207 protein-coding genes, 5 tRNA genes, 1 pseudogene and 1 riboswitch (2 of these 214 cut by a window edge) are annotated in these 229,436 nt (G+C 70.9%); of the genes and pseudogenes, 123 read left to right on the top strand and 90 right to left on the bottom strand.

Annotated elements, in window-relative coordinates:
• The 6 genes from GGQ54_RS07060 to GGQ54_RS07035 form a co-directional block, all read left to right on the top strand.
• Window positions 1-607, top strand: the end of a protein-coding gene (locus GGQ54_RS07060; protein ID WP_179444745.1) for a glycosyltransferase. The gene continues 644 nt to the left of window position 1, outside the view; 607 of the gene's 1,251 nt are visible here — the last part of the coding sequence; the start codon falls outside the window, past its left edge; its stop codon occupies window positions 605-607.
• A gap of 1 nt (window position 608) precedes the next feature.
• The gene (locus GGQ54_RS07055; protein WP_179444744.1) at window positions 609-1,376 is read left to right on the top strand and encodes a PIG-L family deacetylase; all 768 of its coding nucleotides are present in this window, start codon (window positions 609-611) and stop codon (window positions 1,374-1,376) included.
• Window positions 1,373-2,341, top strand: a complete 969-nt coding sequence (locus GGQ54_RS07050) for a DNA polymerase domain-containing protein (protein ID WP_179444743.1) — start codon at window positions 1,373-1,375, stop codon at window positions 2,339-2,341. Before GGQ54_RS07055 ends, GGQ54_RS07050 begins: the two co-directional genes overlap by 4 nt.
• A 114-nt stretch (window positions 2,342-2,455) precedes the next feature.
• A complete protein-coding gene (locus GGQ54_RS07045; protein ID WP_179444742.1) occupies window positions 2,456-3,598 on the top strand; it encodes an LLM class flavin-dependent oxidoreductase in 1,143 nt (380 codons plus the stop codon).
• A 267-nt stretch (window positions 3,599-3,865) separates the two neighbouring features.
• The gene (locus GGQ54_RS17585) at window positions 3,866-4,750 is read left to right on the top strand and encodes a helix-turn-helix domain-containing protein (RefSeq protein ID WP_179444741.1); all 885 of its coding nucleotides are present in this window, start codon (window positions 3,866-3,868) and stop codon (window positions 4,748-4,750) included.
• Window positions 4,751-4,814: 64 nt separating this feature from the next.
• Complete coding sequence (locus GGQ54_RS07035) at window positions 4,815-5,480, top strand: SanA/YdcF family protein (protein ID WP_179444740.1); 666 nt, start codon at window positions 4,815-4,817, stop codon at window positions 5,478-5,480.
• Here GGQ54_RS07035 and GGQ54_RS07030 read toward each other — a convergent pair whose 3' ends face one another.
• Window positions 5,481-6,305, bottom strand: coding sequence for an aldo/keto reductase (locus GGQ54_RS07030; RefSeq protein WP_179444739.1), 825 nt, complete (start codon window positions 6,303-6,305; stop codon window positions 5,481-5,483).
• 190 nt (window positions 6,306-6,495) lie between these two features.
• Between GGQ54_RS07030 and GGQ54_RS07025 the strand changes: the two genes are divergently transcribed.
• Genes GGQ54_RS07025 through GGQ54_RS07010 form a run of 4 tightly spaced genes read left to right on the top strand, consistent with a single transcriptional unit; the run spans window position 6,496 to window position 11,161 of the window.
• Entirely contained in the window at window positions 6,496-7,731 is a 1,236-nt protein-coding gene (locus GGQ54_RS07025; RefSeq protein WP_218843744.1) for a Bcr/CflA family efflux MFS transporter, read from the top strand.
• A gap of 59 nt (window positions 7,732-7,790) precedes the next feature.
• On the top strand, window positions 7,791-9,425 hold the full coding sequence (argS, locus tag GGQ54_RS07020) for an arginine--tRNA ligase (RefSeq protein WP_179444738.1): 1,635 nt from the start codon (window positions 7,791-7,793) through the stop codon (window positions 9,423-9,425).
• Between the two features lie 16 nt (window positions 9,426-9,441).
• Window positions 9,442-9,828, top strand: coding sequence for a DoxX family protein (locus GGQ54_RS07015; RefSeq protein ID WP_179444737.1), 387 nt, complete (start codon window positions 9,442-9,444; stop codon window positions 9,826-9,828).
• 40 nt (window positions 9,829-9,868) lie between these two features.
• On the top strand, window positions 9,869-11,161 hold the full coding sequence (locus GGQ54_RS07010; protein WP_343045884.1) for an MFS transporter: 1,293 nt from the start codon (window positions 9,869-9,871) through the stop codon (window positions 11,159-11,161).
• Window positions 11,162-11,310: 149 nt separating this feature from the next.
• On the opposite strand, the gene GGQ54_RS07005 is transcribed toward GGQ54_RS07010, so the two are convergent.
• On the bottom strand, window positions 11,311-12,054 hold the full coding sequence (locus tag GGQ54_RS07005; RefSeq protein WP_179444736.1) for a GntR family transcriptional regulator: 744 nt from the start codon (window positions 12,052-12,054) through the stop codon (window positions 11,311-11,313).
• Window positions 12,055-12,179: 125 nt separating this feature from the next.
• Here GGQ54_RS07005 and GGQ54_RS07000 point away from each other — a divergent pair, with 125 nt between their 5' ends.
• Genes GGQ54_RS07000 through GGQ54_RS06960 form a run of 10 tightly spaced genes read left to right on the top strand, consistent with a single transcriptional unit; the run spans window position 12,180 to window position 21,611 of the window.
• Window positions 12,180-13,181, top strand: a complete 1,002-nt coding sequence (locus GGQ54_RS07000) for a Gfo/Idh/MocA family protein (RefSeq protein ID WP_179444735.1) — start codon at window positions 12,180-12,182, stop codon at window positions 13,179-13,181.
• On the top strand, window positions 13,178-14,059 hold the full coding sequence (locus tag GGQ54_RS06995) for a TIM barrel protein (protein ID WP_179444734.1): 882 nt from the start codon (window positions 13,178-13,180) through the stop codon (window positions 14,057-14,059). Before GGQ54_RS07000 ends, GGQ54_RS06995 begins: the two co-directional genes overlap by 4 nt.
• A gap of 2 nt (window positions 14,060-14,061) precedes the next feature.
• Window positions 14,062-15,012, top strand: coding sequence for a 5-dehydro-2-deoxygluconokinase (gene iolC / locus GGQ54_RS06990; RefSeq protein ID WP_179444733.1), 951 nt, complete (start codon window positions 14,062-14,064; stop codon window positions 15,010-15,012).
• Window positions 15,009-15,953, top strand: a complete 945-nt coding sequence (locus GGQ54_RS06985) for a Cgl0159 family (beta/alpha)8-fold protein (RefSeq protein WP_179444732.1) — start codon at window positions 15,009-15,011, stop codon at window positions 15,951-15,953. Before iolC ends, GGQ54_RS06985 begins: the two co-directional genes overlap by 4 nt.
• Window positions 15,950-16,831: a 5-deoxy-glucuronate isomerase gene (gene iolB / locus GGQ54_RS06980; protein ID WP_179444731.1), complete on the top strand. Its 882-nt coding sequence runs from the start codon at window positions 15,950-15,952 to the stop codon at window positions 16,829-16,831. The genes GGQ54_RS06985 and iolB overlap by 4 nt, the downstream gene beginning before the upstream one ends.
• Complete coding sequence (gene iolD / locus GGQ54_RS06975; protein ID WP_179444730.1) at window positions 16,831-18,765, top strand: 3D-(3,5/4)-trihydroxycyclohexane-1,2-dione acylhydrolase (decyclizing); 1,935 nt, start codon at window positions 16,831-16,833, stop codon at window positions 18,763-18,765. Before iolB ends, iolD begins: the two co-directional genes overlap by 1 nt.
• A gap of 14 nt (window positions 18,766-18,779) precedes the next feature.
• Window positions 18,780-19,778 (top strand): sugar ABC transporter substrate-binding protein, encoded by a 999-nt coding sequence (locus GGQ54_RS06970; RefSeq protein ID WP_179444729.1) that lies wholly within the window; start codon window positions 18,780-18,782, stop codon window positions 19,776-19,778.
• A complete protein-coding gene (locus GGQ54_RS16945; RefSeq protein ID WP_246292581.1) occupies window positions 19,778-19,948 on the top strand; it encodes a hypothetical protein in 171 nt (56 codons plus the stop codon). Before GGQ54_RS06970 ends, GGQ54_RS16945 begins: the two co-directional genes overlap by 1 nt.
• Window positions 19,949-19,968: 20 nt before the next feature.
• Window positions 19,969-20,808, top strand: a complete 840-nt coding sequence (locus GGQ54_RS06965) for an ABC transporter permease (protein WP_246292579.1) — start codon at window positions 19,969-19,971, stop codon at window positions 20,806-20,808.
• Window positions 20,805-21,611, top strand: coding sequence for an ATP-binding cassette domain-containing protein (locus GGQ54_RS06960; protein WP_179444728.1), 807 nt, complete (start codon window positions 20,805-20,807; stop codon window positions 21,609-21,611). Before GGQ54_RS06965 ends, GGQ54_RS06960 begins: the two co-directional genes overlap by 4 nt.
• Window positions 21,612-21,626: 15 nt before the next feature.
• Here GGQ54_RS06960 and GGQ54_RS06955 read toward each other — a convergent pair whose 3' ends face one another.
• A complete protein-coding gene (locus tag GGQ54_RS06955) occupies window positions 21,627-22,352 on the bottom strand; it encodes an NrtR DNA-binding winged helix domain-containing protein (RefSeq protein WP_179444727.1) in 726 nt (241 codons plus the stop codon).
• A 66-nt stretch (window positions 22,353-22,418) separates the two neighbouring features.
• Here GGQ54_RS06955 and nadA point away from each other — a divergent pair, with 66 nt between their 5' ends.
• The 3 genes from nadA to nadC are packed head-to-tail and all read left to right on the top strand — an operon-like array spanning window position 22,419 to window position 25,866.
• Window positions 22,419-23,420 (top strand): quinolinate synthase NadA, encoded by a 1,002-nt coding sequence (gene nadA / locus GGQ54_RS06950; RefSeq protein ID WP_179444726.1) that lies wholly within the window; start codon window positions 22,419-22,421, stop codon window positions 23,418-23,420.
• On the top strand, window positions 23,417-24,982 hold the full coding sequence (nadB, locus tag GGQ54_RS06945; protein WP_179444725.1) for an L-aspartate oxidase: 1,566 nt from the start codon (window positions 23,417-23,419) through the stop codon (window positions 24,980-24,982). The genes nadA and nadB overlap by 4 nt, the downstream gene beginning before the upstream one ends.
• Window positions 24,979-25,866 (top strand): carboxylating nicotinate-nucleotide diphosphorylase, encoded by an 888-nt coding sequence (nadC, locus tag GGQ54_RS06940; RefSeq protein WP_179444724.1) that lies wholly within the window; start codon window positions 24,979-24,981, stop codon window positions 25,864-25,866. Before nadB ends, nadC begins: the two co-directional genes overlap by 4 nt.
• A 154-nt stretch (window positions 25,867-26,020) precedes the next feature.
• Here nadC and ppgK read toward each other — a convergent pair whose 3' ends face one another.
• From ppgK to GGQ54_RS06925, 3 genes are read right to left on the bottom strand one after another with little or no spacing between them, the layout of a single operon-like run.
• On the bottom strand, window positions 26,021-26,836 hold the full coding sequence (ppgK, locus tag GGQ54_RS06935) for a polyphosphate--glucose phosphotransferase (protein ID WP_179444723.1): 816 nt from the start codon (window positions 26,834-26,836) through the stop codon (window positions 26,021-26,023).
• Window positions 26,837-26,845: 9 nt separating this feature from the next.
• On the bottom strand, window positions 26,846-28,267 hold the full coding sequence (locus tag GGQ54_RS06930; protein ID WP_179444722.1) for a PH domain-containing protein: 1,422 nt from the start codon (window positions 28,265-28,267) through the stop codon (window positions 26,846-26,848).
• Window positions 28,264-28,758: a PH domain-containing protein gene (locus GGQ54_RS06925; protein WP_179444721.1), complete on the bottom strand. Its 495-nt coding sequence runs from the start codon at window positions 28,756-28,758 to the stop codon at window positions 28,264-28,266. Before GGQ54_RS06925 ends, GGQ54_RS06930 begins: the two co-directional genes overlap by 4 nt.
• Before the next feature lie 215 nt (window positions 28,759-28,973).
• Between GGQ54_RS06925 and GGQ54_RS06920 the strand changes: the two genes are divergently transcribed.
• Complete coding sequence (locus tag GGQ54_RS06920; protein ID WP_179444720.1) at window positions 28,974-29,405, top strand: FxLYD domain-containing protein; 432 nt, start codon at window positions 28,974-28,976, stop codon at window positions 29,403-29,405.
• Between the two features lie 77 nt (window positions 29,406-29,482).
• The gene (locus tag GGQ54_RS06915) at window positions 29,483-48,043 is read left to right on the top strand and encodes a DUF7507 domain-containing protein (RefSeq protein ID WP_179444719.1); all 18,561 of its coding nucleotides are present in this window, start codon (window positions 29,483-29,485) and stop codon (window positions 48,041-48,043) included.
• A gap of 38 nt (window positions 48,044-48,081) precedes the next feature.
• On the opposite strand, the gene GGQ54_RS06910 is transcribed toward GGQ54_RS06915, so the two are convergent.
• A complete protein-coding gene (locus GGQ54_RS06910) occupies window positions 48,082-48,498 on the bottom strand; it encodes a type II toxin-antitoxin system PemK/MazF family toxin (protein ID WP_179444718.1) in 417 nt (138 codons plus the stop codon).
• A 104-nt stretch (window positions 48,499-48,602) separates the two neighbouring features.
• On the opposite strand from GGQ54_RS06910, the gene GGQ54_RS06905 reads away from it, so the two are divergent.
• Together GGQ54_RS06905 and GGQ54_RS06900 are read left to right on the top strand one after the other, a co-directional pair.
• Window positions 48,603-49,052 (top strand): methyltransferase family protein, encoded by a 450-nt coding sequence (locus tag GGQ54_RS06905; protein WP_179444717.1) that lies wholly within the window; start codon window positions 48,603-48,605, stop codon window positions 49,050-49,052.
• A 98-nt stretch (window positions 49,053-49,150) separates the two neighbouring features.
• Window positions 49,151-49,224, top strand: a tRNA-Gly gene (locus GGQ54_RS06900).
• Window positions 49,225-49,441: 217 nt separating this feature from the next.
• Here the strand turns inward: GGQ54_RS06900 and GGQ54_RS06895 are convergent.
• The gene (locus GGQ54_RS06895; RefSeq protein WP_179444716.1) at window positions 49,442-49,615 is read right to left on the bottom strand and encodes a hypothetical protein; all 174 of its coding nucleotides are present in this window, start codon (window positions 49,613-49,615) and stop codon (window positions 49,442-49,444) included.
• A 150-nt stretch (window positions 49,616-49,765) separates the two neighbouring features.
• On the opposite strand from GGQ54_RS06895, the gene GGQ54_RS06890 reads away from it, so the two are divergent.
• The 4 genes from GGQ54_RS06890 (at window position 49,766) to GGQ54_RS06875 (ending at window position 52,936) form a co-directional block, all read left to right on the top strand.
• Window positions 49,766-50,257, top strand: coding sequence for a hypothetical protein (locus tag GGQ54_RS06890; RefSeq protein WP_179444715.1), 492 nt, complete (start codon window positions 49,766-49,768; stop codon window positions 50,255-50,257).
• Window positions 50,250-51,605 (top strand): ApeA N-terminal domain 1-containing protein, encoded by a 1,356-nt coding sequence (locus GGQ54_RS06885; RefSeq protein WP_179444714.1) that lies wholly within the window; start codon window positions 50,250-50,252, stop codon window positions 51,603-51,605. Before GGQ54_RS06890 ends, GGQ54_RS06885 begins: the two co-directional genes overlap by 8 nt.
• A complete protein-coding gene (locus tag GGQ54_RS06880) occupies window positions 51,520-52,539 on the top strand; it encodes an FRG domain-containing protein (protein WP_343045883.1) in 1,020 nt (339 codons plus the stop codon). Before GGQ54_RS06885 ends, GGQ54_RS06880 begins: the two co-directional genes overlap by 86 nt.
• 220 nt (window positions 52,540-52,759) lie before the next feature.
• Window positions 52,760-52,936, top strand: coding sequence for a DUF2283 domain-containing protein (locus GGQ54_RS06875; RefSeq protein WP_179444712.1), 177 nt, complete (start codon window positions 52,760-52,762; stop codon window positions 52,934-52,936).
• A gap of 54 nt (window positions 52,937-52,990) precedes the next feature.
• Here the strand turns inward: GGQ54_RS06875 and GGQ54_RS06870 are convergent, their stop codons facing one another.
• Both GGQ54_RS06870 and GGQ54_RS06865 read right to left on the bottom strand, forming a co-directional pair.
• The gene (locus tag GGQ54_RS06870; RefSeq protein WP_179444711.1) at window positions 52,991-54,238 is read right to left on the bottom strand and encodes a sialidase family protein; all 1,248 of its coding nucleotides are present in this window, start codon (window positions 54,236-54,238) and stop codon (window positions 52,991-52,993) included.
• A gap of 14 nt (window positions 54,239-54,252) precedes the next feature.
• On the bottom strand, window positions 54,253-54,984 hold the full coding sequence (locus tag GGQ54_RS06865) for a D-Ala-D-Ala carboxypeptidase family metallohydrolase (RefSeq protein WP_179444710.1): 732 nt from the start codon (window positions 54,982-54,984) through the stop codon (window positions 54,253-54,255).
• A gap of 247 nt (window positions 54,985-55,231) precedes the next feature.
• On the opposite strand from GGQ54_RS06865, the gene GGQ54_RS06860 reads away from it, so the two are divergent.
• Complete coding sequence (locus GGQ54_RS06860) at window positions 55,232-56,575, top strand: restriction endonuclease (RefSeq protein WP_179444709.1); 1,344 nt, start codon at window positions 55,232-55,234, stop codon at window positions 56,573-56,575.
• Window positions 56,576-56,588: 13 nt separating this feature from the next.
• Here the strand turns inward: GGQ54_RS06860 and GGQ54_RS06855 are convergent, their stop codons facing one another.
• Window positions 56,589-57,953, bottom strand: coding sequence for an HNH endonuclease signature motif containing protein (locus GGQ54_RS06855; protein ID WP_179444708.1), 1,365 nt, complete (start codon window positions 57,951-57,953; stop codon window positions 56,589-56,591).
• 68 nt (window positions 57,954-58,021) lie between these two features.
• On the opposite strand from GGQ54_RS06855, the gene GGQ54_RS06850 reads away from it, so the two are divergent.
• The 8 genes from GGQ54_RS06850 to GGQ54_RS06815 all read left to right on the top strand — a co-directional run bounded on the left by GGQ54_RS06850 (window position 58,022) and on the right by GGQ54_RS06815 (window position 63,850).
• Window positions 58,022-58,420 (top strand): PIN domain-containing protein, encoded by a 399-nt coding sequence (locus GGQ54_RS06850; RefSeq protein ID WP_179444707.1) that lies wholly within the window; start codon window positions 58,022-58,024, stop codon window positions 58,418-58,420.
• Window positions 58,421-58,575: 155 nt separating this feature from the next.
• Window positions 58,576-58,869: a hypothetical protein gene (locus GGQ54_RS17320; RefSeq protein WP_281370013.1), complete on the top strand. Its 294-nt coding sequence runs from the start codon at window positions 58,576-58,578 to the stop codon at window positions 58,867-58,869.
• Window positions 58,870-58,871: 2 nt separating this feature from the next.
• Window positions 58,872-60,074 (top strand): cupin domain-containing protein, encoded by a 1,203-nt coding sequence (locus tag GGQ54_RS06840; protein ID WP_246292575.1) that lies wholly within the window; start codon window positions 58,872-58,874, stop codon window positions 60,072-60,074.
• Entirely contained in the window at window positions 60,071-60,979 is a 909-nt protein-coding gene (locus GGQ54_RS06835; RefSeq protein ID WP_218843743.1) for a sucrase ferredoxin, read from the top strand. Before GGQ54_RS06840 ends, GGQ54_RS06835 begins: the two co-directional genes overlap by 4 nt.
• Complete coding sequence (locus tag GGQ54_RS06830) at window positions 60,976-61,386, top strand: ankyrin repeat domain-containing protein (RefSeq protein WP_179444706.1); 411 nt, start codon at window positions 60,976-60,978, stop codon at window positions 61,384-61,386. Before GGQ54_RS06835 ends, GGQ54_RS06830 begins: the two co-directional genes overlap by 4 nt.
• A gap of 1 nt (window position 61,387) precedes the next feature.
• A complete protein-coding gene (locus GGQ54_RS06825; protein ID WP_179444705.1) occupies window positions 61,388-62,212 on the top strand; it encodes an Fpg/Nei family DNA glycosylase in 825 nt (274 codons plus the stop codon).
• Entirely contained in the window at window positions 62,209-62,802 is a 594-nt protein-coding gene (locus GGQ54_RS06820) for a DUF1707 SHOCT-like domain-containing protein (RefSeq protein ID WP_179444704.1), read from the top strand. Before GGQ54_RS06825 ends, GGQ54_RS06820 begins: the two co-directional genes overlap by 4 nt.
• 109 nt (window positions 62,803-62,911) lie before the next feature.
• Entirely contained in the window at window positions 62,912-63,850 is a 939-nt protein-coding gene (locus GGQ54_RS06815) for an NAD-dependent epimerase/dehydratase family protein (RefSeq protein WP_179444703.1), read from the top strand.
• Here GGQ54_RS06815 and GGQ54_RS06810 read toward each other — a convergent pair.
• From GGQ54_RS06810 to GGQ54_RS06775, 8 genes are all read right to left on the bottom strand, one after another.
• Window positions 63,842-64,540, bottom strand: coding sequence for a CbiX/SirB N-terminal domain-containing protein (locus tag GGQ54_RS06810; protein ID WP_179444702.1), 699 nt, complete (start codon window positions 64,538-64,540; stop codon window positions 63,842-63,844). The genes GGQ54_RS06815 and GGQ54_RS06810 overlap by 9 nt on opposite strands.
• Complete coding sequence (gene cobA / locus GGQ54_RS06805; protein ID WP_179444701.1) at window positions 64,527-65,789, bottom strand: uroporphyrinogen-III C-methyltransferase; 1,263 nt, start codon at window positions 65,787-65,789, stop codon at window positions 64,527-64,529. Before cobA ends, GGQ54_RS06810 begins: the two co-directional genes overlap by 14 nt.
• Entirely contained in the window at window positions 65,786-67,093 is a 1,308-nt protein-coding gene (locus tag GGQ54_RS06800) for a sulfate adenylyltransferase subunit 1 (protein WP_179444700.1), read from the bottom strand. The genes cobA and GGQ54_RS06800 overlap by 4 nt, the downstream gene beginning before the upstream one ends.
• Window positions 67,093-68,031: a sulfate adenylyltransferase subunit CysD gene (gene cysD, locus GGQ54_RS06795; RefSeq protein WP_179444699.1), complete on the bottom strand. Its 939-nt coding sequence runs from the start codon at window positions 68,029-68,031 to the stop codon at window positions 67,093-67,095. The genes GGQ54_RS06800 and cysD overlap by 1 nt, the downstream gene beginning before the upstream one ends.
• Window positions 68,028-68,801 carry a phosphoadenylyl-sulfate reductase gene (locus tag GGQ54_RS06790; RefSeq protein WP_179444698.1) on the bottom strand — a complete coding sequence of 258 codons (774 nt, stop codon included), beginning with the start codon at window positions 68,799-68,801 and terminating at the stop codon, window positions 68,028-68,030. The genes cysD and GGQ54_RS06790 overlap by 4 nt, the downstream gene beginning before the upstream one ends.
• Window positions 68,798-68,992: an eL43 family ribosomal protein gene (locus tag GGQ54_RS06785; RefSeq protein ID WP_179444697.1), complete on the bottom strand. Its 195-nt coding sequence runs from the start codon at window positions 68,990-68,992 to the stop codon at window positions 68,798-68,800. The genes GGQ54_RS06790 and GGQ54_RS06785 overlap by 4 nt, the downstream gene beginning before the upstream one ends.
• 16 nt (window positions 68,993-69,008) lie before the next feature.
• Window positions 69,009-70,703: a nitrite/sulfite reductase gene (locus tag GGQ54_RS06780; RefSeq protein WP_179444696.1), complete on the bottom strand. Its 1,695-nt coding sequence runs from the start codon at window positions 70,701-70,703 to the stop codon at window positions 69,009-69,011.
• A gap of 230 nt (window positions 70,704-70,933) precedes the next feature.
• Window positions 70,934-71,917: a hypothetical protein gene (locus tag GGQ54_RS06775; protein WP_179444695.1), complete on the bottom strand. Its 984-nt coding sequence runs from the start codon at window positions 71,915-71,917 to the stop codon at window positions 70,934-70,936.
• Window positions 71,918-72,082: 165 nt separating this feature from the next.
• Here GGQ54_RS06775 and GGQ54_RS06770 point away from each other — a divergent pair, with 165 nt between their 5' ends.
• The 3 genes from GGQ54_RS06770 to GGQ54_RS06760 all read left to right on the top strand — a co-directional run bounded on the left by GGQ54_RS06770 (window position 72,083) and on the right by GGQ54_RS06760 (window position 76,038).
• Window positions 72,083-73,480, top strand: a complete 1,398-nt coding sequence (locus GGQ54_RS06770) for a hemolysin family protein (RefSeq protein ID WP_179444694.1) — start codon at window positions 72,083-72,085, stop codon at window positions 73,478-73,480.
• 35 nt (window positions 73,481-73,515) lie between these two features.
• Window positions 73,516-74,589, top strand: a complete 1,074-nt coding sequence (locus GGQ54_RS06765; RefSeq protein ID WP_218843741.1) for a hemolysin family protein — start codon at window positions 73,516-73,518, stop codon at window positions 74,587-74,589.
• 141 nt (window positions 74,590-74,730) lie between these two features.
• Window positions 74,731-76,038 carry a hypothetical protein gene (locus GGQ54_RS06760; RefSeq protein WP_179444693.1) on the top strand — a complete coding sequence of 436 codons (1,308 nt, stop codon included), beginning with the start codon at window positions 74,731-74,733 and terminating at the stop codon, window positions 76,036-76,038.
• Between the two features lie 7 nt (window positions 76,039-76,045).
• Here the strand turns inward: GGQ54_RS06760 and GGQ54_RS06755 are convergent, their stop codons facing one another.
• The 9 genes from GGQ54_RS06755 to GGQ54_RS06715 all read right to left on the bottom strand — a co-directional run bounded on the left by GGQ54_RS06755 (window position 76,046) and on the right by GGQ54_RS06715 (window position 85,289).
• On the bottom strand, window positions 76,046-77,023 hold the full coding sequence (locus tag GGQ54_RS06755) for a COG1361 family protein (RefSeq protein ID WP_179444692.1): 978 nt from the start codon (window positions 77,021-77,023) through the stop codon (window positions 76,046-76,048).
• Window positions 77,024-77,166: 143 nt separating this feature from the next.
• A complete protein-coding gene (locus tag GGQ54_RS06750; RefSeq protein ID WP_179444691.1) occupies window positions 77,167-77,676 on the bottom strand; it encodes a DUF779 domain-containing protein in 510 nt (169 codons plus the stop codon).
• Window positions 77,676-79,199, bottom strand: coding sequence for an acetaldehyde dehydrogenase ExaC (gene exaC / locus GGQ54_RS06745; protein WP_179444690.1), 1,524 nt, complete (start codon window positions 79,197-79,199; stop codon window positions 77,676-77,678). The genes GGQ54_RS06750 and exaC overlap by 1 nt, the downstream gene beginning before the upstream one ends.
• A gap of 139 nt (window positions 79,200-79,338) precedes the next feature.
• Complete coding sequence (locus tag GGQ54_RS06740) at window positions 79,339-80,616, bottom strand: APC family permease (protein WP_179444689.1); 1,278 nt, start codon at window positions 80,614-80,616, stop codon at window positions 79,339-79,341.
• Window positions 80,617-80,716: 100 nt separating this feature from the next.
• Entirely contained in the window at window positions 80,717-81,403 is a 687-nt protein-coding gene (locus tag GGQ54_RS06735) for a lysoplasmalogenase family protein (RefSeq protein WP_179444688.1), read from the bottom strand.
• Window positions 81,400-82,257, bottom strand: coding sequence for an aldose epimerase family protein (locus tag GGQ54_RS06730; RefSeq protein ID WP_179444687.1), 858 nt, complete (start codon window positions 82,255-82,257; stop codon window positions 81,400-81,402). Before GGQ54_RS06730 ends, GGQ54_RS06735 begins: the two co-directional genes overlap by 4 nt.
• A gap of 48 nt (window positions 82,258-82,305) precedes the next feature.
• Entirely contained in the window at window positions 82,306-83,445 is a 1,140-nt protein-coding gene (locus GGQ54_RS06725) for a cystathionine gamma-synthase (RefSeq protein ID WP_179444686.1), read from the bottom strand.
• A 53-nt stretch (window positions 83,446-83,498) separates the two neighbouring features.
• Window positions 83,499-84,287: a phosphoserine phosphatase SerB gene (serB, locus tag GGQ54_RS06720; protein WP_343045882.1), complete on the bottom strand. Its 789-nt coding sequence runs from the start codon at window positions 84,285-84,287 to the stop codon at window positions 83,499-83,501.
• 48 nt (window positions 84,288-84,335) lie between these two features.
• On the bottom strand, window positions 84,336-85,289 hold the full coding sequence (locus GGQ54_RS06715; RefSeq protein WP_179444685.1) for a class I SAM-dependent methyltransferase: 954 nt from the start codon (window positions 85,287-85,289) through the stop codon (window positions 84,336-84,338).
• 69 nt (window positions 85,290-85,358) lie between these two features.
• Here GGQ54_RS06715 and GGQ54_RS06710 point away from each other — a divergent pair, with 69 nt between their 5' ends.
• Together GGQ54_RS06710 and GGQ54_RS06705 are read left to right on the top strand one after the other, a co-directional pair.
• Window positions 85,359-86,105: a protein phosphatase 2C domain-containing protein gene (locus GGQ54_RS06710; RefSeq protein WP_179444684.1), complete on the top strand. Its 747-nt coding sequence runs from the start codon at window positions 85,359-85,361 to the stop codon at window positions 86,103-86,105.
• Complete coding sequence (locus GGQ54_RS06705) at window positions 86,105-87,715, top strand: FHA domain-containing protein (RefSeq protein WP_179444683.1); 1,611 nt, start codon at window positions 86,105-86,107, stop codon at window positions 87,713-87,715. Before GGQ54_RS06710 ends, GGQ54_RS06705 begins: the two co-directional genes overlap by 1 nt.
• Window positions 87,716-87,724: 9 nt before the next feature.
• Here GGQ54_RS06705 and GGQ54_RS06700 read toward each other — a convergent pair whose 3' ends face one another.
• Both GGQ54_RS06700 and dcd read right to left on the bottom strand, forming a co-directional pair.
• Entirely contained in the window at window positions 87,725-88,267 is a 543-nt protein-coding gene (locus GGQ54_RS06700; protein WP_179444682.1) for a DUF3592 domain-containing protein, read from the bottom strand.
• A complete protein-coding gene (gene dcd / locus GGQ54_RS06695; protein ID WP_179444681.1) occupies window positions 88,264-88,854 on the bottom strand; it encodes a dCTP deaminase in 591 nt (196 codons plus the stop codon). The genes GGQ54_RS06700 and dcd overlap by 4 nt, the downstream gene beginning before the upstream one ends.
• Window positions 88,855-88,941: 87 nt before the next feature.
• On the opposite strand from dcd, the gene GGQ54_RS06690 reads away from it, so the two are divergent.
• Window positions 88,942-89,658, top strand: a complete 717-nt coding sequence (locus GGQ54_RS06690) for a helix-turn-helix transcriptional regulator (protein ID WP_179444680.1) — start codon at window positions 88,942-88,944, stop codon at window positions 89,656-89,658.
• Complete coding sequence (locus GGQ54_RS06685; RefSeq protein ID WP_179444679.1) at window positions 89,658-91,169, top strand: DHA2 family efflux MFS transporter permease subunit; 1,512 nt, start codon at window positions 89,658-89,660, stop codon at window positions 91,167-91,169. Before GGQ54_RS06690 ends, GGQ54_RS06685 begins: the two co-directional genes overlap by 1 nt.
• Window positions 91,170-91,686: 517 nt before the next feature.
• Here GGQ54_RS06685 and GGQ54_RS06680 read toward each other — a convergent pair.
• On the bottom strand, window positions 91,687-94,008 hold the full coding sequence (locus tag GGQ54_RS06680) for a heterodisulfide reductase-related iron-sulfur binding cluster (protein ID WP_179444678.1): 2,322 nt from the start codon (window positions 94,006-94,008) through the stop codon (window positions 91,687-91,689).
• A 192-nt stretch (window positions 94,009-94,200) separates the two neighbouring features.
• Here GGQ54_RS06680 and GGQ54_RS06675 point away from each other — a divergent pair, with 192 nt between their 5' ends.
• From GGQ54_RS06675 to GGQ54_RS06635, 9 genes are all read left to right on the top strand, one after another.
• On the top strand, window positions 94,201-95,172 hold the full coding sequence (locus tag GGQ54_RS06675) for an ATP-binding cassette domain-containing protein (RefSeq protein WP_179444677.1): 972 nt from the start codon (window positions 94,201-94,203) through the stop codon (window positions 95,170-95,172).
• A 2-nt stretch (window positions 95,173-95,174) separates the two neighbouring features.
• The gene (locus tag GGQ54_RS06670) at window positions 95,175-95,837 is read left to right on the top strand and encodes an ABC transporter permease (protein WP_179444676.1); all 663 of its coding nucleotides are present in this window, start codon (window positions 95,175-95,177) and stop codon (window positions 95,835-95,837) included.
• Window positions 95,834-96,499, top strand: a complete 666-nt coding sequence (locus GGQ54_RS06665; protein WP_179444675.1) for an ABC transporter permease — start codon at window positions 95,834-95,836, stop codon at window positions 96,497-96,499. Before GGQ54_RS06670 ends, GGQ54_RS06665 begins: the two co-directional genes overlap by 4 nt.
• A 105-nt stretch (window positions 96,500-96,604) precedes the next feature.
• On the top strand, window positions 96,605-97,555 hold the full coding sequence (locus GGQ54_RS06660) for an ABC transporter substrate-binding protein (RefSeq protein WP_179444674.1): 951 nt from the start codon (window positions 96,605-96,607) through the stop codon (window positions 97,553-97,555).
• A gap of 53 nt (window positions 97,556-97,608) precedes the next feature.
• Window positions 97,609-99,591, top strand: coding sequence for an AarF/UbiB family protein (locus GGQ54_RS06655; RefSeq protein WP_218843739.1), 1,983 nt, complete (start codon window positions 97,609-97,611; stop codon window positions 99,589-99,591).
• A 48-nt stretch (window positions 99,592-99,639) separates the two neighbouring features.
• On the top strand, window positions 99,640-100,110 hold the full coding sequence (locus tag GGQ54_RS06650) for a hypothetical protein (RefSeq protein ID WP_179444673.1): 471 nt from the start codon (window positions 99,640-99,642) through the stop codon (window positions 100,108-100,110).
• Between the two features lie 451 nt (window positions 100,111-100,561).
• Window positions 100,562-102,799 (top strand): beta propeller repeat protein, encoded by a 2,238-nt coding sequence (locus GGQ54_RS06645; protein ID WP_179444672.1) that lies wholly within the window; start codon window positions 100,562-100,564, stop codon window positions 102,797-102,799.
• Between the two features lie 102 nt (window positions 102,800-102,901).
• Entirely contained in the window at window positions 102,902-103,213 is a 312-nt protein-coding gene (locus GGQ54_RS06640; RefSeq protein WP_246292568.1) for a Uma2 family endonuclease, read from the top strand.
• 143 nt (window positions 103,214-103,356) lie between these two features.
• Complete coding sequence (locus GGQ54_RS06635; protein WP_179444671.1) at window positions 103,357-104,250, top strand: phenylalanine 4-monooxygenase; 894 nt, start codon at window positions 103,357-103,359, stop codon at window positions 104,248-104,250.
• 37 nt (window positions 104,251-104,287) lie between these two features.
• Here GGQ54_RS06635 and deoC read toward each other — a convergent pair whose 3' ends face one another.
• The 4 genes from deoC to GGQ54_RS06615 are packed head-to-tail and all read right to left on the bottom strand — an operon-like array spanning window position 104,288 to window position 108,212.
• On the bottom strand, window positions 104,288-104,944 hold the full coding sequence (gene deoC, locus GGQ54_RS06630) for a deoxyribose-phosphate aldolase (protein ID WP_179444670.1): 657 nt from the start codon (window positions 104,942-104,944) through the stop codon (window positions 104,288-104,290).
• A gap of 13 nt (window positions 104,945-104,957) precedes the next feature.
• Entirely contained in the window at window positions 104,958-105,935 is a 978-nt protein-coding gene (locus tag GGQ54_RS06625) for a glucosaminidase domain-containing protein (protein ID WP_179444669.1), read from the bottom strand.
• 40 nt (window positions 105,936-105,975) lie between these two features.
• Window positions 105,976-107,481 carry a sensor histidine kinase gene (locus tag GGQ54_RS06620; protein ID WP_179444668.1) on the bottom strand — a complete coding sequence of 502 codons (1,506 nt, stop codon included), beginning with the start codon at window positions 107,479-107,481 and terminating at the stop codon, window positions 105,976-105,978.
• A complete protein-coding gene (locus tag GGQ54_RS06615; RefSeq protein WP_179444667.1) occupies window positions 107,478-108,212 on the bottom strand; it encodes a response regulator transcription factor in 735 nt (244 codons plus the stop codon). Before GGQ54_RS06615 ends, GGQ54_RS06620 begins: the two co-directional genes overlap by 4 nt.
• A 162-nt stretch (window positions 108,213-108,374) precedes the next feature.
• Here GGQ54_RS06615 and pdxS point away from each other — a divergent pair, with 162 nt between their 5' ends.
• The gene (pdxS, locus tag GGQ54_RS06610) at window positions 108,375-109,268 is read left to right on the top strand and encodes a pyridoxal 5'-phosphate synthase lyase subunit PdxS (protein WP_343045880.1); all 894 of its coding nucleotides are present in this window, start codon (window positions 108,375-108,377) and stop codon (window positions 109,266-109,268) included.
• Entirely contained in the window at window positions 109,265-109,858 is a 594-nt protein-coding gene (gene pdxT, locus GGQ54_RS06605) for a pyridoxal 5'-phosphate synthase glutaminase subunit PdxT (protein ID WP_343045879.1), read from the top strand. Before pdxS ends, pdxT begins: the two co-directional genes overlap by 4 nt.
• Window positions 109,859-109,868: 10 nt before the next feature.
• Here pdxT and GGQ54_RS06600 read toward each other — a convergent pair whose 3' ends face one another.
• Together GGQ54_RS06600 and GGQ54_RS06595 are read right to left on the bottom strand one after the other, a co-directional pair.
• Window positions 109,869-110,276, bottom strand: coding sequence for a VOC family protein (locus GGQ54_RS06600; RefSeq protein WP_179444665.1), 408 nt, complete (start codon window positions 110,274-110,276; stop codon window positions 109,869-109,871).
• A gap of 48 nt (window positions 110,277-110,324) precedes the next feature.
• Entirely contained in the window at window positions 110,325-111,116 is a 792-nt protein-coding gene (locus tag GGQ54_RS06595) for a helix-turn-helix transcriptional regulator (protein ID WP_179444664.1), read from the bottom strand.
• 95 nt (window positions 111,117-111,211) lie between these two features.
• Here GGQ54_RS06595 and GGQ54_RS06590 point away from each other — a divergent pair, with 95 nt between their 5' ends.
• Window positions 111,212-112,420, top strand: a complete 1,209-nt coding sequence (locus GGQ54_RS06590) for a glycoside hydrolase family 10-like protein (RefSeq protein WP_179444663.1) — start codon at window positions 111,212-111,214, stop codon at window positions 112,418-112,420.
• Here GGQ54_RS06590 and GGQ54_RS17315 read toward each other — a convergent pair.
• The 6 genes and pseudogenes from GGQ54_RS17315 to GGQ54_RS17745 form a co-directional block, all read right to left on the bottom strand.
• Complete coding sequence (locus tag GGQ54_RS17315; protein WP_343045878.1) at window positions 112,393-112,845, bottom strand: MarR family winged helix-turn-helix transcriptional regulator; 453 nt, start codon at window positions 112,843-112,845, stop codon at window positions 112,393-112,395. The two genes, GGQ54_RS06590 and GGQ54_RS17315, sit on opposite strands and share 28 nt — an antisense overlap.
• Window positions 112,846-112,878: 33 nt before the next feature.
• Window positions 112,879-113,034, bottom strand: coding sequence for a hypothetical protein (locus GGQ54_RS06580; protein WP_179444662.1), 156 nt, complete (start codon window positions 113,032-113,034; stop codon window positions 112,879-112,881).
• Window positions 113,035-113,123: 89 nt separating this feature from the next.
• Window positions 113,124-113,606 carry a hemerythrin domain-containing protein gene (locus GGQ54_RS06575; protein ID WP_179444661.1) on the bottom strand — a complete coding sequence of 161 codons (483 nt, stop codon included), beginning with the start codon at window positions 113,604-113,606 and terminating at the stop codon, window positions 113,124-113,126.
• A 4-nt stretch (window positions 113,607-113,610) separates the two neighbouring features.
• Window positions 113,611-114,252 (bottom strand): NAD(P)-dependent oxidoreductase, encoded by a 642-nt coding sequence (locus GGQ54_RS06570; RefSeq protein ID WP_179444660.1) that lies wholly within the window; start codon window positions 114,250-114,252, stop codon window positions 113,611-113,613.
• A complete protein-coding gene (locus tag GGQ54_RS16930; protein ID WP_246292566.1) occupies window positions 114,249-114,539 on the bottom strand; it encodes a hypothetical protein in 291 nt (96 codons plus the stop codon). Before GGQ54_RS16930 ends, GGQ54_RS06570 begins: the two co-directional genes overlap by 4 nt.
• Before the next feature lie 39 nt (window positions 114,540-114,578).
• Window positions 114,579-114,824: pseudogene (locus tag GGQ54_RS17745) on the bottom strand (PadR family transcriptional regulator); the annotation flags it as partial.
• Between the two features lie 181 nt (window positions 114,825-115,005).
• Between GGQ54_RS17745 and dnaK the strand changes: the two are divergent.
• The 6 genes from dnaK (at window position 115,006) to GGQ54_RS06535 (ending at window position 122,805) form a co-directional block, all read left to right on the top strand.
• Window positions 115,006-116,892: a molecular chaperone DnaK gene (gene dnaK / locus GGQ54_RS06560; protein WP_179444658.1), complete on the top strand. Its 1,887-nt coding sequence runs from the start codon at window positions 115,006-115,008 to the stop codon at window positions 116,890-116,892.
• Window positions 116,893-116,971: 79 nt separating this feature from the next.
• A complete protein-coding gene (grpE, locus tag GGQ54_RS17310; protein ID WP_343045877.1) occupies window positions 116,972-117,589 on the top strand; it encodes a nucleotide exchange factor GrpE in 618 nt (205 codons plus the stop codon).
• Entirely contained in the window at window positions 117,589-118,794 is a 1,206-nt protein-coding gene (gene dnaJ / locus GGQ54_RS06550) for a molecular chaperone DnaJ (protein ID WP_179444657.1), read from the top strand. Before grpE ends, dnaJ begins: the two co-directional genes overlap by 1 nt.
• 6 nt (window positions 118,795-118,800) lie before the next feature.
• Entirely contained in the window at window positions 118,801-119,193 is a 393-nt protein-coding gene (locus GGQ54_RS06545; protein ID WP_179444656.1) for a heat shock protein transcriptional repressor HspR, read from the top strand.
• Between the two features lie 158 nt (window positions 119,194-119,351).
• Window positions 119,352-122,006 carry an ATP-dependent chaperone ClpB gene (gene clpB / locus GGQ54_RS06540; protein ID WP_179444655.1) on the top strand — a complete coding sequence of 885 codons (2,655 nt, stop codon included), beginning with the start codon at window positions 119,352-119,354 and terminating at the stop codon, window positions 122,004-122,006.
• A complete protein-coding gene (locus GGQ54_RS06535; protein WP_343045876.1) occupies window positions 121,993-122,805 on the top strand; it encodes a spermidine synthase in 813 nt (270 codons plus the stop codon). The genes clpB and GGQ54_RS06535 overlap by 14 nt, the downstream gene beginning before the upstream one ends.
• Here GGQ54_RS06535 and GGQ54_RS06530 read toward each other — a convergent pair.
• The 9 genes from GGQ54_RS06530 to GGQ54_RS06490 form a co-directional block, all read right to left on the bottom strand.
• Entirely contained in the window at window positions 122,798-123,808 is a 1,011-nt protein-coding gene (locus GGQ54_RS06530) for an ABC transporter substrate-binding protein (RefSeq protein WP_179444653.1), read from the bottom strand. The genes GGQ54_RS06535 and GGQ54_RS06530 overlap by 8 nt on opposite strands.
• Window positions 123,809-123,870: 62 nt before the next feature.
• The gene (locus GGQ54_RS06525; RefSeq protein WP_179444652.1) at window positions 123,871-124,710 is read right to left on the bottom strand and encodes an ABC transporter ATP-binding protein; all 840 of its coding nucleotides are present in this window, start codon (window positions 124,708-124,710) and stop codon (window positions 123,871-123,873) included.
• Complete coding sequence (locus GGQ54_RS06520; RefSeq protein WP_218843737.1) at window positions 124,707-125,816, bottom strand: iron chelate uptake ABC transporter family permease subunit; 1,110 nt, start codon at window positions 125,814-125,816, stop codon at window positions 124,707-124,709. The genes GGQ54_RS06525 and GGQ54_RS06520 overlap by 4 nt, the downstream gene beginning before the upstream one ends.
• A complete protein-coding gene (locus GGQ54_RS06515; RefSeq protein ID WP_179444651.1) occupies window positions 125,813-126,847 on the bottom strand; it encodes an iron chelate uptake ABC transporter family permease subunit in 1,035 nt (344 codons plus the stop codon). Before GGQ54_RS06515 ends, GGQ54_RS06520 begins: the two co-directional genes overlap by 4 nt.
• 269 nt (window positions 126,848-127,116) lie before the next feature.
• Window positions 127,117-127,737, bottom strand: coding sequence for a GntR family transcriptional regulator (locus GGQ54_RS06510; protein WP_179444650.1), 621 nt, complete (start codon window positions 127,735-127,737; stop codon window positions 127,117-127,119).
• 46 nt (window positions 127,738-127,783) lie between these two features.
• Window positions 127,784-130,165, bottom strand: a complete 2,382-nt coding sequence (gene tcuA, locus GGQ54_RS06505) for an FAD-dependent tricarballylate dehydrogenase TcuA (protein WP_179444649.1) — start codon at window positions 130,163-130,165, stop codon at window positions 127,784-127,786.
• The gene (locus GGQ54_RS06500) at window positions 130,162-131,088 is read right to left on the bottom strand and encodes an NAD(P)-dependent oxidoreductase (protein ID WP_218843735.1); all 927 of its coding nucleotides are present in this window, start codon (window positions 131,086-131,088) and stop codon (window positions 130,162-130,164) included. Before GGQ54_RS06500 ends, tcuA begins: the two co-directional genes overlap by 4 nt.
• Entirely contained in the window at window positions 131,085-132,575 is a 1,491-nt protein-coding gene (locus tag GGQ54_RS06495; protein WP_218843734.1) for an aldehyde dehydrogenase, read from the bottom strand. The genes GGQ54_RS06500 and GGQ54_RS06495 overlap by 4 nt, the downstream gene beginning before the upstream one ends.
• Entirely contained in the window at window positions 132,568-133,905 is a 1,338-nt protein-coding gene (locus tag GGQ54_RS06490) for an MFS transporter (protein ID WP_179444648.1), read from the bottom strand. Before GGQ54_RS06490 ends, GGQ54_RS06495 begins: the two co-directional genes overlap by 8 nt.
• A 135-nt stretch (window positions 133,906-134,040) precedes the next feature.
• On the opposite strand from GGQ54_RS06490, the gene zwf reads away from it, so the two are divergent.
• The 7 genes from zwf (at window position 134,041) to GGQ54_RS06455 (ending at window position 140,631) form a co-directional block, all read left to right on the top strand.
• On the top strand, window positions 134,041-135,558 hold the full coding sequence (zwf, locus tag GGQ54_RS06485; RefSeq protein ID WP_343045875.1) for a glucose-6-phosphate dehydrogenase: 1,518 nt from the start codon (window positions 134,041-134,043) through the stop codon (window positions 135,556-135,558).
• A gap of 15 nt (window positions 135,559-135,573) precedes the next feature.
• Complete coding sequence (locus GGQ54_RS06480; protein WP_179444646.1) at window positions 135,574-136,170, top strand: hypothetical protein; 597 nt, start codon at window positions 135,574-135,576, stop codon at window positions 136,168-136,170.
• Window positions 136,167-136,859 carry a class E sortase gene (locus GGQ54_RS06475; protein WP_179444645.1) on the top strand — a complete coding sequence of 231 codons (693 nt, stop codon included), beginning with the start codon at window positions 136,167-136,169 and terminating at the stop codon, window positions 136,857-136,859. Before GGQ54_RS06480 ends, GGQ54_RS06475 begins: the two co-directional genes overlap by 4 nt.
• Window positions 136,856-137,416 (top strand): orotate phosphoribosyltransferase, encoded by a 561-nt coding sequence (gene pyrE, locus GGQ54_RS06470; protein WP_179444644.1) that lies wholly within the window; start codon window positions 136,856-136,858, stop codon window positions 137,414-137,416. The genes GGQ54_RS06475 and pyrE overlap by 4 nt, the downstream gene beginning before the upstream one ends.
• Window positions 137,413-138,144 carry a LemA family protein gene (locus tag GGQ54_RS06465; RefSeq protein ID WP_343045874.1) on the top strand — a complete coding sequence of 244 codons (732 nt, stop codon included), beginning with the start codon at window positions 137,413-137,415 and terminating at the stop codon, window positions 138,142-138,144. The genes pyrE and GGQ54_RS06465 overlap by 4 nt, the downstream gene beginning before the upstream one ends.
• Before the next feature lie 94 nt (window positions 138,145-138,238).
• Window positions 138,239-139,348, top strand: a complete 1,110-nt coding sequence (locus GGQ54_RS06460) for a hypothetical protein (RefSeq protein ID WP_179444643.1) — start codon at window positions 138,239-138,241, stop codon at window positions 139,346-139,348.
• A gap of 161 nt (window positions 139,349-139,509) precedes the next feature.
• Window positions 139,510-140,631, top strand: a complete 1,122-nt coding sequence (locus tag GGQ54_RS06455) for a PQQ-binding-like beta-propeller repeat protein (protein WP_179444642.1) — start codon at window positions 139,510-139,512, stop codon at window positions 140,629-140,631.
• A gap of 7 nt (window positions 140,632-140,638) precedes the next feature.
• On the opposite strand, the gene GGQ54_RS06450 is transcribed toward GGQ54_RS06455, so the two are convergent.
• Window positions 140,639-141,028 carry a hypothetical protein gene (locus tag GGQ54_RS06450; RefSeq protein ID WP_179444641.1) on the bottom strand — a complete coding sequence of 130 codons (390 nt, stop codon included), beginning with the start codon at window positions 141,026-141,028 and terminating at the stop codon, window positions 140,639-140,641.
• Between the two features lie 137 nt (window positions 141,029-141,165).
• Here GGQ54_RS06450 and GGQ54_RS06445 point away from each other — a divergent pair, with 137 nt between their 5' ends.
• From GGQ54_RS06445 to GGQ54_RS06410, 8 genes are all read left to right on the top strand, one after another.
• Entirely contained in the window at window positions 141,166-141,717 is a 552-nt protein-coding gene (locus GGQ54_RS06445; protein ID WP_218844051.1) for a TrmH family RNA methyltransferase, read from the top strand.
• A 66-nt stretch (window positions 141,718-141,783) separates the two neighbouring features.
• Window positions 141,784-142,536, top strand: coding sequence for a GntR family transcriptional regulator (locus tag GGQ54_RS06440; protein WP_343045873.1), 753 nt, complete (start codon window positions 141,784-141,786; stop codon window positions 142,534-142,536).
• A 32-nt stretch (window positions 142,537-142,568) separates the two neighbouring features.
• Window positions 142,569-143,108, top strand: coding sequence for a hypothetical protein (locus GGQ54_RS06435; RefSeq protein ID WP_179444639.1), 540 nt, complete (start codon window positions 142,569-142,571; stop codon window positions 143,106-143,108).
• A 50-nt stretch (window positions 143,109-143,158) separates the two neighbouring features.
• Window positions 143,159-144,193: a class II fructose-bisphosphate aldolase gene (fbaA, locus tag GGQ54_RS06430; RefSeq protein ID WP_343045872.1), complete on the top strand. Its 1,035-nt coding sequence runs from the start codon at window positions 143,159-143,161 to the stop codon at window positions 144,191-144,193.
• A gap of 86 nt (window positions 144,194-144,279) precedes the next feature.
• The gene (locus GGQ54_RS06425; RefSeq protein WP_179444637.1) at window positions 144,280-145,035 is read left to right on the top strand and encodes an SDR family NAD(P)-dependent oxidoreductase; all 756 of its coding nucleotides are present in this window, start codon (window positions 144,280-144,282) and stop codon (window positions 145,033-145,035) included.
• A complete protein-coding gene (locus tag GGQ54_RS06420; RefSeq protein ID WP_179444636.1) occupies window positions 145,032-145,784 on the top strand; it encodes an enoyl-CoA hydratase-related protein in 753 nt (250 codons plus the stop codon). The genes GGQ54_RS06425 and GGQ54_RS06420 overlap by 4 nt, the downstream gene beginning before the upstream one ends.
• 26 nt (window positions 145,785-145,810) lie before the next feature.
• Window positions 145,811-147,007: a thiolase family protein gene (locus GGQ54_RS06415; RefSeq protein WP_179444635.1), complete on the top strand. Its 1,197-nt coding sequence runs from the start codon at window positions 145,811-145,813 to the stop codon at window positions 147,005-147,007.
• 1 nt (window position 147,008) lies between these two features.
• Window positions 147,009-148,142, top strand: coding sequence for a CoA transferase (locus GGQ54_RS06410; RefSeq protein WP_179444634.1), 1,134 nt, complete (start codon window positions 147,009-147,011; stop codon window positions 148,140-148,142).
• 287 nt (window positions 148,143-148,429) lie between these two features.
• Here the strand turns inward: GGQ54_RS06410 and GGQ54_RS06405 are convergent, their stop codons facing one another.
• A complete protein-coding gene (locus GGQ54_RS06405; protein WP_179444633.1) occupies window positions 148,430-149,032 on the bottom strand; it encodes a TetR/AcrR family transcriptional regulator in 603 nt (200 codons plus the stop codon).
• A gap of 76 nt (window positions 149,033-149,108) precedes the next feature.
• Here GGQ54_RS06405 and GGQ54_RS06400 point away from each other — a divergent pair, with 76 nt between their 5' ends.
• The gene (locus GGQ54_RS06400; RefSeq protein ID WP_179444632.1) at window positions 149,109-149,579 is read left to right on the top strand and encodes a DUF3151 domain-containing protein; all 471 of its coding nucleotides are present in this window, start codon (window positions 149,109-149,111) and stop codon (window positions 149,577-149,579) included.
• On the opposite strand, the gene GGQ54_RS06395 is transcribed toward GGQ54_RS06400, so the two are convergent.
• Window positions 149,560-150,483, bottom strand: a complete 924-nt coding sequence (locus tag GGQ54_RS06395) for an EamA family transporter (protein WP_179444631.1) — start codon at window positions 150,481-150,483, stop codon at window positions 149,560-149,562. The two genes, GGQ54_RS06400 and GGQ54_RS06395, sit on opposite strands and share 20 nt — an antisense overlap.
• 1 nt (window position 150,484) lies before the next feature.
• Here GGQ54_RS06395 and GGQ54_RS06390 point away from each other — a divergent pair, with 1 nt between their 5' ends.
• The 6 genes from GGQ54_RS06390 to GGQ54_RS06365 all read left to right on the top strand — a co-directional run bounded on the left by GGQ54_RS06390 (window position 150,485) and on the right by GGQ54_RS06365 (window position 157,200).
• Entirely contained in the window at window positions 150,485-151,906 is a 1,422-nt protein-coding gene (locus GGQ54_RS06390) for an aminotransferase-like domain-containing protein (RefSeq protein ID WP_179444630.1), read from the top strand.
• Between the two features lie 93 nt (window positions 151,907-151,999).
• Window positions 152,000-153,283, top strand: coding sequence for an adenylosuccinate synthase (locus GGQ54_RS06385; RefSeq protein ID WP_179444629.1), 1,284 nt, complete (start codon window positions 152,000-152,002; stop codon window positions 153,281-153,283).
• The gene (locus GGQ54_RS06380; RefSeq protein ID WP_179444628.1) at window positions 153,270-153,797 is read left to right on the top strand and encodes a hypothetical protein; all 528 of its coding nucleotides are present in this window, start codon (window positions 153,270-153,272) and stop codon (window positions 153,795-153,797) included. The genes GGQ54_RS06385 and GGQ54_RS06380 overlap by 14 nt, the downstream gene beginning before the upstream one ends.
• A 9-nt stretch (window positions 153,798-153,806) precedes the next feature.
• Entirely contained in the window at window positions 153,807-155,072 is a 1,266-nt protein-coding gene (gene purD / locus GGQ54_RS06375; protein ID WP_179444627.1) for a phosphoribosylamine--glycine ligase, read from the top strand.
• Window positions 155,065-156,501: an adenylosuccinate lyase gene (gene purB / locus GGQ54_RS06370; RefSeq protein WP_343045871.1), complete on the top strand. Its 1,437-nt coding sequence runs from the start codon at window positions 155,065-155,067 to the stop codon at window positions 156,499-156,501. Before purD ends, purB begins: the two co-directional genes overlap by 8 nt.
• A gap of 96 nt (window positions 156,502-156,597) precedes the next feature.
• Entirely contained in the window at window positions 156,598-157,200 is a 603-nt protein-coding gene (locus tag GGQ54_RS06365) for a DUF1269 domain-containing protein (protein WP_179444626.1), read from the top strand.
• Window positions 157,201-157,296: 96 nt separating this feature from the next.
• Here the strand turns inward: GGQ54_RS06365 and GGQ54_RS06360 are convergent, their stop codons facing one another.
• Together GGQ54_RS06360 and GGQ54_RS06355 are read right to left on the bottom strand one after the other, a co-directional pair.
• A complete protein-coding gene (locus GGQ54_RS06360; RefSeq protein ID WP_179444625.1) occupies window positions 157,297-157,482 on the bottom strand; it encodes a PspC domain-containing protein in 186 nt (61 codons plus the stop codon).
• A 132-nt stretch (window positions 157,483-157,614) separates the two neighbouring features.
• Entirely contained in the window at window positions 157,615-158,688 is a 1,074-nt protein-coding gene (locus GGQ54_RS06355; RefSeq protein WP_179444624.1) for a diacylglycerol/lipid kinase family protein, read from the bottom strand.
• A gap of 87 nt (window positions 158,689-158,775) precedes the next feature.
• On the opposite strand from GGQ54_RS06355, the gene GGQ54_RS06350 reads away from it, so the two are divergent.
• The 5 genes from GGQ54_RS06350 to purL are packed head-to-tail and all read left to right on the top strand — an operon-like array spanning window position 158,776 to window position 163,920.
• A complete protein-coding gene (locus GGQ54_RS06350) occupies window positions 158,776-159,666 on the top strand; it encodes a phosphoribosylaminoimidazolesuccinocarboxamide synthase (RefSeq protein WP_343045870.1) in 891 nt (296 codons plus the stop codon).
• Between the two features lie 24 nt (window positions 159,667-159,690).
• The gene (purS, locus tag GGQ54_RS16920; protein ID WP_246292564.1) at window positions 159,691-159,939 is read left to right on the top strand and encodes a phosphoribosylformylglycinamidine synthase subunit PurS; all 249 of its coding nucleotides are present in this window, start codon (window positions 159,691-159,693) and stop codon (window positions 159,937-159,939) included.
• Complete coding sequence (gene purQ / locus GGQ54_RS06345) at window positions 159,939-160,619, top strand: phosphoribosylformylglycinamidine synthase subunit PurQ (protein ID WP_179444623.1); 681 nt, start codon at window positions 159,939-159,941, stop codon at window positions 160,617-160,619. The genes purS and purQ overlap by 1 nt, the downstream gene beginning before the upstream one ends.
• A complete protein-coding gene (locus GGQ54_RS06340) occupies window positions 160,616-161,632 on the top strand; it encodes a hypothetical protein (protein ID WP_179444622.1) in 1,017 nt (338 codons plus the stop codon). The genes purQ and GGQ54_RS06340 overlap by 4 nt, the downstream gene beginning before the upstream one ends.
• Before the next feature lie 11 nt (window positions 161,633-161,643).
• Window positions 161,644-163,920, top strand: coding sequence for a phosphoribosylformylglycinamidine synthase subunit PurL (gene purL, locus GGQ54_RS06335; RefSeq protein ID WP_179444621.1), 2,277 nt, complete (start codon window positions 161,644-161,646; stop codon window positions 163,918-163,920).
• A gap of 165 nt (window positions 163,921-164,085) precedes the next feature.
• Here purL and GGQ54_RS06330 read toward each other — a convergent pair whose 3' ends face one another.
• Window positions 164,086-164,346: a type II toxin-antitoxin system Phd/YefM family antitoxin gene (locus GGQ54_RS06330; RefSeq protein ID WP_179444620.1), complete on the bottom strand. Its 261-nt coding sequence runs from the start codon at window positions 164,344-164,346 to the stop codon at window positions 164,086-164,088.
• 83 nt (window positions 164,347-164,429) lie between these two features.
• Here GGQ54_RS06330 and GGQ54_RS06325 point away from each other — a divergent pair, with 83 nt between their 5' ends.
• Together GGQ54_RS06325 and GGQ54_RS06320 are read left to right on the top strand one after the other, a co-directional pair.
• The gene (locus GGQ54_RS06325; RefSeq protein WP_179444619.1) at window positions 164,430-164,873 is read left to right on the top strand and encodes a MerR family transcriptional regulator; all 444 of its coding nucleotides are present in this window, start codon (window positions 164,430-164,432) and stop codon (window positions 164,871-164,873) included.
• Between the two features lie 5 nt (window positions 164,874-164,878).
• Window positions 164,879-165,910, top strand: a complete 1,032-nt coding sequence (locus tag GGQ54_RS06320; RefSeq protein ID WP_179446458.1) for an aldo/keto reductase — start codon at window positions 164,879-164,881, stop codon at window positions 165,908-165,910.
• A 38-nt stretch (window positions 165,911-165,948) separates the two neighbouring features.
• Here GGQ54_RS06320 and GGQ54_RS06315 read toward each other — a convergent pair whose 3' ends face one another.
• Window positions 165,949-166,683, bottom strand: a complete 735-nt coding sequence (locus GGQ54_RS06315) for a phosphotransferase enzyme family protein (RefSeq protein WP_179444618.1) — start codon at window positions 166,681-166,683, stop codon at window positions 165,949-165,951.
• A gap of 12 nt (window positions 166,684-166,695) precedes the next feature.
• Window positions 166,696-168,552 (bottom strand): glycoside hydrolase family 15 protein, encoded by a 1,857-nt coding sequence (locus GGQ54_RS06310; RefSeq protein ID WP_179444617.1) that lies wholly within the window; start codon window positions 168,550-168,552, stop codon window positions 166,696-166,698.
• A 24-nt stretch (window positions 168,553-168,576) separates the two neighbouring features.
• Between GGQ54_RS06310 and GGQ54_RS06305 the strand changes: the two genes are divergently transcribed.
• Window positions 168,577-169,914: a dipeptidase gene (locus GGQ54_RS06305; protein WP_218843730.1), complete on the top strand. Its 1,338-nt coding sequence runs from the start codon at window positions 168,577-168,579 to the stop codon at window positions 169,912-169,914.
• 2 nt (window positions 169,915-169,916) lie between these two features.
• Here the strand turns inward: GGQ54_RS06305 and GGQ54_RS06300 are convergent, their stop codons facing one another.
• Both GGQ54_RS06300 and GGQ54_RS06295 read right to left on the bottom strand, forming a co-directional pair.
• A complete protein-coding gene (locus GGQ54_RS06300; protein WP_179444615.1) occupies window positions 169,917-170,219 on the bottom strand; it encodes a hypothetical protein in 303 nt (100 codons plus the stop codon).
• A 25-nt stretch (window positions 170,220-170,244) separates the two neighbouring features.
• Window positions 170,245-170,967: a GAP family protein gene (locus GGQ54_RS06295; RefSeq protein ID WP_179444614.1), complete on the bottom strand. Its 723-nt coding sequence runs from the start codon at window positions 170,965-170,967 to the stop codon at window positions 170,245-170,247.
• A gap of 70 nt (window positions 170,968-171,037) precedes the next feature.
• On the opposite strand from GGQ54_RS06295, the gene GGQ54_RS06290 reads away from it, so the two are divergent.
• The 16 genes from GGQ54_RS06290 (at window position 171,038) to GGQ54_RS06215 (ending at window position 185,983) form a co-directional block, all read left to right on the top strand.
• Window positions 171,038-171,649 carry a TetR/AcrR family transcriptional regulator gene (locus GGQ54_RS06290; protein WP_179444613.1) on the top strand — a complete coding sequence of 204 codons (612 nt, stop codon included), beginning with the start codon at window positions 171,038-171,040 and terminating at the stop codon, window positions 171,647-171,649.
• A gap of 22 nt (window positions 171,650-171,671) precedes the next feature.
• On the top strand, window positions 171,672-172,046 hold the full coding sequence (locus GGQ54_RS06285) for a DnaJ family domain-containing protein (RefSeq protein ID WP_179444612.1): 375 nt from the start codon (window positions 171,672-171,674) through the stop codon (window positions 172,044-172,046).
• A gap of 2 nt (window positions 172,047-172,048) precedes the next feature.
• A complete protein-coding gene (locus GGQ54_RS06280; RefSeq protein WP_179444611.1) occupies window positions 172,049-173,149 on the top strand; it encodes a glutathione S-transferase family protein in 1,101 nt (366 codons plus the stop codon).
• Window positions 173,150-173,170: 21 nt separating this feature from the next.
• A complete protein-coding gene (locus tag GGQ54_RS06275; RefSeq protein WP_179444610.1) occupies window positions 173,171-173,497 on the top strand; it encodes a hypothetical protein in 327 nt (108 codons plus the stop codon).
• Window positions 173,498-173,504: 7 nt separating this feature from the next.
• Window positions 173,505-174,419: a ribokinase gene (locus GGQ54_RS06270; RefSeq protein WP_179444609.1), complete on the top strand. Its 915-nt coding sequence runs from the start codon at window positions 173,505-173,507 to the stop codon at window positions 174,417-174,419.
• A 64-nt stretch (window positions 174,420-174,483) separates the two neighbouring features.
• Entirely contained in the window at window positions 174,484-176,013 is a 1,530-nt protein-coding gene (gene purF, locus GGQ54_RS06265; RefSeq protein WP_179444608.1) for an amidophosphoribosyltransferase, read from the top strand.
• A 26-nt stretch (window positions 176,014-176,039) separates the two neighbouring features.
• Complete coding sequence (gene purM / locus GGQ54_RS06260) at window positions 176,040-177,089, top strand: phosphoribosylformylglycinamidine cyclo-ligase (RefSeq protein ID WP_179444607.1); 1,050 nt, start codon at window positions 176,040-176,042, stop codon at window positions 177,087-177,089.
• A gap of 132 nt (window positions 177,090-177,221) precedes the next feature.
• The gene (locus tag GGQ54_RS06255) at window positions 177,222-177,446 is read left to right on the top strand and encodes a DUF3073 domain-containing protein (RefSeq protein ID WP_179444606.1); all 225 of its coding nucleotides are present in this window, start codon (window positions 177,222-177,224) and stop codon (window positions 177,444-177,446) included.
• 24 nt (window positions 177,447-177,470) lie between these two features.
• On the top strand, window positions 177,471-178,514 hold the full coding sequence (locus GGQ54_RS06250; RefSeq protein ID WP_179444605.1) for an alpha/beta fold hydrolase: 1,044 nt from the start codon (window positions 177,471-177,473) through the stop codon (window positions 178,512-178,514).
• A complete protein-coding gene (locus GGQ54_RS06245) occupies window positions 178,490-179,134 on the top strand; it encodes a hypothetical protein (protein ID WP_179444604.1) in 645 nt (214 codons plus the stop codon). The genes GGQ54_RS06250 and GGQ54_RS06245 overlap by 25 nt, the downstream gene beginning before the upstream one ends.
• Before the next feature lie 2 nt (window positions 179,135-179,136).
• Window positions 179,137-179,658: a DUF1643 domain-containing protein gene (locus GGQ54_RS06240; protein ID WP_218843727.1), complete on the top strand. Its 522-nt coding sequence runs from the start codon at window positions 179,137-179,139 to the stop codon at window positions 179,656-179,658.
• A gap of 94 nt (window positions 179,659-179,752) precedes the next feature.
• A riboswitch (adenosylcobalamin-variant (AdoCbl-variant) riboswitch) is annotated at window positions 179,753-179,826 on the top strand.
• A 45-nt stretch (window positions 179,827-179,871) separates the two neighbouring features.
• Window positions 179,872-181,263 (top strand): prenyltransferase/squalene oxidase repeat-containing protein, encoded by a 1,392-nt coding sequence (locus tag GGQ54_RS06235; RefSeq protein WP_179444603.1) that lies wholly within the window; start codon window positions 179,872-179,874, stop codon window positions 181,261-181,263.
• A complete protein-coding gene (locus GGQ54_RS06230) occupies window positions 181,263-182,300 on the top strand; it encodes a hypothetical protein (protein WP_218843726.1) in 1,038 nt (345 codons plus the stop codon). The genes GGQ54_RS06235 and GGQ54_RS06230 overlap by 1 nt, the downstream gene beginning before the upstream one ends.
• A gap of 50 nt (window positions 182,301-182,350) precedes the next feature.
• Entirely contained in the window at window positions 182,351-183,553 is a 1,203-nt protein-coding gene (locus GGQ54_RS06225) for a CbiQ family ECF transporter T component (protein ID WP_179444602.1), read from the top strand.
• Between the two features lie 13 nt (window positions 183,554-183,566).
• The gene (locus tag GGQ54_RS06220; RefSeq protein WP_179444601.1) at window positions 183,567-185,141 is read left to right on the top strand and encodes an ATP-binding cassette domain-containing protein; all 1,575 of its coding nucleotides are present in this window, start codon (window positions 183,567-183,569) and stop codon (window positions 185,139-185,141) included.
• Complete coding sequence (locus GGQ54_RS06215) at window positions 185,138-185,983, top strand: ECF transporter S component (protein ID WP_425487398.1); 846 nt, start codon at window positions 185,138-185,140, stop codon at window positions 185,981-185,983. Before GGQ54_RS06220 ends, GGQ54_RS06215 begins: the two co-directional genes overlap by 4 nt.
• 273 nt (window positions 185,984-186,256) lie before the next feature.
• Here GGQ54_RS06215 and eat read toward each other — a convergent pair whose 3' ends face one another.
• Together eat and GGQ54_RS06205 are read right to left on the bottom strand one after the other, a co-directional pair.
• The gene (eat, locus tag GGQ54_RS06210; protein ID WP_179444600.1) at window positions 186,257-187,702 is read right to left on the bottom strand and encodes an ethanolamine permease; all 1,446 of its coding nucleotides are present in this window, start codon (window positions 187,700-187,702) and stop codon (window positions 186,257-186,259) included.
• A gap of 100 nt (window positions 187,703-187,802) precedes the next feature.
• Window positions 187,803-189,932: a M14 family metallopeptidase gene (locus GGQ54_RS06205; protein ID WP_179444599.1), complete on the bottom strand. Its 2,130-nt coding sequence runs from the start codon at window positions 189,930-189,932 to the stop codon at window positions 187,803-187,805.
• A 132-nt stretch (window positions 189,933-190,064) separates the two neighbouring features.
• Between GGQ54_RS06205 and GGQ54_RS06200 the strand changes: the two genes are divergently transcribed.
• Window positions 190,065-191,447 (top strand): NAD(P)/FAD-dependent oxidoreductase, encoded by a 1,383-nt coding sequence (locus tag GGQ54_RS06200; RefSeq protein WP_425487397.1) that lies wholly within the window; start codon window positions 190,065-190,067, stop codon window positions 191,445-191,447.
• 4 nt (window positions 191,448-191,451) lie between these two features.
• On the opposite strand, the gene GGQ54_RS06195 is transcribed toward GGQ54_RS06200, so the two are convergent.
• The 3 genes from GGQ54_RS06195 to GGQ54_RS06185 form a co-directional block, all read right to left on the bottom strand.
• A complete protein-coding gene (locus tag GGQ54_RS06195; protein ID WP_179444597.1) occupies window positions 191,452-192,198 on the bottom strand; it encodes a fructosamine kinase family protein in 747 nt (248 codons plus the stop codon).
• Between the two features lie 90 nt (window positions 192,199-192,288).
• Entirely contained in the window at window positions 192,289-192,972 is a 684-nt protein-coding gene (locus GGQ54_RS06190) for a response regulator (protein ID WP_179444596.1), read from the bottom strand.
• Window positions 192,969-194,633, bottom strand: a complete 1,665-nt coding sequence (locus GGQ54_RS06185; RefSeq protein ID WP_179444595.1) for an ATP-binding protein — start codon at window positions 194,631-194,633, stop codon at window positions 192,969-192,971. Before GGQ54_RS06185 ends, GGQ54_RS06190 begins: the two co-directional genes overlap by 4 nt.
• 101 nt (window positions 194,634-194,734) lie before the next feature.
• Between GGQ54_RS06185 and GGQ54_RS06180 the strand changes: the two genes are divergently transcribed.
• Window positions 194,735-196,090, top strand: coding sequence for a cation:dicarboxylate symporter family transporter (locus tag GGQ54_RS06180; protein WP_179444594.1), 1,356 nt, complete (start codon window positions 194,735-194,737; stop codon window positions 196,088-196,090).
• 59 nt (window positions 196,091-196,149) lie between these two features.
• Here the strand turns inward: GGQ54_RS06180 and GGQ54_RS06175 are convergent.
• The 13 genes from GGQ54_RS06175 to GGQ54_RS17295 form a co-directional block, all read right to left on the bottom strand.
• Window positions 196,150-196,226: transfer RNA gene (locus GGQ54_RS06175), tRNA-Phe, on the bottom strand.
• Between the two features lie 71 nt (window positions 196,227-196,297).
• A tRNA-Asp gene (locus tag GGQ54_RS06170) sits at window positions 196,298-196,371 on the bottom strand.
• Between the two features lie 91 nt (window positions 196,372-196,462).
• Window positions 196,463-196,538, bottom strand: a tRNA-Glu gene (locus GGQ54_RS06165).
• 46 nt (window positions 196,539-196,584) lie between these two features.
• Entirely contained in the window at window positions 196,585-197,706 is a 1,122-nt protein-coding gene (locus GGQ54_RS06160) for a glycerate kinase (RefSeq protein ID WP_179444593.1), read from the bottom strand.
• Between the two features lies 1 nt (window position 197,707).
• A complete protein-coding gene (gene gcl, locus GGQ54_RS06155; protein ID WP_179444592.1) occupies window positions 197,708-199,489 on the bottom strand; it encodes a glyoxylate carboligase in 1,782 nt (593 codons plus the stop codon).
• A gap of 11 nt (window positions 199,490-199,500) precedes the next feature.
• Entirely contained in the window at window positions 199,501-200,385 is an 885-nt protein-coding gene (locus tag GGQ54_RS06150; RefSeq protein WP_179444591.1) for an NAD(P)-dependent oxidoreductase, read from the bottom strand.
• Window positions 200,382-201,191 (bottom strand): hydroxypyruvate isomerase family protein, encoded by an 810-nt coding sequence (locus GGQ54_RS06145; RefSeq protein WP_179444590.1) that lies wholly within the window; start codon window positions 201,189-201,191, stop codon window positions 200,382-200,384. Before GGQ54_RS06145 ends, GGQ54_RS06150 begins: the two co-directional genes overlap by 4 nt.
• A gap of 49 nt (window positions 201,192-201,240) precedes the next feature.
• Complete coding sequence (locus tag GGQ54_RS06140; protein ID WP_179444589.1) at window positions 201,241-202,887, bottom strand: L-lactate permease; 1,647 nt, start codon at window positions 202,885-202,887, stop codon at window positions 201,241-201,243.
• On the bottom strand, window positions 202,868-204,211 hold the full coding sequence (locus tag GGQ54_RS06135; RefSeq protein ID WP_179444588.1) for a (Fe-S)-binding protein: 1,344 nt from the start codon (window positions 204,209-204,211) through the stop codon (window positions 202,868-202,870). Before GGQ54_RS06135 ends, GGQ54_RS06140 begins: the two co-directional genes overlap by 20 nt.
• A gap of 92 nt (window positions 204,212-204,303) precedes the next feature.
• Window positions 204,304-205,491 carry an FAD-binding oxidoreductase gene (locus tag GGQ54_RS06130; protein WP_179444587.1) on the bottom strand — a complete coding sequence of 396 codons (1,188 nt, stop codon included), beginning with the start codon at window positions 205,489-205,491 and terminating at the stop codon, window positions 204,304-204,306.
• A 2-nt stretch (window positions 205,492-205,493) separates the two neighbouring features.
• Window positions 205,494-206,972, bottom strand: a complete 1,479-nt coding sequence (locus tag GGQ54_RS06125; RefSeq protein WP_179444586.1) for an FAD-linked oxidase C-terminal domain-containing protein — start codon at window positions 206,970-206,972, stop codon at window positions 205,494-205,496.
• Window positions 206,973-207,182: 210 nt separating this feature from the next.
• Window positions 207,183-207,944, bottom strand: coding sequence for an IclR family transcriptional regulator (locus GGQ54_RS17580; RefSeq protein WP_343045868.1), 762 nt, complete (start codon window positions 207,942-207,944; stop codon window positions 207,183-207,185).
• Between the two features lie 82 nt (window positions 207,945-208,026).
• Entirely contained in the window at window positions 208,027-210,153 is a 2,127-nt protein-coding gene (locus tag GGQ54_RS17295) for a septal ring lytic transglycosylase RlpA family protein (RefSeq protein WP_179444585.1), read from the bottom strand.
• Window positions 210,154-210,478: 325 nt separating this feature from the next.
• Here GGQ54_RS17295 and GGQ54_RS06110 point away from each other — a divergent pair, with 325 nt between their 5' ends.
• Complete coding sequence (locus GGQ54_RS06110) at window positions 210,479-210,832, top strand: metallopeptidase family protein (protein WP_343045867.1); 354 nt, start codon at window positions 210,479-210,481, stop codon at window positions 210,830-210,832.
• 81 nt (window positions 210,833-210,913) lie between these two features.
• Here the strand turns inward: GGQ54_RS06110 and GGQ54_RS06105 are convergent, their stop codons facing one another.
• Genes GGQ54_RS06105 through GGQ54_RS06090 form a run of 4 tightly spaced genes read right to left on the bottom strand, consistent with a single transcriptional unit; the run spans window position 210,914 to window position 216,107 of the window.
• Window positions 210,914-211,249: a YidH family protein gene (locus GGQ54_RS06105; protein WP_179444584.1), complete on the bottom strand. Its 336-nt coding sequence runs from the start codon at window positions 211,247-211,249 to the stop codon at window positions 210,914-210,916.
• Window positions 211,249-211,632, bottom strand: a complete 384-nt coding sequence (locus GGQ54_RS06100) for a DUF202 domain-containing protein (RefSeq protein ID WP_179444583.1) — start codon at window positions 211,630-211,632, stop codon at window positions 211,249-211,251. Before GGQ54_RS06100 ends, GGQ54_RS06105 begins: the two co-directional genes overlap by 1 nt.
• A 9-nt stretch (window positions 211,633-211,641) precedes the next feature.
• Window positions 211,642-212,340, bottom strand: coding sequence for a TCP-1/cpn60 chaperonin family protein (locus GGQ54_RS06095; protein WP_179444582.1), 699 nt, complete (start codon window positions 212,338-212,340; stop codon window positions 211,642-211,644).
• A 38-nt stretch (window positions 212,341-212,378) separates the two neighbouring features.
• Window positions 212,379-216,107: an ExeM/NucH family extracellular endonuclease gene (locus GGQ54_RS06090; protein ID WP_179444581.1), complete on the bottom strand. Its 3,729-nt coding sequence runs from the start codon at window positions 216,105-216,107 to the stop codon at window positions 212,379-212,381.
• Between the two features lie 148 nt (window positions 216,108-216,255).
• Between GGQ54_RS06090 and GGQ54_RS06085 the strand changes: the two genes are divergently transcribed.
• Window positions 216,256-216,328: transfer RNA gene (locus GGQ54_RS06085), tRNA-Lys, on the top strand.
• Window positions 216,329-216,606: 278 nt separating this feature from the next.
• Here the strand turns inward: GGQ54_RS06085 and GGQ54_RS06080 are convergent.
• Complete coding sequence (locus GGQ54_RS06080) at window positions 216,607-218,388, bottom strand: AAA family ATPase (protein ID WP_179444580.1); 1,782 nt, start codon at window positions 218,386-218,388, stop codon at window positions 216,607-216,609.
• A 641-nt stretch (window positions 218,389-219,029) separates the two neighbouring features.
• Window positions 219,030-220,193 (bottom strand): epoxide hydrolase family protein, encoded by a 1,164-nt coding sequence (locus GGQ54_RS06075; protein ID WP_179444579.1) that lies wholly within the window; start codon window positions 220,191-220,193, stop codon window positions 219,030-219,032.
• Window positions 220,194-220,276: 83 nt separating this feature from the next.
• On the opposite strand from GGQ54_RS06075, the gene GGQ54_RS06070 reads away from it, so the two are divergent.
• Window positions 220,277-220,867, top strand: coding sequence for a CGNR zinc finger domain-containing protein (locus tag GGQ54_RS06070; protein WP_179444578.1), 591 nt, complete (start codon window positions 220,277-220,279; stop codon window positions 220,865-220,867).
• On the opposite strand, the gene GGQ54_RS06065 is transcribed toward GGQ54_RS06070, so the two are convergent.
• From GGQ54_RS06065 to GGQ54_RS06055, 3 genes are read right to left on the bottom strand one after another with little or no spacing between them, the layout of a single operon-like run.
• The gene (locus GGQ54_RS06065; RefSeq protein WP_179444577.1) at window positions 220,824-221,783 is read right to left on the bottom strand and encodes an endonuclease/exonuclease/phosphatase family protein; all 960 of its coding nucleotides are present in this window, start codon (window positions 221,781-221,783) and stop codon (window positions 220,824-220,826) included. The genes GGQ54_RS06070 and GGQ54_RS06065 overlap by 44 nt on opposite strands.
• Window position 221,784: 1 nt before the next feature.
• Window positions 221,785-222,387 (bottom strand): rhomboid family intramembrane serine protease, encoded by a 603-nt coding sequence (locus GGQ54_RS06060; protein ID WP_179444576.1) that lies wholly within the window; start codon window positions 222,385-222,387, stop codon window positions 221,785-221,787.
• Window positions 222,388-222,427: 40 nt separating this feature from the next.
• Window positions 222,428-223,105, bottom strand: a complete 678-nt coding sequence (locus GGQ54_RS06055; protein WP_179444575.1) for a RibD family protein — start codon at window positions 223,103-223,105, stop codon at window positions 222,428-222,430.
• 32 nt (window positions 223,106-223,137) lie between these two features.
• Here GGQ54_RS06055 and GGQ54_RS06050 point away from each other — a divergent pair, with 32 nt between their 5' ends.
• From GGQ54_RS06050 to GGQ54_RS06025, 6 genes are read left to right on the top strand one after another with little or no spacing between them, the layout of a single operon-like run.
• Entirely contained in the window at window positions 223,138-224,139 is a 1,002-nt protein-coding gene (locus tag GGQ54_RS06050; RefSeq protein WP_179444574.1) for a 3-hydroxyacyl-CoA dehydrogenase NAD-binding domain-containing protein, read from the top strand.
• A gap of 2 nt (window positions 224,140-224,141) precedes the next feature.
• Window positions 224,142-224,540, top strand: coding sequence for a 6-pyruvoyl trahydropterin synthase family protein (locus GGQ54_RS06045; RefSeq protein ID WP_179444573.1), 399 nt, complete (start codon window positions 224,142-224,144; stop codon window positions 224,538-224,540).
• Between the two features lie 2 nt (window positions 224,541-224,542).
• Window positions 224,543-225,574, top strand: coding sequence for a glycosyltransferase family 4 protein (locus GGQ54_RS06040; RefSeq protein ID WP_179444572.1), 1,032 nt, complete (start codon window positions 224,543-224,545; stop codon window positions 225,572-225,574).
• Entirely contained in the window at window positions 225,571-226,338 is a 768-nt protein-coding gene (locus tag GGQ54_RS06035) for a class I SAM-dependent methyltransferase (protein WP_218843725.1), read from the top strand. The genes GGQ54_RS06040 and GGQ54_RS06035 overlap by 4 nt, the downstream gene beginning before the upstream one ends.
• Window positions 226,335-227,609: a DUF2254 domain-containing protein gene (locus GGQ54_RS06030; protein ID WP_179444571.1), complete on the top strand. Its 1,275-nt coding sequence runs from the start codon at window positions 226,335-226,337 to the stop codon at window positions 227,607-227,609. The genes GGQ54_RS06035 and GGQ54_RS06030 overlap by 4 nt, the downstream gene beginning before the upstream one ends.
• A complete protein-coding gene (locus GGQ54_RS06025) occupies window positions 227,609-228,631 on the top strand; it encodes a lysylphosphatidylglycerol synthase transmembrane domain-containing protein (protein WP_179444570.1) in 1,023 nt (340 codons plus the stop codon). Before GGQ54_RS06030 ends, GGQ54_RS06025 begins: the two co-directional genes overlap by 1 nt.
• Here the strand turns inward: GGQ54_RS06025 and GGQ54_RS06020 are convergent.
• A complete protein-coding gene (locus GGQ54_RS06020) occupies window positions 228,513-229,109 on the bottom strand; it encodes a GTP cyclohydrolase II (RefSeq protein ID WP_179444569.1) in 597 nt (198 codons plus the stop codon). The genes GGQ54_RS06025 and GGQ54_RS06020 overlap by 119 nt on opposite strands.
• Window positions 229,110-229,176: 67 nt before the next feature.
• On the opposite strand from GGQ54_RS06020, the gene GGQ54_RS06015 reads away from it, so the two are divergent.
• Window positions 229,177-229,436, top strand: the beginning of a protein-coding gene (locus tag GGQ54_RS06015) for an NfeD family protein (protein ID WP_179444568.1). 265 nt of this gene lie beyond the right edge of the window; the window shows 260 of its 525 coding nt (coding positions 1-260); the start codon lies at window positions 229,177-229,179; the stop codon falls past the right edge of the window.

Genomic DNA, 229,436 nt, shown 5'->3' with positions numbered 1-229,436 from the left:
CTTCGACTGGGCCCGGATCGGCGCCAGGGTCGATCGGCGTGGCGTCGCGTTGTTCGCCGCGCGGCTGCAACCGCTGAAGGGGGTGGCGCTGGCGATCCGGGCGATCGCCCGCGTGCCGGACGAGGTACGCCCGACGCTGGTGCTGGCCGGAGATGCCTCGGCCGACCATGCGGGCTATGCCGACCGGCTGCGCGAGCTGGCCGAGGCGGAGGGGATCGGTGGCGAGACGACCTTCACCGGGCCGCAGGAGCGTGCCGATCTTGCCCGGATGCTCCGGGGTGCGGAGCTGGTGCTGGTGCCGTCGTACTCGGAGACCTTCGGACTGATCGCGCTGGAGGCGCTCGCGAGCGGCACCCCGGCGGCGATCTGGGGCGGCGCCGGCGGCCTGAACGAGGTGGTCTCCGACGAGACCGGGTTGGTGATGGCCGACCGCGATCCCGATCACTGGGGCGCGGAGATCGCGGCGCTGTTGCGTGATCCGGACCGGCAGCGCGAGCTGTCCGAGGCGGCTGTCCGCCGGGCCCGGAGGCTCGGCTGGCCCCGCGCCGCGCAGCGGCTGGTCAACGCCTATCGGCATCTGCTGGCCGACGAGCGGAAGGATGGTTGAGATGGTCGAGGAGATGATCATCGACGGATCGGTGCTCGACGGCGTCGGGCGCGTCCTGTTCGTGCACGCGCACCCCGACGACGAGACCATCGCCACCGGCGCCCTGATCGCCGCGCTGGCCGAGCGCGGCGTCGCCGTCGCGGTGCTCACGGCCACCCGCGGCGAGCGCGGCGAGGTCGTGCCCGGGTCGCTGCCCGCCGGCCTTGATCAACAACGCCTGAGCGCCGCCCGGGAGAACGAGCTGGCCGCCGCCCTGACCGAGCTGGGCGCGATCACCCACGCCTTCCTCGGCACGCCGCCCGCCCGCGCGGATGCACAGCCGCGCAGGTATCACGACTCGGGAATGAGCTGGCTGCGCGAGGGGCTGGCCGGCCCGGCGCCGGACGGTGGCCCGCTCGCCCTGACCGCGGCCGACACCGCGGAGGTGGTCGCCGACATCGGCGCCATGATCACCACCTTCGCCCCGGACCTGTTGATCAGCTACGACGCGGGTGGCGGCTACGGTCATCCCGATCACGTCCTGCTGCACCACGCCACCATCGCCGCGGGCCGGCGCGCCGGCGTACCCGTGGCCGAGATCGTGCCGGCCGAGGCCCCCGATGCCGAGTCGTTCGCGGCGCCGGCACAGCGCGAGGCGCTGGTTCGGGCGCTGTCGCGACACGCCAGTCAGCTCACGGTCGACGGCACCGACATCGTGCATGTCGGCGGCCAGCGCGAGCCGATCCGCACGACGACGCTGCTGCGCGTGATCGACCGGAAACGATCATGACCCGGCGCTCGGAGCCGGACGAGGTGCGCGACGGGGTGGCGCTGACCAGTCTGGACACCGAGCTCTTCGATGGCGCCGGCGCCACCAAGCGCGAGCTGATCGATCACCTGGACGCCGTCGGTGATCAACTGGTCGCGGCGCTCTCGGGACGCCCGCTGACGGTGTTGCGCGCCCGGTCCGGGCAGCCGCCGTTCATGCAGAAGAACCTGCCGAAACATGCGCCGCCGTGGATCCCGACGGTGGAGATCTGGTCGCAGGCGGGGCAGCGTACCGTCCGCTATCCGTTGTGCGAGGAGCGGCGGACGCTGCTCTGGTTCGGCAATCAGCGCAGCATCGAGTTCCACCCGACCCTGATCCGCTGGCCGGACGAGGTGACGGCCCTGCTGATCGATCTCGACCCGCCCGAGCACGGCGATTTCCGGGCGGTACGCCGGGCCGCCGCGGCCGTCCGCGCGGTGCTGGAGGAGTGGCGGCTGCCGGCCGCGGTGAAGACCAGCGGCGCGAAGGGCGTACACATCGCCGTGCCGGTGACCGGCGTCGACATTGCCGACGCGGCGGCCGCGACGGCCGAGCTCGCGGCCCGCGCCGCCGCACTGGCCCCGGATGTCGCGACCGTCGAGTTCATCCGCGCCGACCGCGGCGGCCGGGTGTTCGTCGACAGCACGCGGGCGGGCGGGGCCAGCGTCGCGGCGGCGTACAGCCCGCGGGCCCGCCCGGGGCTGCCCGTCTCGTTCCCGTTGGGCTGGGACGACCTCGATTCGGCCGAGCCGGGCGACTTCACCGTCCGGACCGCGGCCGGCCTGCTCGGCCGGGCCGATCCCTGGGCGGCAGCGCTGGCGCATCCGGTGCCGGTGCCGCCGGAGCTGATCGAGCGGGGCCGGGCCATCGCCAGCCCGCGCGTCGCCGCGATGCACGAGGGGCGGCGCCGCAGACGCGCGGCCCGCGCCGCCGATCCGGAAGCCTGATCCGCGACCTGTCTCAAATAGCAGTATGTCTAGTGAATGAGATGAGTACGCGGGAGGCTGAGGGTCGCGACCGGCGCCGGCCGGTCGGCGCAGCCAAGATCAGGAGGCCGCGACATGCCCGTCACCCTGCACTGGTTCCTGCCGTCCTCGGGAGACACCCGGGCCGACCCGCGCCTGGCCGATGCGGTCAGCGCCCTGAGCGGGACCGCCGATCAACGGCGGGATCGGGACGGGATCCGCGTCGCCGACCCCGACTATCTGGGCCAGATCGCCCGCGCGGCAGAACAACTCGGATTCGTCGGCGCGCTCACCCCGACCTCCTCCGAATGCCACGACGCCTGGATCCTCGGTGCCGCGCTCGCCCAGCACACCGAACGGCTGAAGTTCCTCGTCGCCTTCCGGCCCGGGCTGATCAGCCCGACGCTCGCCGCCGAGCAGGCCGCCGCCTTCCAGCGCTTCTCCGGCGGCCGCCTGTTGCTGAACATCGTCACCGGCGGCGAGGATGCCGAGCAGCGCCGCTATGGCGACGGCCTGTCCAAGGACGAGCGGTACGCCAGGACGGGCGAGTTCCTGCACATCTTCTCCGAGCTGTGGCGCGGCGAGCCGGTGAGCTTCGCCGGGGAGCGGCTGTGGGTCGACGACGCCGTGCTGGCCGATCCGCCGGCCTGGCCGACCATCTACTTCGGCGGGTCCTCGCCCGCCGCGATCGAGGTCGCGGCCCGGCACGCCGAGGTGTACCTGACCTGGGGCGAACCGCCCGCCCAGGTGACCGAGAAGCTTGATCGGGTACGCGCGTCGGCCGCCCGCCACGGGCGCGCACCGCGGTTCGGCATCCGGCTGCACGTGATCGCCAGGCCCGATGCCGCGGATGCCTGGCAGCAGGCGGAGCGGTTGATCGCGGGACTGTCGCCCGATCAGATCGCCCGGGCCCAGGCAGCCCAGGCGACCGCGCAGTCGGAGGGCCAACGGCGGATGACCGCCCTGCACGGCGGCGATGTCTCCGCGCTGGAGATCGCGCCGAATCTCTGGACCGGGATCGGCCTGGTCCGCGGCGGCGCCGGGACCGCGCTGGTGGGCTCCTACGACGAGGTCGCGGACCGGATCGGCGAGTACCACCGGCTCGGCATCGACGAGTTCATCCTTTCCGGTTACCCGCACCTGGAGGAGGCGTACCACGTCGGGGAGGGGGTACGCCCGGCGCTGGCCCGGCGTGGACTGCTCGCCGATGCCGAGGACCCGCTGGCCGGCGTCGCCTGAGGCCCCGCGACCCGTGATCAGCTCCGCTCGTTCTGCGAGGTGATCTGCTGGTCGGCGTAGAACTCCGTCCCGTACTCGACCGTGTTCGGCGTCTCCAGCGACTTCCAGGTCGTGCAGTCGACGACGTTCCGCCGCGCGGATTGTGGGCCGCCACCGATGTAGCCGTCGGCTTGATCCTGATAATCTCCCCGCGTGATCGCCTACCGGCTTCACGATCGAGATCTCGTGGGCATCCGGTTCGGGGTGTCACCGCTCAACGAACTTGTCATGTCGTTGCGAGCGCTGCGTTCACCGGCGGCCTATCCGCTGGCTCGCCGCTGGTTGCGCGCGACCCGGGCGGCGCGTCGGCAGCTCGACAGCTCGGTGATCTCGGCCCTGATCACCGATGACTTCCTCACCCCGGATTTCTGCAATCCACGTCCGGAGAAGGCCCTGACCGATCTGGCCGACGAGCTCGCGGCCGTCGAGGATGCCGATCTCGATCGCGTGCGGCGCGACCTCGATCTGATCTGGCCGCAGGGCTGGCCGGCCGTGCTCAGTGCCGATCCTCGCCGGCAGATCGTCGATGCCCTGCGCGCCTACTGGGATGCGTGCCTGGCGCCGCACTGGTTCGGCTTCCGGGCACTGCTGCGCGCCGACATCGCCGATCGCGGCCAGACCGCGGCCGAGCACGGGATCGCGACGATGCTGGAGGGCCTGTCCGATCAGGTCCGGCTGGACCAGACGACGATCGTCGTGGAGAACCCGTACTCGACCGACGGCTGGACGCGGGCGACCGACGGGGCGGGCCTGGTCCTGGTGCCGTCGATGTTCACCTTCGGGGTGTCGCATCCGCTCGGGCCGCAGGCGCCGCCGATGTTGATGTATCCCGTCCGCGCCTCGGAGTTGATCACCATCCGCGACGGGGTGGGGGCCGCCGATCACCTGCACAGCCTGCTCGGGCGCGCCAAGGCGACCGTATTGATCTTGTCGGGGGAGCCGCAGACCAGCCGGGGGTTGGCCGACGAGCTGGGCGTGAGCGCCTCGGCGGTGAACCAGCACCTGCGGGCGCTGCACCGGGCGGGGCTGTTGGACTCGGCCCGGGACGGCCGCCACGTGGTCTATCGCCGCTCGCCGCTGGGCCAACAGCTCCTGGACTCCGACCGCGGCTGAGCGCGGCGTCGGTTTCGGCGCGCGTGGGCCGCCCGGGTCGGAGCCGCGACCTATCCTTGGCCGCATGCTCCGCCCCGCCCGCCGCCGCCGAGCGGTGCGTACCGCGCTCGGTGTCGCCGCGCTCGCCGCAGTGCTGGCGCTCGCTCCTGGGGTGGCGACCCGGGTCTGGGCGGCGGGCCGGTTGCCCGCCGAGGCGGGGGCCCCGCAGCGCCCGGTCGGCCTGCTGCTCGGGGCGGCCGTGCAGCCCGGCGGCGTGCCGTCCGCCTTCCTGCAGGCGCGGATCGATGTCGCCGCCCGGCTCTGGCACGCCGGCAGGCTCCGCGCGATCATCGTCTCCGGCAACCGGGAACCGTTCTACGACGAGCCGCGGGCCATGCGCGCCGGCCTGGTCGCGGCCGGCGTACCCGCCGACGTGATCATCGACGATCCGGCCGGCTTCGACACCTATGACTCGTGTGTGCGGGCCCGCGACGTGTACGGCGTCGACAAGCTGACCCTGATCAGCCAGACCTTCCACCTGCCGCGCGCGGTGACCACCTGCAAGCTCGTCGGGGTGGATGCGATCGGGGTCGGCGACGACTCCGTGCGGCAGGGTTCGATCACCTGGTGGTACGGCGAGGCGCGCGAGTTCGGGGCCGCGTGGAAGATGTTGGCCGACGTGGTGACGGCCCGGCAGCCGCGGCAGGATGCGCCCGACGATTCCGTCGCGCGCATCCTGCGCCGCGGCTGATCACGCCAGGTCGAAGGTTTCCGGATCCGGACCGATCCGGTTGTCCGCGTTCAGCGCATCGATCGCGGCCAGGTCGGCTTCGGTGAGCTGGAAGTCGAAGACGGCGAAGTTCTCCTCGATCCGGCTCGGGGTGACCGACTTGGGGAACACGACGTGCCCCTTCTGCAGGTGCCAGCGCAGCACGATCTGCGCCGGGGTGCGGCCCAGCTTCTCGGCCAGCTCGGTGATCACCGGGTTGTCGAGATCGGCCGCCTGGCCGAGCGGGCTCCACGCCTCGGTGCGGATGCCCAGCTCATCGTTCAGCCGGATCAGTTCGGGCTGGGTGAAGGTCGGGTGGACCTCGATCTGGTTCACCGCGGGCGTGACGCCGGTCGCGTCGATCACCTCGCGCAGATGGTGATCATTGAAGTTCGACACGCCGATCGACTTCGCCAGGCCGTCGCGCTGGGCCTGCACCAGGGACTCCCAGGCCTGCACGTGCTGGCCCTGCCCGGCGACCGGCCAGTGGATCAGGTAGAGGTCGACCGCGTCCAGGCCCAGCTTGCCGAGGCTCTCCTCGAGCGCCGCGCGCGCGTCGTCGTGCCGGGAGTTCCACAGCTTGGTGGTCACCCACAGCTCTTCGCGGGGTACGCCGGACTCGCGGATCGCCTGTCCGACACCCTCCTCGTTCTGATAGGCCGCGGCGGTGTCGATGTGGCGGTAGCCGATCTCCAAAGCCTTGCCGACGGCGTCGACGATCTCGTCGCCGGAGACCTGCCACACGCCGTAGCCGAGCTGCGGGATCTCGCGGCCGTCGTTCAGCGTGATGTTCGGAACCTGTGTCATCGGGTCAACTCCTCGGTTCTGCGGGCCGGACCGGTGTGCCCGGACCGGATCGGTGGCGTGGCGCCATCTCTTGTCTACAACATCGTCGCCGTCGGCCTGTTCCGGTGTTGCGCAACGGCTCGCCGGCCGCCGCCCGCTTGCAGGGTGGGACCGGTGTGGCTGGCCGGCGCCGGGCTGGCAGCATGACCGGGTGACCGATCCGGACGACCGTACCCCCGCCGGATTGCAGCCTTGGCAGGCCACGGTCGCCCCGATCGCGATCGCGATGCTGGGCATGCTCGGGCCGTTCTCGATCGACACCCCCTACCCGTCCTTCGCGCATCTGCAGACCGAGTTCGCGGTCGACGCGACCGTGACCCAACAGCTCGTCTCCAGCTACCTGCTCGCCTTCGCCGCGATGAGCATCTTCCACGGCCCGATCTCCGACGCCGTCGGCCGGCGGCCGGTGATGCTGGTCAGCCTGCTCGCCTACAGCGTCGCCTCGATCGCGGCGATCTTCGCGCCCTCGATCGGTGTCCTGATCTTCTGCCGAGTCCTGCAAGGGTTGTCCGCCGGCGGCGGCGTGATCATCTCCCGGACCATGATCCGCGATCTCTATCACGGTGCCGATGCCCAGCGCCTGATGAGCCGGGTGATGATGATCTTCGGTCTGGCGCCCGCGCTTGCGCCGATCATCGGCGGCTGGCTCGCCACCGTCGGTTCCTGGCGGCTGATCTTCGGCTTCCTCGGTGGTCTCGGCCTGCTGCTGGTCGGCGTGGTGATCGTCGCGCTGCCGGAATCGCATCCTGTGGAGCGGCGTACCCCGCTGTCCATCCGCGCGCTGCTCGGGTCGATGGCCGGCGTCGTTCGCACCGCCCGGTTCCACCGGGTGACCTGGGCCGGCGCGTTCTTGTTCGGCGCCTACTTCCTCTACATCGGCTCGGCGGCCATCGTCGTGGTCGATCTGCTCGGCCAGGGCGAGACGGACTTCTGGAAGCTCTTCTTGCCGATGATCGCGGGCTTCATGGCCGGCGCCTTCGTCAGCGGCCGGACGGCCGGCCGGCTGTCGCGGAACCGGGGGGTGGCAATCGGCATCGCCATCCAGCTCGGCGCCGCTGCGCTGGGCGTGGTCCTGATGCTCGCCCCGGCCCTGCGTACCCTCCCGTGGGCCGTGATCGCTCCGGCCATTCTCGGCTTCGGCGTATCGCTCGCCTTCCCGCCGATCCAGCTCGCGGTCGTCGACATGTTCCCGAAGGCCCGCGGCGCGGCGACCTCGATCGCGGCCTTCCTCACCCTGGCGCTGAACGCGCTGACCGCCGGCCTGCTCGCGCCCGTGATCACGTCATCGCTGCTGGCGATGGCGATTGCCGTGCTCGGCTTCACGATCCTCGGCGCGCTGTTCTGGGTCTGGCACCTGCGGGTCGATCACCAGGTCGACCGCCAGTGACGCCCGGGGCGCGGTGGACCGATTCGGCACCGCTCGCCCCACCGAGCACAATGGGACCCATGTCGTCCCTGCCTGCCCTGCTCGGCGCGCGGTTCCGCGCCGCGGCCGAGCTCGATCCGGAGCTGCGCCCCGCCACCAAGCCGCAGTTCGGCCACTTCCAGTCCAATGTGGCGCTTCGCCTGGCGAAGGCGGAGGGCGCCAACCCCCGCGAGATCGCGCAACGGCTGGTCGACCAGATCGACGTCGCCGACATCGCCGAGCCGCTGGAGATCGCCGGCCCCGGCTTCATCAACATCCGGCTGCGGGCCGACGTGCTGGCCGCCGAGGCCGAGCGGGTGCGTACCGATCCGGCCAACGGGCTGGTGATCACCGACTCGCCGCAGACGGTGGTGATCGACTACCCGAGCGCGAACGTCGCCAAGCAGATGCATGTCGGCCACCTGCGTACCTCGATCATCGGCGACTGCTTCAATCGGGTGCTGACCGCGCTCGGGCACACCGTGATCCCGCAGGACCACATGGGCGACTGGGGCCGACAGTTCGGGATGCTCGTCGAGCAGGTGCTGGACGAGGGCGCCGACGCCTCGGCGCTCGGGCTCGCCGAGTCCGAGGCCCTCTACAAGCGCGCCCAGGCCCGCTTCAACGACGACCCAGCCTTCGCGGACCGGGCCCGCAAGCGGGTCGTGGCGCTGCAGTCGGGTGACCCGGCGACGCTGGAGATCTGGCGGGCACTGGTCGACGCGTCGCGGCGGGGGCTGATGGAGTCCTACCGCCGGCTCGGGATCCTGGTCGAGCTGGACGACTTCGACGGCGAGTCGCGCTACAACGACGCGCTGCCCGGGGTGGTCGACGAGCTGGAGAGCCGCGGGATCGCGGTGATCGACCAGGGTGCGCTGTGCGTCTTCGTCGACGGGTACGCCGCGCCGATGATCGTCCGCAACCGCGACGGCGGCTTCGGCTACTCCGCGACCGACCTGGCCGCGATCCGGCTGCGGGTCGACGAGTTGGGCGCGGACCGGGTCCTGTATGTGGTCGATGCGCGGCAGTCCGACCACTTCGGGCAGGTGTTCTCGGTGGCGCGTACCGCGGGCTGGCTGCCCGACCGGGTCGAGGCGCGGCACACGCCGTTCGGCATGGTGCTCGGCACCGACGGCAAGCCGCTGAAGACCCGCGACGGGTCCACCGCGACGCTGGAGTCGCTGCTCGATGCCGCCGAGACCGAGGCGACGCCGGAGATCGCGCTGGCCGCGATCAAGTACGCCGACCTGTCCAACTCGCTGATCAAGGACTATGTCTTCGACCTGGACCGGATGGTGCGGACCACCGGCGACACCGGCCCCTATCTGCAGTACGCGCACGCCCGCTGCAACCAGGTGCTGCGTCGCGCCGAGGCCGAGGGATATGCGACGGGCCCGGTCAGCGTGCTCGGCGAGCCGGCCGAACAGCAGCTTGCCCTGCAGCTCACGCGCTTCGACGATGCCGTGCAGGAGGTGGCCGCCGGCCTGCAGCCGCACAAGCTGACGACCTATCTCTACGAGCTGGCCGAGTTGTTCTCCACCTTCTACGAGCAGTGCCCGGTGCTGAAGTCCACCGACCCGGTCCGGGCATCGCGGCTCGGGCTGACCCAGGCGACCAAGGACGTGCTGGCGGCCGGCCTGGACATGTTGGGGATCACCGCGCCGGAGCGGATGTGAGGTCTAGGGTGGCGGCATGAGCGAGCGAACCAGCGGCGGGCGGGTCGGAAATGTTGTGCTGTGGATCCTGCAGGTGCTCGCCGCGCTCGGCTTCCTGTTCGCCGCATTCGGCAAGCTGACCAGACAGCCGGCGACGATGGTCGTCTTCGAGCGGATGGGCACCGACGCCTGGCTGCCGATCGTGATCGCCGTGCTGGAGATTGCCGGCGCGATCGGGCTGTTGATCCCACGGTTCGTCCGGCTGGCCGCGGTGTGCCTGGCCGCGCTGATGGTCGGCGCGCTGATCAGCCACGCCGTGCTGCAGCCCGAGGGGATTGCCGGGCCGATCCCGTTCCTGGTGCTGACCGTGATCATCGCGATCTTCCGCCGTCGGTCCGCGCCCCGGACCACCCACGAAACGTGATCACCGGCGACGTGAGCACTGGCAGCCCAACTGACCGCCGGTGACCCGGCCAGACGTGCGCAGCCGGTTGCGCGGCATGTTCGCCGACACCCGGCCGATGACCAACCGGCACTTCCGGTGGCTGTGGCTGGCCAACATCGTCACGGTGATCGGCGCCCAGCTCACCGTCGTCGCCGTCCCGGCCCAGATCTACTCGCTGACCCAGAGCTCGGCGATGGTCGGCCTGACCGGCATCTTCGGGCTGGTGCCGCTGATCGTCTTCGGATTGTGGGGCGGCGCGCTGGCCGATGCGGTGGACCGCCGGGTGCTGCTGATCGTGACGACACTGGGGTTGATCGGGACCAGCGCGCTGTTCTGGGTGCAGGCGCAGCTCGGGTTCGACAATGTCTGGCTGGTGTTGGTGCTGTTCGCGGTGCAGCAGTCGTTCTTCGCGATCAACCAGCCGGTACGCAGCGCGATCCTGCCGCGGCTCCTGCCTCATGATCAACTTCCCGCGGCGAACGCGCTGAACATGACCGTGATGCAGGCCGGCGGGATCGCCGGTCCGCTGATCGCCGGGGCGCTGATCCCGTTCGTCGGGCTGCCGCTGCTCTACCTGATCGACACCCTCTCCCTCGGTGCCACCCTGCTCGCCGTGATCGCGCTGCCTCCATTGCCGCCGACGGGCGTGAGCGGCGTACCCGGTCTGCGGTCGGTGATCGACGGCTTCGCCTACCTGGCCGGGCACAAGATCTTGTTGATGTCCTTCGTGGTGGACATCATCGCGATGGTTTTCGGCATGCCGCGGGCGCTGTTCCCGCAGATCGCCCACGAGAGCTTCGGCGGGCCGATCGATGGCGGGCTGGCGTTCGCGGCGTTGTTCGCGGCGATCCCGCTGGGGGCGGTGATCGGCGGCGTTTTCTCCGGCTGGGTGTCGCGGGTCGAGCGGCAGGGCCGCGCGGTCGTCATCGCGATCATCGTCTGGGGGCTGGCGATGGCCGGCTTCGGGGTGGCGATCGGCTTCGGCGGCGGGGTCGCCGGTTGGGCGCTCGTGGTTGCCGTACTGATGCTGGTGATCGGCGGCGCCGCCGACATGTCGTCCGCGGCCTTCCGGATGTCGATGCTGCAGCAGGCGGCGACCGACGAGGTACGCGGTCGGCTGCAGGGCGTGTTCACCGTGGTGGTGGCCGGCGGTCCGCGGATCGCCGATGTCGCCCACGGAGCCGCGGCGGCCGCGGTCGGCACGGTGGTCGCCTCGGCCGGCGGCGGCCTGCTGGTCGTGATCGGTACCGTGCTCGCCGCCCTCGCCGTACCGGCCTTCGTCCGTTACCGCGTCGTACGCGCCACGCGCTGATCAACCGAGGCCCCTGGCTGGCGTGCCGCGCTATCCGCGGGGTGTACCGGCACCCGCGGGCTGAATCGGCAGGTGCGGGCTGAACCGGCAGGTGCGGGCTGAGTATCGCTCGCGGGTGCCGGTTCGGTTCGCGGGTGCCGGATTGGGCGTCAGCGCTCGTCGATCATCACGGTGATGTTGTACGCCGCGGCGGGGTAGCAGTGGCTTCCGTACTCGATCGGAGTGCCGTCGGCGGCCAGTGCGAGCCGGGTCATGGTCAGCACGGGTTGCCCGCGGCCGATTCCGAGCAGCCGGCGCTCGCGTGCGCTCGGTGGCCGGGCGCTGATCGTCTGGTGGGCCACCTGCGGTCGTACGCCGCGGGCGCGCAACACGGCATACAGCCCGTCACCCTCGAGCGCCGTCGCGTCGATGTCGGCGAGCGCCGGCGGCAGCCAGTTGCGCAGCAGCGCGATCGGCTCGTCGTCGGCATAGCGCACCCGCTCGAGGTAGAGCAGCGCCTCGTCGTCATCGACCAGCCCGAGCCCCGCCGCGCCTTCGGTGTCGGCGCCGCGGCGGTGCTGCAGCACCTCGGTCCTGGGCTCGCGGCCCGCGCCGACGAGATCGTCGTAGAGACTGGTCAGCTCGACCTTGCGGTGCACCAGGCGATCGGCGACGGTGGTGCCGCGCCCGCGACGGCGTACCAACAGGCCCTGGGCCACCAACTGCTGGATCGCGCGGCGCACGGTCGCGCGGGAGACGTCGAGCCGGTCCATCATGGCCAACTCGTTCTCCAGGCCGTCGCCGGGCAGCAGTACGCCGGTGCGCACCGCGGCCGCCAGCTGCTCGGCAAGCTGGTGGTACAGCGGCACCGGGGAGCCGCGATCGAGCACCAGCGGCAGCGGTTGGGGTGCCATGGCACCAGCCTAGGACAGCGCACGCCGATCGTGCGAACAAGCAAATGTCCGGACAAAGCTTGACGGGCCGGGGCCGATCGAGCACGCTGGGAGCGAACCAGCGGCGACGTCGAGGAGGACAAGGCATGCGGATCGGGCTCGCCGGAGTGGGGCGGATCGGGGCGTTCCACGCCGAGACCCTGGCCGGCCTGGACTTCGTGGATGCGCTGGTGATCACCGATCCGCGCGCGGATGCCGCGAGCGCGCTCGCCGACCGGGTCGACGCGACGACCGCGGCCTCGGTGGACGAGCTGTTGGACCGGGTGGATGCCTTCGTGATCGCCGCGGCGACCCCGGTCCACGCCGAGCTGCTGCGCGCCGGTATCGCCGCCGGCATCCCGACCTTCTGCGAGAAGCCGGTGGCGGGCACGCTGGCCGAGACGAGCGAACTGGCCCGGCTCGCGGAGACGGCGACGGCACCGATCCAGGTCGGTTTCCAACGCCGCTTCGATGCCGGCTACCGCGCCGCGCGGGCGGCGGTCGCCGCCGGCGAGCTCGGCTTCGTGCACACCCTGCGCGCCAACACCCTCGACGAGCGGCCGCCGGACCGGTCGTATCTGCCCGGGTCGGGCGGCATCTTCCGGGACTGCTCGATCCACGACTTCGACATCATCCGGTTCGTCACGGGGCAGGAATTCGTCTCGGCCTACGCCGTCGGCGCGAACCAGGGCGAGCCGTTCTTCGCCGAGGCCGGCGATGTGGACACCGGTGCGGCTGTGCTGACGTTGGAGAACGGGCCGCTGGTGCTGGCCTCTGCCGGCCGCTACAACGGTGCCGGGCACGATGTCCGGCTGGAGCTGCTCGGCGAGCGGGACAGCCTCGCCGTCGGGCTGGACGACACGCTCGCGCTGCGCAGCGCGGAGCCCGGGCGATCGGGCGGCCCAGCCCGGGGCGTGGTGCACAGCTTCATGGAGCGGTTCGCCCCGGCGTATGTCGCCGAGCTGACCGAGTTCGCCGAGGTTGCCCGCGGCAACGCGCCGTCGCCGTGCACCCTGGCCGATGCGTTGCAGGCCTTCCGGGTCGCCGAGGCGTGCGCCCGGTCGCTTGCCGAGGGCCGTCCGGTGGCGTTGGCGGAGGTGACCGGATGAGCGCGGGCACGATCAGCGGGCGCATTGCGGGAGCGCCGATCAGTTGGGGCGTCTGCGAGGTGCCCGGCTGGGGCTGGCAGTACCGGCCGGAGCCGGTGCTCGAGCAGATGCGTGATCTTGGCCTGGCGGCGACCGAGTTCGGCCCGGATGGCTTCCTGCCCGAGGCGATGGCCGACAAGATCGAGCTGCTTGCCTCCTACGGGCTCGCCGCCGTCGGCCAGTTCGTCCCGGTGGTCCTGCACGATCCGCACCACGACCCGCTGCCGCAGGTACGCGAGGCGCTGGCTCCGCTCGCCGCCGCGGGTGCGTCCGTGGTGGTGATCGCGGCCGCCACCGGCGCCGACGGCTACGATGCGCGCCCCGAGCTGGACGATGCGCAGTGGACGGTACTGCTGCAACATCTCGACGCCATCGATCGCGAGGTACGCGCGGCCGGGCTGGTCGCCGCCCTGCATCCACATGTGGGCACCATGATCGAGAACGCGGCGGAGACCGAGCGCGTGCTGGCCGGCTCGACCATCGGGCTGTGCCTGGACACCGGTCACCTGATGATCGGGGGCGCCGATCCCGTCGCGATCGCGACGGCTGACCCGGAGCGAATCGAACACGTGCACCTCAAGGATGTCCGGGCCGAGCTGGTCGACCGGGTCCGGTCGGGCGAGCTGACCTACACCGAGGCGGTACGCCGCGGCATCTACGCGCCACTGGGTCAGGGGGATGTCGATCTTGTGACCATCGTCAGGTCGCTCGAGGCCGCGGGCTATGCGGGCTGGTACGTGCTGGAGCAGGACACCGTGCTGCAGGCCGAACCCACCGGCGACGGACCCGTGCGCGATGTCGCCGCGAGCCTGCGCTTCCTGATCGGGATGGGAAACTGATCATGGATCTGCTCACCTTCGGCCGAATCGGCGTCGACATCTATCCTCTCCAGCACGGCGTCGGCCTGGCCGACGTGCAGACCTTCGGCAAGTACCTCGGCGGCACCGCCAGCAATGTCGCGGTGGCCGCGGCCCGGCACGGCCACAGCGCCGCGGTGATCACCGCCGTCGCCGACGATCCGTTCGGCGCCTATCTGCACCACGAGCTGCGCCGCCTGGGAGTGGACGACTCCTACGTGATCGACATCGCGGGCGGCCCGCCCACGCCGGTCACCTTCTGTGAGGTGTTCCCGCCCGACGACTTCCCGCTCTACTTCTATCGGTATCCGACGGCCCCGGATCTGCTGGTCCGGCCGGAGGATCTGCCGCTGCCCGCGATCGCCGACGCCACCGTGTTCTGGTCCACGGTCACCGGCCTGTCCCAACAGCCGAGCCGCGACGCCCACTTCGCCGCGTGGCGGCACCGTGGGCCGGTGTCGGGGGACCGGCACACCGTGCTCGATCTCGACTGGCGGCCGATGTTCTGGACCGACCCCGCGCAGGCGTCGGCGGTGATCGCCGAGGCACTCCCGCTGGTCAGCGTCGCGGTCGGCAATCGCGAGGAGTGCGAGGTCGCGGTCGGCGAGACCGATCCGGATCGGGCCGCCGATGCGCTGCTCGACCGGGGGGTGCGGCTCGCCGTGGTCAAGCAGGGCCCGGCGGGGGTGCTGGCAGCCACCGCCGACGAACGGATCGAGGTTCCGCCGCTGCCCACCACGGTCGTCAACGGACTCGGCGCCGGCGACGGGTTCGGCGGCGCCCTGGTGCACGGGCTGCTGGCCGGCTGGTCGCTGAGCCGCAGCATCGCCTTCGCCAATGCTGCGGGCGCGATCGTGGCTTCGCGGTTGGAATGCTCCACCGCCATGCCGGACAGTGCCGAGGTCGACGCGGCGATCGAGCGGGGGCGGGCATGAGCGCCGGCCAGTCCAGCCGGGCAGCGGGCCGGGTGGCCGAGCTGAGCGAGCTGCGGGCGCTGGACCCGGGCCGGGTGGCGGCGGCGTGGCGGGACCGGCGCCGGCCCGACGGACTGCCGGCCGACGGGCGGCTGATGATCATCGCGGCCGACCACCCGGCGCGCGGTGCGCTCGGGGTACGCGATCGCGCCGACGCGATGGCCGACCGCGGCGAGATGCTGGCCCGGCTGCTGGTCGCCCTGGATCGCCCGGGGGTGGACGGCGTCCTCGGCACCGCCGATGTGCTGGACGATCTGGTCCTGCTCGGTGCGCTGGAGGACAAGCACGTCTTCGGCTCGATGAATCGCGGCGGCCTGGCGGGATCGGTCTTCGAGCTGGACGACCGGATCACCGGCTACCGGCCGGAACGGCTGGCCGAGCGTGGGATGCAGGGCGGCAAGATGCTGCTGCGGATCGATCCCGGCGATCCCGCGACGGTCGCCACCCTGGAGACCTGCGCGACCATGATCGACGGGCTCGCCGATCGGGGCCTGCTCGCCATGCTGGAGCCGTTCTGGGCGGCCCGGAGCGGCGGCCGACTGGCCAACCAGCTCGACCCGGAGTCGGTGATCAGATCGATCCATGTTGCCGCCGGCCTGGGATCGGCGAGCGAGCGTACCTGGCTGAAACTGCCCGTGGTGGACGAATGCGAGCAGGTGATGGCGGCGACCACGCTGCCCGTGTTGCTGCTCGGCGGCGACCCGACCGGGGCGCCCGCCGAGACCTATCGGCGGTGGGCACGCGCGCTCCGGCCGCCGCAGGTGCGAGGGCTGGTGATCGGTCGGTCGCTGCTCTATCCGCCCGATGGCGATGTGGCCGGCGCGGTGTCTCGTGCCGCCGCCCTGGTCCACGAACCGACGAACGAACCGACGAACGAACCGACACAAGGAGATCTTCGATGACCGGGCAGAGCCCCTGGGTCCTGCGCGCCGACCGGGGCGCCGGCGAGGTGACCGTCGACGAGACGATCCCCGGCTGGCGCCATACCGGGCTGCTGGTCCGCGAGGTCGCGCCCGGCGCGCGGCTCACGGAACGGTTCGCCGACCGCGAGGGCATCGTCGTGCCGCTGCGCGGCGGTGCCGCGGTCGAGGCGGGCGGCGAGCGCGTGGTGCTCGCCGGGCGGGAGTCGGTCTTCGCCGGGCCGACCGATGTGGCGTACCTCCCGCCGGACACCGAATGGTCGGTGATCAACGAGGGCGAGCGGCCGGTGCGGATCGCGGTGGCGTCCGCGGAGGTGACCGGCGACGGCGCGCCGGACCGGCTCGCGCGAATCGCCGCGGACGCGGTGCCGATCGAGGTCCGCGGCGCGGGCCGGGCGACCCGGCTGGTCCGCAATTTCGGTACGCCGGGCGTGCTCGACGCCGATTCGATCATCGCCTGCGAGGTGATCACCCCGGCCGGCAACTGGTCGTCCTGGCCCCCGCACAAGCACGACACCGAGCGACCGGGCGTCGAGACCCAGCTGGAGGAGATCTACTACTTCGAGCTGACCGGGCCCGCGGGCACCGAGCCGATCGGCTACCAGCGCGTCTACGGGACCGACGAGCGCCCGATCGACGTGCTGGCCGAGGTCCGCGGCGGCGACGTGGTGCTGGTGCCGCACGGCTGGCACGGTCCGGCGATGGCGCCCACGGGCTACGACATGTACTACCTGAACGTGATGGCCGGCCCCGGAGCTGAGCGGGCGTGGCTGATCTGCGACGACCCGGCGCACGCCTGGGTCCGGGACGACTGGGCCGGCCAGGCCCCCGATCCGCGGCTCACCGGCGGGCGGTCCTGATGCCCACCCTGACCACGGCCCAGGCGCTGATCACCTTCCTCTCCCGTCAGTACGTGGAGCGCGACGGCGAGCGCTCGCGGTTCTTCGCCGGGGTGTTCGGGATCTTCGGGCACGGGAATGTCGCGGGCGTCGGCCAGGCGCTGCTGCAGGCCGAACTCGCCGCCACCGAGGACGGCGTACCCCCGACGTTGCCGTACGTGCTGGCCCGCAACGAGCAGGCGATGGTGCACGCGGCGGTGGCGTACGCCCGGCACCGCGACCGGACCGCCGCGTGGGCGTGCACGGCGAGCGTCGGTCCGGGCTCGACCAATATGCTGACCGGCGCGGCGCTGGCCACGATCAACCGGCTGCCCGTGCTGTTGCTGCCGTCGAGCACCTTCGCCGGGCGGGCCGCCTCCCCGCTGCTGCAGGAACTGGAGGATTCCCGCGCCGGTGATGTCACGGTGAACGATGCCTTCCGCCCGCTGTCGCGCTACTACGACAACCTGACCCGGCCCGAGCAGTTGATCCCGGCCGCGCTGCAGGCGATGCGGGTGCTGACCGATCCGGCCGAGACGGGGGCGGTCACGCTGTCGCTTCCCCAGGACGTCCAGGCCGAGGCATACGACTGGCCGGAGGAGTTCCTCGCCGAGCGGACCTGGCGGATCGAGCGGGCGCCGGCCGACCCCGCCGCCCTCGCCGAAGCCGCGGAATTGATCAAGGCCGCATCCGCGCCGCTGATCATCGCCGGCGGAGGAGTGCACTACTCGGGCGCGGAGGACGAGTTGGCGGAGTTCGCGGCCGCCACCGGCATCCCGGTGGCCGAGACCCAGGCCGGCAAGGGATCGTTGCTGCACGGCGATCCGCGGCTGATGGGGGCCGTCGGCGCCACCGGCACCACCGCCGCCAACGCCCTCGCTCGCGACGCCGATCTGGTGATCGGCATCGGCACGCGGTGGAGCGATTTCAGCACCGCGTCGAGGACCCTGTTCGCCAACCCGGACGTGCGATTCGTCAACCTCAACGTGGCCGCACCCGATGCCGCCAAGCAAGCCGGGCTGGCGGTGCGCGGGGACGCGCGCGAGGCGATCCGGGCGCTGCGCGAACGGCTCGCCGGCGTGGGTGTCGATGAGGCCCATCTGCGGCGCCAGGACGAGCTGCGCGCGGCCTGGGACGCGACGGTGGACGCCGCGTACGCCGCGCCCGCCGCGACCGACGGCCGGATGGTGCAGTCGGCGGTGCTCGGGATCGTCAACGAGTACAGCGATCCCGGCGATACCGTGGTCTGCGCGGCCGGTTCGATGCCGGGCGACCTGCACAAGCTGTGGCGGGTGCGTGACCGGCGCGGGTATCACGTGGAGTACGGCTACTCGTGCATGGGCTATGAGGTGCCGGGCGGCCTCGGCATCGCGCTCGCCGACCCGGACCGCGACGTCTTCGTCATGGTCGGCGACGGATCCTGGCTGATGATGTCGGCCGAGCTGGCCACGGCCGTGCAGGAGCGGGTCAAGATCATCGTCGTGCTGGTGCAGAACCATGGCTTCGGCTCGATCGGCGCGCTGTCGGAATCGCTCGGCTCGCAGCGATTCGGCACCAGCTATCGGCGCCGCGGCGAGACCGGGCGGCTGGATGCGGAGCCCGTCGGTGTCGACCTTGCCGCCAATGCGGCCTCGCTCGGCGCCACCGTGATCACCGCCGGCGACCGCGAGGAGCTGATCAACGCGATCGCGCAGGCGAAGGCCGCGCCGCCCGACCGGCCGGTGGTGATCACCGTCGAGACCGACCCGACCGTCCCGGCGCCGGACTCGGCGGCCTGGTGGGACGTGCCGGTCAGCGAGGTCGCCGAGCTGGCGAGCACGCGCGAGGCGTACCAGAACTACCGCAAGGAAAAGGAGAACCAGCGCCCGCTGGTCGCTCCACCCGACTGGGACCGATCCCCGAACCCGGGGAGCTGAGGAAGGACAGGCTGATGGGAACAAAGCACAATGTGGTGCGGCGTCTCGCGGTGGCGGTGGTTGCCGCCGGTGTGGGGCTGGGCATGGCGGCATGCAGTTCCGGCGGAGGGCGCGAGGAGCCCGCTCCCGGAGGTGGGGGCGGCCAGGCGAACACCCCGACGATGACGGTGGCCTTCATCTCCCACGGCGCTCCCGGCGATACCTTCTGGGACCTGGTCCGCAAGGGCGCCGAGGACGCCGCGGCCAAGGACAACATCCAGCTCGAGTACTCCTCCGATCCCGACGGGGCGAACCAGGCCAACCTCGTGCAGACCGCGATCGACCGCAAGGTCGACGGGATCGCCGTCACCTTGGCCAAGCCGGAGGCGATGCAGGCCAACGTCAAGGCGGCAGCCGCGGCGGGCATCCCGGTCACCGGGCTGAACAGCGGCATGGACACCTGGCAGGACTTCGGGATGGTCGGCTTCTTCGGCCAGGACGAGACCGTCGCCGGCGAGGCCGCCGGGCAACGGATGAAGGCCGACGGCGCGAAGAAGGCCGTCTGCGTCATCCACGAACAGGGCAATGTCGGCCTGGAGTCGCGCTGCGACGGTGCCGCCAAGGCCTTCGGCCCGATGGAGAAGCTCTACGTCACCGGCACCGACATGCCGGGCGTCCAGGCCGCGATCACCTCCAAGCTGCAACAGGACGCGTCGATCGACACGGTGCTCACCCTGGGTGCGCCGTTCGCGCTGACCGCGGTGCAGTCGGTCGGCGAGGCGAACCGCGAGGCCAAGGTGGCGACTTTCGACACCAATGCCGAGCTGGTGGACGCGATCAAGAATGGCGAGGTCGCCTGGGCGGTCGACCAGCAGCCCTACCTGCAGGGTTACCTGGCCGTCGACGCGCTGTGGCTGTACAAGACCAATGGCAACACCATCGGCGGCGGCGAGGCGACCTTCACCGGGCCCGCCTTCGTTGACCAGACCAATGTGGACGCGGTCGCCGAGTTCGCCAAGGCTGGCAAGCGCTGATGTCCGCCGCGGCCCTGGTCGAGGATCGCGTCCGGCGGCGCAGCCCGCTGGTCGTGCTGCTCGGCCGCCCCGAGATCGGCGCGCTGATCGGCGCCTGCGTGATCTTTGCGCTGTTCATGCTGGTGGCGCCACCGTTCCGCAACGTTGCCAATGTCGGAACGATCTTGTAGGGGCGTCGACGATCGGGATCATGGCGGTGCCCGTCGCACTGCTGATGATCGGCGGGGAGTTCGATCTGTCGACCGGGGTCGCGATCACCTCTTCGGGCCTGACCGCGGCGCTGTTCGCCTGGTACTTCGGGTTGAACGTATGGGCCGGCGTGCTGCTCGCCCTGGTGTTGTCGTTGGCCGTCGGGGCGTTCAACGCCTGGCTGCTGCTGAAAACCGGTCTGCCGAGCTTCCTGGTCACGCTCGGCACCTTCTTCATCCTGCAGGGGGTCAACCTCGGCGTCACCCGCGCCGTGGGCGGTTCGGTCGCGTCGCCGCGGATCAGCGACATGGACGGGTACGCCTCGGCGCAGGCGATCTTCGGCTCCGAGATCGCCATCGGGCCGGTCACGCTCAAGATCACGGTGCTCTACTGGTTGTTGCTGACGATCGTGGCGACGTGGGTGCTGTTGCGTACCCGCGCCGGCAACTGGATCTTCGCCTCCGGCGGGGATGCGGCCGCGGCGCGCGCGGTTGGCGTACCCGTGCAGCGAACGAAGATCGGTCTCTACCTGTTCGTCGGGTTCTGCGCGTGGTTGTCCGGAATGCATCTGTTGTTCGGCTACGGCACGGTGCAATCGGGCGAGGGCATCGGCAAGGAGTTCATCTTCATCATCGCGGCGGTGATCGGTGGTTGCCTGCTGACCGGCGGCTACGGGTCGGTGATCGGCGCATCGATCGGCGCGCTGATCTTCGGCATGACGCAGCTCGGGATCAACTATGCGGGCTGGAATCCCGACTGGTTCCGTGCCTTCCTCGGCGCGATGCTGCTGCTCGCGACGATCGTCAATCTGGCCGTCAAGCGGCGGGCGGAGGCGCGATGAGCACCGACGAGACCACCGCCGGGCAGCACCCGACCTCGGCGATCGTGGAGCTGAGCGGGATCGGCAAGCGGTACGGCAATGTCGCGGCGCTGCAGGGCATCGACCTGGCGGTACGCCAGGGAGAGGTGACCTGCGTGCTGGGCGACAACGGCGCCGGCAAGTCGACGCTGATCAAGATCATGGCCGGCCTGCACGACTACGACGAGGGCGAGATGCGGGTCAACGGCGAGGTGACCCACTTCGCGTCGCCACGCGAGGCGCAGGGGGCGGGGATCGCCACCGTCTACCAGGACCTGGCGCTGGAGCCGCTGATGTCGGTCTGGCGGAACTTCTTCCTCGGCCAGGAGCTGGTCACCGGGCCCCTGCGCCGCCTCGACATCGCCAAGATGAAGCAGATCTGCGGCGAGGAGCTGGCCCGGATGGGAATCGAGCTGCCCGATCTGGACCGCCCCGCCGGGAGGCTGTCGGGCGGCCAGCGGCAGGTGGTGGCGATCGCCCGCGCGGTCTACTTCGGCGCCAAGGTGATCATCCTGGACGAGCCGACCGCGGCGCTGGGCGTGAAGCAGTCCGGGGTGGTGCTGCGCTACATCACCAGGGCGCGGGATGCGGGGCTCGGCGTCGTCTTCATCACCCACAACCCGCACCACGCGTACCTCGTCGGCGGGCAGTTCGTGATCCTCAAGCTGGGTCGGCTCGCGCTGAACGCCCCGCGTGATCAACTCAGCCTGGACACCCTGACCGCGGAGATGGCCGGAGGCGACGAGCTCACCGAGCTGAGCCACGAGCTGGGCGCCGATCGCTGAGTTTGCGCCGGTCGGTCAGGGTCGGAGGGCGGCGAACGGGTCGGTGATCTGCAGCTCGCGGCGGGTGAACCGGAACAGCCTGGCCGGCCGGCCGCCGGCCACGGACGCGGGGGCGGTACGCCCGGTCGCCTCGAGCTGGCCGCGACGCTCCAGCACGCGCTGCAGGTTGGTCGCCGACACGTCGTGGCCGAGCGCGGCGCGATAGATCTCGCGCAGCCCGCTGATCGTGAACTCGTCGGGCGCCAGGGCGAAGCCGAGGTTGGCATACGACAGCTTCGAGCGCAGCCGGTCGCGCGCCGACGTGATCACCGATTCATGATCGAATGCCATCGCGGGCAGCTCGGCGAGATCGAGCCAGGCCGCGTTGGGCGGCAGTACCGGGTCGGCGGTCACCGGCACCAGGCCGAGGTAGGCAGTGGCGATCGTCCGGTCGAACGGGTCGCGCCCTGGTTCGCTGCGGGTCTCCAGTTGTTCCAGGTGGGCGATCTCGCGCAGCTCGACCTTCGCCGCGAGGTGCCGGGCGACCGCCGCGCCGATCGTCTCCTCGGCGCCCACCGGGCCGCTCGGCACGGACCACGCGCCGGCGTACGGATCGCGCGAGCGCTGCCAGCCGAGCACCGTCAGCGCCGGCCCGCGCGCGGTCTCGCTGACCCGAAACACCGCGGCCAGCGCCTCGTGCCGAAACCGCGGCACGGCGGGCTCGGGGCCGGCGCTGGCGGGGGGTGGGCTGGAGGACGGCACGACGGCATGCTAGCTTCGACGCAGTTTACGACTGACAGTCGAAAACCTGGCGAGAAGGAGCACGAGATGACCACGACGGTGCAGCACCCCGCGGCGACGGGCGACCCGGGGCCCGACTGGTTCGCGCAGGTACGCCGGCTCGCCGCCGAGCGGGATGCGGTGATCCTCGCGCACAACTACCAGATGCCAGCGATCCAGGACGTCGCCGATCACGTCGGCGACTCGCTCGCGCTGTCCCGGCTGGCCGCCGAGTCCGATGCGGGCACGATCGTCTTCGCCGGCGTGCACTTCATGGCGGAGACGGCGAAGATCCTGTCCCTGGACAAGACGGTGATCATTCCCGACGCGCGCGCCGGCTGCTCGCTCGCGGACACGATCGACGCCGACCAGCTTCGGGCCTGGAAGGCGGAGCGCCCCGGCGCCGCGGTCGTCGCCTATGTCAACACCACCGCGGAGGTGAAGGCGGAGTCCGACATCTGCTGTACCTCGTCCAATGCGGTCGAGGTGGTGCGCTCGATCCCGGCCGACCGTGAGGTGCTGTTCCTGCCCGACATGTTCCTCGGCGCGCACGTGCGCCGGCTGACGGGTCGAGAGAACCTGCACACCTGGCTCGGCGAGTGCCACGTGCACGCCGACATCTCGCCGGACGACCTGGTCGCGGCGGTACGCGCGGACGCCGATGCCGAGCTGTACGTCCACCCCGAGTGCGGCTGCTCGACCTCCGCGCTGTGGATGACCTCCTCGGGCGAGCTCGCGCCGGAGCGTACCCACGTGCTGTCGACCGGCGGGATGCTGGACGCGGCGCGCACCTCCACCGCGCGCAAGGTGCTGGTGGCGACGGAGGTCGGCATGCTGCACCAGTTGCGCAAGGCCAATGCTGGCACCGACTTCCAGCCGGTGAACCCCCAGGCGAGCTGCCGCTACATGAAGATGATCACTCCGGAGAAGTTGATCAACGCGCTGCGTACCGGTCGCGACGAGGTACGCGTGGCGCCCGACATCGCCGAGCGTGCCCGCGATGCGGTGCGCAAGATGATCGCCATCGGCAACCCCGGGAGCGGGGAATGAGCGCCGATCGGCGCCCGGTGATCATCATCGGTGCCGGGGCGGGCGGGCTGGCGGCGGCGCTACGGCTGGCCGAGGCCGGCGTACCGGCCATGATCGTCGTCAAGGGCGCGCTCGGCGACGGCTCGACCGCGTGGGCCCAAGGCGGCCTGGCCGCGGTCAGCGACCCGGCCGACAGCCTGGCCGCGCACGCCGCCGACACCATCGCCGCCGGGGCCGGCCTGTGCGATCCGGACGCGGTCGCCGCACTGGTCGCCGCCGCGCCCGCCGCGATCGACCGGCTGGCCGCGCTCGGCGCCCGCTTCGACGCCGGGCCGCGCGGCTACGCGCTCGGGCTGGAGGGCGGCCACGGCGCGCGGCGGATCGTGCACGCGGGCGGCGATGCCAGCGGCGCCGAGGTCGCCGCGACCCTGGCCGCGGCCGCCCGGCGCGCCGTCGATCGCGGGGCGCTGGAAGTCCGCGTCGCGATGGTCACCGACCTGTTGCGCGACCGGGCGGGTGCCGTCGCGGGCGTGCGTACGCTGGACCGCCGCGGGCGCCGGGAGGTCCTCGCCGCGCGGGCGGTGGTGCTGGCCACGGGCGGGATCGGCCGGGTCTACGCTGCCTCGACAAATCCCGACACCGCGACCGGCGACGGCCTCGCGCTGGCGGCCCGGGTGGGCGCGGTGATCAACGACGCCGAGTTCGTCCAGTTCCACCCGACCGGCCTGGCCGTGCCGGGCGAGCGGGTGGCGCTGATCTCGGAGGCGGTACGCGGGGAGGGCGCGCGGCTGATCGGTGTGGACGGCCGTTCGATCACGGCCGGCGTCCATCCGCTCGGTGATCTTGCCCCCCGGGACGTGGTCGCGGCGGCGATCCATCGGGAGTTGATCAACAGCGGTGCCGATCACGTGCTGCTGGACGCGACCATGATCGCCGATTTCGACGAGCACTTCCCCGGCATCGCCGCGGCGTGCCGTGCCGCCGGGATCGACCCGGTCAGCGAGCCGATCCCCGTGCGGCCGGTCGAGCACTATCACTGCGGCGGGGTGCGGGCCGATCTTCGCGGCCGGACCGGCATACCCGGGCTGTACGCCGTCGGCGAGGTCGCCGGCACCGGCGTACACGGCGCGAACCGGCTGGCGTCGAACTCGTTGACCGAGGCGCTGGTCGCCGGCGCCGCCGCCGGCCGGTTGCTCGCCGCGGGCGTCCCGGCGCCCGGCGACCCGGTGGACCCGCCGCCGACCGAGCTGCTCGACCCGGGCGCGCGGACCGCGATCGGCGCAGCGATGTCGCGCGGCGCCGGGCTGCTGCGCGATGCCGACGGGCTGCGCAGCCTGGGCGGCGAGCTCGCCCGGATCGGCGCCCGGGCCACCGGGCGGGTTAGCATCGCCGCAGCCGAGGCCGCGAACCTGCACCTGGTCGCCCGGCTGATCGCCACGGCGGCGGCGAACCGGACCGAGTCCCGGGGGTGTCACCGCCGCGCCGATCACCCGGCGCCGGTGGAACGCTGGCAGCGGCACCAGTCGCTGGTGCTGGGCCCGGACGGGTCCTTCGCCGGCCCGAGCCGGGAGGTTGCCGCATGACCGCACAACTCGATCGGCCGCTCGGCGCGCCGGCCCCGCCGTCGGCCGAGGAGATCGCCCGCGTCGTGGAGTTGGCCCTGGCCGAGGACCTGGCGCTCGGGCCGGACGTGACCACCGCCGCCACCATCGCCGAGGACGCCGAGGGCGTCGCCGACGTGGTGGCCCGCTCGTGCGGGGTGCTCGCCGGAGTGGGGGTGGCGGCCGCCGCGTTCGCCGCGTGCGCCCGCGCGAGCGGTGGGACCGTGCGGGTCGAGGAGCTGCGATCCGACGGCGATCCGGTGGCGCCGGGGGAGACCGTGCTCGTCGTCAGCGGCTCACTGCGTACCATCCTGACCGCGGAGCGCACCGCCCTGAACCTGCTCGGTCAGCTCTCCGGCGTCGCCAGCCTGACCGCGCGCTGGGTGGAGGAGGCCGCCGCGCTCGGCGCGAGCGTCCGCGACACCCGCAAGACGGTGCCCGGTCTGCGCGCCCTGCAGAAGTACGCGGTGCGCTGTGGCGGCGGGCTGAACCACCGGATGGGCCTGGGCGATGCTGCGTTGATCAAGGACAACCACATCGCCGCGGCGGGCTCGGTGACCGCGGCGCTGGACGCCGTCCGCGCGGCCGCGCCCGAGCTGCCGATCGAGGTCGAGTGCGACACCCTCGATCAGGTCGACGAGGCGCTGGCCGCCGGGGCGCGAATGGTCCTGCTGGACAACATGACCGGCCGGCAGGTGGCGGAGGCGGTACGCCGGGCGCGCGCCGCCGGCGCCCGCACCGAGGCCTCCGGCGGGCTGCACCTGGGCGGTGCCTGCGAGCTGGCCGGCACCGGCGTGGACTACCTGGCCGTCGGCGAGCTCACCCACTCGGCGCCCGCTCTGGATGTGGGCCTCGACCTGCGCTGACCACCCGCATTTCGTAGGTGCGGTCGCGCCTCGAGCCGATACCGACCGCTGGTGCCGGTTTCGGTTGCCTTCGCGCTACGGATGTCGACCGGAATCGACGCGAGTGGTCGGTTTCGGTCGGCTGGTCGGTCCGGTCGCCGTGCAGCCGGGTCGATCAGTCGGCGGTGCCCGCGTGGGCGGGATCGGTGCCGGCGCGGGCCGCGGCCTGATCGGGGTCGGCGGCGAGGTACGCCGCTCCGATGATCCCCGCCTTGTTCAGCAGCTTGGCCGGGATGATCGGGGCGTTGATCTTGAGAAGGGGCAAGAACTTGGCCGAGTCCTTCGACACGCCGCCGCCGACAACGAACAGATCGGGCCAGGTCAGGAACTCCAGCATCTCGTAGTAGCGCTGCAGCCGTGGCACCCATTCCTTGTAGCTCAGGCCCTCCTTGTCCTTGACCCCCGACGATGCCTTCGTCTCCGCGTCGTGGCCGTCGACCTCGATGTGGCCGAGCTCGGTGTTCGGTACCAGCACGCCCTTGTAGATCAGCGCGGTGCCGATGCCGGTGCCGAGCGTGGTCAACAACACCTTGCCCGGATTGCCGCGCGCCGCCCCGTACTGCACCTCGGCCAGGCCGGCGGCGTCGGCGTCGTTGACCAGCACCACCTCCCGGCCCAATGCCTCGGCGAAGATGTCACGGGCGTGGGCACCGATCCAGGACTTGTCGATGTTCGCGGCGCTCCGGGTGACGCCGTCGATCACCACCGCCGGGACGGTCACGCCAACGGGCCCGTCGGCGATCTGGTCGGCGAAATGCTGAACGATCTCCACCACGACCTTGGCGACATGCTTCGGGGTCGACTTCTTCGGGGTGTCGATGCGCAGCCGGTCGGCCGCGAATTCGCCGGTCGCGAGATCCACCGGAGCGCCCTTGATCCCGGAGCCGCCGATGTCGATGCCGAGGACCGGCCGTTGGGCTGGATTGCTCATGGATCGACCCTAGCGGCCGGGTCGTCGCACCGGGGCCGGCACGGCACCCAGGGGCCCCACTGCCGCCCGCGCCCGCTCCGAGCGCCCGAGCTGGCTGAGCGCGAAGGCCCGCGCATCACCGGGATCGATGTCGGCCGCGACGAAGGTGACCGGTCCGGGGGTCGTGTCGAGATGCACGCTGGCGACGCGCGCCAGCCGCTGCAGCGGCCCTTGCCCGATCCGCACCGACTGCACCTTGCCGTGCGGCACCACACTGGTCACGGTGTCGATCAGGCCGCGTCGCGCCACGGCGACCAGCGCGTCGTGGCCGAATCGGTAGGTCGGCAGCGCGATCGGATGCAGCCACCGGGCCCGACCGGGACTGCGCCACAGCGGGACGCGGGCGAGGTCCACCCCGGGCAGCACCGCGGCGAGCGCGATCGCCAGGTCGCGGGTATTGCCCACGGGCAGCAGGATCGAGCTGACCTGGCTGGTCTCGCCGCCGGCGATGCCGAGCACGTCGATGTCCACCCGGTAGAGGCCGAGCGGCTTCCACAGCAGGTGTTGGGTGATGCGTACCCCCTGGATCCGGTCGACCGGCACGGACTGGCTGGTCAGGTTGGTCAGGCCGCGGGCGATCCGCAACCCTCGGCCCGTCCTCGCCAGGGTGTAGTTGAACTGGGTCAGCAACCGCGAACCGATCATCCGCAGGGTGCCGAGCACGATGGGGATCAGCGCTCCGAAGGAGAACACCCCCAGCCCGAGCCGGAAGAACACGACCACCGCGACGAGCGAGAGCGCCGCGGAGACCAAGAAGTCGGTCGAGGTGAGGAAGCCCAGCAGCAGCCGCTGCGGCGGGATGGTGACCAGTACCTGATCATCGGCGGACAGATCACGGAAAGCGTCGGCCTGGGTGCGGGCGTCGGAGTCGGCGACGCTGAGTTGTTCCCCGTGCGCGCGGCTGAGCAGGTAGTCGCGGATCCGGTACGCCTTGCGCCGCGACAGATAGCGCAGCGCGGTCTTGTCGCTGCCGGCGTCGATGCGCAGCTCGGCCAGCCCGAAGATCCGGGCGGCCAGCGGCTGCATGACATCGATCGACTGGATCCGTCGGAACGGAATCCTCTTCGACGTCTTGGTGAACAGACCGGTCTCGATCCGCAGCTCCTCGTCGTCGATCACGTACCGGGTGAACCACCAGGTCAGGAACGAGGCGAGCGCGGTGAGCAGCACCACGCCCAGTACGCCGAGGATCACCAGCAGCACGTTGGCGAGGATCAGGTCGATCAGGTCGAACTGGTTGCGCTGCAGGTCGGGCACCAGGTCGCGGGCGATGGCGATCAGGATGACCAGCAGCACCACCCAGCCGCGGATCAGGGGGGAGAGCGGGTGGGGGCGTTCGGCGCGCTTCTCCAGCGCGGGCGGGTGGGTGAGGTCGCCGGGCCGCTCGCTCACAGCCCGGAGTCCCCGGTCTCGGCCCGCCGGGTGAGCCGGTCGCGGAGCTGGGCCGCCCGGTCGGGGGTCAGTCCGGGGATCGTGGCGTCGGTCGCGGCGCTGGCGGTGACCAGCTTCACGGTGGCGAGGCCGAAGGCGCGCTCGATCGGCCCGGATTCGACCTCGACGACCTGCATCCGCGCGTACGGCACGGCGGTCAGGTTGCGAAACATCACCCCGCGGGTGAGGTAGAGGTCGTCGGCGAGTTCGGCGTAGCCCCAGGACCGATAGAGCGCACCGATCCGGATCAGCCGCCAGATCAGGACCGCGACCCCGAGCACGATGATCGGGATCGCCCACTGTCGACCGAGCGTCGGCCAGGCGACCGCGGCCGGTACGCCGAACAGCACGAGATAGCTGAACACCGCGCTGATGCGGCGCACGGTACGCCACGCCGGCGCGAGCGGTTGCCAGGCGACATCGGGCGGGGCGAAGAGCTGCTCGGGGGTCACGAGACCAGTATCTCGTTGTGGTCTCGGTGTGCCGCGCGGGATGGAAGTTACTGCTGAGTTGGGATAGCGTTCCGCCCGGGTGACGGCCGGCGTGCGTTGTCGGGTCTGTTACCAGTGTGATAGACCACAACTGTCGTCCGTGCTCGCGGACGTTCGGTAGGTCGGGGTGCTGGACAGATTACGAGCAGGGGAGAGTGTTCATGCCGGATCGCCGGATGCTGGCCGCGGCCGCCGCCGCGACCGTGCTCCTCGGGGCTGCGGCGTGCGGGTCGGGCGGGCAGTCCCCCGAGCCGCCCCCGGTGCCGACCGGCGTGGACCCCGACCGGGTTGCCCCCTCGAATCTGCCGGAGCCGCCCAAGATCGAGAAGGAAGCGGGAGCCCGCTCCGATGCCGAGATGGGCGAGTGCCGCACCAACGCCGGCGAGCAGACGGTCACGGGCAAGGTGACCAACAACACCGACAAGACGACCGACTACGTGATCACGATCAGCTGGGTGAACTCGACGTTCGATGTGTACGGCCGCGGGATCGCGGTCGTGAAGGGCCTGAAGGCGGGCACGTCGAAGGACTGGAAGATCAGCGCGAAGCTGGACCGCGACGCAGCCCAGTGCTCGCTCAACGTCAAGCGCGGCGAAGTCAAGAGTTGACGCGGCCGGTCGCGCGGCGCGGCCGGCGGACTTGTGGGGGACGGCAGGGGATGAGGGGAATCGGGTAGATGCGGGCGATGCGGCGTTGGGCGCGACGCGCGGGGGTGCTGGGCACCGCTGTGCGGATGTGTCTCGTCCTCGCGCTGGTCGGCACCCTGGGCATCGGCATCAACCTCGGCCAGGCGCTCGCGCCGCGCGACAACCCGCTCGTCCCGCCGCCGCCGGTGGCGCGGGCGGACCAGGACCCGACCTCGTGCCCGGACCCGATCGTGCTGCAGAACGGCAGCTTCGAGAGCCCGGTGGTCGCCGCCGGAGCGGGCGCCAACATCAGCGAGGGTGCCGCCGGCCTGCAGTGGTTGACCACCGCCACCGACGGCAAGGTCGAGTACTGGCGCAACGGCGGCAATGTGCAGACCGCCAACGGCAACCTGCCCATCTCGGCGCAGGCCGGCTCGCAGTGGGCCGAGCTGAACGCCAACCAGGCGTCGATGCTCTACCAGGTGCTGCCGACGGTGCCCGGCCAGATCATGCGCTGGTCGCTCTACCACCGGGCCCGCAGCACGAACAGCATTGCGGGCGATCAGACGAACACCATGCAGGTGAAGATCGGCGCCAACACCACCGACGGTACGGTCCGCAGTAACCCGGCGCAGCCGGCGACCTACCCGAACGGCTCGACATCGACCAGTATCACGACGTCCGATGCCGGGTGGGTGCGCTACACGGGCACCTATGTCGTCCCGGCGGGCCAGACCCAGACGGCGTTCGGTTTCGAGGCGATCAGCGGCAGTGGTGGCGTGACGCTCGGCAACTTCCTGGACGACATCGAGTTCGGCAACTCGCCGTGCGTGGTGACCGACAAGCAGGTCCGCAATGTGACCAGCACGACGGCGGTGACGCTGCCGGGCGACGTGCTCGAGTACACGGTCAAGGCGACCAACAACGGTGGGTCGCCGGCCTCGCTGACCCAGATCACCGACCAGATCCCCGCGAACACCACCTACGTGCCCGGGTCGATCCGGATCGACGGCACGGCCAGGACCGACGCGAGCGGCGACGACCCCGCCCAGTTCGCGAGCGGCACGGTCACCGCCAACGTGGGCGCCGGGGCGACCAGCAGCGCGGGGGGAGATCTGGAACCCGGCGAATCGGCCACCCTGACCTTCCGGGTCAGGGTCAACTCCGGCACGACCAGCGGCACCAACGTCGGCAACACGGCGCAGACGACCTACACCTGGTCGCCCAGCTCGACCGTCCTGACGTCCACCTCGCAGACGACGTCGACCTCGACCCAGACGGCCGGGATCTCGTTGACCAAGTCGATCGCCAGCACCAGTCCCGGCAGCGACAACAGGCTCAATGTCGGCGACACGATCAACTACCGGTTCGTGGTGCGCAACACGGGCACCGCCGTGATGACCTCGGTCGGGGTGAACGACCCGAAGATCGCCACCGTCAACTGTCCGCAGACGACCCTGGCGGGCGGGGCGAGTATGACCTGCACGGGCACCTACACGATCACGCAGGCCGATGTGGACGCCGGCCGGGCCGACAACTCTGCCACCGCGACGGGTACGCCGTCGGGCCACACCCCGATCACCTCGACCGTGTCGCCCACCTCCCAGCCGCTCGACACGACGCGCAGCCTCTCGCTGACCAAGACCGCCGCCATCACGAAGGACAACGGCGACGGCGTGCCGGGGCCGAATGACATCGTCACCTACACGTTCACGGTGCGTAACACCGGCAGCGTGACGATCAACAACATCGCGATCAACGATCCGCTGCCCGGGATGGGTCAGATCCGCTGCGACAGGACCAGTCTCGGGCAGGGCCAGTCGACGACCTGTACGGCCACCTACACGGTGACCGTGGCCAACGCGAATGCCGGCGGGGTGGACAACTCGGCCACGGTGAGTGGCACCGCGCCGACCGGCCAGACGGTGACCGCCGGTCCGGCCACCGCGCGGGTCGACCTGCCTGCCCGCCCGGGGCTCTCGGTGGACAAGTCCTCGGCTGCGGTGAACGACGCCAACGGCAACGGCCGCCAGGACGCCGGCGACACGATCGCGTACACGGTGGTGATCACCAACACCGGCAATGTGACGCTCAGCCAGGTTGCGGTCAACGACCCCAAGGTCCCGGTCACCTGTCCGGCGACCTCGATCGACCCGGGCGCCAAGATCACCTGCACCGCCACCTATCGGATCACCCAGGCCGACATGGACGCGGGCGGCGTGCAGAACACCGCCAGCGTGACCTCGCGTACGCCCACCGGCGAAACGGTCACGGGCAGCGACGGCGACCAGCGGACGCTGACGTCGACCGCCGCGATGACCTTCGCCAAGCAGGCGGGCGACGTGGTGGACGCCAACAACAACCGCCGCCAGGACGCGGGTGACCGGATCGACTACGTGTTCACCATCGTGAACACGGGCTCGGCGACGATCAACAACCTGACGATCAGCGACTCGCAGTTGAACGGGCCGGTCACCTGCACGGCGACCAGCCTCGCCCCCGGCGGCACGGCGACCTGTACGGGCTCGCACACGATCACCCAGGCCGAGGTCGATGCCGGCAAGGTCGACAACACCGCCACCGCGCGCGGCACCGCCACCAACGGCCAGCAGCTCTCGCGCACGGCGAGCGCGACGAAGACCGTGGCGAGTTCGCCCTCGGTGACGATCGACAAGCAGCTCGTCGGGATCACCCAGGCCGATCCCAACATCGTGCGCCCGGGCGATGTGATCAACTACCGCTTCCTGGTGACCAACACCGGAGCGGTCACCCTGAGCGGTGTGACCGTGACCGACACCCGGGTCCCAGGGCCGCTCACCTGTCCGGCCACCCTGGCGCCGGGCGCGACCGGCACCTGCACCGGTAGCTACACCATCACCCAGACCGACATCGACGCCGGCGCCGTGACCAATACGGCCACCGTCCGCGGCACCGCGCCCGGCAACGTCCCGGTCAGCTCGAACGACACGCAGACCACCCCGCTGCCGCCGCAGGCGAGGCTGGCGATGACGAAGTCGGGCACGTTCAACGACGCGAACAACAACCAGCGCGCCGACGTCAACGAGACGATCAGCTACACCTTCGTGGTCACCAACACCGGCAACGTCACCCTGACCGCGGTCGGCGTGAACGATCCGAAGGCGGCCCCGGTCAACTGCCCGACCACGACGCTCGCGCCGAACGCGTCGACCACCTGCACCGCCACCTACCGGCTGACCCAGGCCGACATCGACCTGGGCCGGGTGGACAACCAGGCGACCGCCACCGGCCAGCCGCCGACGGGTGATCCGGTCACCGCTCCCGCGACGGCGCGCGTACCGCTGCCGGTGGTCGCCGGGATCACGCTGGTCAAGACCCACGCCCCGACGATCGCCGATACCAACAACTCCAACAGCGTCAATGCCGGCGACACGGTCACCTACCGGTTCACGCTGACCAACACCGGCAACGTGACGCTGAACAGCGTCACGTTGACCGACAACCGGGTGGCACAGACCAACTGCCCGGCCACCCTGGCGCCCGGTCAGCAGGTCACCTGCACCGGCACGTATGTGCTGACCCAGGCCGATTTCAATGCCGCACGCGTCGTCAACCAGGCGACCGTCAGCGGTACGCCGGCCTCCGGCGGTGCGGCCGTCACCGCGACCGGAACGGACACGCTCGACCTGCCGGTACGCGCGGGCATCGCGCTGACCAAGCGCGCCGGCACGCTGGTCGACAACGACAACAACGGGACCGACGAGGGCGACACGCTGCCCTACACGTTCACGGTCACCAACACGGGCAACCAGACCCTGACCGCGATCCAGGTCGCCGACAACCTGATTCCCGGCGTGACCTGTCCGACCGCGCCGCTGCAGCCCGGCGCCCAGACCACCTGTACCGGCAACTACACCCTGACCCAGACCGACATCGACAACCGGTCGGTGGTCAACGCCGCGACCGTCCAGGGCACCCCGCCGAGCGGCCCGAACGTCACCGCGAACGCCACGGCTACGACCAGGCTCGAGACGACCGCCTCCATCGCGCTGGACAAGACCGCGGGACCCATCGTCGACGCCGACGGCAACGGGCCCGACGCGGGCGACACCGTCACCTACAGCTTCCTGGTCACCAATACCGGCAACGAGACCCTGCGCGGCGTGACGATCGATGACGCGCGTACCGGTGGGGCGAGCTGCCCGACCGACCCGCTGGCGCCGGGCCAGTCGGTCACCTGCACGGCGACCTACACCCTGACCCAGACCGATGTCGACGCGGGCGTGGTGAACAACAGCGCCACCGTGCGGGGCACGCGGCCCGGCGGCGAGACCGTCAGCGCCACCGACGCCAACCGGCTGGACATCCCCCGGCGCGCCGACCTGAGCTTCGACAAGCAGGCCAGCTCGGTGCAGGACACGAACGACTCCGGCGTGGTGGATGCCGGTGACACGATCACCTACACCTTCGTGTTCGAGAACACCGGCACGGTCACCCTCAGCGACATTGCGCTGGACGACTCGCTCGTCGACCCGACGGGCTGCCCGACCACGCTCGCGCCGGGGGCGCGGGCGACCTGTCAGGCCACCTACACCCTGACCGCGGCCGACCTGGACGACCCGAGCGGTGAGAAGGTCAACACCGCGACCGCGACGGCGACCGCGCCCGGCTCCGACCCGCTGGAGCGGACCGATTCGACCACCACACCGCTGGATGCCGAGTCCCAGCTCAGCCTGGACAAGACGGCGGCCGACCCGGTGGACGCCAACGGCAACGGCCGGATCGATGCGGGCGACACGATCAGCTACAGCTTCGTCGTCTCCAATGTCGGCGCCCGCACGATCGACAACGTCACGGTGACCGACCCGCGTGTGCCGGCCCTGAACTGCTCCGTGGCCAGCCTCGCGGCGGGCGATTCCCATGACTGCGGCTCGGTCACCTACACGATCACCCAGGCCGACGTGAACAGCGGCCTCGTGGACAACACCGCCACGGCCGCCGGCACCGACCCGGACGGCGAACCGGTCGAGGCGACCGACACGACCAGCACTGAGATCACCCCGGTCGAGTCGATCGACCTGACGAAGACGGCCGGACCGGTGGTCGACGACGGCTCGGGCGAACTGAGCCCCGGCGACACCATCACCTACACCTTCGTGGTCACCAACACCGGCAGCGTCACGCTGAGCAACGTCACGCTGACCGACACGCTGCTCGGTGGGGCGGTGGCCTGCCCGCAGGCGGCGACGCTGGAGCCGGGCGTACCCGTCACGTGCACCGCGACCTACACGCTGACCCAGGCCGACATCGACGCCGGGATCGTCGAGAACACCGCGACCGCAACGGGCCGTGCCCCGGACGGCGAGCAGCCGAGCGATACCGCGAGCGCCGAACGCGAGCTGGACGTCGCGCCGGCGATCTCGCTCGACAAGCAGGCGAGCGCCATCGCCGACGCCAACGGCTCCGAGGTCGACGACGAGGGTGACACGATCAGCTACACCTTCGTGGTCACCAACTCGGGTAACCAGACCCTGAGCAACATCGTCGTCGCCGACCCGCGGCTGCCGGAGCTCGACTGCACCATCCGGCCCCTGGCGCCCGGCGAGTCGGCCTCGTGCACCGCCACCTACACGCTGACCCAGGCCGACATTGACGCCGGAACCGTCGAGAACACCGCGACCGTCGAGGCGGAGTCGCCGACCGGCGCCACGGTCGACAGCACCGACAGCACCGAGGTGCCGGTCGCGGACGCGGCGCAGATCCAGCTCGACAAGGTCGCGGGCGATGTGGTCGATGCCAACGGCGACGGCGTGCTGAACGCCGGCGACACCATCGACTACGACCTGTTCGTCAGCAACCCCGGCAACGCCACGCTCGACGACGTCGTGCTGAGCGACCCGTTGCTCGGCGGTGATCTGACCTGCCCGCAGGGCGACATCGGTACGCTGCGCCCGCGCGACTCCATGCGCTGTGGCTCCTTCACCTACACGCTCACCCAGGCCGACATCGACGCCGGGGTGCGCGACAACACCGCCACCGCCACGGCGACCTCGTCCTTCGGTGGCACCGAGACGGCGACCGACGACACGAGCACCCCGCTCGCGCGGACGCCCGCGCTGGACCTGACCAAGTCCGCGGCCGCGCCGGCCGATGCGAACAACACGCAACGGACCGACGCCGGCGACACGATTGCCTACACGTTCGTGATCACCAACACCGGCAATGTGACGCTTGAGGCGTTGGCGATCAACGACCCGAAGATCACCGACGTGACCTGCCCGCCCGGCGCGCTCGATCCGGGCAAGACGCGCACCTGTACCGCGACCTACACGCTGACCCAGGCCGACATCGACGCCGGCACGGTGCTCAACGAGGCCACCGCGACCGGCCAGGGCGCGAACGGCTCCGGCACCGCCTCCGACAGCGCGACGGCCGAGCGCGAGCTCGACGTCACCACCACGATGACGTTGGACAAGCGTGCGGGCGGGGTCGTGGACACCAACGAGTCCGGCCGAGACGACGCCGGTGACACGGTCGACTACACGTTCGTGATCACCAATACGGGCGCGACGACGCTGAACAACGTCACCCTGACCGACCCGCTGGTCCAGGGCACGCTGAGCTGCCCGACGCGGACGATCGCGCCGGGTGAGTCGATCACCTGCACCGGCTCGCACGCGCTGACCATCGAGGACCTCAACGCCGGCGAAGTGATCAACAACGCCAGCGTGACCGGGGTCTCCCCGACCGGGACGACTGCCAGCGCCGCCGATGACGCGACGGTGACGCTGACGCGCGATCCCGGGATCGCGCTGGACAAGCAGGCCGGCCCGATCGTCGATGCGAACAACTCGGGTCGCACCGATCGCGGGGACACGATCGACTACCGGTTCGTGGTGACCAACAGCGGCAACGTCACGCTGGACACGGTCACCATCAGCGACCCGAAGATCGGCGCGGTGAACTGCCCGACAGGTGCGCTCGCGCCGGGCGGCAGCATCGAGTGCACGGCCACCTACACGCTCAGCCAGGACGACATCGACTCGGGCTCGGTGGACAACCGTGCCCAGGTGAGCGCCAACGCGCCCGGGGACCAGTCGGTTCGGGCGGCCGACGAGACCAGCGTGCCGATCACCCAGGGGCCGGCGATCCAGCTCGACAAGCAGGCCAGCGCCCCGATCGATGCCAACAACAACGACCGGATCGACGCGGGCGACACGATCCGCTACACCTTCGTGATCACCAACAACGGCAACACCCGGATCTCCGGGATCGCGGTGAGCGATCCGCGGATCGGCCCGATCAGTTGCCCGCCGGCGAATCTCGATCCGGGGCAGAGCGCCACCTGCGTCCTCGACTACACGCTGACCCAGCCCGACCTGGACGCCGGCGAGGTGATCAACGTCGCGACCGCGAGCGGCACGTCGCCGCGCGGTGAGCGCGTGGAGAGCGTGGACCGGACCACCTCGACGCTGCCCGAGATCAAGAAGATGACCCTGGACAAGCAGGCCGTGCTGGTGGACGCCGGCAACAACGGCCGGATCGATGCGGGCGATCGGATCGACTACACCTTCGTGGTCACCAACGAGGGCAACCGCACCCTGCGGCTGCTCGAGGTGCTCGACGAGCAGGCCGCGGTGGACTGTCCGGTGACCGACGTGGCGCCGCTGCGTACCGTCACCTGCACCGCCAGCTACGTGATCACCCAGGACGACATCGACGCCGGCAGCGTCGCCAACGTGGCGACCGCCGTCGCGGTGGACCCGAGCGGGGAGACCATCAGCTCCACCGACTCCACCGACGTGCCGATCACCCCCGGGCCGGCGATCTCGCTGGACAAGTCGGTCCGCGAGGTCGTGGATGTCAACTTCGGGCCGTACTCGCAGCCGGGTCGGGTCGACCGCGGCGACCAGGCCGTCTACGACTTCGTCGTCCACAACACCGGCAACGTCACGCTGACCGACGTCGTGATCGCTGACCCGCGCCTCGGCGCGCTGGTGGCCTGCCCCACGACATCGCTCGCGCCGGACGAGGAGATGACCTGCACGGCCCGCTACACGATCACCCAGCGCGATCTCGACGCCGGCTCGGTGACCAACAACGCGTCCGTGTCGGGCACACCCCCGACGGGCAATCCGGTCAGCGATGACGCCACCGCCAGGGTCGCGCTGCCCGCGGAGCCCGGGATGACGCTGACAAAGGACGTCGGCGAGGTCGTCGACGCCGACTCCGACGGACGGCTCAGCGAGGGCGACCTGCTGCGCTACACGTTCGCGATCACGAACACCGGCAATGTGACGATCGACTTCATCCGGGTGGAGGACTCCCTGCTCCCGGCCGGCACGAGCTGTCCTCGGCCCAACCTGATCCCGAGCGCGACGATGACCTGCACCGGCGAGTACCGGATCAGCCAGACGGACATCGACGCGGGCTCGCTGCGCAATGTGGCGACCGGCATCGGGCAGACCCCGGACGGTACGCCGATCAGCGCCACCGGGGATCACATCCAGCCGATGCCCGGGGCACCGAACGCGACGTTCAGCAAGCAGGTGGCCTCCTTCACCGACGCCAATGGTGACGGCCGGATCGCGGCGGGCGACGTGGTCAACTACACCTTCAGCGTCCGCAACACGGGCAACGTCACGCTCAACTCCGGGACGATCGACGACCCGCTGCTCGGCGGCACCGTGCCCGACTGCACGTTCAACAACGTCGCGCCAGGCACCAGCGCGACCTGCCAGGGCCAGTACACGCTCAAGCAGGCCGACGTGGACGCCGGCGTCGTCGACAACACCGCGACCCTGAGCATCCAGGCGCCGGACGGCACGACGCTGGAGCGATCCGACGACGCGCAGGCGCGGCTGGCGAACAAGCCCGAGATCGGGCTGGTCAAGAGCGGCGGCGGCGTCGTCGACCTGGACGACAACGGTCCCGACGCGGGAGACCGGATCGACTACACCTTCGAGGTCACCAACACGGGCCCGAGCACGGTGGACCAGATCTCGATCAGCGACCCGCTGGTGCCGAACGTGACCTGCCCGACCGGGCCGCTCGATCCGGGCAAGTCGGTCACCTGCACGGGCAGCCACACGCTCACACTCGCCGAGGCGAACGCGGGTCAGGTGCGCAACACGGCCACGGCGTCCGCGGTCGGGCCGAACGATCAGCCCGCCAGCGCCACCGACTCGGTGACCACGCCGATCGACGCCAAGCCCCAGCTCTCCCTGGACAAGCGCAGCAGTGACCCGGTCGATGTCGACGGCGACGGGCGGATCGAGTCCGGCGAGCGGATCGACTACACCTTCGTGGTCCGCAACACCGGCTCGGTCACGCTGACCGAGGTCGGCGTGAACGACCCGAAGGTCGGCGCTGTGACCTGCCCGAACACGACCCTCGACCCGGGTCAGGAGGTCACCTGCACCGCGAGCTACATGCTGAGCCAGGCGGATGTGGACTCCGGTGAGGTGGAGAACACCGCCACCGCCTCGGGTACGCCGCCGCTCGGTGTCGCCGTGAAGGCCACCGACACCGAGACCACGACGGTGCCGCGCGAGGCCACGATCGTTCTGGACAAGCAGGCCGGCACTCCGGTCGATGCCAACAACAGCAATCGGCTCGACGCGGGCGACAAGATCGACTACACGTTCACGATCACCAACACCGGCACGACGTCCGTGACCGACCTGGCCGTGGACGACTCGTTGCTCGGCGACACCGGCGTGACGTGTCCGACCACCAGGCTCGGCCCGGGCGAATCGACCACGTGCTCCGGTTCCTACGAGCTGACCCAGGCCGACATCAACAACCGGCGGGTGGCCAACGACGCGACGGCCACCGGGCGCGGCGCCGATGGCGAGCCCGTCAGCGATGACGACAGCGCGTTGAGCACCTTCGACCCGGCCCGCTCGCTCAGCCTGGACAAGTCCGCCGGCGACATCGTCGACGCGAACGGCAACGGGCGTACCGATGCCGGCGACACCGTCGACTACACGTTCCTGGTCACCAATACCGGCGCGTCGACGCTGACCGGCGTCGAGGTCTCCGACCCCAAGGTCGGGACGGTGACGTGCCCGACGGACACCTTGCTGCCGCGTCAGTCGACGACCTGCACGGCCACCTACACGCTGTCCCAGGACGACCTGGACGCCGCCTCGGTGCTGAACGTCGCGACCGCCTCGGGCCTCGCCGGCACCGACCCGGTCACCGCCGAGGACCGCAATGTCCTCGACTACGACGCGCCGTCCGGGATCACGATCACCAAGGCGAGCGGGGGCGTGGTCGACGTCAACGGCAACGACCGCGACGACGACGGCGACCGGATCGACTACACGTTCACGGTGCGCAACACCGGCGTCACGCGGCTGAGCGACGTGCGGGTCACCGATCCGCTGGTCTCGGTGATCTGCCCCAAGACCACGCTCGACCCGGGTGAGACGATGACCTGCACGGGCAGCCTTCGGGTCGGAGTCGAAGATGTCGACCGCGGCGAGGTCCGCAACACCGCCGACGTGACCGCGCAGCCGCCGGGCGGGGCGCCGGTCGAGGATCAGTCGAACACCGTGGTCACCCCGATCACGCCCGAGCCCGCCATCTCGGTGACGAAGGCGTCCGGCGGTGTGGTCGATGCCAACGGCAATCAGCGTGTCGATGCCGGCGACACGATCGACTACGCCTTCCGCGTGGTCAACACCGGATCGGTCACGCTGACCGATGTCACGTTGAGCGACCCGCTGCTGCCGGACCTGGACTGCCCGATCGGCACGCTTGCGCCGGGGGCCGCGCGCGACTGCACGGCGACCTACACCCTGACCCTCGCCGACGTGAACCGCGGCCGGGTGGACAACACTGCGTCGGTGACCGGTACGCCGCCGACGGGCGACCCGGTCGATGACTCGGCGTCCGCGACCACCCCGGTCAATGGATCGCCGGACTTCACGTTCACCAAGACCGCCGGCGACATCGTCGATGCGAACAACGATCGCCGGGTCGACGCGGGCGACACGATCACCTACACATTCACGGTCACCAATACCGGAGCCGTGACGCTGACCGACCTCGCGATCGACGACTCGCGGGTCGGCACCGTGACCTGCCCCAGCGGCGCGCTCGATCCGGGCGACGAGCGGGTCTGCACGGCGACCTACACCCTGACCCAGGCCGACATCGATGCCGGCGAGGTGATCAACGACGCCACCGCGAGCGCCACGCCCCCGCAGGGGGATCCGCTGACTCGGCCGGGCCGCTCGCGGACCGAGATCGACGGTGCGCCGGGGCTCGCGGTCGAGAAGACCGCCGGCGCGCCGAACGACGCCAACGGCAACGGCCGGATCGATGCCGGCGAGACGATCGCGTACTCGTTCACGGTGACCAACACCGGAACGGTGACGCTGCGCAATGTGACGCTGTCCGACCCGAAGGTCGGCGTGCTGACCAACTGTGATCCGCGCGACCTCGCGCCGGGGGCCAGCTTCGACTGCACCGCGACCTATCTGATCGACCAGGACGACCTGAACACCGGTGAGGTGGTCAACAGCGCGACCGCGACGGGCCAGCCCCCGGAGGGTGAGCCCGTCAGCGGCGCCGACTCGACGACGACCCCGCTCGACCCGGCGGCGGCCATCGAGCTGGAGAAGCAGGGCAGCTCGATCATCGACGCCAACGAGTCCGGTCGGCAGGACGCGGGCGACCGGATCGACTACACGTTCACCCTGACCAACACCGGCAACGTCACGCTGACCCGGCTGGCCGTCAGCGATCCCAGGATCGGCGACGTGACCTGCCCCGACATCTCGCTGCCTCCGGGCGAGTCGGCCAACTGCACGGCGAGCTACACGGTGACCCAGGCCGACGCGAACGCCGGCACGGTGCCGAACCAGGCGACCGCCAGCGGCCAGCCGCCGGCCGGCGATCCGGTCAGCGACGACGACGCGACCTCGGTCGATTTCGCCCAGGGTCCGGCGCTCAGCTTCGAGAAGTCGGCGGGCGAGGTGATCGACGTCGATGGCAACGGGCCCGACGCCGGCGACGCGATCGACTACACGTTCCGGGTGACCAATACCGGCAACGTGACCCTGACCGGCGTGACGGTCAGCGACCCGCTGCTGCCCGCGCTGGACTGCCCGGCGCGCGACCTGGAACCGGGCGAGGCGTTCACCTGCACCGGCCGCTACACGCTGACCCAGCCCGATGTCGATGCCGCTCAGGTGGCCAACCTGGCGACCGTGACCGGCCGTCCGCCGACCGGGCCGGACGTGACCGAAGAGGGCCGCACCACCACCGACATCGCGCCCGCGCCCGGCATCGGTCTGAACAAGCTGTCCGATCTCCCGGTGGATGCGAACGACTCGGGTCGGCTCGATGAGGGTGACACGATCGCGTACCGCTTCGAGATCACCAATACCGGCAACGTCACGCTGACCGACCTCACGGTCACCGACCCGCTGGTGGGCGCGGTGACCTGCCCGACCGAGCCGCTCGGTCCGGGCCTGACCACGGCGTGCACGGCGATCTACACGATCACCCAGGCAGACCTGGACGCCGGGACGGTCGACAACTCCGCGACCGCGAGCGGCACCCCGCCGCGCGGTGGCGCGGTGCAGGCCGACGACACCGACAGCGAGCCGCTGAACCCGGAGGCCCGGATCGCCGTCGAGAAGGACGCCGACCCGATCGAGGACACCAACGGCTCCGGCCGCCTGGACCAGGGCGACACCGTCCCGTTCACGTTCCTGGTCACCAACACCGGCGCGGTCACGCTGACCGACATCACGATCGCCGACCCGCTGATCGCGCAGGTGGATTGCCCGGCCGATCCAATCGCGCCCGGCAAGAGCGTCACCTGCACCGGCCGGTACGTGCTGACCCAGGCCGACGTGAACGCCGGCCAGGTCGTGAACACCGCCGTCGCGACCGGTACGCCGCCGCGGGGCGAGACCGTCAATGACGGGGCCGAGAAGACGGTGCCGCTCGAGCGTCGGCCCGAGGTCTCGCTGACCAAGAGCGCGGGGCCGATCGAGGACACCAACGGCTCGGGCAGGATCGATGCCGATGACCAGATCAGCTACACCTTCGCGGTCGTCAACACCGGCAATGTGACTCTGACCGAGTTGCGCGTGGACGACCCGTTGGCCCAGGTCGTGTGCCCGGAGACCTCGCTGGAGCCGGGCGCGTCGATGACCTGCACGGCGACCTACACGCTGCGCCAGGGCGATGTCGACGCCGAGGTGGTGCGCAATGACGCACAGGTCACCGGCACCGCACCCGGCGGCGCGACGGTCACCGACGACTCCGGCGTCACCACCCCGGTGCCGGCCGAGCCCTCGCTCGACCTGGTCAAGGCGGCGAGCGAGCCCGTCGACGCGAACGCCAACGGCCGGGTCGATGTCGGCGAGGTGATCAACTACACGCTCACCGTGACCAACAACGGCCAGCAGACGGTCGCCGATGTGGCGATCACGGACCCGTTGATCACGCTGGATCCCGCGTGCACCCCGCGTACCCTCGCACCGGGTGGCAGCTACTCCTGTACGGGTGCCTACGAGCTCTCCCAGGCCGACATCGACGCCGGCGAGTTGATCAACACCGCTCGCACGAACGGCACCGACCCGACCGGCGCGGCCGTCTCCGACGAGGCCGGCACGCGGACCCCGCTGACCGCCCAGCCCGCCATCGCGGTCGACAAGCAGGCCGGTACGCCGATCGATGACAACGGCAACGGCCGGCTCGACCAGGGTGACCGGATCGACTACACGTTCCTGGTCACCAACACCGGCAACGTCACGCTCACCGACATCGCGGTGAACGATCCGCTGATCGCCGACGTGACCTGCCCGATCACCCAGCTCGCGCCGGGCGCGCAGACGACCTGCGCGGCCAGCTACACCCTGACCCAGGCCGATATCGACGCCGGCACGGTGGAGAACACCGCGACCGCGACCGGCACGGACCCGAGCGGCGGCGAGGCGGAGGGGAGCGACGACACATCGGTGCCGTTCGACCCCGAGCGTGGGCTGAGCGTGGACAAGACCGCCGGCGAGGTTGTCGACGCCAACGGCAACGGCCGGGTCGACGCGGGCGACACGATCGACTACGCGTTCAAGGTGACCAACACCGGCGTGATCAACCTGACCGACGTGACGCTGACCGACTCGCTGCTGTCCGGCCTGGCCTGCCCGCCGGCCGACCTCGGCCCCGGCCAGTCGTTCGAGTGCTCCGGCACCTACACGCTGACCCAGGCCGACCTCGACGCCGCGCAGGTGGTCAACGTCGCCGACGCGGTCGGGACCGCGCCCGACGGCACCCCGGTGTCCGGCAGCGACCGCAATGTCGCGCCGGTGAGCCAGGACCCGGCGATCACGCTCGACAAGCAGGCCGGCCCGCTGGTCGACATCGACGGCTCCGGCACCGCCACGGCCGGCGACCAGATCACCTACACCTTCGATGTGGTGAACACCGGCACGGTGACGCTGCGCGAGGTCGTGGTCACCGATCCGAAGGTCGGGCTCGACTGCCGCACGGATGATCTTGCGCCCGGCGAGCCGCTGACCTGCACAGCGACGTACACGCTGAGCCAGGACGATGTGGACGCCGGCTCGGTGGAGAACACCGCGAGCGTCGCCGGCCTGCCGCCGGTCGGGCCGACGGTGGGCGCGGAGGATTCCACCAGCGTGCCGCTCGACCCCGCGCAGGGCCTGACGGTCGACAAGCGCGCCTCGGCGATCAACGATGTCAACGGCAACGGCGTGGCCGATGCCGGTGACACGATCGACTACACGTTCACCGTGACCAACACCGGCAACGTGACGCTGACCGGCGTAGAGCTCGCGGACCCGCTGGTCGCGATCCCGAACTGCCCGGTCGTCGACATGGCCCCGAAGCAGTCGTTCGACTGCGCGGCGACGTACACGCTGACCCAGGCCGATGTGGACGCCGGCGTGGTGCGGAACACCGCGACGGCGACCGGTACCGACCCGACCGGCGGGACCGTCAGCGGTGACGACTCGACCGAGACCGACGTGCCGGAGGCGCGCGGCGTGAGCATCGAGAAGGCCGGCTCGTCGCCGTACGACGCCAACGGCAACGGCCGGATCGATGCCGGCGACGCCGTCGACTACCGGTTCACCGTGACCAACACGGGCAACGTCACCCTGAGCGACCTGGCCGTGAGCGACCCGCTGATCGAGACGATCACCTGCGAGCGGACCGAACTGGCGCCGGGCGCGACGACGACCTGTGAGGGCAGCTACTCGCTGACCCAGGACGACGTCGATCGCGAGCGCGTCGACAACACCGCCACGGTGACCGGGACCACGCCGGGCGGCGCGACCGCCACCGACGAGGACTCCACGCGCGTACCGGTCGACACGTCCCGCTCGCTGAGCGTGGTCAAGACGGGCGACGCGCCGGCGGATGCGAACGGCTCCGGGCGGGTCGATGCCGGCGACACCATCGCGTACTCGTTCACCGTGACCAATACGGGCACGGTGCGGCTGACCGGCGTCACGCTGACCGATCCGCTGGTGCCGGGGATGGACTGCCCGGCGCGGGACCTGCGCCCCGGTGAGTCGTTCGACTGCACGGCGACGTACACGCTGACGCCGGCCGATGCCGACGCGGGCCAGGTCGTGAACACGGCGACCGCGACCGGCACCGACCCGGCCGGTACGCCGGTGAGCGGCACCGGCTTCGAGGATGTGGACTTCACCGCGCCCGGCGCGCTGACCGTCGACAAGCAGGGCGGCCCGGTGGTCGACGCCAACGGCAGCGGCGCGACCGATGCGGGCGACACGATCGAGTACACGTTCGTGGCCCAGAACACCGGCGCCGTCACGCTGACCGACGTGCGGGTGAGCGATCCGCGGCTGCCGAACCTCGAGTGCGTCGCGGCGAGCCTGCCCGCGGGCGGCGAGCTGCGCTGCGCCGGCACCTACACGCTGACCCAGGACGATGTCGACGCCGGCGACCTGCAGAACACGGCCACCGCGACCGGCACCACGCCGGGCGGGGACGAGGTCGGCGGGACCGACACCGTGGTGACGCCGCTGGCGCCGGGTGGCGGCCTGACGGTGCGCAAGGTCGCCGAGCCGATCGCAGACACGAACGCGTCGGGCGTACCGGATGCCGGTGACCAGATCACCTACCGGTTCACGGTGACCAACGCGGGCAATGTCACGCTGACCGGCGTGACGCTGAGCGACCCGCTGGTCGCGATCGCCGACTGCCCGGCCCGCACGCTCGCGCCGGGGGCGTCGTTCGACTGCTCGGCGACGTACACGCTGACCCAGGCCGATGTGGACGCGGGCTCGGTGGTGAACACCGCCACCGCGATCGGTACGCGGCCCTCGGGCGAGCAGGTCGACGGCACCGATACCGCGACCTCCCCGGTCGAGCGGCGGCCGGGCGTGCGCCTGGACAAGGTCGCGAGCACGCCGATCGATGCCAACGAGAACGGCCGCGTGGACGCCGGCGACCGGATCGACTATCTGCTCGAGGTGACCAACGTCGGCAACGTCTCGCTGACCGACGTGCGGGTGAGCGATCCGATGCTGACGGACCTGAGCTGCCCGGGCACCGACCTCGGCGCCGGCCGGACGATGACCTGCGTGGGCAGCCACACGCTGACCCAGGCAGACATCGACCGGGGCCAGGTGCGCAACGACGCGAACGTGACCGGGACTCCGCCGGGGGTCGACCCGATCTCGTCCGGCGATCATGCGACCGTGATCATCGACCCGGACCGGTCGATCAGCGTGGTGAAGACGGCGGCCGATCCGGTCGACGCGAACGGCTCCGGGCGTACCGATGCCGGTGACACGGTGCAGTACTCGTTCACGGTGACCAACACGGGCACCGCGCGGCTGACCGCCGTGACGCTGACCGACCCGCTGGTGCCGGGGATGGACTGCGCGCCGCGCGATCTGGCGCCGGGCGCCTCGTATGACTGCACGGCGACGTACACGCTGACCCAGGCCGACATCGACGCCGGCGAGGTGGTCAACACCGCGTCCGCGTCGGGCACCGACCCGGACGGCGCGACGATCGTCGGCGACGACTTCGCCGTGATCGAGCCCGGCGGCGCCGGATCGCTCGCGGTCGACAAGCGGGCCGACCCGGTCATCGACGTGAACGGCAACGACCGGATCGACGCCGGTGATCAGATCGCCTACACGATCGTTGTGACCAACGACGGGTCCGTGACGCTGAACGAGATCGCGGTGAGCGACCCGCTGCTGCCGGCGCTCGCCTGCCCGCCGGCCGGCCCGCTGGCCCCGGGTGATTCGCTGGAGTGCACCGGCGTCCACACGCTGACCCAGGCCGACCTCGACGCGGGCGGGGTGGAGAACACCGCGACCGCGACCGGGCGCACGCCGAACGGCGCCGAGGTCGGCGGCGACGACACCGTGTCGACACCGCTGCCGGGCGGCCCGGCGGTCGCGCTGGACAAGCAGGCCGGCGCGGTCACCGACGCGAACGGCAACGGCCGCGTCGACGCGGGCGACCAGATCGCGTACGTGTTCCAGATCAGCAACACCGGCTCGACGACCCTGTCGAGCGTGGTGGTCGACGATCCGCGGATCGGCGCGATCGGCTGCCCGTCGGGCGCGCTGGCGCCGGGCGAGACGCGGGCCTGTGGCCCGGTCAGCTACACCCTGACCCAGGCCGACGTGGACGCCGGCGAGGTGATCAACACCGCGACCGTGACCGGCCAGCCGGTCGGCGGCGGCGAGGTCACCGCGACCGACTCGGTGACCACCCCGGTGCGCGGGGTCGGCGGCGTGGCGCTGGAGAAGCGGGCGGCCGGGATCGTCGACAGCAACGGCTCCGGGCGTACCGATGCGGGTGACTCGGTGAACTACGAGTTCACGGTGACCAACACGGGCGCCGTCAGCCTCGACCAGGTCGCGATCCAGGATCCGCTGATCGACGCGGTCGCGTGTGGCACGACGTCGCTGGCGCCCGGCGCCTCGACCACCTGCACGGGCAGCTACCGGCTGACCCAGGACGATGTCGATGCGGGCTCGGTGGAGAACGCGGCGACGGTGTCCGGGCGTACCCCGTCCGGCGAGGCGGTCGATGCCGGTGACTCGACGAGCACGCCGGTGGACGGCAAGGCCGGGCTGTCGATCGACAAGATCGCGGAGTTGACCGACACCGACGGCGACGGGTTGGGCGATGTCGGGGAGAAGATCCACTACCGCTTCGTGGTGACCAACACCGGCTCGACGCGGGTGAGCGACGTGCGGGTGAGCGACCCGCGACTGACCGACATCGGGATCCGGGTGGACTGCCCGGCGGGCCTGAGCCTCGAACCGGGGCGCAGCGGCGAGTGCGGCGCCGACTATGTGATCACCGACGGCGACATCAGGGCCGGCGAGGTGGTCAACGTGGCGACCGCGACCGGCGTGGCGCCCGGCGGTACGCCGGTGGTCTCCGGCGACGGCAGCGCCCGGGTCGCGATCGATCCGGGGCCGGCGGAGGAGCCGACGCCGCCGTGGTACCCGGAGCCGCTGCCCAAGCCGGGCGAGCTGGCCCGCACGGGCGCGATGCTCGGCACGAGTGCGCTGCTGGGCGGGCTGCTGCTGCCGCTGGCCGGTGGGCTGATCCTGCTGGTGCAGCGCCTGCGCCGCCGCGACGAGGACTGAGCGCCAGGGGGCGGCCCCGCCGTCAGTAGCTCAGTTGCTCAGTAGTAGGCGCGCATCGCGGTGATCACCGCGTCGAAGATCGCGCGGTCGATCCGGGCCGAGCGGTGCACGACGTCGTCGGGGTGGATCCGGACGATCCGGTTCAGGCGTACCTCGCTGGAGCGTCCCTCGGGGTCCCACGGGCCGGTGCCGATGTCGTACCAGAAGCGGTTCTCGCGGGCCTCCTGGGCCTCGTCGCGGTCGTGGTCCTTCGAGGTCATCGGCAGGCCGAGCAGCCAGGCGTCGTCGCGGCCGATGATCATCGACGGGCGGGTCTTGCCGCGGGTGGGGTCGTCCTCGTAGGCGATCCACGCCCAGGCGACCTCGCCGGGGTCGGGTTGAGCGTCGTCGATCGGGGCGTAGCTGACCGTCGGCATGGTCGGGTAGTCGCCCGGATAGGCACGGTGCTCAGGCATGCGGCCATCTTGGCGTACCGCATCGGTTCGGGGTGTATCGGATCGGGGTGTACCGGATCGGGGGCCCGGCGGTTGGGGGCGCGGCGGTGAGTAGGGTGCCCGGCATGGAGAAGCCCGGAGTGCCGCCGCCCGCCCTGCTGATCGGTGCCGCGCTGACCCAGCTCGCGCTGGGCAGGCGGAAGCGGCCGAGGCGGCGGCTGCTACGCCGGGTGTTGGGCGGCGGGGCCGCGCTGGCCGGTGGGGCGCTGTTCGTGGGCGGGGTCGGGCAGTTGTTCCTGCGCGGGACGACGGTTGACCCGCGGGCGCCGGAGGAGAGCTCGGAGCTGGTGACGGATGGGTTGTACCGGGTGTCGCGGAACCCGGTGTACCTGGGCGATGTGTTGTTGCTGCTCGGGCTGGCGATCGGACAGGGCAAGCTGGTCAGCTTCCTGCCCGTGGCGGCGTTCGCGGCGCTGATCGATCGCCGGCAGATCCCCGCGGAGGAGGCGGCGCTGCGGGCGCGGTTCGGCTCGGAGTTCGAGCGGTACGCCGAGTCGGTGCCTCGCTGGGTCTGAGTGCTAGTCGCGGGGGCGCGTACGGTTGAGGCGGTGCCGGGCCGTCGCCTCGTGCGGGCGCCCCGCGTCCGCTAGACTGCTCGCGCGCTGCGGCGCACGCGGATGTAGTTCAATGGCAGAACATCAGCTTCCCAAGCTGAGAATGCGGGTTCGATTCCCGTCATCCGCTCCACAGGTCCGTTTGCGTGGGTTCGTAGCCACCGTTTGCGTGGGAGAAAACAGACCGAAAGCGCAGGACGACCGTCACATAGCGCAGCAGGGCAACCGCCGAGTCGGCGGTGGCCCTGCTGCTTGTCGTCCCTACGTGCCCGCCGGGTCAGCGGATGGCCGCAGTTCGACCGATCTGTCTGGCTGTCCAGCGGTGTTTGGGGTATCGACCTTCCTGCGCGTCAGGCCGCGTCATCGAGGATGTCTCGGCGTCGCTTGCGCCGTACGGGTTCTGGGGTCCCGGTTTCGAGCCAGGCGATGATCTTGCGGACGTTGGTGGCCGCGATCATCGGCGCGAGCGCGATGAGTTGGGATGCCGAGCGCCTGGCGCGGACGTTGTCTACGGTGTTTGGCATGTCGCTCCCGCTCGCCGACATTGCGAAACACCTGTCGCGATACTCGTCGCCGCTTGAACTCGTTCTCCGCGGACACCTCCTGAGCGAGGCGGGCTTGAACGCGCCATCGCGCGCAGGCTTATGCATCCGTCGGCCGTCAAACTCGACCGTATGAACTTCGCAGGGAAGGTCGATCTGGCCCACGGGTTGGGTGCGATCGAGTCTGATGACGTGGGATGGTTCCGCGAACTCAACAACATGCGGGATCGGCTCGCTCACGACCTGTCCGGCACGCCCACCCAGCACGAACTTGAGACTCTCGCAGCCAGTGTCGTCCGGTTCCCGCGAGCGATCCTCGACGGTGCCCTGGACTTATCGGGGCACGTGGACGCAAGCGGCAGGGGCAGGCTCTCGACGGCGCTTCTAGTTCGTCTGATCCTCCTGGAGTATTGGCAGATGCATGAGACGTGGCGGCGGAACAACCAGGATTCCTTGATTCAATACCGCCTCCAGCGTGCGCTCCTGCGCATCGGACCGGAGGGGGTCACTCCTGAGATGGATGCAGCGCTCCGCTCTCAATGCGGTGTAAAGGAACCGCGGCCCACGGATGCGGTCGATCTTCCTGAGAGTGAGCCGGGCATCCCTGGAGGCCCTGATGACTGAGTCATTCGACTGCCAGGGCCGGTGGTGGCTTCCTGAACATCAGGATCACAAGGTGTTCGGCACGTTCCGCTGGGACCCCGCGTCAGGGGGCACACTGGAACTTCAAGGTGAACTGACCCCGATCGTGGTGAGGGACAACCTCCTCCCTGATGGCACCGTCCAGCGGTACCGCGAGCGGCCCGCGACAGTGCGCCACGAGTACGCGATCATCCGCGGGCAAGTAGAGCGGAAGGCGTACACGCTGCTCGACTCGTTCCAACTCAGCCTCCGGGAACTCGATCTCGACGATTCCATCCAGCGAGTCCACGTCAACCGCCTCCTGGAGGGGGCCTGGTACGACGACCCGAGCGAACTCGTCGCAGATCGGGTCGTCATCGATTTGCGTCATCTCACCGGCTGGGTCAAGCAGAGTGGGTTGTCCACTGACCATCCCAGACACGAAGCCGTCGACGACGATCGCTTCTCCATCGTGACCGCCAGAATCCTACCCACGCTGACGGTCGCGCATGGCGACACGAGCGTGCGCCTCTTCCAGTCGTTAAGCGAGAAGGGGGACCACGTCTTCGATCTTGGGATCGCGCAGCACTGGTCTCTTAGCCTCGTACGCGACGAGCCCTGGCCAGTCGCAAGTTTCATAGATATCGCCAGCGACATCCAAGACCTCATTAGCATCGCCGTTGGCAAGACCGCAAACTTTGACAGGGTCTCTCTTCAGCACCCCGCGCTACCAAAACTGTCACTCGCCGGAACCCCGCTCGGCGACTGGCGAGAAGACATCACGTACCACGCACAGTGGTTCAATCGAACCGAACCGTGCGATCCCGTCAAAGCCCACGACATGTACTTCACTCTCGAAGACCTTGGTGGCATGGCCGGTATCGGGCGCTGGCTCGACATTGCCTCGCGGTACCGCACGGAACTCTCCCGGGTCATGGCCACCCGCTACAGCGCGAGCATGTTCCTTGAAGACCGGATCATGAACATCAGCGCGGCTCTCGATTCCTTCGACAAGGTTCGACGCCGGACCGGAGACGCCAAGGTCAATTATGTCGACCGTGTCCTGAAGTGCATCGATCTCGCTGGCGAACCGTTCACGAACCTCATCGCAAGCAACGAGCGGGAGTGGGCCAAGTTCGTCAAAGAGGCCCGCCACGACATCGCCCACCATCGTCAGCGCTTCAGGCTTGACGGAACGGTAGGCGAAAACTTGTTGGCTGAGCAGTTGTACTGGCTGTTCGTCATCTGCATACTTCGCAGCGCGGATGCACCGCCGGCCGTCTTCCACCGTATATCTGAACATGCCCAGGTTCGGTGGCTTGTCGCGCAGGCAACAGTTGGTGACGAGTAGAAATCCACGTACCTCCTGGACAGAACAGTCCCTGAGCAAAGGCCCCGAAGTGGCGAGACACGCGCCTTGGCCGTGGTGGCAACAGTACACAGGGCCGGATCAGTACCGACTCCGTGAGAACCTGCGCGCGGTCTGGGACTTGCACGCGATGTATGACTCGGATACCCCATGGCTCTGGCGGGGGCAGGCGAATGCGAAGTACGCGATCAGCCCTGGCATGCACTCGCGCGTGCAGTCGTCCGGCGCTCTGACGGACGAGCGAGTGCTCGCTTCCACGGAGGCGCTGCTACATGCCGCGAGACTAGCCTCCCTCGATGTTCATGAAGGGGTCAGGCTCCCTGACATGGCGCTATTGGCTCGGCTTCAGCACCATGGGGCTGCCACGCCGCTCCTCGACGTATCACTCGACCCGATGGTGGGGCTTTACATGGCGGTCGTTGAGCCGAACGGAGTGCACGTGGAGACGGACGGCGCGCTGTTCGCCATAAGGCGTCCGGCGGTCGATGTGGCCGATTTTGATAGCCGCACGTTCCGAGAGATTTACGAGGAGGGCGTGCAGTGCGGCAAAGTCGCCTTCTATTCTGCCCCCGACGTCAGCGACCGTCTGAGGATTCAGCGTGGCCACTTTCTCCTCGGTCCGGTCGGTGAAGGCAGCACCGCACGCGTGACCGTACCGCTGACTGTCGAGAACACAACTGTTCAAAATACTTGGCTGGCCTCGCGAATGAACGCACGAGGGCGGAAGGGGCCAGTGCCCCGTGCCACCACCGATATCGGTGTGTTCCGCGTTGTAGGGAAATTCAAGACCGAGTTGAAGGCATGGCTTGAGGCTCGATCGGGTCTGACTGATGATTTCGTTTACCCGACTTCTTGGCATCAACCTCACCTGGACAGGTTCGCCCGGGCTCACTCACGCACGGCCCCTTGGGTGTAGTGCCTTGCGAGGGCGGCGTCAGCCATTCAGGAGCATGACGCTGCCATAACACTTCTCGCGCGCCCCCACGCTGGTGCCAGGCGCCGACGCCAACCGGCGTGCCTTGATCGACAAGTTCGTGAAGTCGTCGACGGCCAAGCGGCACCCGATCTCTACGATCAATCAGAAGGTGTGATGTGCCCCGGCGCAGGCCAGGGCAAGACTTCGACAGGCGCGGCGGATGCGGCGTACTTCCCGATCGAGTCGCGGCTCACCGACGGCTCGGCGGCCGAGCGGCACTATCGTTCTCGACTTCGATGACGCCGGGCACCTGCTCGGTGTCGAGGTGCTCGGCGCCACCGAATTGCTCACCGACGCTGCGCGGGCACGGCTGACGGATATCGCCGACATCGTCTGAACGAGCGCGTCTGAACGAGCTCGTCTGAACGAGCGCGCTGCGACGCGCGCCCGCTCAGCGGCCGGAGCAGTCGCTGTCCTGCTCGCCCGCCATCAACCACGGAAGGTTGAACTTGCGGAAGGCGATCGAGCGGTGCGAGCCGGCATTGTTCGAGGTGTCCTCGTTGACCTCGACCAGCGCACCGACGGAGTAATCGGTGGTCTTGGTCATGCTGGAGTAGCCGCCCTCCTTGGCGCCGGCCGGCAGATCGAGAGGCTCGTCGGACAGCGGCCGGCTGATCCGCCAGGTCTTGCCCTCGTCCTCGCTCACCCGCACCCGCATCTTCGTCCTGGTCTCGGTGCTGGCCGAGTTGAGGAACACCAGCCGGGCGGGATCGTCGGTGTTGTAGCGCACGACCGAGCCCTGGCTCTTCGGGTCGAGCAGGCACGAGGCCGCGGTGAATGGCGCGTACCCCTCGCCGATCCGGCCCGTCGTGACCTGGCGGCGCTTCTGCTTCTCCCAGACCGAGGTCTCGGCCCGGTCGTTGCGATAGAGCGTGCCGTCGGTCAGCTCGGCGACGGTGCTCTCGCCGGTTTGCTCCATCGGCTTGCCGTCCTCGGTGGTGAGGAACTCGGTCTTCCAGCTCTCGCCATGATCATCGCTGTAGATCATCCGGTGCTGCGCCGGGATCACCAGCCGGCCGGGATGGTCGACCGTAGTCTGAATGCCATTGCCCGGGCCGACGGCATCCCAAGTGACATCGCCGCCGCCGGGCTTCTTCTTCGGTGTCAGCTCCTCGGTCCGATCGACCGGCTTCGACCAGGTCTGCCCGTCGTCGTCGCTGTACGCCGTGAAGGTGCGCCGCTCGCCCCACTCGTCGACCTTCCCCGCGTCGGCGGGTTGGTGGTTCATGAACATCCAGATCCGGCCGGTGTCCTGATCGACGACGGGCGTCGGGTTGCCCCACACCCCCTCGCCGCTGCCGACGACCTCCTGCAGCTTCGACCAGGTCTTGCCGTTGTCGGTCGAGCGCTTGTAGACGAGGTTGATGTTGCCGAAGTCTCCGTTGCCGGTGGCCCGTCCCTCGGCGAAGGCGAGCAGGCTGCCGTCCGTGGTTGTGGCGATCGACGGGATCCGGAACGAGTGGTAGCGCAGGCCGTTCAACTCGTCATCGCCCCCACCGTCGAAGATCATCGATGTGCTGTGCCGGGGATCGGCCGCCTGCGCGGCTGGCGTACCGGTCAACGCCGCGGCGGACGCCACGACCAGGCCGAGGGCCATGGCCGCGAGCGTCCGCCGCGGCGTGTGCTGGATTGGCTGCATCAGGCGTTCCTGGGTCAGGCGTTGGCCCAGTAGAAGCTGCTGCTGCCGTAGTCGTGGTCGGCCCGGCTGTCGACGTGGGTGAAGCTGTTGTAGATGATCACGCCGGAGAAGCCGGAGCTCTTGGCCAGGTCCGCGGTCTGGCTCGGGGACTTGCCCGAGACCACGATGTCACCGGCGATCCCGTACATGTGCTGGGAGTTGCTGGCGCCGCCGACCGAGGAGTTGTGGGACCGGGTGCGGAAGCCCGAGTTGACGGTGATCGGCTTGTCGCCGGCCTTGGTCCGGATGGCTTCCAGCTTCCACATCAACTGGCGGACGTTCTCCTTGACCTCGGACTCGCCGACCTTGCCGTTGGTGAAGCAGCCGCAGTCCTTGGAGGCGAACTCCTTGAACTCGAAGTTCTTGGTCGAGCCGTCGCTGTCCTCCAGGCTGTTCAGCTTGTCCTGGGTCGCGCCGTCAACCTTGCCGCTCTGGGTCAGGCCGTGCGCCTTCTGGAACCGCTTCAACGCGGCCTCGGTCGCCGGGCCGAAGTCACCATCGGCCTTCAGCGACGTCTTCTCCGGCCCGTCGGCGGCGAAACCGGCGATCCGGATCTGAAGTTCCTTGACGTCAGCGCCGGTGTCACCGGAGGCGAGCTCGCGCTTCCAGTCGTAGGCGGACGCCGTCGGGGCGGAAACTGCGCCGACTCCGCCGACCAGGCCGAAGGCCAGGACGAAGGCGGCGATCACGCGGGCTAGCTTTGACATGAACTCTCACTCCTGAGTGTTGACTGAGGCGGATGGTTCAACCGGCATCTACCGGCAGTCGCCAGCCAATCGAGGTGTACGACGGTCCGGCAACCTGTCGGTCGTCCGGTCCCGTCCGGAGCGCGTAGTGGTGCGGTTCAGCGCCGATTGTCCGGTCGCCGTCCGGTACGCCCGGACGGTGCGCGTTCACTGAGGCCGGGCGGCTGACGGGACCGGCCCGGCCGAGGCCCGGCGGTAGGGTGCCGCCATGGCCGACCACGGGCGGGCAGGCGATGAGCGTTGCCTCGGCATGCTTGACATCGTCCGATATGCCCGCGAGTCCGGCAATGTCGATGTCTTCATCGATGGTTATCGAAACTTCCACCAACTCGCCAAGTCCCCGGGGATCAGTGCCCGGATTCAGTTGGAGCGCGGGATCAACACCCCGGCGGAGATCACCGCGCCCGATGCTCGGCGTCGACCGGTCATACTACTTCGGTCCAGCCCGGGTAAGGCAGGCTCGGCAACCACGCCATGGGAGGATGTGTTCGACCTCGATCATGGGCACGCTCGTTACTTTGGGGATCACAAGGCGAGCACTGTGGGCCCGATCGGGGCGACGCAAGGAAATCGGGCCTTGCTCGATGCCTGGCAACTCCATGGCAGCTCCGCGCGGGCCGATCGCGTGCTCGCACCGCCGATACTTCTGATGCGCGGGGTCTCTGTCATGCGAGATGGCAAGCGGGTCGACAAGGGACATCTCGAGTTCTGCGGGGTGGCCGTCATCGAGCGGTTGGAGTACATCGTGCAGCGCGATCCGCAGACCGCGCGCACCTTCCCCAATCTCGCTGTTGATCTTGCGGTGATCAAGCTCGACGAAACCACCGACGAACTCGACTTCCGCTGGATCGATGACCGGCGCGACGGTGAACTCACTGCCGAACAGGCCAATGCCAAGGGGCCGGCGTCGTGGCGCCGCTGGGTCGATCAGGGCAAGGTCGCGATTCCGCGGATTCGGCGCCGGGTGCTGTCCAGCCGAGTCCGGTCAGCGGCAGATCAGCGGCCTGAGTCAGGCACGCCGGATGCCGCCCTGCTGGACACGATCTATCGGCACTTCGACGATCGCAAACACGAGTTCGAGAAGCTCGCGGCGGCCGTCGCAGCGAGCGTCTTCGCCGCCAGCGGGGCGACCTATCACGATGGCTGGCTCTCGCGCGCCGGCGGTGACGGAGGTCTCGACTTCGTCGGTCGGCTGGACGCGGGTAGCACCGCGGCGAACACGCCGCTCGTCGTACTCGGACAAGCCAAGTGCATCAAGCCGGAGTCCTCGGTCAGCCCGGACCAGGTCGCGCGCGTGGTCGCGAGGCTGCGCCGGGGCTGGATCGGTGTATTTGTCACGACCGGCGTGTTCAGCCAGCAGGCGCAGATCGAGGTGATCGACGATGGCTATCCCGTCGTCCTGGTCCCGGGTCGCGAACTCGTTGCCGAGGTCCGCAAGCTCGCCGAGACGTCTGCCGCAGGCGACATCGAAGCGTTGCTGCGCGACATCAGCAGCGATTACGCCGATGCGGTCACCCACCGGCGCCCCGAGGAAATATTGGGCAGTGCGTAGCGCATCGGGCGCATCACGGAGGATCGTCCGCCCGGCTCGGCGGCGGCACCCGGAACCGCTGATGCAGGCGCGGTCGGCGGCGCGCGTCGACGCGGTTCGGGGGAACGATGACCGGGAGACCTGCGTCGCCGAGGCGTACCTCCCACTGTGACCCCGGCGGCGCGTGCGGCCGCGGCTCGAGCAGGCCGTGGTGGTGGCGGCAGAGCAGCACCAGATTGTCCAACGAGGTACGCCCGCCGGACTGCCACGGCTCGATGTGGTGGGCATCGCAATCCGCTGGCGCCCGGTCGCAGCCGGGCATCACACAGCCGCGGTCGCGCAGGGTCAGCGCCGCCCGGATCGGGGGAGTGACCAGGCGCTGCGCGCGGCCGACATCGAGCACCTGCCCCGCCCCGCCGAGCACGGCCGGCAACACCTCACAGTCACACGCCAGCAGGCGCAGCGCGGACGGCGACACCAGCGCACCACTGGCCGCCAGCCGCCCCGCTGCCACCGCGTCGGAGTGCAACTGCTGCAGCAGCTCGGCATGATCGATCGTCACCACCAGCCGCGGCCGATCCCCGCCGTGGGTGGGCGCCGCTCGACACCCCTGCGCGTGCCGAGCAAGATCAACCAGCGCGTCGGCCCGGCGCTGCGCCGGCGAGACCAGCTCGGCCAGGGGGTCCAGCCGGTCGAGCGACCGATCGGCATGCGCCGCATACGCCTCGATCACGGCCACCACGGCCTCGCCCTCGGCCTCCGGCAGCCGCGCGCTCAGCTCGATCGACCCGAAGCCGTCACGGCACCATCGGAGGAAGCGATTCGCCTGCGCCCGCCGCTCGTCGCGCTCCAGCTTGCGGCGCTCGTTGTCCTCGGCCTGCTCCGGCGCCACCACCTCGACCAGATGGCCGGCCAGCCGGCGCAACTGTGCGGGATCGAACTGCGCCGAATAGCCGATCATCGTCTCCTGGGCGCGCGCCACCTGCTCGGCACCAAGATCGGCCGGCAGCTCGTCGAGAGCGGTGCAGATCGCGTCCGCCTGATCCTTGCTGATCAAGGCCTCGTGGAAGGCCTGCGCCACCTCGGGGAAGCGGCCCAGCGCCCGGGACTGCATGATCAACGTGCTCGCCGCACGCGGTGTCATCCGGTTGGACTGCGCCAGCCAGGTCCGCAGGGAGGTGCCGTGGACGGCCATCGCGTCGTCGGCACGCTCGGCCGCGGTCACCCGCTCGGCGATCAGTGCCCGAACCTGGTCGGACAGGTCCAGCAGCAGCGCCAGCTCGGCCAACCGCGCGGCCGGATCGGGCAGCGGCACATCATCGGCGCAGGCGAGATCCAGCGCCGTCGAGACCATCGACAACGCCAACGCCCGCGTCACCTGCGCACCCCCCGTGCCCATGCAAATCACCCTAGGCGGGAGGTCTGACACTCTGACCCGACAACGCGGCGGCAGCTAGCGTTGCGCCCATGAGCTCTGACCCCGCGACGGCGCTGGTGGTCGACGCGGCCAATGTGATCGGGTCGGTTCCGGACGGGTGGTGGCGCGACCGGGCCGGCGCCGCCGCGCGGCTCAACGCCCGGTTGGCGGCGGCGCAGTTGCCCCACACGCCGATCGTGGTGGTCTATGAGGGTGCGGCCAAGCGCGGCGTACCCGCCGATCCCGATGCGCGTCCGGTCGTCGTCCACGCCCCCGGCTCGGGCGACGACGAGATCGTCCGGCAGGCGAAGCGGTACGCCGTCGACGGCCCGGTTGCCGTGGTCACCGCCGACCGCGGCCTGATCGATCGGGTACGCGCGGTCGGCGCCGACGTGATCGGGCCCGGCTGGCTGCTCGACCGGCTGCCCGAGGCGCCGAGACCGGAATGATCAACCCGCCACCAACAGGTGAGATTCGTCGGCCCCCTGTTCCGTCCTGACCGCTCATGCGGTAGACACGTACCCATGGCGATATCGATCGCCGACCGGACGTCAAGCGCCCGGAAGCAGCGGTCCGTTGGACCACGTTGATTCTTGGAGGAAGCATGACTGACAACACGTTCGACAACGAGCAAGAGGGTCCGGCCGACGGCGGGGCCGCGGGTGTCCCGGGTGTCCATGACGGTGGCGCCGACGGTGGTGCCGACAGCGGCGCCGAGGGCCCCGCGGACGGCGGCGCCTCGGGCGTTTCCGGTGTCCAGGACGGCGGTGCTGATGGCGGCGCCGAGGGTCCGGCCGACGGCGGCGCGAGCGGTACGCCGGGTGTCCAGGACGGCGGCGCCGATGGTGGTGCTGACGGCGGCGCCGACGGTGGTGCCGACGGCGGAGCCAACAACTGATCTTGAGCCCTCGCTCTGATCACCGGGACCCCGGCGCCGATTCCGGCGCCGGGGTTCTGGAGTCCCGCCTGCTGCAGATCGCTCGGAACGAGTTCGCCGACGACTACTGGGCCCGTCGCGCCCTGCTCACCCGCGGCGCCGACGACTTCTCCGATCTCTTCTCTGCCGCCGCGGTCGACGAACTGATCTCCCGCCGCGGCCTGCGAGCGCCGTTCCTGCGTGTCGCCAAGGAGGGCCGCACCCTCCCGGACACCAGCTTCACCGCGGGTGCCGGTGTCGGCGCCTCCATCGATGATCAACTCGACGACACGGCGCTGTGGCGGCACTTCGCCGACGGCGCGACCCTCGTCCTGCAGGCGCTGCACCGCACGTGGCAGCCGATCGCCGACTTCTCCTCCCGCCTCGGCACCGAGCTCGGCCACCCGGTCCAGGCGAATGCCTACATCACGCCGCCGCAGAATCGTGGCTTCGATGATCACTACGACGTGCACGACGTGTTCGTGCTGCAGATCTCGGGGACCAAGCGCTGGATCATCCACAAGCCGGTGCATCCGGACCCGCTGCGCGACCAGCCCTGGACCGAGCGCAGCGCCGAGGTCGCCGAGGCGGCTCGCGGCGAGGCCATGATCGACACGGTGCTCCGGCCGGGCGACGCGCTCTACCTGCCGCGCGGCTGGCTGCACGCCGCCCAGGCCCAGGGCGAGGTGTCCATCCATCTCACGCTGGGCATCCACAACTGGACGCGGTACGCCGTGGCAGAGCAACTCGCCCAGGCCGCGCTTGCCCGGCTCCGCGACGATCCCGCGATGCGCGCCACCCTGCCGCTCGGCACGACCGGGCCCGATGATCAACTCGACGCGGTCCGCACGGCGTTGACCGCGGCGCTGGCCGAAGCCGATCCCGCGCCGGCCTTCCGGCGTACCCGCCGTGGTCAGGCCCGCCCCGCACCGCTCGGCCCGCTCGCCCAGCTCGCGGCGCTCGACGCGCTGGACGAGGCCACGCCGATCCGGCTGCGCGAGGCGCTCGACGCCTCCCTGGACGGCAATCGGCTGAATACCCGCGTCGGCTGGCTCGACCTGCCCGACACCGACCTCGAACGCGTCCGCCGACTGCTCGACGGCCGGTCGGTGGTCGCCGGCGACCTCGGCATCGACCTGGCCCGCCGGCTGCTCCGCTCCGGCGTGGCCCTCCCGGACGACCGGTGAACGCCGAGCGCTTCCTCTGCGCCGAGCAGGCCCGGGCCCGACAGGATTCGATCGCCGGCACGGCGGCGCCGACCCGGACCTGGCTGTTGATCGAGTACCGGGGGCGCTGGCCGTTCGAGGGCTTCTCCGGCCTGGATATCGACCTGGCGACCAAGATCGACGTCACCTCCGCGGCCCAGTCCGTGGGCGCGCGGGTGCTGCTGATCCGCCGCCCCGGCCGTGTCGATCATGATCGGCCGCAGCGCTGGGCGGTGTTGACCCACGACCGCGACGGCATCGGCCGCCAGACCTGGGGTACCTGGCAGGGCGAAGATGATCTTGCCGCGATCCCGGACGCGTTCGAGGTGCCTGGGCAGGCTGGACTGCCGTCCCCACTGCTGGTCTGTACCCACGGCCTGCACGACACCTGCTGTGCCATCCGCGGCCGGCCGGTCGCGGCCGCGCTCGCGGATCGCTGGCCGGAGCTGACCTGGGAGTGCAGCCATGTCGGCGGTGACCGGTTCGCGGCCAACCTGGTCGTCGCTCCCGATGGTGTCTACTACGGCGAGGTCGACCCCGACCAGGCGATCGCGGTGATCGAAGATCAACTGGCCGACCGGATCGGTCCCGAGCACCTGCGCGGATACACCACGCTGACCCCGCCGCAGCAGGTCGCGGTGATCGAGGCGCTGCGCGCCTACGGTCCGGCCGGGCGGTACGCCTGGCGCGTCCTCGACACCGCCCGGCACGGCGACCGCTGGACCATCCACCTCGCGGGCCGCGCGCCGCTGCCGGCCCGGGTCGAGGTCGAGCTCATCGCCGAGCGCACGGCCGCGCACCGGCTGACCTGCCGGGCTCACCAGGCGGCGTCCGTGATCAACTACCGGCCGGCGGGGATTCGCGAGCTGCCCGGGGTGACCTCGTGACGGGCCCGGGGACCGACGTGCCCGACGGCAACGATCCGGCCGAGCTGGCGAACTGGCTGTTCGATCGCGCCCGGGCGGGCGAGGCCGAGCGGCTGGCCGCCTATCTGGACGCGGGCGCGCCCGTCGAGCTGACCGACGCCGCGGGCAACACGCTGCTGATGCTCGCCGCCTATCACGGCCACCCGGACGCGGTGAACGTACTGCTCGAACGCGGCGCGAATCCGGATGCGATCAATGACCGCGGCCAGACCCCGCTTGCGGGCGCGATCTTCAAGGGGTACGCCGAGGTCGTGCGGATGCTGGTCACGGCCGGCGCCGATCCCGATCTGGGCGCACCGAGTGCCCGCGCCGCCGCGGAGTTCTTCGAGCGCCCGGACCTCGCCGCGCTGCTCCCGCCCCGGTCCTGACATGCCCGAGGGCGACACGGTGCACCGCGCGGCGGCCGAGCTGGATGCCGCGCTGACCGGCCGGGTGCTGACCCGCGCCGAGCTCCGCGTACCGCGCTATGCCGCGACCGATCTCACCGGCGCCACCGTCGAGCGGACCCGCGCCCACGGCAAGCACCTGTTCCTGGATCTGCTCACCCACGGCCGCGCGCTGACCCTGCACAGTCACCTGAAGATGGAGGGCGCCTGGCACGTCTACCGGCCGGGCGGCCGCTGGCGGCGCCCGCCGCACACCGCGCGGGTGGTGCTGGCGACCGCGACCGCGCAGGCGATCGGGTTCGATCTCGGCCTGGTCCGGCTCGATGCCCCCGAGCGGATCGCGGCCTCCGTCGCCGATCTCGGGCCCGACCCGCTACGCCCGGACTGGGACGCCGACGAGGCGATCCGCCGGCTGGCCGCCGACCCGGATCGCACGATCGGCGAGGCGCTCCTCGACCAGCGGCGGATCGCCGGGCTCGGCAACGTCTACCGCTGCGAGCTGTGCTTCCTGCGCGGCCTGCACCCGAGCGCGCCGGTGGGGGAGGTGGAGCTGGCGCCGCTGGTCGCGCTGGCGTACCGGACGATCAACGACAATGTCGTCCGCCGCGTCCGGGTGTTCACCGGGGTGGACCGCCCCGGTCAGGACCTGTGGGTGCACGGTCGCGAGAACCGGCCCTGCCGGCGGTGCGGTACGCCGATCCGGCGCGGCCGCCTCGGCGGCGGCGAGGGCCTGGAGCGAGTCCTCTGGTGGTGTCCGCGCTGCCAGCCCCCGGGCCGCGCCACAATGGGGGCAGGAGGTACCCGATGAGCGACGCGACGATGCGAGTGGGCGACAGCGAGCGGGAGCGGGCGATCGCGCAGCTCGGCGAGCACGCGAGCGCCGGGCGGCTGACCGAGGACGAACTGACCGAGCGGATCAGCCAGAGCGGTGCCGCCCGGACTCGCGGCGAGTTGCGCGCCGTCTTCGCCGATCTGCCCGAGCCGCACCCGCTGCCGCCCGAGGCGCCCGACGAGCCGGCGGCCGCCGCCGGGCCCTCCCCGTGGCCGACCCGGCCCGAGCCCGCCGAGCAGCCCGGCCGGACCGACGCGCCGGCCTGGCCGACGCTGGACGCCCCCGAGGCGCCGGCGTCCGGCGCGCCGGCCAACTTTCCGATCTATCAGCCGAACGACGACCAGCGGGTGGCATCGACGAGCAGCGCCCCCGAGTATCCCGACCCGCTCCGTCCCGGTCAGGGATCTGCCCAGCGGTCGGGGACCGACTGGATGTCCTACATCTGGTTGTTGGTGCCCGCCGCCGTCCTGCTCACCCTGGTCAGCCGGGGCAATGCGTGGATGGCCGTCCCGCTCGCGGTGCTGGCGGTCATGTTCCTCAATCGGCGGTACCGCCGGCGCAACTGACCTCTTCAGTAGCCACCGCCCACTTGAGAGAGCGCTGCTCTTGCAAGTGGGCGATCGGTGCTGCATGATGAATCCAGAGAGCACCGCTCACTCAACTCGAGGAGAAATCATGCGTCATCTGATCACCGGTGCCGGCCAGATCGGCGGCCAGCTTGCCGACGATCTGCTGGCCGACGGTCACGAGGTCGTCGTCCTCCGGCGCAGCGCGCCGGCCGCCGACGCGTCGGGTCGAGGCCCGCGGACGTTCGCCGGCGACGCCGCGGACCGTGACCTGCTGCGCCGCGCCGCCGAGGGCTGCGCCGCCATCCACCACTGCATCCACGCGGCCTATGACGCCCGGGTGTGGCGGCGTGAGCTGCCGGGGCGCGAGCAGGCCGTGATGGATGTCGCCGCCGAGCTGGGCGTACCCGTGATCTTCCCCGAATCCGTCTACGCCTTCGGCCATGCGGCGGCCGACCTGGCCGAGGGCGCGCCCTTCGCGCCGGTCGAGGACAAGGGCCGGGTACGCGCGGAGCTGATGGCGGCCCGCGCCGCACACGCCGCGCGCACCGTCAGCGTCGTCGCCTCCGATGTGATCGGGCCGAGCGCCACGCCCGCCGCGTCGGTCGCGCTGTCCACGGTGATCGGGCCGGTCGCGGCCGGGCGTACCGCCTGGGTGCTCGCCGACCCCGACCAGCCGCACAGCCTGACCACCATCCCCGACCTGACCCGCGCGATGCGCTACGCCGCCGACCATGCCGATGCCATCGCCCCCGGCGGCGATGCCATCGTCCATGCGCCGACCGACGGCGCGCCCACCCTGCGCGAGATCGCCGCGGAGACGGCCCGGATCGCCGACACCGGCCGCGAGCCGCGGATCGTCTCCGTGCCCGCCGGGCTGCTGCGCGCGCTCGGCCCGGTCAATCGGTTGATCAAAGAACTGGCGGCGAGCTCCTATCTGTGGCGCCGCCCGGCCGTGCTGCGCCCCGGGATCCTGACCGAGCGGGAGGGCCTGACGCCGACGCCCTGGCGCGACGCCGTGGCCTCGACGATGCCCCGCTCAGCCTGACCCGCGGCTGATCGCCAGCGACGCCAGCGCGGCCGTGTCGGCGAGCACGCCGTCGATCATGGGTACGCCGGCCTCCGCGCACCGCTCGACCATCCGGTCGCGCAGCACGCCGTCGGCGATCATGTAGCTGACCGCGACAGCCCGAGAACTCGGCAGCTCGGCCAGGGCCTGCGCCAGGGTGGCACCGCCGTCCAGCGCGGCGACCCGCCAGGCGGCCCAACCGGTGCCGGGCGGGCGCTTCGCCAGCTCGGCACCGACTGCGGCGACCGCGTCCCGGTCCGACGAGCCCGGCACGTAGACGAGCACGGTGGTGTCGGCATCGGGCGTGGCACCCGCCCGCGCCAGCAACTCGGCCAGGCCCGCGCCGACCAACGGATCGGGGCCGAGCGGGGGTGCCGCGGCGAAGCCGTCGAGCCCCGGCCGGGCCCGGATCCGCTCCATGATCGCCGGGACATCGGTGCGCGCGTGATGGGCACGGGTCAGCAATACGGGCACCAGGATGCCGCGCGGGCCCAGCTCGGCCGCGGATTCCTCGGGCGTCGGCCCGTGATGATCAAGATAGGCGACCCGCACCGGGGCGGGGTGCCGCTCGGCGACCGCGGTGGCGAGCCGGCGTACCCCCTCGCCGTGCCGGGGATCCGGCGAACCGTGCGCGAGCAGCAGGATCGGGCGCGGCTCAGGCGAGGTCACCGAGCATCCCGCGGACGCCGACGACCTCGCCGATCACGATGATCGCGGGCGCGCGTACCCGCTCCTGCTCCGCGATCAGCGGCGCTTTCTCCAGGGTGGTCACGGTGGTGCGCTGCGCCGGCGTCCAGCCGCTCTCGATCATGGCGACCGGGGTGTCGGGACGGCGCCCGGCGGCGATCAGGTCGTCGGCGGTACGCCCGAGCGTGGAGACGCCCATCAGCAGCACCAGGGTGGCATCGCTCGGGGCGTCGCGCAGCGCGTGCAGGGCATCCTCGGCGCCGCGATGGGCCGACGCCACGACGAAGGAGCCGGTGATCCCGCGGTGGGTGACCGGGATCCCGGCGGCCGCCGGCACCGAGGTGGCCGAGCTGATCCCGGGCACCACCTCGACGCCGATCCCGTGCTCGGCGCAGAAGATCGCCTCCTCGCCGCCGCGGCCCAGCACGAACGGGTCGCCGCCCTTCAATCGCACCACGGCGCGTCCGGCGCGGGCGTGTTCGACCAGCAGTTCGTTGATCCGCTGTTGCGGCACCGGGTGCCGGTTGGGCTCCTTGCCGACATCGATGATCAACACGTCGTCGTCCAGCTCGTCCAGCAGGTCGCGCGGTCCGAGCCGGTCGGCGATCACCACCTCCGCCGCGGCCAGCAGTTGCCGGCCGCGGACCGTGATCAGGTCGGCTCGTCCGGGCCCCCCGCCGACCAGCGCCACCCGGCCGGGCGCGACCGGTGAGCGGGCATCGTCCCGGGTCCGGCGAAGCGGCAGCAGGCCCGAGTCCAGGGCAGCGGCGACGGCATCGCGGACCGCGACGGCGCGGCGCGGGTCCCCGCCGCCCCCGACCGCGACCGTGAGCCCGTCCGCGGCGCCGGAGCCGCGGGCGACGGCGGGGGTGTGGGCGCTGCTGGCGCGGTGGTCGTCGGCGCGCACACACCAGATGCCGTGGCGGTCGGCCTCGGCGGCGGCCGCGGCATTCGCCGCCGAATCGTCGGTCGCGGCGTGGACCAACCAGATCCGCTCGCCACCGGCGAGCAGCTCGCTCCGGAAGAACTCGGGCCGCCAGGACTCGGGGCGCCAGGTGATCGCACCGTCGCGGACCAGCGCGGCGAGCTCCTCGCCGATCCGCGGAGCGATCACCTCGACGCGCGCGCGGGCCTCGAGCAGCCCGCGCACCCGCCGGGTCGCGACCGTCCCGCCGCCGATCATCACGACGCGGCGCCCGGCCAGGTCGAGCAGCAGCGGGTAGTCGCTCATATCGCCCAGGCCTCGGGTTCGGCGTCGATCGAGACGAGCGGGCCCTCGGTCATCCCGGCCGCGAGCGTGGTGCCGTCGGACTCGCTGATCAACAAGAAGGCGCCGGTCCGCGGCAGGGCGGCATAGGTGTCGACGGGCGACGGCTCGGCCAGCCGCACCCGGACCCGCCCGAGGTCGTTCAGCCCCAGCGACTCGGGCGACGGCCCGCGCTGCAGCGTGGTCACGTCGATCCGGTCCAACAACTCGGTGATCATCCCGCGGACATGCCGCGAGCCGATCCGCACCAACACCCGGTCGCGCGGGCGCAGCGGGCGCTCGGCCACCACGACCGTCGTCCCGGTCACCTCGCGGACCACCGCCGGCGCCGCGTCCGCCGCGGCGATCAGGTCGCCGCGGGAGATGTCCAGATCGTCGGCCAGCCGCAGCGTCACCGACTGCGGCGCATGGGCCTGCGTCAGCTCCTCCAGGCCGCCGTCGGCGATCCCGCGGTCGATCCCGATCACCGTGCTGGGCCGTCCGCCCGGCGCGATGATCACCTCATCACCGACTCGCACGCTGCCCGAGGAGACCCGGCCGGCGTACCCGCGATAGTCCGGAAACTGTGCCGACCGGGGCCGGATCACGTACTGCACCGCGAACCGGAACGGTTGCTGCGTCGCCGATTCGCCGACCGGGACAGACTCCAGGTGTTCCAGCAGCGTCGGTCCGGCGTACCAGGGGGTCCGCTGGCTGCGGTCCACCACATTGTCCCCGTCGAGCGCGGAGACCGGGATCGCCGCCACATCGTCGACGCCGAACTCCTTGGCCAGCCGCGAGAAGTCGTCGCGGATCTGGTCGAAGGTCGGCTCGTCGAAGTTGATCAGATCCATCTTGTTCACCGCCAGCGCGACGTGCCGCACGCCGAGCAGCCCGGTCACGGCCAGGTGCCGCCGGGTCTGCTCCACGATCCCGTGCCGCGCGTCGACCAGGATCAGCGCCAGCTCGGCGGTCGAGGCGCCGGTGACCATGTTCCGGGTGTACTGCACGTGTCCGGGCGTGTCGGCGAGCACATAGGAGCGGGTGGGGGTGGAGAAGTACCGGTACGCCACATCGATCGTGATGCCCTGCTCGCGCTCGGCCCGTAGCCCATCGGTGAGCAGCGCCAGATCGGTCGCCGCGAGCCCCCGGTCGGCGCTGGCACGCTCGACGGCCGCGAGCTGGTCGGCGAGGATCGACTTGGTGTCGTGCAGCAGCCGGCCGACGAGGGTGGACTTCCCGTCGTCGACGCTGCCGGCCGTCGCGAACCGCAACAGATCATGGCTCATCAGAAGTAGCCTTCCTTCTTCCGGTCCTCCATCGCGGCCTCCGAGAGCCGGTCGTCGGCGCGGGTCGCGCCGCGCTCGGTGAGCCGGGTCGCGGCGAGCTCGATGATCACCTCGTCGGGGGTGCGGGCGGTCGAGTCGACCGCGCCGGTGCAGGACATGTCGCCGACCGTGCGGTAGCGGACGGTACGCCGGGCCACCTCCTCGCCCTCGCGCGCTCCGCCCCACTCGCCCGGCGCCAGCCACATCCCGTCCCGGGCGAACAGCTCGCGCTCGTGGGCGTAGTACAGGCTCGGCAGTTCGACGCCCTCCCGGGCGATCCAGCGCCAGACGTCCAGCTCGGTCCAGTTGCTCAGCGGGAACACCCGGACGTGCTCACCCGGTGCGTGCCGGCCGTTGTAGAGATCCCACAGCTCGGGGCGCTGGCGTCGGGGATCCCAACCGCCGAAGGCATCCCGGAGGCTGAACACGCGCTCCTTGGCACGCGCCTTCTCCTCGTCGCGGCGCCCGCCGCCGAAGACCGCGTCGAAGCGGTGCTCGGCGATGGCGTCGACCAGCGGCTGGGTCTGCAGCGGGTTGCGGGTGCCGTCGGGCCGCTCGGTGAGCCGTCCGTCGTCGAGATAGTCCTGCACGCTCGCCACCTCCAACCGCAGGCCGTAGCGGGCCGCGATCTCGTCCCGGAAGGTCAGCACCTCGGGGAAGTTGTGGCCGGTGTCGACGTGCAGCAGCGTCAGCGGGGGCCGCGCGGGCGCGAACGCCCGCAGCGCCAGGTGCAGCATCAGCACCGAGTCCTTGCCGCCGGAGAACAGCAGGGCCGGCCGCTCGAACTGGCCGGCGACCTCGCGGAAGATGTAGATCGCCTCCGACTCGAGCTCGTCGAGCTGATCAAGGCCGCCGCCCGCGGCGGCGGTCGTGGGCGAGATGGTGTCGGTCGAGGTCATGTGTGCAGTCCGCATTCCGTCTTGGCCCTGCCCGCCCAACGGCCGGCTCGGGGGTCTTCTCCGGGCTTGACCGCCCGCGTGCAGGGCGCGCAGCCGATCGAGGCGTACCCCAGCTCCCGCAGGGGATTCTCGTAGACGTAGTTCTCCTTGGTGAACCGCGCCACGTCCTCGTCGGTCCAGGCCGCGATCGGATTGATCTTGATCTTGCCGCGCTTGGCGTCGATGCCGATGATCTCGATGTCGGTACGCGTCGGAGCGTCCACCCGGCGCATCCCCGTCACCCAGGCCGATCGCGCGGACAGCGCGCGCTCCATCGGCTCGACCTTGCGCATGGCGCAGCAGGCGTCGGGATCGCGATCATGCAGCTTCGGGCCGTACTCGGCGTCCTGCTCGGCGACCGTCAGCCGCGGCGTGATCGTGATCAGCTTGACCGGTGCCAGCACCTCGAACGCGTCCCGGGTCTCGATCGTCTCGTCGAAGTGGTAGCCGGTGTCGAGGAAGAACACCTCGATCCCGGCCGCGGACTCACCGGCCAGGTGGACCAACACCTCATCGCCCATCGAGCTCGCCACGGTGACCCGCTCGCCGAAGGTCTCGTGCGCCCAGGCCAGCGCCGCCCGCGCGGTCGCCACCCGGTCCTGATAGCTGTCCGAGCGCTCCGGGACCGCTGCCCGCCCGGCCGCGACCAGCCGGTCCAGCTCCGCCGGCTCCAGCCTCACGTCGGCCGGTGCCGCATCGGCGGGAGCGCCGTTGACCTCGAGTTCGATCATGCTTGCTCTCCCTCGGAGGCGGCGATGTGGCCGGGCACGATGGCCCGCTCCAGGCGATGCATGCGCACCGAGAAGACCCGCGCGCAGGACCGGCACAGCCAGCCGTTGCCCGGCTCCTCGACGGGGCGCAGGTCCTCCTCCCCGCAGAACGGGCAGAAATAGGGCACCGCGCGCAGATTGTCCTCGCTCATCTCGACCCCGGCCGGTTCATCGCAGGAGGTCCTCGTCGGCGCGGCGCGCCCAGCCGGCGAAGCTCTCGGCCTCGCCGTCACGATCGGCCAGATAGTTCGTGGTCACCCGCTCGATGTAGTCGACAAGATCATCGGCGCTGACCCGCAGGGCGCGGGTCTTGCGGGCCAGGCTCGGCTCGGCCCCGAGCGTACCGCCCAGATGCACCTGGAAACCGTCGACGGGATTGCCGTCGGCGTCGTCCATCACCAGGCCCTTGAGCCCGATGTCGGCGACCTGGAACCGGGCACAGGAGTTGGGGCAGCCGTTGAGGTGCACCGACAGCGGCGAGTCGAAATCGGGCAGCCGACGCTCCAGCTCATCGACCACGCTGCGCGCCCGCGCCTTCGTCTCGACCAGCGCCAGCTTGCAGAACTCGATCCCGGTGCAGGCCATCACCCCGCGCCGGAACTCGCTCGGGCGGGCGGTCAGGCCGAGCTCGGCCAGCCCGTTCTCCACGGCCGGCACGTCGTCGGCCGGCACGTCGAGGACCAGCAGCTTCTGGTGCGGGGTGAGCCGGACCCGGCCCGAGGCGTACCGTCCGGCCAGTTCGGCCACGGCGAGCAGCGTCGTGCCCGAGACCCGGCCGCCGATCGGCGTCACACCGACCCAGAAGTTGCCGTCGTGCTGGGCGTGTGCGCCGACATGATCACGCCGGTCGTCCGGCGCGCCGGCCGGGGCGGGGCCGTCGATCAGCGGCCGCTGCAGATACTCCCCCTCCAGCACCTCGCGGAACTTCTCCGGACCCCAGTCGGCCACCAGGAACTTCAGCCGGGCGCGGTGCCGCAGCCGGCGATAGCCGTAGTCGCGGAAGATCCCGACCACGCCGGCCCACACCTCCGGCACTTCCGCCAGCGGCACCCACGCGCCGAGCCGCTGGGCGAACATCGGGTTCGTGGACAGGCCGCCGCCGACCCACAGGTCGAATCCCGGACCGTGATCGGGATGGTTCACCCCGACGAAGGACACGTCGTTGATCTCGTGGGCGACATCGAGCGCCGGGGAGCCGGAGATCGCGGTCTTGAACTTGCGCGGCAGGTTGGAGAACTCCGGGCTGCCGATGTAGCGGCGCTGGATCTCCTCGATCGCCGGCGTGCCGTCGATCACCTCGTCGGCGGCCAGCCCGGCGACCGGCGAACCGAGGATCACCCGGGGGGTGTCGCCGCACGCCTCGGCGCTGGACAGCCCGACCGCCTCCAACCGCCGCCAGATCTCCGGTACGTCCTCGATCCGGATCCAGTGCAACTGGATGTTCTGCCGGTCGGTGATGTCGGCGGTGTCGCGGGCGAACTCGACCGAGATCTGCGCGATCACGCGCAGTTGATCACCGGACAGCGCGCCGCCGTCGCTGCGGATCCGGAGCATGAAGAACTCGTCGTCCAGCTCCTCGGCGGGCAGGCTGCCGGTACGCCGGCCGTCGATCCCGGGGCGGCGCTGGGTGTAGAGGCCCCACCAGCGCATCCGCCCCCGAAGGTCATCGCCCGGGATGGAGGCGAAGCCCTCCTTGGCGTACGTCTCGATGATCCGGGTGCGCACGTTCAGGCCGTCGTCGGCGGCCTTGAACTCCTCGTTGTGGTTGAGCGGCGTCCGGTCGCCATCGGCCCAGGCGCCGGTGGTCTTCGGCTTGCCGCCGCGGGTGCGGCGCTCGGAGCTCGACTCGGTGGTCGTGGGCATCGGGATTCCTCGTGGAGGGGTACGCGGGGCGTACCGGTGACAGGGGCGGGGGCGCGTCGATGGACCCGGCTGGTGTGCCGGGTCAGCGCATGCGACAGACGGCGCTGTCGATCAGCATCATGTCCACGTGGATCCGTGTGACGAGCAGATTCGCCATGAGCACAAGCATGCTTGAATTCTCAACCCGACCCAACCCGTGTCCGGCATGTAGGAATCGGGGCCAGATGGACTCAGCGCCCCAGGCGCTCCGGCTCGGGGATGTCCGCGCCCTCGGCGCCGAGCAGCAGCCGGAAGTCGCGCGGATCCGCGCCGTCGGGCGTGCTGCTCAGCGCGATCAGGCCGACCGGCAGGTCGCCGCGACCGCAGGTCGGCCCGGCGCAGCAGGTCACCCAGCTCCGCAACCGGTCCGGTGACTCCAGCCGCCAGCTCGCCCTCTCGCCGACGGCCAGGTCGGGATGCCTCGCCGCGGCCCATTCCTTCGCGGCCGAGGCGAGCCGGGCCGCCAGCGCCCCGATCGCGGTGTGGTCGGGCAACGCGGGACCGATGTTCGCGGCAACCGGGCGCGCATCGTCGCCGATCGAGATCTGGTACGCCGCGACCGTGCCCAGCAACAACCTCCGCTCCACCTGTGCGTAGGCGGCGAGCGTCGGCGGCGCCACCGCGGGGATGCCGGCCGCCCACTGCCGCGGAATCACCGACACGTTGACGTGGCTCACCCCGGGCAGCCCGGCACGGGACCGCGCGGCCAGCCAGTCGCGCGCGACCGTCTCGATCCGGTCGCACATCGCCGCGAAGTCCAGCCCGCCGTCGTCGATGTCGATCGATCCGGTGATCAGTCCCGGCGGGGTGGTCGTCGAGCTCGGGGCGGGTGGCGGCGCGCTGCCCAGGGTGACGAACCCGCCGGCGGCGAACGCATCGCGCAGGCCGCGGAAACTGGCCGACTCCTCGCGGCCGGTGGCGTAGGCGTCGGCCAGCCGCACGTTGTCGCGGATCGTCACCGCGCCGTCGGGTTCGTCGACGAAGCCGTAGGTCGCGGTCAGTGCGGGGAAGAAGATCGCACCCGGTGCCCAGGCGGCGCGGACCACCCACAGCTCGCCCGGGAACTCCCGCTCGGCCCGCGCGCGGGCTTCGGCGACCGCATCGAACGGCGCCACCGAACAGCCCGCCAGCAGCGGCACCAGCCCCGCGGCGACCGCGAAGCTTCGCCGATTCATCGCCGGGCGCCGATCGCGTGCATGCCGGGATTCTCGGCCCGCGGGGGGCCAGCGCGCGCTTCGGCGGCGCGATCTCGGCTGCTACGCTTCCGACGCCATGGACGACTCTGCGTTGCCCCCACCGCCCGACGAACCCTGTAGTACTTCGCCGGCAGGAGCTCGCTCATGAGCTGGGTCCTGCTGGCCATCGCCATCGCGCTCGTCTTCTTGTGCGGCATCTTCGTCGCAGCCGAATTTTCCTTCGTCACGGTCGATCGCGGACAGGTACGCCGTGAGGCCGAGGCGGGCGATCGCGCCGCCCAGGGCCTGGACAAGGCCCTCACCCAGCTCTCCACCCAACTGTCCGGTGCCCAGGTCGGCATCACCTTGACCAACCTGGCGATCGGTTTCCTCGCCGAGCCCGCGGTGGCCGAGTTGTTGCGTACCCCGTTGGCCGCGGCCGGCGTACCCGAGATGGCCATCGGGCCGATCGCCCTCGGCGCCGCACTGGTGGCGGCCAATGTCGTGACAATGGTCTACGGCGAGCTGGTCCCGAAGAATCTCGCGATCGCCGCGCCGATGCGTACCGCCAAGCTCACCCAGCTCCCGATGCGGATCATCACCGCCGCGCTGTACGTGCCCATCCGGCTGTGCAACGGCGCCGCCAACGCGATCGTGCGACTGCTCGGCTTCGAGCCGCAGGAGGAGTTGCGTTCGGTCCGGTCGCCCGAGGAGATCGCCTCCCTGGTCCGCCGCTCGGCCCACCAGGGCATGCTCGACACCGAGACCGCGACGCTGATGGAACGCTCGCTGGCCTTCGCGAATCTGACCGCGGCCGACATCATGACCCCGCGCGTGCGTATGCACACCGTCCGCGCCGATGCGCCGGTACAGGCCGTGCTGGACGCGTCCCGGGCCACCGGGCACTCCCGGTTCCCGGTGACCGGCCGCGGCGAGGAGGCAGACGACGTGGTCGGCATCGTGCACGTCAAGGATGCGGTCGCCGTGGCACCGGACGACCGCGACGCGGTCAGGGTCGCCGAGCGGATGAGCCGGCCGGTGCTGGTGCCGGAGACGCTGCAGCTCGATCCGCTGCTGACCCAGTTGCGCGACGAGGGGATGCAAGTGGTGCTGGTCGTCGACGAATACGGCGGCACGGCCGGCCTGGTCACGCTCGAGGACGTGGTCGAGGAGCTGGTCGGCGACATCGCCGACGAGCACGACACCGCATCGTCGGGGCTGCGTCGCCGCCGCGACGGCAGTTGGGCGGTCTCGGGGCTGCTGCGGCCGGACGAGATCGCCGAGCGGACCGGGGTGTCGCTGCCCGAGGGCGAGTACTACGACACCGTCGCCGGCATGTTCGTCACGCTGTTCGGGGCGATCCCGGCCGCCGGCGACACCGTGACGGTCGCGGTCGCCCGTCAGGTCGATCTCGACGCCGACGGCGCCGACGAGGTGGGCGAGTACCAGGTCAGGCTGACCGTCGAGCGGATGGACGGGCGCCGGGTCGACCGGTTGCGGATGGTGGTGCTGGACGATCTGGTGGACGAGCACCCGGAGCGGCGATCGGGGGCGCTCGGATGATGCCCGTTCTTCCGGTGATGCCTGTCCTTCCGGTTATGGCCGAGTCGGTGGTGCCGGTCCAGGTCGCGCTCTGGCTCGGCGTCGCGCTGTTGTTGTTCAACGCCTTCTTCGTCGGCGCTGAGTTCGCGCTGATCTCGGTTCGGCGTACCAAGATCGAACCGCTCGCCCGGGAGGGCTCGGGGCGGGCGCGGACGACGCTGCGGGCGATGGGCGAGGTGTCGCTGATGATGGCCGGCGCGCAGCTCGGCATCACCGTCTGCACGGTGTTGCTGGGCGCGATCGCCGAGCCCGGCCTGGCGACCCTGCTCGGGCCGCTGGTCGCGATGACCGGCCTGCCGGCGGAGGCGACCGGGGTGATCTCGTTCGTGATCGCGATCAGCATCGTGGTGTTGCTGCACGTCGTGCTCGGCGAAATGGTGCCGAAGAACATCGCGCTGGCCGCCCCCGAGCGCTCCTCGCTGACGCTGGGCCCGCCGCTGATGTTCGTGGTGACGGTGCTGCGGCCGCTGATCTGGGTGCTGAACCAGATCGCCAACCTGAGCCTGCGCGCGATGGGGGTGACCCCGCGCGATGAGGTTGCCTCGGCGTACACGCCGGAGGAGGTGCGCGGCATCGTCGAGGAATCGCGCGAGGAGGGCATGCTGAAGAACCAGTCCTATGAGCTGTTGTCGGGCGCCCTGAGCTTCTCCGACCGGACGATCGAGCCCGTGCTGCTCCCGCTCGCCGAGCTCGCCTGGGTCACCCCCGAGTCGAGCGTCGCCGATCTGGAGGATCTCACCGCGCGGACCGGTTACTCGCGGTTCCCCGTGTTCGCCGAGCACGACGAGGCGGCGCCGGAGGTGCGCGGCTATGTGCACATCAAGGACACGCTCGGCGAGCCGCGCGACACCGTGATCAACAACAAGTGGACGCGTCCGATGCCGATCGTCCGCTTGGACACCCCGCTGCGCGGGGCGATGCAGATGATGCAGGCGCGCCGCGCGCACATGGCGGCGGTGCTCGGCGAGGACGACGAGACGCTCGGCGTGATCGCCCTGGAAGACGTCTTGGAGGAACTGGTCGGACAGGTCCGCGACGCCACCCGCGCCGACGACCGCAGCGCGAGCTGACCCGCGGCCGGGCGGCCGACACGCGGCGCCCGCCGATCGGGGTGGGCGTCGGCCGCGCGCGGCGGCTACGCTGACCGGCCGTGGGCCGCCGGCCCGCCGGCGGCCGGACGGCCGCCCGACCTTCGGGGGAAGGCCGATCGGGTGACCGACACGATCACGAAGCGCGCCCCGCGCGGGCGTCGCACCGTCGCGCCCGGTGTGGTGGATCGGATCTATCGCGGCGTCGTCAACCACGCCGCCTGGGGAGACCTGGTGGTGCCGGCCCCGGACGACATCCGCTCGGCGATCCTGGAGCTTGCCCGCCGCGGACCGTGGGTACGCCTCGGCCTGACCGCGACCCCCTCCGGACGCTGGCTGTTCGACCCGGGGCGGCTGCGCGAGGTGGTCGAGGCGATGGTCGTGCCCCTGCCGGATCCCGACCCGGACCGGCCGACGGCCGACGATGTGGCGACCGTGCTTCGGCACGGCCGGGCCCATCCGGCGGGGCCGCTGACCTACCAGTTGTGGCACTCGCCGTTCCGGGTGGCACTGTCCTGCAGCCACGACCTGGCCGACGGCCGGACGATCGATGCGATGACGTCGGGCATCCTGCGCTTCGCCGCGGACGGGGTGCTGCCCGAGTGGGCGCAGTCGCGCGACCCCCGGGCCCCGCTGGCGCGCGCGCTGCTGCACACGTTCTCCTCGCGGGCCGCGGTGAGCGGGCTGCTGGATGCCCGACGCGCGGCGCGCCACGAGGACCCGGCGCCGGAGCTGCCCGATCCCGGGCCCGGCGTACCCGCGACGCGGACCGTGGTCCTGCGCGGCGCCGGTCGCGAGGTCCGCCGGGAGATCCTGCAGTGGCGGCGTGCGCACGCGCCGCGGGCCAGCCAGGCCATGGTCTCCCTGAGCATCGTCCGGCTCGCGTTGCACCGGGTCGGCCTGGCCCAACAGCCGCGGGTGAATCTGGTGGTCGACAACCGGCGCTATCTGCCCCGGCCGCGGCGGGTGCACGGCAACTTCGTCAGCGGTCTCGCACTGCCCGTGCCCGAGCTGGCCGATCCGTCCGCGCTCACCGAGCGCGTGCAGAGAGTGGTCGAGTCCGGGCGCCCACTGGCGGTGATGGCGCTCGGCGCCGCCCGGGCGCTGGCCCGGCGCGGCGGTGCGGAGCAGGGGCCGGGCGGCGCGGTGCATCCGGCCGCACCGATCGGGCTGACGCACGTCTTCATGGGGCGCTGGGTCTCCGGCGACGCCTGGCCGTGGGCCGGCGAGCGGCGCGAGATGGCCTGCTGGACCGAGCCCGGCGATCCCGCCGGGGTGGCGGTGCTGGTCAGCCAGGCGGGCGGCGGCTGGTGGTACAACCTCAGCCACCATCGCTCGGGCGAGGCCGCGGAACGGATCGCCGAGGCGGCGCGGCTCGCCGCCGAGGAACCCGTCAGCTTGTTGGAATCGGCCCGCGAACGGTGGCGCTGACCGCCGGTCAGGGCAGCAGCCGGGAGTTCTCGTCCGGCCGGCGGCGGTGCGCGATCATCGCCGCGCCGACCACGGCGACGAACCCGGCACAGACGATGAACCAGACCCAGATCGGGACCAGCGTGAGCTCGGACGGCCGCGCCGAATCCTGGCCGGGGGCCGCCGCGACGGTGGCCGACTCGCTCGGCGTGGCCTCATCGGGCGCGGGGGCCGGCTCGTCGGTCTGCGCCTCCGCCTGCGGATCGGGCGGGCGGTTCAGGGTCAGCGTGAGCGGCTGCTCCGCGCCGGTCAGCGCATCGGTGCCTTCGAAACTGATCAGCAGCGGGTACGCCGGGAAGTCCCCGGCGTCTCCCGCGCCCGGCGGCACGGTGACCTGGGCATCGAAGCGGCCCTGGTCGTCGGTGTCGATCGTGTCCAGGTGATCGGCGGCCGCGCCACCGAGCACCTCGACGCTGACCCGCCCGGTCGGCCGACCGTCGCCACGGGTGACCTGCCCGCTCACCCGCACGGGCTGGCCCTGGTCGACGGGCGCGGGGTCGACCTGGGCGGTCAACGCCGTCTGCGCGCGCCGGCCGGTGATCTGCAACAGGTCGCCCTGGACGGCGGCATTGCGCGTCTCGTCGCCCTCGATCATCGCGAGAAGCTGCCGGTCGCCCGGTCGCGCGTCGTCGGGGACGGCGAAGGAGCCCCGCAACATTCCACCCTCGCCGGTCTCGATGGTGGCCAGGACCTGCTCGCCGTCGAAGGTCACGTCGACCGGCACGCCGGCGGGGCCGGGCTGTCCGCCGATGGTCACCGAGCCCGTCACGCCGACCTGTTCGCCGGGCCCCGCGACCAAGGTTTGGTACTCCACCGACAGGGCCGTCGGGGCGGGTTCGGCGGCGGCCGTCGGTGCCCGGCCGGCCAGCAGCGCCAGACCCAGGAGCGCGACGGTGAGGGGGAGCGCAAGCACCCGGGCGGTGCCGGCGCGCGGCGTACCACTCATTGCAGACAAAACCTTCCGACTTCCCGCCGCGAGGGAGCCCCGGGCAGTGCAGGCCAGTTTGCCCGTCCGGATGAGAGATTCCCAGCACCGGCGAGGAGTTTCCTCAGGTACGCCGATTCCTCGCGTCGGCGCGGACGACGCGATCAGCGGGTTGTGGCCGGCCGACACACCTCGCCGAGCGCCCCGGTGGGTTCGACCGGGCCGAGCGGGTCGGGCAGGGGCGCGCCCTCCTCGACGGCCGACCCGGTGAGCACCGGCGGCAGCCGGTCCTCGCGCTCGGGCGGGATGACCCGCGACCGGGTCAGGAAGCGTTGCCCCTCGGGTGCCTCCAGGGAGAATCCCGAACCGCGACCGGGTACGGCGTCGAGCACGAGTTGGGTGTGCTTCCACAGCTCGTACTGCGAGCCCGAGATCCAGACCGGGGCGCCGGGCTCGCCGGGGCCCGCGCTGATCACACCGAGCAGCACATCACGGTCGCCGACGATGAACTCGCCCTGGGGGTAACACATCGGTGCCGACCCGTCGCAGCAGCCGCCGGACTGGTGGAACATCACCGGGCCGTGCCGACCGACCAGGCGGCCGAGGAGCTCGGCCGCCCGGTCGGTGATCAGCACGCGGCTCGACCATTCGGTCGGGGTGCCGGGATCATCCATCAGAAGAAGCCCATCTCCTTGTCCGAGTAGGAGACCAGCATGTTCTTCGTCTGCTGGTAGTGATCAAGCATCATCGCGTGGTTCTCCCGCCCGATGCCGGACTGCTTGTAGCCGCCGAACGCCGCGTGCGCGGGATAGAGGTGATAGCAGTTCACCCAGACCCGGCCGGCCTGGATCTCCCGCCCGGCGCGGTAGGCCGTGTTGCCGTCGCGGGACCAGACCCCGGCGCCGAGTCCGTAGAGGGTCTCGTTGGCGATCTGCATCGCCTCGTCGAAGTCGGTGAAGCTGGTCACGCTGACCACCGGACCGAAGATCTCCTCCTGGAAGATCCGCATGTTGTTCTTGCCCTCGAAGATCGTCGGCTGGACATACCAACCGCCGGCGAGCTCGCCGTCGAGCTGGGCTGCCTCACCGCCGACCAGCACGTTCGCGCCCTCGTCCTTGCCGATCTGGATGTAGGACATGATCTTCTCGAACTGATCATTCGACGCCTGCGCGCCGACCTGGGTGTCGGTGTCGAACGGGTCGCCCTGCTTCACGTTGCGGGTACGCTCCACCACCTTGGCCAGGAACTCGTCATAGATGCCGCCCTGGACCAGCGCGCGCGAGGGGCAGGTGCACACCTCGCCCTGGTTCAGCGCGAACATCGTGAATCCCTCGACCACCTTGTTCGCATAGTCATCGGCCTTGGCGAAGACGTCGTCGAAGAAGATGTTCGGGCTCTTCCCGCCGAGCTCCAGGGTCACTGGGATCAGGTTCTGCGAGGCGTACTGCATGATCAACCGGCCGGTCGTCGTCTCGCCGGTGAACGCGACCTTGCGGATCCGCGGGTTGGAGGCGAGCGGCTTGCCGGCCTCGGTGCCGAAGCCGTTCACGACGTTGAGCACGCCGGGCGGGAACAGATCGCCGACGATCTTCATCAGCTCCAAGATCGACACCGGCGTCTGCTCGGCCGGCTTGAGCACCACGCAGTCACCGGCGGCGAGCGCCGGGGCGAGCTTCCAGATCGCCATCAGCAGCGGGAAGTTCCACGGGATGATCTGACCGACCACGCCCAGCGGCTCGTGGAAGTGATAGGCGACGGTGTCCTCGTCGATCTGGCTGATCGTGCCTTCCTGGGTGCGGATCGCGCCGGCGAAGTAACGCAGATGATCAACGGCGAGCGGGATGTCGGCGGCCAGCGGCTCGCGGATCGCCTTGCCGTTGTCCCAGCTCTCCGCGGCGGCCAGCGCCTCGGCGTTCGCCTCCATCCGGTCGGCCATCTGCAACAGCAGGTTGGACCGCTCGGTGGTGGAGGTCTTCGACCAGGCGGGGAACGCGCGCCAGGCGGCGTCGAGCGCCTTTTCGATGTCGTCGGCATTGGAGCGCGCGACCTCGGTGTAGACCTTGCCCGTGACCGGCGACGGATTCTCGAAGTATTCACCGCTCGCCGGCGGCACCCACTCGTTGTTGATCCAGTTGTCGTAGCGGTCCTGCAGCGTGATCGGCGAGCCCTCGGTGCCGGGCTTCGGGATGACTGGCATGTGACGTCCTTGTCCTGCGAGTTCGGTGGGCCACGCCGCCCTGACGGCCGCCCGGCCCCGGACGACCAGTATCCGCCCGGTCGCGGGTGAAGTCCACCGGTCGCCGGGACCGCGTGAGGGGCCGGCCGTGGGCGATCGATCAGCCGGTACGCCGGCCGCGGGCGACCCGCCAGCCGAGCAGGATCGCCGCGATCGCCGCCGGCACCAGCAGATGGGCGGCCGCGAACGGCGCCGGGATCAGCAGCAGGGCCACCGCGAGACCGGCGACCCATCGCGACCGGCCGCTGAACAGCCGCCAGGCCGCCGCCGCGCCCAACAGATAGGTGACCAGCACCAGCACCGACGGTACGAAGACCAGATCGTCGGTGCCCCAGCCGAACAGCGCCGAGCCGAGCAGCCCCGCCCCGCCGATTCCGCCGACGGTGAGCACGGCGGCGACGGGTACGCCGCGGGCGGACCGTCGCCCGAGCCAGTGCGGCGCCCAGCCGTCGCGGCCGAGCGCGAAGCCGAGCCGCGAGACCGACGCCACGAAGGCATTGGTGGTGCCGAGGCAGATGATCGCGGCGGCGACCCCCATGATCACCACCGCGGAGAGGCCGAGCCCGTTCTCGACGATCCGGCCGAGCGCGATCCGGTCCAGCTCGGGCGTGCCGTAGGTGCCGGTGCCCACCACGGCGAGCGCCACGCCGAGGTAGAGGATGCCGACGATCGCGGCCGTGCACGCGGTGGCGAGCGGCAGCGTGCGGCGTACGTCCCGGAACTCCCCGGACAGGTGGGCGATCGCCTCCCAGCCGGCGAAGGCGAAGAACAACACGATCGTCGCGCGACCGATGCCCGCCGGCCCGGCCGGCGCGAACGGGCGAAATGCGGCCGGATCGAGCTGGGGCAGCGCGATCACGATGACGGCGGCGAGGATCACCGCGACGGCCGCCGCGAGCGCGATCTGCAGCCGGGCGCCGATCCGCAGGCCGGCCAGGTTCGCGGCGACCGCGGCGGCGAGCACGCCCGCGGCGAACAGCGGCGCGAGGCGCTGGTCGAGGCCCGCGGCGGCACACAGGTAGTAGCCGGCCGTGAGCGGGACGATCGTCTGGCCGACGGATCCGGCGATGAAGTACCACCAGCCGGCGATGCCGCCCGCCGCCGGCCCGAACGCCCGGGCGGCGTAGGTCGCGACGCCGCCGGCGTCGGGGTGCCGCGAGGCCAGGGCGGCAAAGGTGAACGCGAGCGGCAGCCCGGCCAGCAGGCTGAACCCCCAGGCGAGGAGCGAGGCGGGACCGGCGAGCGAGGCCGCCTGCCCCGGCAGCACCAACACCCCGGCGCCGAGGATCGCGCACACGTAGAGCGCCGTGCCCTGGACGACCCCGATGGTCTGCTCGGGGGCCGGGGCGTGCTCGGGGGTGTCGAGTCGTTCGGTCATGTCGCCCATCGCAGGGGACGGGCCGGTGTCGCGCGAGCGGCCCCGAAGCCAACCAAGGCAGGAATCGCGCCAATGGCCCGGTTCAGCGACGGAGGCCGGCTCAGCGACGCAGCGTGGTGGCCGTGGCGCGGGAGCGCGCAGGCCGGTTGCGCAGGTAGCGCAGGGTCGCGGTCACCAGCAGGGCCTGCGCGAGGATGTAGGTGGCCATGATCGCCGGGCCCGCGAGCGGGATGTCGAGCCACGGCGCGAACCGGTCGAAGGCGATCAGCGCGTCGGAGATCAGGAAGATGATGCCGCCGAGCTGGCCGATCCGGCCCAGCCCGCTCGCCAGCACGGCCATCGCGATCACGACCACCCCATAGGCGGCCACCGCCGGCACCAGCACCCCGGCGGTCGGCACCAGGATGCCGATCAGCACCATCCCGGCGATCAGATAGATCGGCAACTGCCAGCGCGCGGTCATGATCAGCGACCGCTCCCGCAGCCGCCACAGCCCGATCATCCAGCACAGTTGCGCGACGAAGAAGCCGCCGATCATGGCATAGATCTCCGCCGATGGCGGCAGCAGCTTGGGCAGGGCGTCGCCGACCCAGGAGAAGAACAACGCGGCCAGCATCCAGTTGCGCAGCGGCGAGGAATGCGTGCGGGAGGTGGCCACCGCGACGATCAGGCACGGCACCAGCAGCACCTGGCTGATCGCGGCCGCGGTCGGCAGGCCGAGCAGTTGGAAGGTCAGATGGGCCGCTGCGGTGATCCAGTACGCCGCCCAGGCCGCCGCGTAGCTCACGGGGCGCGCCGAATCCGCGTACCGAAAGTGTGCTCGGCGCCCGGATCGACGGTGATCGCGTTCTCCCTGACATTGCCGGCCTCGATGCAGACGAACCGGCGCCAGTCATCGGGGCCGAGATCGGCGAACTTCGCGACACCTGCGTCGAACGGGTTCCAGACCACGGTGTTCGCCGAATTGATCTTGTCGACGATGATCGTCCGGTCGCCGTCGTGCAGGGTCAGCGACGCGTCGCTGGCATAGATCCGGTCGGTCGGGCCGGTGAACGAGACGTCGCCCTCCTGGGTGAACTCGGCGAGGTCGCGGGTCTTGTCCAGATAGCGCGCCCCGGCCAGGCCGGTGACCCGCAGCGCGTCAAGATCATCGACCCGCAGGTAGCTGTGCAGCAGCTCCTCGAAGGTGATCGGCTCCGCTCCGCGATTGCGTACCGTCAGCTCGATCAGTACGCCGTCCTCGCCGAAGGCATGCCGGCAGATGGCCTCGAAGTCGGCTGGCCACTCCTCGCGGCCGTCCGCCGCGGCGACCTGTTCCGACCCGATCCGCCACAACAACTCGTGACCGGTCTCGTCGCCACGATCACCGATCAGCTCCCACTCGACCTTGCGCACGAAGCCGTGGCTGGGCGCCAGGTCGCCGTCCGGACCGTCGGCGAACCACGGGAAGCAGACCGGTACGCCGCCGCGGATGGCGGCCCCCGGGCGATACGTCGCCAGGTCGCTCAGGAAGAACAGTTGATCATCGCCGAGCGCGACCGATGTCACCTGCGCGCCCAGCGCGTAGCTGGTGAAGGTCACCGGACCGTGGTCGCCTCGATAGCCGCCGCTCCGGTGGGTCAGCCGCTCGCCCTCGCTCACGAGGACAGGCTATCGGTCCGAGCCGCCCGCGCGCGGGCGTACCGGCTCTCAGCCCAGCGCGCGATCCAGATCGGCGAGCAGGTCGTCGGCGTCCTCGATCCCGACCGACAGCCGGACGAGGTCGTCCGGCGGCGCCAGCTCGGTGCCCTGGGCCGACGCGTGGGTCATCTGGGCGGGTACGCAGAGCAGCGACTCGACCCCGCCGAGGGACTCGGCGAGCGTGAACAACTCGGTCGACTTCGCCACATTGGCCGCCGCCTGGGCGCCGCCGGCCGGCCGGAACGACACCATCCCGCCGAAATTGCGCATCTGCCGGGCGGCCAGCTCGTGGCCGGGGTCATCGGGCAGCCCGAGATAGTGGACCCGTTCCACCCGCGGATGGTCGAGCAGCATCTGCGCCACCGCGCGGGCGTTCGCGCAGTGCCGGTCCATCCGCACGCCGAGGGTCTTCACCCCGCGCGAGATCAGCCAGGCATCCATCGGGCCGGGCGCCGCGCCGACGGCATTGGCGAGGAAGCCGAGCTGCTCGGCCAGCGCATCGTCATTGGTCGCCACCACGCCGCCCAGCACATCGGAGTGCCCGGCCAGGTACTTGGTGGAGGAGTGCAGCACCGCGGTCGCGCCGAGCGCGAGCGGCTGCTGCAGATACGGCGAGGCCATCGTCGAGTCCACCAGCACGGCGACCCCGTGGCCCGCGGCCAGCTCGGCGATGGCCGCGATGTCGGCGACCCGCATCATCGGATTCGTCGGCGTCTCCAGCCACAGCGCCGAGCCGGCCGGCGCCTGCGCGACGGCCGCGGCGACCGCGTCGAGATCGCGCTGGTTGACGACCGCGTAGCCGATGCCGGTGCCGGCATGGACCTTGTCCAGCAGCCGGTAGGTGCCTCCGTAGACGTCGTCGGGCAGCAGCACGCGCCCGCCCGGGCGTACCACCGCGCGGAGCAGTACGTCCGTCGCCGACAGCCCGCTGGGAAAGGCGTAGGCGTGCGCCGCCCCCTCGAGCGAGGCGAGTTGGTCCTGCAGCGCGGTGCGGGTCGGATTGGCGACGCGGGAGTACTCGTAGCCGCCGCGCAGCGTGCCGACGGCGTCCTGGACGTAGGTGCTCGTCTGGTGGATCGGGGGCACCACCGACCCGGTCAGCGGATCGTGGGGGACGCGGAGTGCGCGGGTGTTGAAGCCGTACGCCATGGCCGCGAGGGTAGGCCAGGGCCGTGCGCGGGGTGGCGCTTCTCGGCGCGTGGTCAGTCCAGGCCGAGGAAGATCCGGGCCGCGTCCAGCCGCGGAAAGGTGATCGCGGCGTCGGCGGCGGCGGCCACGACCGGCTTGGCGCAATAGGCGATCCCGAGCGCCGCCGCGTGCAGCATGTCCAGATCGTTGGCGCCGTCACCGATCGCGACGGTGCGTTCGAGCGGTACGCCGAGCGCCGCCGCGTACTCGCGCAGGTGACGCGCCTTGGCCGGCCGGTCGATCACCGGGCCGGTGGTGCGGCCGGTCAGCGCGCCGTCGCGGGTCTCCAGTCGGTTGGCGCGGACGAGCTCGATGCCCAGACCGGCCGCGAGCGGCTCGACGATCTCGGCGAAGCCGCCGGACACCAGGCCGACCTGCCCGCCGCTGCGCCGGACCGCGGCGACGAGGTCTGCGGCCCCGGGGGAGAGCTCGATCCTCGCGCCGACCTCGGCGAGCGCGCTCGCGGGTACGCCGGCCAGGGTGGCGACCCGCTCGGCGAGGCTCGCCGCGAAGTCCAGCTCGCCGCGCATCGCCCGCTCGGTGATCGCCGCGACCCGCTCGCGGGTGCCCGCGTGCTCGGCGAGCAGCTCGATCTGCTCGGCGGTGATCAGCGTCGAGTCGACGTCCAGCACCACCAGGCCGGGGCCGAGGTCGGCGAGCGGCCCGTCGATCGTGCAGGTGTCGGCCCCGTCCGGCGGCGCGGCCGCGCCCCGGGCCCACCAGCCGTGCAGGCCGGCCAGATCCACGGTCGTGGCCCCGGGTGGCGCCGGGATCGGTCGGGGCGAGGCCGCGGAGACGAGCACGCGGCAAACGCTAGCGTCCCGTGCCGCGCGCTCGGGCGCGCAGGTGAGCTATGCACGGACGCTGCGGGTCACGGTGTAGGCCCGGTCGCGGGCCACGATCCCGGTCGGCCCGATCGCGCGGCGCAGCGCGGGCAGATAGGGCAGATGGGAGTTGAACACACACCAGAACTCCCCGCCCGGCGCGAGCCCCGCGCCGGCCGCATCGAACATCGCGAAGGCCGGCGAGGAGTCCTTCGCCGCGCCGACGTGGAACGGCGGGTTGCAGACGATCACGGCCGCCTGCCCCACCCGCAGCCCGTCGGCGGCATCGGCATGCAGCACCCGCACGGCGAGCCGGTTGGCCGCCGCGGTCGCGGCCGTCGAGGCGCACGCGGCGGCCGAGACGTCGAGCCCGGTCACGGTGTACCCCCGGCGCGCGAGCAGCGCCGCGAGAATGCCCGAACCGCACCCCAGGTCGACCGCCGGCCGTCTTTCGCCGGGTGCCAGCTCCAGCGCGCCGGCCAGCAGCCGCGTACCCGCGTCCAGGCGGTTGGTGCCGAAGGTCGCGCCATGCGCCACCACCGTCAGATCGAGATCGTCGTCGCGGCGCGACCGCGGCCAGCTCAGCGCGGCCGGTCGGTGCGGATCGGAGGCGTGCAGGACCCGGGCCTTCTGTCGCCCGCGGCTGGCCCGGACCTCGCCGAAGTGTCGCGCCAGCACCTCGTTCATGCCATGCGTCATGTGCTTCACCCGCCCGCCGGCGACCACCCGAACCCCCGGTTCGCCCCAGGCCGCGATCCGCTCGGCCAGCTCGTCCAGCGCCGACAGTGCCCGGGGCAGCCGCAGCAGCACGGTGTCGATGCTGACCAGATCGGCCCGCGTCAGCAGGCCCGCGCCCGGCGTCTCGGCCCGGTCCGCGCGGTACCGGTCGGCCGGCAATGCGGGCGCATCGATCGCGAGGGTACGCCCGGCCGGGCCCGCCTCGTCCATGATCAGCGCGTCGACGGGGTCCACGGCCGCCATCTTGCACCAGCCCGGCCGATGCCCGCCGGGCCTGACCCCCGGGGCCCCGATGGCCCTATTGTGAGGTCCGTGTTTCGGCTCGAACAATCCGCGGTGACCCATGCCGGCGCCGTGCGCGAGGTGAACGAGGACAACATCCTCGCCAAGGACCCCTGCTTCGTGGTGGCGGACGGGATCGGCGGGGCGACCGCGGGCGCGATGGCCAGTTCGCTCGTCGTCGAGGAGTTCGCGCTGCTGGCGCTGCAGCGCACCATCACGCCCCGCGACGTGGCGGCCACCCTGGACGCCGCGCACGAGCGGGTCCGCCGGCTGCAGGCCCTGAACGGGGGGCGGCAGTCCGGTTCGACGGTCTGCGGCGCGGTCGCCATCGATGCGCCCGGCGGGCCGCAGTGGGCGTTGTTCAACATCGGCGACACCCGGATCTACCGGGTCGAGCCGGACGGCGGCGAGCTGCAGCAGGTCACCGTTGATCACTCGCGGGTACAGGAGCTCATCGATGCCGGGGTGATCACCCCGGCCGAGGCCGAATCCCATCCGGAGCGGCACGTCGTGACCCGCGCGGTCGGCGCCGCCGAGAGTTACCGCCCCGATCACTGGACCGTGCCGATGGTCGCCGGGGAGCGGCTGCTGCTGTGCTCGGACGGGCTGTTGACCAGCGCCAGCTTTGCGCAACTGCAGGAGGTCGCGACCCGCCGGGTGTCGCCCCGACAGGTGGTCGACGAGCTGCTCCGGCTGGCCCTGGCCGCCAAGGCGCAGGACAATGTCTCGATCATGGTCGTGGACGTCGATGCGAACAAGAAGAGGGTGGACGCCTGATGACGAACCAAGCCGCTACCGGATCTACCGTCGGAAGCTGGCGGGCCGGTTATCTGCCCGGCGACTGGGTCGTGCTGTCCGGGCCCGCGTCGCTGGTGGCGCTGGCTCCCGGCGATGCCGACCCTGCGGCGCTGTGGGATGCGGTGCTGTCCGCGGTCTCGATCGATGAGCTGGTCGGCGAGCTGGCGCGGTTGGGCGCCGACGCGGCGCCCGGGCTGGCGGTGTTCTTCTGGGCCGACGGCGAGCTGCGTACCCTGCTGCGCGGCGATGTCCGCGTCCGCGATGCCGACGGTACGCCGATCACGCAGGCGGCCGACCGGGTCCGGACCTGGTCCGAGACCGGTCTCGGCGACGTCACCGGCGTGCGCGTCGAGTTCGGGGAGGGTACGCCCGATGGCGCCGCCCTGCCCCTGGTGGTCGGCGCGGTACGCGCCGGCGCCCTGACGCTGGACGCCTCCGCCGACGCACTCGTGCTGAGCCCCCAGGTGAATCCCGCCGCGGCCGCCGCCCCGGCTCCCGAACGGGCCGCCCCCGAGCCCGCTCCCGCCGAGCCCGCGCCGGCCGCACCCGAGGCGGCCGAGCCCGCACCTGCCGAGCCCGCGCCCGCCCCTGCCGAGCCCGAGCCCGCCGAGCCCGCGGCGCCGATCGTCCCGCCCGCGGCCGCCGCCCCGGCCGCGGCGGCAACCGCGGCCGGCGGTGCCGGTCTGGCGGCGTCGGGCGCTCCGGCGCCCTACACGGACGTGCGCAAGGAGCCGACGACAACGCCGGAGCCGGAGTCGTCCGCGCCGTACCCACAGCCGGAGAGCGAGCCCAACGGCTCCACCGCGCCGGAGGTGGACGGCTCCGACAGCGGCCCGACCGAGCCGCGGCCCGCGCGCGGCTGGGACGGCGACCTGCCCGAGACGGTGATCGGCCCCAGCCTGGGCGGTCCCGCCCCCGGCGCCGCCGCCGGCGCCGCCACCGGCGCGGCGGCCCCATCGCCGACGGCACCCGGGCCCACCCGGGCGGCCGGTGATCACCTGTCCGTCGCGCGCTTCCAGGGATCCGTGGGCGGTGGCGCTGACGAGCCGGCGCCGCAGCGTACCGAGACCCTGACGGCGGTGCCCTCGGTCGAGCCGGACCCCGAGCCCGACCCGGAGGCGGTCGGGGAGATGGTGCTCGGGGTGTTCTGTACCCGGGGCCATCCCAATCCGCCGGACCTGCAGTACTGCCGCTGGTGCCGCGCGCCGATCGAACGACAGCAGCCGCAGTTGATCAGCGCCCCCGTGCTGGCGGTGGTGCGCGCCTCGACCGGGGACGGCGTACAACTGGATCAGCCGGTGGTCATCGGCCGGGCTCCGTCCGCGGCCAAGGTCGGCGACCGTGCCGCGCACCTGCTCACGGTGCGCAGCCCGAGCCAGGACATCAGCCGCAGCCACGTCCAGGTGACCCCGGAGGGCTGGGACGTCACGGTGACCGATCTGCAGTCGACGAACGGGACGATCCTGATCGCCCCCGGCAACGGTGCGGACCGGCGGCGGCTGCTGCCGGGGCAGCCGGTCACGGTCGACCCGGGCAGCGTGCTCGACCTCGGCGACGGGGTGACGATCGAGATCGCCGCCCCGATCTGAGCGGCGCGATCAGTCCTCGGTCTCGGGGTGCACGGCGGTACGCAGGAACGTCGGGTCGCCCGAGCGGCGCCACATCACCGCCCCGAGGGTGAGGCCGAAGATCAGCGGCAGGGTCCCGAGCGCGAGCGGCGCCAGCCAGCTCGCCCGGCCGCGGTCGTAGGTGACCTGGGCCGGGTCGTCGGGGTCCACCCGCAACCGAACCGTGGCGCCGACCGGATAGTCGAGATCCGTCGCCCGCGGGTGCAGGTAGGAGCGCTTCTGGCCACCCGCCTCGTAGTCGATCAACGGGCGCCGCACCGGGATCGGCGCCGGCTGGAACGGGAAGCTCTCCGGCCGGGCGACATAGCCCGAGACCCGACCGTCGACCGGCACCCAGACCGACTGGCTGCCGGCGCGGTTCAACTCGCTGATGCCGTTGGGCAGCGAGAGCGCCGCGCAGGCCAGCCCGATGAGCACGAACAGCAGCGCGGACAGGCGCAGCGTCAGCCGCAGCCGGTCCATCTTGCGCCGGGTGGCCTCCGTCAGTTCGTCGTTGCTGTGCGCGGGGGTCATGCGGGTGCGTCGGGGATGTCCGTGAGGTGAAAGTTGCGGTGCGAGCGGCTGGCCGTCGGTCCGCGCTGGCCCTGGTAGCGCGAGGCGTAGCGCTGTGACCCGTAGGGATGCTCGGCCGGCGAGCTGAGCCCGAAGAAGCAGAGCTGGCCGATCTTCATGCCGGGCCACAGCTTGATCGGCAGGTTCGCGACATTGGACAGCTCGAGCGTGACGTGGCCGTCGAAGCCGGGATCGATGAAGCCCGCCGTGGAGTGGGTGAGCAGGCCGAGCCGGCCCAGGGAGGACTTTCCCTCCAACCGCGCGGCGACGTCATTGGCCAGGGTGACCCGCTCATAGGTGGCCGCCAGTGCGAACTCACCCGGATGCAGGATGAACGGCTCGCCGGCGGCAGGGGCGACCTGCCGGGTCAGCTCGGGTTGCTCCTCGGCGGGATCGATGTGGGGATAGCGATGGTTCTCGAAGACCCGGAAGTAGCGGTCGAGGCGGACGTCGACGCTGGAGGGCTGGAGCATCGCGTCGTCCCAGGGATCGACGCCGAGCCGTCCGGCGGAGCGTCCCGCGGCGATGTCGCGGTCCGAGAGCAGCATGCGGGAGAGCGTACCGAAATCGGAAGGTGGGGTACGCCTTGTGTGCGGCGCTGCTCCGGCCCTAATATTCCGTGTGGAATAGACGGCGTGGAGGACGCAACGGGAGAGGCGGGCACGGTGTCCGAACGGGAGTTGACGCCACTGGCGCTGGCGGCGTTGTCGATCTTCGCCGAGCGGCCGCGGCACGCCTACGACGTCTACCAGACGATGCTGACGCGGCGGGAGGACCGCAACGTCAAGCTGCGGCCCGGGTCGCTCTACCACGCGATCAACCGAATGGTCGCCGGCGGCCTGCTCGCCGAGGTCGGCACGGATCGCGACGGCGGCCGTCCGGAGCGAACCACCTACAAGATCACGCCGGCCGGGCGGGAGCGATTGGCCGCCCAACTGCGAACCATGATCAGCACGCCGGTCTATGAGTACCCGGCGTTTCCGGTCGCGGTCGGCGAGCTGCACAACCTGCCCGCCGACGAGGCCGTGGCGCTGCTCCGGGCCCGGGTCGGCGTGCTGGAGGCCGAGCTCGACTATCACGATGCCGGGGACGCCTGGATGCGGCGAGCCGGCCTGCCGGAGCGGCTCTGGCTCGACAACCACTACATCCGTGTGATGCACACCGCCGAGCGCGACTGGTGCGCCGCGCTCGCCGATCGGATCGCGGCGGGAGAGCTCGACTGGACCGATCGGACGCCGTCGGGGCTCGCGGCGAGCTGTGACTACGAGCGCGCCGCTACGCCGCTGCACCCCGACGTGCCGCCCCGGCTGGCCAACCCGGAGCCCGCCCACCAGACTGAAGCGAGGAACTGATGACCGAGGAACGATCGGGTTGGCCGGCCCTGTGGGCGATGGTGATCGGCTTCTTCATGATCCTGGTCGACACCACGATCGTGACCGTGGGGATGCCGGCGATCATGGCCGGGCTGGATGCCGATGTCTCCGGGGCGATCTGGGTGACCAGCGCGTACCTGCTCGCCTACGCCGTGCCGCTGCTGGTCTCGGGCCGGCTGGGGGACCGGTTCGGTCCGCGCCGGGTCTATCTGATCGGCCTCAGTCTGTTCACCCTCGCCTCGCTGGCCTGCGGGCTCGCCCCGAGTATCGAGGTGTTGATCTTCGCGCGGGTGGTGCAGGGGCTCGGTGCCTCGTTGCTGACTCCGCAGACGATGGCGGTGATCACCAGGACGTTTCCGCCCGACCGGCGCGGTCCGGCGATGGGGCTGTGGGGTTCGGTGGCCGGGGTGGCGGTGCTGACGGGTCCGCTGCTCGGTGGGGTGTTGATCGACACGCTCGGCTGGGAGTGGATCTTCTTCGTCAATCTGCCGGTCGGCGTGATCGCCTTCGCCGCGGCCTGGCGCTTCGTGCCGCGGCTGGAGACCCACAGCCACCGCTTCGACTGGATCGGCGTGCTGTTGTCGGGGGTGGGCATGTTCTGCCTGGTGTTCGGGATCGAGGAGGGCCAGTCCTACGACTGGGGCGTGATCGCCGGACCGGTGTCGGTCTGGTCGCTGATCATCACCGGCCTGGTGGTCATGGCCGCGTTCGTGCTCTGGCAGCGGCGGGTGGCCGAACCGCTGGTGCCGTTGTCGATCTTCGCCGATCGAAACTTCACTGCCGCCGGGATCGCGATCTGCGCGATGGGCTTCATCGTCACCTCGCAGGGCTTCCCGCTGATGTTGTACGCGCAGTCCGGGCGCGGGCTCACCCCGACGCAGTCGGCGCTGCTGATGATCCCGATCGCGGTGATCTCCGCGGTGCTCGCGCCGATCGTCGGCTCGGTGATCAACCGTCGCAATCCGCGCAACTTCGCGGTGGCGGGTTTCGGTCTGCTCGCGCTGGGCCTGGCCGGGTACGCGCTGCTGATCCGCTCCGACATCTCCGTGTGGTGGCTGCTGGTCCCGTCGGCGATGGTCGGCCTGGCCAGCGCCGGGATCTGGGGCCCGCTGTCGGTCTCGGCGACCCGCAATCTGCCGCCCCGGATGGCGGGTGCCGGCTCCGGCGTGTACAACACGATGCGCCAGATCGGGGCCGTGCTGGGCAGCGCGGCGATGGCGGCGTACCTCTCCTCGCGGATCACCGCCAATCTCGGTCCGGGGGCCGAGGGCGCCGCGCGCGAGACCGGCGGCGTCGTGCCTGCCGGGATCGTGGCCCCGTTCTCCGCCGCGATGGCGCAGAGCATGTGGCTGCCGGCCGTGGTGGCGCTGGTCGGTCTCGCCGCCGCGGCCATGCTGGTCTGGCGCGCGCCAGCGGACACCCGCGCCGCCGAACCCGCGCGCGCCGAGGACGAGGGGATCCAGGCCGAGGCGATCACCGGGGACGCCTGAGCTGCGGCTCGGGCTGGTCGATCTGATCGCCGCGGGCCGCCGTTTGTGACCACTGGTCGGGGTTGTGGCGGGGTTGGTGCGCTGCGGGCCGCCGTTTGTGACCACTGGTCGGGGTTGTGGCGGGGTTGGTGCGCCGGGGGCCGCCGTTTGTGACCACTGGTCGGGGTTGTGGCGGGGGTGGTGCGCCCGGGGGCCGCCGTTTGTGACCACTGGCCGGAGTTGTGGCGGGGTTGGTGCGCCGGGGGCCGCCGTTTGTGACCACTCGTCGGAGTTGTGGCGGGGTTGGTGCGCCGGGGGCCGCCGTTTGTGACCACTGGTCGGAATTGTGGCGGGGGTGGTGCGCCGCGGGCCGCCGTGTGTGACCGCTGGCCAGGGGTGTGGCGTGGGCCCGGGTCGCTGGCGCGGTGGGCACCTGCCGACGTACCCAGGGCGGCGGCCGCAGCCTCTGGATTCTGCAATCCGCGGAACATGTCCCGCGTCTTGCAGAATCTTGGCGGTGGGCCGCGAACGCGTCCGCTCAGCCCCGCTTCACGGACTCCAGCAGCAGTTGCGCCACATCCAGCACCTCGATGTCCTCGCCGACGCCGTCGGCCTGCTTGGCGGTCAGGCCGTCGGACAACATCACCCGGCAGAACGGGCACCCGGTGGCGATGGCGCCGCGGCCGGCCGGCTTCACCGGCCCCTTCGGCTCGTCCGCCCGGTCCACGCCCTCCGGCTGCTCGGCCGGCTCGGCATTGGCGACGGCGCCCGTCGGCCCGTTGTCCATCACGCCCAGGGTCGCAAGCGCCTCGTCGGTGCGGTTGAGGTTCACCCGCGTACCGATCTTCTCCTCCATCCACATCCGCGCGCCGCCGGCGCCGCAGCAGAACGAGGTCTTGCCGTGCCGCGGCATCTCGGTGAACGTCGTGCCGGGAATGCCCTGCAGCAGATCGCGCGGCGGGTCATAGATCCCGTTGTGGCGGCCGATGTAGCACGGGTCGTGATAGGTGATCGAACGACCGGCCACGGACCCCTCGGTCGGCGCGACCGGGGTCAGCTTTCCGTCGCGGACCAAGCGATTCAGCAACTGGGAGTGATGCACGACCTCCAGCTCGACGCCGACCTGGGGGTACTCGTTCTTCAGCGTGTTCAGGCAGTGCGCGCAGGTGGTGACGACCTTGGACGCCTTGGCCTCCTTCAGGGTCTCCGCGTTCTCCATCGCGAGCTGCTGGAAGACGAACTCGTTGCCCGAGCGGCGCGCCGGGTCGCCGGTGCAGGTCTCCCCGTTGCCGAGCACGGCGTACTTCACCCCGGCCGTGTGCAGCAGTTCGGCGACCGCCTGGGTGGTCTTGATCGCGCGATCCTCGTACGCCCCGGCGCAGCCGACCCAGAACAGGTACTCGACGTCGGTCAGGTCCTCGACGTCCTCGCCGACGACCGGCACGTCGAACTCGAGCCCCTTCGCCCACTCCATCCGCTTGCGGGCGTTCATGTTCCACGGATTGCCCTTGGACTCCAGCCCCTTGTAGAGCTGGTTCAGCTCGCTCGGGAAGTCCGACTCCATCAGCACCTGGTTGCGCCGCATGTCGACGATGTGGTCGATGTGCTCGATGTCGACCGGGCACTGCTGCACGCAGGCGCCGCAGGTCGTGCACGACCACAACACGTCCGGGTCGATGACGCCGACCGCGCCGTCCTCGCCGGCCTGGATCGGTCCGGCGTGGGCTGTCTGGGCGGCGGTCAGCGCGCCCGACGGGTTCGCGCCGACCAGCGCCCGCTCGCCCGCGATCTTGGCACCATCGGGCAGGGCGTCGCGCTGGTCCTCGGCCGCCTGCAGCCAGGGGGCCTTCTCATACGTGTGCTCGCGCAGCCCCATGATCAGCAGCTTCGGCGACAGCGGCTTCTCGGTGTTCCATGCGGGGCACTGGCTCTGGCAACGGCCACACTCGGTGCAGGAGGTGAAGTCGAGCAGGTCCTTCCAGGTGAAGTCCTCGACCTTGCCGACGCCGATCGCGGCGTCCTCGTCCAGGTCCTCGATCTGCTCGAAGTCCAGCGGCTTGCCCCCGACGTTGATCGGCTGCAGCGCGCCGAGCGCTGGCTTGCCGTCGGGGTAGCGACGGAACCAGATGTTCGGCCACGCGCCGAACCGGTGCCAGGCGACGCCCATCGTCAGGTTCAGCCCGATCACGCAGAACCAGATCATCGAGATGACGATCTTCACCGCGGCGACCCAGACGACGCCGGTGGCCGCCGCCTGCTCGGACAGCTCGCCGGGGATCAGGAAGAACGTCAGCGGGAAGTGCAGCGGGCTGGCCAGCGCCGGATCCTCGTGGCGCAGCAACTGGAACTCCAGCGCGCGCAGCGTCAGGATGCAGACCGCGACGGCGAGGATGACGCACTCGACGAAGACCGCCATCCAGCGCCGGGACCCGAAGAACCGGCTGGCGCGGCCGGGCGGCTGCCGGAACAGGCGCAGGATCATCAGGTACGCGATCGCGAACACGGTCGCCCAGGCGAGCAGCTCGATCACCCACTCATACGGCGGGAAGTGCCCGATGATCGGCAGTGCGAAGGAGGGGATGAACAACTGGACGTACGCCGCGACCAGCGTTGTGAACAAGATGATGAAGCCGAAGAAGACGATCCAGTGCGCGATGCCCACGGCGCGCCACTGCAGCATCCGGGTGTGCAGCAGGGTCTCGGCGAACATCGTCGCCCAGCGTTGGGTCGGGTTGTTGCTGCGGCCGAGGGTGGGCTGGCCGAGCTTGACCACCTCGACGATGCGGGCCACCCCACGGACGAACAGGGCCACGCCCACGACGGTGAACAACAGCGCGAGCACGATGGCCACGATGGTCACGTCCGGCTCCCTTCGGCATTGATCGGCAGGGATACTTTAGGGGTATTGGCACCCAGTGCCGCCAAAGGCATCCCTTACTGGTCGGTAACATACCCGTTCGGCGGGGGCCTCCCGGCATCGCCGCCCGCAAGTGGTTGAATCGGCAGCCCAGCGAGTTGTCGGCCCGATCGGCGGGCCGCGAGAGGCGTACCCGTGATCGAGTTCGACTCCGTGACCAAGGCCTTCCCCGATGGCACCACCGCCGTCGAGGATCTCGACCTGACCATCCCCTCCGACGGCACCACCGTGATCGTCGGACCATCCGGTTGCGGCAAGACCACGACCCTGCGGATGATCAACCGGATGCTCGACCCGAGCTCGGGGAGCATTCGCTGGGACGGCACCGACATCGCCGACGTGCCGGTCACCCGCCTGCGGCGGCAGATGGGCTATGTGATCCAGAGCGGCGGCCTGTTCCCGCACAAGACGGTCGCGGAGAACATCGGTACGGTCCCGCGGCTGATCGGCTGGGATGCGCGCAGGATCAGCGCCCGGACCGGCGAACTGATGGAGCTGGTCGATCTTGATCCGGCGCTCGCCAAGCGCTACCCCGCGCAACTGTCCGGCGGACAGCAGCAGCGTGTCGGGGTCGCCCGCGCGCTCGCCGCCGACCCGGTGCTGCTGTTGATGGACGAGCCGTTCTCGGCGGTCGACCCGCTGGTTCGCGGCGATCTGCAGCAGATGGTGAAGCGGCTGAACACCGATCTCGGCAAGACTATCGTGTTGATCACCCACGACATCGACGAGGCGATCACCCTGGGGGACGAGGTGGTGGTGATGCAGCGGCCCGGACACGTGGCCCAGCAGGGTACGCCGGCGCAGATCCTCACCGAGCCCGCGAACCCGTTCGTGGATGCCTTTGTGGGCAAGGATCGCGGTTACCGGGCGCTGACCTTCCTACCGGCCGGCGAGCTCGACCTCACCCCGGCGGACGGCCCGCCGCCGGAGGGTGCGCGTACCTTTCCGCTGAGCGGTTCCGCCCGGGTCGCCCTGGACGAGACGCTGTTGTCCACCGACGGGCGTGCCTACGCGCTCGATGAGGGTGGCCGGGCCGTCGGGATGGTGGGCGTCGACGCGATCGTCGCGGCCGCCGACCGCCAGCGTGCGTTGATCAAGGACAGTTGATCATGAACGTCGCCTGGATCGCTCGCAACCTGGATCAGATCGGTGCGCGGCTGGTCGAGCATCTGGCGCTGTCGATCATCCCGGTCGTGGTGGCGCTGTTGATCGCCATCCCGCTCGGCTATCTGGTCAGCCGGACCGGCCGCTTCGCCTCGGTGATCATCACCATCGCCGGGCTGGTCTATGCCATCCCCTCGGTCGCGCTGTTCGTGGTGATGCCGCTGTTCCTCGGCACTCGCATCCTGGATCCGATCAATGTCGTCGTCGCGTTGACGGTCTATTCGCTGGCGCTGCTGCTGCGCAGTGTCGTCGACGGGTTCCGTTCCGTCCCGCCGGCGGTCCGCAATGCCTCGGTCGCGATGGGCTACGGCCGGGCGCGGCGGGTCTTCGGTGTCGAGCTTCCGCTCGCCATGCCGGTGATCTTCGCCGGGCTCCGGGTGGTCACCGTGTCCAACATCGCACTGGTCACTGTCGGCGCGGTGATCGGCATGGGGGCCCTCGGCCAGTACTTCGACCAGGGCTTCCGGGAGGGCTTCCTGACCCCGATCATCGTCGGCATCGTGTTGATCCTGATCCTGGCGCTGCTGGCCGATCTGACGATCCTTGCCATCCAGAGGATCAGCCTGCCCTGGCTCGCGGTGACCGGTCGGCGCGGGGGTGCGGCATGAGCCTGTGGCCCTATCTCACCGATCCGGCGAACTGGTCGGGTGCCGGCGGCATCGGCGATCTGTTGGCCCAGCACCTCGTCTACACCTTCCTCGCGCTGCTGGTGGCGGGCCTGATCGCCGTGCCTGCAGGCATCGCCATCGGTCACACGGGCCGCGGCGACTTCGTCGTCGCCGGGCTGAGCAATGCCGCGCGGGCGATCCCCACTCTCGGTCTATTGGTGCTGATCGTGACGATCTTCGGCCGCGAGCTGTGGGCGATCGTCGCCGCGCTCGCCGTGCTGGCGATCCCGCCGATCCTGACCGCGACGGCGGCGGGGGTACGCGGGGCCGACCGCGGCGCCGTGACCGCCGCCCACGCGATGGGGATGACCGATCGCCAGGTGATCACCGGTGTCGAGCTGCCGCTCGCCACGCCGCTGATCATCTCCGGCTTCCGGTCCGCGGCCCTGCAGGTGGTCGCAACCGCGACGGTGGCCGCGCTCGCGGCCTCGGGCGGGCTCGGCCGGCTCGTGGTCGACGGCCAGCGGCAGGGGCCGAACGGGTATCCGGAGGTCTTCGCGGGCGCCGTCCTGGTCGCGGCGCTGGCGATCATCCTGGAGGCCCTGCTCGGTGGCGCGGGCGCGCTCGCGCGACGGCGTACCCGTCGCGGGGCACGCGCCTGATGAATCGCGGGGCACGCGCCTGATGAATCGCGGGCCGCGCCGGGTGACCGCGGTGTCGGTGCCGCCCGTTAAGGTCGTCACCGACAACTCACGGAAGGCGAACCGATGCGCATTCTCCGAAAGTTCCTGACCGGCCCGCGCCGCGCGCTGCTGGCCGGCGTGGCCGGCGCGGCCGCCCTGACGCTCGCCGCGTGCGGCGCCAACTCCAACCCGATGGCCGATCCGACCGCCGGCGAGGCTCCGGCGGGCGGCGAGGTCGTCGTCGGCTCGGCCAACTTCACCGAATCGGCGATCATCGCCGAGCTCTACGCCGGGGCGATGCGCGGCGCGGGGGTGAACGCGTCGACGCGGACCAATATCGGCAGCCGCGAGATCTACATCGGCGCGCTGCGCGACGGGTCGGTGTCGATGGTGCCGGAGTACACGGGCAATCTGCTCGAATATCTCGATCCCGAGAGCGGTGCGAAGGACCGCGAGGATGTCGACCGCGACCTGCCGAAGGTCGCCGAGGAGCAGAGCCTGAAGGTGCTCGACCAGTCCAAGGCGGCCAACCAGGACGTCTACGTGGTCACCCAGCAGACCGCGCAGGAGTCGGGGGTGCGCTCGCTCGCCGATCTGGCCGGAAAGTCCGACCGCTGGGTCCTCGGCGGCCCGGGCGAGCTGGCCGACCGGCCGTACGGCCCGAAGGGGCTGGAGGACGTCTATGACGCGAAGTTCGGCGAGTTCCGCGCCTATGACGCGCTGGCGGTCAAGGTCAAGGACATGAATGACGGCAAGGTGCAGGTGGCCGACTTCTTCAGCACCGACTCCGCGATCGCCGACAACAACTACGTCGTGCTTGAGGATCCGGCGGGGCTGATCCTGCCGCAGAATGTGGTGCCGCTGACCCGCGCCGACTTCACCGACGATGCGGCGATCACTGCGGTCAACAAGCTGCAGCAGCAGTTGACCACCGAGGACCTGCAGGCGCTGAATGCGCAGGTCGACAATGATCACCTCAATCCGGATCAGGTCGCCGCGGACTATCTGCAGAGCAAGGGGCTCGGGGGGTCCTGAGTCCGGGGGCTTCCGGATGCCGGTGCCGGGGCCTCGGCCGCTAGCTTGAGGGCGTGCTGGAGAACATCGTCGCCGGGATCTTCGCGCTGATCACCTGGCTGCTGGCGGCCTGGTTGGTCGCCGGGCTGTCACGTCGCGTGCTCGGCTCCCGGATCGGCTGGGGCCGGACGGTGCTGATGGCGCTGATCCTGCTCGCCGCGGTCGCCCCGGTGATCACCTGGCTCGGCCCGACCACGGGGGTCTTCGACTACGACGGTCCCCGGGTGGAGCCGGGCGTTGCCGTGGTCACGATGGTCCTGGCGCTGGCCTGGATGTTCGGGATCGGAATCGCGTTCCTGGTCGTCTCCGAGGTCGTGGTGCCGACCGGCTCGGTGCCGGGCCCGCTCGAGGCCTTGCGCGGCTGGCGGCAGCGCTGGCGTACCGCCGGAAGGATGCGCCAGCTCGGCGCGATCGCGGTGCGCAACGGCCTCGGCGGGTTCCTGCGCGGCCGTACGCCCGACCAGCCCGCCTCGCGGGTGGCCGCGGCCCTGACCCGCAGCCTCGAGCAGGCCGGCGTGACCTTCGTCAAGGTCGGCCAGCTCGCCTCCACCCGGCCCGATCTGATCGGGCCGGACTTCGCCGGTGCCCTGTCGGTGCTGCAGGCGCGGGTGGCGCCGGAGCCGTGGCCGCGGGTCCGGGAGGTGCTGACCGCCTCCATCGGTGGGCCGGACGGTTCGGCTGCCGAGGCGGCGTTCGCCTCCATCGAGCCCGAGCCGCTGGCGGCCGCCTCGGTCGCCCAGGTGCATGCGGCGCGGCTGACCGACGGGCGCGAGGTGGTGATCAAGATCCAGCGGCCGGCGGCCCGCCGGCAGGTGGAGAACGATCTCGAGGTGCTGCACCAGTTGACCGGCTGGCTGGAACGCAACACGACATGGGGCCGCGAGCTCGGCGTGCGTGCGCTCGGAGACGGGTTCGCCCGCTCGTTGAACGAGGAGCTCGACTACCGGATCGAACAGGCGAACATGACCGCCATCCGGGCGAAGCTGCCGTCGGATTCGGTGATCCGCATCCCGCGCGTGCACCCGGAGCTGTCCGGCGGCGCGGTCCTGGTGATGGACCGGATCGACGGCGTACCGATCGGCGCGGCGCGCGAACAGCTCGCGAAGTGGAGCCCGCAGCGCCGGGCCGAGCTGGCCTCGGCCCTGCTGCACGAGGTGCTGCGCCAGGTGCTGGTCGAGGGCACCTTCCACGCCGATCTGCATCCCGGCAACATCGTGTTGTCGCCCGACGGAACCGCCGGGCTCCTGGACTTCGGCTCGGTCGGCCGGCTGGATCGGGGCAGCCGACAGGCGCTGGCGATGCTGCTGGCGGCGGTCGAGCGCGGCGATGCGATCGGCGCGACCGACACCCTGATCGACCTGCTCGGCCGGCCACCCGGCCTGGACGAGCGCGCCCTGGAGCGCGACCTGGGCGAGACCATCGCGCGGCTGGGTGCCGGTTCGGTGGACGGGCTGTTCGCCGACCTGTTCGCCCTGCTCCGGCGCCACCGTTACCGGGTGCCCACCCAGATCGCCGCTGCCTTTCGGGCGCTGATGACCCTGGAGGGTACGCTCCGGCTGATCGACCCCGGATTCGAGATGATCACCGCCGCCCGGGCCCAGGCTCCGGCGCTGACCGGGGAGCTCGGCGGCCCGGCCGCGGTGCGGGAGACCCTGGAGCAGCAGTTGCTGGGGATGCTGCCGGCGCTGCAACGGCTGCCGCGCCGGGTGGACAAGATCACCGAACAACTGGCCGATGGCCGCTTCACTGCCCGGGTGAGCGTCCTCGCCCAACCCGAGGACCGGCGGTTCCTGACCGGCCTGGTGCACCAACTGGTGCTGGGGATCCTCGCCGCCGCGCTGACCATCGCGTCGGTGGTGTTGATCACCACTCCGGGCGGACCGGCTCTCGCACCCGGGATCGGTGCGCTGCCCCTGCTCGGGTACGCCGTCCTCTTCGTCGCCTTCGTCCTCGGCCTGCGGGTGTTGGTGATCATCTTCCGGCACGGGGCCGATTGATTCGAAGCCGAGCAGCTTGGTTCCATGTTCCGCCAAGAGCGTCAGTGATTGGATGGCCTGTTGAGGGAATCAATTGTGGATCAGACCATCCTTGTGCTTGCGGCGATTTTTGACCCGCCCTTCACTGCAGCCACCCGAATAGCCCAGATGGCCCGGCACGACCCCGCAGAACCCGCAGCTGTTCTCGGGATAGAGCTTGATCTTGAGATTGATCCGCTCCCGGGTTCGGAGGATGGCTCGCCGGTTGGAGTTGGCTGGATTGCGTCCCTGCCGTCCGATGGTGATCTGGCTGACGCCTTCACGCGGGTGGCGGCGTGGCTGACGGACCGGTTCTCGTCGCCGCCGGGTGCGTTCCGGAGGTCACCGGACGGTGGCCAGAGTCGCTGGTGGGAAGCGGATGGTGGCGTCTTGGTCGAGGTCTACACCTACCCGCTCCGGGTAGTCGCGGACGGCCCCGGTGCACCGTTCACGATCGGTCCGCAGTTCCAGGTTGGCGTGTCGGTTGGGTCGACGTACTGAGCCGACTGTGGCGTACCATCCGGCGCGACCAACTCGGCCTCGCGGGATCCGCTGCGGATGGCCGCGGCGATCGGCCCGGCGCGATGATCACTTTGTGGTCACTCCGGCGCCCCGACTGACCACAAAGTGCGCACGTCGCCCGCGCCTCGCGGGCCGACAGCCCGGTGTGCCGCCCGGCACCTTCCAGGGCGCCTGATGAGCCGCTGCCGTGGTGATCCGGGCTACGACGTCACGCGATGGAAGTGGTAGGGCCCTCCCACCCGACGCACAGCCTTGGCCAGCGCATCGAGTACGACCAGCTCCGCCTGGTCCGGCCGCATGCTTGCCCGGTGGATCTGCGCCAGGTGCCGAAACCGCACGGTGTTGTCCACAGATTCCGGGCCGGCGGTGGTTTCGCACGATCGCGCTCACTAGCGTCGAGCCGAAGCCAGTCGTCGAGAGGCCCCCCCAGGTGAATGCTTCGTCGATCTCGGGTCTGCCCGGACCTGCCGCGATCATGGTCGCCATGCTCCTGCTTGCGGGGTGCACGTCCCCGCCGACGCCGGACCCGCCACCCGGCCCGCCGCCGCTGGAGCTTCCGCCGCTGCCGGACCGGGAGGCGCAGCCCCTCGACGAATGGGTCACGGCGATCGAGTCCGATGGTGATCAGGTGGTGGCGCTGGGCGAGGTCGGTGTGACGGCTACGACCTACCGCCTCTCGGTCGACGGTGGCGCCACGTTCACCGAGGCGACCGTCGCGCCGGAGCTGACCCGTGTCGGCGGTCCGTCGAACCTGCTCCGCACCCCCGACGGCTGGTGGGCGCTCGGCGAGCGGGACGGTGCGCCGGTGGTGCTGACCAGCCCGGACGGCACGAGCTGGTCCGGCACCGCGCCGGAGGGCATCGATCGCACGGCGGACATCCGCGAAGTGGCGCTGGTGGGCGACCGGTTCGTCGCCGTCGGCAGCCAACTCGTCGACGACGAGTGGCACCGGCGGGCGTGGCTGTCCGACGACGGCATCGCCTGGCGCACGGTGATCGAGGACAAGCGCGGGGAGTTGTCCGCGATCGCTGTCGCGCCCGCCGGCACCGCCGTCCTGGTCGGCTACGACGACACCGGCGAGCGCTGGCGCGAGATCGCGCTGGCCAGCACGGACGGCGGCAAGTCGTGGCGCCCGCGGAAGCTGCCGGACACCGGTGCCGAGCAGGGCGGCGCACAGCGGCTCTACGACGTCGCCTGGGACGGACGCGGTTTCCTGGCAATCGGCGGCGGCTGGTTCGCTTCCGGCCGCAGCGCGACCTACCGCGCCTACCTGCGCTCGGCCGACGAGGGCGGCGAGGGCTGGCACCGGCGCGCCGATGCGCGACTGCCCGAGCAGACGATGGATCAGGGCTGGCTGCTCGACTCCGGCGGCGCCGCCATCGTGGTCGTGACGACGGTCGACCGCAAACGCAGGAGCGAGCGGCTGTTCCGGTCCGGGGCGGGTACGCCGGAGCTCCGCCTCGACGCCGCAGGGGTGAAGGGCGAGCTGGACTCCCCGCGCCTGGCGCGCGCCGGGAATCGCTGGCTGCTCACGGGCTGGTCCCAGGATCGCCCGGTGCTGTTGCGTTCGCGCGACGGGGTCAGCTTCGAGCGCGGAGACCTCGCTCACGCGCGGGCGGCTGCGCCCCGGCCGACGGTCACCGCGGTCCGTGCAGGCCCCGGGGGCCTGGCCATCCTCGGCTACAGCCAGGGCGCGATCGCGCTCTGGTCGCGCGGGCCCGACGGACGGACCGGCGTACCGATCATGATCAGCGACGATCCCGACGACTGGATCGCCGGATTTGCGATGGATGCCGACGGGACAGCCGTGATCGGGGGCGGCGCCGACCAGGACGGCAGGGGAGACCTGCCGCGAGCCTGGGTCGTCCGCGGTGGCCGGGTCGAGCGGATCCCCATCGCCGACCCCGAACCCAGCGGCGACGTACCGGCAACGGGCGAGATCGGCGTACCCATGGTGAACGAAGGCACCTGGTACCTGCCCGGGGTCGCCGACCTGTCCGAAGATGATCACCGGACGATGATCATGTCCTCGACCGACCTGGCGACGTGGCGCGAGGCGCGGCCCCTGCGGGTGCGCGAGAAGGGGCGGCGCGATCAGCCGGAGGTCACTGATCTGCGCTCGCCGAATCGGCGTTCCGCGCCGCGGCTGGCCGCCCACGGCGACGCGTTGATCGCCGTCGCGGGAATGGCCACCGATCCCGGCCTCGCCATGGCCTCATGGGTGAGTACCGACGGCGAGCGCTATGCCCAGCACAGTTACGGCCTGCGGTCGGCGAGCAGCGTGTCGCTGTACACCCTCGCCTCTGACGGCAGCACGCTGCTCGCCGGGGGCGGGCTGGATCAGGATGGCGAGCCCGGCCGGGCGGTGTTCTGGACCGGATCGGACGGCAAGTCGTGGAAGCAGGTGGATCTGCCCGGGGAGAGCGACCGGGTCGAGCGGGTCGCCCGGATCGGTGAGCGCTGGTACGCCGCCTCGGCCATGGCCGACGGTTCCTACCGGCTCTGGTCGGCCACGGATCCCGCGACCTGGCAGGAGCTGTCGGTGCCGGGCGATCCCGCCGCCGAACGGGAGATCCGCGACATCGTCGACGCCGGCGGCCCACACGTGGTGCTCGAATCGCGCTACCCCGACGGGCGAGCCCGGACGGACCTGCTACCCCTCGGCTGATCGCCGAAACCCGGGGAGAGTGGAAGTGAGGCACCATGGAGACCGTGACCACCCTGCCGCGGGGCCGGGAGCTGACCCGGGCCGATCTCGACGCGATGCCCGATGACGGGCACCGCTACGAGCTCATCGACGGGGCGCGACTTCACCGAGCGAGACCTCCCGGCCGCGCCGCTGCTCGCCGTCGAGATCCTGTCGCCCAGCACCAGGCTGATCGACCTGAACCTGAAGCGGGCGCGCTATCAGCAGGCCGGCTCGCCGAGCTACTGGGTGGTCGATCCGGAGGCGCGCACGGTCACCGTGTGGGAGCTCGCCGCGGGCGGGTACGCCGAGGCCGCCAGCGCCGGTGAGCGCGAACTGCTGGAGGTCGGCAACCCCTTCGAGGTGCGGATCCCCGTCGCCGAGCTGTTCGCCTGACCCCGGTCCTAGCAACCTGCGTACCGACCGGGCACCGATCGGCGCAGACGTGCGCGATCTGTGCACCCGGCCTGGACAATCTTGGCAGTAACGCCGGGGTCTGGTCTGCTGAGGGAAAGCCAGCCAACGGAGGTCACGCAGAGATGTTCGAGGAAGCGCAGCTCTATTCGCCGGTCACTCGCGGCGAGGACGGCGTCGAGGTCCACCTGGGCGAGAACCATCCGGGTTTCCGCGACCCGGACTATCGCGCCCGGCGCAACGAGATCGCCGCCGTGGCCGTGGACTGGGACCCCGATACGCCGGTTCCCGACATCACCTATACCCCGGCCGAGCACGACGTCTGGGCGACGGTCAGCCGCGAGCTGGCCCCCAAACACGAGCGGTACGCCCATTCGGAATACCTCGCCGCCAAGGCCGCCCTGGGGCTGCCGACCGATCGCGTGCCCCAGCTCTCCGAGGTCACCGCGCAGCTCGAACCGCTGACGGGATTCCGCTATGTCGCGGCGCCGGGGCTGGTCGAACTGCGCGAGTTCTACGGCTCGCTCGCCCAGCGGATGTTCCACTCCACCCAGTACCTGCGGCACCCCTCCGAGCCGCTCTACACCCCCGAGCCCGATGTCATCCACGAGGTGATCGGGCACGCCAACCAACTCGCGTCACCGCGGTTCGCCGAGCTCACCCAGGCCGCCGGCGCGGCCACCGCCCGCGCCGAGCGCGACGACACCGTCCAGTTCCTCGCCGATGTCTTCTGGTTCACCATGGAGTTCGGCGTGATGTGGGAGTCGGGCATCCTGAAGGCCTACGGTGCCGGGATCTTGTCCAGCTACGGCGAGATGGACGAGTACTCCCACATGGAGATCAGGCCGCTCGACCTGGCCCAGATGGGCACCCTGAACTACGACATCACCGCCTACCAGCCGGTCCTGTTCGCGGCCGAATCGCTCGATCACCTGGAGGACGTCGTCGGCACCTTCTTCGACGGCTGTGACGACGACACGCCGGATCGGATCAGGGCGACCCTGCCGGCCGCGAGTTGATCACGGTACGCCGTCAGGCGTTGATCACGGTACGCCGTCAGGCGGGCGCGCCGTCCAGCACGGCGGCGGTGCCCGACAGCCCCAGCCGGCTCGCGCCCGCCTCGATCATGGCGACGGCGGTGTCGTAGTCCCGGATGCCGCCGGACGCCTTCACCCCGAGCCGATCGCCGACGGTGGCGCGCATCAGGCGTACCGCCTCGACCGACGCGCCACCGGCCGGGTGGAACCCGGTCGAGGTCTTCACGAAGTCCGCGCCCGCCGCCTCGGCGGCCCGGCAGGCGGTGACGATCTCGTCATCGGTCAGCGCCGCCGATTCGATGATCACCTTCAACAGCGCGCCGGGGATCGCCTCGCGGACCGCCCGGATGTCTGCCTGCACGGCATCGACCTCGCCGGCCTTGAGCGCGCCGATGTCGATTACCATGTCCACCTCGTCGGCCCCGGCCGCGACCGATTCGGCGGCCTCGGCCGCTTTCGTCGCCGAGGTGTGCTTACCCGAGGGAAAGCCGCAGACGGTGGCCAGTGAGACGCCGTCGGGGAGCCGGACCCCGGTGAGCAGGTTGGGCGAGATGCAGATCGCAAAGGTGCCGAGTCGGCCGGCTTCGTCGGCCAGCGCCTGTACGTCGGCGGCATTCGCCTCCGGCTTGAGCAGGGTGTGATCGACCAGTCGGGCCACTTCTTCGCGCGTAGTCACCCCTGCATGCTAGTCAGCGATAGCTGACTTCGGCCTCACCGCCGGCCACCGACGCCAATCGGCCTCCCTCGAACTCCGCGAACTGCTCGTCGCCGTCGGTGCCGACCTCGATCGGTGCGCGGAGTCGCTCACGCACCTCGGCATCGCGCCGATAGCGCTCCCACAGCGGGCCGGTCAGCGGGTAGGTCTCCTTGCCGCTGCCGATGATCACACCGCGATCGAAGATGATCATCGCCGTCTGGTCGACCGGTCCGTCCTGGACGGCGCCCAGTGGCGCGCCGAGCGGCCCGGTCAGCCCGCCCGTCTCGCGATAGGCCGCGGCGAAGCGCTCCGGCACGGGCGTACCGTTCGGGGCGCCCTTGTCGTAGCGGAAGAGGTCGTAGTCGCGCATCAGCGAGATGACCATCTCCGAGTACTTCGGGTCGGTGGCATAGCCCGCCTCGCGAACCTCGGTGATGAACTCCTCGGGATCGTCGGTGTGGTCGAAGGCTCCGGCATAGCGCGGGGTCTCGCGCAGGAACTCACCATGATCGAGGAAGGAGTCGCGCGCCGTCGCATAGCTGCGGAACTCGGCCACCTCGGTGGTCGGCTTGTCCGGCTCGTAGAACTCCTGGGTCTCCTTGGACACGCAGCCGTTCTGCCGGGGCGAGGTGGTGGATCCGCACTTGATCCCGAAGTAGTTGCCGGACCAGTTGGACAGCGCGGACGTGCCCCAACCGGATTCCAGGATCGCCTGGCCCATGATCACGGACGCGGGTACGCCGGTCGCCTCCATCGACTCGCGAGCGAGCGGTGCGATCGCGGTGATGAACACCGTCTTGTCGTCCACCTCGGGGCGTTGCAGGCTTGCCTCCACACTGCGATTCCACACCACCGTGCCGATCGCGACCGCGGCCACGATGATCACCACGACGGCGATCCCGGTGATCGCCAGCGCGATACCGACGCAGCCGTTCGCCCGGTTGCGGGGGCGAAGCGCGCGGCGGGCCATGCAGACTCCTTCGGTTGGGTGGGGTTCGACCGGAACGAGGCTACCCGCGACGCCCAACCTCCGCGCGCGGCGCGGCCTCGGCGAGCCGCACCCGAAGCCGGATCGAGGTCCGGCCCGGCCGGCTGTCGACCCTGGCCTCGCCGCCGTGGGCGGCCATCACCGCGGCGACGATGGCCAGACCGAGGCCGGTGCTCTGGCCCTGGCCGGTCCGGGACCGGCTCGAATCAGCGCGGGTGAACCGCTCGAATGCGGTGTCGCGGATCTGGTCGGGGATGCCCGGCCCGTCGTCGGTGACCGCGATCTCGGCCCATTCGCCGCGAGCCACGACACTTGCCACCACCGAGGTCCCGGCCGGGGTGTGGGTCCGGGCATTCGCCAACAGGTTCGCCACCACCTGGTGCAGCCGGAACCTGTCGCCGAGCACCAGCACGGGCTCGTCCGACAACTCCACGCTCCAGCGATGATCGGTGCCGGCGATCCGCGCGTCGCTCACCGCATTGATCAACAACTCGCTCGCATCCACCGGGCCGAGCTGCAGCGCGGGATCGGCATCCAGTCGGGCCAACAGCAGCAGATCCTCCACCAGGGAGGACATCCGCTCCGACTCGGACTCGATCCGGTCCATCGCGTGTCGGGCGTGCGGCGGCAGTTGATCACGGTCGCGTCGGGTGAGCTCGGCGTACCCCTTGATCGCCGCAAGTGGATTGCGCAGCTCGTGGGAGGCATCCGCGACGAACTGGCGTACCTTCGTCTCGCTGGCCTGCCGGGCCGCCAGGGCGCCGGACACGTTGTCCAGCATCCGGTTGAAGGCCTGCCCCACCTGGCCGACCTCGGTGGCGGGGTCGGCATCGCCCGGTGGCACGCGCGCAGTCAGGTCGACCTCGCCGTGGGCGAGCTCCTGGGTGGACACCTGCCGCGCGGTGCCGGCGAGCCGGTTCAGCGGGCGCAGGCTGCGCGACATCACCTCGCGCACCGCGAGCGCCGAGGCGAGAATGGCCAGGCTGCTGGCCACCATCCCGATCACCATCAGGCGGAAGACGGTGTCGTTGATCTCGTCCAGCGGCAGCGCGGCAATCAGTGTTCCCGCCGGCGTCGACACGGCCACCGCGCGGTAGTCGCCGATGCTCAGCCGGACCGACCGCGGCTGGGAGTCGGGCGCGAGGGCGCTGAGGTCATAGGCGAACTCCAGTTGCTCCTGCTTGCTGGGTTTGGAGCCGTTGATCTTGGTGTTCAGCGAGACGACGACCGATCCGTCCAGGCCGGGCTCGACCAGGATGGTGCCGATGGGCTGGCCGCGCAGCTTCTGGTCCTCGGAGATGCCGCGTGGCGATCCCGCCGCGACCGAGCGCTCGCGCGCCAGCGTCATCACCTGCTGGTCGAGCTGGCCGAGCAGCAGTTGCTGGGTGACCACGATGCTCAGTGCGGCAACGCCGGTGGTGGCCAGGGTGACGATGATCAACACCCGGACGAGCAGCCGTCGCCCGATCGATCCGGGCGCGAATGGGTGTGGGGGTTGGTCTGGTCCCGGGGTCGGCGCGATGATCATGCCGGCTTCAGTACGTATCCAGCTCCGCGCATCGTGTGGATCATGGCCGGCCGATCGGCGTCGATCTTCTTGCGGAGATAGGAGATGTAGAGCTCCACGACATTGGACTGGCCGCCGAAGTCGTAGTTCCAGACGCGGTCCAGGATCTGCGCCTTCGACAGCACGCGCCGCGGATTGCGCATCAGGTAGCGCAGCAGCTCGAACTCGGTGGCGGTCAGGTGGATCTCGTCGCCGCCACGGGTCACCTCGTGGCTGTCCTCGTCCAGGCGAAGATCACCGACGACCAGCACGGAGTCGGGATTGGCGGTCGTCGCGCCGGTCCGCCGGAGCAGACCGCGCAGGCGCGCGATCAGCTCCTCCAGGCTGAACGGCTTGGTGACATAGTCGTCGCCGCCGGCGGTCAGCCCGCCGATCCGGTCGGTCAGGGCGTCCTTGGCGGTCAGGAAGATCACCGGGGTACGCGGCTCGTCCTCGCGGATCCGCCGCATCACCTCCAACCCGTCGAAATCGGGCAACATCATGTCCAGCACGACGGCGTCCGGGCGTACCTCGCGGGCCAGCCGGACCGCATCGCTGCCGGAACCGGCGGTCGTCACATCCCAGCCCTCGTAGCGCATCGCCATCGACAACAGCTCGGTCAGGCTCGACTCGTCGTCGACGGCGAGCACGCGGATGGGCGAGCCGTCGGCACGCGTGAGCTGCTGGTCGGGGGTGCGCGGAACGGTGGACATGTACCCAGCGTGGCATGTCCGGTCGCTGTCTTCCAGTGAGCTGGCTGTGTCATTCCTGTGAGGCTCCGGCCCGGCTGAGGGCGACGGATGCTCACGCTATGGACCACTCGACAGCGCGCAGATTTCGGAGTAAGACTGGTCCAAAGCAACGAAGGAGGGGTCGTGAGCGAGAACGGCAGCACCGGCGGCGATCGGGTGAAGCGGGGCATGGCGGAGATGCTCAAGGGCGGCGTGATCATGGACGTGGTCACCCCCGAGCAGGCGCGGATCGCCGAGGACGCCGGCGCCGTCGCGGTGATGGCCCTGGAGCGGGTGCCCGCCGACATCCGCCGCGACGGCGGGGTGGCCCGGATGAGCGATCCCGAGATGATCGAGGAGATCAAGGCCGAGGTGTCGATCCCGGTGATGGCCAAGGCCAGGATCGGGCACTTCGTCGAGGCGCAGGTGTTGCAGGCGATCGGCGTGGACTATGTCGATGAGTCCGAGGTGCTGACGCCGGCCGACACTGCCCACCACATCGACAAGCGCGGCTTCACGGTCCCGTTCGTGTGTGGTGCGACCAATCTCGGCGAGGCCCTGCGCCGGATCGCCGAGGGCGCGGCGATGATCCGCTCCAAGGGCGAGGCCGGCACCGGGGATGTCAGCCAGGCCACCTTCCACATGCGCACCATCTCCGCCGAGATCCGGCGCCTCGCCGGCCTCGGCGAGGACGAGCTCTTCGTTGCCGCGAAGGAATTGCGCGCGCCGTTGGAGCTGGTACGCGAGACCGCGCGCCTCGGTCGCCTGCCCGTCGTGTTGTTCACCGCCGGCGGGGTGGCGACCCCCGCCGATGCGGCGATGATGATGCAGCTCGGCGCCGACGGGGTGTTCATCGGGTCGGGCATCTTCACCTCCGGCGACCCGGCCGCGCGGGCCCGCGCCTGTGTGGAGGCGACCGCGCACTACGACGATCCGGAGCGGGTGGCGAAGGTCAGTCGCGGTCTCGGCGCCGCGATGGTCGGCATCGCTACCGACAGCCTCGGCGCCGGCGAGCTGCTCGCCACCCGCGGCTGGTGAGCGCCCGGGTCGGCGTACTCGCCCTGCAGGGCGGGGTACGCGAACACCTCACGGCGCTCGCCAGCGCGGGTGCGGACGGCGTACCCGTCGCCGACGAGGCCGGGCTCGACGGCCTGGCCGGGCTCGTTCTGCCCGGTGGCGAGTCGACCACGATGGGGCGGCTGCTCGCCCGCTTCGCCCTGCTCGACCCGTTGCGCGCCGCGCTCGCCGACGGGCTGCCGGTCCTCGGCACCTGCGCCGGCCTGGTTCTGCTCGCCCGCGAGGTCACCGACGGGCTGCCCGGGCAGCCACTGCTCGGCACGCTCGACATCGCCGTGCGGCGCAACGCCTACGGGTCGCAGGTCGCGAGCTTCGAGGCCGAGCTCGATCTCGCCGGCGCGCCGTTCCCCGGCGTCTTCATCCGGGCGCCCCGGATCGAGCGGGTGGGTGACGGGGTCGAGGTGCTGGCCCGCGGTCCTGCCGGCGAGCCGGTGGCGGTACGCCAGGGCGGCGTCCTCGCCACCTCGTTCCATCCCGAGCTTTCCGGCGACGAGCGCCTGCACGCCTACTTCCTGCGGGAGGTAGCGGGCCTGCCGGCAGTCCCGGCCTGACCGCGCCGGATCACTCGCTCGCGGGCCCGGCCGGGTTCATCCACAAGACCTCCCACGTGTGGTCGTCGAGGTCGTCGAAGGAACGCCCGTACATCCAGCCGTGGTCCTGGGCCTTCCGTGGCTCGCTGGCGCCTGCGGCGACCGCGGCGTCCACCAGCCGGTCCACCTCGTCGCGCGAGTCGGCGCCGATCCCGATCAGGACCTCCTTGGCGGAGTCATCGGCCACGGGCTTGGGGTGGAACGTGCCGAAGAAGTCGCGCTGCAGCAGCATCGCCGCGCTCTGCCCGGGGGCGATGATCATGGCCAGCGCATTGTCATCGCTGTAGTTGTCGTCGAAGGCGAACCCGAGCTTTGTCCAGAAGGCGCGAGTGGCGGGGATGTCGGCTACCGGGAGATTGATGAATACCTGTCTGCTCATGGATCGATCATGGTCGGTGACCGGCCGGCATCGCTTCTCCGATATTGCTCAGTCCTCGCGGATGACGAGCCAGGGGAGCGCGACGGTGGCCGGGGTGGCGTGCGGCGGCCGGGGCAGGATGGTGACGCGGATCCGGTCGGTGAGCTGGCCCGCGCGGACCGCGATGCGCCCGGCATTGCCGAAGGCGCGGGCCGGGGGCACGAGTTGTTCGACCGGTCCGGTGGCCGGAAGGGCGGTCGCGAGCAGCCACCACGATCCCGGCGGGATGCCGAACAGCCGGAACGGGCCGGGGCCGGCGATCATCGCCCCGGCGACCGGCCGCCCCCGCGCCATCGGCCTGGCGAACAGCCCGACGTAGTAGTCCGCCCCCGGTCCGACCGCGGCGGCCGCCTCCGCCGAGATCGCCACCTCGCCGGTGAGCGTGCCGCCGGAGCGGAGCTCTCCGGGCCGGCTGAGTGGGCGTACCCGGTCCTCGGCGATCAGGTGCGGCAGGCGGCGGAACTCCGACGGGCTGGGCCCGACGCTCTCGGCGAACCGCCGGCTGAAGGTGCCGGCCGAGGAGAAGCCGACCGCCATGCAGATGTCGGTCACGGTGTCGTCGGTGGTCAGCAGCAACCGCTTGGCGTGATGGAAGCGCAGCGACGCGAGGTACTGCATCGGTGCCGAGCCGAGTGCTGCCGCGATCAGCCGGGACAGATGGAACGGGCTGTAGCCGACATGTTCGGCCAGGTCGTGCAGCGTGATCGGTTCGGTCGAATGCTCGGCGAGGAAGGTGGTGGACGCCGCCACGATGCGGGCGACGTCGCCGGCATGTGCGTCCGGGTTGATCCCGTTCCCCATCCGACCTCCTCGTCCGGAGCACCGACACTGTAGCCGCGGCCGTCCCGCTCGCCTAGGGTGAGGCCTACCTGCGGGGGCCGAGCCCAGGAGGATCGATGGCAATCTCACGTCGCACCCTGTTGACCGTTCCCGTGGCCGCCGCCGCGATGCTCGGCGCCCAGTCCGCGCCCGCGCGGGCCGCGACCGCGCAGCTGCGCGGGTTGTGGATCGCCTCGGTCGCCAATATCGACTGGCCCTCGCGGACCGGGCTGAGCGCCGCCGAGCAGCGCCGCGAGCTGCTGGGCTGGCTGGATCTGGCCAAGGCGCACAACCTGAACGCGATCGCGCTGCAGGTACGCCCGACCGCCGACTCGTTCTGGCCCGGCGCGCGCGAGCCGTGGTCGCGCTATCTGACGGGTACGCAGGGCCGCGACCCGGGCTGGGATCCGCTCGGCACCGCGGTCGCGGAGGCGCACCGCCGCGGGCTGCAGCTCCATGCCTGGTTCAACCCGTACCGGGTCGCGATGACCGACGACATCAGCACGCTCGTCTCCGGTCATCCGGCGCGGCGCAACCCGTCCTGGGTGGAACGCTACGGCGGGAAGCTGTACTACAACCCGGGTGTGCCCGAGGCGCGCCGCTTCGTGATCGACGCGATCGTCGACGCGGTCCGCCGGTACCCGATCGACGCGGTGCACTTCGACGACTACTTCTATCCCTATCCCGTCGCCGGGCAGACCTTCGACGATCGCGCGGAGTACCAGGCCTATGCCGATCACGAACTTGATCTTGCCGGTTGGCGCCGCGCCAACATCACCACGCTGATCACCGAGCTGCGTACCCGGATCCGCGCGACGCGCCCCGGCGTGCGATTGGGCATCTCGCCATTCGGGGTGTGGCGCAACCGGTCGACCGATCCGGCCGGATCGGACACCCGGGCCGGCGTGCAGACCTATGACGACCTGTACGCCGACACGCGCGGGTGGGTGCGCCGCAACCTGATCGACTACATCGCGCCGCAGGTGTACTGGTCGCGCGGGTTTGCCGCGGCGGACTATGCCAAGCTCGTGCCCTGGTGGTCGAGCGTCGTCGCCGGCACGAACGTGCGGCTCTACATCGGTCAGGCCGCCTACAAGGTCGGGGCCGACGCGGATCCGAACTGGTCCGACCCGGCCGAGTTGTCCTCGCACCTGGACTTCAATCGCGGCTTCCCGGCGGTGCGGGGCGATCTGTGGTTCTCGGCCCGGAACTGGCGGGCCGATCGGCTCGGATCGATCAAACGGGTACGCGAGGCGCACTACCGAACGGCCGTGCCGCCTGCCTGAGGCCGATCCAGCGGGGAGAGTTCGTCGGCCAGGTCGCGGATGATCACCGCCGCTCTGCGCAGCGTCTGGAGTTGATCATCATCGAGCCCGTCCAGCGCCGGATCGAGGCCGGCGGCCATGTTCTGCCGCAACGTGTCGAGGCGTTCGCGTCCGGCATCGGTCAGGCCGATCAGGCTGGATCGCCGGTCGTCGGGATCGGGCCGGCGCTCGACGACGCCCTCGGCCTCCAGCCGCTGGAACAGCTTGGTCACGGTCGGCTGGCTGGTGTTGTCGACCATGGCGAACGCGCCGACCGACATCGGCCCGAACTGGTCGAGCGTCGCCAGTGCGCGGCCGACGCCGTGCGGCTCGCCGTGCAGCCGGGCGGCCAGTCGGGTCAGCCGGGCGCACGCGATGGCGAGGTCGACGGCCAGCGGTGTGCTCACGGGAACGATGGTACGGAGCACGGCGACCGCGGCTCAGCGGAGCAGGCGCCGCCAGAGCAGCAGTCCGGCCCCCGCGGCGGCCGCCCCCGCACCGAGCGCGACCAGTCGGCGCGTCGTGCCCGGATGGTCCGGCGCCAGCGTGCCGGTCTTCTGGCCGGGCGCCCGCGGTCGATCGTGTTCTCCCGTCACCGCGATCTCCTCCCCGTCGATGATGTGCCGAGCCAGTTCGCCGGCGCCGACCCTTCAATCGTCTCAGACTTCCCTCAGTTGTCTGTGAGTTACAGCCCCAGTAGCTGTCTCCGATGGTCTGGCGGTTCCTGGAGTGCGTGCAACGCGCGGTTCAGCTTGTTCTCCTCGGATGCGAAGTGGTCAGCGACGAGGCGATGCAACACATCGAGCTTGCGGTCCGCCTCGCCGCGAGCCTGTGGTGAGACGGCGGCGCGAAGTTGATCAAGGATGGCCCGGAACTCACCAAGCAGGCCGGCCAGGCGAATGTGGTCTGCCTTCAAGGCCTCGATGGTCGGCGTGAGGGCGGGGTCTTGCTCGACGATGAGAGGGAACAGGTGATCGTCCTCGCTTTCGTGATGCGCCTGCAGTGCTTTGCAGAACCCGACGCAATGAACGAGAAGGTCACCCTGTGGGGACGGCTGCGCCGGGGTCAGGCGGCTGACCTCGGCGCGGGCATCACGAAGCTGCGTCTCGAGTTGGTGGTGGGCGGCCTGTAGTTCCAACGCCCACGCAACAGCGCGTTCCCTGGTCATGGTGTCAGTAAGAGACGGTCAGCGTCTTGTGTGCCAGGGATTCGTCCAAGGCTGCGTTGGCCAGCTCGTTAGCCAGGTCCGCGCGGCTGATCTTCTTGGGTTTCCCGAGCGGTGAGTCGACGGCACGGCGAACATCTCCTCGTGCCGGATCGTCGGTGAGTAGCGGGGGCCGGACGATCGTCCAGTCGATGTCCTTCGCCCGGGTGCGCAGTTCTTCTTCCATCACGCGCAGATCTCGATAGCTGGGCCCGAAGAAGCGCCAGAGGATGGGATGCAGGATGTGGCGAACGAAGAAGGTGTTCTCCTCTGGAGGAGACACCGGGACCGCGCTGATCACGACCAGCCGATGGACGCCCGCGGCCCGCATCTGGGCGATGATGTTACGCATTCCCCTCGAATACACGGTCGTCGGTGATCGCCCGTCACGTGGGCCAAGTGCAGAGATGACGGCATCGACGTTGTCGAGGACGCCGTCAAGGCTGGAGGGATCGAGGACATCGGCTTGCTTGACGATGACGCCCGGAGGGGCTTTGTAGCCGGTTGGGTCACGTACGATGGCAACGACGCCGAGGCCACGTTCTCGAAGGGCCGTGACGAGGAGTCGTCCGGTTCCTCCGGTGGCGCCGAAAACAGCGATGGTGTTCATCGTTCAGGGGACCTCTCGATGGTGGAGTTGGATGTGGTGTGTCGGAGTTCACCGGCGACTCGGGTGAACCACTCGGCTTCGAACCTCAGACGGGCGATGGTGTGGTCAAAGGCAACGCGCTCCATCGGGGACAGGTGCTGCTCGACGCGTGTCAGTGCCGAGGTGTGTGCGTTGCAACGATCATGGAGCGCTTTTGCTCTAGCCGTGAGGAGCGCGATCAACTCGTCTGGGTCGAGTTCGTCGGCGAGCCGTAGGGCAACGGCAACGGAATCGACCGGGCTGTTCACCGTGCGGATGCTGTCGGCAACGAGCGTGTGGAGCTCTGTGTACCCGGCGGGCGCGAGGGCATAGGTGGTCCTGGGGGGCCGTTGACCGTCGCGACCCACGGCCTCAACCTTGACGAGATTCTCCCGTTCCAGCGCAGTGAGAGCGTGATAGACGGAGCCTGGTTTGAGGTCGGACCAACTGTCTACCTGGTCCTGGACGGCTTCTTGGCGAATCGCATAGCCATGACGGGGACCTCGGCGTAGGCAGCCGAGGACGAAAAGGCGGGCGCCGGAGGACCTGGGCATGTCTTAGACAAACTTGTATAGACAACCTTGTCAACATGCTCGATTGGGCTCCGGGTGCCAGGCGTCCCCGGAGACTTGAGCGACTTCGACTCAAGGTGTATGTTGAGTCCCGCAGACTCAAGTTGCCCGGCGAGTCCCGGGCGACGAGCACACCAAGCCCCGATCGCAGGAGGAAACCAACATGGCTCGTGCAGTAGGCATCGACCTCGGCACCACCAACTCGGTGGTCGCCGTCCTGGAGGGCGGCGAGCCCACCGTCATCCCCAACGCCGAGGGTTCGCGGACCACCCCCTCGGTCGTCGCTTTCACCAAGAGCGGCGAGGTCCTCGTCGGCGAGGTCGCCAAGCGTCAGGCCGTGACCAACGTCGACCGCACCATTCGTTCCGTGAAGCGCTACATGGGCACGGACTGGACCATCGACATCGATGGCAAGACCTACCGGCCGCAGCAGATCAGCGCGTTCGTGCTGCAGAAGCTCAAGCGCGACGCCGAGGCCTACCTGGGCCAGGACGTCGACAGCGCCGTGATCACCGTGCCGGCCTACTTCGACGACGCCGCCCGCCAGGCCACCAAGGAGGCCGGTGAGATCGCGGGCCTGAAGGTCGAGCGGATCATCAACGAGCCGACCGCGGCCGCACTGGCCTACGGCCTGGACAAGTCCGACACCGAGCAGACCGTGCTGGTCTTCGACCTCGGCGGCGGCACCTTCGACGTCTCGCTGCTCGACATCTCCGACGGCGTCTTCGAGGTGAAGGCCACCAAGGGCGACAACCGCCTCGGCGGCGACGACTGGGACGAGCGGATCGTCGAGTGGCTGGTCAAGCAGTTCAAGAACAAGACCGGCATCGACCTGGCCAAGGACAAGATCGCGCTGCAGCGCCTGCAGGAGGCCGCCGAGAAGGCCAAGATCGAACTCTCCTCGACCACCGAGACGACGATCAACCTGCCCTACATCACTCTCGGCGAGGGTGGCCCGCTGCACCTGGAGGAGAAGCTCACCCGGGCGGAGTTCCAGCGGATGACCCAGGACCTGCTGGATCGCTGCAAGGGCCCGTTCAACGCGGTGATCTCCGATGCCAAGATCAGCGTCGATGACATCGACCAGGTGATCCTGGTCGGCGGCTCCACCCGGATGCCCGCGGTCACCGAGCTGGTCAAGGAGCTCACCCACAAGGACCCGCACAAGGGCGTCAACCCCGACGAGGTCGTTGCGCTCGGCGCCTCGCTGCAGGCCGGCGTGCTGCGCGGCGAGGTCAAGGACGTGCTGCTGCTCGACGTCACCCCGCTCTCCCTCGGCATCGAGACCAAGGGCGGCCTGATGACCAAGATCATCGAGCGCAACACCACGATCCCGACGCGGAAGTCCGAGACCTTCACCACCGCCGATGACAACCAGCCGTCGGTGATGATTCAGGTCTACCAGGGCGAGCGCGAGTTCGCGAAGGACAACAAGTCGCTCGGCAACTTCGAGCTGACCGGCCTGCCGCCGGCGCCGCGTGGCGTACCGCAGATCGAGGTCGCCTTCGACATCGACGCCAACGGCATCGTGCACGTCAACGCCAAGGACCTGGCCACCGGCAAGGAGCAGTCCATGACGGTGACCGGCGGGTCGGCCCTGTCGAAGGAAGAGATCGACAAGATGGTCAACCAGGCCGAGCAGTACGCCGAGGAGGACCGCAAGCGCCGCGAGGCAGTGGACCTGCGCAACGACGCCGACTCGCTCGTCTTCCGCACCGAGAAGCTGCTCGACGAGACCGGAGACAAGGTCGGCGACGACGTCAAGCAGCCCGTCCAGGACGCGCTCGGTGAGCTGAAGACCGCGCTCGAGGGCGAGGACAACGACGCCGTCCGCGCCGGGGTGGAGAAGCTGAACACCGCCGCGGCCACCCTGGGCCAGGCGATGTACGCCGCCGCCCAGGCCGAGTCGGCCCCGTCCGACGACGCGCAGTCCGGGACCGCCGGCGATGCCTCCGGCTCCGGCGCCGGCAGCTCGGATTCCTCCGATGACGACGATGTGGTCGACGCCGAGATCGTCGACGAGTCCGACGACGACAAGAAGCAGTCCTGACCGGCATCCGCTGACGCCTCGCCGGGTCGCCCAGCACGGGCGGCCCGGCGGGTCGTACCCGCAACGCAGAGGAGACAGCGTGCAATCGCAGAATTCCGATCCCGCTGACCAGGCGGGACCCTACGACCGGCCCGGCGCCCAGCAGCCCGCCGAGCCCGGCGTACCCGACAACGAGAACGCGGCGCCCGATCAGAACGCGGCGGCCGGCGCCGAGGACGCATCCGATGCCGGCGAACCGGCCGATGCCTCGGCCCAGCTTGCCCTGCAGCTCGCCGAGCGGACCGCTGATCTGCAGCGGTTGCAGGCCGAGTACGTGAACTACAAGAAGCGCGTCGATCGCGACCGCGACCTGTCCCGCCGGGCCGGCGCCGAGCGGATCCTCGCCGACCTGATGGGCGTGCTGGACAACATCCGCAGCGCCCGCGAGCACGAGCAGATGACCGACGGGTTCAAGCTGGTCGCCGGCGAGATCGAGAAGGTCGCGTCCCGGCACGGGCTGGAGGCCTTCGGCGAGAAGGGCGACCCGTTCGACCCGCGGATCCACGAGGCCCTGATGCAGACCCAGGCGAGCGGGATCACCGAGCCGACGGCTGCGGAGGTCCTCCAGGTCGGCTACAAGGTCGGCGATCGGGTGCTGCGCCCGGCCCGGGTCGCCGTCGCGCAGCCCGCGGAGGACGCGCCCGACCAGGAGGCCTGATGAGCACCAAGGACTGGCTGGAGAAGGACTACTACAAGATCCTCGGCGTCGCCAAGGACGCCAAGCCCGCCGACATCAAGAAGGCGTTCCGCAAGCTGGCCCGGGAGAACCACCCGGACCAGCATCCCGGCGACGCCGAGGCCGAGAAGCGCTTCAAGGAGGCGTCCGAGGCGCACTCGGTGCTCTCGGATCCGGAGCAGCGCCAGGAGTACGACGACGCGCGCCGGATGTTCGGCGGGGGTGGGTTCCGTTTCCCTCGCGGCGGCGGGGGAGCGCCCGGCGGCGGTACCTCCGCCGGGTTCGAGGACTTGTTCCGAAACGCCACCGGCGGCGGCGCCGCCGACTTCTCTGACCTGTTCGGCGGCTTGGCCGGCCGGTTCGGTCAGGGCCGGACCAGCCGCGGGCCCGGCCCGCGCCGCGGGACCGACATCGAGGGCGAGGTGACGATCGACTTCGTCGACGCCGTCGAGGGGACCACCGTCAGCATGCAGATGGTCTCGGAGAATGCCTGCGAGGCCTGCCACGGGACCGGCGCCCGCGCCGGCACCGTGCCGCGGGTCTGCCCGACCTGCGAGGGTGCGGGCATGGTCAGCGCGTCGGCCGGCGGCGGGTTCAGCTTCACCGAGCCGTGCCCGGACTGCCGCGGGCGCGGTCTGATCGTGGACGACCCCTGCCCGGTCTGTCACGGTTCCGGGCGCGCCAAGTCGACCAAGACGATGCACGTGCGGATCCCGGCCGGGGTCAGCGACGGGCAGAAGATCCGGCTCAAGGGCAAGGGCGGCCCGGGCGAGAACGGCGGCGCCGCCGGCGATCTCTATGTGCTGGTCAACGTGTTGCCGCACGCGGTCTTCGGGCGCAAGGGCGACAACATGACGATCACCGTGCCGGTGACCTTCGTCGAGGCCTCGCTCGGCGGCGAGATCGACGTGCCGACCCTGTCGGGCACGTCTGCGGTCAACTCGGATCGGGTACGCCTGAAGATCCCGGCGGGTACGCCGAACGGCCGGACCTTCCGGGTCCGCGGCAAGGGCGTGGCGAAGAAGGACGGCACGCGGGGCGACCTGCTGGTCACCGTCGAGGTCGCCGTCCCGTCCGCGATCACCGACGAGGCCAAGGAGGCCCTGGCGGCCTACGGACGACTCACCGACAGCGCCGATCCGCGGGCGGCGATCTTCGCCGACGCGCGCTCGGGGCGGCGGGGGTGATCCGCGATGGCGGCTGTATCCGGTCGCAATGCGGTCGAGCTGATCGATGAGGAGGCGCCGGTCTTCGTGATCTCGGTGGCCGCGCGGCTGGCCGGGATGCACCCGCAGACCCTGCGTACCTATGACCGGATGGGGCTGGTCTCCCCGCGGCGCGCCCGCGGGCGGGGCCGGCGCTATTCGCGGCGCGACATCGGCCGGCTGCGCTCGATCCAGCGGCTGTCACAGGACGAGGGCATCAATCTGCCCGGGATCGCCCGGATCCTCGCGCTGCAATCGCAGAACGACCAGCTCCGCGGCCAGCTCGCCGAGCTGGGCAAGCTGCTGCGGGAGGCCCAGGTGGCGCGCTATCCACGGCTGTTCAGCGCCGACCCCGAGGGATCGGTACGCCTGCACCCGTGACGGCGCCGCTCGCGGCCCGGGTCAGTCCCGAGCCGTGCCATGACAACGAATCCACGCATCATGCCATCGTGAACGGAATGTCGACCCCGCATTCCGCAACGGCCGAGAACGGGCGATGATGGCATGAGCATCGCAGGACCGCCCGGAGGAGAGGCCAGATGGACACAGAGAAGCTGACCACCAAGAGCCGTGACGCCGTGTCGACCGCATTGCGGCTCGCACTCACCAACGGCAACCCGAGCGCCGAGCCGGTGCACCTGCTGCACGCGCTGCTGATGGTGCCGGAGAACAATGTGGGCCCGCTGCTGGAGGCCGTCGGCGCGGACCCGAAGACCGTCGACGCGCAGGCGGAGGCGGCGATCAAGAAGCTGCCGGCCGCGTCGGGCAGCTCGGTCAGCCAGCCGCAGCTCTCCGGCGGGTTCGCCCGGGTGCTGGCCGACGCCGAGGTACGCGCGGACCAGTTCGGCGACAAGTTCGTGACCACCGAGCACCTGCTGCTCGGCCTGTCGACCATCGAGTCCGAGGCGTCGTCGATCCTGTCCCGGGCCGGGGCGGAGACCGATGCGCTGATCCAGGCCTTCGAGCAGTTGCGCGGCGACAAGCGCGTGACCAGCCCGGAGGCGGAGGGCTCGGAGTCGGCGCTGGAGGAGTACGGCGTCGACCTGACCGCGCAGGCCCGCGAGGGCAAGCTCGATCCCGTGATCGGCCGGGATTCGGAGATCCGCCGCGCGGTGCAGGTGCTGTCGCGGCGTACCAAGAACAACCCGGTGCTGATCGGCGAGCCCGGCGTGGGCAAGACCGCCGTCGTCGAGGGCCTGGCCCAGCGCATCGTCGATCTCGACGTGCCGGACTCGCTGAAGAACCGCCGACTGATCGCGCTCGACCTGACCGCGATGGTCGCCGGCGCGAAGTACCGCGGCGAGTTCGAGGAGCGGCTGAAGGCCGTGCTGAACGAGATCAAGGAGTCCGAGGGCGAGATCATCACCTTCATCGACGAGCTGCACACCGTCGTCGGCGCGGGCGCCTCGGGCGACGGGTCGATGGACGCCGGCAACATGCTCAAGCCGATGCTGGCCCGCGGCGAGCTGCGGATGATCGGCGCGACCACCCTGGACGAGTTCCGCGAGCGGATCGAGAAGGACCCCGCGCTGGAGCGGCGCTTCCAGCAGGTCTTCGTCGGCGAGCCGAGCGTGGAGGACACCATCGCCATCCTGCGCGGCCTGCGGGAGCGCTACGAGGCGCACCACAAGGTGGCGATCACCGACGCCGCCCTGGTCGCGGCGGCGTCGCTGTCCAACCGCTACATCACCGCGCGCCAGCTTCCGGACAAGGCGATCGACCTGGTCGACGAGGCGGCCTCGCGGCTGCGGATGGAGATCGACTCCTCCCCGGAGGAGATTGATCAACTTCGCCGCGACGTGGACCGGATGACGATGCAGCAGCTCGCGCTGGAGAAGGAGAACGACCCGGCGTCGAAGGAGCGGCTCGACCGGCTGAACGGCGAGCTGGCCGACGCGCAGGAGAAGCTGCGCGGGCTGGAGCAGCGCTGGGCCGCGGAGAAGGAGGGGCTGAACAAGGTCGGCGACCTGCGCAAGCGGATCGACGACCTGCGCGGCGAGGCCGAGCGCGCCCAGCGCGAGGGCGACCTGGGCAAGGCATCCGAGCTGCTCTACGGCGAGATCCCGTCGCTCCAGGCGGCCCTGGAGAAGGCCGATGCCGACGAGGCGACCCATACGCCGATGGTGTCCGAGGAGGTCGGCGCATCCGACATCGCCGAGGTCGTCTCGGCCTGGACCGGCGTACCCGTCGGCCGGATGATGGAGGGCGAGAGCGAGAAGCTGCTCAACATGGAGACCCGGCTGGCGAACCGGCTGATCGGCCAGGAGAAGGCGGTCAAGGCGGTCTCGGATGCGGTACGCCGCTCGCGCGCCGGCATCTCCGACCCGAACCGGCCGACCGGCTCCTTCCTGTTCCTCGGCCCGACCGGCGTCGGCAAGACCGAGCTGGCGAAATCGCTCGCGGAGTTCTTGTTCGACGACGAGTCCTCGATGGTCCGGATCGACATGAGCGAGTACTCCGAGAAGCACTCGGTGTCGCGGCTGGTCGGCGCGCCTCCCGGCTATGTCGGCTACGACGAGGGCGGCCAGCTCACCGAGGCGGTACGCCGCCGCCCGTATTCGGTGGTGTTGCTGGACGAGGTCGAGAAGGCCAATCCGGAGATCTTCAACATCTTGTTGCAGGTGCTCGACGACGGCCGGCTGACCGACGGGCAGGGGCGTACCGTCGACTTCCGGAACGTGATCTTGATCCTCACCTCGAACCTGGGATCGCAGTTCCTGGCCGATCCGGAGATGCCGGAGGACAAGAAGCACGAGGCGGTGATGGGCGTGGTACGCCAGTCCTTCCGCCCCGAGTTCCTGAACCGGCTGGACGAGATCGTGATGTTCGAGCCGCTGCAGGCGAGCGAGCTGGCCAAGATCGTCGACATCAGCCTGGAGCGGCTGAACAAGCGGGTCGCCGACCGCCGGATCACCGTCGAGGCCGATCACGACGCTCGCGTCTGGCTCGGCGTGAACGGCTTCGATCCGGTCTACGGCGCGCGGCCGCTGCGCCGGCTGATTCAGCGCGAGGTGGAGGACCCGCTGGCCCGCGAGGTGCTCGCCGGCAAGATCATGGAGGGCTCGACGGTCACCTTCGAGGTCGACTCCGGCACCGACACGCTGGTGATGAAGACCGACGCCCCGCACGGTGCCGATGCGGCCACGCCGGACGAGACGAAGCGCTCCGACGAGCTGGCGGGTGACCGCGGCTGACGACCCGCTCGTTCCGGACGGTGCGCGCCCCGGCGCGTTCACCGTCCGGGTCGGCGGGGCCTCGCAGTCCTATGTGGATCCCGGCGATCCGCTGCACCTGGAGTTCGAGTACATGCAGCGGATCGCCGATCTGCTCGATGCCTGGGCCGCCCCGCTGGAGCGGCTGCGGGTGATCCACGTCGGCGGCGCCGGGATGACCCTCGCCCGCTATGTCGCCGCCACCCGGCCGACGTCGCCGCAGATCGTCCTGGAGCCCGACGCGGACCTGACCGAGCGGGTACGCGCGGAGCTCCCGCTGCCCCGCGGTAGCGGCGTCAAGGTGCGCGCGATCGACGGCCGGGCGGGGGTCGCGGCGATGCGCGCGGAGTTCGCCGATGTGATCATCAACGACGCCTTCGTCGCCGGCCGGGTGCCGGCGGACCTGACCACGCGCGAGTACCTGGCCGACGCGCGGCGAGTGCTGCGCGCCGCCGGCGTGCTGTTGATCAATGTCACCGACCGGGGCCCGTTCTCCTACGCCCGGCGCGTCGCCGCCGGCGCGGCCGAGCTGTTCCCCCGGGTGGCGATCACCGCCGAGCCGCCGATCCTGAAGGGCCGGCGGTTCGGCAACCTGGTGATCATCGCCTCGGGCGCCGAGCTGCCCGTACGGGTGCTGCAGCGCAAGGGCGCGAGCGCGATGTTCCCCTACCGGGTGGTGCACGGCGCCGACGCCGAACGCTGGATCAATCGCGCAAAGCCCTTCACCGACGCCGATCCCGGGACCTCGCCCGACCTGGTCCGCGAGCTGGGACTCAGGTGACCGAGCGGTCGGAGCTCAGCCAGCCGGCGAACTCGCGCATGTAGCGGGCCTGGGAGGCGTAATCCATCGCCACCAGTTTCCACGGGTGCAGTTGGCCGGCCGCGGCGGCGGGCAACCGCGCGAAGGCGGGCTGCTGCATCAGCTTCTCCGGCGGATAGGAGTCGCGCATCGAGTAGAGCACGACATCCGACGGGTAGGTGTCGGCGTTCTCCCAGCTCACCTGGTGCCAGTAGTACTGGTCGCCGCCGATCTCGACGAAGTTCACCCCGAGGTCGGCGTAATAGGCCAGCGAGGGCTCGTCCGGCGCCTTGGCGAAGTAGAGCCCGGAATCCTCGGCATAGAGCGTGGTCACCGAGAGCCCGCTCTTCGCGGCCTCGGTCAGTTCGCGACCCGCCGCGTCGAAGTCCGCCCTGGCTGTGGTGATCAACTCGCTGTCCGGATCGGCTCCGAGCGCGACCGCGAGCTGCTCGGTGGCGGTGATCACCTCGGGTGCGCTGCCGGTCTGCTTGATCGCGATCACCGGCGCGAGCTGGCGTACCTGGTCCAACTGTGCGGTGTCGTTGAAGTAGTAGAGATTGTCCGGATCGTTCTGTGCGTACGCCAGCGTGATCACCAGCTCGATGCCGGCCGCGGCCATCGCCTCGATGTTGAGCTGCCCGTAGGTCGTGCCGACGATCTCGATCCCGCCGATGTCGACGCCCTCGAAGCTCGGGTCCTGGGCCGGGTCGACGAAGTGGAAGATCTGGGTCGGCCGAATGCCGAAGTTGATCAGAGCGACTGCGGCATCGCCGTAGGCGGCGATCCGGGTCGGCCGGCTCGGCAGTTCGATCTGCTGTCCCACGCCGTCCGTCCAGCGCCACGGGCCCTCGGTCGCCGGGCCGGCGGGCGTCGCCGGCGTCGGTCCGCCGCCGCAGGCCGCGAGCAGGCCCGCCGCCGCGGCGGTGGCCAGGCCCGTGCCCAGCAGTCGCCGGCGCGACAGCGTACCGATCGGATGAGTGGGCATGAAGGACCGCATGAAGCTCCTACCAGGTTGACGAAACGGGATTGAACGAAAGGTCGACGGGATCAGAGGGTGGCGTACGCGGTTACCGGTTCCCGGACGGGAGCGCCGGTCGCGTCATGGATCGACGTCTTGGGCACCACCACCGGCAGCCCGTCGCGGCCGACGGCGATCACCTCGGCATCCAGCCCGAACACCCGGCGCAGCATCTCGGCGTCGAATACCTCGGCGGGTGTGCCCTGGGCGACGATCGCGCCGTCGGCCATGATCACGATCCGGTGGGCATAGCGCACCGCCAGGTTCAGGTCGTGCAACACCATCGCGACGGTACGCCCGCGCTCGGCATTCAGCCGGCAGACCAGCTCCAACACGTCGACCTGATGGGCAAGATCAAGATAGGTGGTCGGCTCGTCCAGCAGTACCAGATCGGTCTCCTGGGCGAGCGTCATCGCCAGCCAGGCGCGCTGCCGCTGGCCACCGGACAGTTGATCCAGTGCCCGATCACGCAGCTCGCCCATGTCGGTCATCGCCAGTGCCGCCTCGACCGCGGCCTCGTCCTCGCGCGACCACTGGCTGAACCAGCGCTGGTGCGGATGCCGGCCGCGGCCGACCAGGTCGCGGACCAGCAGCCCCTCGGGCGCGATCGGCGACTGCGGCAGGATCGACATCAGCTGCGACACGGCACGCGGGGCATAGGACTCGATCGGCCGATCATCGAGCAGCACCCGACCGGCGGCCGGTTTCAGGATCCGGGCCAGGGTCCGCAGCAGGGTCGACTTGCCGCACCCGTTCGGACCGATGATTGCGGTGATCATGCCGTCACCGATCTCGATGTCGAGACCGTTGATCACCGGTTGCTGGCCGTAGCCGACGACCAGGCCCTCGGCGCGCAGACGTGAGCTCATGCGGAGATCCTCCGATTCGAACGCAACAACAACCACAACAGATAGGGGGCGCCGAGGACGGCGGTGATCATGCCGGCCGGCAGGCCGAGCGGGATCACCACGCGGCTGATCAGGTCGGCACCGAGCACCAGTGCCGCACCGAAGGTCATCGCCGCGAGCATTGGCGGCCGTGATCCTCCGGTCAGCCGCAGGGCGATCTGCGGCACGACGAACGCGACGAAGTTCAACGGTCCCACCGCCGATACGGCGACCGCGGCCAGCCCGACCGCGCAGACGAGCATCAGCAATTGCGTCGTCTGCAGCCGCACCCCGAGCCCGCGGGCGGAGTCGTCGCCGAGCTGCATCGCATTCAGCGAGCGGATCAGGATCAGCGAGGCGGGCACGAACACCAGCAACGACGCGGCCACCGGCAGCGCCTGCTCCCAGCCGCGCCCATTCAGGGAGCCGTTCAACCAGATCGCGGCGCTGGCCGCATCCTCGATCTGGGCGGTCGCCAACAACCACGACACGATGGCCGTCATGAAGGCGCCGATGCCGATGCCGATCAGCACCAGCCGGCCACCGTCGACGCCGCCGCGCCAGGCCAGGACGTAGAGCAGCGCCGCGGTGCCGATACCGCCGACGAAGGCGGCAACCGGTACGCCGACGGTCTGCAACAGGCCCGAGACGATGCCGCCGCCGTAGCCCGCGGTACCGGCGAGGATGATCACGCTTACCGCGCCCGCCGAGGCCCCGTTGGTGATCCCGAGGATGTCGGGGCTGGCCAGCGGATTGCGGGCGAAGGTCTGGGTCAGCGCGCCCGACAGCCCCAGCGCGGCGCCGACCAGCACCGCGACGCTGGCCTGCGGCAGCCGCAGGCCGTTGATGATGAAGCTCTGCGCCGGCGTACCACCGCCGAGGAGCGTGATCACCACATCGGTCGGTGCGATCGGATAGTCGCCCAGGCCGAGATCCAGCACGAACAAGATCGCGGCAACGATCAGGCCACCGAGCGCGACCATCCCGGCGCGAATGGGCACCTGCCACGACATCGGTCCGAGTCGCAGCGAGACGGGCTGGCTGCCGGGGCGTCGGGCATCCGGCCGCGCGAGCGTACCGGTGCTCACAGTTTCACCAACCGGGCGCGCCGGACCAGCAGCACGAAGACCGGCCCGCCGATCAGGGCCATCACGATGCCGACCTGTAGCTCGGCGGGCCGGACCATCAGCCGGCCGAGGATGTCGCCGGCCGTGACCAGGATGGCGCCGAGCAGGGTCGAGTAGACGAGGATCCAGCGATAGTCGACGCCGGCCAGGAAGCGCGCGAGGTGGGGGACGACCAGCCCGACGAAGGAGATCGGGCCGCAGGCCGCGGTGGTCGCGCCGACCAGCAGCATCACCGCGGCGATGCCGATCACCTTGGCCCGCGTGGGCCGGATGCCGAGCGAGCGGGCGACGTCGTCGCCGAGTTGCAGCAGGTTCAGGCTTCGCGAGCTGATCGCGGCGAGCACCGCGCCCGCGACCAGGAACGGCGCCACCTGCGCGACCACGTCGAGGCCGCGGTTGGCGACCGAGCCGACCTGCCAGAACCGCCACTGGTTCAGGGTCGCCCGGTCGGTCAGCACGACGGCCTGGGTGCAGGCGATCAACAACGCGGAGACGGCCGCGCCGGCGAGGACCAGCGAGACCGGGTTCGGGCCCCCGCGGCTCGAACCGATGGCGAACACCGCGGCAGCGGCCAGGCCCGCGCCGGCCAGGGCGAACCAGGCGTACCCGGCCAGCGAGGTGACGCCGAACGCGAACACGCCGATCACGACCGCGAAGGCCGCACCGGCGTTCACGCCCAGCAGGCCGGGGTCGGCCAGCGGATTGCGGGTGTGGCCCTGCATCAGTGCGCCCGCCAGACCGAGGGCCGCGCCCGCGAGCAGGCCGAGCGCGGTACGCGGGACCCGCAGCCCGTTGACGATCGTCGAGATGTCCGAGCCGTCCGGGTACAGCAATGCCCCGAGCACCTCGCCGATCGGGATGTCGCGGCTGCCGATGGCGAGGCTGGCGAGTGCGGCGCCGACCGCGAGCACGACCAGCAGCGTCAGCCCGAGCACCGACCCGCGCCGCGGCGGGGCCTCCGTGCTCGGCGGTACGCGCTGGGTGGTGGTCACTGCGCTCCTCGGGATCGTCGCTCCGGCGGCGCCGGCTGCATGGTGAGGCTAACCTAATAGGCTGCCGCGACTCAATCCGGAGTCATCGTGCCGCGCCGTTACCGACCACTCGCCCGGGTTGTGGCGGGGTTCGGACCAGGACGGCAGCCACAACCCCAACCAGTGGTCGCCAACGGCGCGGAAGCGTGCCCGGCGGTCGCCACTTGCCGGGCGAGTGGTCGCTTTCGGCGGCGGACGACGTGCAAGCGACTCCGCGTGAGGGACCGCGCTCAGGACCGGGTCATCATCCACAGGCGCACCTCGCGGGCGCTGACGATGTGTGCCTCGGCGAGGGTCTTCGCCCGGTCGGTGTCACCGGCGTCGATCGCCTCCAGCAGCCGCTCGTGCTCGTCCAGCACGGCGACCCAGCGCTCCGGGACCTCGAGCGTGGTCGTCGGATACCGGACCAGGTGCACGTTCAGCCGGTGCAGCAGGTCGATCAGCGTGGGGTTGTGGCTCGCCGCCCAGATCGCCTCGTGGAACACCCGGTTCAGCCGGGCGCGCTCGCGCGGATCGCCGGTCGCGGCGCGCATGTCGTCGGCCGCGACCCGCAGCCGCGCCCGATCCAGTTCGGTCGAGCGCTCCGCGGCGCCCCGCGCTGCCGCGCCCTCCAGCGTGATCCGCACCTCGTAGATGTCGAGGATCTCCTCGGGGCTGGTCGCGCGTACCCGAAAGCTCCGCCCGGCCCGCTCGACCAGCATCTCGGCCTCCAGTCGGTGCAACGCCTCGCGCACGGGAGTGCGGGAGGTGCCGAACTGGGCGGCCAGCGCGTTCTCCGAGAGCGACCGTCCCGGCGCGAGCCCGCCGGCCAGGATCGCCTCGCGGATGTCCTCATACACCGTCGTCGCCATCGGTCCCTCCCGCCCGGACTCTAGTGCGCCGGCGCGGCGGCGGGCCTCAGGCGATCCGGCCCGCGCGCCGCCCGAACACCATCCCCGCCGCCAGGCCCGACCCGCCGGGGTAGTTCACGCTGAACAGCCCGCCGAGCGCCTCGCCGCAGGCGTACAGCCCCGGGATCGGTACGCCCGACTCGTCCAGCACGCGGCCGTCCAGGTCGCCGCGCAGGCCGCCGAAGGTGAACGTGATCCCGCAGGTCACCGGGTAGGCGTAGAACGGGCCGGTCTCGATCGGCGCGGCCCAGTTGCTCTTCGGCGGGCGCACCGCCGCGGACCGGCCGTCCTTGATCGTCGGGTCGAACGGCACCGAGCGGTCGATCGAGGCGTTGAACTCGCCCACCGTCCGCGCCAGCGCCTCGGCCGGTACGCCGATCCGCCCGGCCAGCTCCTCGATCGTGTCGGCGACCACCTCGGTCACCCCGGGCATCTCGTACTCCTCCGCCCGCAGCATCGGGCGCAGCGTCGCGTCGAAGATCTGGTACGCCACGGAGCCCGGCTGGGCAAGGATCTCCCGGCCGTACTTGGCGTAGGTGTAGTTGCGGAAGTCCGCGCCCTCGTCGAGGAACCGCAGGCCGTCGCGGTTGACCAGGATGCCGAACGGGTAGCTCTGCCGGGTGAGCCGGTTGGTCAGCTCGCGGTTGGACGCGTTCTCGGGGTGGCCGGCGTCCCACTGCACGCTGTGGCAGGTCGACCAGTCGCCGCCGCGTGCGGCGCCGAGGTCGAGGGCGGCGGCGATCAGGTCGCCGGTGTTGTTCGGCGTACCGCGCACCACGGCGTGCGACCAGCCCGGGCCCAGGTAGCGCTCGCGCCACTGCGGGTTCGCCTCGAAGCCGCCGGCGGCGATGATCACCGACTCGGCCCGCGCGGTCAGCTCGGCCCCGTCCGCGGTGCCGCGTACGCCGACCACCCGGCCGGCGGTGACGATCAGGTCGGTGACGTGTACGCCGTAGCGCACGTCGATGCCGAGGCGCCGCGCGACGGCCGTGTGGTCGGCGATCAGGCCCTCCCCGCCGCCGACATTGCCCACATGCAGGCCGCCCCAGAACAGGTAGCTCCCGTCGGGGCGCTGGAAGGCCTGCCGCTCATACATCAGCCGGTACTTCACGCCGAGTCCGTGCAGCCAGCGGACGGCATCCAGCGCGTCGGCGACCAGCACGGCCGCCAGCTCGGGGTCGCCGCGCCCCTCGGTCACCTTGGCCAGGTCGGCGGCGTACTCCTCGCGGCTGTAGGGCGGCACCTCGCTGACGGCGTGCCGCTCGTCGGGCTCGACCAGGTCGCGCAGATCGGTCATGCCGTCGTGCGGGATCCGGGTGGCGCCGGCGGTGTAGAAGCTGTTGCCGCCGGACTCCTCGCGCGTACCGCGCTCCAGCAACAGCACCCGGCGGCCGCGTTCGGCGGCGGCGTGGGCGGCGGAGAAGCCGGCGTTCCCGCCGCCGACCACGATCACGTCCGCCTCGATCGCGTCCGCCTCGATCGGCTCGGCCCGATCCGCGACGGCACGATCCTCGGTGGTCGGTTGCGCGGCGGTCTCGACCTGCTGGCTCATGCGGTTCCTTCGTTCACGGGTGGGGGGGTTCACGGGTGGGGGGTGGGGGGTCAGCGAGAACACGGCGTCGTCGGTGCCGGGCACGGCCGGGTGCCGGTCGGGCACCCGCGGGTCGTGCCCGGGCACGATCACGCCGTCGTCTCCGGCGAGCTCGCGCAGCCGGTCGAAGGCGAGATACATCCGCGGCAGCTCGTGCACGACGCCGTAGGGGTGGTCCTCGTCGAGATTGGCGTAGAAGTGGCTGGCGTCGCTGGCCAGCACGACCGGCCCGGCGTCGGTCGCGACGCGCACGACCTGGGTACCGGCGGTGTGTCCGCCGACCAGGTGCAGCGAGACCCGGTCGTCGAGCCGGGCGTCGCCCGCGTGGACGCGGACCCGGCCGGCGGCCTCCAGCTCGCCGAGCCGGGCCAGGTCGCCGGGGTGCAGCAGGTGTGCGTACGCCCCGCGCCGCGCCATCGGCCCGCGCCAGAAGTCGAGCTCGTCGCGCTGCACATGCAGGGTGGCCGCCGGGTAGGCGTCGAGGTGGCCGGTGTGGTCGTAGTGCAGGTGGCTGAGCACCACATCGCTCACCTGTTCGGGGCCGAGGCCGAGGCGGCCGAGCAGTTCGACCGGGCTGGCCACATAGGGCCGGTCGCCGCGCCTGGCCGCCTCGGCGGCGGTGAAGCCGGTGTCCACCACGATCGCCCGGTCGCCACGCACGATCGCCCACGTGTAGTAGTCGATCGGCCACGGCCCCATGCAGTCGGCGGGGTGGCCGTAGAAGTGCTCGCCGCGCACCGAGGCGGTACGCCACGCGTAGCGCAGGGCATACACGCCGTCGCCGGCCGGCGCGCTCACGGCTGCTCGCCGAAGGTCAGCGACTGGCCGGTCCAGTCCTGCCACAGCGTGGCGATGGCGGCGTAGTCGTCGCGGCCGAGCCCGGCGGCGGCCGCCAGGTCGTAGACCGACTGCGCGGCCTGGGTCGCGAAGAGCGGTACGCCGCTGCGCTGCGCCATCGCCAGCGCGAGCGTCGAGTCCTTGCGGGCCGCGTCCAGCGACATCCCGCCGGCGTAATTGCCACCGGCGACGCGCTCCATCATCCGGTGGGTGAGCGGGCGGAGCAGCCCGGCGTCGGGCTGGCTGAGCATGGCCGCGATGTCGGTCAGGCGTACCCCCTGGGCGCGGGCCATCGCGAACGCCTCGACCAGCACCACCATCACGGCGTGCGCGACGCCGTTGTTGACCACCTTGGCCGCCATCGCCGAGCCCAGCGCGCCCAGCTCGCGTATCCCGCCCCCGCCGAGCGCCGCGAGCAGGTCGCGCACCTGCGCCAGGTCGGCCTCCTCGCCGCCGATCAGCAGCGTCGCCGTGCCGCCGCTCATCTGGCCGACGCCGGACAGCACGGCCGCCTCGACCAGCCGCACCTCGTGCGCGGCCAGCGCGGCGGCCATCTCGCGCACGTCGTCCGGCAGCACCGTGCTGGTTTCGATCACGATCGTCCCGGGCGCCAGTTGCGGGCCGAGCTCGGCCAGCACGGCGTGCGAGATCGCCGGGTTGGGCAGCGACAACACGATCCGCCCGCAGCCGGCCAGGTCGGCCAGCCGATCGGTGGCTTGCAGCCGGTCGATCCCACCGGCCAGCTCGCGCCGGTCGGCGGCGATGTCGAACGCGACGACATCGAAGGCGGTGCCGAGCCGTTCGGCGATCGGCAGGCCCATCTGGCCGAGCCCGACCAGGCCGACCGCGGAGTTGCCATCCATGATCATCTTCTCCTCGCTCATGCCTTGATCGCGAAGGGGTCGCGTACCTCGTCGGACAGATCGATCAAGACGTTCTTGGTACGCAGGTAGCCCTCGATCGCCTCGATCCCGCGCTCGCGGCCGTGGCCGGAGCGGCGTACCCCCCCGAACGGCGCCTGCGCCGCCGAGTAGCGATAGGTGTTCACCCACACCGTGCCGGCGATCAGCTCGCGGGCGACGCGGTGGGCGCGGGCGAGGTTCTCGGTCCACACGCCCGAGGCCAGCCCGAACTCGGTGCCGTTGGCGATGGTGATCGCCTCCTCCTCGGTCGCGAACCGGGTGATCGCGAGCACCGGCCCGAAGACCTCCTGCTGCGCGAGCGGCGAGGCCGGGTCGACATCGGCGAACACGGTGGGCTCGACATACGAGCCGGCGGCCAGCGCCGGATCGTCCGGCGCGCCGCCGCCGGCCAGCAGGCGGGCCGAGCCGCGCGCCGCGTCGATGTGGCCGAGGATGCGGTCGCGCTGCGCGGTGGAGACGACCGGGCCGAGCTGCGTGGCGTCGGCGAACGGATCGCCCAACACGATCGCGCGAGCGCGTTCGGCCAGCCGCCGCTCGACCTCGTCGGCGACCCCCTCGTGCACCAGCAGCCGCGATCCGGCGATGCAGGCCTGCCCGCCGGCGGCGAAGATCCCCGCGACCGCACCCGGCACCGCGCGATCCAGGTCGGCGTCGTCGAAGATCACGTTGGCGCTCTTGCCGCCGAGCTCGAGGGTGACCGGGACCAGCGTCTGCGCCGCCGCGCGGGCGATCGCCTGCCCGGTCGGAACGGAGCCGGTGAAGCTGATCGTGCCGAGCCGCGGGTCGGTGGTCAACGCCTCCCCGGCGGTCACGCCGCCGGTGACGATGTTCACCACGCCGTCGGGGAAGCCGGCCTCGGCGAGCAGGTCCGGCATCGCCAGGGTGGTCATCGGCGCGATCTCGCTCGGCTTGACCACCACGGTGCATCCGGCGGCGAGCGCCGGGGCGAGCTTGTTTGCCAGCAACTGCATCGGCGAGTTCCAGGCCGTGATCAGGGCGGCCACCCCGACCGGCTCGCGGCGGGTGTAGTCGAAGGTCTCCCAGGCGTCCAGCGGCACGGTGCGACCGTCGATCTTGTCGGCCAGGCCGGCGAAGAACCGGTAGTTGCGCGCCGCGAATGCCGCTTGGGCGCGCGTCTCGCGCAGCAGCTTGCCGTTGTCGCGCGATTCCAGCCGCGCCAGGCGGTCGGCATCGCGCTCGATCAGGTCCGCGAGCCGGTGCATCAGCCGCGCGCGCTCGCCGCCGCTGACCCGGCGCCAGTCGGCGAACGCGTCCTCCGCCGCGCCGATCGCCGCGCCGACCTGCTCCGGGCCGGCGTCGGCGATCTCTCCGAGCACGGCGCCGTCGATCGGGCTGTGCACCGCCATCGTGGCGGCGGGGTCGAGCGCAGGGCGCTCGCCCCCGATCAGCATCCGGGTGTCCGGAACGTCTCGTTGCGGGTCAGGCACGTGGTTCTCCTTCGGTTGTCTGCGGCGGCTGCTCTCCCATCCAACGCCGCCCGGGTTGCGTCGCCACCCAGACCGCGATGAAGGTCAGCACGGACACCAAGATCATGTACGGCGGGATGGTCACCACGGCGCCGAGGCCGGTGGCGAGCAGCGCGGTCAGGATCAGCGGGGCGAACCCGCCGCCGAAGATCGCGCCGATCTGGTAGCCGAGCGATGCTCCGCTGTAGCGGACGCGGGCGGGGAACAGCTCGGCGAACAGGGTGGCCATCGGCCCGTACATGAACGGGTGGATCAGGGCGAGCCCGACGAACGTCGTGATCGCGAAGGTGGCGACGGAGGGGAACGCCTGGTTGATCAGGAAGAACGGATAGGCGTACAGCGCGAAGAGCACGGTCCCGGTCAGGAACACCCGGCGCCGCCCGATCCGGTCCGACAGCGCGGCGCACAGCGGGATGGTGAACAGCTCCGCGAATCCGGCGACCGCGACGATGGTGAGCACGGTCCCGCGGGCCATCCCGAGCGTGGTGGTGGCGTAGGTGAGGATGAACGTCGCGAACATGTAGAAGTTGACGAACGGCGCGAGGCACATCACGGCGGCCAGCACGATGTTCAACGGGTGCTGGCGAAGTGCCTCCAGGGCCGGCATCGCTGCCCGTTCGCCGGAGGCCTCCACCCGCTCGAACTCCGGGCTCTCGATCACGCGGAGCCGGATGAACAGGCCGACCCCGACCAGCAACGCGCTGAACAGGAACGGGATCCGCCAGCCCCAGGCGAGGAAATCCTCGGGCGGCAGCAGGGTGGTCAGGCCGAACACGACGGTGGACAGCACCAGCCCGGCCGGCGAGCCGGCCTGGGTCCAGCTTCCGGCGAGTCCGCGGTGCTTCTCGTCGGTCGACTCGACCGACATCAGCACGGCCCCGCCCCACTCCCCGCCGACCGCGAAGCCCTGCAGCAGGCGGAGCAGGAGCAGCAGCAGCGGCGCGGCCACGCCGATCTGGGCGTAGGTGGGCAACAGGCCGATCAGGAAGGTCGCCGCGCCCATCCCGACCAGGCTCCAGACCAGCATCGACTTGCGGCCGATCCGGTCGCCGAAGTGCCCGAACACGATCCCGCCGATCGGGCGGGCGAGGAAGCCCGCGGCGAATGTGCCGAACGACACCAGGGTGCCGACCAGCGGGTCGAAGGACGGGAAGAACAAGACGTTGAACACCAGCGCCGACGCCGTGCCGTAGAGATAGAAGTCGTACCACTCGATCGCCGTGCCGACGAACGAGGCGGTGATGACCCTGCGGGTCATCGCCGGGTCTCGCACCTCATTGTGCTGAGCCATCGCGGCTCCTTCCGTGGAGCGTGCGGGCCCCTCCGCACGCGTTGCATCCGATTGTATACAAATGCATTCCGAATGGTCGACCGGCTGACGGCCCCCGCATCCGCGCGGGCTCGCGGCCGGTGCGACGATGGGCGTGTGCCTGAGAACACGACCCCGGACTCCGCGCTGCACCCCGCCGACAACATCGCCTATCCCGACCCCGCCGCCCGCCGGCGCGGCGGCACCGAGAAGATCGCCCCGCACGTCATCGTGTTGTTCGGGGCGACCGGTGACCTGGCCCAGCGCAAGCTACTGCCGGGCCTGGCGTACCTGTCCGTGTCCGACCTGACGCCCGACATCGAGGTCGTCGGCACGTCGCTGGAGGACATGACCACCGAGCAGTTCCGCGAGTTCGCCAAGACGGCGATCGACAAGTACGGCACCCACAAGCTGAGCGCCGAGCAGTGGGCCGAGTTCAGCCAGCGGCTGCACTACGTGCCCAGTTCGGCCGGACCGCAGGCGCTCGCCGACGTGGTGCACAAGGCCGAGTTCGATCTTGGTCCGAAGGCCCGCCTGCTGCACTACCTGAGCGTCCCGCCGAAGGCCGCCTCGGCGGTGTTGACCATGCTCAAGGACGCCGGGCTGGTGGAGAACTCCCGGGTGGTGATGGAGAAGCCGTTCGGCACCGACCTGGCCAGCGCCATCGCCCTGAACGACGAGGTGCACGAGACCTTCGACGAGAGCCAGATCTTCCGGATCGATCACTTCCTCGGCAAGGAGGCGGCGCTGAACATCTTGGCGTTCCGCTTCGCGAACGGATTGTTCGAGCCGATCTGGAACCGCAACTTCATCGATCATGTGCAGATCGACATCCCCGAGTCGCTCGGTCTTGATCAACGCGCCTCCTTCTACGAGCCGACCGGCGCCTACCGCGACATGGTCGTCACGCACCTGTTCCAGGTGCTGGCCTTCGTCGCGATGGAGCCGCCGACCGCGCTGGAGCCGAAGTCGATCAGCGAGGAGAAGAACAAGGTCTTCCGCTCGATGGAGGTGATCCGGCCGCACGAGGTGGTACGCGGGCAGTACCAGGGCTACCGGTCGGAGAAGGGGGTCGCGCGCGATTCCGACACCGAGACGTTCATCGCCCTGCGGGTGCGGATCGACAACTGGCGCTGGGCCGGCATCCCGTTCTACCTGCGTACCGGCAAGAAGATGGCCGAGGGGATGCGGATCATCTCGATCGCGTTCAAGGAGGCGCCGAAGTCGATGTTCCCGGCCGGCTCCGGGGTGGACGCGATGGGCCCGGATCACCTCACCTTCGATCTGGCCGACGAGGCGAAGATCTCGCTGTCCTTCTACGGGAAGCGGCCCGGTCCGGGGATGAAGCTGGACAAGCTGTCGATGCAGTTCTCCACCTCCGAGACCGATGCCGCCGACGATGTCCTGGAGGCCTACGAGCGGTTGATCATGGACGCCATGCGCGGTGATCACACGCTGTTCACCTCCGCGGAGGGCATCGAGAGTCTGTGGCAGGTCTCCCAGCCGCTGCTGGACAACCCGCCGCCGGTGAAGCCCTATCCGCAGGGGACCTGGGGCCCGAATGCCGTGCACCAGTTGATCGCGCCGCATGCCTGGCGGCTGCCGTTCGAGCGGGTCTGGCGGACCAAGCCCTGAGGTAGCGTCGGTGCGGTGAGCTTCCCCGGGCCGTCGTTGCCGCCGCCACAGCCGTGGCAGCGGATGCCGATGCGACCCCCGCGCGGCCCGGCGTACCCCCCGCGCCCGGGCGCCGGGCCGGCGACCTCCGGCGCGCCCCGGCCGGGGCTGCTGACGGCCGCCGCCGTCGCCACCATGGTCGGATCGCTGGTCTGGTTGTGCGGCTTCACCATGTTCTGGCTGGCCGTGACCGGCGCGATGGCCTCGATCGCGGGTGTGGACGGCTACAACGGCACCTATCACCTGTTGAACTCCTTCCATCTCGGGCTGGTCAACGGCGGCGCCTGGGCCGCCTACGTGCCCGCGCTGGTCGCCGTGGTGCTCGGCGGCATGCTGCTGACGCGGGCCCCCTGGGTGCGGATCGCGACCACCGTCTGGGGCGTGATCGCGATGGCCTGGGGGGCGTGGTGGCAGTGGTCCAGCCCGGCCCTGTGGGCGCCGGCGGCGATCTACATCGCGCTGGTCATCCTCGCCACCTGGTCCCCCGACGTCGGCAGGTGGTATCGCGGCGCGGACAAATCACCCCCCAGGGGTTTGGACTCGGCGCCGCAGCAGGTGAGAATGACTCCATGACCCGGGTTGATCCTGCCCCGAGCCGTGCCCGCAAGCCCAAGAAGAAGCGGGGCGTCTCGCCGTTGACCGTCGTCGGCGTCTTGTTGCTGGTGATCGGCCTCGGCTGTCTCGGCTACATCGGCTGGCAGTACTTCGGCACCAATGTGGTGTCCCAGCGCGCCTTCAGCGAGGAACGCACCAATCTGCGCGAGCAGTGGAAGCAGCCCGACAGCGACCCGGTGACCAGCGAGCCCGGTGCCGCCGTCCCGGGCGACGCAGTGGCGCTGATGCGGATTCCGAAGCTGGGCGACGACTACGAGGTGCCGGTGCTCAAGGGCACCGATCCGGGTACGCTCGCCCGCGGCCTCGGCTGGTACGAGGAGACGGCACAGCCGGGCGAGGTCGGGAACTTCGCGGTCGCCGGGCACCGGGTCACCCACGGTGAGCCGTTCGCCAAGCTGCTCGAGCTCGAGGTCGGCGACACCGTGGTCGTCGAGACCCGCAAGGCCATCTACACCTACACGATCACCCAGGCGCCCAAGGACGTGACCGTGAAGGACAGCGAGACCTGGCCGCTCGATCCCGTGCCTGGCAAGAGCGGGCAGAAACCGACCGAGGCAATCCTCACGCTGACCACCTGCACCGACCTGTTCCGCTCGCCGGATCGCTCGATCGGGTTCGCCGAACTGACCAACACCGAGAACAAGTGAGCCGCGATCGCGCGGCGCTGGTCGAGCACATTCGTCGCCTCGGGGTGGTGCACGGCCGGGTGACGCTCTCCTCGGGCGCGGAGGCCGACTACTACATCGACATGCGGCGGGTGACGCTCGACGGGGTCGCGGCGCCGGTCCTGGGCCGGGTGATGCGCGAGCTCGTGGCCGATCTCGACTTCGACGCCGTCGGCGGCCTGACCCTCGGCGCCGACCCGGTCGCGACGGCGATGCTGCACGCGGCCGCGGCGGACGGGCAGCGCCTGGATGCGTTCGTGGTCCGCAAGGCGCAGAAGGCCCACGGCATGCAGCGGCTGATCGAGGGCACCGATGTCGCCGGGCGCCGGGTTCTGGTGGTCGAGGACACCTCCACAACGGGAGCCTCGGCCCTGACCGCGGTCGATGCGGTACGCCGGATGGGCGGCGAGGTGGTCGCCGTCGCCTGCATCGTGGACCGCGACACCGGGGCCGGGCAGGCGATCGCCGAGGCGGGCCTGCCCTACCGTTACGCTGTCAGCGCGGCTGACCTCGGCCTCGGGAAGGAAGCGGGACAGTGAACGGATTTCTGATCGCCCTGATCGTCTTCGTCGCCATCGTTCTGGTGGCCGTGATCGCCGCCATCGGCATGTACAACGGCCTGGTCCGGCTGCGCAATCTCGTCCAGGAGTCGTGGCGTCAGGTCGATGTCGAGCTGAACCGGCGCTATGAGCTGTTGCCGAATCTGGTCGAGACCGTCCGGGCGTCGGCCGCCCACGAGCGCAACACCCTGGAGAACATCACCCGGCTGCGCAACCAGGCCGCCTCGCTCGCCCAGCGCGAGGGCGAGATCCCGAGCCCCGAGCGGGCCCAGGCGGAGGAGCAGCTCTCCGGCGCGGTCCGCAATCTGCTGGTCAGCGTCGAGGCGTACCCGCAACTGCAGAGCAATCAGAACTTCCTCGAACTGCAGAAGCAGCTCGCCGAGACCGAGGACCGGATCGCGGCCGGGCGGCGGTTCTACAACGCCAACGTGCGCGAGTACAACACCAAGCAGGAGAGCTTCCCGGGCAACCTGTTCGCCGGGCCGCTCGGCTTCCAGCGCGCGACCTATTTCGAGGTCAACGACCCGGCGGTACGCCAGGCGCCCGACGTGAACTTCGGCGAGATCGCCTACCGGGGTGACGCCTCGACGGGCGGTGCGACTGGCGGGCAGCCGCAGCTCGGCCAGCAGGCTCCGCAGCAGCCGCAGGGCTTCGGCCAGCAGCCGGCGGCGCAGCCCGAACCGCGTCAGGATCCGCCCGCGCGCTGAGCCCGCAACTGTCTGCCCCGGCCCGAAATCGGTACCATCGCGGGCGGGCCCCGGGTGAGCCGGCGGTCCGGTCAGCGAACCCGAAGGGCGGCCGATGGCTGAGGAGACCGGCGAACGGAACCGTCGCCGCGCGCTCGTCGTGCTGCTCGCGGCGGCCGTCGGCGTCGTCGTGGTGGTGACGGTCGCGATCATCAACGACCGGACCTCGCCTGTCGACCAGGTCGCCCCGCGCGGCGCGGACGAGACCATCCTCAACCCACGGCCGAAGGATCCCGACGCCTCACCGCGGCCGGATCCGGGCAGCCCGACCGATCCCGACCGCGAGGGCACGGGCAATGGCGGAGGGCTCGATCCCGAAGCCCGCCATGACGACGATCACGTCGGCCGCTCTCCGCGCGGGCCCGACGCGCCCGGCGAGCCGAACGATGGCGAGGCGTCGATGCCGCCGGGCAACAACCCGCAGAACCGCCCGGACGCCACACCGCGCCCGCAACCGTCCGAACCCGCCCCGTCGGACTCCGCGCCCGAGGGCGGAGCCAGCCAGGAGCCGCCCGCGCCGTCGCCCGAGCCCCCGTCGACGCCCCAGCCCCCGGAACCGTCACCACAACCGCCGGAGCCGTCGCCGCCGACCTCGTCGTCGCCGACACCGACCGACGATCCGACGGCCGAGCCCGAGCCGTTGCCGAGCTTCCGGGCCGCCGTCGCCCCGGGGGGCGTGGACTACGGCTTCGTACCCGAGCGCGACGGTCGGTACACCTTCGTCTACAGCTACGAGATCGGCGACGTCGATCCGCGCGACATGATCGCCCGCCAGACCCTCGTCGTCGTCGACCGGCGCCTGCAGCCGAATGCGGAGGGCGCCACCCAGGGCGCGGACGGACGGATCTCCGCGCGGGTGCTGCCGGACGAGTTCGCCGCGGACGGCGTCGATTCCCCGGAGCTGATCCCGGACCGCGACGAGCGGGGCGCGATGAGAGTTGGCGGGGTCCGGGTGTCCGATGGTGTGATCTATCCGCTGCGGCTCGACCAGCCCAGCGACACGGCGCTGGTCGGGCCGTCCTCGCCCACCCCGACGCCGCAGCCCGCGCCGACCGATGACGACGAGGCATTCCGCGGGTCCCCGACGCCCACGGCATCGGCCTACCAGGCCCCGAGCGCGACGAGCCCGGGCCCCGCCACCTCGACCCCGGAGCCCACGCCGTGAGTGCGGGCGATCCCGACGGACGCGGCGCGCCGCACTGGCCGCAGCAGGATCGCCACGAGGGCGGCCGGCACCTGGCGTCGGTGCCGCATTCGAGCGGCTCACCGACGTGGCGGCCGTCCCCGCAGCCATCCCCGTCGCCGCGTAGCCGCGGTCCCGGCCTGGTGCGCTCGGCCCTGCTGCCCATCGGGGTGTTCCTGCTGGTCCTCGCCGTCGGCCTGTCGGGGTACGCCGGCTGGCGGGCCCTGGTCCAGCCGCCGCCGGCACCACCGCCGGCAGCCGCTGGCAGCGAGCTGTCGCGCCCGGCGCCGCCGGGCTGGAGCTCTCAGTTCGCCTGGTCGCAGGAGATCTCGGAGACCCGGGACATCGCGGTCAGCAACAACCGGATCGCCACCATCAATGCCAACGGGTCGCTGGTGGTGCTGAATGCCGACGGGGGCGAGGTGATGTGGGCCTCCAAGCCGGTGGTGATCTCGACCAGCGCGCGACCGGTGATCGCCGATGCCGGCGGTACGCCGGTGGCCGGGATCATCGACGGGCAGGATCTGTACCTGAGCCGGCTGGACGATGCGTCGGGTTCCCCCGAGCTGTCGGCCCGGGTGCTGCCCCCGCAGTCGGCGGTGACCTGGACAGGCGGTTCGTTGCTGGTCACCGCGCCGTCCGGCACCTGGACGGTCGGACCGGACCTCAACCTGCGCTCGGTCGACGTGCCGCGTGACGAGGTGGCGATGGCGGCCGACGCCGAGCAGGTGATCTCCGCGCCCCAGGAGGGCGGCTGGTTGCTGACCGGCGGCGACGACCAGGAACGCGTGACCCCGGATGTCCCGCGCGGCGCCCGGGGGAGTCCGCATCCGGCCTGGGCGGCACGAGGGGTGGTCTTCGCCTGGTGGGACACGTCGGACGGTCGGCGCAAGGTCGCCAGCCTGCACGATGCGCGGAGCGGGGAACTGCTCGCGCTGTCCCAGGTGAGCGATGACACGCTGCGCGGGGGGATGTTCCTGACGGTCTCACCGGGCCGGGCGCTGGCCAGCGCGGGCCCGATGCTGGTCGACCTGCGTACCGGATTCACCACGATCGACGACGAGTGGAACTCCCAGGCGGCGCCCAACGACCGCTATCTCTACGGCAGCCGGTCCGGGATCAAGGCCGTCTGGGACGGCCGGGAGGTCACCGACATGGACCCGGATGCCGCCGTACCGTGGGGGACGTCCGACGCCGGACTGGCAATCGTGCTGGACCGCACCGAGGAGGGCACCACCCTCGTCGGCGGCCTGCGACCCGAGTGAGGAGACCTCACGACCCGGAGCGGCGGTTCTTCCTGAGGGCGTAGGCCATGTTGACCAGGGCGATGCCGATCCAGGCGATCAGCAGCCCGGCGATGCCGGTGGTGCCCGCGGCGATGGCGGTGAGCGGAATGCCGACGCCGAGCGAGACGATGCCCAGCACCATCTGCTGGGTGGAATCGGCCTTGGCCGCCTCGGCCGCGCTGGTGCTGGCGTTCTGCTGGGCCAGTTCGCCGGCCCGGGAGCGCCGCTCGATCTCCGCCTGGACCCGGTCGGCGAACGAGTCGACCAGTGCCGGCGTCAGGTCCGGCTGGTCCCGGGCGACGGACAGTGTCGCCTCGATGTCTTCGGACCGGAGCCCGGGGGTCTCCGGGTCACGGGCGGGCGTCGGCTGGGTCACGGTGTCACCCTAACCCGGCTAACGTCGGCGCGGTGAGCGTCGGCGACCCCGAGAATCCCTCCCTCGGCCCTGAATCGGCCGTCGGGGTCGGCCCCCATCCGCGACCGTGGCCGGACGATCCGCGCCTCGATCCGGAGCTGTTGGCGGGCGGCGATCGCCGCAATGTCGAGGACCGGTTCCGCTACTGGACGCTGCCGGCGATCGTCGCCGAACTCGACCGGACCCGGGCACCCTTGCAGATCGCGATCCAGAACTGGGAGCACGACTTCAACATCGGCTCCATCGTGCGCACCGCCAACGCCTTCAACGTGGCCGGGGTGCACATCATCGGGCGCCGCCGCTGGAACCGCCGCGGCGCGATGGTCACCGACCGCTACCTGTCGGTGCATCATCACGCCTCGGTCGAGGAGTTCGTCGCCGCGCTTGCCGCGCCCGCCGACGGCGGGACGGGGTACGCCCTGGTCGGCGTCGACAATCTGCCCGGCGCCGGGCCGCTGGAGACCACCGCACTGCCCGAGCGCTGCTGCCTGGCGTTCGGGTCCGAGGGCCCCGGATTGACGCCGGAGCTGGTCGCGGCCTGCCAGCGGCTGGTGGCGATCACCCAGCACGGCTCGACGCGTTCGATCAATGCCGGCGCGGCGGCGGCGATCGCGATGTATGCCTGGTCGACGCAGCACCCGCGGAGCTGAGGCGTACCCAACGGCTCGGCCGGTGCGCCATACTGGTATTGACTGGTCTTTCAGGAGGGAGCGACGGTGGCGCCCGATCCACTGGCCGAGCCCGACTCGGCCGTCCGCCCCAGCACCAAGCGGGCGCAGGTGAAGCTGATGCTCAGCGAGCTGATCGACAGCAAGCTGCGCGCCGGCGACGCGATCGACTCCGAGCGCAGCCTGGTCCGCCGGCTCGGGGTGAGCCGGGTGACCGTGCGGCAGGCCATCTCCGACCTCGTCGCGGACGGCCGCCTGGAGCGCGTGCACGGCAAGGGCACCTATGTCACGGGTCCGCGAGTGGACTCGCGGTTGCACCTGACCTCGTTCTCCCGCGAGATGCGCGCCCGCGGCCTGGAGCCCGGGACCCGCGTGCTGGACGCCGGCGAGATGGACGCGCCGCCGCACGTGGCGAACGGCCTGGGCATCGCGACCGGCGACCGCGTCGTGCGCGTCGAGCGGCTGCGCACCGCGGACGGTACGCCGATGGCGCACGAGCTCGGCTATTACCCCTGTCTGCAGTTCCCCGGCCTGCTCGGCAAGGAGCTCGGTTCGCTCTACGACATCTTCGCCAGCGACTACGGCGTGATCGCCACCTCGGGCGAACAGTCGGTCTTCGCGGGGGCCGCGGACTCCAACCACGCGCGGCTGCTCGGCGTACCCAAACGAGCGCCGTTGCTGGTCCAGGAGCGCGTCACCTGGGCCGGCGAGCGGGCGATCGAGTACGCCACCTCCTGGTATCGCGGCGATCGCTACCGGATCCACATGGCGGTCACCCCGCACGGGGCACGGGAGAACTGAGCCCGCGCACCCCTGCGTGGCAGGATTGGCCCGTGCTGCAGCAACTGACCCGGACCCCGGTGCCCTGGGAGCGTGGCGCGCTCACCGAGCGTCGCGAGGGCGCGCTGCGCGGGCTGACCTGGCCCGCCGTGTCCCTGACCGGCACGCTGGTCGGCCTGGTCGCGGTGACCGCGTGGATCGCCGCGACGCGGGCGGGGGTCTCGCTGCCGTTCTTCGTGATGGTGTTCTTCGGGCTGTCCGTGCTCAGCGGGGCCGGATTCCTCGGCTACGGGATCCTGCGCGCCGTCCGGGCGCACCAGGAGCTCGGCCTGGCGGGCGAGGGGATCGCCTTCGAGATCGATCACGACGGGATCACCACCTCGGCGGGCAAGGCCCCGTGGGAGGCCGTGCAGGCGATCACGACCCTCCCCGGCGGTGCGCTGCACGGACCGCTGCTGCGGATCGACCATCGCCTCGGGCGCGACGAGTACCCGGTGGATGCCCTCGGCGTACTGCCCGGAAGCCTCGAGTCGGCGGTCCGGATCTTCTCCCGGGGCCGGCACGGGGTGGACCTGTCGGCCATCGAGGACTGACCTGCAAGACTGATCCGAGCAACCGCTCGCAGCGCCCCACGATCCGAAAGGTGGTCGCCATGCCCATCGCCAGCCCCGAGGTGTACGCCGAGATGTTCGACGCGGCCAAGAAGGGATCATTCGCCTACCCGGCGATCAACATCTCGAGCTCGCAGACGATCAACGCCGCCCTGGCCGGATTCGCCGAGGCCGGCTCGGACGGCATCATCCAGATCTCCACCGGCGGCGCCGAGTACGGCTCCGGACCGACGATCAAAAACATGGTCACCGGCGCGGTCGCGCTCGCCGAGTACGCGACCGAGGTCGCCAAGAACTACCCGGTCAACATCGCGCTGCACACCGACCACTGCCCCAAGGACAAGCTGGACGGCTTCGTCCGCCCGCTGCTCAAGATCAGCGCCGAGCGCGTCGCGAACGGGCAGGCCCCGCTCTTCCAGTCCCACATGTGGGACGGCTCGGCGGTGCCGTTGGAGGAGAACCTGCAGATCGCCGAGGAGCTGCTCGCCGAGGCCGCCAGGGCCAAGATCATTCTGGAGATCGAGGTCGGTGTGGTCGGCGGCGAGGAGGACGGCGTCGCGAACGAGATCAACGAGAAGCTCTACACCACCGTTGCCGACGGGCTGGCCACGGTCGAGGCGTTGGGCACGGGCGACAAGGGTCGCTACATCACCGCCCTGACCTTCGGCAACGTGCACGGCGTCTACAAGCCGGGCTCGGTGAAGCTGCGACCGGAGGTGCTGAAGGAGATCCAGGACGCGGTCGGCGAGAAGGTCGGCAAGGACAAGCCCTTCGATCTCGTCTTCCACGGCGGTTCCGGCTCGACGGCGGAGGAGATCAGCGCCGCGGTGGACTACGGCGTGATCAAGATGAACATCGACACCGACACGCAGTACGCGTTCACCCGCCCGGTCGCCGGGCACATGTTCACCAAGTACGACGGCGTGCTGAAGGTCGACGACGAGGTCGGCAACAAGAAGGACTACGACCCGCGCGCCTGGGGCAAGCTGGCCGAGGGCGGGATGGCTCAGCGCGTCGTCGAGGCCTGCCAGCAGCTTCGCAGCGCCGGCACGTCGCTGAAGGGCTGACGCGTATCGGGGCGGGGGCTGCCCGGGGCGGGCCGCTTAGCGTACGCTAAGCACGTTCGCGTTCCCGACCGAAGGACGACTGACCAATGAAGCTCAACGGCCGCACGGCCCTCGTCACGGGTGCCGCCTCCGGCCTCGGCCTCGCCACGGCCACGCGCCTGGCGGCCGACGGCGCCCGCGTCTTCGGACTCGACCTCGGCGGGGCCGATCCCGGCGCACTGACCGCGGCGGGCGCCGAGTTCGTCGCCGCCGACGTTCGCGAGGAGGAGGCGGTCGCCGAGGCCGTCGCCCGGGCCAATGCCGACCGCACGCTCTCCGTCGTGGTGAACTGCGCCGGGATCGGCGGGCCGGCCCGCACCGTCGGCCGCGACGGCCAGCCCTACCCGCTGGAGCAGTTCGCGACGATTGTCCAGGTCAACCTGGTCGGCACGTTCAACGTGATCCGGCTGGCCGCCGCGGCGATGAGCGAGAACGAGCCGGTCGACGACGAGCGCGGCGTGATCATCAACACCGCGTCGGTCGCGGCGTACGAGGGGCAGGTCGGCCAGGCCGCCTATTCCGCCTCCAAGGGCGGCGTGGTCGGGATGACGCTGCCGATCGCCCGCGATCTCGCCAACCGGCAGATCCGCGTGATGACGATCGCGCCCGGGCTGTTCGACACCCCGATGCTGGCGCGGCTGCCCGACGAGGCGCGGGCCTCGCTGGGTCAGCAGGTGCCCAACCCGAGCCGGCTGGGCCGCCCCGAGGAGTACGCCGAACTCGCCGCGGCGATCATCGCGAATCCCATGCTGAACGGCGAGGTCATCCGCCTCGACGGCGCGATCCGGATGGCGCCCAAGTGAGCGAGGACCTGATCGTCGAGCGCGCCGACGGCGTCGCCCGGCTGACCCTGAACCGGCCGGACAAGCTGAACGCGCTGACCGCCGACCTGATCGAGCGCGTGGCCGACGAGATCACCAGTGGCGGCGACCGGGTGGTCGTGATCACCGGCGCCGGACGAGCCTTCACCTCCGGCGCCGATCTCGGTCGCGACCGTGCGGCCGGCCCCGGAGACACCCTGGACGCCGCGGACAAGTTGATCACCGCGATGATCGAGGGCGATGCGATCGTGATCACCCGGGTCAACGGGCCGGCCGCGGGCATCGGCGCGTCGATCGCGCTCGCCGCGGACCTGCCGGTGATGAGCGCCGATGCCTACCTGTTGTTGCCGTTCAGCAACATCGGGCTGATGCCGGACGGCGCGGTCACCGCGACCTGGCCCGCCACCGGCGGCCGGGTCCGGGCGATGCGGGCCGCCCTGTTCGCCGACCGGATCGGCGCCGACGAGGCGCTCGCCACCGGGCTGATCGCCGCGGCGGTGAAGGCCGACGACCTCGACGCCTTCGTCGACGACTGGGTTGTCCGGCTGGTCCGCCGGCCCCGGGTGGCGCTGGCCCGGGCCAAGCAGGCGATCAACGCCGCCGCGCTGCCCGATCTCGCCGGGGTGTTGCGTCGCGAGGCCGAGGGTCAGCGCGACCTGATGCGTGCGGCGGACTTCGCCGAGGGCACCAAGGCCTTTCTCGAGCGGCGCGAGCCGCGCTTCACCGACTGAGGAACAGTTCCTGATCAAGGAGAATCATGACCGACGCAGTGATCGTTGACATCATCCGTACGCCCTCGGGCAAGGGCAAGCCGGGCGGCGCGCTGTCGGGCACCCACCCGGTGGACCTGCTCGCCCACACGCTCCGCACGCTGGTCGAGCGCACGGGCATCGACCCCGAGCGGATCGACGACGTGATCATCGGTTGCGTCGACCAGGGTGGCGAGCAGGCGCTGAACGTGGCCCGCAACGCTGTGCTCGGGGCGGGCTGGCCCGAGTCGGTGCCCGCCACCACGATCGACCGCCAGTGCGGTTCCAGCCAGCAGGCGCTGCACTTCGCCGCACAGGGCGTGCTCAGCGGGGCGTACGACATCGTCGTCGCGGGTGGTGTCGAGTCGATGTCGCGGGTGCCGATGGGCAGCCCGGTCGCCGGCGCCGACGCGCTCGGCTCCGCTGTCCGCGAGCGCTACCCCGAGGGCCTGGTGAACCAGGGCGTCTCGGCCGAGCTGATCGCCAACAAGTGGGGCTTCGACCGGGCCACGTTGGACGAGTACGCCGCGCGCAGCCACCGGCTCGCCGCCGAGACGGCCGCCGCCGGAGGCTTCGCCAACGAGCTGATCGGCGTACCCGTCACCGATGCCGAGGGCAACCAGGTCGAGTTCAGCGCCGACGAGACGGTACGCGGCTCCACCACAGCGGAGAAGCTTGCCGGGCTGCCGACCGTCTTCGGCACCGAGAAGATGGCCGCCCGCTTCCCCGAGCTGGACTGGCGGATCACCCCGGGCAACTCCTCGCCGCTGACCGACGGCGCGTCGGCGTCGTTGATCATGTCGGCGGAGAAGGCCAAGGAGCTCGGCCTCACGCCGCGCGCCCGGTTCCACGACTTCGCCGTCGCCGGCTCGGATCCGTTGTTCATGCTGACCGGCCCGATCCCGGCCACCGAGAAGGTGCTCGCGCGCTCCGGGCTCGGGATGGACGATCTCGACGTCTACGAGGTGAACGAGGCGTTCGCGTCGGTGCCGCTGGCGTGGGCGGCCGAGCTCAAGGCCGACCCCGAGAAGCTGAACCCGCGCGGCGGCGCGATCGCGCTGGGGCACCCGCTCGGCGCGTCCGGGGTGAAGCTGATGGCCACCTTGGTCAACACGCTGGAGGCGACCGGCGGCCGCTATGGCCTGCAGACCATGTGCGAGGGCGGCGGCATGGCGAACGCGACGATCATCGAGCGGCTCGGCTGACGTGGCGGGCCCGCTCGCCGGGGTACGCGTCGTCGAGCTGGCCGGAATCGGCCCGGGGCCCTTCGCCGGCATGCTGCTGGCCGACCTCGGGGCCGAGATCATTCGGGTGGATCGGGCGGCCGACCTCGGCGGTGACGAACTGCGGGCCCTCGCGCACGCCGTCATCGATCGCGGACGCCGCTCGATCGCCGTCGACCTCAAGCAGCCGGCCGGCCGGGAGGTGGTGCTGGCGCTCGCCGAGCGGGCGGACGTGATCATCGAGGGCTTCCGGCCCGGCGTGGCCGAGCGGCTCGGCGTCGGGCCCGAGGACGTCGCTGCGCGCAACCCACGGCTGGTCTACGGCCGGATGACGGGCTGGGGTCAGTCCGGGCCGTATGCCCATCTGGCCGGGCACGACCTGAACTACATCGCAGCGGCCGGCGCGCTCGCGCTGGGCCGGGGCGCGGACGGCGTACCCGTGCCGCCGGAGAACGTGCTCGGCGATTTCGGCGGCGGCTCGCTCTATCTGGTCACGGGCATCCTGGCCGCGCTGCTGCACGCTCGCGAAACCGGTCGGGGGCAGGTCGTCGACGCCGCGATCGTCGACGGGGCCGCGTCGCTGATGGCGATGCACCACGCGATGATCAATACCGGGGTGATCAAACGCAATCCGATGGACGGCGGCGCGCCGTACTACCGGGTCTATCGGACTGCCGACGACCGGTTCCTGGCCGTCGCCGCGATGGAGCCGCAGTTCTGGGCCGAGTTGCTCGACGGTCTCGGGCTGGCCGACCGTGAGCTGCCGGATCGCGACGACCCGGCGAACTGGCCCGAGCTCGGCGAGCTGTTCGCCGAGATCATCCGCGGCCGCCCGCTGGCGGATTGGCTGGCAGCCTTCGAGGGCCGGGACGCCTGTGTGACGGCGGTCTGCACGCCGGGCGAGGCGCCACACGATCCGCACCTGGCGGCGCGCCGGGCCTATCTTCCCGCCGGGGCAGACGGCGCCGGCTGGCAGCCCGCCCCGGCCCCGCGGCTCTCGGTCACCGAGCCCGAGCTGCCCGGTCCGCCGCCGCGGATCGGCCAACACACCGACGAGGTGTTGGCCGAACTCGGGATCGATGCCGATGCGCTCCGCGCCGCGGGTGTGGTCGGCTGAAGTTCTCCACAAGTGCGACGACGCCGCGGAGAATCTCACTGATCGCGCCTAAGAGTTGCATTGTGGACATCGAAATGTTTGGGAACGAGGCTCCGGGGAGCCTTGTCCCGATTCGCGGAAGTGGGCCGCAGGCCGACCTGGGGTTGTCGTACAACCGAGTGAACAAGCTGGTCGGCCAGTTGGTCGAGCTCGACATCCTGCAGCCCGCCAGATCCGGGTCGTACAACCGACGGTTCTTTGCCCCACGAGTGCTGGACGTCCTGGTCGGCGACTGAGTGGCCGGCCGGTCAGCTCGCGGTGCGCAGCATGGCAAGGGCGAGCTGAACATAACGCTGCGCCATCTCCGACGGCCCGACGGGCCCGTCCAGGCGGTACCACTTCGAGATCCCCTGGCACATGGTGAAGATCGCGCGGGTGCACTCATAGGGCCAGGGCGTGCTGAAGGTGCCATCGGCGACGCCGTCGCCGATGACGTCGCGCAACTGCCGCTCGGCCTCGTCGCGCCGGGCGATGTAGGCGGCGAGATTCGCCGGATCGAGGCTGCGCCGCTCGGTGTCCATGGCCGCCAGGTCGGGGTAGTGGGCGAAGTACAGCACCAGCGCCTCGACCACGGCCCGCAGCCGCGACTCCGCGTCGGGGCCGGCATCGGCGAGTGCGGCATCCACATAGGAGATGACCCGGTCCATCGCGTGCTCGAGCAGGGCGACGAGCATCGCCTGCTTGTTCTCGTAGTAGTAGTAGAGCGCGGGCACGGTCACCCCGAGCCGTTGGGCGAGAGTACGCACGGACGTCCCGTCGTAGCCGTGCCGGGCGAACTCCTCGAGCGCGCCGAGCAGGAACGGATGCAACTGCAGCGGCGGAAACTCCCGCCAGTCGGCCACCGTCGTCATTGCTCCTCCCAGCGGCGCTCGCGGGCTGCGAGGCACCGACGGATGACTCTAACCCGCCGGTGGCAGAATCAACGCAATGAGCAACCCCTCGGCGCCGAAGAACCTGCTGTCCGGTGCGACCACGACCCCGCAGACCCGACTCCCGGAAGATCCCGCCGCCGCGGACCTGGCCGCCGCCGATCTGGCCGAGGGCGGGCAGGAGGCCTTCCTGGACATCCTCGCGGCGCATCCCGACTCGAGCCTGGCCTGGGCGATCCTCGCCGAGGGTTCGTTGGGGCTGGACAGCCGGGCCGGGGACATCGCGGCGTACGCCTATGCGCGCACCGGTTACCACCGCGGCCTCGATGCCTTGCGTCGGGCCGGCTGGAAGGGGTCCGGGCCGATCCCGTGGGAGCACGTGCCCAATCAGGGCTTCCTGCGCGCGCTCTGGGCGCTCGCCCGGGCAGCCGACCGCATCGGCGAGGCCGCCGAGGCCGAGCGCTGCAGCCAGTTCCTGCGCGATTCGAGCGAGTCGGGGTACGCGGAGCTCACCGCCCGGCCGCGCTGAACCGGACGCGCACGGCGGCCGCCGCACAGGCGATCACGGCCGCCGCCCCGACCACCGTCGCCCAGGTCACCCGCTCGCCGAGCAGCAGTGCCGCCCAGCCGATGCTCAGCACCGGTTGGACGAGTTGCACCTGGCTGACTCGCACCATCGGCCCGATCGCGAGCCCGCGATACCAGGCCACATAGGCCCCGAACATGCTGACCAGGCAGAGATAGCCGAAGGAGAGCCAGCCCGCCGCGGTGGCCCGCGGTAGCTGGATCGACAGGTCGATCGTGGTGATCGCCGCCATCACGGGCGCGGCGATGAGCAGCGCCCAACACACGGTCTGCCACGCGCCCAGCTCGCGGGCCAGCAGCCCACCTTCGGCATAACCGATCGCCGCCGCGAGAACCGCGCCGAAGAGCAACAGGTCGGGCCAGCCGAGCTGGCCCGGAGTGCCCGCTCCCGCCATGGCGAATCCGATTGCCGCGACCATTCCGGTGCCGGTGAACCACCAGAACGCGCGCGGGGGTCGCTCGCCGGTGCGGAGCGCGGCGAAGACCGCGGTCAGCGTCGGCAAGACGGCGAGGATGACAGCGGCGTGGCTGGCGGGCATCGCGGCGAGTGCGTACGAGCTGAACATCGAGAACCCGACGACGATCCCGGCCGCCACCACCGCGACGCGGATCCACTGCCGCCCCCGCGGCGCCGGCTGGCGGGTCAGGACCAGGGCCACGGCGGCCAGCGCGGCGGCGACGACTCCGCGGGCCGCGCCGACGAATGTCGCCGACAGCCCCTCGTGTACGGCCAGCCGGGTCAGCGGCGTGGTCAGCGAGAACCCGGCGATCCCGATCAGCCCCCACAGCAGTCCGGACGTCGATAGCGATAGGTGTCGCGAAGCGATAGCGCTATTATCCGTTTTCACGATGAACGATAGCAGTTCGCAGATCGCGGCGGACCTTCGCCGCTGGCTGGCGTCCGCCCCGGCCGGCGCCCGGCTGCCGCCGACCAGGTCGTTGGTCGCCGAGTACGCCGTCAGCCCGCTGACCGTGCAGAATGCGCTTCGCGCGTTGGTGGCCGAGGGGCTGATCGAGACCCGACCCGGCGCGGGAGCGTTCGCGCTGGCGCCCAGGACGCCGCAGAACCAGGACTTCGGCTGGCAGACCCTGGCGCTCGGCCCGCGGCGCAGTCCGGGGGTCGCCGAGCCGACGGCCCTGCGGCCGGCGCTCGCCGACGCGATCGCCCTGCACGAGGGCTATCCCGACCGCGAACTCTTGCCGCACCGCCTGGTGCGTGGGGCGCTCACGCGGGCCGGTCGCTCGGCCGCGGCGCTGGCCCGTTCGCCGGCAGCCGGCCTGCCGGAGCTGCGGGCCTGGTTCGCGGCCGACCTGGCCGGTCTGGTGCCGGCCGGGATGAGCGCACCGGCCGCGAGCGATGTCGCGGTCCTGCCGGGCAGTCAGAGTGGGCTGGCGGCCATCTTTCGGGCATTGGTCGGCCCGGGCGGGATGCCGCTCCTGGTCGAGTCTCCGACCTACTGGGGCGCGATCCACGCGGCCGCGCAGGTCGGCGTACCGATGGTTCCGGTACCGAGCGGTCCCGACGGGCCGGATCCCGACCAGCTCGAGCAGGCGTTCGCCAGCACCGGGGCCCGCGTCTTCTATGCGCAACCGAACTTCGCCAACCCGACGGGCGCACAGTGGTCGAATGCCCGGGCCGCTCGGGTGCGCGAGATCGTCGCCCGGTTCGGCGCCTTCGTGGTCGAGGACGACTGGGCTCACGACTTCGGCATCACCACAGAGGCGGTGCCGCTCGCCGCGCGCGACGTCGACGGTCACGTGGTGTACCTGCGCTCGCTCACCAAGAGCGTCTCGCCCGCGCTCCGAGTCGCGGCGGCGATCATCCGCGGACCGGCGCGGGAGCGGGTGCTCGCGGACCTGCGGGCCGGGCCGCTCTATGTCAGTCCGCTGCTCCAGGCGGCGGCGCTGGACGTGGTCACCCAGCCCGGTTGGCGTACCCACCTGCGCGGGCTGCGCCGACAGCTCGGTGCCCGCCGTGACCTGATGATCGCGCAACTGCGAGAACACGTGCCGTCGGCACAGTTGACCGCGGTGCCGGGCGGCGGCCTCAATCTGTGGGTGCGGCTGGCCGACGGGGTGGATCTCGCCGCGCTCGTCGGCGCCTGCGAGAAGGCGGGGCTGCTGGTCGCCGCCGGCGACGAGTGGTTTCCGGCCGAGCCGACCGGACCGCACCTGAGGCTGAACTACGCCGGCCCCGATCCGGGTCGCTTCGGCGAAGCCATGCAGATCCTGGGGGCACAGCTCGCCGAGCACGAAGCGGGCGACGGCTGATCCACTTGCTAAAGTGAGGCGTCAAGGACCCCCTTGACCCCGCGGTGCGGGCTGTCTCGGGGGTCGTTCGCTGAAAGAGGGGCTACGAACAAGATGCCGGGCATCGTCGTGATGGGCGCCCAGTGGGGCGACGAGGGCAAGGGCAAGGCAACCGACCAACTCGGGGACCGGGTCGACTACTGCGTCCGCTATTCCGGCGGCAACAACGCCGGGCACACCATCGTCGTCGGCGGAGAGCGATACGCCCTGCACCTGCTCCCCTCGGGCATCCTCAACCCCGGCGTCACCCCGGTGATCGGCAACGGCGTGGTCGTCGACCTCGACGTGTTGGACAAGGAGCTGACCGACCTGCGCGCCCGCGGCGCCGATGTCCAACACCCGCTGATCAGCGCGAACGCGCACGTGATCACCAGCTACCACCAGACGATCGACAAGGTCACCGAGCGGTTCCTGGGCAAGGCCAAGATCGGCACGACCGGTCGGGGGGTCGGACCGGCGTACGCCGACAAGATCAACCGGATCGGCATCCGGATCCAGGACCTGTTCGACGAGTCGATCCTGCGGCGCAAGGTGGAGGCGGCGCTCGACCAGAAGAACCACCTGCTGCTCAAGGTCTACAACCGGCGCGCGATCGACCCCGAGGAGATCGCCGATCACCTGTTGACCTATGCGGACAAGCTGCGCCCCTACGTGGTCGACGCCTCCCGGATCCTGAACGACGCCCTCGACGAGGGCAAGGTCGTGCTCTTCGAGGGTGCCCAGGCGCACCACCTGGATGTCGATCACGGCACCTACCCCTATGTCACTTCCTCCAACCCAATCGCGGCCGGCGCGTGCGTCGGCTCGGGGGTCGGGCCGACCCGGATCGATCGGGTCGTCGGGATCGCCAAGGCCTACACCACCCGGGTCGGCGAGGGCCCGATGCCGACCGAGCTGCTGGACGCCGACGGCGAGAAGCTGCGCGAGGCGGGCGGTGAGTTCGGCACCACGACCGGGCGGCCGCGCCGCTGCGGCTGGTTCGACGCGCTGGTCGTCGAATCGGCGGCGAATGCCAACGGCTTCACCGACATCTTCTTGACCAAGCTGGACACGCTGACCGGCTGGGACAAGATCCCGGTCTGCGTCGCCTACGAGATCGACGGCGAGCGGACCGACGTGATGCCGGTCAGCCAGACCGACTTCCACCACGCCAAGCCCGTCTACGAGGTGCTCGACGGCTGGACCGAGGACATCACCGGGGTACGCGACTTCGCCGACTTCCCGAAGGCGACGCAGGCCTATGTGCGGCGCCTGGAGGAGCTCTGCGGGGCGCGGATCTCCGGCATCGGCGTCGGCCCCGGCCGCGAGCAGGCCGTGATGATCAATGACCTCCTCTGAGGGGCGCCGGCCACCCTTCGCCGTGATCGGCGCGATCATCGGGCTGACCGGCGGTCTGGCCTTTGCTCTGGTGAACGCCGGCGCCTTCGGTGAGCCGTGGGCCTGGCTGATCCGCGGCGTGGCCATCGCACTCGCGATCGTGGTGCTGGTGCTCGGCCGCCGCGTGCCGCCACCCATGCCGGAGTCGCACCGTCATGCCGGTCCCGGCTATCTCGCCAGCGTGTTGATCATGGTGGTCGCGATCGTGGCAGGCGGGCAATGGCTCGGCGCGCAGGGACGTACCGACATCCAGCCGGCCTGGGTCGCCCTCGTGGTCGGAGCGCACTTCCTGCCCTTCGCCTGGCTGTTCCGACTGGGCTTCTTCCTGCCATTGGCGGTCGGCATGATCATCATCGCGGCGGTCGGGATGATCACCGGCGCCGGCGCGGCCGCCGCGGCGCTGGTCGGCGTGTGGATGCTCGGCTGGCAGGCCGGCCATCTGGCGTACCGACTGCGCACCGCGGCCGCCCGCTAGGCTCGCCACGTGACCGATGCAGCCCCGCGTACCGTCCTGGTTCTCGGTTCGGGTGGCCGCGAGCACGCCCTCGCCGCCGCCATCGCCCGCGACCCGGCGGTGGAGTCCGTGCACTGCGCTCCCGGCAATCCGGGCACCGCGACCGTGGCCACCAACCACGATGTCGATCCCGCCGACGGTGCTGCCGTCGTCCGGCTGGCGGCGGCGATCGGCGCCGATCTGGTGGTGATCGGGCCGGAGGTGCCGCTGGTCGCCGGCGTGGCCGACGATCTTCGCGAGGCCGGGGTGGCCGTCTTCGGGCCGGGCGCCGATGCCGCGCGGCTGGAGGGTTCGAAGGCCTTCGCCAAGGAGGTGATGGCGGCCGCCGGCATTCCGACCGCAGCCGCCCGGGTCTGTGAGGATGCCGAACAGGCGGCCGCCGCGCTGGACGAGTTCGGCGCACCCTACGTGGTCAAGGACGACGGCCTGGCCGCCGGCAAGGGCGTCGTCGTCACCGACGATCGCGCGGCCGCGTTGGCGCACGCGCGTTCCTGCGGTCGGGTGATCATCGAGGAGTACCTCGACGGACCGGAGGTCAGCCTCTTCGCGATCACCGACGGGGTGAGTGTTCGCCCATTGCAGCCGGCGCAGGACTTCAAGCGCGCCCACGACGGCGACGCGGGCCCGAACACCGGTGGGATGGGCGCCTACACCCCGCTCGACTGGGCGCCGGATGATCTTGTCGAGCAGACGGTCGCGACGGTGATCCAGCCCGCGGTCGACGAGCTGCGCCGGCGCGGTACGCCATTCGCCGGGCTGGTCTATGCCGGCCTCGCGCTCACCTCGCGCGGCCTGCGGGTGGTCGAGTTCAACGCCCGCTTCGGCGATCCGGAGACCCAGCCCCTGCTCAGCCTGCTGGAATCGCCGCTCGCGCAGGTGTTGTACGCCGCGGCGACCGGTCGACTGGCCGACCAGCCGCCGCTCGCATTCGCGGCCGGGTACGCGGTGGGCGTCGTGCTCGCCGCCGAGGGCTATCCGGCCGCCCCGGTCAAGGGCGGCGTGATCACCGGACCGGACGGCCTCGCCGACGACGAGGCGGCGCGGGTCCTGCATGCCGGCACCGCGCGCGACGCCGAGGGGCGGCTGATCGCCGCCGGCGGCCGGGTGCTGACCGTCGTCGGCAACGGCCCGAGCCTCGCGCAGGCTCGTGCCGAGGCGTACCGGCTGCTCGGCAAGATCGAACTGCCCGGCGGTTTCAGCCGGTCCGACATCGCGAAGGAGGCGGCCGGTGAGTGAGGTTCCCAACGTCCTCGCGACGCGCTACGCATCGGAGCAGATGCGCCGGATCTGGTCCCCGGAGAACAAGATCATCGCCGAGCGGCGGCTCTGGCTGGCCGTGCTGGCCGCCCAGCGCGACCTCGGGGTCGACTTCGGCGGCGACGATCCGGATGCGGTGATCGCCGACTACGAGCGGGTGATCGACCGGGTCGACCTCGACTCGATCGCCGAGCGCGAGCGGGTCACCCGGCACGACGTGAAGGCGCGGATCGAGGAGTTCAACGCGCTCGCCGGGCACGAGCACGTGCACAAAGGGATGACCAGCCGCGATCTCACCGAGAATGTCGAGCAATTGCAGATGATCAGCGCGCTGCGCCTGGTCGCCGGCCGGGTGGTCGCGGCGCTGGCCCGGCTCGCCGAGCTCGCGGCGCGGTACGCCGAACTGCCGATGGCGGGCCGCTCGCACAACGTGCCGGGCCAGATCACCACGCTGGGCAAGCGGTTCGCGACGGTCGCCGACGAGCTGCTGGTCGCCCACGCCCGGCTGACCGAGTTGATCAACCGCTATCCGCTGCGCGGCATCTCCGGGCCGATGGGCACCGGCCAGGACATGCTCGACCTGTTGGACGGCGACGAGGCCAGGCTCGCCGAACTGCAGCGACGCGTCGCGGAGCACCTCGGCGTACCCGCGGTGCTCGACTCGACCGGGCAGGTCTATCCACGCTCGCTCGACTACGAGGCGATCACCGCCCTGGCCCAGGTCGCCGCCGCGCCCAGCAACCTCGCCACGACGATCCGGCTGATGGCGGGCAACGAGCTCGTCACCGAGGGCTTCCGGCCGGGCCAGGTCGGCTCCAGCGCGATGCCGCACAAGATGAACACCCGCTCCGCCGAACGGATCAACGGGCTCGCGGTGATCATCCGCGGCTACGTGTCGATGGCCGGCGAGCTCGCCGGTGATCAATGGAACGAGGGCGACGTGTCCTGCTCGGTGGTGCGCCGGATCGCGCTGCCCGACGCCAGCTATGCGATCGACGGGCTGTTCGAGACGTTCCTCACGGTGCTCGACGAGTTCGGCGCGTTCCCGGCCGTGATCGAGGCCGAGCTGCGGCGCTATCTGCCGTTCCTGGCCACCACCAAGGTGCTGATGGCGGCGGTACGCTCCGGCATCGGTCGCGAACTCGCCCACGAGGTGATCAAGGAACACGCGGTGGCGGTGGCACTCGCCATGCGCGAGGGCCAGCCCGAGAACGATCTGCTCGCCCGGCTGGCGGCCGACCCGCGGCTGCGGGGCGTCGACGAGTCCGCCCTGCGCGAGGCGCTGGCCGCGCCGCTCGACCTCACCGGCATCGCCCGGTCCCAGGTGGCGAGGGTCGTCCGGCGGATCGAGGAACTGGCGGCAGCCGAGCCGGAAGCGGCGGCGTACCGCCCCGGCGCGGTGCTCTAGGTTCGACACCCCCTTGCGGTAGCCGCCCGGCGGGCGCAGGCTGGGACCAGCGGGCCCGGTCCGCGAGCCCGCGGTACCACTCCGAAGGGGGACGACATGCAGTCCAGTGTTGTACTGATCACCTTTCCGGAGCCGAGCAAATGCTATGAGTACCTGACTCGACTCCAGCAGATGGACGCCGCGGGCGAGCTGACGCTCGACTCGGCGGCGATCGTGAAGCGCGATTCCGACGGCAAGCTCCAGGTCGACACGGGGGCGGACAACGAGGCGGGCAGCGGCGCGCTCGGTGGCGGCCTGATCGGCGCCCTGGTGGGCATTCTCGGCGGACCGGTCGGCGTGTTGCTCGGCTGGGCCACGGGCGCGCTGGTCGGCACCTCGGTCGACCTTGACGACGATGCCGACGGCCTCGCGGTGCTCGACGATGTCGCCAAGCGGATCGAGCCCGGCCAGACCGCACTGATCGCACACGTGGAGGAGCCCTCCGCGGCCGTCGTCGACGAGACCGTCGCCGCCGACGGCGGCACGGTGCAGCGCTGGGACGCCGAGGCGCTGGTGGCCGACCTGGAGGCGGCGGCCGAGGTGCGTGCGGAGGACGAGCGCGAGGCCCGCAAGCAGGCGCGTGAGGAGAAGCGTGCCCAGGACAAGGCGAAGATCAAGGACAAGCTCGAGGAGTTCAAGAAGAAGCTGACCGGCAACTGATCCGGCTCCACCGCCCGGACGTGACGAACGGGTCGCCGCGAATCGCGGCGACCCGTTCCGGGGAGGGGAAAGAGACGATCGAGGGTGACCCGCGGATCACTCGTTCGGCAGCAGGATCCAGCCGAGCAGGTAGATCAGGATCTGCGGGCCCGGCAACAGCAGGCTGAGCACGAAGATCAACCGCACCAGATTGGCATTCAGGCCGAACCGGCGGGCGATGCCGGAACACACGCCGGCGATGACGCGCTCGTTGCGGGGACGGGCCAAGGTGGCGGTTGCCATGATCGGGTCCTCTCGTACTGGATCGGGTACGCCAACCACGATGCCCGCCGATGCGCGCGCGCCCAAGGGCATCCGCCGCTGTTCAGGGGCCGCTCCGGGAGTCCCCGGCGCCGGCTCAGGGGCCCGGTGGGGTCAGGAGTCGGCCGGCACCCGCACCCGCAGCCCGTGCTGCTCGACCCAGACCTTGAACCCGGTCAGCTCGCCGAACTCGTCGCCGTCCAGTTCGAACGGCTCGGGCTTGGTGAGGCGTACCTCCACGGTCTCCACCCGCTGGTAGCTGAGCGCGCGGATGTCCTTGTCGGTGCCCCGGAACTTCTCGCCGACGCCGGTGCGGTGCAGGATCGCGTTCTCCACCAGCACCTTCCACCAGATCTGCAGCCAGCCGAGCGGACCCTCCGGGCTCAGGGCGACGACATCGAGGATGCCGTCGTCCACGGCGGCCTCGGGCAGCAGCAAGATGTTGCCGGGAAGCGAACCGCAGTTGCCGATCAGCAGGGTGTGCAGGCGGCCGCGTCGGGGACGCTCGCCGTCGTAGCGATACATCAGCTTGATCCGCCGACCGCCGCGGATCGCGGTGGCCATCGACTTGGCGTAGGCGACCCAGCCCATCTTCTTCTTCAGGTCTTCGTCGGTGTTCTCCATGAGCTGGGCGTCCAGGCCCATGCCGGCCATCACCACGAAGGCGTGCTCCTCGGTCTTCCCGTCCGGCCGGATGATCGTCACCAGGCCGAGATCAAGATCACGGGTGCGGCCGGTGAAGGCGGTCGACACCGACTCGCCGAGGTTGTCCAGGGTGAGATCGAGATTGCGGGCCAGCAGGTTTCCCGTGCCGGCGGGCAGCAGCCCGAGCGCGACGCGGCTGCCGCGCAGGCCCTCGGCCACCGCGCGTACCGTTCCGTCACCGCCGGCGGCCAGCACCACGTCGACACCGGCGTCGACGGCCTCGCGCGCCATCCCGGTGCCGGGATCGTCCTCGCTGGTCTCGATCCACAGCGACTCCGCCCAGCCGGCCTCGGCCTCGGCGGCCTGCACCGCGGCCTTCAGCACGTCCAACTCGACCTTGGTCGGGTTGTAGACGATGGCGGCGCGCTGCCCGCGCCCGCCGCTGCCGTCATCGGTCTCGCGGGTCCGCTGCCCGACCTCAGCGGCCGCCTCCTGCCCCGTGGTGTCGGTGGGCTTCTCCGCACTCGCCTCGTGTCGACTCATGGACACTGATTCTGCACCGTGGCGAGGTCGCGCGTCGCGCACCCCGCCAAAGACCGGAACAGCGGTACGCGCGACTAGGCTCGCGCCGTGACCGAGCGCCCCGTCTTCGCCGATTCCCTCGGACTGCCGCTGGTGCATGCCGGCAAGATCCGGGAGCTGTACGCCCTGCCCGATCCCGACACGCTGCTGATGGTGGCGACCGACCGGATCAGCGCCTTCGACCACGTGCTCCGACCCGGCGTACCCGACAAAGGCGCGATCCTCACCCAGCTCTCCCAGTGGTGGTTCGACCGGCTCGCCGACCTGGTGCCCAACCACGTCGTCTCGACCGAGGTGCCAGGGGCCGTGGCCGGCCGCGCGGTGATCTGCGAGCGGCTGGAGATGATCGGCGTCGAGTGCGTGGCCCGCGGCTACCTGACCGGCTCGGGCTGGGCGGAGTACCAGCGCGACCGGACCGTGTGCGGCGTGGCGCTGCCGGACGGGCTGAGCGACGGCGACGAGCTGCCGGAGCCGATCTTCACCCCCGCGACCAAGGCCGCCGTCGGCGAGCACGACGAGAACGTCGACTTCGCCACGGTCGAGGCGACCATCGGCGCCCGGCGCGCCGCCGCGATCCGTGACCTGACGATGCGGATCTATGCCCACGCCCGCGACATCGCCGCCCAGCGGGGGCTCGTGCTGGCCGACACCAAGCTCGAATTCGGGGTCCGCCGCGACGGCACCATCGTGCTCGCCGACGAGGTGCTCACCCCCGACTCCTCGCGGTTCTGGGATGCCGAGGCCTGGCGGGCCTCGCGCGCCGAGGGCGGCGTACCCGAGGCATTCGACAAGCAGTACGTGCGGAACTGGTTGCTCACCGAGTCCGGCTGGGACCGAGCCGCGGATGCGCCCCCGCCCCCGCTGCCCGACGCGGTGGTGGACCACACCCGCGCCCGCTATGCCGACGCCTACCGCCGGCTGACCGGCGAGGCCTGGTGACCCGGAGGCCCTAGACTCCGGGGCATGGCACGAGTGGTGGTCGACGTGATGCCGAAGGCCGAGATCCTGGACCCGCAGGGCAAGGCCGTGACCGGCGCCCTGCAGCGGCTGGGCTTCGCCGGACTGGCGGTACGCCAGGGCAAGCGGTTCGAGATCGAGGTCGACGGTGAGGTGACCGACGAGCGGCTCGGGCAGATCCACGACGCCGCGGAGAAGCTGCTCGCCAACACCGTGATCGAGGACTTCGCCGTCCGGGTGGAGGAGACCGCCTGATGGCGGCCCGGATCGCGGTCGTGACCTTTCCCGGCACCCTGGACGACTCCGATGCGCTGCGGGCGGTACGCCTGAGCGGCGCCGAGGCCGTCCCGGTCTGGCACGGCAGCGACAGCCTCGACGGCGTCGACGCCGTGATCCTGCCCGGCGGCTTCTCCTACGGCGACTACCTGCGCTGCGGCGCCATCGCCCGCTTCGCGCCCGTGATGACCGAGATCGTCGACGCCGCGGGCAAAGGCATGCCGGTGCTCGGGGTGTGCAACGGCTTCCAGATCCTGTGCGAGGCGAAGCTGCTGCCCGGCGCGCTGATCCGCAACGACGTGCGTACCTTCGTCTGTCGTGATCAACGCCTGCGCGTGGAGAGTGCCGACACGGTCTGGACCGCCGACTTCACGCCCGGCCAGGAGATCACCATCGTGTTGAAGAACGGCGAGGGGGGCTATGTCGCCGACGCCGAGACCCTGCGTCGGCTCGAGGATTCCGACCGCGTCGTCTTCCGCTATCTCGGCGACAACCCGAACGGCTCGCTGCACGACATCGCCGGCATCACCAACGAGGCGGGCAATGTGGTCGGCCTGATGCCGCATCCGGAGCACAACGTCGAGGAGCTGACCTCGCCGAGCGTCGACGGCCGACCGTTGTTCAGCTCCGTCCAGCGGTATCTGGCGGCGCTGGTGTGAGCGATCGCGAGAAGAACCGGGGCACCGACCGCGGCTGGTCGATCGACAGCTTCGCCTCCACCGAGATCGAGACGAGCGGGGAGCGGCGCCGCACCCGCGGGCGGGCGCTGGCGGTGCTGGCCGCCATCGCGGGCATCCTGCTGCTCCTACTGATCGGCGCGGTGGCGTGGCTGAGTGGCAGCGACCAGCCGGAGCCGGCCGAGAGCGGCATCTTCACCGAGAATGTCGTCGTCGTCGGCCTGCCGGGACGCACGGGTTTCTCACCCGCCGACCGCGCGGTGATCGACGCCCACGCGGACGCGACGCAGGTCGGCGTGGTCGCCTCGCCCGGGTCGTGCCCGGCCGCGGGCTGGGCGGGCCTGGGCGCGGGGGCGCCCGTGCCGGCGGCCGGGTGCGAGGTGCGCGTCGGCGGGGGCCGGGTGACCAATTTCGATGAGTTGAACGGCCCCGCGCGCGGCGGCCTCGGCCGGCTCGGCGAGGTCTACGACGGCTGCATCACCGCGGTCGGGCCGGCCGCGGCGGTCGCCGCCGCGGATCGCACCGGGCAGCTCGAGGGGTACGCCGAGCCGGGCGCCTGGCTGAGCCAGGGGATGCCGACCAGTTGCCCCCTGACCCTGGTCGACGCCGGGCCCGAGAGCGATCGGGTGGTCGCCGACCTCGCGCGTCGTCCCGACCTGACCGTGATCGCGTTCGGGCTGCCCGGCAGCGGTGCGGAGTATCAGCCCGTCTACCGGGTGAACACGACGCTGCCCGGGGTGCTCGAGCCGGCCGTTGCCGGTGGTGATCCCGGGGTGATCGACTTCACCGTGCTGGCCGACGCCGTGGCCGGGCGGCCGATCCTCGTCGCCGAGCGCGACGCCGTGACCGGGGCCGACGCCGAGGCCGTCTTCCGCGATGCCTCCGGGGGCCTGCCCGCCGCCTTGTGGGCGATCCCGCTGGTGGTGCTGGTCGGCCTCGGGGTGTGGCTCGGGCTACGGGCGCGGGCGGCCTCTCGGCGCGACCGAGGACGGTAGGCTGCACGTCCGTGGCAGACACCGTCGCGGACGCGCAGACCAGCCCCGACACCGAGCAGCCCTACGCCGAGCTCGGGCTGAAATCCGAGGAGTACGGCCGGATCCGGGAGATCCTGCAACGCCGACCGACCTCGTGCGAGTTGGCCATGTACTCGGTGATGTGGAGCGAGCACTGTTCCTACAAGTCCTCGAAGGTGCATCTGCGCAGATTCGGCGAGCTGAGCCAGGAGACGCCGATCGGCCGGTTGCTGGCCGGCATCGGTGAGAACGCCGGCGTGCTCGACATCGGGCAGGGGTACGCCGTGACGTTCAAGGTCGAGTCGCACAACCACCCCTCCTTCGTCGAGCCGCACCAGGGCGCGGCCACCGGCGTCGGTGGCATCGTCCGCGACATCCTCGCGATGGGCGCGCGCCCGGTCGCGGTGATGGATCCGCTGCGCTTCGGCCCGCTGGACGCGCCGGACACGGCCCGGGTGTTGCCCGGGGTGGTGGCCGGCATCGGCGGCTACGGCAACTGCCTGGGCCTGCCGAACATCGGCGGTGAGGTGGTCTTCGACCGGTCCTACCTGGGCAACCCGCTGGTCAACGCCCTGTGCGTCGGGGTGCTGCGACACGAGGACCTGCACACCGCGCAGGCCAAGGGTGCGGGCAACAAGGTGATCATGTACGGCGCGGCGACGGGCGGCGACGGGATCGGCGGCGCGTCGATCCTCGCCTCGGAGACCTTCGACGACTCCCGGCCGAGCAAGCGGCCGAGCGTCCAGGTCGGCGACCCGTTCATGGAGAAGCTGCTGATCGAGGCCACCCTGGAGCTGTTCGCCGCGGGCGTGATCAACGGCATCCAGGACTTCGGCGCGGCCGGGATCTCGTGTGCCACCTCCGAGCTCGCGGCCGCCGGCGACGGCGGGATGCACGTCGAACTCGATCTGGTGCCGCTGCGCGACTCGTCGCTGTCGCCGGAGGAGATCTTGATGAGCGAGTCCCAGGAACGGATGATGGCCGTCGTCGAGCCGGACAATGTGGACCGGTTCCTGGAGATCTGCCGCAAGTGGGACGTGGCGGCCACCGTGATCGGAGAGGTCACCGAGGACGATCGGTTGATCATCGACTGGCACGGCGAGACCGTCGTCGACGTCGACCCGCGGACCGTGGCGCACGAGGGGCCCGTCTACGAGCGCCCCTACGCCCGGCCCGGCTGGATGGACCAGGTGCAGGCCTCGGGGGCCGAGGCGCTGCCGCGGGCCGGCAGTGGCCAGGAGCTGGCCGAACAGTTGATCAAGCTGGCCGGCTCGCCGAACCTGTGCGACCGGTCGTGGATCACCGACCAGTACGACCGCTATGTGCGCGGCAACTCGGTGCTGGCCCAGCCCGAGGACGCGGGCATGATCAGGATCGACGAACAGACCGGGCTCGGGGTCGCCGTGGCGACCGACTGCAACGGGCGTTTCGCATTCCTCAATCCCTACTGGGGGGCGCAATTGGCGCTGCTGGAGGCGTACCGGAATGTGGCGACCACCGGGGCTCGGCCGGTCGCGGTCACCGATTGTCTGAACTTCGGCTCGCCGGAGGATCCCGACGTGATGTGGCAGTTCCGGGAGGCCATCCTCGGTCTGGTCGACGGCTGTCGGGAGTTGGGTACGCCGGTCACCGGCGGCAATGTCAGCTTCTACAACCAGACCGGCGACGTGGCGATCCTGCCGACGCCGGTGGTCGGGGTGCTCGGGGTGATCGAGGACGTCGCGAAGCGGACGCGCAGCGGGTTCCGCGCGGCCGGCGAGGAGATCTGGCTGCTCGGCGAGACCCGCGAGGAGCTGAACGGCTCGGCCTGGGCACAGGTCATGCATGATCATCTCGGCGGGCAGCCGCCGCGGGTCGATTTCGCCGCGGAGAAGGCGTTGGCGCAGGCGTTGGTCGCGGGCGCCGCGGCGGGCGTCTTCGGCTCCGCGCACGATCTGTCCGACGGCGGGCTCGGCCAGGCGCTCGTCGAGTCGTGCCTGCGGCACGATCGGGGCGCGCGGTTCCGGTTGCCCGAGGGGCTCGAGCCGACGGCGGCGCTGTTCTCCGAGAGCGGTGGCCGGGTGTTGGTGTCGATCGCGCCCGAGCGTGCGGAGGAGCTGATCGCGCTGGCGGGGACGCACGGCGTACCGCTCGCCCGGCTGGGTGAGGTCACCGACGAGCCCGTGCTGGAGGTCGAGGGGCACTTCCGGATCCCGCTGGCCGACCTGCGGGCGGCCTGGCAGGCGCCCATCCCTGCCGCGATGACCGGTTCCGTCGCCGAGCTGACCTGACCTTCGCCGGTCGAGCTGACGGCCGAGCTAGACCCGAACGACCTCAAGCAGGCCGAGTTCAGCCAGGGCGGTGAAGCCGGCGTCCTGGCTGAACAGTGGAAGTTGGTGTGCCCGCGCGGTTGCGGCGATCCACACACTGGTGTCGAGGAGGCCGGCCGCTGGCCGTCATCGCGGATCTCCGAGGTCGTCGGTGCTCCCTTCCGAGATCCACTCGAGGTCCGTTCGTAGCGTCGCGTCGGGCCGCTGCGTGCGCAGCAGATCCTCGAGCTCGGCCAGCGGCATGCTGCTGCGCGCCCGGGTGCGGGGAGGAATCAACTCCGCGACCGGTTTGCCGTTGATCGTGATGGTGACGGCATCGCCCTCGGCCACCCGATCCAGGATCTCGCGCGTGTGATTGCGCAGGTCTCGCGACGCGACGGTCGTCATGTGCGCGATCGTAGCCGTCTGCGCACACGGCGGGGGACCGAGACCTTGCGCTGGAGTGCACTCCAGCGCCTAGCGTCTTCGCCATGACGCAATCGACGACCGGGCAGCTCGGCATCGCCGAGGTATCGGCCCGCACCGGCCTGACCAAGGACACGCTGCGCTGGTACGAGAACGAGGGGCTGATCCCTGCCGTGCCGCGCGGCAGCGACGGACGGCGGCGTTACGACGAGCCGACGCTGCGGATGATCGAGTTGTTGATCCGGCTGCGCCGCACCGGGATGCCGGTACGCGAGATGCGCGAGTTCGTTCGGTTGGTCGGCGTCGGCTCGTCGACCCACGGCCGCCGGATGGCGCTGCTGGAGCAGCATCGCGAGGAGGTGCAGACCAGGTTGCGCGAACTGCTTGCAGATCTGGACGCGATCGAGGACAAGATCGGCCACTATGCGCGCCTGATCGAGGCGGGGCTGGACTGTGCGGGGCAACCGATGGAACCGAATCTGATCATGGAACAACGGAGGAAGCAGTGACTGCAATGAATAGAGTCGATCTTGGTCCCGCGGCGGGGGAGAAGCTGAACGTCAGTCAGCTCGGCTTCGGCGGGATGGCGCTCAGCCACGTCTACGGCGACACCGATCCCGAGCAGGGGCTGCGTACCCTGCACGCCGTGGTGGATGCCGGGATCACCTTCCTGGACACCGCCGATGTCTACGGCGAGCCGCGCGAGGGCACCGAGGGCCCGGCCGGCACCAACGAGGAGCTGTTCGCGCGGCTGCTCGCCGAGCGCCGGGGAGAGGTGCAGCTCGCGACGAAGTTCGGCATCACCAGCGTCGGCCCGGGCGGGAGCGGGACCCGCGGGGATGCCGCGTACGTGCGTCAGGCGTGCGAAGCGTCGCTGCGCCGCCTCGGTGTCGAGGTGATCGATCTGTACTACCTGCACCGACCCGACCCCGGCGTGGAGATCGAGGAGACGGTGGGTGCGATGGCCGAGCTGGTCGCCGAGGGCAAGGTGCGCCACCTGGGTCTGTCGGAGGTGACGGCCGACGAGCTGCGCGCCGCCCAGGCCGTGCACCCGATCACCGCGGTCCAGAGCGAGTGGAGCATCTGGTCACGAGATGTCGAGCGGCACGTGGTGCCGGCGTGCGCCGAGCTCGGGGTGGGCTTCGTGCCCTACTCGCCGCTCGGTCGCGGCTTCCTGACCGGCAAGCTGACCCGCGAGGCGATCGAGAAGACCGTGCTGAACGGGCAACTTCGCTTCAGCGGCGAGGCCTACGACGCCAACCAGCGGGTGGTCGAGGTGATCAACACCGTCGCCGCCGAGCACGACGCGACCGCCGCGCAGGTCGCGCTGGCCTGGCTGCTCGGCCAGGGGGAGCGGTTCGGGCTGCCGGTGGTGCCGATCCCGGGTACGCGCAGCGCCGAGCGGGTACGCGAGAATGCGGCGGCCGTCGATCTTGAGCTGACGGAGCAGGATCGGGAACGGCTGGACGCCGCGGCCGACCTAGTGGTCGGTGAGCGCGGGTTGACCTTCACCCCGCGCGGCTGGATCTCCGCCGACCGGGAGTGAAGCCCGCTGGTCGGGTTTGTCCAGAACTCGCGCCGGCCTCAGCCGCCCAGGCGATCGGCATCGCGGCGGTACTGCGCCGCGTGTTCGGCGAGCTCCGGCTTGCCGAGCGCGATCGCCTGGGCGTCGCTGAATGCGGCCAGGTGGGCCAGCCGCTCGATGATCATGGAACGCAGTTCCGCCTCGGTGGCGGGTGAACCGTAGGCGTCGAGGAGCGCGCGGACGCGGTGGCGTACCTCAGCGTCACCGAAGGGATGCTGCTCCTCGCCGGTGATCGGGACCAGTCGGTACGCGAGATAGGCCAGGTCCCACAGCCGCGGTCCGGGCGAGGCGAAGTCGAAGTCGATCACCCCACTCAGGCGGTGGTGATCATCATCGGTGAAGATCAGGTTGTACTGCGCGAAGTCGTTGTGACACACCACTTCGGCGGGCTCGCGGGACGGCGAGCGCCAGATCGCGCCCGTCCGGTCGAAGCCTGCGCTGGCATCGTGGATCCGGCGCAGCAGCCGGCCGGCATCGACGAGCAGGCGCTCGGCCCAGACCCACGCCGGCATCGGGTACGCCGGCGCGGTCCCGGGCAGGAATGTCAGCCTCTCCCGGCCGTCGTCGGACAGGCCGAGCGGGCGCGGTGCCTCGCCGATCCCGCGGTCGGCGAGGTGGGTCAGCAGGCGATGAATGGTCGGCGTCCACGGGCCGGCGGTGCGGCGTACCTCGTCGCCGACGCGGTGCACCTCGCCCATGTTGCCGCCGCTCAGCAGTTCGCCCTCGGATCCCATGCGCGCATCCTGTCAGCTCGGGCGTGCCGCCGACTCGGTCTCGTCGGCGGTCTCCCGGATGGATCGTTTGCCCTGGCCGATCCGGTTCAGATCGTCCGCGGCGATGATCAACCCCAGATGGGAGAACGCCTGCGGGAAATTGCCGATCATCCGCTCCTTGATCGGGTCGTACTCCTCGGCGAGCAGGCCGACGTCGTTGGCCAGTCCGCAGAGTCGCTCCATCAGCGCATGCGCCTCGTCGAGCCGACCGGCATGGGCGTACGCCGAGACCAGCCAGAAGCAACACACCAGGAAGGGATGCTCCTCCCCGGCCAGCCCGTCCACTCCGCTCGCCGTGCGGTAGCGCAGCGGCAGCCCGTCCACCAGCAGGTCGCGCTCCACCGCCGCGATGGTGCCGAGCACCCGCGGATCGTCACCGGGCAGGAAACCGGTGGCCGGGATCACCAGCAGCGCGGCATCGACCTCATCGGTCCCGTAGTACTGGGTGAAGGAGTTCTTCTCCTCGTCGAATCCCTTGTCGAGGATCTCGGCACGGACCCGATCCCGCAGTTCGGTCCAGCGCTCGACATCGCCGGGGTAGTCGTACTTGCGCACGGCCCGGATCGCGCAGTCGAACGCCGTCCAGACCATCACCCGCGAGTGGGTGAAGTGCTGCAAGGGCCCGCGGATCTCCCACAGCCCGTTGTCCGGCTCGTCCCAGTGGTCGGCCAGCTCGTCGACCAGGACGCGCTGCAATGCCCAGGTGTGCCGCGACTCGTCCATGCCCAGGTCGCGGGCCCGCTCCAGCGCCATCATCACCTGACCGAGCACGTCGGTCTGCTTCTGCCGGTACGCGCCATTGCCGATCCGCACCGGCCGCGAATCGGCGTACCCGGGAAGATGATCAAGCTCGAACTCGGCGAGCTCCCGGGATCCGTCGATCCGGTACATGATCTGCATGTCCGCCGGGTCGCCGGCCACGGCGCGGAGCAGCCAGTGCCGCCACATGTCGGTCTCGGTGGTGTAGCCGACCGCCAGCAGCGCCTCCAGACTCAACGCGGCATCGCGCAGCCAGCAGTAGCGGTAGTCCCAGTTGCGTTCGCCGCCGATGTCCTCGGGCAGCGAGGTCGTCGGCGCCGCCACGATGCCGCCGGTGTAGTAGTCGGTGAGCAGGCGCAGCGTCAGCGCGGACCGATGCACATGATCGGCATAGCGACCCTCGTAGCCACACCGGTTGCTCCACTTCCGGCTGATCCTGAGCGTCTTCTCCGTCTCGTCGGAGACGTCGACCGGATCCGGCACGTCCAGCCAGGACTGCACCCAGGTCGTGGTGAAACGCAGTTCCTCGCCCTCGGCGATCGTGAACTCGTCGATGTGCCGCCCGTCGGAGCGGTGCGGCAGCCGGTCGCCGCGCAGGACCAACATGTCCGGCCCGGCGACCGCGGTGAGCAACTCGTCGCGCGTGCCGCGGTGCCGGCGGCGTACCCACGGGCGGACCTTGCCGTAGCCTAACCGCACCACCCACTCGTGCCGGACCCGCGGCTTCCCACTGACCCCGCGCACGATCCGGACCAGGTCGTCGCGGCGATTCGCCAGCGGCATCAGGTCGGTGACGGTGAAGGTGCCCTCCGCGGTGACATGGGTGGTCTCCAGCACCGCGCTGTCCGGCAGATAGCGGCGCGTCGTCCGCGCCGACTCATCCGCCGGGCCGAGCAGCCAGCGGCCGTGCTCGGGCGTACCCAACAGCGCGGCGAAGCCGGCGGCCGAATCGAAGTTCGGCAGGCACAGCCAGTCCACGGAGCCGCGCCTGCTGATCAGGGCGGCCGTGTTCCAGTCACCGATCAGCGCATAGTCCTCGATCGGGGTGGTGTTCGCGGGTGTGGGCGACATGGCGTCATTGTGCCCGGCCGTAACATGCCACGGGTGAGTGACATCCGAGCGGCGATCGAACGCGAACTTCCCGGCGTGCTGGCCGACCTGACCCGGCTGGTGGCGATCGAGTCGGTGAGCGCCGACCCCGGCCGCGAGGCCGACGTCGACGCCAGCGCCGAACTGGTCGCCGAGCTGATCCGCGGCACCGGCTGCGAGGACGTGCGGATCGTCCGCGAGGGCGGCAAGCCCGCGGTGATCGCGCACTTCCCGGCCCCGGCGGGGATGCCGACGGTCTGCCTGTACGCCCACCACGACGTGCAGCCGACCGGTGGCGACGCCGGCTGGACGACCGCGCCGTTCACCGCGACCGAACGCGACGGCCGGCTGTACGGGCGCGGCGCGGCCGACGACAAGGGCGGCTTCGCGGTGCACCTGGCCGCGCTGCGCGCCTTCGGTGGCAGGCCGCCCGTGGGGGTGAAACTGCTCATCGAGGGCGAGGAGGAGATCGGCTCGCCCTCGCTCGGCGCCCTTCTCGACGCCTATGCCGATGATCTTGCCTGCGACCTGTTCGTGATCACCGATTCGGCGAACTGGGAGGTCGGTACGCCCGCCTTCACCACCAGCCTGCGCGGGCTCGCCGACTGCGTGGTGACCCTTGAGGCGCTTGATCATCCGCTGCACTCCGGCCAGTTCGGTGGCGTCGCCCCGGATGCGCTCACCGCCATCTGCAAGCTGCTCGGCACCCTGCACGACGACGCCGGAAACGTCGCCGTCGCCGGGCTGCACGCCGGCGCGGGTCCCGAGGTCGACTACTCCGAGGAACGATTCCGCGCCGAGTCGGGGGTGCTGGACGACGTCGGGCTGCTCGGCGAGGGGCCGATCAGCGACCGGCTCTGGTTCAAGCCGGCGGTCAGCGTGATCGGCCTGGACGCCCGCGGGGTCGACGAGGCCTCCAACACCCTCTACCCGAGCGCCCGGGCCAAGATCGGCCTGCGCGTCGCGCCCGGCGGCGACGCCGACGCATCGCTGCGCGCGCTCACCGAGCATCTACAGGCCAACGCCCCGTGGGGCACCCGGGTCACCGTCGAACCGGGCGAGACCGGTCCGCCCGCGCTGCTCGGGCTGGAGGGCCGGTACGCCGAGACCGCGCGCGCGGCCTTCGCCGAGGCCTGGGGCGTCGAGCCGGTGCCGATGGGCATGGGCGGCTCGATCCCGATGGCGCAGGAGTTCGCCGACGCCGTGCCCGGTGCCACGGTGTTGATCACCGCCGTCTGCGATCCGCACTCCAACATCCACGGCTTCGACGAGTCACTGCATCTCGGCGACTTCGCCAAGGCCTGCCTCGCCGAGGCGTACCTGCTGCAGGGGCTGGCGGGCTGATCTCAGCCGGCGTCGGTGAGCCCGCGCCAGGCCGGGTCGAAATCGGGGTGGTCGACCCAGGTCAGGGCCAGCGCGGCGTACACGCGCGCGATGAGCTGCTCGGCGCCCGATTCGGCGTCGAAGCCGAGCACGGTCTCGACCAACGCGCTACCCGCGCCCGTCAGCCAGGACCAGGTGTCATCGCCCGCCGCGTCTCGCCGGATGCGGCGAGGCAGGGCGAGCAGGGCGGCATAGGTCGCCGCGGCGGCGGGTGGTACCGAGCCGGGCTCGGCCATCCGCGCGTCGACGAACTCCTTCAGCTTCATGATCACCTCGTTGTCGAAGGGTGTCTCAGGATCCCAGCATGTCCAACAGGCCGAGCCGCCAGGCGGCATCGCGGGCGAGCAGGAAGCCGATGATGCCGAGCACCCACGGCACCGACGCGGCGGCCTGGCGCGCCACCCAGTCGCGGATTCGTGCGAGCCGAGCCCGGGCGCCCTCGCCCAGCGCCAGGCGTACCCCGATCAGCGCGAGCGCCGGCGCGATCATCACCGCGACATAGCCGGCCAGCGCCGCGACCCGGCCGGCCATCGGCAGTCCGGAGGCGGTCAGGATGCCGATCGCGCCGAGGTAGGGCAGCATCATCGCCAGCTCCGCGATCCCGGCGAGCAGCGCGACGCCCATCACGGCGGCCGTTCCGGTCGATCCGGACAGCCGCTGCTCCCACTTCGAGGGCTTCGGCGCCAGACCCTGCTTGGCCCGCTCGGCATTCTCCTTGCCCGGATTGATGAACCAGCTCAGCGCGAACAGCCCGATCCCGAGCACCAGTTGCACCCAGTAGGCGGGCGGGGAGTCCAGCGCGGCACCGAAGTTCTCCACGAACCCGCGGGCGCCGAACAACAGCGCCAGGCCGATCGCGAAGTAGAAGATCGCGATCGTGGCCAGGTAGACCAGGACGCGACCGAGCCGGAAATTGGCTGCCAGCAACAAGAAGATCGGCACCACGAGGGTGCCGATGCTCGTGCTGTCGACCAACGCCAGGCCGGCCAGGCCGAGCAGTCCGAAGACGTCCACGGGTCCTCCGATGATCTAGTACGTCAGTGCTAAAACCACCATAACAGAACGACTGTGCTATAAAAACCTCATGCCCAAGGTGGTCGATCACGAACAGCGCCGGGCGGAGATCGCCGATGCGGTACGCCGAATCCTGCTCCGCGACGGACTCGCCGGCGCGACCGTGCGCGCGGTGGTGGCCGAGACGGGCATGTCCAGCGGCGCGATCCGGCACTACTTCCCGAACCAGGAGGAGCTCGTCGGTTTCGCGACCGGCGGCATCGTCGAGCGGATCCGGGGCCGGGTCACCGACGCCTTCGACCGGACGCAGCGGACCCCGCGGGCCCGGGTGCTGGACATCTGCGAGCAGTTCCTGCCCACCGACGAGGAGCGGGCGATGGAGCTCGCGGTGTTCGCCGACGTGGTCCGGCAGCCGTACGGGGCCCGGTGGGCGCGCTCATCCTTCGACGGCATCCGCGTCACCACCCGGGTGTGTGTGCTGTTGCTGGCGGGACGGGAGCCGCGGGCGGTGCCCGGGGCCCCGCTGCGGCCCGCGCGCCTGGAACGGCTGGCCGAGCGGCTGCACCTGGTGATCGACGGGCTGGGGGCCCAGACGACGTTCTACCCCGGCCTGGTCGACGCGGCGGCCATGCGCACCGCGCTCGCCCGGGTCGTCGACGATGTCATTTCCGAGCTCGCGTAGGCTCGCGAGCGGAGGTGGCTGTATGCAGTTCGAGAGCTGGGTCGACGCACAGATCCGCGAGGCCACGGAGCGCGGCGAGTTCGACAACCTGCCCGGCGCCGGCAAGCCCATCACCGGCATCCGGCGTACCGATCCCGACTGGTGGATCAAGGACAAGATGCGCCGCGAGGGCATCGAGCGGCCCGCGAGCGAGGCCGAGCTGCTGCGCGCCGAGGTCGCCGAGCTCGACACCATCCTCGCCGACGCCCGCACCGAGGACGAGGCGCGCGAGATCATCACCGACCTGAATGCCCGGATCCGCACCGCGCGCCTGCGTCGCGGATCGCTCCCCACCCGCGTCGTCGAGCTGGTCGATGTCGACGACACCCTCCGCCGCTGGCAGACAAGGAACAGATGATCATGACCACCGAGACGAGCACGCCCGAGCAGCAGGACGAGCATTCCACCAAGGGCGCCTATGTCGAGGGCGGCAAGGAGTTCAACCGGGACATGAACTACATTCCCGACCGGATCACCCGCGACGCCGCACCGCCGCAGGTCGGGCCGACACCGGAGAAGCTGTGGCCGGTCGAGGCCGATCGCTACCGGCTGGTCGTCGCCTGGGCCTGTCCGTGGGCCAACCGCGCGATCATCGTGCGCCGGCTGCTGGGCCTGGAGAATGCGATCTCGATGGCCATCGCCGGCCCGACCCACGACAAGAGGTCCTGGACCTTCGACAACGGCGACCCCGGCGCAGACGGCGTACCCCGCGATCCCGTGCTCGGCTACGAGCGGCTGCAGGAGGCGTATTTCGCCCGCTACCCCGACTATCCGCGCGGCATCACGGTGCCGGCGATCGTTGACGTGCCGACCAAGTCGGTGGTGACCAACGATTTCCCGTGGATCACCCTCGACTTCTCCACCGAGTGGACGCAGTTCCACCGCGACGGCGCGCCGGACCTGTATCCGGAGAAGCTGCGCGACGAGATGGACGAGGTGATGAAGCTGATCTTCACCGAGATCAACAACGGCGTCTACCGGTCAGGCTTCGCGGGCTCCCAGGAGGCCTACGAGGCCGCCTATGACCGGCTGTTCGCCGCCCTGGACAAGATCAGCGAGCGGCTGGAGACCCGCCGCTACCTGATGGGCGACACGATCACCGAGGCCGATGTCCGCCTGTTCACCACCCTCGCCCGCTTCGACCCCGTCTATCACGGACACTTCAAGACCAACCGCAGCAAGCTCTCGGAGATGCCCACGCTGTGGGCCTACGCCCGCGACCTGTTCCAGACCCCGGGGTTCGGCGACACGACCAACTTCGTCGACATCAAGCGGCACTACTACGAGGTGCACACCGACATCAATCCGACCGGCATCGTGCCGAAGGGCCCGGACCTGTCCAACTGGCTCACCCCACACCACCGCGAGCAGCTCGGCGGGCGCCCGTTCGGCGACGGTACGCCGCCCGGGCCGATCGAGCGTGCGGACGAGCGCGTGCCGGCGGGCGCGGGCGCCGAGTGAGCCGCGGGTAGCCTCGCGAACATGGCAGTGAAGGACGCGGCAGATGTGAAGACCGCGCCGATCGTGGCGCTCGGCCTGATCGGCGGCTACCTGGCGGCCCGGGAGACCGGGGTCCGGCCGCTCGGCGGGGTGGTGCTCGGGCTCGCCGGGGCGTACGCCGGGCGCACCTGGCTGGCCCGCCGGGGCCCCGGCATCACGGCGGTGTTGTCGGCGATCTACCTCGGCGCGTTCGGCGCCAGCCACCCGCTGGCCAAGAAGATCGGCGCCTGGCCCGCGGTGTTCACCGCCGCCGGCGCCTCGGCCGCCGCGGCGTACCTGCTCAGCGACGCCGACGAGTCCCTGGAATGAGCTGCGGATGAGTCCCGGGCGCGGCGCGCTGCTGGTCGTCGGTTCGGCCAATCTGGACATCGCCGTCACCACCCAGCGGCTACCCGGGCCGGGGGAGACCGTGCTCGGCGATTCCGTGGTGGCGAGCCCCGGCGGCAAGGGCGCCAACCAGGCCGTGGCCGCCGCCCGGCTCGGTGCCGACGTGATCATGATCGGCGCGGTCGGCCGCGACGACCGGGCCGAACCGGCGCTGGAGCTGTTGGCCGCGGCGGGCGTCGATCTGACGCGGGTGGCGCGGCTGCCCGAGCCGACCGGTACCGCGCTGATCGAGGTCGACGCCAACGGGGAGAATTCGATCATCGTCGTCTCCGGGGCCAACGCCGCGATCACGCCGGCCATGATCGACCCGGCAGCCCTCGCCGGTGCCGCGGTGGTGCTGGGGCAGGGCGAGATCCCCGCCGACACGACCCTGGCCGCCGCCCGGGCGGCCCGCGACGCCGGCACGCGCTGGGTGCTCAACCTGGCGCCGGTGATCGACATCGACCCCGAGGCCGTCACACTCGCCGACCCCCTGGTGGTGAACGAGCACGAGGGCGCCGGGGCGCTCGCCCTGTTGTCCGTCGAGCCGCCGCCGGCCGATGATCACGAGGCGCTGGTCGCCGCCCTGCTCGCCGCGGGTGTCCGGTCCGTGGCGCTGACCCTCGGCGGCGCCGGCGCCCTGCTCGGCGCTCGGGACGGGATCACCCGCGTCGCCGCGCCGACGGTCGAGGTGGTCGACAGCACCGGCGCGGGCGATGCCTTCACCGGGGCCCTGGCCGGCGCGCTCGCCGGCGGCGCGGATCTGGTCGCCGCGGTGCGGCATGCCGTCCGCGTCGGCGCCTTCGCCGTCACCCGGCCCGGCACCCAGCTCAGCTATCCGAGCGCCGACGACCCGCTGCCCTGAGCCGCCGCCGGCGGGCTCGTGCGCGAATGCCGGGAATGTGCGGGGCGCCCGTTAGGCTGGGCACGTGCCCCGCCCCGACGGACTGCTGACCGACGAACTCGACCCCCACGACCGCGGCCCCCAGGACGAATGCGGCGTGTTCGGGGTCTGGGCGCCGGGCGAGGAGGTCGGCAAGCTCGCCTACTTCGGGCTGTACGCCCTGCAGCACCGCGGCCAGGAGTCGGCCGGCATCGCCGTGTCCGACGGCCGCCGGATGATGGTCTTCAAGGACATGGGGCTGGTCTCGCAGGTCTTCGACGAGGCGACGCTCAGCTCCCTCACCGGGCAGATCGCCGTCGGCCACACCCGTTACTCCACCACCGGCGCCTCGGTCTGGGACAACGCGCAGCCGACCTTCCGGCCGACCGATGCCGGCGGCCTCGCGCTCGGCCACAACGGCAATCTGACGAATACCGACGAGCTGGAGGCGTGGCTGGAGGAGTACGACGACGCCCCGGCGGTGCCGCACAAGACCCGGATGGACTCGACCTCCGACACCGCGATCCTGACCGCGCTGCTGGTCGCCGATCCGGCCGAATCGCTGGAGCAGGCGGCGATGCGGGTCCTGCCGCGGCTGCGTGGCGCGTTCTGCCTGTGCTTCATGGACAACTCGACCCTGTACGCCGCCCGCGACCCCCAGGGCATCCGCCCGCTGGTGCTCGGCCGGCTGGCTCGGGGCTGGGTGACGGCGAGCGAGTCGGCGGCCCTCGACATCGTCGGCGCCTCCTTCGTGCGCGAGATCGAGCCCGGCGAGATGATCATCATCAATGCCGACGGCCTGCGCTCGGTCCGGTTCGCCGACGCCAATCCCAAGGGCTGCCTGTTCGAGTACGTCTACGTCGCGCGGCCCGATACCGCGATCGCCGGCCGCAGCGTGCAGGCCACCCGGCTGCAGATCGGGCGTACCCTCGCCCGCGAAGCGCCCGCCGAGGCCGACCTGGTGATCCCCGTTCCGGAGTCGGGTACGCCCGCCGCGATCGGGTACGCCGAGGAGTCGGGCATCCCGTTCGGGATGGGGTTGGTCAAGAACTCCTATGTCGGGCGTACCTTCATCCAGCCCAGCCAGACCATCCGCCAGCTCGGCATCCGGCTCAAGCTGAACCCGCTGCGGGAGGTGATCGAGGGCAGGCGGCTGGTCGTCGTCGACGACTCCATCGTCCGCGGCAACACCCAGCGCGCCCTGATCCGGATGCTCCGCGAGGCCGGCGCCGCCGAGGTGCATGTGCGGATCTCCTCGCCGCCGGTGCGCTGGCCGTGCTTCTACGGCATCGACTTCGCCAGTCGCGCGGAGCTGATCGCCAACGGCCTGACCATCGACGAGATCCGCACCTCACTTGGCGCCGATTCGCTCGCCTATGTCAGCCTCGACGGCCTGACCGAGGCGACCACGATGCCGGCCGAGCGGCTCTGCCGCGCCTGCTTCGACGGCGTCTACCCGATCGAGCTGCCGCTGGCCGCGCGGGCCGGCGGCCAGGTCGCCGAACAGCCGACGCTGGACGAGGTGGAGCCCGAGGTCGATGCGCCGCCGCTGCCCGCCGAGACCGCGGCCCGCTGAGCCGCGAACCCGGGAAGAGAGATCCGATGAGCAAATCCGCCTACGCCGCTGCCGGCGTCGACATCGAGGCCGGCGAGCGCGCCGTCGCGCTGATGAAGGACTCGGTCGCCCGGACGCACCGATCGGAGGTGCTCGGCGGGCTCGGCGGCTTTGCCGGATTCTTCGACGCGGCCGGGCTGAAGGGCTATGACCACCCCGTGCTGGCGACCTCGACCGACGGTGTCGGCACCAAGGTCGCCATCGCGCAGGCGCTGGACGTGCACGACACCATCGGCATCGACCTGGTCGCGATGTTGGTCGACGACCTGGTGGTGTGCGGCGCCGAGCCGCTGTTCGTCACCGACTACATCGCCTGCGGCAGCCTCGACCCGGAGCGGATCGCCGCGATCGTCGACGGCATCGCCACCGGCTGTGAGGAGGCCGGCGCCGCGCTGCTCGGCGGGGAGACGGCGGAGCATCCCGGGCTGCTGGAGCCCGACGAGTACGACGTCGCGGGCGCCACCACCGGCGTCGTCGAGCGCGACAAGATCCTCGGCGCCGGCCGGGTCCGGCCGGGCGATGTGCTGGTCGCGATGGGTGCTTCGGGGTTGCACTCCAACGGCTATTCCCTCGTCCGGCACGTCCTGGACGGTGCGGGCATCGGCCTGGAGCAGGTGATCCCCGAGCTCGGCAAGCCGGTCGGCGAGGAGCTGCTCGTGCCCACCCGGATCTATGCCAAGGACTGCCTCGCGCTGGCCGGGGCGGTCGAGGTGCACGCCATGAGCCACATCACCGGCGGCGGCCTGGCCAACAACCTCGTCCGGGTCCTGCCCGGTGGGCTCGGCGCCGTCGTGGAGCGGTCGAGCTGGTCGCCCGCGCCCATCTTCGGCTTCGTCGGCGAGGCCGGTCAGGTGACCCGCGAGGACCTCGAGGCGACCCTCAACATGGGGGTCGGGATGGTGGCCGTGGTGGCCCCGGAGGCGGCCGATCCGGCGTTGGCGCTGCTGGCCGAGCGCGGCGTACCCGCATGGGTCTGTGGACGTGTCGACAACGGCGCCGAAGGGGCCCGGCTGGTCGGCGAACATCCCGTCGGCTGAGCCTGTCGTGTGATCGCCGACACCCCTCGATCCGGGTTTGCTGCGCGCCCACCATTGGGTAGCCTGTCAGGCACGACATTGACCAGATGAACCGCGGTTCACCGCGTGACGAGTGCGAGGGGGTCGACCCAGATGGGGCGCGGCCGTGCAAAGGCAAAGCAGACGAAGGTGGCCCGGGAACTCAAGTACCGTCCCGTGGACACCGACTTCCAGTCGCTGGAGCGGGAACTTCGTGGAGGGCGGGACGACGATCCGTATCCCTCCGAGGATGATCCGCGAGACGACATCCCCGACGAGTACGCGGAGCTGGCGGCGAAGTACGCCGACGTCGACGACGACCTGCGACAGTCCGGCTGAGGCCGGTCCGGTCGGGAGTGTGCTGTGACGGCATGGCGGCCCGACCTGCTCGACGGTTTCGAGCAGTTGTCGTTGCCGATCACCGAGCCACAGGTCTACCCGGGAGAGCCCGAGGACACCGAGATCACCGCGACGCTGGTGCGTGCCGCGCGGCGGCTCGATGACGCGGGCGAGCCCGGGCGTACCGCCGTGTTGTATGTGCACGGCTGGAACGACTATTTCTTCCAGCGGCACCTGGCGGACTACTGGACCCGTCACGGGTACGCCTTCCACGCGATCGACCTGCGCCGCTACGGCCGCAGCTATCGCGAGGGGCAGTTGTTCGGGTTCACCACCGACCTGACCGAGTACTTCGTCGAGCTCGATCGCGCCTGCGAGGTGATCGCCAGCGAGTATCCGCGGCTGCTCCTGATGGGTCACTCGACGGGCGGGCTGATCGCGTCGCTGTATGCCGCCGAGCGGCGTTCCATGATCGAGAACGGTACGCTCGTCGCGCTCGTGCTGAACTCGCCGTGGCTGGACCTGCAGGGCAGCCAGACGATCCGTACGCTCGGCCCGCCGATGGTGCAGTCGCTGAGCACGCTGCGGCCGACCACCCCGCTGCCGCTGCCCGATCCCGGATTCCACCGCCGGGCGACCCACCTTGATCATGACGGCGAGTGGGACTATGACCTGACGCTGAAGGGCGGCGAGATCTCGCTGGTCCGGGCGGGCTGGCTGCAGGCCGTGCTGAACGGTCACCAGCGGGTCGCCCGGGGGCTCGGGATCGGCTGCCCGGTGCTGGTGCTGGCGGCCGGGCGTACCCTCTTCCGGCGGAGCTGGGACGAGGAGATGATGCGGTCCGACATCGTGCTCGACGTCCGCCAGATCGCCTCGCGGGCGGTGCGGCTCGGCCCGCTGGTCACCGTTGCCCGGATCGCCGACGGGATGCACGACCTGTTGCTGTCGGCGGCGCCGGTGCGCGAGCGCACCTTCGCCCAGATCACCCGCTGGTGCGGTGCCTATGCCCCGGCCCAGCCGGCGCCGGAAGTTGCGCGGGACGAGTGGGCCGAAGTCGCCGCGCACTGATCATCCTCGCTGCGCTGATCATGTGGCTGATCGCGCCCGGGGTGGCCCGCGCCGAGGGCGGATATCCGGGTGCGTGCCGAGAACCCGACGGGGTCAGCGTGGTCGTCGATTTCACCGCGTTGGGCGGCGACGTGATCACCCGGTGCGCCCCGGACGCCGGCGGGCAGTCCGGCCTTGCGGCGCTGCGCGACGCGGGCTTCGAGATCACCGGCGTGCCCGACTGGGGCGATTCCTTCGTCTGCCGGATCGACGGCCGGCCCGGAGTTGATCAACGGCTGACGGTGGGCGGACGGGCGGGCTACCGCGAGACCTGCACGAACACCCCGCCCGAGGCGGCGCACTGGTCGTCGTGGTACGCCGAGGCCGGCGGCGCCTGGCAGTTCTCCCAGCTCGGGGCGGACCGGCGTACCGTGGCTCCCGGCTCGACCGAGGGCTGGTCGTTCGCGCTGAACGCCGCCCCGGCGCCGCCCGGCGCGGATCCCGATCAGGGGTCGGATGCCTCGCCGGCCGAGCCGCGCGAGACGCCGGGATCGCCCATCGCCACGCTGGTCGGGGTGATCGCGCTCGCGGCGGTGGCTTGCGCGGCTGTTGTGATCATGATGCGGCGACGGAGGAGATAGCGGTGGGAGACATCTCGTGCAACGGACGGTCGAGCGGCGCCGTGCTGTCGGAGTGTGGGCGCTACCGGTACCGACTCACTCGCGTGTGGGATGTCGATCGGCCCGACGCGACATTCATCCTGCTCAACCCGTCGACCGCGGACGCGAAGGAGGACGATCCGACGATCCGGCGCTGCATGAGATTCGCCAGGACGTGGGGTCTGGGCGGTCTCGTCGTGGTCAACCTGTACGCGTACCGAGCCACCAAGCCGGCGGACCTGTGGCGGGCCGACGATCCCGTCGGCCCCGAGAACGATGATCACCTTCGCGATGTGCTCGGCGTCGCCGTGCGAGCCGGCAGTCCGGTGGTAGCAGCGTGGGGCGCGCACGGGCGTCCCGGCCGAGTCAGCGAGGTGGTGGCCTTCGCTGGGCGGCTCGACGCGCTGGGACTGACGAAATCGGGCCAGCCGCGGCACCCGTTGTATGTCCGCGCGGATACCCGGCTGACGCGATGGCTGCCGCCCACGCCAGACCAGGGCGGGTGACGCAGCAGGAGCAGGTCGCTGATCGATCTGCGCCGCTGGTCACGACGGTCGGGGTATATGCTGCGCGCGGCGCGAGCCACAACTGAACCCAAGCCCGTCAGGCCCAGGGGAAGCCGGTGAGATTCCGGCGCTGTCCCGCAACCGTAGAGCCGGATCGCCACCTGACGGGTGCCACCTTCGACGATCTGTCGCGGACAGCAGATACGAGGAAAAATGAAGATTCTGTCGACCCTTGGCGCCGTCACGGCCGCCGGGGCACTCACCCTGGGCGCGCTTGTCGCGCCGGCGGCACAGGCCGCACCCGTCGCCCGGCAGGCCGAGGCCACGGCCGCGGCGGACTGGCTCTACGGGCAGCTCGACGACGGGCGGATGGGCTCGTCGTTCGATCCTTCGTTCACCGACTGGGGCCTCACCGTGGACACGCTGTGGGCGCTGATCGCCGCCGGCGCGGACGCCGACCGCGTCACGGAGGTCGCCGACGCCGTCGAGGCGAATGCGTCGGACTACACCAGCTTCGGCATCGAGGGCTACTACGCGTCCGGATCGGTCGGCAAGCTGATCGTCGCCGCCCAGTCGGTCGGTCGCGATCCGGCCGACTTCGGCGGCCTGGACCTGGTCGGGTTGGCCACCGACGCCATCGGACCGGACGGTCAGGTCGCCTCGACGCTGGAGTCCGGTGAGCGTACCGGTGGTGCCGCGAACACCTTCGCCCAGAGCCTGATCGTGATGGGCCTGGCCGAGGAGGACGCCCTGCCCGGCGAGGCCGTCGACTTCCTGATCACCCAGCAGTGCGCGGACGGCTTCTTCGTGATCTTCCCCGATCCCGACGGCCGGGGCTGCGATGCCGCGGGTGGGCAGCCCGACCGCGACGCGACCGCGATGGCGATCATGGCGCTGTACGCCGCCGGCGGTGACGACGCCACGGCATCGGCGGCGCGAGCCGTCGCCTGGCTGATCACAGAGCAGCGCGACGACGGATCCTTCGGCGGCGGGGTCTCCACCGAGGGCGCGAATGCCAACAGCACCGGGCTGGTCGCCGCCGCACTGGCCACCGCAGGCGAGGACGAGGCCGCCGCCGCAGCCGGCGAGTGGGTCGCCGGCCTGCAGCTCGACACCGGCAGCGATGCCGGTGCCATCGCCTACAACGCCGAGTCCTTTGCCGCGGGGGGCGCCGACGGAAACGACCAGTGGCGCCGCGCGAGCGCTCAGGCGATCTTCGCGTTCGTCCCGGTCTCCCTGACCGAGCTCGGACGCGGGCCCGCGCCGACGCCTCAGCCGAGCACTGCCTCGCCGAGCGCCTCGCCGTCCCCGAGCACGTCGCCGTCCCCGACTGCCTCGGCGTCCTCGACCGTCTCGGCGTCCCCGACCGTCCCGCCGTCCTCGAGCGCGTCCGCGACGCCGAGCATCGGCGCCCCGCCGACCGTCTCGCCCACTTCGGACGCGACCGCCAGCGCTCCGGCAGCGCCGAACCCGGACACCGCGACCCCGCCGCCCTCGCCCGGCGCCGGACCGCTGGCCGATACCGGCGCTCCGGCCATCATCGGCCTGCTCACCGCGGGTCTGCTCGCCGTCGGTGCCGGCGCCCGCCTGCTGCGGCGACACTGATGCGCGGCACGGGAGGCGGCGCGAGCCGGGTGCTGGCCGCGGCCGCCGTACTGGCGCTGTTGATCACCGGCGCGGCCGCCTGGCTCGCCCCGCAGCGAGCCCGGGCGGCCGGCTATGCCGGCTACTGCAAGGACGCCAAGGGCGTCACGGTGGTGGTCGACTTCCAGGCCCTCGGCGGTCAGACGATCGTCCGCTGCGCGCCGAACTTCGGCTCCGGCACCGGACTGGACGCGCTCCGGCGGGCCGGCCTGGACATCGAGGGTGTGCGCCGCTGGGGCGACCAGTTCATCTGTCGGATCGCCGGGCGGCCCTCGGCCACCGAGCAGCTCGCCGTCACGGGCAACCCGGGCTACCGGGAGCGGTGCATCGACACCCCGCCCGCGAAGGCGTACTGGTCCTACTGGCATGCCACCAACGGCGGGTCGTGGACCTACTCGCAGTGGGGGGTGAAGAACCGACAGGCCATCGTCGGCGGCTTCGAGGGCTGGTCGTTCTCGTTGAACGCAACCGCCGAGACCAACCCGCGGCCGCGGGTGAGCCCGCGGCGGCCGAACAGCGAGAAGCAGGCGCCGCGCACCGAGCCCGCACCGCGGGGCAACGACCCGCGCGCTCAGCAGCCCGAGGTCGCCGAGGGCGAGCGCGGCCGGCGCGAGGATTCCGGCGAGGGTACGCCGAAAGCCCGGCCCGAGCGGCGCACGACCGCGGCACCCAGCCCGCATCGCGGCTCGTCCCCGGGCCGGTCCCCCCGGCCGAGCCCGACCGGCGCCCGCACCCCGACCCCGACGTCCGGCCCGACACCCAGCCGGACCCCGACACCCAGCCAGACACCGACACCCGCCGGCACGCCCACCCCGTCGCCGGCCGCGGTCGAGACCCGCACCGACCCGGCCCGGGGAAGCGCCGACGGCGCCCGGCGGCTGCCGACCGCCACGGTTGTCGGCGGCGTACCGGTCGGCACCATTGCCGGAATCGGCGCGGTCGCCGGCGTGGGTGCCGTCGGCGGCGGCATCATGTTGTGGCGCAGGTTCGGCCCCTGAGCGGCGGCTATGCTGCCGGATCGGACCTCAAGCGACCGGAAGGCGGCGGAGTGCACACCAGGCCGGGGCCCTCGCCGCGGGCGGCGTGGGTGCGCTACTGGCTGCCGCGATCGCTGAATCCCGCGGCCTGGTGGGCGTACGCCATCGCACTCGCCGCTGCCGCCAGCCTGACGATCAATCCGCTGCTCACGCTGCTGCTGATGGCCGTCGCCGCCGTCGTCGTCGCCGCCCGCCGCGGTGACGGCCCGTGGTCGCGGTCGTTCCGCTTCTACCTGCTGCTCGGCGCGTTCATCGTGATCATGCGGCTGTTCTACCGGGTGATCTTCGGCGGCGGCGACGGCGAGACGATCTTGTTCCGGCTGCCGGAGGTGCCGCTGCCGTACTGGGTCGGCGGGTTCCGGCTGCTCGGCGCCGTCAGCGCGGAATCCCTGCTCTACGGGCTCTACGACGGCCTCCGGCTGGCCTGCATCGTGGTCTGCGTCGGCGCCGCGAACTCGCTCGCCAACCCGAAGCGTCTGCTCGCCCAGGTGCCCGGCGCCCTGTACGAGATCGGCGCGATCCTGGTCGTCTCCGTGACCGTCTTCGCCCAGCTCGCGGACTCGGTGCTGCGGGTACGCCGGGCCCGAGCGCTACGCACCGGGGTCAGCGCGCCCGGCCGTGGCTTCGTCCGGCGCTACCGGTTCGTGCGGGCGATCGTGGTCCCCGTGGTGACCGATGCGCTGGACCGCTCCTTGCAGCTCGCGTCATCGATGGATGCGCGCGGCTACGGGCGTACCGGTGGCGGCCGGGTGGCCGATCGGGTGCGCTCGGCGGTCCTGATCCTGGCCGCGATGATCTTGTTGTCGATCGGCGCCTACGCGACGCTGTCGGGATTCATGGACCAGTTGCGGATCGGCCCGCTCGCGCTGCCTGCCGGCGTACCGTTCCTGGCCGCCGGCGCCCTGTGCGGGGTGCTCGGCTTCCGCTTCGCGGGCCGCACGGTACGCCGCACTCGCTACCGCCCCGACGGCTGGGGCGTGGCCGAGACACTCGTCGTCGCCTGCGGGCTGGCGCCGTTCGTGGTGTTCAGCATCGTCTGGGAGTCGGCCGATGCCGCCGTATTGATCCCGACCGTCGACGAGTGGCCCGTCGTCACGCCGCTGCTGCTGGTCGGCTTTGCGATCGCGCTGCTGCCCGCGGTGATCACGCCGCCGCCGGCCCTCGGCGTCGGCGAGGCCGACCGGCACCGAGCGGAGCTGGGGGGCCTGTCGTGAGCGGAGGTGTCTGGTGATCACGGTCGAGGGGCTGACCGTCCGCTATGCGGGCGCGGATGCCGACGTGCTGAGCGGCGTCGACCTGACCATCCCCGAGGGCGAGCTGGTGCTGGCGATCGGGCGTACCGGTAGCGGGAAGTCCACCCTGCTCGGCTCGATCAACAACCTGGTGCCCCGGTTCACCGGCGGCCGCCGGGTCGGGCGGATCACGATCGACGGCGTCGACACCACCGAGTTCGCCCCGCGCGAGCTGGCCGACCGGGTCGGCTGGGTGGGCCAGGACCCGCTGGCCGGCTTCGTCACCGACACGGTCGAGGAGGAACTCGCCTACACGATGGAACAGCTCGGCCTACCGGCGGCGACCATGCGCGCGCGGGTCGAGGAAACCCTTGACCTGTTGGGCATCGCGGACCTGCGCGCTCGCGCCCTGCGTACCCTGTCCGGCGGGCAGCAGCAGCGGGTGGCGATCGGCAGCGTGCTCACCGCCCGGCCGCCCGTGCTGCTGCTCGACGAGCCGACCTCGGCGCTCGACCCGATCGTCGCCGAGGAGGTGATCGCGCTGCTGCAGCGGCTGGTCCACGACCTCGGTACCACGGTGATCATGGCCGAGCATCGGATGGAGCGGGTGATCGAGCATGCGGATTCGATCATCCAGGTGCTGCCGGACGGAACGGTACGCCACGACGATCCGCGGGTGATCATGGCCGACGCGCCGATCGTGCCCCCGCTGGTCGATCTCGGCCGCCGGCTGGGATGGCAGCCGCTGCCGCTGAACATCCGCGACGGCCGGCGCGCCGCCGCCGGGCTGCGGCGTACCCTGCCCCCTCCGGCGGCCGCCCCGGACCCGACGAGCCGCGGGCCGGGTCTGGATGCGCGCGGGATCACGGTCCGCTACGGGGGAACGGTCGCGGTGCGCGGGGTGGACCTGGCGGTGCCCACCGGCCAGGTGCTCGCCCTGATGGGCCGCAACGGCTCGGGCAAGTCGTCCCTGCTGTGGGCCGTGCACGGGGCGGGGCAGCGCGATGCAGGCAGCGTGCGGGTCGCCGGAGCGGCCGCCCGGCACGGCGCGATCGCGCTGGTTCCCCAGACGCCGACCGACCTGCTCTATCTGGAGACGGTCGCCGCCGAGTGTGCCGAGGCGGACGCACAGGCCGGGCTCGCGCCCGGGGCGACCGCGTCGACGCTGCGGCGGCTGGTGGGGGAGGTCGACCCGCAGGCGCACCCGAGGGACCTCTCGGAGGGGCAGAAGCTGGCGCTCGTGCTCGCGCTGCAGCTCGCCCGGGACGCGCCGCTGGTGCTGCTGGACGAGCCCACGCGCGGGCTGGACTACGAGGCGAAGGCGGTGCTGACCGGACTGGTCCGCGATCTCGCCGCGCGCGGCAAGGCGGTGGTGATCGCCACCCATGATGTCGAGTTCGTCGCGCTGACCTGCGATCGGGTGGTGGTGGCGGCGGAGGGGGAGATCGTCTCCGACGGTACGCCGCGCGCGGTGCTGGCCGGCTCGCCGCTGCTCGCCACGCAGGTCGCCAAGGTGTTCGCGCCGTTGGCGTACCTGACCGCCGACGAGGTCACGGAGGCGCTGCCGTGACCGGGCGATCGGATCAAGCGGCGCTGCCGGTGATCGAGGTCGGCCAGCCCCGGATCGGCGTGCGCCTCGGGCCCTGGTCGATGATCATCATCGGTGTCGCGACCGTGCTCGGGCTGGCGATGTTCGGCTGGCCGCTGTGGATCCCGGTCACCCCGGAGCCCGGGCAGCATTCCGGCGACGCGCCGTTCATCTTCTCCGCGTTGTTGCCGATCATCGTCCTGCTCGTGCTCGCCCAGCTCACCGAGGGCGGGATGGACTCGCGCTCGCTGGCGATGCTCGGCGTGCTGTCCGCCCTGAATGCCGCGATCCGCCCGACGCTGGGCGCCGGCACCGCCGGGGTGGAATCGGTGTTCTTCCTGCTGATCCTGGCCGGCCGGGTGTTCGGGCCGGGGTTCGGGTATCTGCTCGGCTGCACGTCGCTGTTCGCCTCCGCGCTGCTCACCGGCGGGGTGGGGCCGTGGCTGCCGTTCCAGATGATGTGCTCGGCCTGGATCGGGCTGGGCGCGGGGTTGTTGCCGCGGCGCGTGCGCGGCAGGGCGGAGCTGGCGATGCTGATCGGCTACGGCATCGTCTCGGCGTACCTGTTCGGATTGTTGATGAACCTGTGGTTCTGGCCGTTCATCACCGGGATCTCGGTGGAGGGTTTCGGCGGCGCCGACGGGGCGCTGGACTATCGCGCCGGGGCTCCCCTGCTGGAGAACCTGCGCAGCTTCGTGCTGTTCTCGCTGGTCACGTCGACCGGCGGCTGGGACACGGGCCGCGCGATCACCAACACCATCGCGCTGCTGATCCTGGGCCCCGCCATGCTCGCCGTCCTCCGGAGGGCCAATCGGTCCCAGTGACCGCGCCCGGGAGACTCCGGGCGCGTTCGGGTGCGAAAGTGACCTCTCGCGGCGATTCGGTACGCGGCACCGCGGCCCCGGCACATCTGCGGGTCGGAGCGCACTTTCCTGACGCTTGGCGACAGCGGCCCGATGGCGACCCGCGGCGCCACGGCATCCTGCGGTCGGCCGATGGCGTCCAGAGTCGGAACGGTGCGGTTTGCCAGCCGGTCGCCCGGTTCAGAGCCGACGCGATAGCGACTCCTGTCGCGGTCCGAACCGTCGGCAGCCGGGTCAGTTCAGCTCGGACTCGGCCTGCTCGATGGCGGCGAACTCCTCCTCGGGGGCGGTTGCCACCAGCCGGTGCCGGCTGTAGAACCAGTAGTAGGCGATCGCGATCAGGAAGACCGCCGCGGTGATCGCGGCCGCGGTGATGTCGACGAAGAAGGTGCCGACGACCGCGACCGCGGCCAGCACCAGCGCGATCCCGGTGGTGATCACCCCGCCCGGGGCCCGGTAGCCGCGCTCCAGGTTCGGTTCGCGACGGCGCAACACGATGTGGCTGAGGTTCAACAACACATAGGACACGGTGGCCCCGAACACCGCGATGTTGATCAACAAGCCGCCGTCCTGGGTGGCAGCGGCCAGGATGAAGCCGATCGTGCCGGGCACGATCAGCGCCACCCATGGGGTACGCCGCTTCCCGGTCAGCGACAGCCAGCGCGGCAGATAGCCGGCCCTCGACAGCGCGAACAACTGCCGCGAGTAGGCAAAGATGATCGAGAAGAAGCTGGCGATCAGCCCGGCCAGGCCCGCATAGTTGACGAAGTTCGCCAGCGCGCTGTTCTCCCCGTAGACGGCGCGCAACGCCTCCGGCAGCGGGCTGTCCGAGACGCCCATCGCCGCGGACCCTGCGGCGCCCGGCACGAGCACCAGCATCAGCGCACCGAAGACCAGCAGGATCACCATCCCGACGATGATCCCGCGCGGCATGTCCCGCCGGGGGTCCGCGGTCTCCTCGGCCGCCAGCGGTACGCCCTCGATCGCCAGGAAGAACCAGATGCCGTAGACGAGCGCCGCCACGGCCCCGGTGATCCCGAACGGAAGGAAGGCGCTCGATCCGGCGCTGCCGTCGGGCACGATGTCGAACAGGTTCGCGGCGTCGAAGCCCCCGACCAGACCGATGGCGGTCACGATCAGGGCCACCACCGCGATCACGGTGATCCCGAAGATCACCTTCAGGGCCTCGCCGACGCCCCACAGGTGGATACCGATGAAGATCACGTACGCGGCGAGGTAGATCGGCCAGGAGTTGGTCAACCCGAACAGCCCGAGCGCCTCGATGTAGCCGCCGATGAAGGTCGCGATGGCGGCCGGCGCGACGGCGTACTCGATCAGCACCGCCATCCCGGTCGCGAATCCGCCCAGCGGGCCGAGGGCCCGCCGGGCGAATCCGTAGCCGGCACCGGTGGCCGGGATGGCCGACGACATCTCGGCCAACCCGAACACCATGCAGGTGTACATCAGTCCCATCAACAAGAACGCGATCAACAGTCCGCCCCAACCGCCCTGGGCGAGACCCAGGTTCCAGCCGGAGAAGTCGCCCGAGATGACGTAGGCGACCCCGAGCCCGGCGAGGAGTACCCAGCCGGCGGCGCCGCGCCTGAGTTGGCGTCGCTGCAGGTAGTCCTCGCCGGTCGCGGCGTAGTCGATGTGCTTGTTGGTGTCCTTGCCGGCCATGGTGACCTCCACCCCGGATAAAGGTCTGGAGTCAGACCTTTCGCGCTTGGGCGTCAGTCTTCGCCAGTTCGCGGGGGGCGTCAACCACTTGGCCCAACAATCACCGAATCTTGATCACCTCGCGCTGCGGGGCGCCGCGGCCGCGATCGGGGTCGTAGTTGCCCTCGACATTGCCCTTCTGATCGACGGCGAACCACTGCAGCACGGTGCGATCCTTGGTCAGCCGGATCGGCAGGGCGCCGCCGCGGATCCCGTCCTGCTGCACGGTCGGGGAGTCCCAGGTCGGGCGCGATCCGTCCGTCGTGTAGTAGATCGTCGCGGGCTCGCTGGTCTCCCAGAGCACGTCCACGGGCCCGGAGTAGCTGCCGCGTCCATCGACATTCGCCTTCGAGGTCGGGTCGGTGGTGTCGTTGGCGTACGCCTGCGCGACCTCGAGGATCCCGTACCACCCGTTGGCGAACTCCATCGCCTGGCCGAAGCCCTCGTCGGCGAACTCCGGCCAGAAGGCGCCGGTGTCCACCCAGCGCTGCGATGCCGCATCCCATCGCGGCAGGCCGACCTCGAAGTTCCACGCATAGACGTGCGGCGTGTTGTCCTCGGCATCGCCGCCGTAGAACAGATCGTCGCCGGAGTTGCCGGCCGCCGAGTACAGCACATCGCTGATCGGACCGGTACGCCCGGGCCACACGACCGTGTCGCGGTACTCCCGCACCCGGCTCAGAATCGTCTCCGAGGACGCGAAGAAGTACTGCTCGGTGGCCAGGCTCGGTCGCGGCAGCGGATTGCGCTGCGCGTCGTAGGCGCCCGGCGACCACATGAAGTAGCCGCCGAAGGAGTGCGTGTTCATCGCGAACTTGATGTTGGGGTGCTGCTCGACGAGCCAGGCCGTGTTCTTCGACTCCGATTCCGACAGCGGCTCCGGCCCGGCATAGGTCGACGACGGGCAGCGTGCCGAGGCGCCGACGAAGCCCTCGTGCACCGAGCCGACCCGGAAGTTCCGGTTCAGGTCGACGCCGAGGTTGGTGCCCGCGCCGGGGCAGTACGCCGGATTCCGGTTGGACCGCTGGTAGAGGTCGTCGTAGAGGGCGTAGGCCACGCCGTCCGGATTCACCTGCGGCACGATGAAGATGTCCAGGTCGTCGATCATCGAGGTGGTCAGCGGGTCGGTGCCGTCGTTGGCCAGCAGCCGCTGCGCGGTCTCCAGCGCGACCAGCGAGGTCACCCACTCGCGCGCGTGTTCCTGGGCATAGAGCAGGACACCCGTCTTCGACCCGTCACGCACCCGGCCGATCCGCAGCGCCTTCACGGTCTTGCCCTCGCGCGGGTAGCTCGCCGGCGCGGCCAGGGCGCCGCCGGGCGCTCCGTAGCCGACGGTCTCGTTGGGCAACTCGACCACCTCGGCGACATCGGGATTGTCGGCGGCCAGCTTCTCGATCAGCGCGTCGGTCTGCTCGGAGTCGACATAGCCGTCGTCGGTGAACCCCCACCGGAACCCGTCGGGAAAGTCGGTCACTCCGCTCGACAGCCAGGAGTCCAGCGGCGCGGTGACCTCGCTCCCGTCGGCGCCGGAGCGTACCGTCACCGAACCGGCGTCACCGGTCAGCGGCACGGGCTGGGACTGCCGGTGGTAGAGGTATGTGCCCTGGTCGACGAATGCGCTCATCGTCAGCGACTGGCCGGTGTCGGCGGTCACGCTGAGCCGATCGTCCCGGCCGGCCTCGCTGCGTACCTCCAACGAGACCATCCGCTGCCCGCCGGTCGTCCAGGTGTCGGCGCGCAGCACCGTCAGCGTGCCGTCCGGCGAGACCACTGGCGGCCGGCCGCGGCCGGGCTTGTTCGCGCGTGACGGCGCGGGCTTGAGCGCGTCCTTCTGCCGTCCGGTCAGCGGCTCGGCATTCCCCTTGAGCTGGGCGCGGGCCTCCTCCCTGGTCGGACCGTCGAGCGTTCCGAGCACCTCCACGCCGTCCTCGGTCCTCAGTCGCTCCAGGCCGGCGGGGTCGGTGACCACGGTCGCCTCGAACGTCGCGCCGGGCCCCTGCCCGACGTCGTGGGTGATGTCGAGCCCGCCCTGTTCGAGCTCGCGGAGCAGGTCTGTCGAGTCGACCCGGATCCGGACGAGCTGTTCGACCGGCGGGTCCTCGGCGGAGGCGGGTTGGGGGGCGAGGGTGATGGTCAGGGCAGAGGCGAGCGCGAGCGCGATGCCCGCGCACCAGCGACGGCGATGTGTCATGGGTCACAACCTAGGCCGTGCCGCCGGATTTGTCCGACCTTTGGTCGAACCCGTCGGGCGAACGTCGGTACGCCCGAGGCCGAGTTTGTGCTTCTTTTCACTAATTCGCTCCGAGGTCTTCCCCCCGGACCGGTGAATGGCAAGACTGGAGGTGTGAAACCCGCGAAGACAACGCATGACGCACCCAAGGTCGTCATCGTCGGTGGTGGATTCGGTGGTGTCTCGGCGGCACACGAGCTGGCGAAGTCGGGGTTCCACGTCACGATCATCGACCGGCATCCCTACACGACATTCCTGCCGCTGCTCTACCAACTCGCCACCGGCGGCCTGAACCCGGGCGACATCACCTATTCGCTGCGGCTGTTCGCCGCGCGCCAGAAGGGTCATCCGGCGGTACGCCGGGCGCAGGTCACCGGGATCGACAAGGCGGCCCGCCGCGTCCACGTCGACGACGGCCCGCCGATCGACTACGACTACCTGGTGATCGCCACCGGTGTCACCACCAACCACTTCGGCATTCCCGGGGCCGCGCAGTACAGCCGCTCCATGTACACCCGCACCTCGGCCATCGAGGTCCGCGACATGATCTTCGGCGGCATGGAGGATCTGGCCGACAGCGGCGGCCGGCAGAGCTTCAACATCATCGTCGTCGGGGGCGGGGCCACCGGCGTCGAGATGGCCGGCACCCTGGCCGAGATGCGGGCCAGCATCCCGGTGATCTATCCCGAGCTGAGCATCGAACAGGTCAACGTGATCCTCGTCGAGATGGCGCCGCAACTGCTGACGCCGTTCGACGAGTCGCTGCAGAAGTACACGCTGAAGCAGTTGCAGGACCGTGGGGTGGACGTCCGGCTGAACACCGCGATCAGCGAGGTGCACGCCGACCATGTCGACCTCAAGGACGGCACCGAGCTGCCGGCCGATCTGGTGATCTGGGCCGCCGGCATCGCGGGCTACGACACGGTCGCCGCCTGGGGCCTGCCGATGGGCAAGGGCAGCCGCATCATGGTCGAGCCGACGCTGCTGGTCGAGGGTGAGGACCGGATCTTCGCCATTGGCGACTGCGCGGTGATCAACAACGACCCGCTTCCGCAGCTCGCCCAACCGGCCATGCAGATGGGCGCCTTCCTCGGCGGCCAGCTCCAGCGCATCGTGCGGGGCGAGCAGCCGGCGACCTTCCACTACCGGAACAAGGGCGAGATGGCGACCATCGGCCGCGCCTCGGCCGTGGCCCAGTTCCCCAACGGGATGAAGATCAAGGGGCTGCCGGCCTGGCTGCTCTGGGTCGGGGTGCACCTGTTCTTCCTGCTCGGCAACCGGAACCGGCTGCAGTCCATGATCAACCTGGGCGCCCGCTATCTGTTCTGGCCGCGTTCGAGCACCGCCATCGTCGGCGATGTCAAGGACCCGCCGTCGGAGGAGGCCATCGTCGCGCAGCGGGAGGAGCGCGAGCGGCAGGCCGAGCTGGCCGCCGCCGAGGAGCGTCGTCACCGGCGCGGCCAGCCGCAGCGCTGAGCCCTCACCGGTAGGGGCGTGCGGCGCGCGCCGCGCTGGCCCCGTAGCCGCCCCCGAACAGCACCGCGTGCACCAGCAGATGGTGCACCTGGTGCAGCCCGATCAGTTGTCGCCAGTTGTCGGGCAGGTATGCCGAGGCCTCGGCATAGGCGGCGAACACCCGGTCGAGGTGGGAGAAGCCGAACAGGTCCAACATCGCCAGATCCAGCAGCCGGTGTCCGCCCTGGGCGGCCGGGTCGATCATGATCATGCCCGCGTCGGTGCTGATCACATTGCCCGACCACAGGTCCCCGTGCAGGCGCGCCGGTGGCGCCTCGTCGTCGAGATCGCCCGCGGCCAACCGCTGCGCCACCGCCTCGATGATCGCGAGCTCGCCGGCCGCGAGCGCCCCGGCGTCGCGGGCCTGCCGGGCATAGGGCAGCACCCGCTGCTCGGCATACATCCGGCCCCAGCGCTCGTCCGAGGCCAGGCTGAGCGGGGCCGCGCCGACGAAGCCGTCACCGGCCCAGCCGTCCGGTGGGCAGCCGAAGGCCGGCGCGCCGGCGTCGTGGGTGACGGCGAGCGCCCGGCCGAAGTCCTCGGCGGCGGCGGCGCTCGGGCGTACCGGGGCCAGGCGCGCGGTGGTCAGCGTGTCGCCGCGCTGCTCGACGAGCCGCACTACCGGCGCGGCCCCGGCGGCGCCGAGCCAGGCCAGCCCGGCGGCCTCGTAGGCGAGGGCACGCGGCGTGCCCCGTTTGGTGAAGTGCTGCATCGACCCGACTCTAGGTCGATCCGGCTCTGGGTCGATCCGGCTCTGGGTCGATCCGGCTCTGGGTCGATCCGGCTCTGGGTCGATCCGGCTCTAGGTCGGGCGGGCGCGGCGGTACTGGTGCTCGGGGCGCCCGCGCGTGCCGTAGCGCGGCGCCCGGGTCGCCTCGCCCGACTCGGCCAGGTGCTCCAGGTAGCGACGCGCCGTGACCCGCGACAGGCCGAGCTGGGCGGCCACCTCGCTCGCCGACCGGGCCTCGGGCCCGAGCAGCGCGGAGACCGCGCTCAGCGTGGTCGCCGACAGACCCTTGGCCAGCCCGGGTGCATTGGAGGTCCGGAGCGCGGCGATGGCCTCGTCGACATCGGCCTGGGTGAGCGCGTCCGCCGTGCCCAGCCGGTCGCGATAGGCGGCATAGCGGCGCAGCTTGTCGGCGAACGCGGCGAAGGTGAACGGCTTGATCAGATATTGCACGATGCCCGCCGACACCGCGCCCCGGACCGTCTCCAGCTCGCGTACCGCGGTCACCGCGATCACGTCGATGCCCAGCCCCGCGGCCCGCAGGTCGCGGCACAACTCCAGGCCGTGCCGGTCGGGCAGGTTCATGTCGAGCAGCAGCAGGTGGATCTCGTCGGATCCACGGTTCGCGCGGATCGCCCGCACCGCATCGGCGGCACTGTGCACGATCCCGGCGACCTCGAATCCCTCGACCCGATCGGTGTAGGCCCCGTGGGCCTGCGCGGTACGCCGGTCGTCCTCGACGATCAGTACGCGGATCATGGTTGCTCCCCGGCACCCGGCAGCGCCACGGTGAACACCGCGCCGACACCACGGGTGATCTCGATGCTGCCCCCCAGGCGCTCGACGGTCTGGGCGACCAGCGCGAGGCCGTAGCCGCGATCGTGCGCCGCTGCCTTGCTGCTCCAGCCGCTCTCGAAGATCGACGACTCCTCGCCCGGCTCGATGCCCGGGCCGCTGTCGGAGACCTGGATCAGCAACTGGCCGTCCTCGTCGCGGTCGAGATAGACCTCGGCCCAGGCCTCCGGTTCGTCCGTGCCGCGGGAGTGATCGCGCACGTGATCCGCAGCCGCGTCGATCGCGTTGTCGATCAGGTTGCCCAGGATCGTGACGAGGTCCGGCGCCGGCACCTGGTGATCGCCCGGCGCGAGATGGGTCTCGAAGAACAACCGCACGCCCCGCTCGTGGGCCTGGGCGGACTTGCCGAGCAACAGGGCCGCCAGCACCGGCTCGGAGTCCGCGGCGAGCATCCGGTCGGCGACCCGCTGACCGAGGTCGCGATCGGCCGCGAAGGCGAGCGCCTGATCGGCCTTGCCCAGCTCGATCAGGGTGATGATCGTGTGCAGCCGATTGTCGAACTCGTGGGTCTGCGCCCGCAGCGCTCGCGCCATCGTGCGCAGGGAGTCCAACTCGCCACTGATCCGGCTGAGCTCGGTGCGGTCGCGGATGGTGAGCATCACGGCCTGCCGGCCGCTCACCTCGGCAGGGGAGCGGTCGATCAACAGCGAGCGGCCGGCCACCACCGCCGAGGCCCGGTCCGCGGCACCGTCGGCGGCGGCCAGCGCCCGGGCAGCGGGTGGCAGGGCCGACCAGCCCGGTTCGGCCGGGGGAGCGACTCCCAGCAGCTCGCGGGCGCGGTCGTTGGCCAGGGCGATCCGGTCGCCCTCGATCAGCACCAGGCCGTCGTCGACGGAGTGCAGCGCCGCCTCGTGGGCGGCGAACAGCCGTGCCAGACCTTCGGGGCCCTGCCCGTGGGTCAGCGCACGCAGGCGGCGGGCGATCAGCCAGGCCGCGATACCGGCCAGCGCGATCGCGGCCGCGACCGCGCCGGCCAGCAGGCCCAGCCGGGCGAGCACGGTGTCGGTCACCTGGTCGATGGTCACCCCGGCGGCGACCAGACCGACGATCCGCCCGCCGTGGCGTACCGGAACGATCGCCCGCACCGACGGCCCCAGCGTGCCGGTGTAGACCTCGGTGAAGATCTCGCCCCGCTGGGCCGGCTCGATGGTGCCGAGGTACGCCGCGCCGATCCGGGACGGGTCGGGGTGGGTGTAGCGCGTGCCGTCGACGGCCATGATCGTGACGAAGTCGAGATCGGTGACCGCCGCGACCTCCACCGCGTACGGTTCGAGCGCCGCGGATGCCTCGGCCACGGCGCGCCGGGGGTCGGTCGGATAGCGGTCGGCCGCCCCGGCGAGGGTACGCCGCACCTGGGGCGCGGCCGCGATCGTGACCGCCGTCTCGCGGCTGGTCCGGGCGGCACTGGCCTCCGCGGCGGCCCGCGCGTCGGCAGCCAGGAGTGCGAAGGCAGCCAGCGCGGCGACGAGCAGCAGGGCGGTCGTCTGGGCGAACAGCCGCGTGGCGATGCTCGCCGACCGCCACCACCGCCATGGCGCGCTCGCGATTCCGAGTGCTCGTCGCACCCGAGAACTCTATGCACGAAAGCGCGCCGATCGGCGCCGGTGCCGACATGATCGGCTGACCCGCGCCGCGGTGGCGTGGCATCCGAGCAAGGAGCAATCCGATGGCAACGTCGCCCCAGACCTCTCCCGCGCCTGTCGCACGGCGGCGCGACCGCACGCACTGGCTCTACATTGCGGTGATCATCGCCGTGCTGGCGGGCATCGTGGTCGGCCTCGCGGCACCGGGGGTGGGCAAGTCGCTGGCCCCGCTGGGCACCGGTTTCGTCGCGCTGATCAAGATGATGATCTCGCCGGTGATCTTCTGCACGATCGTGCTCGGCATCGGTTCGATCGCCCGGGCCGCCACCGTGGGCAAGGTCGGCGGCCTCGCGCTCGGCTATTTCATGGTGATGTCGACCTTCGCGCTGGCCATCGGGCTGGTCGTGGGCAACTTCGTCCATCCGGGTACCGGCCTGAACATCGCGGGCGCCACCTACGAGCCGAAGGGGGAGGCGGAGACGGCGTCGGACTTCGTGCTCGGGATCATCCCCGACACGCTGCTGTCGGCGCTGACCGGTGACTCGGTGCTGCAGACGCTCTTCGTGGCGTTGCTGGTCGGCTTCGCCCTGCAGCGGATGGGCAAGCAGGGCGCCCCGATCCTGGACGGCATCCGGGTCGTCCAGGCGCTGGTCTTCCGGATCCTCGCGATGATCCTGTGGGTTGCCCCGATCGGCGCGTTCGGGGCGATCGCCGGCGTCGTCGGCTCGACCGGCTGGAGCGCCGTGGTCGCGCTGGCCACCCTGATGTTCGCGTTCTACCTGACCTGTGCGTTGTTCATCGTCGTCGTTCTCGGCCTGTTGCTGCGGGTGATCACCGGGGTGAACATCTTCCGGCTGATGGCCTATCTCGGGCGCGAGTACCTTCTGATCGTCGGCACCTCGTCCTCGGAGTCGGCGCTGCCGCGGCTGATCGCCAAGATGGAACACCTGGGGGTGTCCCGGCCGGTCGTCGGGATCACGGTCCCCGTCGGGTACTCCTTCAACCTCGACGGTACGGCGATCTACCTGACGATGGCCTCGCTGTTCATCTCCACGGCGATGGGCAAGCCGATGTCGCTGCCGGAGCAGATCGGCCTGCTGGTGTTCATGATCATTGCCTCCAAGGGCGCGGCCGGCGTCACCGGGGCGGGCCTGGCGACCCTGGCGGGCGGCCTCCAGGCGTACCGTCCGGATCTGATCAACGGGGTCGGGGTGATCGTCGGCATCGACCGCTTCATGTCCGAGGCGCGGGCCCTGACCAACTTCACCGGTAATGCCGTGGCGACCTTGATCATCGGCACCTGGACCAAGCAGGTCGACCGCGAGCAGGTGAGCGCGGTCCTGGCCGGGCACCGGCCGTTCGACGAGACGACCATGCTGGATGATCATGGCTCGGGCGAGCCGTCCGAGGAGGTCGAGGCTGGCGTACCGGCTCGTTGAGCGGAGCCGGTCCGAGAATGCGACGGAGGCCGCGGCGATGCCGCGGCCTCCGGGTGTTCTGGTGGCCAGGGCCGGGTTCGAACCGGCGACCTTTCGCTTTTCAGGCGAACGCTGCTACCAACTGAGCTACCTGGCCGCATCGAGGCACACGGCCCGGATGCAACAAGCGGCGATACCCGGTCTGCGACCGTGTGTATCACCGCTCAGCGACCCCGACGGGACTCGAACCCGCGACCTTCGCCGTGACAGGGCGACGCGCTAACCAACTGCGCCACGGGGCCTTGTTGCTTCGGCCGGCAACCTCACCGGCCTCGGAAACCTTACCGGACGCGGCCGATGCGCACCAAATGCGATCGGACGGTTCCGACCGATTGGCATCCCCAACGGGATTCGAACCCGCGCTGCCGCCTTGAAAGGGCGGAGTCCTAGGCCGCTAGACGATGGGGACTCGCCTCCGACGATAACCCAGGCGATGGTTGTCGAGCCAACTCACATCATGAGCGCGGGAGGTCGGCGGCGATCTCGCGGGCGAGCTTCGCCAGCAGCTCGGGCGCGTGCGCCATGCTCCGGGCCGGGTCGGGCTCGAGATCGGCGAGCGCCCAGATCCGGTCGAACCCGGCGCGCTCGGCCTGCTCAGGGCTGAGGGCGTTGCGGCCACAGACGGCAGCCACGGCGACGCCGCCCCGCCGCGCCGCCTCGGCCACCCCGGCCGGGGCCTTGCCGTGCAGGGTCTGCTCGTCGAGCGAACCCTCGCCGGTGATCACCAGGTCGGCACCTGCCAGCGCGTCGTGGAAGCCGACCAGGTCCAACACGATCTCGATCCCCGGGCGCAGCGAGGCGCCGAGGATCGCCATCGCGCCGAAGCCGGTGCCCCCGGCGGCGCCCGCGCCCGGTCGAGCAGCCACGTCCTGACCGGTCGTGGTCCGCACCAGCTCGGCCCAGCGGCGAAGCGAGCGGTCCAGGAGCGCGACCTGATCGGGGTCGGCTCCCTTCTGCGGCCCGTAGACCGCCGCCGCGCCCCGCGCCCCCAGCAGCGGGTTGTCGACGTCGCTGGCGACGACGATCTGCGCGCCGTCGAGTCGGGGATCGAGGCCGGAGAGGTCGAGCGCCGCGGCGTCGGCGAGGCTCCCGCCGCCGTCGGGAAGCGGGTCGCCGCGCTCGTCGAGGATCCGCGCGCCGAGCGCCGTCACCATGCCGGCGCCACCGTCGGTCGATGCGCTCCCGCCGATCCCGAGCACGATGTCGGTGCAGCCGGCTCGCAGTGCGGCGGCGATCAGCTCACCCGTGCCGCGGGTGCTCGCACCCATCGGGTCGGGCCGGCCGTCCGGGAGGCGCGCCAATCCCGACGCATCGGCCAGCTCCACGACCGCGGACCCGTCCCGTCTGGCGTACCCGCTGTCCACGGACCGGCCGGTCGGCCCGGACACCGTGACCGGTTCGCGCACGTAGCCCGCCCCCAGCGCGGCAGCGAGCATTCCGTCGCCTCCGTCCGTCACCGGGCAGGCCCGCCAGTCCAGGTCCGGGCGGTCCCTGGTCAGCACATCGCCGATGATCATGGCGACCTGCTCGGCGGTCAGGGATCCCTTGAACTTGTCGGGCGCGATCAGGATGCGCATCTCAGGCCTCGCGATCGGCCAATGCGGTCGGTGCGAGCTCACCGGCTTCGGCAAGATCCTCGAACTCCATCACCTTGTCGATGTCGGCACCCGCCATCGCGATGTTTGTCACGCGTTCCAGGATGATTTCGACCATCACCGGCACCCGATACTCGGCCGCGAGCTTGCGCGCCTCCTCGAGGGCCGGCTCGATTCCGTCCGGCTCGAACACCCGCAGCGCCTTGCACCCCAGCCCCTCGGCCACCTTGACATGATCAACACCATATCCGTTGACCTCAGCGGAGTTGATGTTGTCGAAGGAGAGCTGCACGCAGTAGTCCATGTCGAAGTTGCGCTGTGCCTGCCGGATCAGGCCCAGGTAGGCGTTGTTCACCACGACATGGATGTAGGGGATGTTGAACTGTGCCCCGACCGCCAGCTCCTCGATCATGAACTGGAAGTCGTAGTCGCCGGAGAGCGCGACCACGGTGTCATCGGGGGCTGCGGTGCAGACCCCCAGTGCCGCCGGGACGGTCCAGCCCAGCGGCCCGGCCTGCCCGCAGTTGATCCAGTGCCGCGGGCCGTAGACATGCAGGAACTGGGCCCCGGCGATCTGCGACAGACCGATCGAACTGACATAGCGGGTGTCGGGCCCGAAGACCCGATTCATCTCCTGGTAGACGCGTTGCGGTTTGATCGGCACGTCGTCGAAGTGGGTACGCCGCTGCAACCGCTGCTTGCGCTCGGCCACCGAGGTGGACCATGCCGACCAGTCGGGCAGTTCGCCGGCCGCGCGCCGCTCGCGGGCGACCTCGATGAACAGCCGCAGCGCGGCGCCGGCATCGGAGGTGATCCCGAAGTCGGGCTCGAACACCCGGCCGATCTGGGTGGGTTCGATGTCGACATGGACGAATCGGCGCCCGGCGCGATACACGTCGAGGCCGCCGGTGTGCCGGTTCGCCCACCGGTTGCCGATCCCGAGCACGAAGTCCGAGGCCAGCATTGCGTCGTTGCCGTAGCGATGAGAGGTCTGCAGACCGACCATTCCGGCCATCAGCGGGTGATCGTCCGGCAACGTTCCCCAGCCCATCAGGGTCGGCACGACCGGTACGCCGGTCAGCTCGGCGAACTCCACCAGCAGCTCTGCGGCATCGGCATTGATGATGCCACCACCGGCGACGATCAGCGGGCGCTCCGCCGAGCACAACATGTCGATCGCCCGCGCGGCCTGTTCGCGGGTGGCGGCCGGGCGGTAGGGCGGCAGCGGCGCATAGGTGTCGGGATCGAAGTCGATCTCGGCCAGTTGCACGTCGATCGGCAGGTCCACCAGCACCGGGCCCGGACGGCCCGAACGCATCAGGTGGAAGGCCTGCTGGAATGTCCCGGGGACCTGTGCCGGCTCCAGTACGGTCGTCGCCGCCTTGGTCAGGGGAGCGGCGATCGAGGCGATGTCGACGGCCTGGAAGTCCTCCTTGTGCAGCTTGGCCACCGGTGCCTGGCCCGTGATGCACAGGATCGGGATGGAGTCGGCGGCCGCCGAGTAGAGGCCGGTGATCATGTCGGTGCCGGCCGGGCCCGACGTTCCGACGCAGACCCCGATATTGCCGGGTGCGGCCCGGGTGTACCCCTCGGCCATGTGCGAGGCGCCCTCCACGTGCCGGGCGAGGATGTGGCGCAGTCGGTTCTGTTCGCGCACCGCGGAGTAGAACGGGTTGATCGCGGCGCCGGGGAGGCCGAACAGGTGACTGATCCCCTCCCGGACGAGGATCTCGGCGGCGGCGCGGGCGGCGGTCATCTTGGGCATGGTTCTCCTGCTCACTCGAGGGGTCGGCCGTTGGCCCGCAGCACGCCGCGGAACAGGGCGGAATGATCCAGCTCGCCATCGCCGGCCGCTCGGGCCGACGCCATCAGCGCGGCCAGTTGCGAGCCGAGGGGCAAGATCACATCGGCGCCTCGGGCAGCGGTCGTGACGATGCCGAGGTCCTTGTGGTGAAGGTCGATCCGAAAGCCCGGGGCGAAGCTACGCTCACGCATCGCCTCGCCCTTCAGCGCGAGCACCTTCGAGCCCGCCAGGCCGCCGCCGAGCACGCGCAGGGCGGCCGTGGTGTCCGCACCGTAGGCCTCCAGGAAGGCCAGGGCCTCGGCGAGCACCTGCAGGTGGCCGGCGACCATGAGCTGGTTCGCCGCCTTCACGGTCTGGCCGGCACCATTCGGGCCGACATGCACGATCGTCGAGCCGACGGCGTTCAGCACCGGTTCGGCCCGGGCGAATGCCTCGGGGCTGCCGCCGACCATGATCGACAGCGTGCCGTCGATCGCGCCGGCCTCGCCGCCCGAGACCGGGGCGTCGATCATCGTCAGGTCGTGCTCGGCCGCGCGTGCCGCGAGGGCGGCACTGACATCGGGCCGGATGCTGGAGAAGTCGATGATCAGGGAGCCCGGGCGCGCCGCGCCGAACACCCCGCCCTCGCCCGTCAGCACCTGCTCGACATCGGGCGAGTCGGGCACCATCAGGCAGATCACCTCGGCCTGTTCTGCCGCGGCTGCCGAGCTGTCGGCGATCCGGGCGCCGCGCTCGGCGAGTTGCTCCGTCCGCTCGACTGCGTGGTTGTAGCCGGTCACCTCGTGCCCGGCGTCGATCAGGTTGCCGGCCATCGGCAGCCCCATGATGCCCAGCCCGATGAACGCGATCTTGCTCATGCCAACTTCTCCTTCGTCGTGAACTCTTCGGTCAACCAGCCAAAACTGCGCTCGGACGGGCCGTCCGGGATGTACTCCAGGCCGACGTTGCCCACATAGCCCGCGGCCTGCAGCGCCGCGAGCTGTGCTGCCAGCGGCAGCGTCCCGGTCCCGGGTTGGTGGCGCCCCGGCGCATCGGCCACCTGCACGTGCCCGATGCGGTCGGTGTGGGTGTCGATCACCGCCTCGACGTCGTCGCCGTTGACCGCCAGGTGGTAGAGGTCGGCCAGGATGGCGACGTTGTCCCGCCCGGCCGCGTCGACGACGGCGAGGGCGTCGGCCGCCGTGCGCAGCGGATAGCGGGGGGCGCCGCTCACCGGTTCGACGAGGATGACCCCGCCGAACCGGTCGGCGCGCTCGGCGGCAAGGGCGAGATTCTCCACCGCGAGCTCGTCCTGGGCCTCGGGCCGGACGTCGTCGATCCTGTTGCCGTAGAGGGCGTTGAAGGCGCGACAGCCCAATCGCTCGCCGATACCCAGCGCGACATCGATGTTGTCGCGCAGTTCCGTGGCCCGGCGCGGCCACGAGAAGAGGCCACGATCACCGCCCGGCATGTCGCCGGCGGCGAAGTTCAGGCCGACGAGGGTGACCCCCGCCTCCTCGATGGCCCGGACCAGGGCGTCGATCTCGGCCTGCGCGGGCACCGCATCGGCGAACGGCCACCACAGCTCGATCGCGTCGAAGCCCGCTGCCCGGGCGGCGGCCGGGCGTTCGAGCAGGGGGAGCTCGGTGAACAGGATGGAACAGTTGACATCGAATCTGATCATGGTTTCCTCTCGTCGGGAAGCGTGGAGTGATCGGCCGGCTCGCGCCCGCTCACGGGACCATCCAGCCGAGGATGGGGGTTGACTGCAGGAAGATCAGCAGGCACATGCCCAGCAGGAAGACCACCGTCCAGGGCAGCAGTCGACGCAGCAGAACGCCTTCTTGGCCACTGATGCCGACCGCGGCCGCGGCGATCGCCAGATTCTGCGGAGAGATCATCTTGCCCAGGACACCCCCGGAGCTGTTGGCGGCCGCCAGCAGCGTGGGCGACAGCCCGGTGCCTTGGGCGGCGGCGACCTGCAGGGTGCCGAACAGGGCGTTCGACGAGGTGTCCGAACCGGTCACGGCCACCCCGAGCCAACCCAGGATCGGGGAGAGGAAGGCGAACGCCATCCCGGCGCCGGCCATCCACAGCCCGATGCTCGTGGTCTGCCCGGACAGGTTCATCACATATGCCAGGGCGAGCACACAGGCCACCGTGAGTATCGCCCAGCGGAGCTGGTGCACGGTCGCCCCGTAGGCGCGGGCGGCGGCTGCCGGGCCGAGCCCCAGGATGATCATGCTGAGCAGTCCGGAGACGAGCAGGAGCGTACCCCCGGACTGCAGCAGCTCCAGCTTGAACGTGATTGCCGATGGCCGACTCCCGTCGGCCAACACGATGTCCAGGCCGGGCCATGCGAAACGGATCGTCCCCAGCTTCAGCAGCGCGGCGATCGGCGCGGCCTGAGCGATGCTGAACACCGCGATGATCACCAGGTAGGGCGCATACGCCTTGATCATGTCGCTACGGGAGTCCTGCGTCACGGCGGCGGTGGGCGCAGTCGCGTCGGTGTCGATCCCGTCACCGCCGCCGACCGCGACCGGCTCCGGGACGGCAGCCGCCCCCGCCGGCCGCCAGACCCGCAGCAGCAGCACGACTGCCAGGGCGCCGCCCAGGGACGCGGCGATGTCGGTCAGGGCAACGCTGGCGAAGTTGGAGCACAGGAACTGCAGGATGCCGAACGTCAGCCCGCCCACCACGGCGGCGGGCCAGGTCTGGCGGAGCCCGCGCCGGCCGTCGACCATCGAGACGAGGACCAGGGGAACGAAGACCGCCAGGATGGGCGTCTGCCGACCGACCATTGCGGCGAGGTCGGCCTCGGGAAGTCCGGTGATCGATGCCAATGTGGTGATCGGAACCGCCATCGCGCCGAACGCGACCGGGGCCGTGTTGGCGACCAGCGCGACGGCCGCGGCCCTGAACTTCTCGAAGCCCATGGCGATCAACATCACGGCGGTGATGGCCACCGGCGTACCGAAACCGGCGAGAGCCTCGAGGAGGCCGCCGAAGCAGAACGCAATGATGATCGCCTGGATCCGTTGATCATCCGACACCTTCGCAAAGCTGCGACGAAGGACGTCGAAATGGCCCGTGGCGACGGTCAGGTTGTAGACCCAGATCGCGTTGACGACGATCCACATGATCGGGAACAGGCCGAAAGCCGCCCCCTCGGCCGCCGCGGAGAATGCCTGACCGGCCGGCATCCGGTAGGCAAGCACGGCGACCAGCAGGGTCACCGCCAGGCCGGCCAGCGCCGCCCATTGCGCCTTCCATCGCGCGATACCGAGCAAGGCGAAAACGGTCAGCAAGGGCAGGGTGGCGATCAGCGCCGACAGCGTCAGCGAGCCCCCGACCGGGTCAGGAATTGGCGTGTACATGGTCGTTCCCTCCCGCGGCCGTGACCGGCAGCTCCGGTTCGACACCGCGGATCGAGGCGTCGAGGATCGAGATCGGATGGTGGATGGCGATGCGGTCGGGAAGATGGCGCCGGATCTGTAGCAGACAGCCGGCGTTGCCGGTGGCGACCAGGTCCGGGTCGGTCCGCAGGATGTTGTCGACCTTGCGACGGCCCAGCTCGTCGGCGGGTTCGGGCTGGACCAGGTTGTAGATGCCGGCCGATCCGCAACACATGTCCCATTCGGCGATGTCGACGACGTCGAGCTCCGGGATGGTACGCAGCATCTCCCGCGGCTGCCGGCGCACCTGCTGCGCGTGGGCGAGATGGCAGGCGTCGTGGTAGGCGACGCGCGCCCGGACCGGGTGCCGGGGCGCGGCCGGGCCCAGCTCGGCGAGTAGTTCGCTGACATCTCGGGCCCGGGCGGAGAATGCCTCGGCACGCTCCGCGTAGTCGGGATCGTCGCGCAGCGCCGTCGCGTACTCCTTGAGGTTGGATCCACAGCCCGCGACATTGGTGACGATGTGGTCGACGTCGAGCGTGCCCAGGGTGTCGATCAGCTCCCGGGCCCGGGCGAGCCCTTCGTTCTCGCGCCCGGCATGCATCGACAACGCGCCGCAGCACCGCTGGTTGGTCGGCACGTGCACGTCACATCCCTCGGCACTGAGCACCCGGATGGTGGCGGCATTGACGTCGGAGAAGAAGACCCGCTGGGCACAGCCGGTGAGCAGGGCGACGCTGGCGCGACGCTCTCCCTGCGCCGGTGTGAACTCGGGCGCGCGCCGGAACAATGCGCCCGCGCGGACCGGGGGCAGCAGCGCCTCCAGGGCACGCAGCCGGGCCGGCAGGCGGTCCAGCAGGCCGAGTCGTCGCAACAGCGGTCGGCTCAGGCGCTGATGAGCGAGCCCGGCCAGGGCGGCGACCCGCAACCGTGCGGGGTGGGGGAAGAGGGCGAAGATCATCGCCCGGAACAGGCGGTCGGTGCCGGTGCGTGGCTGGAGGCGCTCGATCTGGGGGCGCACCGACTCGAGCAGTTGGTCGTACTGCACGCCCGACGGACAGGCGGTCACACACGACATGCACCCCAGGCAGGAGTCGAAGTGCCCGGCGAAGGTCTCGTCCATCTCCACCTCGCCCGCCAGGCCGGCCTTGATCAGGTGGATCCGGCCCCGTGGGGAATCCATCTCCTGGCCCCACAGGGAGTAGGTCGGACACTTCGGCAGGCAGAAGCCGCAGTGCACGCAGTCGCTGGCCAGATCGGCCGAGGGTGGATGATGATCATCGAAGATGCTGGTCACGTCGACCATGGGTGCTCCCGTCGTTGGGGTTGGGTCGGAGGGCGCTGTTGGTGGGGGCGCTGTTGGTGGGGGCGCTGTGGGTGGGGCGATGTGGGTGGGGGTCAGAACCAGCCGGCGAACCTGCCGCGCGCCAGGCGCTGATCGGGATCCAGTGCCCGCTTGACCGCGCCCATCAGGTACGCCTCGGCCGGCGGCGGGCCGAGGGCATCCGCGAGCGCCGCCACCGCCGGCGGGCGGTCGCGCAGCAGCAGGCGCCCGCCGAGTCCGGTCGCGACGCGCCTCGAGGCGTCGATCACCCGCGCCTGGGCCTCGGGCGAACCCGCGAGCAGGACGGTCAGCGCGCCGGTGCCCAGCTCGGCGTGCCACGTGGCCGTGGCCGTCTCGGCGGCGACGCTGTCCCGCACCGCGGCGGCCGCCTCGGGCAGCCGGGAGGGGCGCACGCCGATCCGCAGCACGGTGAGCCCGTCCGCGGGCGCCGGTGGCGGCTGCCGACCGGACCAGGCGCCGGTCTGCAGGTCGGCGTTGTCTCGTTGCTCGATCTCTGCCGGAGCGTGACCGAGCCCGCGCAGGGTCGCCGCGGTGCGCTCGGCGGCGGCCGCGACCGCGGCCGCGGTGCCGTCGAAGAGGAACTCCGTGCTGCCGTCGTCGGGATCGTCGCCCGCCCAGGTCAGCGCCGCGGGCTCGACGCCACTTGCGGACACGCTGGCCGAGAGCTCGCACGCGATACGCAGGGAGCACCGTGTCAGCACGCTGGCGGTGGCCGCGGGGCGCGGATGCAGGCGCAGGATGATCTCGGAGACCAGGGCCAGTGAGCCGAGAGACCCGTGCAGCAGCGGGGTGAGGGCGTACCCTGCGACGTTCTTGATCACGTGGCTGCCCGACCGGATGACCGATCCATCGGAGAGCACCAGACGGGCGCCGATCGCGAGGTCGCGGAGGGTGCCGTAGCGGTATCGCCGGGGTCCCGCGGAGCCGGCGGCGAGAAGGCCGCCGACCGTCGCGCCGCGGGTGATCTCGGCGGGATCGAGGGCGAGCCACTGATCATGTTCGGCCAGGACGCCCTGCAGCTCGATGAGCGGGATGCCTGCCCCCACGCGCAGGCTCAGGTCGCCGGGGTGATAGGCGATCACGTCGGTCAGTGCCGTGGTGTCGATCACGGTCTCCGGCGGCTCGGGGTGCGCGCCCCATCCCTGCTTGCTGCCGGCTCCGGTGATCATGATCCCGCCGCGGGAGGAGGCGAGTGCCTCGGCGGCCTCGGCGGTGGATGTCGGACGTTCGGTCGTGGCCATGATCATCCTCGCCCGGCCAGGCCGGCCGTCTCGATCGGATGCGGCCGATAGGGTCCGGGACGTTCCCCGCACAGCCGCGGCGTCGGCAGAACCTTGCCCGGATTGCACAACCCGTCGGGATCGAATGCCGCGCGCACCCGGTCCATGGCCGCGAGATCGATCTCGGAGAACATTCGCGGCATCGAACAGGCCTTGTCGGTGCCGATCCCGTGCTCGCCGCTGAGCGAACCTCCCGCGTCGACGCAGAGCTCGGCGATCGCGGTCGACAACTGTTCGGCGCGCTCGGCCTGGTCCGGGATGCGCGCATCGTAGAGAACCAGCGGGTGCAGGTTGCCGTCGCCGGCGTGGAAGACATTGGCAACCGCCAGATCGGCCTCACGGGCCATCTCGGCGATGCGGTCCAGGACCGGGGTCAGCTTCGTTCGTGGAATCACCCCGTCCTGGACGAAATAGTCGGGGCTGATCTGGCCCATCGAGGCGAAGGCGGCCTTGCGCCCCTGCCAGATCAGGGCGCGTTCGGCCGCGTCCGCGGGAATGTGTACCGCGGTCGCGCCGTGGGCGGCACAGATCTCGCGAATCGCGGCGAAGTCCTCGTCGCACTGGCCGGCGAAGCCATCGACCTCGATGATCAGAATCGCCTCGGCCCGGGTCGACAGTCCCGCCCGAACCCCCTTCTCGACGGCAGCAATCGCCAGCTTGTCCATCATCTCGACCGCGGCGGGCACGATTCCTGCGGCGATGATCTCGCTCACGGTGTCCGCCGCCTGAGCGACGGCTGCGAAGTCGGCCACGAGCGTACGCACCGCGGCGGGTTTGGGCAGCAGCCGCACGGTCACCTCGGTGACGATGCCGAGGGTGCCCTCGGAGCCGACGATCAGGGCGAGAAGGTCGGGGCCGATCCGATCGGCGCAATCGTCGCCGAACTCGAGGATCGTGCCGTCGGCGGTGACCATGGTGACCGCGAGGACATGGTTCACGGTGAACCCGTACTTCAGGCAATGCGCGCCGCCACTGTTCTCCGCGACGTTGCCGCCGATGGTGCACACGACCTGGCTCGACGGGTCCGGGGCGTAGTAGAGGCCCAGTGGCGCCGCGTGGGTCGAGATCTCCGCATTGGTGACGCCGGGTTGGACGCGCATGCGGGCATTGGCGGAATCGATCTCGAGCACGTCCCGCATCCGGGCGAGTCCGATCACCACACCGTCGGCGACGGGCAATGCCCCGCCGGAAAGTCCGGTGCCCGCCCCGCGGGCGACGAACGGTATCCGGTGGCGGTGGCAGGCGGCCACGCACGCGGCCACCTCGGAGGTGCTGCGCGGGAGCACGACCAGGGCGGGTTGCACCCGAAAGCCGGTCAGGCCGTCGCACTCGTAGGTGCGCAGGTCTGCCGGATCGGCGAGCAGCGCGTCAGCCGGCAGGGCAGCGGCGAGTTCTCGCCGGCAGCTTGCCAGATCGCCAGGGGTAGCAACTCCGGTACCCATCGCACCTCTTCCGCTATGTGGAAACCACAATCTGCAATTCGGAAAACGATAAACACAGGCCGAGGACGCCGTCAAGGGATGCGGAAGAATCAGATGATCTTGGGCGTGCGCGAGCGGATGACCTTGGGCATGCGGAAGTCGATGATCTTGGGCATGCGGGAGTGGTCGTCGGGCCTGGTGGTGGGACGCCCGCGAACCCCGCGAGTGGGATCAGCTATCGATGTCGCGCTCAAGATCGGCGGCGAGCGCGCTTGCCACCCTCTGCAGCAGCGGGCCGATCATGTCGAGCTGGGCCATCGTCAAACGCTCGGACGGGCCGGAGATGGAAATGGCCAGCGCCCGGGGGCGCCACGGGACGGCGGTTGCGACGCAGCGCACGCCTACCTCCTGCTCGCCGTCATCGACGGCCCACCCGTGCTCACGAATGGTCGCGAGGTGGTCCAGCAACTCGTCCGCGGTCACGATGGTGCGGTCGGTCGCGGCTGCCAACCCGGTACGCGCCACCAGGCGCGCCGCTTCGTCGCGGTCGAGCTGTGCCAACAGCGCCTTGCCCACCCCGGTCGAATGCAGGCTCACCCGGCGCCCGACCTCGGTGAACATGCGCATCGCGTGCCGCGACGGAGCCTGGGCGACATAGACCGCGTGATTGGCCTCCAGCGCCGCGAGGTTCGCGGTCTCGCCGAGCTCGTCGACCAGGGTGCGCAGGTGCGGCGCGGCGACCTGGTCGAGCGCCCGCGTCGCCGCGTTGTTCAGCCGGAGCAACCGCGACCCGAGCGCGTACTCTCGTGAGGGCTCCTGGCGGACGTATCCGCCCGCGCTCAGGGTCTGCAGGATCCGGTGGATCGTGGCCAGCGGCATCCCGGTCGTGGTGGAGAGCTCGGAGAGACTGATCGAGCCCTGCGCATCGGCCATGGCCTCCAGCACCTCGAAGGCGCGGGTGAGCGACTGCACGGAGCCGCGTTCGGCGCTCACCGATCACCTCCAGCAGCAGGCAGCCCGACCGATCGCTCCAACTATGGCAGACGATCGGCGGGCCGGCCGCCGCGGATCACCGTCAGACCTTGCGCCATTCGACGTCGGTCACACCGGCGTCGAGGTCGGCGATCTTGGCGAACGCGGCCCGCGACAGGTCCAGGCAGCGGCCCTCGATGTAGGGCCCGCGATCGTTGATTCGAACCTCGACGCTCTTGCCGTTGGCCTTGTTGGTGACCCGCACCCGCGTACCCATCGGCAGCGTCTTGTGCGCGGCCGTCATGGCGTTCGGGTCGAAGCGCTCGCCGGAGGCCGTCGGCTGCGGATCGGAGTAGAAGCTCGCCTTGCAGGTCTCCGTCGCGCCGCCGCCGGAGCTCGAACCGGAGTCCGAGCCGCCGCTGGTGGCCGAGGTCTTGCTGCCGGTCGAGCTGCTGCCGGTCGATGTCCGGGTCGCCGTGGCCGTGTCCTTGAACGAGATGTGCACGTGGTCACGGTGGTTCTGGGTGTCCGAGCCGCGATCGGCCATCGAGCGCCAGCCCTCGCCGGACCGGGCCACGCTCCAGATCTTCTGGTTGAAGATCACGTAGTCGATGTTGTAGCGGCTGGCATTCGACCGTGCCCAGGCGGCGATCTCGTCGCCCAGTGCCCGGTTCGACCGGTAGTTGGGCAACATCACGTCCAGCGCGCGGCCGGTGTTGTGGTCGGAGCCGGGATCGTTGCGCTTGCCGTAGATCGTGGTGATCTGCGGGAACTCGCGCTGCACGTCGGCCAGGGCCCGCTGGGCGTTGGGGTGCAGGCCGGGCAGGCTGATCCCGCCGCCGGAGTTGTCCGGCTTGGGGTCGGACGGCTTCTTCTCGGCCAGGTACTTCGCCGTCACCCAGCGCACCGCGCCGCGGTAGACGATCTGGGCTCGCCCGTTCTCGGTCCGGCCGGTGATCTCCAGCTTCGTGCCGCGGGGGACCTCCTCGACGGTTCGCGAGTCATTGCCCGAGCTGGTCCGGATGTCGAGCGCCGTCGTGGCGTACCGCGAGCCGACCGTCTTCGGCAGTTCGTTCTTCGGCGGTGCCGGTACGCCCGGACCCTCCAGGTACGCCGCATTCACCCAGCGCACCGCGCCCTCGAAGACGATCTGCGCCATGCCGTTGCGGTAGACGCCCGTCAGGTCGAGCACGGTGCCCTTGCGGACCTCCTTGATCACGTCGAACGGCTTGCGATCGCTGGACCTGATCATCAGGTCGGCCGTCGCCTTCGCCCGCGACTTGATCGCCGGGAGCTTCGGGCCCTCGGGCTTCTTCGTCGGCGTGGGCTCGGGGCTCTTGGTCGGCTCGGGCTTGTTGGTGGGCTCGGGCTTGTTGGTGGGCTCGGGCTTGTTGGTCGGCTCGGGGCTCTTGGTCGGCTCCGGGCTCTTGCTGGGCTCGGGCTTGTTGGTGGGTTGCGGCGACGGATTCGCGTTCTCGTCGCCGGTGTCCTCATCGTCCGGGTCGGGGGCGACCGGCCGCGGGTCGCTGCCCGGGGCGGTGGTGGCCGGACCCTCGTCGACCGGGTTCGCGGTCGGGTCGCCCGAGTTGTCCTGGTTGCCCGAGTTGTCCTGGTTGCCCGAGTCCTGGTCACCCGAATCGTCCTGACCGCCGCCGGTGGAGGTGTCGTCGGTGGAATCGGAGTCGTCCTCGCGAGTGCCCCAGGTGGCGGCGAGGTACTGGGTCGCGACCCAGCGCGTCTGGCCGCGGTACTTCACCTGCGAGTAGTTGCCGGAGCGTACCCCCGTGAGCTCGACCCGCTCGCCGGTGAACAGCATGCCGACCTCGCGGTAGTTGATCGTCGCGCCGGTGCGGACATATACCTCGGTCGTCGCGTACGCCTCGCCCGTGCTCGGGGCGGCCGCCGCGCCCGACCCGGAGCCCACCCCGCGGTCGTCGATGTAGCGCGCCGAGACCCAGCCCTGCCGGCCGTCGAAGTCGACCGGCAGGAAGCCGTTCTTGCTGGGGCCGGTGGAGTCGATCGGGGCGCCGTTCGGCAGGCCGCCGATCACGCGGAACTGGGTTCCGGGGCCGGAGCGCACGAAGAGGCCGCCGTTGGCACGGACGTTGCCGGGGTCGGCGTCGGCCTGGGTGCTCGCGACGATGCCGGCGACGATGCCACCGGTGGCGAGTACGGCGGTCGCGCTCGCGCACGCGACGAGCGACTTCGTGGTACGCAGGACTTTTCGCACGATGATCCTCCCCGACGGCCTTCCCGGACCGTCGACCTGTGCTCCCCGACTGGCGATGATGTTGTCTGCCCGGGCCCGCCTCCGGACGGCCGCTTTCCCGACGGCCGGCCTGGCGGGGCGGGGGTGGGGGCGCTTCCCCGGTGAGGACCGAATCCCGATCAACACCACACCCGTCACACCCATCCCTGACGTCGCGGGACTTTAGTTACGTCTCAGAAATCTCGGCAAGCTCACGGACTGGGCCCGGATCGTTCCGCAAGCCGACACGCCGGTCGGCTCGCCTGAATTACATCTTTGTGATCCGAGGCCTCACTAGGCTGGCCGCGTGCCCGTCTCGCTGACCCTCGCCGAGTTCGATCGGCTGGTCGATCGCGCGCTCGAAACGATCCCTCCCGAGCTCGCCGCGATGGTCGACAACTGTCTGGTGATCGTGGAGCCCGACCCGCCCGAGGGGGAGCCCGACCTGCTCGGCCTGTACGACGGAATCCCTTTGACAGAAAGGGATTCCGCCTACAGTGGGGTGCTACCGGATCGGATCTTCATCTACATGAATCCGACGTTGGCGATCTGTCACACGACCGACGACGTGGTCGAGGAGGTGCACATCACCGTGGTGCACGAGATCGCCCACCATTTCGGCATCGACGACGACCGGCTGCACGAGCTCGGGTACGCCTGAGTACGCCGCCGGCCCACCGGTCGACGCTCGCCGAGGCAAAGTCTCAACCCGAGGCTGAGGTCGAGCCCGCGCGTCGGGTTCTCAGGAGTTGATCACCCAGAAGGCGGTGGCGACGCCGAGCAGCACCAGTAGGGCAGTCATCGCGGCGGGCAGCCCCGCACCCGATAGCGGCGCATTGGCATGCAGGCGCCGCTGGGCCAGCCGGTAGCGCCGCTCGGCCAGCCGGGCCAGCGCCGCCATGATCAGCACCGACGCGGTGGACAGACCGATTGCCAGCGGGATGCTGGTGTGGGCGAGCAGCCGAGCCATCACCAGCGTCGCCACCAGCAGCGACAGGGCGGTCCGCTGCCACGCCAGGCGGGTGCGTTCGTTCTGCAGGCCCGGGTCCCACGGGGCCGGGATGGCACCGGGCGGCATCAGACGACCAGAGTCACGCCGAGCGCCGCGATCACCACGACCGACAGCGCCAGTACCGGCATCATGCCCGAGCTCGGCAGTGGGTCGCCCCGCCGCAGGGCGCGCTCCTGTTGCATCCAGCGCAGGTACGCCGAGACGCCGCTGAGCACGCCGAGCCCGATCAGCAGCAGCGCGGCGACCTGGTTCTGCCAGGGCCGGTCGGGCCCGGTGCCGCCGAAGGCCGCGACGGCGACACCCGCGGCGAGCAGCGCGAGGCCCGTCCGGATCCAGGCGAGGAAGGTGCGCTCGTTGGCGAAGGTGAATCGGGCGTCCGGCTCGGAGCCCTCGCCGTAGACCCGGCGCGGCCAGCGGCGGTCGGCGGGCGGTGTTTCCGGCGGGGTCACAGCGCGATGCTAGTCCGGCTCGGCCACGCGCCGCACGATCCAACTGGCGTGGCGGTCGGCGATCCAGGCGCGGCAATCGCCGAGCTGCTCCGGCCGCAGTGCGCCGGCCTGCAGGGTCTCCCGGGGAACCGCCTCGGCGGCGGTGGCGGTGCAGATGTCGGCGGCGGCGCGTTGCTCCGCGCGTACCGCGATCAGGCCGACGGTGCCCTGCAGCGCGTTCACCTCCAGCGTGACGCGGACCTCGTCGGCGTACCCCGGGGCGACCACGATCAACGATCGCGGCGCGGCGCTGGCGCCCTCCAGCACCCCGAGCAACTCGCGGATGTCGGTCACCTCGGTGGCGCAGACGAGCACCTGAGGGTCCAGCGCGACCGCCCAGCCGGTATCGGGCTCGGTGACGAAATCCGCTGAGACCAGGCCCGCATCGACACAGCGGCTGACAGCCGTGTCGTCCATCCAGGCACGCAGCCGCGTGATCGTCTCGTCCGGCAATGGTGCGCGTTGTGTCGGCGTATGTCGGGCCTCGAGTTCGGTGAGGTACGCCGGCGCCACCGCGTCGGGACGGAAGCCCGGCACCGCCTGGGTCGGCGGGGCGTGCAGGGACCGCTGCAGATCGCGGTTGGCGATCCGGTCGGTGAGCACCCCGTAGGCGATCAGCGCGATGCCGAGGCCCAGCACGATGACGAGGCCCCACTGCCACGGCTCCATGCCCCAAGGGTGGCCGGAGCCGCGGCAGGTGTCGAGCCTCAGTCCCGGCGCCGCACCGCCAGGGCCAGGCCGGCCAGCGCGGCGGCCGCGCCGAGCGCGCCCAGCCAGGGACCCGGACCGCCCGTGTCGGCCAGCGGCCCGGTGCCGGTTCCGGCCGGGCCGTTGACGTTCCCGCCGTCGCTATTGCCGGGGTCGCCGGGCGCGGTGGTCGGCGCCGTCGTGGGGCCGGTGGGCTCGGTGGTCGGGCCGGTCGGTTCCGTGGTCGGGCCGGTCGTGGTCGGGCCGGTCGTGGTCGGGCCGGTGGGCTCGGTGGTCGAGACGCTCGGCTCCGTCGTGGGGCCGGTCGGCTCCGTGGTGGGGCTGGTCGGTTCCGTGGTGGGGCCGGTGGGCTCCGTGGTCGGGCTGCTCGGCTCCGTCGTGGGGCTGGTCGGTTCGGCGGTGATGGTGATGGTGTCCCAACCGATCAGGTCGCCGTTCGCGGCGTAGATCGCGATCCGGTGGGCACCGGTCAGATCGCTCGGCAGCGTCACCTGGATGGTGCCCTGCTCGCTGATCTGGCGGCTGCCGAGGTAACGCGGCTCACTGAACAGCCAGGCCCCGACCCATTCGCCGGGCTGCCGCCCGAAGATGCGGATCGTGATGGTCGAACCGGGCGTCGCGAAGGCTGGGCAATTGATCGCGCCCTCGGTCTCCGCGGTCAGCCCACCCTCGGCCGGCGGTACGGCGGGAATGGTTTCCCCGGGGGTGCCGGTCGGGGTCGCCGTCGGTGACGGAGCGCCAGTCGGAGTTTCCGACGGGGTCGGGTTCACGGTTGGGGTCTCGGTGGGAGAAGGGCTGGCCGTGGGGGGTTTCGACGGGGTCGGGTTCACGGTTGGGGTCTCGGTGGGAGAAGGGCTGGCCGTGGGGGGTTTCGACGGGGTCGGGTTCACGGTCGGGGTCTGCGTGGGGGACGGGCTGGTGGTGGGGGACTCGCTGGGAGACGGCGTGGTGGTCGGGGTCTCGGTGGGAGACGGGCCGGCCGTGGGGGTTTCCGAGGGGGTCGGGGTCACGGTCGGCGTCTCGGTGGGAGACGGTGTGGCGGTCGGGGTCTCCGACGGGGTCTCGGTGGGAGACGGGCTGGCGGTGGGGGTTTCCGACGGGGGCGAGGTTGGCGTCTCGGTGGGGGTCGGCGTGACCGTCGGGGTCTCCGACGGGGTCGCCGAGGGAGACGGCGTCGGGGTCGGCTCGACGGCGAACCTGAAGCCGACGAGGACGGGGTCGTGATCACTCGCCCGATAGGCGTCCGGGCGGTAGAGGGCCTGCTGGGCCGGCTGCTTGAACCGGGTGGTGTAGTCGATCAACGGCACCTCGTCGGCATTGGTGTGCCAATCGGCCGCACCGGTGATCATGGACGCCACCGATTCGCTCGCCAGCACGTGATCGAGCGATCCGACCTGACCGTCGAACACGTAGCTGTACTGCTCGTCGCCGTGCAGCGAGGGAACCAGATCGGTGTATCCGGCACCCGCCAGCGTGGCGATCGGGTCCTCCTTGTTGTAGGCGTTGAAGTCGCCCACCAGGAAGCGGTGCGGGCTGCCGGATCCGGTCGGGTCGCTGGCCAGCCAATCGGCCTCGGCCTGCGCCGCCGCGGTGCGCGTGCGGTTGCAGTTGCCCTGCCCGTTCGGGTCGAGCGGATCGCCGATGTCGTCGCAGTCCGAGCCCTTCGACTTCAGATGGTTGACCGCGACGGTGAACTTCTCCCGGCTGGCCAGGTCGGTGAAGGTCTGCGCGATCACCGGCCGGTTCTTCGAGTCGATGAACCGCGGATCGACGGAGCTGTCGAGGATCGCGTGAGCACCGGCCGGAGCCACTGTCGCGGGGTTGTAGATCAGCGCGGTGGTGATCACGTCGGTGCCGACGGTCCCGGTCTCGACGGCGGCCCAGCGCTGCGTACCGGCCGCATCGTTCAGCGCCGCGACCAGCGTCTTGAGCGCCACGTCGTCGTTGTTCTCGATCTCCAACAGGCCGACGACATCGGCGTCCATCGCGTTGATCGACGCGACGATCTTCGCCTCCTGACGATCGAACTCCTCAGGAGTCGTCGCGCCGCGCGAGTTGAGCGTGGTGAAGTAGTTCAACACGTTCATCGACGCAACCTTCAGCGGAGCACCGGAAGCGACGGCCTGCGGCGCCGCCGCAGGCTCGCCCGCGGCCAGTGGCGCCGGTGGTGCACCGGCCGCGGTCGGAGCGCCGGGAGCCGGCGGCGGCGCGTCCGCACCGGTGACATCCGGTACGCCGGGTCGCGGGTTGAGCGCGGTGAACTCGGCGCCGACGGTCGGCTGGAGCCGCCACTTGTCGAAGCGGTAGTCCATGATCGCGGTGACATTGGTCAGTTGATCACCGCCGCGGAAGGAGTTCTCGACGGTGAACTCGCTGCCGTTCGGGTGGCGCGCCGGGTCCGGGTTCTGTCGGCTGCTGCCGTCGTCGAGCGTGATCCGGTTCTGAGCGTTCTCGGCCGCCAGCGCCCGGGCCTCCGGGCTGCCGGGGGCGAAGAGCTGGGTCGGCTGGTAGGTGCGCTTCGAGCTCAGCACGATCTCGCCGTATCGGCCGTAGTTGTAGTACTCGTTGATCACCAGCGGCTGGGCGTAGTTCACCAGCATGCCCTCGATGCGCTCGTAGGTTGCGCTGTCCGCGGGCAGGGTGAGCTGCACCGGCGGCGGCAGCGGTTGGCCGCTGGCACAGGTGATCACATTGCTGGCGGAGATCTGGGTGCCGCCCTGGTACTCGGTGGCGCTGCCGGTGACGCGCACCAGATCGCCGGGAGCGACCGCCGCGCCGTTGCGCGCGTAGACGAAGATGCCGTCCGACGTCGCATCGTCGCCGTCGCCGCCGTCCTGGACGAAGTAGCCGTTCAGGCCGCCGGCGGTGAAGTCGCCTGTCACCACGCCCTGGACGGTGACCGTCTGGCCCTGCATCGGCGTGCTCGCACCGGTGCCCTGCACCGCCCCGATCAAGGTGGCGTCCGCTGCGCACTCCTCGCCTGGGGTCGGCGTCTCGGTGGGGCTGGTGGTCGGCGAGGACGTGGGGCTCGCGGTGGGTGAGGATGTCGGGGTCGCGGTGGGCGACTCGCTGGGCGTACCACTCGGGGTCTCGGTCGGGGAATCGGACGGCGACGGGGTCTCGTCACCGCAGCTCGTCTCGTGCGTACCCAGTCCGTCGAAGGTGTCGGTCGGGTACGCCACCCACTGCGCGGCGGGGTCGAAGGCATCGTTCGGGTCCGTGTCGCCGGCGCAGACCGACGGATCGCGACGGAGCGTGGCATTGGCGGTGCGGACATCGCCCGACCCCCAGCCGGCGGAGCCCGGGTCCTCCCCGACGCGACCGAAGGAGTCGATCACTGTGCCGCCGCGGGAGATCACGATCGCGTCATTGCCGTTCCACAGCCCGGAACCAGTGGTCTGGTCGGCGTAGTTCGCGAGCAGGTTCGATGCGTAGACGAACGTGTCGTTCGGCGCGACGGTGCCCGTCAGGCCGAGCCGGCTGCCGCTCGTCGATCCGTTGTTGTAGAGCAGTACGTCGTAGTCGGCCAAGTTGATCTCGGCATCGGTCCCGTTGTAGAGCTCGAGCGCCTTGTTGGTGCTCGTGCCCTCGACGTACTCACTGATGATCAGATCCGTGGGCGCGGCCGCGGCGGCGGGCGACCCGGAGAGGGCGATCACCCCTCCGGAGACGGCGATCACCAGCGCGGCACCGATCCCGGCGTACCGGTGCGACGAACGTACGGACATGGGGGACCCTCCCTGGGTGGCGGCGGACCCGACCGACGCTATTGGGCTCGCGGGGGTGGGTGTGTGTCGCCCGGGTGAACGGTCAGTGACGCTTCCCGAATGCGGCCGGCGCGCGGGGTCACGGCTAGGATGTCTCGCGCGACGCGCGGGGCCTCTAGCTCAATTGGCAGAGCTGCGGACTTTTAATCCGTAGGTTGTGGGTTCGAGTCCCACGGGGCCCACAATTCAGACCTAGTCACATGCCTGACGTGGGCGTTGTGGCTTGAAGCAACGGTCAACGGCTCCGCGAGGCGGAGCGGCGTCAGTCACGAGTTGCGGGAAGCGTGGCACCTCAGAGCTGCTCACCTTGGCAGGCGAAAGGCCGCGCTCTGGCGACGCTAGTTCAGCCCGGGTCGCGCGGGTTCGGGTCGTGTCCTGTGCCGACGCCGCTCGCTTGCGACCCGGTACGACCGCGGCCGTCGTCTGAAAGAACGAGTGGGGCGGGTTCAAACCTCCAAACTCAGACGGGATCTGGGGCAATGGACTGCCCGTTGGCCGCTCGGATGAACTCGCTCAGTGTCTTCACTTGGAGTCGTAGATCGAACACGTCGAGAGAATCAGACGTCAGCAGGTCGGCTGCAGTGCTCGCGATTGAGATCTTGTCGAACGACGGCTCGCCGGGACGCGACGGTAGCGGATTGCTCCACTGACCGATTGGGCTGAGGTCTCGATTCGGGTGCACATTCGCTACCGATCGTCGGAGAGTGTCCTCCGGTATATAGTTCTCGATCGTGTAGCACTTAGTCACCCATGCATGCCCGGGGGCCGGATAGCTTGACTGAAACTCTTTTTGGATGCGCCGTTTCGTAGCATTGAGACGAGCTCGGGAAGTCTCCTTGTCGGAGTCGATAACTATCGCGCTGGATCGGTTCAATGCGCGGAGGCTGATGAATTGATGAAGGGCGTCCTCGCTCACCGAGAGGTGAGAAAGCAACCTACCTCCGTAGAACATGATTGTATAATCGATCCCTTCAGCAAGCTCGGGATCTAGCAACTCCAGCCAGCGACGAATGTAGATCCTGTCGGATGGGCCTTCCACCCATACGACACAATTTGCCTGAAGCAGGTCGGAAGGCCGATACCCTAGGTCATGGCAAATCTCTACCAACTCGTGCGGCCGCCGGGCTAGCTGCGATACGGACCCATCTTCAGTGAGCCGAATGTGATAAGCAGAGGCCCGCGAGTCATCCAGAAGATGTGATGAGTGTGTAGCGATAACATACTGGTTATCTGTTTCATCCGTCAGGTAGCGAACCAGCTTCTTCTGTAGGAGAGGGTGAAGATTGGTTTCCGGTTCTTCCAGGCAAACCAATGTCTTTGACGTGACCGTGGCGGCCGCTGCAAGCACAATTACCTGCTCTACCCCGCTGCCCAAGCTGGCGAGCGGAAGGACTCGCTGAGGGGTTTCGACCTGAATGGTGGTGAAGTCATGGGGAATGTTCAGTGATGCTTCCGGATCGCCTAGAACGTTACGTACAAAGTTGTTGATGGCGGCCCATCGCTGGCGCGCTTCTTCCCATTGGTTGTGCTGCGGGTTCTGGAGGGCCGCCAGTTCACGTATGATCCCTCGACCCGACAGCCAATCCGTTTCAGCATCATCGGTTGACTCAACTCTCCGAGTGCTGGATATTGTGGCTACTGGAGGCAGCGCCGAGAACCCGCCAATAGATTCCAAGATGCGCTGCATAACTTTGCGTTCATTTACCGTGCCGCCACCGAGTGCGCTCAGAGCGCTTTTATAGACACTCGACCATCGGGGCCATTTGTTAATGGCCTCGTCGACACGATCAGATCCTACAGAGAATCGACTTCCGTCATGTATGAACCTTGACCAATAGGTTACACCGTCCTCACTGAGAAGAGACATTGCAGCCCCCATGTAATCAGCGAGTTTCTGCGGATTTTGCCACCAGTCGTTGCTGGGAAGGCATCTTTCGCCTAGGGAGCCGAGGCGCAGCGGAATCCCAACTTCGAACTTCGGCTCGCTCCTGAATCCTTGGGGTCTGTCAAGCTCGGAAAGCGTAATGTTCCCCGGAGTGCTGCCGGGTCCGTCCCGCGCCTCCTGCATTGATGACAAGCTGTTTTGCAAAAATCGAAGAACGTTAGATTTCCCACTGTTGTTGGTTCCGGCAAGTACCGTTACTTTCGTTGGGAAAAAGAATTCTTGCCATACTGCAATTGATCGATACCCGGAGAATCCTATTCCTCGCAGAAGGGGTTGGTACTGACCGTCTTGCGTCATCGTGTTCCCTTCTTCGCCTCTCAGATAAGGATGGCACAGTCATCCGGCGGGCCGGTGGCCTCTTTGGTGCGTGCCGCTCTGTACCTACGGAGAAGTGCTGCCGGTCGGCTCGTGTGCCAGGTGGTCGTGAGGTCTTCCCCCACACCGTCGTCCGGTGCACGTCGAACCGCGTCGCGACGGACACGATGCTGTCACCGCTGTCGTAAGCCGTGTGAATGCGTCTAGCTGGTGAGGCGTCAGAAGATTCGACTTTGTCTCGTTGGTTGCACCACCACCTCAAGCAGCTCCGAAGCGCGCACGTCGCCAGTTTCGCTGGAGCCCGGCCTCGCCTGTTCTCACGAGGCTTCCAGCGCTCCATTGCATGTTTGGATCCGCCACCATCCGCCAGGACGGTGAACTGGTTCGGTTGATCGTCGTCTTGGCTGCGGTTGTTGGTTGACGTCAGTTCCGGTTGATCCTTGACGCCGGTGTTGGAAAGTCAGCGGGAACGCCAACCGTCCAAGGTGCCTGCCGCTCTGGCCGATCCGGTACGCCTCACCATCGTGCGGGAGCTGAGCCGGCTGCTCTCGGCGATCCTCGGGGTTACCCTCGGTAAGCGGGTGGACGACTGATCGGCGTCGGCGCCCGGTCGTGCCGGCGACTCAGTGCGTCGGGTTCAGCACCGCGGCGAGCCCGGCGCGCAGGTCGTCGATGAAGAATCCCGGGACCTCCAGGGACGGGAAATGCCCGCCGGCGGCAGGCGTCGCCCAGCGCACGATCCGGCGGAATCGGCGCTCCGCCCACGGTCGGGGGTACTTCTCGATGTCGCGGGGATAGGTGGTGATCGCGGCGGGCACCTCGACCTGCAGGCCCGGGTCGAGCGAACCGTGGCTCTCGTAGTAGATCCGGGCCGCCGAGGCGCCCGTCGCCGTCAACCAGTAGAGGGTGACGTTGTCGAGCAGGCGGTCCATCGGGATCGTCTCGAACGGGCTGTCCGCGGTGTCGGTCCACTCGGCGAACTTGTCCAGGATCCACGCCAGCAGCCCGACCGGCGAATCGACGAGCGAGTAGCCGATCGTCTGCGGCTGGACCTGCTGCAGCCTCGCGTACGCCGTGCCGCTCGCCCAGAAGTCGCCGGTCTCCTCGGCCCAGCGCCGCTCGTCCGGCGTCAGGGCGCCGGTGATCTCGCCGGCCGGCACCTGCGCCAGCGTGCTGTGGATGCCGATCAACCGCTCGGGGTAGCGCCCGCCGAGGATCGTGGTGATCACGCCGCCCCAGTCGCCGCCGTGCGCGAGGAAGTTTTCGTAGCCGAGCCGACCCATCAGCTCGGCCCAGGCCGCCGCGATCCGCTCCGTGCCCCAGCCCGTGCTGGCCGGCCGATCGCTGTGACCGAAGCCCGGCAGTGACGGCGCCACGACGTGGAAGGCCGGCGCGCCCGGTTCAACCGGGTCGGCCAGCTCGTCGATCACGCCGGTGAACTCGGCGACGCTGCCCGGCCAGCCATGGGTCATGATCAACGGGATCGCGTCCGCGCGCGGCGAGCGCCGGTGCAGGAAGTGGATGCCAAGATCATCGATCGTGGTGCGGAACTGGCCGATCGCGTTCAGCCGCTCCTCGAACACGCGCCAGTCATAGCCGGTACGCCAGTGCCGCACGACGTCCACAAGATCATCGAGGGGTACGCCCTGGGTCCATCGTCGCCGCCCCGTGGCGCCGCGTACCGTCTCGGCCTCCGGCAGCCGGGCCGCACCGAGTCGCGCCCGCAGGTCGGCCAGCTCCTCCTCGGGGGCGCGGGCCTCGAACGGCTGGATGCTGGTCGGCGTCATCGAACTGTCCTCTCGGCGGGTGAACCGGCTATGACGGTTCTAGCATCTCGGTCGCGCCGATGGCAACCGGCTATGCTGGTTCCATGTCCGACCCGTATCCCGAGTTCCGGCTGGGGACCGTGCTGGCGACCAGCTTCACGGGCACGCTCTCGGAGCGGCACGGCGTACCGATCGAGCGCATTCCCACCCCGCGGCGGCTGCTCGACTGGCTGACCGTCTACGGGCTCGACGCGCGGCGCTGCGCCCCTGCGCAGCTCGATCTCGCCCGGGAGCTCCGTGAGGCCATCCACACGACCGCGACCGCGAGCGCCGCGGGCGAGGACCTCCCGGCCGCGGGGGTCGCCGTGATCAACCGATGCAGCGCCGAGGGCCGGGCGACGGCGTACCTGACGCCCGAGGGCGCCCGGCGGTGGCGCCTGGGGGCCTCGACCGGGCTGCGCGATGCGCTGGGGGTGATCGCCGACGACGCGATCGCGATCATCGCGGGGGAGCGCGATGGTCGGCTCGCCCTGTGCGCGTCACCGACCTGCCGCGCCGCGTTCTTCGACACCAGCCGCAGCCGCACGCGCCGCTGGTGCGACATGAACACTTGCGGGAATCGCGAGAAGAAGGCCCGCTTCGTCGCCAAGGTCAACCGATCTCGGCGTACACCGCCAGATGATCGGCATCGGTGACCTGTCGCGTCTCCACCCGGAGGGTGCGCAGGCCGGGCCCGGTCAGTACATGATCAAGACGCAGGAGTGGCGGGACGGGGCCCATCGCGGGAAAGGTGGCGAGCCAGCCGGCGCCGGCATCGGCGACCCCGTCGGTCAGCCCGTCCGAATACAGCCGCTGCATCGGATACTGCGACGGGGTCGCGTTGAAGTCCCCGAGCATGATCAGCCGTGCGCCGAGCCAGGGCCGGACCATCGCACGGACCGCGGCCGCATCGGAGGTCCAGGCGTCGACGGTGCCCATCGGATTGGCCGAGTGGATGCCGGCGACGATGATCTTGTCGCCGCCGGGCAGCGTGATCTCCCCGACGCGCTGTTCGAAGGTGAGACGCTCCGCGGCAAGCTCGCGGAGCGGCCAGCGCGAGATGATCACGGTCCCCGTCGCGCCCTCCGCGCCCTCGCCGAGCCGGTAGCGGTGCTCGGGCAACAGCTCGCCCAGCGCCCCGACGAACTCCGGCGTCGCCTCGGTGATCACCGCCACATCCGCCTCGCCGAGCGCGCGTGCCGCGCCGGCGGGGTCGGCCCAGCCGCGGGTGGCGTTCAGGGTCGCGGCCCTCAGTGCGACCGGCCGCCGCTCAGCGGTCGGCAGCACGGCCGGCGCCAGCGGTAGCAGTTGCAGGGCCAGGGCGGCGGCAACCCCCGCCGCCATGGCGGCGACCGGCGCTCGCCGCCGGGCCCGCAGCAGGCCGATCAACAGGACCAGCAGTGCCGCGGCCCAGGCGAGCACGCCATAGGGGACGAATGCCGAGACCAACGCCAGCGGGCGGGCGGCCTGCTGCAGCCCCGGCGCGAGCTGAAGGACCAGGGCGAGCGCTCCGGGCAGCGCGATCACAGTCGCCGCGGCCACCCAACCGGCGCCGCGGGGGGAGCGGGCCATCTCAGATCGCCGGGCGCCGGCGTACCCGGTCACGTCGGCCGAGCCGGAATGCCATCACCACGCCTGCCACCGCGCCGAACAGATGGCCCTGCCAGGAGATCTGCGGATCGCCCGGCAGCACGCCCCAGACGATGCCGCCGTAGGTCAGGAAGACGCCGACGGCGACCAGGATCGCCGCGAGCCTGCGCGCCACGAACCCGTAGACCAGCAGGAACGCGAGATAGCCATAGATCACGCCCGATGCGCCGATGTGCACGGTGCCCGGCGGCCCGAGCAGCCAGACGCCCAATCCGCCGAGCACGGCCACGCCGATCGTCACCGACCAGAAGTGTCGCGTCAGCAGGGCGACCGCGATGCCGAGCACGATGAACGTGCCCGTGTTGGCGACCAGATGACCGAGATCCCCGTGCAGGAACGGGGCCGCCAGGATCCCCGGCAGTGCGTCCACCTCGCGGGGAGCGATGCCGAACCGATCCAGGAATCCGCCCAGCGTCACATCGATCAGCTCGCTGACCCACATGATCGCGGCGAGCACGGCCGGCGGCACGATCCGGGCCAGCACACCGGGGCCGGCCGCCGGCTGGGTGCTGATCGCCTGACTCATGCCGCCAAGGGTACGCGGCAACCGAAGCCGGCCCGGGGGTTCACGCCCCGCGCCCGTAGCGCAGCACTGCGACCTGCCCGAGCACCTCCACGCCGAGCAGCCGCCACGGATCCTCGACCGAGGCTGGGTAGCGCCCCGGCGGCACGAACCGCGGGGCGTCGGCGTCGCCGACCAGGAACGGCGCGACCGCGAAGCGCAGCTCGTCCACCGCATCGGCCGCCAGGAACCAGCCGTGCAGCCGCGTACCGCCCTCCACCAGAAGCTGTTCGACCCCGCGCTCGGCGAGCGCGGCCAGCACCGCGCGCGGGTCGTCCGGCACGGGTACGCCTTCTGCGAGCCCGGCCAGTTGCGGCACCTCGGCGCCGCCGAGCAGGAAGACCAGCGGCGGCGGGGCGCCGGGCGCGGGCACCGCGAAGAACGGGTTGTCGGGGTCCAGATCGCCCGATGCGGTGATCGTCACCTTGCGCGGCGACGCCGAGCGACCGGCCGCCCGGCGCCCGGAGCGCAGCGCCTCGTCGCGGACCAGTAGCCGCGGCCGATCCCGGCGTACCGTCCGGGCGCCGACCATGATCGCATCGACCTGCGCGCGGAGGGCATCGACCGCCGCCAGGTCGTCCGGCCCGGACAGGACGAGCCGGTCGGGCGACGCGTCGTCGATGTGGCCGTCGAGGGAGGTGATCACCGAGGCGGTGACGCGGGGCCCGGGGTGGCGTGCCATGCCCCCGATCCTGTCACCTAGGCTCGGCGATCATGGAGGAGCCGTCGCTGCCGAGCCCCTGGCCCGCCACGGCGCGGGCCTGGCGGCTGGTCGCCCGCCGGCGGGCCGAGCTGGTCGAGGAGCCGGTGCCAGCCCCAGGCGCCGGGGAGGTCGGCGTGCGGACGCTGGTCAGTGCGGTCAGCCGGGGCACCGAGACGCTGGTCCATTCCGGCCGGGTCCCGGTGAGCCAGTACGCCGCGATGCGCGCGCCGTTCCAGTCCGGCGACTTCCCGTGGCCGGTGAGCTATGGCTACCTGAGCGTCGGCGAGGTGATCGCCGGCGAGCCGGCGCTGATCGGGCAACGGGTGTTCTGTCTGCACCCGCACCAGACCCACTACGTGGTGCCGGCCGCGGCCGTCACCGTGCTGCCGGCCGACCTGCCGAGCGAGCGCGCGGCGCTCGCGGGCACCGTCGAGACCGCGCTGAACGCCGTCTGGGACGCCGACGCGCAGGTCGGCGACACCATCGCGGTGATCGGCGCCGGCCTGGTCGGGTCGGCGATCGCGGCGATCCTGGCCGGCCTGCCGGGAGCGCGGGTACGCCTGTACGACATCGACCCGGGCCGGGCCGATCTTGCGCGGCGGCTCGGCGTACCGTTCGCGACGCCCGACCGCGCGGGACAGGCCGAGCCGGCCGACATCGTGCTGCACGCCTCGGCCACCGAGGAGGGCCTGCGGCTCGCGCTGCGGCTGGCGGCCGACGAGGGTCGGCTGGTCGAGGTGAGCTGGTACGGCGATCGCCCGGTGAGCCTGCCGCTCGGCGAGGACTTCCATGCCCGCCGGCTGACCATCCGGTCCAGCCAGGTCGGCCGGGTGGCGCCCCGGGTGCCGGCCCGCGACCATGCGGCCAGGATGGCGGTGGTGCTGCGGTTGCTCGCCGACGACCGCTTCGACGCCCTGCTCGGCGACGAGATCGTCTTCGACGACCTGCCGACCGACATCACCGACCTCGCCGGCGTCGGCCCGGCCCCGCTGATCCGCTACCCCGGAGGTTGATCATGTTCACCCTGACCGTCCGTGATCACTTCATGATCGCCCACAGCTTCACCGGCGAGGTCTTCGGTCCAGCGCAGCGGCTGCACGGCGCGACTTATGTCGTGGACGCCACCTTTCGCCGGGCCGAGCTGGATGAGGACAACCTGGTCGTCGACATCGGGCTGGCCGCACAGGCCCTGCACCGGGTCCTCGAACCGCTGAACTATCGCAACCTCGACGACGATCCGGAGCTGGCCGGACGCAACACCACGACCGAGTTCCTGGCCATGATCATCGCCGACCGGCTGGCCGAGCGGATCGCCGCCGGCGAGCTCGGTGGCTCGGCCGGCGGTCTGCACGGCATCGGGATCGTGCTGCGGGAATCGCACCTGGCCTGGGCCGGCTACGACCGCGAGCTCTGATCATGACGGTGCACGCGCTGTTGCCGGCCGACGTGGCATCGCGGCCGACCGGCGGCAATCGCTGGGATCTGCGGGTCTGCGACGAGCTGGTGCGGGCGGGTGTGCGGGTACAGCGCCACGAGCTCTCGGGCGACTGGCCGGCCGGCGGCGCGGACGTCCTGGCCGCCGCCTGCGGTGCGTTGCCCGACGGTGCGACCGTGCTGGCCGACGGGCTGCTCGGCTGCGCCCACCCCGCGGTCTGGCGGCGCCATGCCGACCGGCTGCGGGCGATCATGATCGTTCACCTGCCGCTCGCGCTGGAGACGGGTACGCCGTCCGCGGCCGAACTGGACGAGCGGGAACGGGACTCGCTCGCCGCTGTCGATGCGGTGATCGCGACCTCGCCGACCGCGGCGGCCGAGCTGGCCCGGCGGCACGGCCTCGACCCGGGCCGGATCGTGATCGCCGTGCCCGGCACCGACCCGGCGCCCCCGACCGTGCCCGAACCGGCCGGCGGCCGGCTGCTCTGCGTCGCGGCGATCACCTCGCGCAAGGGGATCGACCGGTTGGTGGAGGCGCTCGGCGAACTCGCCGACCTGACCTGGACCTGCACGCTCGTCGGGCCCCGGGACCGGGAACCCGCGCTACAGGACCGACTCGACGCGCGGATCGCCGAGCTCGGCCTCGACCGGCGGATGATCTTCCGCGGGCCGCTCACCGGCGACGACCTGGCCGCCGCCTATGCGGCCGCCGATCTGCTGGTGCTGCCGTCGCTGCACGAAACCTACGGGATGGTAATCACCGAGGCCCTGGCCCGGGCGATCCCGGTGATCAGCACCGCCGCCGGGACCCGCGACGCGCTCGGCACCACCCCCGACGGGCCGCCCGGGGCGCTCGTGGACGCGGACGAGCTGTCGACCGCCCTGCGGCGGTGGCTCACCGATCCGGGGCTGCGCGCCCGCTGGCGGCGGCGTGCCGAACACCGCCGCGCCGGTCTGACCGACTGGCAGCGCACCGCCGAACCCGTCCTTCGCCTGGTCGGAGGGTCGTCATGAGCATGGGCTTCGACCCGGCCTGGCTCGCCGTCCGCGAACCCGTCGACGCCGCCAGCCGCTCGGCCGAGCTGCTGGCGCAGGTCGGCGCCGCGCTCCCGGACCGGCCGCGGGTCTGGGACCTCGCCGCCGGCACCGGCTCGCTGACCCGCTGGCTGGCGCCGCGCCTGCTGGCGCAGACGAGCTTTCTGCTGATCGACCATGACGCCACCCTGCTCGCGCAGGCGCGCTGCGACGGCGTACCCATCGACATCCGCACCGACGATCTCGGGCAGCTCACCCCCGCCGAGGCGGCCGGCGCCGACCTGATCGCCGCGTCCGCCCTGCTCGACCTGCTCGACGACGACCAGCTCGCCTCACTCGCGGAGCTGATCATGGAGTCGGGTACGCCGGCCCTGTTCACCCTGAGCGTCAGCGGCGATGTCTCCTTCGCCCCCGCCGACCCGCTCGATGACGCGCTCCGGGATGCCTTCAACGATCATCAGCGCCGCGGTGGCCGGGCCGGACCGGATGCCCCGCAGCGGTTCGCAGCGCACTTCCCGGCAGATCGGGTCACGGTGGCCGAGACGCCGTGGCGGCTGACCGCCGGGCACCCGCTGCTCGGACCGTGGCTCGACGGCTGGCTCGCCGCCGCGATCGACGAGCGCCCCGAGCTCGCTGCCCCCGCGGCCCAGTGGCGCCGCCGCCGGCTGGCCGACCCCTCGCTCGCCGTCGAGGTCGGGCACCGGGATCTGTTGATCATGCCCGAACCGGAGCGTCGGCGATGACGGGCCATGCGCGGGCGGCCGAGCGGGATTCGCTGCCAGATGTCCGCAGCACCACGGTGTGGGGCCGGATCTGGCGCCCGTTCTGGGTGCTGCCACTGGTGATCATCGTGGTCGCCGCGGTGGTCGGGCTGCTGCTGCCCGAGGCCGAGCGCGCGATCACCGAGCACCTGCCGTTCGTCTTCGAGGGCGGGGCCGACGGGGCGCGCAGCATGCTCGGCACGATCGCGGGGGCGATGATCTCGGTCACCGGCCTGGTGTTCTCGATCACGATGGTCGTCGTCCAGCTCGCGAGCAGCCAGTTCACCCCGCGGGTGCTCAACGACTTTCTTTCCAGCCGCGTCACCCAGGCGACCCTCGGCATCTTCACCGCGACCTTCGTCTACGCCCTCACCGTGCTGCGCTCGGTGCGCGGCACCTCCGACACCGACTCCTATGTGCCACAACTGTCGGTCACGCTGGCGTTCGTGCTGGTGCTGGCGAGCGTCGGCATGTTCCTTGCCTACATCCACCACATCACCCGCTCGATCCAGGTCAGCGCGATCGTCTCGCATCTGGGCGCGGTGACGATGGACGTGGTCACGCGATACTTCCCCGCCGCGGATGGCCCGCGCCCGCCCGAGCCGGACCGGCCCCGGCCCGCCGCCGAGCCGGTCCGGATCGACGCGGTCGAGCACGGCGTCGTGGCCGAGATCTCGCTGCGCCGACTGCGCGACTGGGCGACCGAGCACGACGCGCTCGTCGAGGTGCTGATCCCGATCGGCCAGTTCGTCGCCGAGGGCATGCCGGTGCTGCGGGTCTGGGCGCCCGGCACGGCGCGCGAGGACGTCGAGCCGCTGCGGGTCAGCGTCGTCGTCGAGGAGGACCGCGGTTTCCACCAGGACCCGGCGCTGGGCATCCGCAAGCTGGTCGACATCGGCGAGCGCGCGCTGAGCCCGGGCATCAACGACCCGACGACGGCCGTCCAGGTCACCGACGAATTGCACCGGATCCTGCGCGCGCTGGTCGTGCGCCGGGACCTGACGAGCGTGGTCGCGGTCGAGGGGACGGTACGCCTGGTGCACCGGCCGCAGCGGATCGCCGAGCTGGTCGCACTCGCACTCGACGAGCTGCTGCACTACGGCAAGGATTCGCCGCAGATCCCGCCGCGGGTGCTGGCGATGCTGCGGGACCTGCAGACCGTGGCCCTGCCCGAACACGCCGAAGCACTCCGCGGTTGGGAGCGCATCGCCGACGATGCCGCGCGGCGGCTGGCCAGATCGCCCGGCGGCTGATGATGCCGCGCCGGGTGCTCCGGGTCCTGCTCGGACCGGCCGTGCTGGTGGTGATCATTCTCGTCGTCGGGCCCGAACCGATCATCGAGGCGGTCACCTCGGCCAGCCCGGCCCGGGTGGCCCTCGCGATGATCATCGGCGCGGCGACCACGGCCGCCGTCGCGGCGCGCTGGGTGCTCTGCTGCCGGGCGCTGCGCCTGCCGCTGCGGCTCGGACAGGCGTACCCGGCCTGCTACCAGGCCCAACTCCTGAACGCGCTGCTCCCCGCGGGTGTCCTCGGCGATGCGGCGCGCGCGGTCGGCCACGGCCGACGGGCCGGCATCGGCCCCGCCGCGCGCGCGGTGTTCTGGGAGCGCGCCAGCGGGCAGCTCACCCTGCTCGCCGTCACCGGGGTTGTCGTGCTGGTCTGGCCGCGGCTGATCGGACCCGACCGGCCCACCGAGGTGCGGGCAGCCTGCCTGGTGATCATGGTCGCGCTGGCGGCCGCGGGGTTCTGGGTGCGCCGGGAGGGAGCGGCCGCAGCGGCCTGTTCGGCGGGCGGCTGGCGCGGCCGGGTCGGCGTACTCCTCGCCGACGTGCGCACGACGCTGATCTCGCGGACCGGGCTGGCGATGGCTGGGCTGTCACTGATCGCGCTGGCCGGTTATCTGGCGACCTTCCTGGTCGCGGCGAGCGCCATCCCGGCTGCGGGCGGGCGTACCGGACAGTTGATCGCGCTCGGACTGATCACGCTGGTCGCGATGGCCGTGCCGTTCAATGTCGGCGGATTCGGCCCGCGCGAGGCGGGCGCGGCGCTGGCCCTCGCGGCGGCCGGACTCGGCGCGGGCACGGGCGTGGCCGTCGCGGCCCTGTACGGGCTGCTCAGCCTGGCCGCGGCCCTGCCGGGCGCGATCCCGCTGGTGATCAACCTGCTTCGGGGCCGAGCCGCAGATCGTGGCCCATCCGGGTCCGCTTCGCGCGCAGGTACGCCAGGTTCTCCGGGTGCCGAAACGTCTGGGTCGGAACCCGCTCGGCGATCGTGATGCCGAACTCGGCGAGCTGGCGGTCCTTGTCGGGGTTGTTGCTGAGCAGGCGGATCGTGTCGACGCCGAGCGCGGCGAGCATCTGCGCGGCGACGGCGAAATCGCGCCCGTCGGCGGGAAGGTTGAGCGCCTCGTTGGCGGCGTAGGTGTCCAGGCCCGCGTCCTGCAGGGCGTACGCGTCGATCTTGTTGTAGAGCCCGATCCCGCGGCCCTCCTGCCGCAGGTAGAGCACGATGCCGCCCTCGGCGCGGACCAGCGTCAGTGCCTCGGCAAGCTGCTCACCGCAGTCGCAACGGTGCGAACCGAAGACATCGCCGGTCAGGCATTCGGAGTGCACCCGGACCAGCGGTACGCCCTCGCCCTGTCGGACCAGGGCGACATGCTCACCCCCGTCGGCCAGCCCGTCGAAGCTGATCAGATCGGCATCCGGCCCGGGCAGTCGGACCCGACGGCGGATCGAAGCGCGCGGCAGTGTCATGCAGACATCCTGCCCCAGCGGGCCCGGCACCCCCGGGCGAGGGGCCGTCGGCTCCTAGAATGCGGGCGTGGTCGTCGCATTCATGGTGGCCGGTGGCATCGGAGTCGCGGTCCTGGTCTTGTCGCTGGTGCTCGGCGACGTGTTCGACGGGCTGGGTGGCGCGCTGGACGATGTCGGCGGCGACTTCTTCTCCGTCGGCGGGGTCGCGGGCGCGGTGGCGGTGTTCGGCTTCGGCGCGGCGGCGCTGCTGCTGCTCGGGGCGCCGACGCCGTGGGCGGTGGTCGGCGGCATCGCGCTCGGGATCGTGCTCGGCGCGGGCGTCGGGTG

The sequence above is a fragment of the Naumannella cuiyingiana genome, from assembly GCF_013408305.1.
GTDB classification, from domain to species: domain Bacteria; phylum Actinomycetota; class Actinomycetes; order Propionibacteriales; family Propionibacteriaceae; genus Naumannella; species Naumannella cuiyingiana.
This window is presented reverse-complemented; position numbering and strand designations above follow the sequence as displayed.

Excerpts from the sequence above, each read along its gene's own strand:
- GGQ54_RS06075 (WP_179444579.1), bottom strand. The coding sequence starts at position 220,193 with ATGACGCCGACCAGCATCCAGCCGTTCGAGGCCCGCGCCCCCGAGGAG.
- exaC (WP_179444690.1), bottom strand. The coding sequence starts at position 79,199 with ATGCCAGTCATCCCGAAGCCCGGCACCGAGGGCTCGCCGATCACGCTG.
- GGQ54_RS06640 (WP_246292568.1), top strand. The coding sequence starts at position 102,902 with ATGACGGGCACCGCTACGAGCTCATCGACGGGGCGCGACTTCACCGAG.
- GGQ54_RS06230 (WP_218843726.1), top strand. The coding sequence starts at position 181,263 with ATGCGCGGCACGGGAGGCGGCGCGAGCCGGGTGCTGGCCGCGGCCGCC.
- GGQ54_RS06020 (WP_179444569.1), bottom strand. The coding sequence starts at position 229,109 with ATGACACTGCCGCGCGCTTCGATCCGCCGTCGGGTCCGACTGCCCGGG.
- GGQ54_RS06700 (WP_179444682.1), bottom strand. The coding sequence starts at position 88,267 with ATGACCCCCGCGCACAGCAACGACGAACTGACGGAGGCCACCCGGCGC.
- GGQ54_RS06330 (WP_179444620.1), bottom strand. The coding sequence starts at position 164,346 with ATGACGACCGTCGCGTCGCGAGACCTGCGCAATCACACGCGCGAGATC.
- GGQ54_RS06195 (WP_179444597.1), bottom strand. The coding sequence starts at position 192,198 with ATGCAGCACTTCACCAAACGGGGCACGCCGCGTGCCCTCGCCTACGAG.
- GGQ54_RS06575 (WP_179444661.1), bottom strand. The coding sequence starts at position 113,606 with ATGACCAGGGAACGCGCTGTTGCGTGGGCGTTGGAACTACAGGCCGCC.
- GGQ54_RS06770 (WP_179444694.1), top strand. The coding sequence starts at position 72,083 with ATGAGCTGGGTCCTGCTGGCCATCGCCATCGCGCTCGTCTTCTTGTGC.
- iolC (WP_179444733.1), top strand. The coding sequence starts at position 14,062 with ATGGATCTGCTCACCTTCGGCCGAATCGGCGTCGACATCTATCCTCTC.
- GGQ54_RS06285 (WP_179444612.1), top strand. The coding sequence starts at position 171,672 with ATGCAGTTCGAGAGCTGGGTCGACGCACAGATCCGCGAGGCCACGGAG.
- GGQ54_RS06780 (WP_179444696.1), bottom strand. The coding sequence starts at position 70,703 with ATGCCCACGACCACCGAGTCGAGCTCCGAGCGCCGCACCCGCGGCGGC.
- GGQ54_RS17320 (WP_281370013.1), top strand. The coding sequence starts at position 58,576 with ATGACTGACAACACGTTCGACAACGAGCAAGAGGGTCCGGCCGACGGC.
- GGQ54_RS06570 (WP_179444660.1), bottom strand. The coding sequence starts at position 114,252 with ATGAACACCATCGCTGTTTTCGGCGCCACCGGAGGAACCGGACGACTC.
- GGQ54_RS06380 (WP_179444628.1), top strand. The coding sequence starts at position 153,270 with ATGACCTCCTCTGAGGGGCGCCGGCCACCCTTCGCCGTGATCGGCGCG.
- GGQ54_RS06325 (WP_179444619.1), top strand. The coding sequence starts at position 164,430 with ATGACGCAATCGACGACCGGGCAGCTCGGCATCGCCGAGGTATCGGCC.
- GGQ54_RS06090 (WP_179444581.1), bottom strand. The coding sequence starts at position 216,107 with ATGTCCGTACGTTCGTCGCACCGGTACGCCGGGATCGGTGCCGCGCTG.
- GGQ54_RS06270 (WP_179444609.1), top strand. The coding sequence starts at position 173,505 with ATGAGTCCCGGGCGCGGCGCGCTGCTGGTCGTCGGTTCGGCCAATCTG.
- GGQ54_RS06070 (WP_179444578.1), top strand. The coding sequence starts at position 220,277 with ATGTCCGACCCGTATCCCGAGTTCCGGCTGGGGACCGTGCTGGCGACC.
- GGQ54_RS07030 (WP_179444739.1), bottom strand. The coding sequence starts at position 6,305 with ATGACACAGGTTCCGAACATCACGCTGAACGACGGCCGCGAGATCCCG.
- ppgK (WP_179444723.1), bottom strand. The coding sequence starts at position 26,836 with ATGAGCAATCCAGCCCAACGGCCGGTCCTCGGCATCGACATCGGCGGC.
- GGQ54_RS06890 (WP_179444715.1), top strand. The coding sequence starts at position 49,766 with ATGAACTTCGCAGGGAAGGTCGATCTGGCCCACGGGTTGGGTGCGATC.
- GGQ54_RS06030 (WP_179444571.1), top strand. The coding sequence starts at position 226,335 with ATGACGGGCCATGCGCGGGCGGCCGAGCGGGATTCGCTGCCAGATGTC.
- purQ (WP_179444623.1), top strand. The coding sequence starts at position 159,939 with ATGGCGGCCCGGATCGCGGTCGTGACCTTTCCCGGCACCCTGGACGAC.
- GGQ54_RS06920 (WP_179444720.1), top strand. The coding sequence starts at position 28,974 with ATGCTGGCCGCGGCCGCCGCCGCGACCGTGCTCCTCGGGGCTGCGGCG.
- GGQ54_RS06105 (WP_179444584.1), bottom strand. The coding sequence starts at position 211,249 with ATGCCGCCCGGTGCCATCCCGGCCCCGTGGGACCCGGGCCTGCAGAAC.
- GGQ54_RS06255 (WP_179444606.1), top strand. The coding sequence starts at position 177,222 with ATGGGGCGCGGCCGTGCAAAGGCAAAGCAGACGAAGGTGGCCCGGGAA.
- GGQ54_RS06310 (WP_179444617.1), bottom strand. The coding sequence starts at position 168,552 with ATGTCGCCCACACCCGCGAACACCACCCCGATCGAGGACTATGCGCTG.
- dnaJ (WP_179444657.1), top strand. The coding sequence starts at position 117,589 with ATGAGCACCAAGGACTGGCTGGAGAAGGACTACTACAAGATCCTCGGC.
- eat (WP_179444600.1), bottom strand. The coding sequence starts at position 187,702 with ATGGCCGGCAAGGACACCAACAAGCACATCGACTACGCCGCGACCGGC.
- GGQ54_RS06860 (WP_179444709.1), top strand. The coding sequence starts at position 55,232 with ATGGCCGACCACGGGCGGGCAGGCGATGAGCGTTGCCTCGGCATGCTT.
- GGQ54_RS06670 (WP_179444676.1), top strand. The coding sequence starts at position 95,175 with ATGAACGTCGCCTGGATCGCTCGCAACCTGGATCAGATCGGTGCGCGG.
- GGQ54_RS06800 (WP_179444700.1), bottom strand. The coding sequence starts at position 67,093 with ATGAGCCATGATCTGTTGCGGTTCGCGACGGCCGGCAGCGTCGACGAC.
- GGQ54_RS06190 (WP_179444596.1), bottom strand. The coding sequence starts at position 192,972 with ATGATCCGCGTACTGATCGTCGAGGACGACCGGCGTACCGCGCAGGCC.
- GGQ54_RS06545 (WP_179444656.1), top strand. The coding sequence starts at position 118,801 with ATGGCGGCTGTATCCGGTCGCAATGCGGTCGAGCTGATCGATGAGGAG.
- GGQ54_RS06530 (WP_179444653.1), bottom strand. The coding sequence starts at position 123,808 with ATGCCCACTCATCCGATCGGTACGCTGTCGCGCCGGCGACTGCTGGGC.
- GGQ54_RS06150 (WP_179444591.1), bottom strand. The coding sequence starts at position 200,385 with ATGAGCAAGATCGCGTTCATCGGGCTGGGCATCATGGGGCTGCCGATG.
- GGQ54_RS06385 (WP_179444629.1), top strand. The coding sequence starts at position 152,000 with ATGCCGGGCATCGTCGTGATGGGCGCCCAGTGGGGCGACGAGGGCAAG.
- GGQ54_RS06160 (WP_179444593.1), bottom strand. The coding sequence starts at position 197,706 with ATGCGCATCCTGATCGCGCCCGACAAGTTCAAGGGATCCCTGACCGCC.
- GGQ54_RS06685 (WP_179444679.1), top strand. The coding sequence starts at position 89,658 with ATGACCGAGGAACGATCGGGTTGGCCGGCCCTGTGGGCGATGGTGATC.
- GGQ54_RS06235 (WP_179444603.1), top strand. The coding sequence starts at position 179,872 with ATGAAGATTCTGTCGACCCTTGGCGCCGTCACGGCCGCCGGGGCACTC.
- GGQ54_RS06895 (WP_179444716.1), bottom strand. The coding sequence starts at position 49,615 with ATGCCAAACACCGTAGACAACGTCCGCGCCAGGCGCTCGGCATCCCAA.
- GGQ54_RS06290 (WP_179444613.1), top strand. The coding sequence starts at position 171,038 with ATGCCCAAGGTGGTCGATCACGAACAGCGCCGGGCGGAGATCGCCGAT.
- GGQ54_RS07005 (WP_179444736.1), bottom strand. The coding sequence starts at position 12,054 with ATGGCACCCCAACCGCTGCCGCTGGTGCTCGATCGCGGCTCCCCGGTG.
- GGQ54_RS06275 (WP_179444610.1), top strand. The coding sequence starts at position 173,171 with ATGGCAGTGAAGGACGCGGCAGATGTGAAGACCGCGCCGATCGTGGCG.
- GGQ54_RS07050 (WP_179444743.1), top strand. The coding sequence starts at position 1,373 with ATGACCCGGCGCTCGGAGCCGGACGAGGTGCGCGACGGGGTGGCGCTG.
- GGQ54_RS06125 (WP_179444586.1), bottom strand. The coding sequence starts at position 206,972 with ATGGGTACCGGAGTTGCTACCCCTGGCGATCTGGCAAGCTGCCGGCGA.
- GGQ54_RS06750 (WP_179444691.1), bottom strand. The coding sequence starts at position 77,676 with ATGGATGATCCCGGCACCCCGACCGAATGGTCGAGCCGCGTGCTGATC.
- GGQ54_RS06970 (WP_179444729.1), top strand. The coding sequence starts at position 18,780 with ATGGGAACAAAGCACAATGTGGTGCGGCGTCTCGCGGTGGCGGTGGTT.
- GGQ54_RS06400 (WP_179444632.1), top strand. The coding sequence starts at position 149,109 with ATGAGCAACCCCTCGGCGCCGAAGAACCTGCTGTCCGGTGCGACCACG.
- GGQ54_RS06615 (WP_179444667.1), bottom strand. The coding sequence starts at position 108,212 with ATGTCCACCGTTCCGCGCACCCCCGACCAGCAGCTCACGCGTGCCGAC.
- GGQ54_RS07045 (WP_179444742.1), top strand. The coding sequence starts at position 2,456 with ATGCCCGTCACCCTGCACTGGTTCCTGCCGTCCTCGGGAGACACCCGG.
- purM (WP_179444607.1), top strand. The coding sequence starts at position 176,040 with ATGAGCAAATCCGCCTACGCCGCTGCCGGCGTCGACATCGAGGCCGGC.
- GGQ54_RS06315 (WP_179444618.1), bottom strand. The coding sequence starts at position 166,683 with ATGGGATCCGAGGGCGAACTGCTGAGCGGCGGCAACATGGGCGAGGTG.
- iolB (WP_179444731.1), top strand. The coding sequence starts at position 15,950 with ATGACCGGGCAGAGCCCCTGGGTCCTGCGCGCCGACCGGGGCGCCGGC.
- GGQ54_RS06875 (WP_179444712.1), top strand. The coding sequence starts at position 52,760 with ATGCGGCGTACTTCCCGATCGAGTCGCGGCTCACCGACGGCTCGGCGG.
- cysD (WP_179444699.1), bottom strand. The coding sequence starts at position 68,031 with ATGACCTCGACCGACACCATCTCGCCCACGACCGCCGCCGCGGGCGGC.
- GGQ54_RS07015 (WP_179444737.1), top strand. The coding sequence starts at position 9,442 with ATGAGCGAGCGAACCAGCGGCGGGCGGGTCGGAAATGTTGTGCTGTGG.
- GGQ54_RS06025 (WP_179444570.1), top strand. The coding sequence starts at position 227,609 with ATGATGCCGCGCCGGGTGCTCCGGGTCCTGCTCGGACCGGCCGTGCTG.
- GGQ54_RS06595 (WP_179444664.1), bottom strand. The coding sequence starts at position 111,116 with ATGGGGAACGGGATCAACCCGGACGCACATGCCGGCGACGTCGCCCGC.
- GGQ54_RS06130 (WP_179444587.1), bottom strand. The coding sequence starts at position 205,491 with ATGGCCACGACCGAACGTCCGACATCCACCGCCGAGGCCGCCGAGGCA.
- GGQ54_RS06815 (WP_179444703.1), top strand. The coding sequence starts at position 62,912 with ATGCGTCATCTGATCACCGGTGCCGGCCAGATCGGCGGCCAGCTTGCC.
- GGQ54_RS06390 (WP_179444630.1), top strand. The coding sequence starts at position 150,485 with ATGAACGATAGCAGTTCGCAGATCGCGGCGGACCTTCGCCGCTGGCTG.
- GGQ54_RS06055 (WP_179444575.1), bottom strand. The coding sequence starts at position 223,105 with ATGGCACGCCACCCCGGGCCCCGCGTCACCGCCTCGGTGATCACCTCC.
- GGQ54_RS06785 (WP_179444697.1), bottom strand. The coding sequence starts at position 68,992 with ATGAGCGAGGACAATCTGCGCGCGGTGCCCTATTTCTGCCCGTTCTGC.
- GGQ54_RS06825 (WP_179444705.1), top strand. The coding sequence starts at position 61,388 with ATGCCCGAGGGCGACACGGTGCACCGCGCGGCGGCCGAGCTGGATGCC.
- GGQ54_RS06355 (WP_179444624.1), bottom strand. The coding sequence starts at position 158,688 with ATGAGTCGACACGAGGCGAGTGCGGAGAAGCCCACCGACACCACGGGG.
- GGQ54_RS06765 (WP_218843741.1), top strand. The coding sequence starts at position 73,516 with ATGGCCGAGTCGGTGGTGCCGGTCCAGGTCGCGCTCTGGCTCGGCGTC.
- iolD (WP_179444730.1), top strand. The coding sequence starts at position 16,831 with ATGCCCACCCTGACCACGGCCCAGGCGCTGATCACCTTCCTCTCCCGT.
- argS (WP_179444738.1), top strand. The coding sequence starts at position 7,791 with ATGTCGTCCCTGCCTGCCCTGCTCGGCGCGCGGTTCCGCGCCGCGGCC.
- gcl (WP_179444592.1), bottom strand. The coding sequence starts at position 199,489 with ATGCCCAAGATGACCGCCGCCCGCGCCGCCGCCGAGATCCTCGTCCGG.
- clpB (WP_179444655.1), top strand. The coding sequence starts at position 119,352 with ATGGACACAGAGAAGCTGACCACCAAGAGCCGTGACGCCGTGTCGACC.
- GGQ54_RS06415 (WP_179444635.1), top strand. The coding sequence starts at position 145,811 with ATGACCGACGCAGTGATCGTTGACATCATCCGTACGCCCTCGGGCAAG.
- GGQ54_RS06715 (WP_179444685.1), bottom strand. The coding sequence starts at position 85,289 with ATGGCGGCCGTGGACCCCGTCGACGCGCTGATCATGGACGAGGCGGGC.
- GGQ54_RS06490 (WP_179444648.1), bottom strand. The coding sequence starts at position 133,905 with ATGGCTCAGCACAATGAGGTGCGAGACCCGGCGATGACCCGCAGGGTC.
- GGQ54_RS06850 (WP_179444707.1), top strand. The coding sequence starts at position 58,022 with ATGAGCTCTGACCCCGCGACGGCGCTGGTGGTCGACGCGGCCAATGTG.
- GGQ54_RS06985 (WP_179444732.1), top strand. The coding sequence starts at position 15,009 with ATGAGCGCCGGCCAGTCCAGCCGGGCAGCGGGCCGGGTGGCCGAGCTG.
- GGQ54_RS17585 (WP_179444741.1), top strand. The coding sequence starts at position 3,866 with ATGTCGTTGCGAGCGCTGCGTTCACCGGCGGCCTATCCGCTGGCTCGC.
- GGQ54_RS06040 (WP_179444572.1), top strand. The coding sequence starts at position 224,543 with ATGACGGTGCACGCGCTGTTGCCGGCCGACGTGGCATCGCGGCCGACC.
- GGQ54_RS06995 (WP_179444734.1), top strand. The coding sequence starts at position 13,178 with ATGAGCGCGGGCACGATCAGCGGGCGCATTGCGGGAGCGCCGATCAGT.
- GGQ54_RS06590 (WP_179444663.1), top strand. The coding sequence starts at position 111,212 with ATGGCAATCTCACGTCGCACCCTGTTGACCGTTCCCGTGGCCGCCGCC.
- GGQ54_RS06865 (WP_179444710.1), bottom strand. The coding sequence starts at position 54,984 with ATGTCAAAGCTAGCCCGCGTGATCGCCGCCTTCGTCCTGGCCTTCGGC.
- nadB (WP_179444725.1), top strand. The coding sequence starts at position 23,417 with ATGAGCGCCGATCGGCGCCCGGTGATCATCATCGGTGCCGGGGCGGGC.
- GGQ54_RS06510 (WP_179444650.1), bottom strand. The coding sequence starts at position 127,737 with ATGGCGACGACGGTGTATGAGGACATCCGCGAGGCGATCCTGGCCGGC.
- GGQ54_RS07055 (WP_179444744.1), top strand. The coding sequence starts at position 609 with ATGGTCGAGGAGATGATCATCGACGGATCGGTGCTCGACGGCGTCGGG.
- GGQ54_RS06050 (WP_179444574.1), top strand. The coding sequence starts at position 223,138 with ATGGAGGAGCCGTCGCTGCCGAGCCCCTGGCCCGCCACGGCGCGGGCC.
- GGQ54_RS06365 (WP_179444626.1), top strand. The coding sequence starts at position 156,598 with ATGCAGTCCAGTGTTGTACTGATCACCTTTCCGGAGCCGAGCAAATGC.
- GGQ54_RS06960 (WP_179444728.1), top strand. The coding sequence starts at position 20,805 with ATGAGCACCGACGAGACCACCGCCGGGCAGCACCCGACCTCGGCGATC.
- GGQ54_RS06855 (WP_179444708.1), bottom strand. The coding sequence starts at position 57,953 with ATGGGCACGGGGGGTGCGCAGGTGACGCGGGCGTTGGCGTTGTCGATG.
- GGQ54_RS06180 (WP_179444594.1), top strand. The coding sequence starts at position 194,735 with ATGGCAACGTCGCCCCAGACCTCTCCCGCGCCTGTCGCACGGCGGCGC.
- GGQ54_RS07035 (WP_179444740.1), top strand. The coding sequence starts at position 4,815 with ATGCTCCGCCCCGCCCGCCGCCGCCGAGCGGTGCGTACCGCGCTCGGT.
- GGQ54_RS06145 (WP_179444590.1), bottom strand. The coding sequence starts at position 201,191 with ATGATCAGATTCGATGTCAACTGTTCCATCCTGTTCACCGAGCTCCCC.
- GGQ54_RS06035 (WP_218843725.1), top strand. The coding sequence starts at position 225,571 with ATGAGCATGGGCTTCGACCCGGCCTGGCTCGCCGTCCGCGAACCCGTC.
- GGQ54_RS06140 (WP_179444589.1), bottom strand. The coding sequence starts at position 202,887 with ATGTACACGCCAATTCCTGACCCGGTCGGGGGCTCGCTGACGCTGTCG.
- dnaK (WP_179444658.1), top strand. The coding sequence starts at position 115,006 with ATGGCTCGTGCAGTAGGCATCGACCTCGGCACCACCAACTCGGTGGTC.
- GGQ54_RS06880 (WP_343045883.1), top strand. The coding sequence starts at position 51,520 with ATGCACCGCCGGCCGTCTTCCACCGTATATCTGAACATGCCCAGGTTC.
- GGQ54_RS06405 (WP_179444633.1), bottom strand. The coding sequence starts at position 149,032 with ATGACGACGGTGGCCGACTGGCGGGAGTTTCCGCCGCTGCAGTTGCAT.
- nadC (WP_179444724.1), top strand. The coding sequence starts at position 24,979 with ATGACCGCACAACTCGATCGGCCGCTCGGCGCGCCGGCCCCGCCGTCG.
- GGQ54_RS06870 (WP_179444711.1), bottom strand. The coding sequence starts at position 54,238 with ATGCAGCCAATCCAGCACACGCCGCGGCGGACGCTCGCGGCCATGGCC.
- GGQ54_RS06635 (WP_179444671.1), top strand. The coding sequence starts at position 103,357 with ATGTTCGAGGAAGCGCAGCTCTATTCGCCGGTCACTCGCGGCGAGGAC.
- GGQ54_RS06095 (WP_179444582.1), bottom strand. The coding sequence starts at position 212,340 with ATGGAGCCGTGGCAGTGGGGCCTCGTCATCGTGCTGGGCCTCGGCATC.
- GGQ54_RS06060 (WP_179444576.1), bottom strand. The coding sequence starts at position 222,387 with ATGAGTCAGGCGATCAGCACCCAGCCGGCGGCCGGCCCCGGTGTGCTG.
- GGQ54_RS06425 (WP_179444637.1), top strand. The coding sequence starts at position 144,280 with ATGAAGCTCAACGGCCGCACGGCCCTCGTCACGGGTGCCGCCTCCGGC.
- GGQ54_RS06475 (WP_179444645.1), top strand. The coding sequence starts at position 136,167 with ATGACCCGGGTTGATCCTGCCCCGAGCCGTGCCCGCAAGCCCAAGAAG.
- GGQ54_RS06065 (WP_179444577.1), bottom strand. The coding sequence starts at position 221,783 with ATGGCCCGCTCCCCCCGCGGCGCCGGTTGGGTGGCCGCGGCGACTGTG.
- GGQ54_RS06620 (WP_179444668.1), bottom strand. The coding sequence starts at position 107,481 with ATGATCATCGCGCCGACCCCGGGACCAGACCAACCCCCACACCCATTC.
- GGQ54_RS06080 (WP_179444580.1), bottom strand. The coding sequence starts at position 218,388 with ATGACGCAAGACGGTCAGTACCAACCCCTTCTGCGAGGAATAGGATTC.
- GGQ54_RS06910 (WP_179444718.1), bottom strand. The coding sequence starts at position 48,498 with ATGCCTGAGCACCGTGCCTATCCGGGCGACTACCCGACCATGCCGACG.
- GGQ54_RS06360 (WP_179444625.1), bottom strand. The coding sequence starts at position 157,482 with ATGGCAACCGCCACCTTGGCCCGTCCCCGCAACGAGCGCGTCATCGCC.
- GGQ54_RS06915 (WP_179444719.1), top strand. The coding sequence starts at position 29,483 with ATGCGGCGTTGGGCGCGACGCGCGGGGGTGCTGGGCACCGCTGTGCGG.
- dcd (WP_179444681.1), bottom strand. The coding sequence starts at position 88,854 with ATGCTGCTCTCGGACCGCGACATCGCCGCGGGACGCTCCGCCGGACGG.
- GGQ54_RS06320 (WP_179446458.1), top strand. The coding sequence starts at position 164,879 with ATGAATAGAGTCGATCTTGGTCCCGCGGCGGGGGAGAAGCTGAACGTC.
- GGQ54_RS06965 (WP_246292579.1), top strand. The coding sequence starts at position 19,969 with ATGGCGGTGCCCGTCGCACTGCTGATGATCGGCGGGGAGTTCGATCTG.
- GGQ54_RS06045 (WP_179444573.1), top strand. The coding sequence starts at position 224,142 with ATGTTCACCCTGACCGTCCGTGATCACTTCATGATCGCCCACAGCTTC.
- GGQ54_RS07000 (WP_179444735.1), top strand. The coding sequence starts at position 12,180 with ATGCGGATCGGGCTCGCCGGAGTGGGGCGGATCGGGGCGTTCCACGCC.
- nadA (WP_179444726.1), top strand. The coding sequence starts at position 22,419 with ATGACCACGACGGTGCAGCACCCCGCGGCGACGGGCGACCCGGGGCCC.
- purS (WP_246292564.1), top strand. The coding sequence starts at position 159,691 with ATGGCACGAGTGGTGGTCGACGTGATGCCGAAGGCCGAGATCCTGGAC.
- GGQ54_RS06820 (WP_179444704.1), top strand. The coding sequence starts at position 62,209 with ATGAGCGACGCGACGATGCGAGTGGGCGACAGCGAGCGGGAGCGGGCG.
- GGQ54_RS06205 (WP_179444599.1), bottom strand. The coding sequence starts at position 189,932 with ATGACACATCGCCGTCGCTGGTGCGCGGGCATCGCGCTCGCGCTCGCC.
- GGQ54_RS16945 (WP_246292581.1), top strand. The coding sequence starts at position 19,778 with ATGTCCGCCGCGGCCCTGGTCGAGGATCGCGTCCGGCGGCGCAGCCCG.
- GGQ54_RS06460 (WP_179444643.1), top strand. The coding sequence starts at position 138,239 with ATGGCTGAGGAGACCGGCGAACGGAACCGTCGCCGCGCGCTCGTCGTG.
- GGQ54_RS06665 (WP_179444675.1), top strand. The coding sequence starts at position 95,834 with ATGAGCCTGTGGCCCTATCTCACCGATCCGGCGAACTGGTCGGGTGCC.
- GGQ54_RS06280 (WP_179444611.1), top strand. The coding sequence starts at position 172,049 with ATGACCACCGAGACGAGCACGCCCGAGCAGCAGGACGAGCATTCCACC.
- GGQ54_RS06885 (WP_179444714.1), top strand. The coding sequence starts at position 50,250 with ATGACTGAGTCATTCGACTGCCAGGGCCGGTGGTGGCTTCCTGAACAT.
- GGQ54_RS06705 (WP_179444683.1), top strand. The coding sequence starts at position 86,105 with ATGACGAACCAAGCCGCTACCGGATCTACCGTCGGAAGCTGGCGGGCC.
- GGQ54_RS06660 (WP_179444674.1), top strand. The coding sequence starts at position 96,605 with ATGCGCATTCTCCGAAAGTTCCTGACCGGCCCGCGCCGCGCGCTGCTG.
- GGQ54_RS06625 (WP_179444669.1), bottom strand. The coding sequence starts at position 105,935 with ATGGCCCGCCGCGCGCTTCGCCCCCGCAACCGGGCGAACGGCTGCGTC.
- GGQ54_RS06600 (WP_179444665.1), bottom strand. The coding sequence starts at position 110,276 with ATGAGCAGACAGGTATTCATCAATCTCCCGGTAGCCGACATCCCCGCC.
- GGQ54_RS06135 (WP_179444588.1), bottom strand. The coding sequence starts at position 204,211 with ATGGTCGACGTGACCAGCATCTTCGATGATCATCATCCACCCTCGGCC.
- GGQ54_RS06755 (WP_179444692.1), bottom strand. The coding sequence starts at position 77,023 with ATGAGTGGTACGCCGCGCGCCGGCACCGCCCGGGTGCTTGCGCTCCCC.
- GGQ54_RS06740 (WP_179444689.1), bottom strand. The coding sequence starts at position 80,616 with ATGACCGAACGACTCGACACCCCCGAGCACGCCCCGGCCCCCGAGCAG.
- GGQ54_RS06305 (WP_218843730.1), top strand. The coding sequence starts at position 168,577 with ATGCCACGGGTGAGTGACATCCGAGCGGCGATCGAACGCGAACTTCCC.
- GGQ54_RS06905 (WP_179444717.1), top strand. The coding sequence starts at position 48,603 with ATGGAGAAGCCCGGAGTGCCGCCGCCCGCCCTGCTGATCGGTGCCGCG.
- cobA (WP_179444701.1), bottom strand. The coding sequence starts at position 65,789 with ATGAGCGACTACCCGCTGCTGCTCGACCTGGCCGGGCGCCGCGTCGTG.
- GGQ54_RS06300 (WP_179444615.1), bottom strand. The coding sequence starts at position 170,219 with ATGAAGCTGAAGGAGTTCGTCGACGCGCGGATGGCCGAGCCCGGCTCG.
- GGQ54_RS06790 (WP_179444698.1), bottom strand. The coding sequence starts at position 68,801 with ATGATCGAACTCGAGGTCAACGGCGCTCCCGCCGATGCGGCACCGGCC.
- GGQ54_RS06500 (WP_218843735.1), bottom strand. The coding sequence starts at position 131,088 with ATGAGCGAGGAGAAGATGATCATGGATGGCAACTCCGCGGTCGGCCTG.
- GGQ54_RS06525 (WP_179444652.1), bottom strand. The coding sequence starts at position 124,710 with ATGAGCTCACGTCTGCGCGCCGAGGGCCTGGTCGTCGGCTACGGCCAG.
- GGQ54_RS06775 (WP_179444695.1), bottom strand. The coding sequence starts at position 71,917 with ATGAATCGGCGAAGCTTCGCGGTCGCCGCGGGGCTGGTGCCGCTGCTG.
- GGQ54_RS06725 (WP_179444686.1), bottom strand. The coding sequence starts at position 83,445 with ATGGCGTACGGCTTCAACACCCGCGCACTCCGCGTCCCCCACGATCCG.